Annotated in this window: 204 protein-coding genes, 1 tRNA gene and 15 pseudogenes (2 of these 220 cut by a window edge); 104 read left to right on the forward strand and 116 right to left on the reverse strand. The window is 59.1% G+C overall.

The annotated features are described in order from the left end of the window. Nucleotides 1-777 carry the 5' portion of an IS256 family transposase gene (locus tag BM438_RS08435; RefSeq protein ID WP_093633825.1) on the reverse strand. It extends 492 nt beyond the left edge of the window, so only the first 777 of its 1269 coding nucleotides appear in the window; the start codon lies at nucleotides 775-777; the stop codon falls past the left edge of the window. Between the two features lie 323 nt (nucleotides 778-1100). Between BM438_RS08435 and BM438_RS08440 the strand changes: the two are divergent. Together BM438_RS08440 and BM438_RS08445 are read left to right on the forward strand one after the other, a co-directional pair. Next, a pseudogene (locus BM438_RS08440) lies at nucleotides 1101-1421 on the forward strand (transposase); the annotation flags it as partial. An 829-nt stretch (nucleotides 1422-2250) separates the two neighbouring features. Next, nucleotides 2251-2955: pseudogene (locus BM438_RS08445) on the forward strand (IS30 family transposase); the annotation flags it as partial. On the opposite strand, the gene BM438_RS08450 reads toward BM438_RS08445, so the two are convergent. The 5 genes from BM438_RS08450 to BM438_RS08470 all read right to left on the reverse strand — a co-directional run bounded on the left by BM438_RS08450 (nucleotide 2952) and on the right by BM438_RS08470 (nucleotide 8908). Next, a complete protein-coding gene (locus tag BM438_RS08450; RefSeq protein WP_093633827.1) occupies nucleotides 2952-3413 on the reverse strand; it encodes an ASCH domain-containing protein in 462 nt (153 codons plus the stop codon). The pseudogene BM438_RS08445 and the gene BM438_RS08450 sit on opposite strands and share 4 nt — an antisense overlap. Next, entirely contained in the window at nucleotides 3410-4483 is a 1074-nt protein-coding gene (locus BM438_RS08455; RefSeq protein WP_143131670.1) for an adenine nucleotide alpha hydrolase family protein, read from the reverse strand. The genes BM438_RS08450 and BM438_RS08455 overlap by 4 nt, the downstream gene beginning before the upstream one ends. Before the next feature lie 224 nt (nucleotides 4484-4707). Further along, nucleotides 4708-5343, reverse strand: a complete 636-nt coding sequence (locus BM438_RS08460; RefSeq protein ID WP_143131671.1) for a hypothetical protein — start codon at nucleotides 5341-5343, stop codon at nucleotides 4708-4710. A gap of 122 nt (nucleotides 5344-5465) precedes the next feature. Continuing rightward, entirely contained in the window at nucleotides 5466-8591 is a 3126-nt protein-coding gene (locus tag BM438_RS08465) for a hypothetical protein (RefSeq protein WP_143131672.1), read from the reverse strand. Continuing rightward, a complete protein-coding gene (locus BM438_RS08470) occupies nucleotides 8588-8908 on the reverse strand; it encodes a hypothetical protein (protein ID WP_093633831.1) in 321 nt (106 codons plus the stop codon). The genes BM438_RS08465 and BM438_RS08470 overlap by 4 nt, the downstream gene beginning before the upstream one ends. A 579-nt stretch (nucleotides 8909-9487) precedes the next feature. Here BM438_RS08470 and BM438_RS46960 point away from each other — a divergent pair. The 4 genes from BM438_RS46960 to BM438_RS08485 all read left to right on the forward strand — a co-directional run bounded on the left by BM438_RS46960 (nucleotide 9488) and on the right by BM438_RS08485 (nucleotide 14723). Then, nucleotides 9488-9697 (forward strand): ribbon-helix-helix protein, CopG family, encoded by a 210-nt coding sequence (locus tag BM438_RS46960; RefSeq protein WP_143131673.1) that lies wholly within the window; start codon nucleotides 9488-9490, stop codon nucleotides 9695-9697. After that, complete coding sequence (locus BM438_RS08475) at nucleotides 9687-12359, forward strand: TrlF family AAA-like ATPase (RefSeq protein ID WP_093633832.1); 2673 nt, start codon at nucleotides 9687-9689, stop codon at nucleotides 12357-12359. Before BM438_RS46960 ends, BM438_RS08475 begins: the two co-directional genes overlap by 11 nt. A gap of 12 nt (nucleotides 12360-12371) precedes the next feature. Continuing rightward, a complete protein-coding gene (locus BM438_RS08480) occupies nucleotides 12372-13613 on the forward strand; it encodes an RNA-binding domain-containing protein (protein WP_093633833.1) in 1242 nt (413 codons plus the stop codon). A 75-nt stretch (nucleotides 13614-13688) separates the two neighbouring features. Next, nucleotides 13689-14723: an IS481 family transposase gene (locus tag BM438_RS08485; protein ID WP_093633834.1), complete on the forward strand. Its 1035-nt coding sequence runs from the start codon at nucleotides 13689-13691 to the stop codon at nucleotides 14721-14723. Between the two features lie 268 nt (nucleotides 14724-14991). Here the strand turns inward: BM438_RS08485 and BM438_RS08490 are convergent, their stop codons facing one another. From BM438_RS08490 to BM438_RS08520, 7 genes are all read right to left on the reverse strand, one after another. Beyond that, nucleotides 14992-16146, reverse strand: a complete 1155-nt coding sequence (locus tag BM438_RS08490; protein ID WP_143131674.1) for a PIN domain-containing protein — start codon at nucleotides 16144-16146, stop codon at nucleotides 14992-14994. 93 nt (nucleotides 16147-16239) lie between these two features. Beyond that, entirely contained in the window at nucleotides 16240-16983 is a 744-nt protein-coding gene (locus BM438_RS08495) for a class I SAM-dependent methyltransferase (RefSeq protein WP_093633836.1), read from the reverse strand. A 475-nt stretch (nucleotides 16984-17458) separates the two neighbouring features. After that, nucleotides 17459-17620, reverse strand: coding sequence for a hypothetical protein (locus BM438_RS45445; RefSeq protein ID WP_167378345.1), 162 nt, complete (start codon nucleotides 17618-17620; stop codon nucleotides 17459-17461). A 9-nt stretch (nucleotides 17621-17629) separates the two neighbouring features. Then, nucleotides 17630-17851 carry a hypothetical protein gene (locus BM438_RS08505; RefSeq protein WP_093633838.1) on the reverse strand — a complete coding sequence of 74 codons (222 nt, stop codon included), beginning with the start codon at nucleotides 17849-17851 and terminating at the stop codon, nucleotides 17630-17632. 10 nt (nucleotides 17852-17861) lie between these two features. Then, nucleotides 17862-18281, reverse strand: coding sequence for a hypothetical protein (locus BM438_RS08510; protein WP_093633839.1), 420 nt, complete (start codon nucleotides 18279-18281; stop codon nucleotides 17862-17864). Nucleotides 18282-18516: 235 nt separating this feature from the next. After that, complete coding sequence (locus BM438_RS08515; protein ID WP_093633840.1) at nucleotides 18517-18879, reverse strand: hypothetical protein; 363 nt, start codon at nucleotides 18877-18879, stop codon at nucleotides 18517-18519. 284 nt (nucleotides 18880-19163) lie between these two features. Further along, nucleotides 19164-19565, reverse strand: coding sequence for a hypothetical protein (locus BM438_RS08520; protein WP_093634057.1), 402 nt, complete (start codon nucleotides 19563-19565; stop codon nucleotides 19164-19166). A 374-nt stretch (nucleotides 19566-19939) separates the two neighbouring features. Here BM438_RS08520 and BM438_RS08525 point away from each other — a divergent pair, with 374 nt between their 5' ends. The 3 genes from BM438_RS08525 (at nucleotide 19940) to BM438_RS08535 (ending at nucleotide 21258) form a co-directional block, all read left to right on the forward strand. After that, nucleotides 19940-20287 (forward strand): hypothetical protein, encoded by a 348-nt coding sequence (locus BM438_RS08525; RefSeq protein WP_244179295.1) that lies wholly within the window; start codon nucleotides 19940-19942, stop codon nucleotides 20285-20287. Further along, on the forward strand, nucleotides 20287-20505 hold the full coding sequence (locus tag BM438_RS08530; protein WP_093633842.1) for a hypothetical protein: 219 nt from the start codon (nucleotides 20287-20289) through the stop codon (nucleotides 20503-20505). The genes BM438_RS08525 and BM438_RS08530 overlap by 1 nt, the downstream gene beginning before the upstream one ends. A 309-nt stretch (nucleotides 20506-20814) precedes the next feature. Beyond that, nucleotides 20815-21258 carry a hypothetical protein gene (locus BM438_RS08535; protein WP_244179296.1) on the forward strand — a complete coding sequence of 148 codons (444 nt, stop codon included), beginning with the start codon at nucleotides 20815-20817 and terminating at the stop codon, nucleotides 21256-21258. On the opposite strand, the gene BM438_RS08540 is transcribed toward BM438_RS08535, so the two are convergent. Together BM438_RS08540 and BM438_RS08545 are read right to left on the reverse strand one after the other, a co-directional pair. Continuing rightward, nucleotides 21221-22174: a nucleotidyl transferase AbiEii/AbiGii toxin family protein gene (locus BM438_RS08540; protein WP_093633843.1), complete on the reverse strand. Its 954-nt coding sequence runs from the start codon at nucleotides 22172-22174 to the stop codon at nucleotides 21221-21223. The two genes, BM438_RS08535 and BM438_RS08540, sit on opposite strands and share 38 nt — an antisense overlap. After that, a complete protein-coding gene (locus BM438_RS08545; RefSeq protein WP_093633844.1) occupies nucleotides 22137-22562 on the reverse strand; it encodes a DUF6088 family protein in 426 nt (141 codons plus the stop codon). Before BM438_RS08545 ends, BM438_RS08540 begins: the two co-directional genes overlap by 38 nt. 181 nt (nucleotides 22563-22743) lie before the next feature. Here BM438_RS08545 and BM438_RS08550 point away from each other — a divergent pair, with 181 nt between their 5' ends. Next, a complete protein-coding gene (locus BM438_RS08550) occupies nucleotides 22744-23187 on the forward strand; it encodes an HNH endonuclease (RefSeq protein WP_093633845.1) in 444 nt (147 codons plus the stop codon). 221 nt (nucleotides 23188-23408) lie between these two features. Next, a pseudogene (locus BM438_RS08555) lies at nucleotides 23409-23579 on the forward strand (type II toxin-antitoxin system HicB family antitoxin); the annotation flags it as partial. A gap of 10 nt (nucleotides 23580-23589) precedes the next feature. On the opposite strand, the gene BM438_RS08560 reads toward BM438_RS08555, so the two are convergent. Then, a complete protein-coding gene (locus BM438_RS08560; protein ID WP_093633846.1) occupies nucleotides 23590-24120 on the reverse strand; it encodes a hypothetical protein in 531 nt (176 codons plus the stop codon). Nucleotides 24121-24804: 684 nt separating this feature from the next. Here BM438_RS08560 and BM438_RS44740 point away from each other — a divergent pair. The 4 genes and pseudogenes from BM438_RS44740 to hisI form a co-directional block, all read left to right on the forward strand. Beyond that, nucleotides 24805-24927, forward strand: a pseudogene (locus BM438_RS44740) (IS5/IS1182 family transposase); the annotation flags it as partial. Between the two features lie 188 nt (nucleotides 24928-25115). Next, nucleotides 25116-25643 carry a Fur family transcriptional regulator gene (locus BM438_RS44745; protein WP_143131676.1) on the forward strand — a complete coding sequence of 176 codons (528 nt, stop codon included), beginning with the start codon at nucleotides 25116-25118 and terminating at the stop codon, nucleotides 25641-25643. Between the two features lie 118 nt (nucleotides 25644-25761). Continuing rightward, the gene (locus BM438_RS08575) at nucleotides 25762-25986 is read left to right on the forward strand and encodes a hypothetical protein (protein ID WP_093633849.1); all 225 of its coding nucleotides are present in this window, start codon (nucleotides 25762-25764) and stop codon (nucleotides 25984-25986) included. Between the two features lie 63 nt (nucleotides 25987-26049). Further along, nucleotides 26050-26517, forward strand: coding sequence for a phosphoribosyl-AMP cyclohydrolase (gene hisI / locus BM438_RS08580; RefSeq protein ID WP_093633850.1), 468 nt, complete (start codon nucleotides 26050-26052; stop codon nucleotides 26515-26517). 24 nt (nucleotides 26518-26541) lie between these two features. On the opposite strand, the gene BM438_RS08585 is transcribed toward hisI, so the two are convergent. From BM438_RS08585 to BM438_RS08620, 8 genes are all read right to left on the reverse strand, one after another. Further along, nucleotides 26542-27906, reverse strand: a complete 1365-nt coding sequence (locus tag BM438_RS08585) for a dihydroorotase (protein WP_093634058.1) — start codon at nucleotides 27904-27906, stop codon at nucleotides 26542-26544. Continuing rightward, nucleotides 27900-28472 carry a 6-pyruvoyl trahydropterin synthase family protein gene (locus tag BM438_RS08590; RefSeq protein WP_093633851.1) on the reverse strand — a complete coding sequence of 191 codons (573 nt, stop codon included), beginning with the start codon at nucleotides 28470-28472 and terminating at the stop codon, nucleotides 27900-27902. The genes BM438_RS08585 and BM438_RS08590 overlap by 7 nt, the downstream gene beginning before the upstream one ends. 16 nt (nucleotides 28473-28488) lie before the next feature. Beyond that, entirely contained in the window at nucleotides 28489-29049 is a 561-nt protein-coding gene (locus BM438_RS08595; protein WP_093633852.1) for a gamma carbonic anhydrase family protein, read from the reverse strand. Beyond that, nucleotides 29046-30458, reverse strand: coding sequence for a cysteine--tRNA ligase (gene cysS, locus BM438_RS08600; protein ID WP_093633853.1), 1413 nt, complete (start codon nucleotides 30456-30458; stop codon nucleotides 29046-29048). Before cysS ends, BM438_RS08595 begins: the two co-directional genes overlap by 4 nt. Further along, nucleotides 30455-31675 (reverse strand): CobW family GTP-binding protein, encoded by a 1221-nt coding sequence (locus BM438_RS08605; protein WP_093633854.1) that lies wholly within the window; start codon nucleotides 31673-31675, stop codon nucleotides 30455-30457. The genes cysS and BM438_RS08605 overlap by 4 nt, the downstream gene beginning before the upstream one ends. 134 nt (nucleotides 31676-31809) lie before the next feature. Beyond that, nucleotides 31810-33030: a zinc metallochaperone GTPase ZigA gene (gene zigA / locus BM438_RS08610; protein ID WP_093633855.1), complete on the reverse strand. Its 1221-nt coding sequence runs from the start codon at nucleotides 33028-33030 to the stop codon at nucleotides 31810-31812. A 24-nt stretch (nucleotides 33031-33054) separates the two neighbouring features. Continuing rightward, nucleotides 33055-33702 (reverse strand): DUF1826 domain-containing protein, encoded by a 648-nt coding sequence (locus BM438_RS08615; RefSeq protein ID WP_093633856.1) that lies wholly within the window; start codon nucleotides 33700-33702, stop codon nucleotides 33055-33057. A 307-nt stretch (nucleotides 33703-34009) separates the two neighbouring features. Beyond that, entirely contained in the window at nucleotides 34010-36106 is a 2097-nt protein-coding gene (locus tag BM438_RS08620) for a TonB-dependent receptor (protein WP_093633857.1), read from the reverse strand. A gap of 215 nt (nucleotides 36107-36321) precedes the next feature. Here BM438_RS08620 and BM438_RS08625 point away from each other — a divergent pair, with 215 nt between their 5' ends. Beyond that, a complete protein-coding gene (locus BM438_RS08625) occupies nucleotides 36322-36780 on the forward strand; it encodes a Fur family transcriptional regulator (protein ID WP_093633858.1) in 459 nt (152 codons plus the stop codon). Nucleotides 36781-36798: 18 nt separating this feature from the next. Here the strand turns inward: BM438_RS08625 and BM438_RS08630 are convergent. The 18 genes and pseudogenes from BM438_RS08630 to BM438_RS44750 all read right to left on the reverse strand — a co-directional run bounded on the left by BM438_RS08630 (nucleotide 36799) and on the right by BM438_RS44750 (nucleotide 58065). Continuing rightward, nucleotides 36799-37994 (reverse strand): IS3 family transposase gene (locus BM438_RS08630; RefSeq protein ID WP_093634059.1). Its coding sequence is split into 2 segments (ribosomal slippage): nucleotides 36799-37679 and nucleotides 37679-37994, totalling 1197 coding nucleotides; the frame shifts between segments, so codons are not numbered across the junction. A gap of 885 nt (nucleotides 37995-38879) precedes the next feature. Further along, nucleotides 38880-39158, reverse strand: a pseudogene (locus BM438_RS08635) (alcohol dehydrogenase catalytic domain-containing protein); the annotation flags it as partial. Nucleotides 39159-39212: 54 nt separating this feature from the next. Further along, nucleotides 39213-40442: a M24 family metallopeptidase gene (locus BM438_RS08640; RefSeq protein ID WP_093633859.1), complete on the reverse strand. Its 1230-nt coding sequence runs from the start codon at nucleotides 40440-40442 to the stop codon at nucleotides 39213-39215. A 116-nt stretch (nucleotides 40443-40558) separates the two neighbouring features. Continuing rightward, complete coding sequence (locus tag BM438_RS08645; protein ID WP_093633860.1) at nucleotides 40559-41689, reverse strand: FAD-binding oxidoreductase; 1131 nt, start codon at nucleotides 41687-41689, stop codon at nucleotides 40559-40561. Nucleotides 41690-41706: 17 nt separating this feature from the next. Next, on the reverse strand, nucleotides 41707-42963 hold the full coding sequence (locus BM438_RS08650) for an aromatic ring-hydroxylating oxygenase subunit alpha (RefSeq protein ID WP_093633861.1): 1257 nt from the start codon (nucleotides 42961-42963) through the stop codon (nucleotides 41707-41709). A 170-nt stretch (nucleotides 42964-43133) separates the two neighbouring features. Beyond that, nucleotides 43134-44063: a LysR substrate-binding domain-containing protein gene (locus tag BM438_RS08655; protein WP_093633862.1), complete on the reverse strand. Its 930-nt coding sequence runs from the start codon at nucleotides 44061-44063 to the stop codon at nucleotides 43134-43136. A 35-nt stretch (nucleotides 44064-44098) separates the two neighbouring features. After that, a complete protein-coding gene (locus BM438_RS08660; protein WP_244179297.1) occupies nucleotides 44099-44503 on the reverse strand; it encodes a cupin domain-containing protein in 405 nt (134 codons plus the stop codon). A 124-nt stretch (nucleotides 44504-44627) separates the two neighbouring features. Further along, nucleotides 44628-45659 (reverse strand): GlxA family transcriptional regulator, encoded by a 1032-nt coding sequence (locus BM438_RS08665; protein ID WP_093633863.1) that lies wholly within the window; start codon nucleotides 45657-45659, stop codon nucleotides 44628-44630. A 91-nt stretch (nucleotides 45660-45750) separates the two neighbouring features. Beyond that, nucleotides 45751-46752 (reverse strand): LysR substrate-binding domain-containing protein, encoded by a 1002-nt coding sequence (locus BM438_RS08670; protein WP_093633864.1) that lies wholly within the window; start codon nucleotides 46750-46752, stop codon nucleotides 45751-45753. 296 nt (nucleotides 46753-47048) lie between these two features. Continuing rightward, nucleotides 47049-47786, reverse strand: coding sequence for a pyrroline-5-carboxylate reductase (locus tag BM438_RS08675; RefSeq protein WP_244179298.1), 738 nt, complete (start codon nucleotides 47784-47786; stop codon nucleotides 47049-47051). A gap of 103 nt (nucleotides 47787-47889) precedes the next feature. Beyond that, the gene (locus tag BM438_RS08680) at nucleotides 47890-49383 is read right to left on the reverse strand and encodes an aldehyde dehydrogenase (RefSeq protein ID WP_093633865.1); all 1494 of its coding nucleotides are present in this window, start codon (nucleotides 49381-49383) and stop codon (nucleotides 47890-47892) included. A 17-nt stretch (nucleotides 49384-49400) separates the two neighbouring features. Continuing rightward, the gene (locus BM438_RS08685) at nucleotides 49401-50732 is read right to left on the reverse strand and encodes an NAD(P)/FAD-dependent oxidoreductase (protein ID WP_093633866.1); all 1332 of its coding nucleotides are present in this window, start codon (nucleotides 50730-50732) and stop codon (nucleotides 49401-49403) included. A 4-nt stretch (nucleotides 50733-50736) separates the two neighbouring features. Further along, on the reverse strand, nucleotides 50737-51624 hold the full coding sequence (locus BM438_RS08690; RefSeq protein WP_093634061.1) for a dihydrodipicolinate synthase family protein: 888 nt from the start codon (nucleotides 51622-51624) through the stop codon (nucleotides 50737-50739). A gap of 168 nt (nucleotides 51625-51792) precedes the next feature. Next, nucleotides 51793-53088 carry a serine hydroxymethyltransferase gene (glyA, locus tag BM438_RS08695; RefSeq protein ID WP_093633867.1) on the reverse strand — a complete coding sequence of 432 codons (1296 nt, stop codon included), beginning with the start codon at nucleotides 53086-53088 and terminating at the stop codon, nucleotides 51793-51795. Between the two features lie 154 nt (nucleotides 53089-53242). Continuing rightward, nucleotides 53243-54124 carry a glycine betaine ABC transporter substrate-binding protein gene (locus tag BM438_RS08700; RefSeq protein WP_093633868.1) on the reverse strand — a complete coding sequence of 294 codons (882 nt, stop codon included), beginning with the start codon at nucleotides 54122-54124 and terminating at the stop codon, nucleotides 53243-53245. 183 nt (nucleotides 54125-54307) lie between these two features. Next, nucleotides 54308-55189 (reverse strand): ABC transporter permease, encoded by an 882-nt coding sequence (locus BM438_RS08705; RefSeq protein ID WP_093633869.1) that lies wholly within the window; start codon nucleotides 55187-55189, stop codon nucleotides 54308-54310. Beyond that, nucleotides 55186-56478 carry a quaternary amine ABC transporter ATP-binding protein gene (locus BM438_RS08710; RefSeq protein ID WP_093633870.1) on the reverse strand — a complete coding sequence of 431 codons (1293 nt, stop codon included), beginning with the start codon at nucleotides 56476-56478 and terminating at the stop codon, nucleotides 55186-55188. Before BM438_RS08710 ends, BM438_RS08705 begins: the two co-directional genes overlap by 4 nt. Nucleotides 56479-57597: 1119 nt before the next feature. Then, nucleotides 57598-58065, reverse strand: a complete 468-nt coding sequence (locus tag BM438_RS44750) for a hypothetical protein (RefSeq protein WP_143131677.1) — start codon at nucleotides 58063-58065, stop codon at nucleotides 57598-57600. Nucleotides 58066-58411: 346 nt separating this feature from the next. Here BM438_RS44750 and BM438_RS08725 point away from each other — a divergent pair, with 346 nt between their 5' ends. Beyond that, nucleotides 58412-58618, forward strand: coding sequence for a helix-turn-helix transcriptional regulator (locus tag BM438_RS08725; protein ID WP_093633872.1), 207 nt, complete (start codon nucleotides 58412-58414; stop codon nucleotides 58616-58618). Nucleotides 58619-58634: 16 nt separating this feature from the next. Here BM438_RS08725 and BM438_RS08730 read toward each other — a convergent pair whose 3' ends face one another. Beyond that, nucleotides 58635-59045, reverse strand: coding sequence for an SET domain-containing protein-lysine N-methyltransferase (locus BM438_RS08730; protein WP_093634062.1), 411 nt, complete (start codon nucleotides 59043-59045; stop codon nucleotides 58635-58637). Here BM438_RS08730 and BM438_RS08735 point away from each other — a divergent pair. Continuing rightward, nucleotides 58972-59832: pseudogene (locus tag BM438_RS08735) on the forward strand (IS5 family transposase); the annotation flags it as partial. The gene BM438_RS08730 and the pseudogene BM438_RS08735 overlap by 74 nt on opposite strands. Before the next feature lie 208 nt (nucleotides 59833-60040). Here BM438_RS08735 and phnN read toward each other — a convergent pair. The 9 genes from phnN to phnG are packed head-to-tail and all read right to left on the reverse strand — an operon-like array spanning nucleotide 60041 to nucleotide 67273. After that, nucleotides 60041-60634, reverse strand: a complete 594-nt coding sequence (gene phnN / locus BM438_RS08740; RefSeq protein WP_208620629.1) for a phosphonate metabolism protein/1,5-bisphosphokinase (PRPP-forming) PhnN — start codon at nucleotides 60632-60634, stop codon at nucleotides 60041-60043. After that, on the reverse strand, nucleotides 60631-61332 hold the full coding sequence (locus tag BM438_RS08745; RefSeq protein ID WP_093634064.1) for a DUF1045 domain-containing protein: 702 nt from the start codon (nucleotides 61330-61332) through the stop codon (nucleotides 60631-60633). Before BM438_RS08745 ends, phnN begins: the two co-directional genes overlap by 4 nt. 10 nt (nucleotides 61333-61342) lie before the next feature. Then, nucleotides 61343-62473: an alpha-D-ribose 1-methylphosphonate 5-triphosphate diphosphatase gene (locus tag BM438_RS08750; RefSeq protein ID WP_093633873.1), complete on the reverse strand. Its 1131-nt coding sequence runs from the start codon at nucleotides 62471-62473 to the stop codon at nucleotides 61343-61345. A gap of 19 nt (nucleotides 62474-62492) precedes the next feature. Further along, nucleotides 62493-63245, reverse strand: coding sequence for a phosphonate C-P lyase system protein PhnL (gene phnL / locus BM438_RS08755; protein WP_093633874.1), 753 nt, complete (start codon nucleotides 63243-63245; stop codon nucleotides 62493-62495). A gap of 48 nt (nucleotides 63246-63293) precedes the next feature. Then, entirely contained in the window at nucleotides 63294-64064 is a 771-nt protein-coding gene (gene phnK / locus BM438_RS08760) for a phosphonate C-P lyase system protein PhnK (RefSeq protein WP_093633875.1), read from the reverse strand. Beyond that, on the reverse strand, nucleotides 64061-65026 hold the full coding sequence (locus tag BM438_RS08765; protein WP_425270729.1) for an alpha-D-ribose 1-methylphosphonate 5-phosphate C-P-lyase PhnJ: 966 nt from the start codon (nucleotides 65024-65026) through the stop codon (nucleotides 64061-64063). Before BM438_RS08765 ends, phnK begins: the two co-directional genes overlap by 4 nt. Beyond that, nucleotides 65023-66183: a carbon-phosphorus lyase complex subunit gene (locus BM438_RS08770; protein ID WP_093633876.1), complete on the reverse strand. Its 1161-nt coding sequence runs from the start codon at nucleotides 66181-66183 to the stop codon at nucleotides 65023-65025. The genes BM438_RS08765 and BM438_RS08770 overlap by 4 nt, the downstream gene beginning before the upstream one ends. Beyond that, nucleotides 66183-66794, reverse strand: coding sequence for a phosphonate C-P lyase system protein PhnH (phnH, locus tag BM438_RS08775; RefSeq protein WP_093633877.1), 612 nt, complete (start codon nucleotides 66792-66794; stop codon nucleotides 66183-66185). The genes BM438_RS08770 and phnH overlap by 1 nt, the downstream gene beginning before the upstream one ends. Continuing rightward, nucleotides 66791-67273 (reverse strand): phosphonate C-P lyase system protein PhnG, encoded by a 483-nt coding sequence (phnG, locus tag BM438_RS08780; protein WP_093633878.1) that lies wholly within the window; start codon nucleotides 67271-67273, stop codon nucleotides 66791-66793. Before phnG ends, phnH begins: the two co-directional genes overlap by 4 nt. Before the next feature lie 1058 nt (nucleotides 67274-68331). Between phnG and BM438_RS08785 the strand changes: the two genes are divergently transcribed. Continuing rightward, nucleotides 68332-69495: a porin gene (locus BM438_RS08785; RefSeq protein ID WP_093633879.1), complete on the forward strand. Its 1164-nt coding sequence runs from the start codon at nucleotides 68332-68334 to the stop codon at nucleotides 69493-69495. Between the two features lie 397 nt (nucleotides 69496-69892). Here BM438_RS08785 and BM438_RS08790 read toward each other — a convergent pair whose 3' ends face one another. After that, nucleotides 69893-70714, reverse strand: a complete 822-nt coding sequence (locus tag BM438_RS08790) for a DeoR/GlpR family DNA-binding transcription regulator (RefSeq protein WP_093633880.1) — start codon at nucleotides 70712-70714, stop codon at nucleotides 69893-69895. 321 nt (nucleotides 70715-71035) lie between these two features. Here BM438_RS08790 and BM438_RS08795 point away from each other — a divergent pair, with 321 nt between their 5' ends. The 11 genes from BM438_RS08795 to BM438_RS08845 all read left to right on the forward strand — a co-directional run bounded on the left by BM438_RS08795 (nucleotide 71036) and on the right by BM438_RS08845 (nucleotide 83133). Beyond that, nucleotides 71036-71245, forward strand: coding sequence for a hypothetical protein (locus BM438_RS08795; protein ID WP_093633881.1), 210 nt, complete (start codon nucleotides 71036-71038; stop codon nucleotides 71243-71245). Nucleotides 71246-71349: 104 nt separating this feature from the next. Further along, complete coding sequence (locus tag BM438_RS08800; RefSeq protein ID WP_093633882.1) at nucleotides 71350-72876, forward strand: sulfatase-like hydrolase/transferase; 1527 nt, start codon at nucleotides 71350-71352, stop codon at nucleotides 72874-72876. 209 nt (nucleotides 72877-73085) lie between these two features. Continuing rightward, complete coding sequence (locus BM438_RS08805; RefSeq protein WP_093633883.1) at nucleotides 73086-73343, forward strand: SemiSWEET transporter; 258 nt, start codon at nucleotides 73086-73088, stop codon at nucleotides 73341-73343. A 122-nt stretch (nucleotides 73344-73465) separates the two neighbouring features. Next, nucleotides 73466-74374, forward strand: a complete 909-nt coding sequence (locus tag BM438_RS08810; RefSeq protein WP_093633884.1) for a TauD/TfdA dioxygenase family protein — start codon at nucleotides 73466-73468, stop codon at nucleotides 74372-74374. Nucleotides 74375-74540: 166 nt separating this feature from the next. Continuing rightward, a complete protein-coding gene (locus BM438_RS08815; RefSeq protein WP_244179325.1) occupies nucleotides 74541-76082 on the forward strand; it encodes an ABC transporter substrate-binding protein in 1542 nt (513 codons plus the stop codon). A 126-nt stretch (nucleotides 76083-76208) separates the two neighbouring features. Then, nucleotides 76209-77366 (forward strand): ABC transporter ATP-binding protein, encoded by a 1158-nt coding sequence (locus BM438_RS08820; protein ID WP_208620630.1) that lies wholly within the window; start codon nucleotides 76209-76211, stop codon nucleotides 77364-77366. Continuing rightward, complete coding sequence (locus BM438_RS08825) at nucleotides 77363-78367, forward strand: ABC transporter ATP-binding protein (protein ID WP_093633886.1); 1005 nt, start codon at nucleotides 77363-77365, stop codon at nucleotides 78365-78367. The genes BM438_RS08820 and BM438_RS08825 overlap by 4 nt, the downstream gene beginning before the upstream one ends. Beyond that, on the forward strand, nucleotides 78367-79308 hold the full coding sequence (locus BM438_RS08830) for an ABC transporter permease (RefSeq protein WP_093633887.1): 942 nt from the start codon (nucleotides 78367-78369) through the stop codon (nucleotides 79306-79308). Before BM438_RS08825 ends, BM438_RS08830 begins: the two co-directional genes overlap by 1 nt. A gap of 5 nt (nucleotides 79309-79313) precedes the next feature. Then, nucleotides 79314-80195, forward strand: a complete 882-nt coding sequence (locus BM438_RS08835; RefSeq protein ID WP_093634067.1) for an ABC transporter permease — start codon at nucleotides 79314-79316, stop codon at nucleotides 80193-80195. A gap of 291 nt (nucleotides 80196-80486) precedes the next feature. Next, the gene (locus BM438_RS08840; protein WP_244179300.1) at nucleotides 80487-82013 is read left to right on the forward strand and encodes an aromatic ring-hydroxylating oxygenase subunit alpha; all 1527 of its coding nucleotides are present in this window, start codon (nucleotides 80487-80489) and stop codon (nucleotides 82011-82013) included. A gap of 19 nt (nucleotides 82014-82032) precedes the next feature. Then, nucleotides 82033-83133 carry an FAD-binding oxidoreductase gene (locus BM438_RS08845; protein ID WP_093633888.1) on the forward strand — a complete coding sequence of 367 codons (1101 nt, stop codon included), beginning with the start codon at nucleotides 82033-82035 and terminating at the stop codon, nucleotides 83131-83133. A gap of 224 nt (nucleotides 83134-83357) precedes the next feature. Here BM438_RS08845 and BM438_RS08850 read toward each other — a convergent pair whose 3' ends face one another. Genes BM438_RS08850 through mobH form a run of 3 tightly spaced genes read right to left on the reverse strand, consistent with a single transcriptional unit; the run spans nucleotide 83358 to nucleotide 88302 of the window. Beyond that, nucleotides 83358-84056: an IncC plasmid conjugative DNA transfer DtrJ family protein gene (locus BM438_RS08850; protein WP_093633889.1), complete on the reverse strand. Its 699-nt coding sequence runs from the start codon at nucleotides 84054-84056 to the stop codon at nucleotides 83358-83360. Nucleotides 84057-84072: 16 nt separating this feature from the next. Then, entirely contained in the window at nucleotides 84073-86220 is a 2148-nt protein-coding gene (traD, locus tag BM438_RS08855; RefSeq protein WP_093633890.1) for a type IV conjugative transfer system coupling protein TraD, read from the reverse strand. Between the two features lie 21 nt (nucleotides 86221-86241). After that, nucleotides 86242-88302, reverse strand: a complete 2061-nt coding sequence (mobH, locus tag BM438_RS08860) for a MobH family relaxase (protein WP_093633891.1) — start codon at nucleotides 88300-88302, stop codon at nucleotides 86242-86244. A 660-nt stretch (nucleotides 88303-88962) separates the two neighbouring features. Between mobH and BM438_RS08865 the strand changes: the two genes are divergently transcribed. The 8 genes from BM438_RS08865 to BM438_RS08900 are packed head-to-tail and all read left to right on the forward strand — an operon-like array spanning nucleotide 88963 to nucleotide 96135. After that, nucleotides 88963-89466 carry a lytic transglycosylase domain-containing protein gene (locus BM438_RS08865; protein ID WP_244179301.1) on the forward strand — a complete coding sequence of 168 codons (504 nt, stop codon included), beginning with the start codon at nucleotides 88963-88965 and terminating at the stop codon, nucleotides 89464-89466. Beyond that, a complete protein-coding gene (locus tag BM438_RS08870) occupies nucleotides 89463-90512 on the forward strand; it encodes a TadA family conjugal transfer-associated ATPase (protein WP_093633893.1) in 1050 nt (349 codons plus the stop codon). Before BM438_RS08865 ends, BM438_RS08870 begins: the two co-directional genes overlap by 4 nt. Beyond that, nucleotides 90505-90927: a hypothetical protein gene (locus BM438_RS08875; RefSeq protein WP_093633894.1), complete on the forward strand. Its 423-nt coding sequence runs from the start codon at nucleotides 90505-90507 to the stop codon at nucleotides 90925-90927. Before BM438_RS08870 ends, BM438_RS08875 begins: the two co-directional genes overlap by 8 nt. A gap of 24 nt (nucleotides 90928-90951) precedes the next feature. Continuing rightward, nucleotides 90952-91305, forward strand: a complete 354-nt coding sequence (locus tag BM438_RS08880) for a VirB3 family type IV secretion system protein (protein WP_244179302.1) — start codon at nucleotides 90952-90954, stop codon at nucleotides 91303-91305. Further along, a complete protein-coding gene (locus BM438_RS08885; protein WP_093633895.1) occupies nucleotides 91299-93992 on the forward strand; it encodes a VirB4 family type IV secretion system protein in 2694 nt (897 codons plus the stop codon). The genes BM438_RS08880 and BM438_RS08885 overlap by 7 nt, the downstream gene beginning before the upstream one ends. Beyond that, nucleotides 93985-94788, forward strand: a complete 804-nt coding sequence (locus BM438_RS08890) for a conjugal transfer protein TrbJ (protein WP_244179303.1) — start codon at nucleotides 93985-93987, stop codon at nucleotides 94786-94788. The genes BM438_RS08885 and BM438_RS08890 overlap by 8 nt, the downstream gene beginning before the upstream one ends. Nucleotides 94789-94801: 13 nt before the next feature. Next, nucleotides 94802-95086, forward strand: a complete 285-nt coding sequence (locus BM438_RS08895) for a hypothetical protein (RefSeq protein ID WP_093633896.1) — start codon at nucleotides 94802-94804, stop codon at nucleotides 95084-95086. Between the two features lie 20 nt (nucleotides 95087-95106). Beyond that, entirely contained in the window at nucleotides 95107-96135 is a 1029-nt protein-coding gene (locus BM438_RS08900; RefSeq protein WP_093633897.1) for a type IV secretion system protein, read from the forward strand. Between the two features lie 2 nt (nucleotides 96136-96137). Here the strand turns inward: BM438_RS08900 and BM438_RS08905 are convergent, their stop codons facing one another. After that, on the reverse strand, nucleotides 96138-96401 hold the full coding sequence (locus BM438_RS08905; RefSeq protein WP_093633898.1) for a hypothetical protein: 264 nt from the start codon (nucleotides 96399-96401) through the stop codon (nucleotides 96138-96140). Nucleotides 96402-96476: 75 nt separating this feature from the next. Here BM438_RS08905 and BM438_RS08910 point away from each other — a divergent pair, with 75 nt between their 5' ends. From BM438_RS08910 to BM438_RS08925, 4 genes are read left to right on the forward strand one after another with little or no spacing between them, the layout of a single operon-like run. After that, nucleotides 96477-97232, forward strand: a complete 756-nt coding sequence (locus BM438_RS08910; RefSeq protein WP_093633899.1) for a VirB8/TrbF family protein — start codon at nucleotides 96477-96479, stop codon at nucleotides 97230-97232. Continuing rightward, a complete protein-coding gene (locus BM438_RS08915) occupies nucleotides 97229-98260 on the forward strand; it encodes a TrbG/VirB9 family P-type conjugative transfer protein (protein ID WP_093633900.1) in 1032 nt (343 codons plus the stop codon). The genes BM438_RS08910 and BM438_RS08915 overlap by 4 nt, the downstream gene beginning before the upstream one ends. 2 nt (nucleotides 98261-98262) lie before the next feature. Continuing rightward, complete coding sequence (locus BM438_RS08920; protein ID WP_093633901.1) at nucleotides 98263-99600, forward strand: TraB/TrbI/VirB10 family type IV secretion system protein; 1338 nt, start codon at nucleotides 98263-98265, stop codon at nucleotides 99598-99600. Then, nucleotides 99597-100022, forward strand: a complete 426-nt coding sequence (locus BM438_RS08925) for a TrbG/VirB9 family P-type conjugative transfer protein (protein WP_093633902.1) — start codon at nucleotides 99597-99599, stop codon at nucleotides 100020-100022. Before BM438_RS08920 ends, BM438_RS08925 begins: the two co-directional genes overlap by 4 nt. A gap of 282 nt (nucleotides 100023-100304) precedes the next feature. On the opposite strand, the gene BM438_RS08930 is transcribed toward BM438_RS08925, so the two are convergent. Beyond that, a complete protein-coding gene (locus BM438_RS08930) occupies nucleotides 100305-101030 on the reverse strand; it encodes a hypothetical protein (protein WP_093633903.1) in 726 nt (241 codons plus the stop codon). 315 nt (nucleotides 101031-101345) lie between these two features. Between BM438_RS08930 and BM438_RS08935 the strand changes: the two are divergent. After that, nucleotides 101346-101453, forward strand: a pseudogene (locus BM438_RS08935) (ATP-binding protein); the annotation flags it as partial. Between the two features lie 28 nt (nucleotides 101454-101481). On the opposite strand, the gene BM438_RS08940 reads toward BM438_RS08935, so the two are convergent. The 5 genes and pseudogenes from BM438_RS08940 to BM438_RS08960 all read right to left on the reverse strand — a co-directional run. Beyond that, nucleotides 101482-101994 carry a helix-turn-helix domain-containing protein gene (locus BM438_RS08940; protein ID WP_244179304.1) on the reverse strand — a complete coding sequence of 171 codons (513 nt, stop codon included), beginning with the start codon at nucleotides 101992-101994 and terminating at the stop codon, nucleotides 101482-101484. Next, the gene (locus BM438_RS08945; protein ID WP_244179305.1) at nucleotides 101933-102967 is read right to left on the reverse strand and encodes a Gfo/Idh/MocA family protein; all 1035 of its coding nucleotides are present in this window, start codon (nucleotides 102965-102967) and stop codon (nucleotides 101933-101935) included. The genes BM438_RS08940 and BM438_RS08945 overlap by 62 nt, the downstream gene beginning before the upstream one ends. A gap of 350 nt (nucleotides 102968-103317) precedes the next feature. After that, nucleotides 103318-103776: pseudogene (locus tag BM438_RS08950) on the reverse strand (transposase); the annotation flags it as partial. Nucleotides 103777-103807: 31 nt separating this feature from the next. After that, nucleotides 103808-104889, reverse strand: a protein-coding gene (locus tag BM438_RS08955) for an IS3 family transposase (RefSeq protein WP_093633906.1) whose coding sequence is annotated in 2 segments (ribosomal slippage) — nucleotides 103808-104670 and nucleotides 104670-104889 — 1083 coding nt in all. Because the reading frame shifts where the segments join, the coding sequence is not laid out codon by codon here. 101 nt (nucleotides 104890-104990) lie between these two features. Beyond that, nucleotides 104991-105962: pseudogene (locus BM438_RS08960) on the reverse strand (IS1182 family transposase); the annotation flags it as partial. Nucleotides 105963-106303: 341 nt separating this feature from the next. On the opposite strand from BM438_RS08960, the gene BM438_RS08965 reads away from it, so the two are divergent. Then, entirely contained in the window at nucleotides 106304-107218 is a 915-nt protein-coding gene (locus tag BM438_RS08965) for an MFS transporter (protein WP_093633907.1), read from the forward strand. Between the two features lie 236 nt (nucleotides 107219-107454). Here the strand turns inward: BM438_RS08965 and BM438_RS08970 are convergent, their stop codons facing one another. Beyond that, complete coding sequence (locus BM438_RS08970; RefSeq protein ID WP_093633908.1) at nucleotides 107455-107874, reverse strand: ACT domain-containing protein; 420 nt, start codon at nucleotides 107872-107874, stop codon at nucleotides 107455-107457. 191 nt (nucleotides 107875-108065) lie between these two features. On the opposite strand from BM438_RS08970, the gene BM438_RS08975 reads away from it, so the two are divergent. The 12 genes from BM438_RS08975 (at nucleotide 108066) to BM438_RS09030 (ending at nucleotide 119489) form a co-directional block, all read left to right on the forward strand. Continuing rightward, nucleotides 108066-108290, forward strand: coding sequence for a helix-turn-helix domain-containing protein (locus tag BM438_RS08975; protein ID WP_093633909.1), 225 nt, complete (start codon nucleotides 108066-108068; stop codon nucleotides 108288-108290). A 405-nt stretch (nucleotides 108291-108695) separates the two neighbouring features. Continuing rightward, nucleotides 108696-109367: a DUF3577 domain-containing protein gene (locus BM438_RS08980; RefSeq protein WP_093633910.1), complete on the forward strand. Its 672-nt coding sequence runs from the start codon at nucleotides 108696-108698 to the stop codon at nucleotides 109365-109367. A 500-nt stretch (nucleotides 109368-109867) separates the two neighbouring features. Continuing rightward, a complete protein-coding gene (locus BM438_RS08985; protein ID WP_093633911.1) occupies nucleotides 109868-110287 on the forward strand; it encodes an antirestriction protein in 420 nt (139 codons plus the stop codon). A gap of 76 nt (nucleotides 110288-110363) precedes the next feature. Then, entirely contained in the window at nucleotides 110364-110951 is a 588-nt protein-coding gene (locus tag BM438_RS08990) for a hypothetical protein (protein ID WP_093633912.1), read from the forward strand. Nucleotides 110952-111073: 122 nt separating this feature from the next. Continuing rightward, the gene (locus BM438_RS08995; protein ID WP_093633913.1) at nucleotides 111074-111643 is read left to right on the forward strand and encodes a hypothetical protein; all 570 of its coding nucleotides are present in this window, start codon (nucleotides 111074-111076) and stop codon (nucleotides 111641-111643) included. A 258-nt stretch (nucleotides 111644-111901) separates the two neighbouring features. Next, on the forward strand, nucleotides 111902-112462 hold the full coding sequence (locus tag BM438_RS09000; protein WP_093633914.1) for a DUF3275 family protein: 561 nt from the start codon (nucleotides 111902-111904) through the stop codon (nucleotides 112460-112462). A 67-nt stretch (nucleotides 112463-112529) separates the two neighbouring features. After that, complete coding sequence (locus BM438_RS09005; protein WP_093633915.1) at nucleotides 112530-113636, forward strand: DUF6094 domain-containing protein; 1107 nt, start codon at nucleotides 112530-112532, stop codon at nucleotides 113634-113636. A 74-nt stretch (nucleotides 113637-113710) separates the two neighbouring features. Continuing rightward, nucleotides 113711-114163, forward strand: a complete 453-nt coding sequence (locus tag BM438_RS09010; protein ID WP_093633916.1) for a hypothetical protein — start codon at nucleotides 113711-113713, stop codon at nucleotides 114161-114163. 276 nt (nucleotides 114164-114439) lie between these two features. Beyond that, nucleotides 114440-115051 (forward strand): hypothetical protein, encoded by a 612-nt coding sequence (locus tag BM438_RS09015; RefSeq protein WP_093633917.1) that lies wholly within the window; start codon nucleotides 114440-114442, stop codon nucleotides 115049-115051. A 133-nt stretch (nucleotides 115052-115184) separates the two neighbouring features. Further along, nucleotides 115185-117482 carry an SNF2-related protein gene (locus BM438_RS09020; protein WP_093633918.1) on the forward strand — a complete coding sequence of 766 codons (2298 nt, stop codon included), beginning with the start codon at nucleotides 115185-115187 and terminating at the stop codon, nucleotides 117480-117482. A gap of 119 nt (nucleotides 117483-117601) precedes the next feature. Then, nucleotides 117602-117967: a DUF3085 domain-containing protein gene (locus BM438_RS09025; RefSeq protein WP_093633919.1), complete on the forward strand. Its 366-nt coding sequence runs from the start codon at nucleotides 117602-117604 to the stop codon at nucleotides 117965-117967. Nucleotides 117968-118292: 325 nt separating this feature from the next. Continuing rightward, nucleotides 118293-119489, forward strand: a complete 1197-nt coding sequence (locus BM438_RS09030) for a carbon-nitrogen hydrolase family protein (protein ID WP_093634071.1) — start codon at nucleotides 118293-118295, stop codon at nucleotides 119487-119489. Between the two features lie 9 nt (nucleotides 119490-119498). Here BM438_RS09030 and BM438_RS09035 read toward each other — a convergent pair whose 3' ends face one another. After that, a complete protein-coding gene (locus BM438_RS09035; protein WP_425270730.1) occupies nucleotides 119499-119825 on the reverse strand; it encodes an HU family DNA-binding protein in 327 nt (108 codons plus the stop codon). Nucleotides 119826-120163: 338 nt separating this feature from the next. Between BM438_RS09035 and BM438_RS09040 the strand changes: the two genes are divergently transcribed. The 6 genes from BM438_RS09040 to BM438_RS09075 all read left to right on the forward strand — a co-directional run bounded on the left by BM438_RS09040 (nucleotide 120164) and on the right by BM438_RS09075 (nucleotide 127857). Then, on the forward strand, nucleotides 120164-120355 hold the full coding sequence (locus BM438_RS09040; protein WP_093633921.1) for a hypothetical protein: 192 nt from the start codon (nucleotides 120164-120166) through the stop codon (nucleotides 120353-120355). Between the two features lie 138 nt (nucleotides 120356-120493). Then, nucleotides 120494-120907, forward strand: coding sequence for a hypothetical protein (locus BM438_RS09045; RefSeq protein ID WP_244179306.1), 414 nt, complete (start codon nucleotides 120494-120496; stop codon nucleotides 120905-120907). Nucleotides 120908-122088: 1181 nt separating this feature from the next. Further along, nucleotides 122089-122961 carry an isocitrate lyase/phosphoenolpyruvate mutase family protein gene (locus BM438_RS09050; RefSeq protein ID WP_093633923.1) on the forward strand — a complete coding sequence of 291 codons (873 nt, stop codon included), beginning with the start codon at nucleotides 122089-122091 and terminating at the stop codon, nucleotides 122959-122961. Between the two features lie 231 nt (nucleotides 122962-123192). Beyond that, nucleotides 123193-123393 carry a hypothetical protein gene (locus BM438_RS09055; protein WP_093633924.1) on the forward strand — a complete coding sequence of 67 codons (201 nt, stop codon included), beginning with the start codon at nucleotides 123193-123195 and terminating at the stop codon, nucleotides 123391-123393. Nucleotides 123394-123428: 35 nt separating this feature from the next. Beyond that, nucleotides 123429-124781, forward strand: coding sequence for an amidase (locus tag BM438_RS09060; RefSeq protein ID WP_244179327.1), 1353 nt, complete (start codon nucleotides 123429-123431; stop codon nucleotides 124779-124781). 1798 nt (nucleotides 124782-126579) lie between these two features. Beyond that, nucleotides 126580-127857 (forward strand): extracellular solute-binding protein, encoded by a 1278-nt coding sequence (locus BM438_RS09075; RefSeq protein ID WP_093633927.1) that lies wholly within the window; start codon nucleotides 126580-126582, stop codon nucleotides 127855-127857. A 331-nt stretch (nucleotides 127858-128188) separates the two neighbouring features. Here the strand turns inward: BM438_RS09075 and BM438_RS46965 are convergent. After that, nucleotides 128189-128358: pseudogene (locus BM438_RS46965) on the reverse strand (IS110 family transposase); the annotation flags it as partial. Nucleotides 128359-128850: 492 nt separating this feature from the next. Between BM438_RS46965 and BM438_RS09080 the strand changes: the two are divergent. From BM438_RS09080 to BM438_RS09090, 3 genes are all read left to right on the forward strand, one after another. Next, entirely contained in the window at nucleotides 128851-129759 is a 909-nt protein-coding gene (locus tag BM438_RS09080; protein ID WP_208620632.1) for a LysR family transcriptional regulator, read from the forward strand. Nucleotides 129760-130289: 530 nt separating this feature from the next. Then, nucleotides 130290-130796 carry an ABC transporter ATP-binding protein gene (locus BM438_RS09085; RefSeq protein WP_093633929.1) on the forward strand — a complete coding sequence of 169 codons (507 nt, stop codon included), beginning with the start codon at nucleotides 130290-130292 and terminating at the stop codon, nucleotides 130794-130796. Between the two features lie 56 nt (nucleotides 130797-130852). After that, entirely contained in the window at nucleotides 130853-132118 is a 1266-nt protein-coding gene (locus BM438_RS09090; RefSeq protein WP_093633930.1) for an extracellular solute-binding protein, read from the forward strand. A 90-nt stretch (nucleotides 132119-132208) separates the two neighbouring features. Here BM438_RS09090 and BM438_RS09095 read toward each other — a convergent pair whose 3' ends face one another. Continuing rightward, nucleotides 132209-132493 (reverse strand): hypothetical protein, encoded by a 285-nt coding sequence (locus tag BM438_RS09095; RefSeq protein WP_093633931.1) that lies wholly within the window; start codon nucleotides 132491-132493, stop codon nucleotides 132209-132211. Nucleotides 132494-132590: 97 nt separating this feature from the next. Here BM438_RS09095 and BM438_RS09100 point away from each other — a divergent pair, with 97 nt between their 5' ends. The 6 genes from BM438_RS09100 to BM438_RS09120 all read left to right on the forward strand — a co-directional run bounded on the left by BM438_RS09100 (nucleotide 132591) and on the right by BM438_RS09120 (nucleotide 137532). Next, on the forward strand, nucleotides 132591-133742 hold the full coding sequence (locus tag BM438_RS09100; protein WP_208620633.1) for a M24 family metallopeptidase: 1152 nt from the start codon (nucleotides 132591-132593) through the stop codon (nucleotides 133740-133742). A 384-nt stretch (nucleotides 133743-134126) separates the two neighbouring features. Further along, complete coding sequence (locus BM438_RS46150) at nucleotides 134127-134402, forward strand: aminotransferase class I/II-fold pyridoxal phosphate-dependent enzyme (protein WP_244179307.1); 276 nt, start codon at nucleotides 134127-134129, stop codon at nucleotides 134400-134402. A 58-nt stretch (nucleotides 134403-134460) separates the two neighbouring features. Next, the gene (locus tag BM438_RS46690) at nucleotides 134461-134682 is read left to right on the forward strand and encodes an aminotransferase class I/II-fold pyridoxal phosphate-dependent enzyme (protein WP_279630545.1); all 222 of its coding nucleotides are present in this window, start codon (nucleotides 134461-134463) and stop codon (nucleotides 134680-134682) included. Then, on the forward strand, nucleotides 134682-134957 hold the full coding sequence (locus tag BM438_RS46695) for an aminotransferase class I/II-fold pyridoxal phosphate-dependent enzyme (RefSeq protein ID WP_279630540.1): 276 nt from the start codon (nucleotides 134682-134684) through the stop codon (nucleotides 134955-134957). Before BM438_RS46690 ends, BM438_RS46695 begins: the two co-directional genes overlap by 1 nt. Before the next feature lie 419 nt (nucleotides 134958-135376). Beyond that, nucleotides 135377-136525 carry a porin gene (locus BM438_RS09115; protein ID WP_244179308.1) on the forward strand — a complete coding sequence of 383 codons (1149 nt, stop codon included), beginning with the start codon at nucleotides 135377-135379 and terminating at the stop codon, nucleotides 136523-136525. A gap of 173 nt (nucleotides 136526-136698) precedes the next feature. After that, entirely contained in the window at nucleotides 136699-137532 is an 834-nt protein-coding gene (locus tag BM438_RS09120; protein WP_093633934.1) for a phytanoyl-CoA dioxygenase family protein, read from the forward strand. Nucleotides 137533-138431: 899 nt separating this feature from the next. Here BM438_RS09120 and BM438_RS09130 read toward each other — a convergent pair. Next, nucleotides 138432-139013, reverse strand: coding sequence for a transposase (locus BM438_RS09130; protein ID WP_208620634.1), 582 nt, complete (start codon nucleotides 139011-139013; stop codon nucleotides 138432-138434). Between the two features lie 386 nt (nucleotides 139014-139399). Here BM438_RS09130 and BM438_RS09135 point away from each other — a divergent pair, with 386 nt between their 5' ends. The 6 genes from BM438_RS09135 to BM438_RS09160 all read left to right on the forward strand — a co-directional run bounded on the left by BM438_RS09135 (nucleotide 139400) and on the right by BM438_RS09160 (nucleotide 146706). Then, a complete protein-coding gene (locus tag BM438_RS09135) occupies nucleotides 139400-140578 on the forward strand; it encodes an ABC transporter ATP-binding protein (protein ID WP_093633935.1) in 1179 nt (392 codons plus the stop codon). Beyond that, a complete protein-coding gene (locus tag BM438_RS09140) occupies nucleotides 140575-141534 on the forward strand; it encodes a carbohydrate ABC transporter permease (RefSeq protein WP_208620635.1) in 960 nt (319 codons plus the stop codon). Before BM438_RS09135 ends, BM438_RS09140 begins: the two co-directional genes overlap by 4 nt. Next, nucleotides 141531-142367 (forward strand): carbohydrate ABC transporter permease, encoded by an 837-nt coding sequence (locus BM438_RS09145; protein WP_093633936.1) that lies wholly within the window; start codon nucleotides 141531-141533, stop codon nucleotides 142365-142367. Before BM438_RS09140 ends, BM438_RS09145 begins: the two co-directional genes overlap by 4 nt. Before the next feature lie 465 nt (nucleotides 142368-142832). Beyond that, nucleotides 142833-143981, forward strand: coding sequence for a porin (locus BM438_RS09150; protein WP_093634075.1), 1149 nt, complete (start codon nucleotides 142833-142835; stop codon nucleotides 143979-143981). 196 nt (nucleotides 143982-144177) lie between these two features. Beyond that, nucleotides 144178-145386, forward strand: a complete 1209-nt coding sequence (locus BM438_RS09155) for a pyridoxal phosphate-dependent aminotransferase (protein ID WP_167378350.1) — start codon at nucleotides 144178-144180, stop codon at nucleotides 145384-145386. A 243-nt stretch (nucleotides 145387-145629) separates the two neighbouring features. Further along, a complete protein-coding gene (locus BM438_RS09160; RefSeq protein WP_208620636.1) occupies nucleotides 145630-146706 on the forward strand; it encodes an aminotransferase-like domain-containing protein in 1077 nt (358 codons plus the stop codon). 611 nt (nucleotides 146707-147317) lie between these two features. Here BM438_RS09160 and BM438_RS09165 read toward each other — a convergent pair. From BM438_RS09165 to BM438_RS09185, 5 genes are all read right to left on the reverse strand, one after another. Beyond that, nucleotides 147318-148421 carry an aminotransferase class I/II-fold pyridoxal phosphate-dependent enzyme gene (locus BM438_RS09165; protein ID WP_093633939.1) on the reverse strand — a complete coding sequence of 368 codons (1104 nt, stop codon included), beginning with the start codon at nucleotides 148419-148421 and terminating at the stop codon, nucleotides 147318-147320. Nucleotides 148422-148772: 351 nt separating this feature from the next. Further along, nucleotides 148773-149864, reverse strand: a complete 1092-nt coding sequence (locus tag BM438_RS09170) for a succinylglutamate desuccinylase/aspartoacylase family protein (RefSeq protein ID WP_208620637.1) — start codon at nucleotides 149862-149864, stop codon at nucleotides 148773-148775. A 356-nt stretch (nucleotides 149865-150220) separates the two neighbouring features. After that, complete coding sequence (locus BM438_RS09175) at nucleotides 150221-151375, reverse strand: ABC transporter substrate-binding protein (RefSeq protein ID WP_093633940.1); 1155 nt, start codon at nucleotides 151373-151375, stop codon at nucleotides 150221-150223. 317 nt (nucleotides 151376-151692) lie between these two features. After that, nucleotides 151693-153180, reverse strand: a complete 1488-nt coding sequence (locus tag BM438_RS09180; protein ID WP_093633941.1) for an alkaline phosphatase family protein — start codon at nucleotides 153178-153180, stop codon at nucleotides 151693-151695. Between the two features lie 1316 nt (nucleotides 153181-154496). Further along, nucleotides 154497-154570: transfer RNA gene (locus BM438_RS09185), tRNA-Gly, on the reverse strand. A gap of 398 nt (nucleotides 154571-154968) precedes the next feature. On the opposite strand from BM438_RS09185, the gene BM438_RS46160 reads away from it, so the two are divergent. Then, nucleotides 154969-155475, forward strand: a complete 507-nt coding sequence (locus BM438_RS46160) for a hypothetical protein (protein WP_244179309.1) — start codon at nucleotides 154969-154971, stop codon at nucleotides 155473-155475. Between the two features lie 7 nt (nucleotides 155476-155482). After that, entirely contained in the window at nucleotides 155483-156877 is a 1395-nt protein-coding gene (locus BM438_RS09195) for a phospholipase D-like domain-containing protein (RefSeq protein ID WP_244179310.1), read from the forward strand. 515 nt (nucleotides 156878-157392) lie between these two features. On the opposite strand, the gene BM438_RS09205 is transcribed toward BM438_RS09195, so the two are convergent. The 9 genes from BM438_RS09205 to BM438_RS09245 all read right to left on the reverse strand — a co-directional run bounded on the left by BM438_RS09205 (nucleotide 157393) and on the right by BM438_RS09245 (nucleotide 165863). Beyond that, entirely contained in the window at nucleotides 157393-157968 is a 576-nt protein-coding gene (locus BM438_RS09205; RefSeq protein WP_093633944.1) for a single-stranded DNA-binding protein, read from the reverse strand. 137 nt (nucleotides 157969-158105) lie between these two features. Further along, on the reverse strand, nucleotides 158106-158606 hold the full coding sequence (locus tag BM438_RS09210; protein ID WP_093633945.1) for a hypothetical protein: 501 nt from the start codon (nucleotides 158604-158606) through the stop codon (nucleotides 158106-158108). 16 nt (nucleotides 158607-158622) lie between these two features. Next, the gene (locus BM438_RS09215; protein WP_093633946.1) at nucleotides 158623-159765 is read right to left on the reverse strand and encodes a PFL_4669 family integrating conjugative element protein; all 1143 of its coding nucleotides are present in this window, start codon (nucleotides 159763-159765) and stop codon (nucleotides 158623-158625) included. Nucleotides 159766-159924: 159 nt separating this feature from the next. Continuing rightward, entirely contained in the window at nucleotides 159925-161568 is a 1644-nt protein-coding gene (locus BM438_RS09220) for a hypothetical protein (RefSeq protein ID WP_093633947.1), read from the reverse strand. Beyond that, complete coding sequence (locus BM438_RS09225; RefSeq protein ID WP_244179311.1) at nucleotides 161565-162092, reverse strand: hypothetical protein; 528 nt, start codon at nucleotides 162090-162092, stop codon at nucleotides 161565-161567. Before BM438_RS09225 ends, BM438_RS09220 begins: the two co-directional genes overlap by 4 nt. Then, nucleotides 162073-162735 carry a hypothetical protein gene (locus BM438_RS09230; RefSeq protein WP_093633948.1) on the reverse strand — a complete coding sequence of 221 codons (663 nt, stop codon included), beginning with the start codon at nucleotides 162733-162735 and terminating at the stop codon, nucleotides 162073-162075. Before BM438_RS09230 ends, BM438_RS09225 begins: the two co-directional genes overlap by 20 nt. Then, complete coding sequence (locus BM438_RS09235; RefSeq protein WP_093633949.1) at nucleotides 162735-164645, reverse strand: ParB N-terminal domain-containing protein; 1911 nt, start codon at nucleotides 164643-164645, stop codon at nucleotides 162735-162737. The genes BM438_RS09230 and BM438_RS09235 overlap by 1 nt, the downstream gene beginning before the upstream one ends. Beyond that, nucleotides 164642-165535, reverse strand: a complete 894-nt coding sequence (locus BM438_RS09240; protein ID WP_093633950.1) for a ParA family protein — start codon at nucleotides 165533-165535, stop codon at nucleotides 164642-164644. The genes BM438_RS09235 and BM438_RS09240 overlap by 4 nt, the downstream gene beginning before the upstream one ends. Before the next feature lie 67 nt (nucleotides 165536-165602). Then, the gene (locus BM438_RS09245; protein ID WP_093633951.1) at nucleotides 165603-165863 is read right to left on the reverse strand and encodes a helix-turn-helix domain-containing protein; all 261 of its coding nucleotides are present in this window, start codon (nucleotides 165861-165863) and stop codon (nucleotides 165603-165605) included. A 133-nt stretch (nucleotides 165864-165996) separates the two neighbouring features. Between BM438_RS09245 and BM438_RS09250 the strand changes: the two genes are divergently transcribed. The 4 genes from BM438_RS09250 (at nucleotide 165997) to BM438_RS09265 (ending at nucleotide 169670) form a co-directional block, all read left to right on the forward strand. Further along, on the forward strand, nucleotides 165997-166434 hold the full coding sequence (locus BM438_RS09250) for a helix-turn-helix domain-containing protein (protein ID WP_093633952.1): 438 nt from the start codon (nucleotides 165997-165999) through the stop codon (nucleotides 166432-166434). A gap of 151 nt (nucleotides 166435-166585) precedes the next feature. Next, nucleotides 166586-166798, forward strand: coding sequence for a hypothetical protein (locus BM438_RS09255; protein WP_093633953.1), 213 nt, complete (start codon nucleotides 166586-166588; stop codon nucleotides 166796-166798). Between the two features lie 669 nt (nucleotides 166799-167467). Next, nucleotides 167468-168421 (forward strand): fatty acid desaturase family protein, encoded by a 954-nt coding sequence (locus tag BM438_RS09260; protein WP_093633954.1) that lies wholly within the window; start codon nucleotides 167468-167470, stop codon nucleotides 168419-168421. Further along, nucleotides 168408-169670, forward strand: coding sequence for an SLC5/6 family protein (locus BM438_RS09265; protein ID WP_093633955.1), 1263 nt, complete (start codon nucleotides 168408-168410; stop codon nucleotides 169668-169670). Before BM438_RS09260 ends, BM438_RS09265 begins: the two co-directional genes overlap by 14 nt. Before the next feature lie 104 nt (nucleotides 169671-169774). Here BM438_RS09265 and BM438_RS09270 read toward each other — a convergent pair whose 3' ends face one another. The 6 genes and pseudogenes from BM438_RS09270 to BM438_RS46170 form a co-directional block, all read right to left on the reverse strand. Next, entirely contained in the window at nucleotides 169775-170800 is a 1026-nt protein-coding gene (locus tag BM438_RS09270; RefSeq protein WP_093633956.1) for a helix-turn-helix domain-containing protein, read from the reverse strand. A gap of 245 nt (nucleotides 170801-171045) precedes the next feature. Next, nucleotides 171046-171960, reverse strand: a complete 915-nt coding sequence (locus BM438_RS09275) for an HTH-type transcriptional regulator ArgP (RefSeq protein ID WP_167378352.1) — start codon at nucleotides 171958-171960, stop codon at nucleotides 171046-171048. 293 nt (nucleotides 171961-172253) lie between these two features. Next, complete coding sequence (locus BM438_RS09280) at nucleotides 172254-172463, reverse strand: hypothetical protein (protein ID WP_093633957.1); 210 nt, start codon at nucleotides 172461-172463, stop codon at nucleotides 172254-172256. 281 nt (nucleotides 172464-172744) lie between these two features. Continuing rightward, nucleotides 172745-173773, reverse strand: a complete 1029-nt coding sequence (locus BM438_RS09285; RefSeq protein WP_143131680.1) for an EAL domain-containing protein — start codon at nucleotides 173771-173773, stop codon at nucleotides 172745-172747. Nucleotides 173774-175467: 1694 nt separating this feature from the next. Beyond that, nucleotides 175468-175617 carry a hypothetical protein gene (locus BM438_RS45450; RefSeq protein ID WP_167378353.1) on the reverse strand — a complete coding sequence of 50 codons (150 nt, stop codon included), beginning with the start codon at nucleotides 175615-175617 and terminating at the stop codon, nucleotides 175468-175470. A 1215-nt stretch (nucleotides 175618-176832) separates the two neighbouring features. Then, nucleotides 176833-177101, reverse strand: a pseudogene (locus tag BM438_RS46170) (transposase); the annotation flags it as partial. Between BM438_RS46170 and BM438_RS09310 the strand changes: the two are divergent. Then, nucleotides 177090-177287: pseudogene (locus tag BM438_RS09310) on the forward strand (alanine racemase C-terminal domain-containing protein); the annotation flags it as partial. The pseudogenes BM438_RS46170 and BM438_RS09310 overlap by 12 nt on opposite strands. A gap of 204 nt (nucleotides 177288-177491) precedes the next feature. Here the strand turns inward: BM438_RS09310 and BM438_RS09315 are convergent. Further along, the gene (locus tag BM438_RS09315; RefSeq protein ID WP_093633963.1) at nucleotides 177492-177806 is read right to left on the reverse strand and encodes a DUF4148 domain-containing protein; all 315 of its coding nucleotides are present in this window, start codon (nucleotides 177804-177806) and stop codon (nucleotides 177492-177494) included. Nucleotides 177807-178447: 641 nt separating this feature from the next. Between BM438_RS09315 and BM438_RS09325 the strand changes: the two genes are divergently transcribed. Next, nucleotides 178448-178651: a cold-shock protein gene (locus BM438_RS09325; RefSeq protein ID WP_093633965.1), complete on the forward strand. Its 204-nt coding sequence runs from the start codon at nucleotides 178448-178450 to the stop codon at nucleotides 178649-178651. Nucleotides 178652-179020: 369 nt separating this feature from the next. Here the strand turns inward: BM438_RS09325 and BM438_RS09330 are convergent, their stop codons facing one another. From BM438_RS09330 to BM438_RS09340, 3 genes are all read right to left on the reverse strand, one after another. Next, nucleotides 179021-179695, reverse strand: a complete 675-nt coding sequence (locus BM438_RS09330; RefSeq protein ID WP_093633966.1) for a TIR domain-containing protein — start codon at nucleotides 179693-179695, stop codon at nucleotides 179021-179023. Nucleotides 179696-179857: 162 nt separating this feature from the next. Next, nucleotides 179858-181294 (reverse strand): SIR2 family protein, encoded by a 1437-nt coding sequence (locus BM438_RS09335; protein ID WP_093633967.1) that lies wholly within the window; start codon nucleotides 181292-181294, stop codon nucleotides 179858-179860. Nucleotides 181295-181363: 69 nt separating this feature from the next. Next, nucleotides 181364-181861, reverse strand: coding sequence for a toll/interleukin-1 receptor domain-containing protein (locus tag BM438_RS09340; protein WP_093633968.1), 498 nt, complete (start codon nucleotides 181859-181861; stop codon nucleotides 181364-181366). Between the two features lie 529 nt (nucleotides 181862-182390). Between BM438_RS09340 and BM438_RS09345 the strand changes: the two genes are divergently transcribed. Continuing rightward, nucleotides 182391-182657, forward strand: a complete 267-nt coding sequence (locus BM438_RS09345; protein WP_093633969.1) for a hypothetical protein — start codon at nucleotides 182391-182393, stop codon at nucleotides 182655-182657. Nucleotides 182658-183952: 1295 nt separating this feature from the next. On the opposite strand, the gene BM438_RS09350 is transcribed toward BM438_RS09345, so the two are convergent. Further along, nucleotides 183953-184444, reverse strand: coding sequence for an Lrp/AsnC family transcriptional regulator (locus tag BM438_RS09350; RefSeq protein ID WP_093633970.1), 492 nt, complete (start codon nucleotides 184442-184444; stop codon nucleotides 183953-183955). A 133-nt stretch (nucleotides 184445-184577) separates the two neighbouring features. On the opposite strand from BM438_RS09350, the gene BM438_RS09355 reads away from it, so the two are divergent. The 4 genes from BM438_RS09355 to BM438_RS09370 all read left to right on the forward strand — a co-directional run bounded on the left by BM438_RS09355 (nucleotide 184578) and on the right by BM438_RS09370 (nucleotide 189575). After that, nucleotides 184578-186056 carry an NAD-dependent succinate-semialdehyde dehydrogenase gene (locus BM438_RS09355; protein ID WP_093633971.1) on the forward strand — a complete coding sequence of 493 codons (1479 nt, stop codon included), beginning with the start codon at nucleotides 184578-184580 and terminating at the stop codon, nucleotides 186054-186056. A gap of 14 nt (nucleotides 186057-186070) precedes the next feature. Next, entirely contained in the window at nucleotides 186071-187474 is a 1404-nt protein-coding gene (locus BM438_RS09360; RefSeq protein WP_093633972.1) for an aspartate aminotransferase family protein, read from the forward strand. Nucleotides 187475-187880: 406 nt separating this feature from the next. Further along, nucleotides 187881-188282, forward strand: a complete 402-nt coding sequence (locus BM438_RS09365; protein ID WP_093633973.1) for a dihydroneopterin aldolase — start codon at nucleotides 187881-187883, stop codon at nucleotides 188280-188282. A gap of 147 nt (nucleotides 188283-188429) precedes the next feature. After that, the gene (locus BM438_RS09370; protein ID WP_093633974.1) at nucleotides 188430-189575 is read left to right on the forward strand and encodes a porin; all 1146 of its coding nucleotides are present in this window, start codon (nucleotides 188430-188432) and stop codon (nucleotides 189573-189575) included. A gap of 570 nt (nucleotides 189576-190145) precedes the next feature. Here the strand turns inward: BM438_RS09370 and BM438_RS09375 are convergent. From BM438_RS09375 to BM438_RS09400, 6 genes are all read right to left on the reverse strand, one after another. Continuing rightward, the gene (locus BM438_RS09375) at nucleotides 190146-191063 is read right to left on the reverse strand and encodes a DMT family transporter (protein ID WP_093633975.1); all 918 of its coding nucleotides are present in this window, start codon (nucleotides 191061-191063) and stop codon (nucleotides 190146-190148) included. A gap of 68 nt (nucleotides 191064-191131) precedes the next feature. Continuing rightward, nucleotides 191132-191950, reverse strand: coding sequence for an ectoine/hydroxyectoine ABC transporter ATP-binding protein EhuA (ehuA, locus tag BM438_RS09380; protein WP_279630541.1), 819 nt, complete (start codon nucleotides 191948-191950; stop codon nucleotides 191132-191134). Next, nucleotides 191947-192618, reverse strand: coding sequence for an ectoine/hydroxyectoine ABC transporter permease subunit EhuD (gene ehuD, locus BM438_RS09385; RefSeq protein ID WP_093633976.1), 672 nt, complete (start codon nucleotides 192616-192618; stop codon nucleotides 191947-191949). The genes ehuA and ehuD overlap by 4 nt, the downstream gene beginning before the upstream one ends. A 2-nt stretch (nucleotides 192619-192620) precedes the next feature. Then, on the reverse strand, nucleotides 192621-193286 hold the full coding sequence (ehuC, locus tag BM438_RS09390) for an ectoine/hydroxyectoine ABC transporter permease subunit EhuC (RefSeq protein ID WP_093633977.1): 666 nt from the start codon (nucleotides 193284-193286) through the stop codon (nucleotides 192621-192623). Between the two features lie 87 nt (nucleotides 193287-193373). Then, on the reverse strand, nucleotides 193374-194219 hold the full coding sequence (locus tag BM438_RS09395; RefSeq protein WP_093633978.1) for a transporter substrate-binding domain-containing protein: 846 nt from the start codon (nucleotides 194217-194219) through the stop codon (nucleotides 193374-193376). 208 nt (nucleotides 194220-194427) lie between these two features. Further along, nucleotides 194428-195162, reverse strand: a complete 735-nt coding sequence (locus BM438_RS09400; protein WP_093633979.1) for a GntR family transcriptional regulator — start codon at nucleotides 195160-195162, stop codon at nucleotides 194428-194430. Nucleotides 195163-196025: 863 nt separating this feature from the next. Between BM438_RS09400 and BM438_RS46175 the strand changes: the two are divergent. Next, nucleotides 196026-196277 (forward strand): annotated as a pseudogene (locus BM438_RS46175) (FAD-dependent oxidoreductase); the annotation flags it as partial. Nucleotides 196278-196629: 352 nt separating this feature from the next. On the opposite strand, the gene BM438_RS09410 reads toward BM438_RS46175, so the two are convergent. Together BM438_RS09410 and BM438_RS09415 are read right to left on the reverse strand one after the other, a co-directional pair. Further along, nucleotides 196630-197157, reverse strand: coding sequence for an RES family NAD+ phosphorylase (locus BM438_RS09410; protein ID WP_093633980.1), 528 nt, complete (start codon nucleotides 197155-197157; stop codon nucleotides 196630-196632). A 4-nt stretch (nucleotides 197158-197161) separates the two neighbouring features. Next, nucleotides 197162-197533, reverse strand: a complete 372-nt coding sequence (locus tag BM438_RS09415) for a DNA-binding protein (protein ID WP_093633981.1) — start codon at nucleotides 197531-197533, stop codon at nucleotides 197162-197164. Between the two features lie 78 nt (nucleotides 197534-197611). Between BM438_RS09415 and BM438_RS09420 the strand changes: the two are divergent. The 4 genes and pseudogenes from BM438_RS09420 to doeB all read left to right on the forward strand — a co-directional run. Next, a pseudogene (locus BM438_RS09420) lies at nucleotides 197612-198658 on the forward strand (helix-hairpin-helix domain-containing protein); the annotation flags it as partial. Nucleotides 198659-198678: 20 nt separating this feature from the next. Next, nucleotides 198679-198978, forward strand: coding sequence for a DUF2471 family protein (locus tag BM438_RS09425; RefSeq protein WP_093633983.1), 300 nt, complete (start codon nucleotides 198679-198681; stop codon nucleotides 198976-198978). 1499 nt (nucleotides 198979-200477) lie between these two features. Continuing rightward, nucleotides 200478-201686, forward strand: a complete 1209-nt coding sequence (gene doeA / locus BM438_RS09430) for an ectoine hydrolase DoeA (RefSeq protein WP_093633984.1) — start codon at nucleotides 200478-200480, stop codon at nucleotides 201684-201686. A gap of 144 nt (nucleotides 201687-201830) precedes the next feature. After that, on the forward strand, nucleotides 201831-202865 hold the full coding sequence (gene doeB, locus BM438_RS09435) for a N(2)-acetyl-L-2,4-diaminobutanoate deacetylase DoeB (protein WP_093633985.1): 1035 nt from the start codon (nucleotides 201831-201833) through the stop codon (nucleotides 202863-202865). 245 nt (nucleotides 202866-203110) lie between these two features. On the opposite strand, the gene BM438_RS09440 is transcribed toward doeB, so the two are convergent. Next, nucleotides 203111-203797: a GntR family transcriptional regulator gene (locus BM438_RS09440; protein ID WP_208620639.1), complete on the reverse strand. Its 687-nt coding sequence runs from the start codon at nucleotides 203795-203797 to the stop codon at nucleotides 203111-203113. A gap of 363 nt (nucleotides 203798-204160) precedes the next feature. Between BM438_RS09440 and BM438_RS09445 the strand changes: the two genes are divergently transcribed. Then, the gene (locus BM438_RS09445) at nucleotides 204161-204832 is read left to right on the forward strand and encodes a GntR family transcriptional regulator (protein WP_093633986.1); all 672 of its coding nucleotides are present in this window, start codon (nucleotides 204161-204163) and stop codon (nucleotides 204830-204832) included. A 131-nt stretch (nucleotides 204833-204963) separates the two neighbouring features. Here the strand turns inward: BM438_RS09445 and BM438_RS09450 are convergent, their stop codons facing one another. From BM438_RS09450 to BM438_RS09480, 7 genes are all read right to left on the reverse strand, one after another. After that, nucleotides 204964-205746 (reverse strand): maleate cis-trans isomerase family protein, encoded by a 783-nt coding sequence (locus tag BM438_RS09450; RefSeq protein ID WP_167378355.1) that lies wholly within the window; start codon nucleotides 205744-205746, stop codon nucleotides 204964-204966. A 170-nt stretch (nucleotides 205747-205916) separates the two neighbouring features. Further along, a complete protein-coding gene (locus BM438_RS09455) occupies nucleotides 205917-206804 on the reverse strand; it encodes a bifunctional 5,10-methylenetetrahydrofolate dehydrogenase/5,10-methenyltetrahydrofolate cyclohydrolase (RefSeq protein ID WP_093633987.1) in 888 nt (295 codons plus the stop codon). Further along, nucleotides 206779-207627, reverse strand: coding sequence for a formyltetrahydrofolate deformylase (gene purU, locus BM438_RS09460; protein ID WP_093634082.1), 849 nt, complete (start codon nucleotides 207625-207627; stop codon nucleotides 206779-206781). The genes BM438_RS09455 and purU overlap by 26 nt, the downstream gene beginning before the upstream one ends. Nucleotides 207628-207702: 75 nt before the next feature. Then, nucleotides 207703-208323, reverse strand: coding sequence for a sarcosine oxidase subunit gamma family protein (locus BM438_RS09465; RefSeq protein WP_143131681.1), 621 nt, complete (start codon nucleotides 208321-208323; stop codon nucleotides 207703-207705). After that, the gene (locus BM438_RS09470; protein ID WP_093633989.1) at nucleotides 208316-211309 is read right to left on the reverse strand and encodes a sarcosine oxidase subunit alpha family protein; all 2994 of its coding nucleotides are present in this window, start codon (nucleotides 211307-211309) and stop codon (nucleotides 208316-208318) included. The genes BM438_RS09465 and BM438_RS09470 overlap by 8 nt, the downstream gene beginning before the upstream one ends. Next, the gene (locus BM438_RS09475) at nucleotides 211306-211626 is read right to left on the reverse strand and encodes a sarcosine oxidase subunit delta (RefSeq protein ID WP_093633990.1); all 321 of its coding nucleotides are present in this window, start codon (nucleotides 211624-211626) and stop codon (nucleotides 211306-211308) included. The genes BM438_RS09470 and BM438_RS09475 overlap by 4 nt, the downstream gene beginning before the upstream one ends. A gap of 8 nt (nucleotides 211627-211634) precedes the next feature. Next, on the reverse strand, nucleotides 211635-212891 hold the full coding sequence (locus BM438_RS09480) for a sarcosine oxidase subunit beta family protein (protein WP_093634083.1): 1257 nt from the start codon (nucleotides 212889-212891) through the stop codon (nucleotides 211635-211637). A 513-nt stretch (nucleotides 212892-213404) separates the two neighbouring features. On the opposite strand from BM438_RS09480, the gene BM438_RS09485 reads away from it, so the two are divergent. From BM438_RS09485 to BM438_RS09525, 8 genes and pseudogenes are all read left to right on the forward strand, one after another. Further along, nucleotides 213405-214478, forward strand: coding sequence for an extracellular solute-binding protein (locus BM438_RS09485; protein WP_167378356.1), 1074 nt, complete (start codon nucleotides 213405-213407; stop codon nucleotides 214476-214478). A 100-nt stretch (nucleotides 214479-214578) separates the two neighbouring features. Beyond that, a complete protein-coding gene (locus tag BM438_RS09490; RefSeq protein ID WP_093633992.1) occupies nucleotides 214579-215433 on the forward strand; it encodes an ABC transporter permease in 855 nt (284 codons plus the stop codon). Between the two features lie 9 nt (nucleotides 215434-215442). Next, complete coding sequence (locus tag BM438_RS09495; RefSeq protein WP_208620640.1) at nucleotides 215443-216261, forward strand: ABC transporter permease; 819 nt, start codon at nucleotides 215443-215445, stop codon at nucleotides 216259-216261. A gap of 11 nt (nucleotides 216262-216272) precedes the next feature. Next, a complete protein-coding gene (locus tag BM438_RS09500) occupies nucleotides 216273-217361 on the forward strand; it encodes an ABC transporter ATP-binding protein (protein WP_093633993.1) in 1089 nt (362 codons plus the stop codon). A gap of 249 nt (nucleotides 217362-217610) precedes the next feature. After that, nucleotides 217611-218759 (forward strand): M24 family metallopeptidase, encoded by a 1149-nt coding sequence (locus tag BM438_RS09505; RefSeq protein WP_093633994.1) that lies wholly within the window; start codon nucleotides 217611-217613, stop codon nucleotides 218757-218759. Nucleotides 218760-219370: 611 nt separating this feature from the next. Then, nucleotides 219371-219463: pseudogene (locus BM438_RS46970) on the forward strand (metal/formaldehyde-sensitive transcriptional repressor); the annotation flags it as partial. A 6-nt stretch (nucleotides 219464-219469) separates the two neighbouring features. Further along, the gene (gene dmeF / locus BM438_RS09515; RefSeq protein ID WP_093633996.1) at nucleotides 219470-220717 is read left to right on the forward strand and encodes a CDF family Co(II)/Ni(II) efflux transporter DmeF; all 1248 of its coding nucleotides are present in this window, start codon (nucleotides 219470-219472) and stop codon (nucleotides 220715-220717) included. A 1363-nt stretch (nucleotides 220718-222080) separates the two neighbouring features. Next, nucleotides 222081-222794 carry a COG4705 family protein gene (locus tag BM438_RS09525; protein WP_093633998.1) on the forward strand — a complete coding sequence of 238 codons (714 nt, stop codon included), beginning with the start codon at nucleotides 222081-222083 and terminating at the stop codon, nucleotides 222792-222794. A gap of 528 nt (nucleotides 222795-223322) precedes the next feature. Here BM438_RS09525 and BM438_RS09530 read toward each other — a convergent pair. The 7 genes from BM438_RS09530 to BM438_RS09560 form a co-directional block, all read right to left on the reverse strand. Further along, on the reverse strand, nucleotides 223323-224639 hold the full coding sequence (locus BM438_RS09530; protein WP_244179313.1) for a sensor histidine kinase: 1317 nt from the start codon (nucleotides 224637-224639) through the stop codon (nucleotides 223323-223325). Nucleotides 224640-224694: 55 nt separating this feature from the next. After that, a complete protein-coding gene (locus tag BM438_RS09535) occupies nucleotides 224695-225516 on the reverse strand; it encodes a response regulator transcription factor (RefSeq protein ID WP_093634000.1) in 822 nt (273 codons plus the stop codon). Next, nucleotides 225513-226238 carry a response regulator transcription factor gene (locus BM438_RS09540; RefSeq protein WP_093634001.1) on the reverse strand — a complete coding sequence of 242 codons (726 nt, stop codon included), beginning with the start codon at nucleotides 226236-226238 and terminating at the stop codon, nucleotides 225513-225515. The genes BM438_RS09535 and BM438_RS09540 overlap by 4 nt, the downstream gene beginning before the upstream one ends. A 10-nt stretch (nucleotides 226239-226248) precedes the next feature. Continuing rightward, the gene (locus BM438_RS09545; protein WP_093634002.1) at nucleotides 226249-227067 is read right to left on the reverse strand and encodes a MipA/OmpV family protein; all 819 of its coding nucleotides are present in this window, start codon (nucleotides 227065-227067) and stop codon (nucleotides 226249-226251) included. A 323-nt stretch (nucleotides 227068-227390) separates the two neighbouring features. After that, entirely contained in the window at nucleotides 227391-228083 is a 693-nt protein-coding gene (locus tag BM438_RS09550; protein WP_093634003.1) for a TetR/AcrR family transcriptional regulator, read from the reverse strand. A 142-nt stretch (nucleotides 228084-228225) separates the two neighbouring features. Beyond that, complete coding sequence (locus BM438_RS09555) at nucleotides 228226-229695, reverse strand: NAD-dependent succinate-semialdehyde dehydrogenase (protein ID WP_093634004.1); 1470 nt, start codon at nucleotides 229693-229695, stop codon at nucleotides 228226-228228. Nucleotides 229696-229705: 10 nt separating this feature from the next. Then, on the reverse strand, nucleotides 229706-230686 hold the 3' portion of the coding sequence (locus BM438_RS09560; RefSeq protein ID WP_093634005.1) for a dihydrodipicolinate synthase family protein. 30 nt of this gene lie beyond the right edge of the window; 981 of the gene's 1011 nt are visible here — the last part of the coding sequence; its start codon lies off the right edge, out of view; its stop codon occupies nucleotides 229706-229708.

Consider the following 230686-nt stretch of genomic DNA (forward strand, 5'->3'; position numbering starts at 1 on the left):
GATCGCCTCCGGAAAGCCGCGCAGACCATCGACGACGGCGATCAGGATATCGTGCAGGCCACGGTTCTTCAGTTCGTTGAAGACCTTCAGCCAGAACTTGGCACCCTCGGTCTGCTCGATCCACAGGCCCAGCACTTCCTTGCGGCCGTCGGCCCGAATGCCGAGCGCCAGGTACACCGCCTTGTTCCTGACCGTGCCTTCGTCGCGGATCTTCAGCCGCAGCGCGTCGAAATACACGATCGGGTACATCGCCTCGAGCGGACGCTGTTGCCACTGTTCGACTTCGGCCAGCACTTCGTCAGTGACGGTGGAAATCAGATCGGGCGACACTTCGAGCCCATACAGCTCCAGCAAATGGCCCTGGATCTCGCGTACGCTCATGCCGCGCGCGTACATGCTGATGACGTGGTCGTCAAAGCCCGGTAGCCGGCGCTGGTATTTGCCCACCAGTTGCGGCTCGAACGTCGCCTGCCGATCGCGCGGAATATCCAGATTCAGTTCGCCGCTGGGCGTAAGGACCGTCTTGCGGCTCGTGCCATTGCGATGATTGCTGGCCTTGCCTTGCTCCGCCTCGCTCTCCAGGTGATGCGTCAACTCCGCCGCCAGCATGCGCTCAGCCAGTTGCTTCTTCAGTTGCCCGGCCAGGCCCGACTCACCGAGAACCGACTCGGCATCCTTGTTCTGAATCTGCGCCAGCAGTTGGTCGATCAGCTCATCGGGGAACAGCTTCGGCGCCTTCGCGTTCTTGCTCTTCTTGGTCACAGTTGCTTCGGTCATAGGACGTAATTTCCGTTATCGTCTCATGACCTCGGCACACTAAAATTCTGACAGGCTCGAACCACAGCGCGCAATGCAATATTGCTGGTCAACATCCCGCCAATCGACAACGGTATGAGACCATCAAGGCGTTTCGTCGCCGTTGTTCACCCGTCTTGCGCCACATCCCTCAAAAAATTTCTGCCGCCCCCACCCGATTGCCAACTGGCGGGCTGGGTCTTGTGGGGACGGACGTTCCGGCAGTTAATCCGTAAAACTATGCCGAGCTATTGCTTGGCGGCCTCAAATTCGAAGTGCAACACTGTTTCGTATAAGGTGTTGCGATGCACGAAAGAGCTCAGTACCAGCAACTTCAACCTGAAGAGCGCCTGACCATTGCTAGCCTGCATCTTCAGGGTTCGAGTATCCGGGCCATGGCCCGGATACTCGGGCGCTCGCCGGCCACCGTTAGCCGTGAACTGGCGCGAAACAGTTCTCCTGCAGGCTATGCATCGGTGCCAGCTGTAGCGCTCAGCGCCGCACGCCGCAGCGCGGGCCGCCGCCCCACAAAGCTTTGCCTGCAAAGTGTCTGCTGGCGTATCGTTCTCACCCTGCTCGAGTGGAAATGGTCACCCCAGCAGATATCAGGCACACTCAAGCGTATGGTGCGATGTGATGTCGCGTAAGGGATTGTTTCGTCTGGCGTTGTTGGCCAGAGAGGAAACCGGCTGTTCCGTCAGCCGTAACCTACCGGTGCATGCGGGATTGGTAACGATCCGGTGTGAAGCCACTGGGACAACGTAACCCGCTCATTGAGCGACGGCAATCTCGCGAGAGAATGTTGTTGTCTGCCAGCGCCGCGGCGGATGGGGTGCAAGGTTGGGCAGTATGGTTAGCGAATGCGAACTGCTGATAAACGTCGTGATGAGTAACAAGCCAAAGGCGCTGTCAGGCTTGAGCCAAAAGGCATACAGTCGGCTGTCCCTCTCATACGTCGGGACACACGGACTAACGACTGTCGGCGAAAAGGTGGAACCTAACCTGCTCTTGTCCTTTATGCGGAACACAGTAAGCCCGATTGTCCGCCAGCGTCGCAGTCCATCGCGGTGTTCGGCAGGCAACCCGTAAGGGAAGCTGTTGGTCGAGCGGGTAAGAGAACGCGGAGAAAGCGAACGGCGGCCTGTAATGGGTCGCATAGGGGTTCGAGCTTTGCCCCGACCTGAAAGGGTGCAGACTTCCGCGTGGTGCAGTTGTCGCAGACCAGCGTTTTAGATTCAACGAGGGGCAGCTTGTGAGTGACCGGTGGGGCTACGGTTCAGCGCCTCTCGCCGCACCAATGGGGCGAATCAACGACGTGACGTTTGCGAAGGTCGTATGAAGGCTGGTATGACCGGCGTCAGTATGACGTTTAATGCTGTGCTCGAGCTGTATGCTGGGAAACTCGCACGTACAGTTCCTCGGGGGCCGCGTTTCCGAGAGGAGACGTGGCTACCCAATTATCCGACTGACCCGACCCAGCAGGTTTCGCACGAAACCATCTACACGGCCATCTACGCTCAGCCGCGCGGCGAACTGCGCCGCCAGCTCATTGCCTGTCTGCGCCATGGTCACAGCGCACGCATGCCGCGTACACGGGGCACCGACCGGCGCGGACAGATTGCGGACATGGTCAGTATTCATGTGCGGCCGCCCGAAATCGAGGACCGGGTGCTGCCTGGACACTGGGAAGGCGACTTCATCAAGGGGGCTGGCAACCAGTCCTCGGTAGGCGTTCTGGTTGAACGGACCAGCCGCCTGGTGCTGCTCGCAAAGATGGAAGACGCCACCGCAGCTTCCGCGTTGGCGGGCTTCTCCGCCAAACTCAATTCGATTGCCGCGCCACTGCGCCAGAGCTTCACCTACGACCAGGGCAAAGAAATGTCGCGCCATAAAGAGCTCGCTGCCGCAACCGGCGTGAACGTGTACTTTTGCGACCCGCACAGTCCCTGGCAACGCGGCACTTGCGAAAACACCAACGGGCTGCTGCGCCAGTATCTGCCCAAAGGCACCGACCTTTCGGTCTACAGTCAGGACGAACTCGACGCCATCGCCGACAGTCTGAATAGCCGGCCTCGTGCAACTCACAACTTCCATTCACCATTCGAGGTCTTCGCCGCGACCCTTGCATCAGCAAGTCAACCTCGAGGCTCTAAACATTAATCCCGCTGTTGCGCTTCACCCTTGAAACCGCCCTTCAATTGCACCTGCGAAAGAACTTGTTCAGAGAGGGGGAACAGTCCAAGCTGACCTCGTACGGGTAAGGGATGAACCAGCCTTTTCGCTTTCTCAAGCTTCCACCCGAAAGCCCCCTTCGGCATCGGACCTGGTACGAGATGCCCGGGCCTTAGCCGACTCCAGGTCGCCTGACTAAATGACTCCACAGAGACCACGTTAACGATACCGATCAAGCCTCCCAGGTATGTCGGAATAACGTCCGGGAACAACGGGACGAACTCTTCGGCGACGCTCTTGGACGCATGTATGAATACGGCGCCTCTGTAGTCTGTCGTCCACGTGCGTACTTCGATCGTCTTGCGACCACTGACGATCAGTTCAGCCCACGGTTGCCTGATACTCAACGCGACTTGCGGACGTTCCGGATCGGTCGATAAATTCATCGGCGCGTGGCCTCAGGATAGGTTGCGATAAGTTCAGCTGCAAATCGCTTCTGAAGAGCAAGCGCAGATTCAGGTGTCAGCAGACCATTCGAATGTGCGATCGCATCGCGCAGGATTTTCGGAGCATCGAACTCAAAAGCCTCCAGGCTATAGTCACCATGGCTTACCTTGTGCGCCCAAGAAAGGTAGGCATCCACGTGGATCCGCACGTTGGCATCGTTGAAATACGGGTCTCTTCGGGATGTAAGATTTATGGCGTAGTCCAGCGGATCCCGCTTGAGCGCCGTCCGGCGGACAATGCAAGGAATGCAGACGCCGCAAGGTGTGCCTGGTCGCTTGCTGACAGAGCCGAGTACCTGACGCGAAGCGAGACTCCAGCAGGTTTCCGTTTTTGAAAGGATCGCTTTCAACTGGCTGGGGCCATGCACTCGCCCTAAGCGGTCCGCGGCTTCACGCTTGGTTGCGTCCAGGAAAGGGTTGCGTATCTCGAAGCCCGCACCGAACAGGCACCCGAACATCCGTTCAGCCAGTCGATGCAGCAGGGGATGTGCATGCCGTGTCATCCTGTAGGTTGCGGACGGTGGCGTAGCGAGAGCAAGCGGCCCATTTTCAAACTGCAGTAGCGTCCTTGCGCGAAAAGAGTTCGCCACGACCGCGCCGAGCGCAAGGAACAAAAACGAGCGGTATTGAAACTGGCCACCGATGCGGCGCCTTCCGCCGCCCCACTTGCAGCCTAGTTGAACGTGGCGGTCAAACCCGAATTCCTGAGCAAGAAATTCCTGCTTGGCTTTTGCCCCATAAAATGACGCCAGGACTGCATCAGTATCGTTTTCCCGAAGCCATCCGAGACCACAGGTGCTGTCCAGCCCCCCGGAGAACAGTGCTACAACATTGGCGATACCCGATGCATTTGCCTTGACCACTGTCGCCAGAGCATCAAGCCCGTTAGTCCGGCGCCGCTTTGAGAAACTGAATCGCCATTCCGCATTGCCCAGCAATCTCAACATTCCGGTCAGGGCTCTTTTTGCCTCTTCGGACCATGCCTCAGGTACGCGCAATGGCATCGACACGTCAACTCTCCGTACTCGCTGACTCGATATCCGCTTGGGTATGTAGCGTTCCACTTCCCACACGACGCGAGCGATCTCAAGCACGTCTCTCCCGCAAGGCGGGATGCCATCGGCGCCAACGCCCGCCGCGTCGTGCCACGTTATCGAATCAAGGTCGAATGCATGCTGGTCTGTCTCCGATCGAGGGCCCTTTTCGACGACAACCTTCGCGGTATGCTGGCGGCTCATGTAGGTGTCACAAGTTTGAAATAGTTATCAGCCAGTACATAAAGCACATCCTTGCGTTCCGCTTTGCCGGTGGCAAGGAACTTCATGTCGAAGCGATCGTAGATGCCGATCGCGACCGTATCTGCGGCTTGCCTGACGGCTGACGCCGCCGCACCCAGATCACGGTACGAATCGGCACCGATGGCCTGAAAGATAAGCGCACCCAGATATCGATCTATCGTATTGTGGAACTTGTCAGGTTTGATCGCGGCGTCGATTGCGGCTGCATTACCGCGCGTCGCGACCACGCGGTCACCGCCGATCGCTGAGACCAGAAAGTCACGAAAAGCAGCAGACGCCAGCTCGACGTACCGGTCATCCACCGTGTAGTCTCTCGCCTGAAGGACCATATCGATGCGGGCGTCGCAAACCGCTTGCATGCAGCCTGCGCCCGGGTCCACGCCGAACGCTCGCGCGATGTCCTCCCACGAAGCGCCTTTGTCCAGTTTTGCGCCGATTTCAAGCAGGTCCGCTAGCAGTGAAGCGGCGAAACCGTCGGCCAGCATGTCGCGAATGAACGCGGTCCTGCCCCGCTCTCTCAGCAACTCGTGAATCACCTGCGTGAGTCGGGGCTGGTCACTATCGGACGTCAAGCGCCGCGAGATTTCCCGCAACCCCTCGATTGCCCGTAGCAGTGAACCCCGGGCTCCGGCACCGCTGCCCGACCCACCACCTCCAGCAGACCCGCTACCGCCGCCCAAACTTCCTGTTCCCATCAGTCAGCGCTCCCCCAGATATCCTTCGCGGTCAGTTCCTTCCAGGCCGATGGCAATCTCTCGGCGCGTGGGTCCTTTAGGAAAGCGTGCCAAGCTTCCCCCTTCCCGCCTGCCAGCACATCGAGCCCCGCGAAAGTCACGGCGGCGTTTTGCACGTCTTCGGCACCTGTCAGGTTCGTCAGCCGCCGGAATTGCGCGGCGCTTTCCCCGAGAAGCTGCTCCGCCTCTTTCAGGTCCGCGTCCAGTCCTCTCGCTGCAAGCAGTTTCGCACCCCGGACCCGGCTCCTGATAGCCACCCTGACGGCCCACATGTGATAAAACCCATCGAGCACGTTCAGTCTTCCTCTCAGCTCCTCTGAAGTAAAGGCACGCCCGCGCCCAACCTCAATCCAGGCAAGCCGGTCGGCCGCGATTCTCGCGACAAGCGGATATGCCTGTGCCACCTCACCCGTCGTCAATTCTGCCAGCACTTGCGCAGCAGCAGGCAGATCGTTGGACGCCTGGGCGATGCGCGCGCGAGTATAGAGAAGCTCTGCCGTTAGTTCCACGAACGGCTGTGCGACCTCCAGGCCATCTGTTATGAACGCGTCGGCGCAGTCTCGTACTGCGTTGTCGATCGGTCGCGGCGCAGGATCCAGAAGGCATTCGGCGGCGTTTCGCGATGCAGCAGCGAAAAGATACGCATCGTCCGCGTTCTCTTGACCGCCCGGCCGCAGTTTCCCACGAATTTCTTCATAAACTTGCAGCGCTTCATCGTACTCGTGCAGAAAATACTGGCGCAATCGCGCAAGGTTGTGCTTGAAATGCAAGACGTCGACAGCCGACATCCCCGCCCCCTGGGTGGCCGCGCGCTCGGCACAATCGACCGCGTCCCTGGCATGCCGCCACATGGCTTGTTGCACAGCAGTGTTGCCCGGACGGCCTTTGAGGCATTCGGCCAGCATGGCATGGCGTCGTGCCTGAGCTTTCAGTGTGCGCGGAAGATGATGCTCAAGTATCAGCTGCGCGATCCCGATGTTCTGCACATTGATTCCCGCCGCAACGATATCCATCAGGAGTACCTCGTCAATGCGGTCACTTAATTCACGGTGCCGTGCTGCGAGTTCGAGGAGAATCACGCGCTTCTGGATCGACCACGTGCGCCCCACCTGCGCCCAGGCTGCGTTGATCGCTTCGGCGGCGTGGGAGATGTCTCCGAGCGCCAGATACTGGCGTGCGACCTCAACGGTCGCGTCGAAGTCGTGTTCAACAGGGCGTTGCTTGAGCAGTTCGATACAGGCTTCGCGCGCCTTCGCGATAATCTTGGGATCAGACCGATTCTGCACGATCATGCGAGCAGATTCGCCGAGAACCCTTCGACCACCGATTCTGATCGTGAAGGGATCCAGTCGGTCAAGCAATTCGGGAGAAGTACCGGCGGCGTGCGCAACTTCCTCTACGTTCAGGGGACGCTCGGCGACGCCAAGGATTGCGCAACCCAATGGCTCGACAGCGATGGCCTCCAACAGCTGTTGCTCTATGACAGGAAAGGTGAATTGATCCAATTTCCAGGCCTGATGATTGTCGGGTGGCGTTTGCCCGAGGACGACCACAGAACTATGTTCCGGCGCGTTTGCCAGCATCTGCCAGGCGAACGCGCGATCGGGCGGCTCGGAGAACAATACGACCATCCCCGGTATCGCCAAAAGCCTGCGGACGCCATTCAGTCCTTCTTCTGCAATAGACTTGATCGCCAGTGCGAGCTGACGATCGTGAAAGCGAGGGTCAAGATATTGATATACGTCCTTCGCCCAAAATTCAATCCGGCTATCAAACGTCGCTCCGGCGCGCAACAGGATCGGAACCACCGGGCGGCCCGTGTTCCTGCGGATGATCGCGGCAATGCCCGACAAACGCACGCGCACGGTCACCTCTTGCGCAACATTGATCGTGCTCTGTACGGTCAGGAAGTAGCGCCCCGGAGGCGTAAGCGTTTCAGCAAAGACTGCAACCTCGTCGCTCACTGGCGCCAATCCCGTCGCCAGCTCGGGGAACTCGCTTCCAGCCGCGATGAGCGGCAATGTAACCCAGGAGGCAGGAAATGCTTCGCGTGCACCCCACGTAATCTGAGCCACGGGTTCGCTGAGGGACCAGACCGCAGGCGCGGCATAGTCCAAGCGCCCGCCAGCCTCCGGATAAAGCGAAAGCGCGGCAGCGCGAGCCAGGGCAGCCGCGACTTCCAGTGGCTCGCCGGCAGAAAAGGCGCCAATCAACGTCTCCAGCATGGCTTGAGCGGTTTTCACCCGGATGCGCGAGCGCATCGCCAGCACTGAAACCGCCCTTCGCTCGCCTAAAACACGAAGTACTTCGGGCGCGTCAAACCGCATTCGCGGCTGATCCCCGTCCTCAGCGAGCGAGCACGCCCAAAATATCCAGAAAGGCGGCCGAGTCGAGGCTTTGGCGAAGAGCCGGTCGACGAAATCCGAAAGCGGCATCCATCCCTGTTCGCCGCCCGACAAACGGATGCGAGGAGAAGGCAAGTGCTCGCCGTGACCGAAGAAGATCAGAACGTTGGGCGCGAGGGAAGCCGCCTCCGAGCCAACCGTCGTAAGATTCTCCTCATTCACCTGGCGGACGAGCCACGAATCAAGTGTTGGGTGAGTGGCGCTGGCTGCTTTCAGGGCCCCAGCAAGAAATGTCTCCGCATCTTGAGCGTCAAACGCAGGTTCCTTCCCAGGGTGTCCGACCAACGCGAGCACGCGCATGGGAGAGTCGAGCTTGTCGAAGTGAAAGGCCTGATCGGGGTCTACTGTCCTGAGCGGTGCGAACTTGAGCTGGTTTGAGAGATGCAGCAGGCCCTGGAATGCCTCCCAAGGCAGCGGAGCCCGCTCCGCCGGCCCAATCCTTAGCACCAACGGTTCAGGCCGGTTGAACATTCTCTGGTCGATAGCAGCGGGAATACCGCTTTTTCCGAATGCGGATTTGAAGTCTCGCTCCGCCGTCGGTTTCCAGAGATCGACGGGGCGATTGAAAAACGGAAGTCTGCCGCCGGCAAGATTGAACTTCGCGACGACTTTTCCGCACTCCGTAAACGTCACCGTGTTCGAAAGCAGTCCAGCTTTCAAAGTGACGTCGACAACTCTCACGAACCCCACCAGCGACGAATCCTTTCGAACACGTTCAGCCTCTCTTCGGCGCCCAGATGCTCGTCGTTATCCCTGGCAAAGATTTGTTCAAAAAATGCCGGCGCCGCCGCACCGAAAGCAATGGCATCTTTCCAGTCGGCAGGATCTCGCCAGGCAACTACCAGCACGCCAAGGCCCGCAAGGATCACGACGTTTAGCCAGTACCATGGCTTGCGAACGTAGGTCGGGCGATCCTGAAATCGTTTTCTGACCAGCTTGATCATATCTGGAAGAACAGCGCCCACCGCACCCCAGACGATAGTATTCGAAATGGCCATTTTTGCTCTCCTCTTGTTTTTTCGTATATCGGCGTGTCGAATGCGACGGCTATTCTGCTACAACGGCCCGCTAATAGCCAACAAGATCTGGTTGCAAGTCTGAGACTTTCCTGCCTGGTATGGCAACCCGCTTGACCAGTTTCGTCCCGTTGCTAAAGGGTTGCGTCTGCGATTACCCCGACTTCGCATACAAGACAACATTCGGCACATGGCGGCTTAAGTCTGCAACTGGCCACACTCAATGCGCGTTTTTGTCGAAGAGCATCGCGCGCACGGACGTTCAGTGGTCCGGCCCGCTGTTAGCCACCCTTATAGTCGGTTAGGAACAGCCGTTGCCGGCCGGGCGTTGCTGCCGCACTTGACAGTCGAACCTGACGCGCGCAGCGGCTAGTCCAGCCCAGTTTTCCGCCCCAAGGCGATCGAGTCCCTTTTATCGATTGCCGCTTTGGAGCAAGGCCCTGCATGGCAATACTGACGGCCAGTAAGTCCCAGAATCCGGCGGCCTCCGGTACTCCGTCTGGAGGCAAGATCAAAAAAAGGTATCATTCTGTAACGTGATGCAAGTTGATGCCAGTATCCATGACCCGCTCCATAGACGCCGAAATCAAACGTGTGACAGTCACCTTGCCCAGGCGACAGCTTGATGCGCTGCAGACGATCGCCGTGCGCGAAGACGTAAGCGTGGCCTGGCTCGTGCGGAAGGCGGTCGACCGGCTTTTACGCGACGGTCCTGACCTCCCTGTTACAGATCGCGTCCGTCAAAACAATGGGGCCGAGAATGAAAGTTGAGAAGGCCGCTGGGCCGGTCTATACCGTTGCACGTTTCTGGCGCTGCGCACTGCAAGTCAACCCGTCGGGCTATCAGTCAAAGTACCGCGGCGCCGAGCACGGTCTCGGTGAGCACGCCTATAACCAGCAGCTACTGGAGCAGTGTCTGGCGCATGGCATCCAGGTTGTGGGCGTCGCTGATCACGGCAGCGTCGACGCGGTCGACGGACTGCGCAAGGTGCTCGAGCCGCACGGGATCGTCGTGTTTCCGGGTTTCGAGATCGCGTCCAGCGAGAAGATCCACATGGTATGCCTTTTTCCGGAAGGCACAACCAGAGATCAATTGAATCGGTACCTCGGCCGGCTCGAGCTCACCGACGTGCAAGACACCGTACGGCCATCGCGCAAGACCTGCCTCGATCTCGCCCAGATCATATTTGACCTTGGCGGGTTCTGGTACGCTGCGCACATGACTGGTTCCAATGGACTCCTGCGTCTCAATCAGGACGGCGGTGGCCTCGTGCACATCTGGAAGAATGAAGCGTTGGTCAAGGCGGGACAGATACCCGGTCCGCTGAGTGATCTTCCTGCAAAGTACAAACAGATCGTCCTCAACCAAGATCCTGCTTACCTGCGTGATCATCGTATTGCGTTGCTTAACGCGAAAGACGTGGCGCGCCCACAGGACCTGGGCGATCCTAGCGCCAGCTGCTGGGTGAAGATGACGAAGCCCGGCTTCGAAGGCTTTACCATGGCTTTCAAGGACGCGCAATCGCGAATCCGTCTCGGGGCCTTGCCAGAAGAACATTATTCGCGACTCGACAATCTGCGTTTTCACGGCGGATATCTCGATGGCATTTCCATCGAATTGTCCGCACACCTTAACGCCATCATCGGCGGTCGAGGCACGGGCAAGTCGACCCTCGTAGAATGTTTGCGGTACTTGCTCGACGTCCCGCCAAACGCAACCTCGGCGCGTCGCCAGCATGACGATATCGTCCGGGCAAATCTGGGAGCGGGCGGCCGCATTGAACTGGACGTGGTTTCGCACGCGCTCCACGGACGACGTTATCTTGTCTCCCGCCGATACGGCGAACCGCCGAACGTCAAGGACGATCAAGGCAATGTATCCACCCTGCATCCTCGCGATCTGCTTCCCCGCATAGAGATATACAGTCAGAACGAAATCTTTGAACTGGCCCGGGATCCGGCGAGTCAGACGGACATCCTGACTCGATTTTTGCCCAACGGTATCGCGCTCGCTGGTGAGCTGTCTGCGGTAATAAAAAGGCTCGCCGAAAACCGGGAGAAGCTTCTTGCGACTGTTCGGCAAAGAGATGAACTGCAGGCGCAGGTTGCACGACTACCGAAGCTTTCCGAACAGGTACAGCAGTTCAAATCGCTCGGCCTGGAGAGCAAGCTCGCACTGGTACCGCAACTCGAACGCGAGCGTCAGCTTGCCGGGCGCGTCAACGAAGAGCTTGCAAGGGTCGCTGAGGGACTGACGGCCCTCGAAGAAAGTGCGCCCGACACGACCTTCCTTAGCGACAAAGCGCTGGACTCCCTGCCCCATGTATCGATGCTGGCCGCCTTACGAGCGACGCTAGACGATCTCGCGACGGCAATGAAGACGCAGCTAGACTCGCTGCGTCTGCTGCATACCAATGCTGAAAAGACGGCGAACCAGCAACAAGCCGAGTTGAAGGCCAGTCTTGACGCTGACTCAATAGCACTTGAGAAGGTATTCGCCAGCCTCCCTGCCTTAGCCGGCAAGCCGGGACGGGACGTGGGCCGCGCATACCAGGAATTGCTGCGCGAAATAGAATCCATTCGCCCCGGCGAGACGAAAGTAGCAACGCTCGACAGGTTGCTGGCCGAGCTGGAGAGCCAAAGGCGAAACCTTCTCGATGAGTTTTACCGACTACGGGACCAGCGTAGCGACGAGCTGCGTGCGGCCGTCAAGAAGCTTAATCGCATGCTGGACGGCAAACTCAGACTGAATCTGCGAATCGGCGGCCAACGTAGAGCATTGAAGGCGTTCCTTTCAAATATCCCTGGACTCGGCGAAAAGCGCCTGGCCTGGATCGACCACGCCGGTGATGATCTGACAGTAGCTGCATTGGTACGAGCCATTCGTGACGGCGAAAGCGTCCTCAAATCGTTGACCTTCGACTGGGGCATGCAGAACTCGGTCGTCGAGACACTCGCACGTCTCGATCGCAGTTCGGTGCTTCAACTCGAAGAGATCGATCTTCAGGACCGCATCCTCATCGAGTTGAACATCGCCCATCAGGGCGAAGCGTTCAAGCCACTGGACCAGCTTTCGACTGGCCAGCAATGTACGGCCATTTTGCATCTGCTTCTTCTGGAGAATCACGATCCGCTCGTCATGGATCAGCCCGAAGATAACCTCGACAACGCGTTCATCGCGGATCGGATCGTGACCCAGTTGCGCAGCGCGAAGACGGAACGGCAGTTCCTTTTCGCCACGCATAACGCAAACATTCCCGTGTTCGGGGATGCTGAATGGATTGGCATCTTCTCCGCGACAGAATCTCAGGCACACATGCCCGCGCAGGCACAAGGGTCCATTGACGTGCCAGAGATTCGCGACCGGGTCGCCGGGATTCTGGAGGGAGGACGCGAGGCTTTTTCCCAGCGCAAGGAAAAATACGGCTTTTGAAGAGAGATGACAATGTTGAGAACCGAGCTACTAGAAATCATCGCAAATGGCGAGAACTCAGGGGTCGAGTTCAAGCGCGATGATGTCCGGCCCGAGCAGCTTGCGAAAGAAATTGTCGCCATGGCGAACCTGCGAGGCGGCCTGCTTCTGCTCGGAGTTGAAGACGACGGTGAGATCTCCGGAATCCAGCGCGACGATCTGGAAACATGGGTCATGGACACTGTGTTTGGCCGCTATGTCCATCCCATGCTGCTGCCATTCTATGAAGCAGTCACGCTGAAGGACGGCAGGCGCGTCGCTGTCGTTTCGTTTGCAATGGGCACCGCAAAGCCCTACGTCCTGCGCCACAATGGACGTGAGGATATTTATGTCCGGGTCGGAACGACGTCACGCCTTGCCACGCGCGAACAACAGGCTCGCCTGTTCGAGAGTGGTGGCATGCTGCACAGCGAAATGCTACCCGTTTCAGGCGCAGCCTTCGATGCCCTGGATCGGGAGCGTCTGCAGGACTATCTGCTGTCGCTGGCTGGGGACCGCGAGCTGCCGGACTCTGAGGAAGCCTGGCTACGACGCATGATTGGGCTCGGATTCATGACCGACACCAGTGTTCCTAGCCCTGTCTGTACGATAGCCGGTTTGATTCTCTTTGCCCGCACACCACGCCGCTACCTTCGTCAGGCGGGCGTCCGCTGGATGGCGTTCGAGGGAAGCGACAAAAGCTATCGTGCACTGGATGACACAACGCTCGATGGTCCCCTGGTCGGTCGGTTCGGACCGCCCGGTGATGCCCGCGCATTGATTGAACGCGGCTTGATTGAAGATTTGATGGACCGGATACAACCCTTTGTCAGCAGCGAGGACGATGCATTGGCCGACGGGCTCAGGCGGCATCGAACCTGGCACTATCCTCCCGAGGCACTGCGCGAGGCCATTGTCAACGCACTCGCGCATCGGGATTGGACACGCGCCCTTGACGTCGAAGTCGTAGCGTATATCGATCGGCTTGAAATCCTGAGCCCAGGTGCGCTGCAGAACTCCATGACCATTGAAAAAGTGCTGGCAGGTCAGCGCTCGCCCCGTAACCCGATCATCGTGGAAGTGCTACGCGACTATGGCTATGTCGATGCGAGAGGAATGGGCGTGCGCAACAAAATTGTCCCTTTGATGCGCGAAGTAAATGGCGTCGACCCCGTGCTGGAGGCCACTGAGGATCAAGTGCGGGTCATTCTGCCGCGATCCGGAGCTGATGCCTAGAATCACGAGCGCGGGGAGACTGACCGACGTTTGAACTGTGTGATTCACAGACATCGTTTCAACTAAAATGGGGCGATGGACCGCGAGATTGCGACTCGATTACGTTGGGTGATGATGTATCACGAGACCGGCAACGCCGGTCTCGTATGCGCCCGCTGTGGCATCTCGAGACCGACACTTCGCAAATGGTTACGACGCTACCGTGATGCTGGAGAAGAAGGTCTTCGATCTCAAAGTCGCCGCCCTCTCGACAGTCCAAACCGGAAGGTCACTGAAGCTGATCGTTCGACGATTCTCCGGCTGCGTGCCGAGCGCAAGGGAGCGCGGCGGATCCAGAATGAGTTGCGGCTCCACGAACAAAGAGAACTGTCCCTCGCGACCATTCACAAGGTTCTGAACGAAGCGTCCGTGAAACCGTTATTGCGCCCCAGGCGGCCAACACATCCCAAACGCTTTAGCCGCCCGGTTCCGGGGGATCGGGTCCAGATGGACACGATGAAGATCGCGCGAGGCGTCTACCAATACACGGCCATCGACGATTGCTCGCGCTTTCGCGTACTGGCTGTCTACCCGCGCAGAAACGCCCGTAATACGCTGCTTTTTCTTGATCGTCTCATCGAGGAGATGCCATTCCCGATCCAACGTATCCAGACTGATCGGGGCGGCGAGTTCTTCGCCGAATCGGTGCAATGGCGCCTGATGAGCAAATGCATCAAATTTCGACCAATTCCGCCTCGCTCGCCGCACCTCAACGGCAAGGTTGAGCGTTCACAGCTGACTGACCTGAACGAGTTCTGGTCCCACCATACCCCGACCGAGGACGAGATTGACCAGCGACTTGAAGAGTGGCAGTTCGACTACAACTGGCGCCGTCCGCACGGCTCACTCGGTGGCAAGACGCCCGTTGACCGCATCGCAGAAGTCGGCGAAATCACGCCTCTCTCGGAGCAGGTGCAAAACGCATACGACGAGCGGAAGGAACGGATCCGGCATCGCGAATGGCGTGTGGACAAGACACTCGCAGAGCATCACCGGCGCGTGCTGAAACTCGCGTCTCCTAACGGAGCCACGGGTTCCAGCAGGATAAGAAAACGGCCACCACGAAATTGAAACGATGTCTGTGAATCGCACATTGCATGACTCCTTGACGACCGTATTTCCGGCGGCATCGGTCTGCACTACGTTGACGGTCCGTCCAAAGCCGCGGATCGCCGTGTGCACCGTGTATTTCACCTTCTTCGCCTGCCACTTCCACACCCTCACAATTTAACCGTGGCTCCTGAGCAGCGGTGGATTAGGTTGTCCCCTTGTGTCGTGAGATCGCACTTCGTCATCCTAGCTGCCCGGAGGCGACAGCCTCAGGAACTCCTTGGGCACATTAGACGATTATCGCGTGCTCAACATTCAACTCAACACTGATGACGGGACTACGAACTGAAAGATACTGCGAATGAATCTTCAGTTCAGCAACGGTCGATTCTTGCGGAAAGTACAAATCAACAAATCCCTCAAGATGCACCTCTCGTTGCTCGCACAAATCCGCTACCCCATCTCCGGATACCGACCGTTCTCCAACTGTATCCCGGGTCTCAAGGCGAAGGTTCATGTAGTCAGCATAGTAGCCACAGTAATCGACTCGACACGAAGTGTTAAATTCCACCTTTATCGAGAAATGTCCCGGTTCGATGAAGGTGGCGTCCTCGAACCTTACCTTGTGAACCTCACTGTGGTCGGGCTCACTGATCGCCGCTCCCCAGCCGGAAATCGCCAAAGATTCCACCCCCTCAACGGCATCCGGTCCTAAGTAAACCTCATTGAAAAGAGCATCAGATCCGAAGACATGTTGTTCCAGATTGTCTAAAAGCTTGATCGAGGAAAAGTATGTCCTGATCTCTTCGACGTTCTTCGTACGAGCGTCAACTTCGCGGACAAGCATAGCGACCTCTTCAATATTGAAGAATTCGCTGAGGCCAGTTGTCGTCGTTACTTTAGGAACATTGTTTAGATGCCGGCGAAGCGCACCGTCTTTCAATATGACGAAAATATTTTCCCTCGATTTCGCCAGATCGCAAATGCAGCTCGATATGATTGCATCAGGGAAATCTTCTCGTGATTTCGCCTGCCGATAAGCGCCGGCCCCGTTGAAATAGTCATCCATAAGTGACGTAAACGAAGCAGGATCAAAATTGAGGATCGTAGCGCTAGTGGACGCACGCCACTGCTCGAATTCGTCGCTATGTAACAACTCAAACTTTTCTCTCAGGACATCCAGCTGCACTGGAATGCTGTTCAGCAGGTCGCGTTGCTCGCTTGGCCTCTTCAGAGACTTTGCAAGCTCAAGCATGTCGGCCTTGGCGCGCTCAAGCTTATCGCTGCCGTCTTGCACCTTTTTTGTAAGAAATTCCCGCCTTACCATGTCGGGGACAAAGACTTCGACATCACCGGCAGCGGCAAGGCGCGCAAGCAAATGCATATTCCGGGAATGAAGAGTTTCCTGATGGAGAATATTTGTATCCAAAGCAACGCTAATCATAGGCTTTTACAGATTCAATAGCTGGAAACGCACGTGAGTGCTAGCAAACGTCACGCAGGTACAAAGTCACGGTGCTGCACAGGACGACGGTCTTCACGCTCCGCCAGGCTTAACCGACGTCACCGAGATTAGCGCAGGAAACTGTTCTGATACGCCAGCGCCCTCGATCTGAATATCAGGAGGCGACCAGCCCATAGGCATCGCGTTCTCGGCGTCGGGCTCGGCGTAAGCCAAATGATCAACTTGCTGGACGACTAGCGTCGTGACGCTCGCCTGATCGCGATGGCTCGCCTTGAGTCCTTCGATCAAACGGTCGTCATTTGCAAAGCCGCCGCGATCTACAACTTGGAGGATGCCTTGCGGCTTCAAGACCTTGTCAGCGAGCTCATACGTGGCGTTCTGGACTGCAATCCGGAAGCCGTAGATATCAGCAGCCCCATATTCTCCAAATCCGTGTTCCGCTGCCCTATATTGGTGGGTTCCGAGGAGCCAGCAAACGACAGCATCGAATTGATGGGTATTCTTAAGCCAACTCTCGAGGCCCGGATCATTCAACATGTCTCCCTCGATCAACAGTATGTCGGGCGAAGCGCCGCCGGGAACCTGTCCATAACGCACTTCGTAGGCCCCCCCAGACACCGCCCGGACATCGCTTCGAAGGCGCAATTCTGCCGAGAAGCCATGCTCTTCGAGGCGCGCCTTTGTCGCCACCAGACAATTAGGATTCTCATCAATGGCGACAATCGACCGACCGCCTTGTGCGAGCGACAATGTTGAATAGCCTACCCCGCATCCGATCTCCAGCACTAATCGCCGACCGTCAACCTTATCTGCCATCCAACGGTAGTAGCCAGAGTCAAAGAAATGCTTCGAGTTGACCGCCCATTGATTTACGTACCGACTACGTGCACTCGCTAGCTCCCGTACTACTGGCGATGCGCTGTCTCGTGCCTTCGCTTGAGCGATACGTTGATCCTTTGAACCCCGCTGTTTTGCTTGTCCCATCTTCTTCAGTTTTTCGTGAGACCGGCGGCCGGCCGGCTCCGGTGTATTATCGCCAGTTTGTATCTCTGACCCCGGCCGGGCTGGCGTTTTCCGTTGTCACTGACCCTTCGGTCGGGCCTTGCCCGTCCGCGCCATCCGTAGGAGCATCGTTCGCGCGATCGACTCGACGCCGCTGCAACCAATGGTCGTCGTTTCTATACCTCCAGCGTCCGTGATAACCGCGACAGCACCATCGACCTCGTGAACCTCTACGACATATGTTCGGCCGTCGACTGTGACTTCAACTTCCATATTGTGTTCCAATGCCTCAGGGTTGCCCGGATTCTGCGGCAACAAGTTGCTCGCGCAGAGACTTTACCAGCGTGCAGGCCATCTTGTAGTGATGATCAGATTTACCTTGCCAGGTATCGCGTTCCAACTCGGCCCTAGCAAGCCGTTCGCGCAGCTGTTCGACGTTTTGCGCTGTCATAACGTTTTCCTATTCCTTCGCACGGTTAGCTTCGGTGTACAGCTCGCACAACATCAGGCGAGCAACGCTCGCGGCCACGGGACCTCCGTGTGCGGACTTTGAACCGCCCCCGATCATCCTGACCGTCATCCAGTCTGTCTTATCGACACTATACGACCCGGCGACCTCAACCCCGTCGACCGTAACCGTCATGTCGATCCAATGGGTAGGGACGTTTTGCTGTTTCTTCATTTGCGTTTTCCTAGTTTGGCAACATGTCATCGTCTCGGGTGAACACCACCAGCTCGTAGGGCGCTCCCGGCCGACATAACAGCGAGAAGAAGCCTCCGATCGCAGGCGGATGCGGCACAAACAGGAGTGCAGGCTCGCCCGCAGTGAACGTCGGATCGATCAGCATGTCGTCGGCGTTGCGTACGAGTGAATGCGCAGCGAAGCGCACTGAGCCATCCAGTTCGAGGGCGAGCCACCCGCGCACGGCTTGTGTGCCTGCATGTGCGGCAATCCACGCATCCACGGCATCGTGACAGTTCGGCCGTGACGTGGCCGCGGGTCGCACGTGTTGGGTCGGGCGGGCCCGTCTCGCGGCCGCAAGTTCATCGACGAGTGCGGTGGCCAGAGGCTCGTGGCCGATCGGGTGCGTATAAGAGACGCGAGTGCTCATGCTGTCTTTTCCGTTTTTCTCTACAACAACGACATCTGTCCGCCAAGCTCTCGTGAGTATCACGGTCGCCCTCCTCTGCAATGCTGCCCGACCGTCTTGTCGATTTCGGCATCCGCGCGACCTCCGCAGTCCCTTCGTCCCCTCGATACTCGCACCCCCAATCGGGGCTAAATACATCAGCAGAGAACATGGCGCCCGGCGCAATCTGAACCAGCTGACTCATCGGCGGACTTTCCTAGTCGTGGGGAATCCGGGTCAACAGCTCCAGCAGCTCCTCTTTAACAAGCACCAGTTCGCAAAGCTTGCGCGGGTTGCCATCGCTGTCGGCCGTCATCACGTCAACGGCAAGGAAAGTTCCATTCTTGAACTCATGTGCCTTCGCGGGGAATTGGAGCCAACGTCCAGACACCTGACAGGGTGCCTTGCCCTCGTTCACGTTCGTGCGCCTGCGCCGCTCAACATTCCATGAAGCTTTCGTATGAGGTGGCATATCTATCTCTCTTTCCCTACGCTTTTCCAAGCTCAACGCGCCAATCTGTTCGATCTGTGTCGCCGACCGTTGCTGTTGCGGTTGAGCGACGAAAGATCCGTTCACCATCGCATCACGGACAAACGGCCCTGAAAATTTCCACCGATCCACACCTTGCAGGGCGAGTTCCGATTTTTCAGCTTGAACGCCCCTTACCGCAGCGGCCGCATTCGTGAAAATGAATGCCGCTATCGTTAAGTATGTAATGGTAGTGGGTTCCCGGCGCCCATTGATGCCGCCCGATGCGGCACGCGAGCCGTCCGATCCATCTCTGCAGCATGAGCCCTCCTGTTTTCCGATATCCGAGATCGCCCCACGTCGTCGTCAATTTTCGCGACTGCCGCCAAAGGCTGCTATGACATTCCGTCCGGATCTGCGTCCGGAACAGGTGAACTCGCGGTTCCGGCGAGAAATTGCCTGAGGCGACGGTCTGCGCTCACTATTTTGTGCTGGGGTACGGTGGCGAGCTGCGCATCGTGCAACGCCAGCAGGCTCTTGAAAACGGGAACAGCATCTTCCGCGAGCACCCACTCGTTTGCCGCATGGGCCAGTTCCAGTGCGGCCTCCACGGCATATTCCGCAGCCTTGAAGCGTCCGACCGGTTCGTTTCCGTAACCGTCCTGCTGGAGAAACCAAGCGAGGTACACGGTCCGCATGAGCTCGTTAAACAGATGCCCGTTGCCATGGCCGTCGCGGCAGGCGGCGAGGGCCAGGTGGGAGGTCAACGATTGCTCCCGCACCGAAGCCTGGTCCATCGGCAATAACATCGCTTTTGTGAGGTATTTTCGTGGCCGCGAAACACCTGCCCCGCCTCGCTTGGAACTCATGTCGTCTGAAAATGTATGGGTGACAGTGCGACTATTCTAACGAGGTCTTCTCCGCGATCGGCGATTCTGGCCTCGCGAGCCCCTTCCGTCGCCTTTCCGCGATAGTCGGTGCTACCGGAGCTGACCTTACCGGGGGGGACGACGCTGGCGTGGCAACTGAACGGGAGGTACGGCGCCGGAGCGCACGGCGGTGTAATCCAGCCGTGGGAAAATTGGCGGACACCAGAACGGCCTCCCCGTGGGCCTGCGTGGGCGAGTACGCACTACGGGTCCAATGGCAGCGTCTTTGAATCGGAGAAAGGATGACCACGGTAATCAGGTACGGCATGTTCCTACTGGCAATCGCTTTTCCCGCGTTTGCCGGCGCCCGGTACGTTGAAGTGTGGAATCCGCCTGAGGCGCGAGGCGACACGCAGCGGGCACGACCGGTGCGCAAGGCACCGAAGCATCGGCGCGCGAGTATGCGCACCGGGCGTAGCCAGCTGCATCACCACATCGTTGCGGCAGCGCCCGGCCCAAAGGCATCAGTCGCCGCAGGCGGGCACCGTACGGGAGAGCCACGCTATGACGACATTCCGCGTCAGATGACGCCTGAGGGTAACGTACTTCGCGTGGATGGGCGTCGCGCACACGTCGAGATCGAACGCTGATGCAGAGCGCACAACATCGAGGCTACATGCTCTGGGGCCACGCCATTCTGCAGCAGAAGGATATCCTGCACCCCGAACGCTACGCCGCAAGCGGCACCATCACGAAAGACAACAAGGTCATTGAAGCGTCCGGTGTACTCGGCGAATTTGACACCGGGGAAGAGGCGGAGCTGGCGGGTATTCAATGGGCACGGGCATGGGTGGACAGTTTTGATTGAGGCGTTCCTCGTTGTTTATCTAAACTGCGTTTGCCCGTCGTCAATTCGACATCTCAGGCCGTTCGAGACAATCGCCACACGCCTGGGCGACAGGCTGGTGGTTCATCATTCAGTCGGTGGCCCGCCGTCGGGTATTTCTGGATCAGTGGGCGGCTCTACGCCCTGATTTCCGGCGGGTTCGCCGTCGCGGACGCTTAGTTGCGTATTATGGATGACGTCGCAAAGTTTATTTCGCTCCCACGCGTCGCTAACCTGAGGCCTGGCCCTCTCCTTGAATCCCGGCCGACCCTCTATGCGGAGGCGGACGCGATGAGTCCGGAATTGACCCTGGGGCAGCGGCTTTATACGGAGCCGTGGACCAGCGTCAACGAGAAAATGGCGGCTATCGATGTGCTGCCATGGCCGGCGAAGAAGGCGCGCACCGCGCTCCTGCTGTTCGTGGCCGATGAGATCCGCGACGGTGCCGCTATCAGGCACACGCGCCGCGGCGAACGCATCGTACGTCCGGAGCAAGGCATCCGGGCCGGTGGCCGCGACCAGCGCCTAACGCAACCGCCGTACTGGGTGCTGGCCGTCGTCGATCGCGATCGGGTGGGCAACGCACGATACCGGGAAGCGTTCGCGCAGCACGCGTACTCGGCACGGCAACCGGTGCCACTGGACAGCCGGTACGAGCGTGTCAGGAGCGCAGATATGTCTGGGGCGAGCCTTTCAATCAAAGCGTGGCAAGCAGTTTCTCCGCCGTCGCCTTGAAGACCGCGAACGCTTCGTCGAAGTTCGGACGGATCGATCCGTAGATCAGCGGTTGCAGACGGACATCGTATTCGCTCCGGGTTTGTGCTTCGGTCTCGGCGACGGTCAGGGCCTGCGCCATGCATTTTTTGGGATCGGCGGCGAACTCTGCGTGGTTGGGGAATTCCTCTACGTCAAACGCAACGAGTTCCGGAAAGTGCTCCGCGGCACGACCCACGATCGACGGACCGGAGCGCACGATGCAGTAGGTGTCATAGACGTGGCGAACGAGCGCTTCGTCCCAATCGGTTCTCACGCCGGCGCGATGTTCCGCGTGTCGACGCAGGAATGACAGTACCTTTTCAGCGAGCGTCTCTTCAACCGCGATGCAGGACATATCCACTGTCTCGCCCTCACGCTGGGCCAGTTGATCAATCAGATAACTGATTGGCATCTTCGTCGTTGCGAAGCGTGGGGCGCGCACGGTGAACTCAAGACTCAAGTGTGGCCGCAAGCTGCTGTGTCCCTGATACATCGATTGGTACAGCCACCCCGAGGCAAAGTAGCGGTTGCTGTTTCGCGCCTTGCTCTCCGCTTCGATGAACTCGAAACCCATCGATTTCAGTTCGGCGATTACGGCGCCTTTGAGCGCACTCAGATGGTTCTTCAAGCCGGTGCCGGAGAGACCGTGGCCATCTCGAACGACAACCTTAAGGTCGATGTCCTCCGACATGCGTTCGATGAGGTCGTGCGCCTTGGAAAGGCTGGTGCCGCCGCAGAACACAAGCTCAATGCCCTTGTGCTCGATCCTCGAGATGGCGTGCAGCACGTCGGTAACATGAACGTCCTTCTCGAGGATTACGTCAGGAAGGGCGGTGATCCCTTCCGCCACCAGTGAATCAATAAGATTTTTCTGATCTTGGGCGATTGTTTTCATATTTAACGGTCTTCTTGCCGAAACCTAATTTCCGGGCAATGCGCCGATTGCCCGTGTTGATTGCAGTGACCACAGGCAGCTGCGTCGTTCGTCCGGCGTTATAGTCCTCCACAATCGTCGACGGGTACACCTTGACGCCCATCTTCTTCAACGCCTGTTCTGCAAGAATTTCCACAGACTGCACCGGGATCGCATTGCCCGACAGCACACTGCGCTTTGCCTTCGCATAGACACCGACGCCGAGCTTCACCATGACGCCGTCGGTGACGAGCTTACGCAGCGCGCGGCCGACCTGCGCCTCGCTGCCGAATTTGGCAAACTCGGAGCGAAGGAACACGTCAGACGCCCGCTTGCCAACCGCGATGCGTAGCCGGTTCTCAAGATTCATGACATTCTCCGTTCATCAAGTACGGCCGTTTTCACACACAAGACATTGACGATAAAGGAAAATCGGCTTCAAATAACGTTCATCTGTTGCCAGTGTAGCATGAGTCCCGAATGATCGTTTCTGTCCCTAAAGTTGTACGGTTTTGAGGCATAAGCCAGGCACACCCGAGATTGACACGCGCGTGCCCGAGAAAGCGCCTGTAATCACGCCCACGACGCCGCTCGACGCCTTGCTGGCACGTATGATCGACGCGCAGAACCCAGGGCGGCCCCCCGCAAGGACCAGCGAGATCGCCGAACGCTATGAACGCGACGGGGAACTTGTACGACTGTTGAAGGAAGCCCGCGGCGGCAAGTGCCAGTTCTGTGGCCACAGCTTCAAGACGCCGGGTGGCGGCACGTATACCGAAGCGCACCACCTGGAGCAGTTGGCAAACGGCGGTCTCGACGTGTCGCACAACATGCTGATCCTCTGCGCGAACCATCACCGGCAATTTCACTTCGGGTACGTGAAGATCCTGCACCGCGACCCTGATACGATCACGGTACGGCTCGACGACGAGGTGCACACGATCGCGTTGGGGTTTGTCGCGCCGACAGAGCAACCCGCAGAGGACGTCTTCTGAGCACCGCGGACACCTGCTCGCCTATGTAGAATTCCACCAAACGGAAGGCGAAATGCAACAAGATCAGATTCTCTTAACGGTGGACGAGGCGACATTTAACGGGTTCATCGCAGCACTGGATGCACCGCGGCGGCCGCGCGATGTTGGGCTCGAGCGGTTCATGGCCGTGCCGGCACCATGGGTCGTAGTGGAGCCACCGAAGTCCGACCAAGAAGCGCGTCATGTTCTATCCCGCGTATCTCCATCATGAAGACGGCAGCGCCTACGGCCTGACTTTTCCAGCTTTCCCCGACTGTTTCGCCGCTGCCGACGCTCTGGCGTCGTTACCGGCTGCGGCACAGGAAGCTGTGGAAGTACATTCCCAAGGCGACACCGGGACGGGCCTGAGCGTAAATCCCGTTTCTATGCCGGATGAATCAAGTCCTCACGCAGGTCGAAAAACTGCGCAAAAAGGCGCTGCCACCATTCGATTTTCGCCAAGTCTTCGCGTGGATACCCTTCCGAGCGCATCTGCTCGTTATGACACAGGCAGTCCAGCACACGCAGGATCGGAGGTTCCTCCGACTCGATATCGAGCCGTTTTTCGGAGGTCATCTGGTAAACGTCTTCGCTGGGCTTGCCGAGCATGTGACGCTCCAACTCAGTGAATTTCCGCGAAAGATCATGATGAAGTCGCGCGCGTTGCGACGAACCGAAAACGAGATTGACAGCCGAAAGAACGGTGACGAGTCCAGACGCAATCAGCGCAAGCGCGTGATAGTCCTTGTCGAGAACTCCATAGATCGCAGCCGATCCGAAAATCAACGAAAACACGTTCCCGAACTGGTCACAGCGGTCAAAGAACGCGCGCCTTCGTTGGTGGTATCGGATCGATCGACGGGTACCAAATAGCATGCCGGCCCAACGTCCGTCCAAGCTGTCGGTCTCGCTCATCGTTTTGGCTTTCTTTCCGGGTCAGGTGGGGCCAATGTATCACGTACGATCGGGCGATCTGAGTCCTTCCGTACATAGCCCTCCTGAACCGAATCCCGGCTAGGTCGTCTCGGGAACGGGTTACTGTCCTGGCCGAAGCCGCCACGCCCCGGGGGATTCGGTTTTTTGCTCTTGTCATTCATGGTTTTGTCGTCGTCGCGGTAGATTAATGCGAGGTAATTCTACCCGACGTCTGTGAATTCAAGTTATTGGAAGTTGCCCCAAAGGCAATGCGTTCCCGCGCAGCATTTTCCCTTTCGGATTCTGGAGAACACGATGCTTCGCGCGCTGGTGTCGATGCTGATGTTTGGGCTGATCGGCTCGGCGATCTCGGGTGCGGACGCCTACTTCAACAGGGGGCTGGCGCGAGTGGGCGCTTGAACACCTGCGCGGGCTGATTGACGTCACACTCAACTTGTTCGGCCGCCCGCTGACGCCGTAGTAATTCTTGAGTGCGTCGCCCGAGTGCGCCAAACAGATGTTCATCGACTCGAATCCGTACTGAGACAGCGTGAACCGCGGGCGGAAAAAGTGAAGGGGTAGACCATACGGCACCGTGCGGTGCTGCCGCGGCCTAGGGGCAGCCGGTACCCCCACCGCGCTTTTTGCATCCCGTCGAGAGGGAGAAAAATTAGGCCCTGCGTCGTCACCCAATTGCTGCCACTTGTTGACGCCATTCCACTGATTCGCGGCGTACGTGGCCGACCTCGTCAGAAGCTCAAGGTCATCTACGCAGACCGTGGCTATGACTTCGAGGCGCATCGCCGGAACACAACCGCCCTCCTTCGCCTTCGACGCGCTGTACCGGCTCGAACGCTGGGCGGCCGGCAGACGGCAGTCGGGTGTCCGACGGCCATCGCTGCGGAAGATGGCCTGCAACCGCTGTTCGACCAGGGCATGCCGCCAGGTCCATGACGACGACCATACGACACGCGTGGTCTTGCCCGCGCGGGACGATGTATCATTCCATCATTGGACAGTTGCATCCACGGTCATCCATGCCTACCCGCCACTCTCCGCGCAAACATCCACCACACGCTCCTACCGACTGGCCATCGCGCCTGCGCGAGGCGGGGCTGCGCTCTACCTCGCTTTCCGTTGCCGTGCTCGAACGCCTGGAGGGCGCCGATCAGCCCCGTTCGCACGAAGAGCTCGCCCGCGATCTGGGCGCCGCTACAGGTGCGGGGAAAGTGGATCGCGTGACCCTCTACCGGATCCTCGACCGGCTGACTGCCGTTGGTCTGCTCACCCGAATCCAGGGATCTGACCGCGCCTGGCGCCATGCAATCGCAAAGCACGAGACCTCCACTGGTTATTTCGAGTGCGATCATTGCCACAACATTTCTGCGCTTCCGGAAGATCCGGAACTGGCCGGTGTGCTCGCCCGGATCGAGCGCAGGCTCACGCGTCGTGGCGTTCATAGCACGAACGCTGCCGTCACCATCCACGGCACCTGCCGCGATTGCTCGACCCACGGCGCGTGAGCACGCAGGATCATGGCACCTGATCCGGCGGGTCAGAAAGCAGGTTATTAACGCCACTTTGTTGCATTAATATCCAACCCTGCTAACATGGGATTTTCTGCTGGCGCCCGCCGTACCCATGACCTCGCCGATTCCCCAGAGCTTCGATGACTGGCAGCACTGCATTGAGCACGAGTGCGGCATCACGCTGACACCGGCGTTCATCCAGGAACGGCTGGCCGTACTTGGCGACCCCGGCAATGCCGAGACGCAGCGGTTTGCGCGGCTCTACGGCGAAGTGCACCTGCAACGGGTACTGGGCTGGTTTGCTGCCGCGCTGGAAAACACGCCACTTCGGGCATGACGCATCGGGTGTGAACCAAGTCCCTCGTCTGCTGACCGCCCCGCTCAGGAGAACCTTCCCATCATGACTGCCTCGCTTCAATTCGCTCCCCGCACCTCCGTCACCGAAGTCGAGGAAGGTCGCTCGCTCTCGCCCAGATTTGGCCCTGATGGACTGATTCCCTGCGTCGTCAGCGATGCGGGCCGGGACGACGTCCTGATGGTCGGCTACATGAACCGGGAAGCCCTTGCGCGGACGATCGAGACCGGTATCGCCCACTACTGGAGCCGCAGCCGCCAGACACTCTGGTCCAAGGGTGCGACGAGCGGACTGACCCAGCGTGTAGTCGAGATGCGCATCGACGACGACCAGGACGCGCTGTGGATTCGCGTCGAGGTGGCGGGCAGCGGCGCGAGTTGCCATGTCGGTTATCGCAGCTGTTTTTACCGCGCGGTTGACCTGCCCGAAGCAACCTTGCGGTTCACGGAAGGTGCGAAGACGTTTGACCCCGTCGCCGTGTACGGCGACGCGCCCAATCCCACGCAGCTCTGACAGCTTCCGGGCGTCGTGCCCGCATCATGCCGGCGTGATCGCCATCGCCGCGTCGAAGCGGACCGGCTGTCCCACCGGGTATCCCTGCACGGCGTCATCGCGCATCACCACATGGCCACGAATGATTGTGGCGACCGGCCACCCCGTCACCCGCATGCCATCGTAGGGCGTCCAGCCACAGACGCTCGCGATCCAGCGGTTCGTGATTTCGCGCCTTGCCTTGAGATCGACGAGCGTCAGGTCGGCGTCGTAGCCCACGGTGATGCTTCCCTTTTCCGCTATCCCGAACACCCGCGCAGGACCTGCGCTCGTCAGTTCCACCAGACGCTGCAGCGACAGCCGTCCCTTGGTGACGTGATCGAGCATGACCGGCAATAACGTCTGCACGCCCGGCATGCCGCTGGGTGACTGCGGGTACGGGCGGCCCTTCTCTTCCTGCGTATGCGGAGCGTGATCACTGCCCAGCGTGTCCACTCGTCCCTCCCGAAGCGCGCGCCACAGCGCCTCCCGGTGCCGGGCTTCGCGGACCGGCGGGTTCATCTGCGCCAGCGTGCCCAACCGCTCATAACATTCGGGCGCACACAGGGTCAGGTGGTGCGGCAGCACCTCGACTGTCACCCGGCTCCGGTACGACGCCAGCAACGCGATTTCTTCCCCCGTCGAAACGTGCAGGATATGCAGCGGCCGTCCTGTTTCGCGCGCCATGCCGACGATCCTGCGCGTCGCATTGAGTGCGCTATCAACGTCACGCCAGCGTGGATGGTCGCGCACGTCGCCCGATGTTTCTGCGATTGACCGGCGCTCGCGCAGTCTCGCCTCGTCCTCCGCATGCACGGCCACCCGCCGCCGGCCGTGCTCGAGGATGCGCCGTAGTACAACGTCGTCATCCGCGAGCAGATCGCCGAACGAGCTGCCCATAAAAATCTTGATGCCGGCGCAGCCCGGTAACGCTTCCAGGTAGCCCAGCTCACCAGCGTTGACGGACGAGCCACCGATGTAGAACGCGATATCACACCACGCGCGTCCTGACGCTGCCGCGATCTTCCGTTCGAGGTCGTCGCGGCGCAGCGTCAACGGACTGGTGTTGGGCATCTCGAAAACGGCCGTCACGCCGCCGAGCACCGCGCCTCGCGTGCCCGCTTCGAGATTCTCCTTGTGCTCGAGGCCCGGTTCGCGGAAATGGACCTGTGAGTCGATCACGCCAGGCAGCACGTGCAGGCCGTGTGCATCCACGACCTGGTCAGCGCTCCAGCCGCGCGCGTCGATCGAAGCGATCCGGCCGTCAACGCAGGCAATGTCCGCCTGCTCACTTCCTTCCAATCTGACCACGATACCGCCGCGCACGAGCAGGTCGGCATGACGGCTGGCGGCGCCCTTCGACGTCAGCATGCCGGTGCGCACGCCACAGCGCTGGTCAGTTCATCCAGGATACCGGTCGTCGCCTCCCGGCGCACGGCATCCGAGAATCCGATCAGAGCGGGACTGACCAGCCCCATGCGCGGATTGTAGGCATCGCGCCGGAAGCACTGTGCGTAGCCGGTCGCCGTCTCATGCACGATCACCGACTGGACTCTGACATCCGCCTCGCCGTTACGCATCGGCATCGCACGCATCACCACATCGACCAGCACGAAGAACACGCGCGAAAGCTGCTCCGCGCTGGGCGACACCGGCAGGGCAATCCAGCGCTGCGAATGGCTACGGCACATCTCCATGTACGCCGGGTCGTCACAGTTCCAGAACACGAGCGTATGGTCGAACGCGTCCACGATCTCCCGGACCTCCCCCTTGAGGAGGCCGAAGTCATAAACCATCTGGCCGTGATCGAGCGCATCGGCCTCGAGAATGATCTCCACGCGATAGGAATGGCCGTGGATCGACCATGCGCAACGATGCGATGACGCATGCCGCACGACATGCGCACCTTCAAACGAAAACAGTTTCCGGATCAGCATCAGTATTTCCTTACGGTCACAACTCGTTCGCGATGCGACGGTATCCCTGAACGAGCCTCATATTGGTCTGGGCAACGTCCTCGGAGAACTCCGACGCACTGGCGGTCACCTTCGGGATCGTCGACAGGTCCGTGCCCGGCCCGATGCGCTGCGTCGACGGCACGTAAAAGCCTGCGGGCAGATCGCATCCGTCCACCACCGCGTTGTGACGGACGACACAGCCCTCGCCGACCGTGCAGTTGAAGAGCACGCTGTTGAATCCGATGAACACGCGATCGCCGACTTCGCAAGGACCATGCACGATGGCGCGGTGCGCGATCGACGTATGGCGGCCGATCGCGACCGCAGCGCCCGACTTCGAGTGGATCACAACGCCATCCTGAATGTTCGAATGCGCACCGATATGGATCGGTTCAATGCCGCCCTGCGCATCCGTCTCGTCGGCACGGATCACCGCGTACGGGCCGATGAATACATCCTCGCCAACGATGACCCGTCCACACAGGATGGCGGTCGGATCAACAAACGCGCTTTCGTGGACCACAGGCAGGTCCCCACGTGGATTTTTGCGGATCATGCCGGCCCGCCTTGACTCCGGTGCCAGACGGTTCCTTCTGCCGTGTCCTCGAGCTGGAGGCCTGCCCGCAGCAGCTCGTCGCGCAGCGCATCCGCCTCGCCAAACGCGCGCAGCCGGCGAGCCTCGGTACGGCGGGCCAGAAGGGATTCGACCCATGCGTCATCGGGCGCGGACGTTCCACCGGCACGACCGCGCAACGCATCCAGTGCGCGCGCTGGCTCCTGCTGTAGTACGCCAAGCAGTTGCGCGGAGGCCAGCAGTCGCGCCTTCGCCCATTGCCGGGCCGGCCCATCAGCCGCACGCTGCAGATCCTCCACCAGCTGGTGCAGCCGGGTCAGCGCACGGGGCACGTTGAGATCATTCAGCAGTGCTGCCTCCAGTTCGCTGTCCGGTTCGGTCTCCAGGTGCGGAAACCGCGACACGGTATCGAGTGCAGCATAGGCCCGCTCAAGCGTCCGACGGGCCGCCTGCAGCCGCTGTGCATTCCAGTCAAGCGGATGACGGTAGTGGGTCGAGAGCAGCGCCAGCCTGATCGCTTCGCCGGGCGCGTGCGCGAGCAGATCGCGCACCAGCAGCACGTTGCCGAGCGACTTCGACATCTTCTGCCCGTCCACGGTGACGAAGCTGTTATGTACCCACATCCGGCAGTACGGCTCACCATCGTGCGCGCAGACGCCCTGCGCGATCTCGTTCTCGTGATGCGGAAAGATCAGGTCCTGGCCGCCACCGTGGATGTCGATGGTACGTCCCAGATGTCGCCCGATCATCGCTGAACATTCGATGTGCCATCCCGGGCGGCCGCGCCCCCATGGACTGTCCCAGCCCGAGATGTCGTCGGTCGAAGGTTTCCAGAGCACGAAGTCGAGCGGATCGCGCTTGTATGGCGCCACTTCCACCCGCGCCCCGGCAATCATGTCCTGGGTGCGGCGCCCCGACAGCCGGCCGTATGCCGGAAAGGATGGCACGTGGAACAGTACGTGTCCTTGCGCAACATACGCGTGATTCCGCTCGATCAGGGCACCGATGAGTTCGACGATGTCCGGGATATGCTCCGTCACCCGCGGTTCGATATCCGGTGGAAGGACGCCGAGCGACTGCATGTCCTGGTGATATGCGTCGATATATCGCGACGTGACGTCACCGATCGGCACGCCCTCGCGGCGCGCCATTTCATTGATCCGGTCGTCAACGTCGGTGAGGTTGCGCGCATAGAGCACGGAGCGGTAGCGCCTGCGCAGCAGCCGCACGAGCACGTCAAACACGACGGCTGGCCGTGCGTTGCCGATGTGCGCATGGTTGTACACGGTAGGACCGCACACGTACAGCGTAACCGCATCCGGTACGCCCGTCTGCAGCGGCTCCCTGCGGCGGGTCAGCGTGTTGTAGAGCGCAATGGGAAGCCTCGTCATCCGGAATGCGCCTCCTGCGAACGGATGGCGCGCACCTCGCTGAACAGCCGGAAAGTCGATTCGACCGTTTCACGTTCGACCGCGCGGGTAATAAACACAATGCGCGAGCGGCGATCGTCACCCGGCCATGCATCGAGCGGCACCGGCGGATGGAACACGTGCTGCACGCCGTGAATGACGATCGGCCTGTCCTCGCCTTCCACGTTCAGGATCCCCTTGATGCGCAACATCGACGGGCCCATCAGCGACAGCAGCACGTCGAGCCAGTCGGTCAGCACCTGTTCCGGAATGGGGTCGTCGACCGTGAAGCAGAACGCACGGATCTGGTCGTCGTGGCGGTTGACGTCGTGCAAATGGTCACGATGGTCGTCGTGGCCGTGATGCGCCTGCGCCTCTCCATGGTCACGCTCCTCACCGGCATGACCATCATACGCATGATGATGAACGTGTCCGTGCGCGTCGCCATGCCGATGCGCATGCTGTTCGTCATGGTCATGATCGTCGCCGTGACCCGCTTCTCCATGATGATGGCCATGGTCGTCGGAACGATACTGCTCCTCGGCGAGCCAACGTTCGACGTCCGCGATCTTGCCGTCCGCCCTGAACAGGCCCAGGTCCAGTATCCGGCTCGCTGCCAGTTCGCCGTGACTGACGCGGATGACGCCAGCGGCCGGATTGATTGCATGCAGCCGGCTGGCGAGCCGTTCCAGCGCATCCACGTCCGCAAGATCCGTCTTCGTCACCAGCAGCCTGTCTGCCATCGCCGCCTGCTTGACCGCCTCGACGTGCGCGTCGAGCGTTGCTTCGCCGTTGCGGGCATCGATCGTCGCGACCAGTCCATCCAGCCGGTAGCGGTCCTTCAAGTCGCGGTGCGTCGCAAGCGTATGCACGATCGGCGCAGGATCGGCCAGTCCTGTCGTCTCGATCAAGACCCTGTTGAACTGCCGTTGGCCTTCGCGCGCGAACCGCCAGTGAATGTCCTTGAGCGTGCGGACCAGATCGCCGCGGATCGTGCAGCACAGGCAACCGCTGCTCATCTCCACCACGATATCCTCGCGGCTGTGGGCGACCAGCATGTGATCGAGCCCGATCTCACCAAACTCGTTGATGAGCACCAGCGCATCGGCCATTTCCGGCTGCTGCACCAGCCGGTTCAGTACCGTCGTCTTGCCGCTGCCAAGAAAACCCGTCAGCAGCGTTACCGGAATCAGGTCCATCGCGCACTCCCCGTGTGGTATGTCCAGCTTTTCAAGATCCAGCGGTTGTGCCTGGGTGCCAGTGCGGGACCCGCGCCCGCGTCGCGGCGGGCGTTGCCCGCCACGCTGCGAACGGTGTGTCGCCGCGCGCGGGCTCATGCCGCGCCTTCTTCCTCGGGCACCCGGCCGCCCCACGCCGGGAACGGATCGTCATACTGCGTCCACGCCTGCGGGCCTTCCGCCATTTCCGCATCGGTCAGCAGGCACGCATCCAGGCGCTGACGCAGTGCCGGCTCGTTCATGTCGACACCAATCAGTACCAGTTCCTGGCGCGCATCGCCGACGTCCGGCTCCCAGTTTCGGTTGATGAATTCGAGGGATTCGGGATCGCTCGGCCAGTGCGATTTCGGCACTGCCGCCCACCAGAGGCCCGCCATGCCGTGGCGGCACACCGCGCCCGCCTGCGACCACGAGCCCGCGTGCGTGGGACGGCTCGCGAGCCAGAAGAACCCCTTTGAGCGCACGACGCCCGGCCATTCGCTGTTGACCATATCCCCGAAGCGCTCAGGATGCATCGGACGCCGTGCCCGCCACACGAAGCTGCGGATACCATATTCTTCCGTCTCGGGCGTGTGCTCACCACGCAGTTCCTTGAGCCACCCCGGCGCCTTCGACGCTTCCTCGAAGTCGAACAGCTTGGTATCCAGTACGCGGGCGAGCGGCACGCGACCGAATTCCGAGATCTCGATGCGGGCCCGGGGATTCAGACTGTGCAGGATCGCCATCAGGCGCTCGCGGTCTGCATCGCCGATCAGGTCGGCCTTGTTCAGCACGATGACATCACAGAACTCGATCTGCTCGATCAGCAGGTCCACGACCGTACGCTCATCTTCATCGCCGAGCGACTCTCCGCGCGACTGCAAACTGTCCTGTGAGCTGTAGTCGCGCAGGAAGTTGAAGGCGTCGACGACCGTCACCATCGTGTCGAGCCGTGCGACGTCGGAGAGGCTCTGACCGCTCTCGTCGGCAAAGGTGAAGGTCTCGGCCACGGGCAGCGGCTCGGAGATCCCGGTCGATTCGATCACGAGCTGGTCAAATCGTCCCTCTTTCGCCAGACGGTTGACTTCCAGCAGCAGGTCCTCGCGCAGCGTGCAGCAGATGCAGCCATTGCTCATCTCGACCAGCTTCTCGTCGGTGCGCGAGAGCTGCGCGTCGCCGTCACGTAAGAGTGCGGCATCGATGTTCACCTCGCTCATGTCGTTGACAATGACGGCGACGCGTCGCCCTCCCCGGTTGTTCAGAATATGATTTAGCAGCGTCGTCTTGCCCGCGCCGAGAAATCCTGAAAGGACCGTAACCGGCAGTCGTGCATCCATGAAATGACTCCTTGTAGTTCTGTATCAGGCGATATCGATCGCAACCATGACGCGGGGGCTTGCGCCGTGCGACATCGCCGGCGAACGGTGAATCGCCCCGTGCGAGCGCGCATCGGGCCACCGCTCGCCCTTGAGGACGGCAACGGTGAAGGTGGGAATCTGGTGAACGCACGCACTGTCGGGAATCAGGCCCGAGCGCCCGTCCGGCAGGCCGCCGCTGTCCGGCCCGAGCCGACTGCGATCGGCACACCGGCGCTCGAGATATTCGGTGCCGGGGCCCCGCCACGTGCATAGCAACCGCGCAGGCACGTTGTCCACATGAAAGCGCGGACACATCGCCTGCCTTGTTACCTCAATGCGTAGCCTTGCACTGCGACTGTCGAGCAGTATGCAGAGCGTCGCCGCAAGCGCTGACAACTCGCGCCCGAACGCCGCGCAACCCTGCAGCCGTGGCCACGGGCCATCGACCACCGGCTCACCCTTCTTCCACTGTGCCATCCAGCGTACGGAATCAATACCCGAATGGATGACAGCATCCAGATAGCCGCTCACACGCGCGTTGCGCTCACGCGCTGCCGATGCAACCTCACGCAGTGGATCGTGGATCGCCGACAGTTCACCCGCCAGCTTTTTGTACGCCTGATCGCAGATGTCGGCCTCTTGCGCATGCATCACAGCTTCCTTGATCGGGTACTGCACAGGGAGCGGGCTTGCGATGCGCTCCCGCACATGCCCGCATTATACATAAACGCAACCATGTTGCATTAATGAAGGTTGGCGGGATTGTGCGAAATGTGCGTATACGCACGTATTGAGAGGTGATAGCAGGAACAGATCCGTCGCGTCGCGTAACAGAATGGCCACCGGCTGCATGACGGCACGTGGCACATCCCGTGCCGACCGGGGCCGCGTCGACGTTGCCCTGAAACGGGGGTGACATGCGCCGCCCCCTACTGCCGATGCATGTCCGGTGGCCAGGCTAGAACGTTGTGCGCAGCCCCACCATCACACTGCGACCACCTTCCGGAGCGATATCCCGGACGACCGAACTCGCATAACGGATGTCCTGGTTCGTCAGGTTATCGCCGCGGACATAAGCCAGCCAGTTCGTTGAACCGACGTGAAACCGATACGTCAGGATGAGCCCGAGTTTCGTATAGCTAGCAGTAGGCAAGTCATCCTGGGGAACGCGGTGCTGCCCCCACGCATGCTCCATTTCGGCGCGGGCGCCGAACGGACCATAACCGTAGTCCACCGCGAGCGTCGCGCGCAGCGGCGAAATGCGGGGCAGTGGTTCATCATTATCCATGTTGCGCGCGTGCGTGTAGTCGCCGACCAGTTCGACATCGACCTGGTGCGCCCCCCTCTGGAACACCCGCCACTTGCCGTCGAGCTCGATGCCGTAGAATTCCGCGCGCACGCCGCGATACACCGCCTCGTTCAATGCGTCGTCGGTACCGGGCGCGACCACCTGGTCATCGTCATCGACCAGCCGTCCCGTGTTGTACTCAGTCAGATAGTTTTTGAAGCGGCTATAGAACACGCCGACGCTACCCCGGTTCGGACCATTCTGAAAGCGCAGCGACAGGTCGGTCGAGACGGCCTTCTCCTTCTGCGCACCGGGATTGCCGATCAGGTACTGCCCGGTCGCGTCGTGGGGACCGTTCGCAAACAGTTCATAGAGTGCCGGCGCACGCTCCGTGTAGGCAACGTTGCCCGCCACCGACCACGCAGGCGTGAATTTGTACAACGCGCCAAGCGACGCACTGACGGCATTGAAATCACGGTCCAGTGCACTCGCGAACCTGTCGTTGCCCGCCGCAGTCGGATCCTGCTTTACGTGCTCGTAGCGTGCCCCTGCGCTCAGCTTCAATGCATTGGTGACATTCCATTCCTCAAGCCCAAAGAGGGCGACGTTGGTCGTCTGCGTTGTTGGAACAAGTGCCTCGTCGCCGAGCGCCGAGAACGTGTTCTGGCTGAGCTGCACACCCACAGCGCCTTCGAACGGACCGATCTTCCGGTGCCGGGCCTCGATCCGGGCCTCGTACCCGTGATTGCGAAAGGTGGTACTGGTTTCGCCGTTGTCGATTTCCTTGTGTTCGTAATCCGTGTAGCCGAAGTCGAACTTCAACTGTGAGAAGGGCCCCTGCAGATTGCGCACTTCCGAGGCGAACGCCACGTGGTCCTGATGCATCCGCAACCGCACGTCGTCCTCGGCCACGGAGCCATAGTTCGCTTCATAGCCGTTGTAGGACACGCCGGCGTATCCGTCCGTCCATGTGTATGAACCGCCGAGCGCGCCACCGTGCCACCGGCCGTCCGAGTTCGGGATGCTGCCGTAGGCCTCATCCGCATCGGGACCGTCGAGCGCGCGCTGACGGTCGGAGTGAGCGAAGCCCGGGATGCGCTCCTTGCCCGTCTCGCGGTCGAACACGTCCGCGTGAAATGCGAACTGGCCATTGCCTGCCTCGACCTGTGCCGCGCCGGCGCGCGCACTGTTCGCTCCACCGTAGCTCGCATCGACGGCGCCCGTCACGCCCTTGATGGGCTCGCGGGGAATACGGTTGTCGATCGTGTTCACGACCCCGCCAATCGCGTTGCCGCCGTAGAGCAGCGCCGCCGGTCCGCGTACGATCTCGACGCGCTCGATGGTGAGCGGCTCCTGCGGCACCGCATGGTCATAAGACAGCGACGACGCGTCCCACGCCGCTACCCCGTTCTGCAATATGCGGATGCGATCTCCATCCATGCCACGGATGATCGGCCGCCCCACCATCGGCCCGTAGGTCGTGGTCGAGACGCCCGGCAGGCCGTTCAGGGTCGCTCCGAGCGAGTTTGTCTGCCGGCGGATCAGCGCATCGCCATACAGTGCAGTTGCTGGCGCGATCAGGTCCGTGTCCCCAAGCGGGTTCGCAGTCACGAAAACCGGCGCGAGCGAGCCGCCGGGGATGGCTGTGGGATCCTGCGGCGTGGCGGGCACCCGGGACTGCGCATGCGCCAGCGTAGCCAGCAGCGCAATCGAGAGCGGAGACAGCCGGCTCAACTGCAAGGAGAAGCGGGGAAGAGTTCGGTTCACGGTTATTGTTCTAGCAAGGTTTTGTACAAACCAGGCACATGCAATGCAACGATATAACATTACATTGCATGTCAGCATTCCGCCATGCCTGGCACTAGCATCGAGGCCCTGTAGCCAGAACGGCTGGATATATTACAGTTGACCAAGAAGACGCCGACGAAATGATATAACATAGCTTACAATCGGTAAAGATCGGGCTTGGGATAGGAGAGGCAATGACGGCAGCAGACACCGGAACAGCATTGGACACACTTGAAAGGCGCTGCGCAGCCGCCGGGCATCGTCTGACGCCGCTGCGGCGACAGGTACTCAGCCTTCTGCTCAGGCGTAACGGACGGGCGACGGCCTACGAAATCATCAACGATTTGCCTTCAGTCGGCCGGCGACCCTCCCCGCCTTCGGTGTATCGCGCGCTTGAATTTCTGATGAAGATCGGATTCGTAAATCGTGTGGCCGCGACCAGCACCTTTTTTGTATCTGTAACTGATGGCCCGCGACGCCATACAGTTCTCCTGGTGTGTGCGGCCTGCGGTGCAACGGAGGCACTGGAAGACGAAGGGCTCGAACGGGCTCTGTCCCAGGCGGCGGGTTCGGCACACTACGAAGTGGATGGCGGTCAGACAGAGGTGAACGGTATCTGCGGAGCCTGTCAACGTGGACTTGCCCCTGCATAACCGGACACGTGGTCACGCTTAGGTTGGTGAGTTTGCTTGCTGACGGAATTCGCGTGGCGAGCGGTATTTCGAAGCGCTGTGCGGATGCGATACGTTGTAGTGGTCGAGCGCGATGGCCAGGTTTTGCAGAGCCGTTCTCGCATCAGGTTTGGGCATCCACGAGACATAATCGCGCTTTATCGTTTTGACAAAGCTCTCGGCCATTCCGTTGCTCTGCGGACTTCTGACGGGTGTCGTCACGGGCTTCAGGCCGATTGCCCGCGAGAACGTCAGCGTCTCGTCGGCAATGTAGCAGGAACCGTTGTCGCTAAGCCACTCGATTTCGCTATCAGTTTTCAGCGCTCCGTGGAAGCGGCTCTCGACGGCCTGAAGCATCACGTCACGCACCATGTCACCGGTGTAGCCGCCGGTGCTGGCCACCCAGCTAATGCCCTCGCGGTCGCAGCAGTCCAATGCAAAGATGACGCGCAATGGCGAGCCGTCATCACAACGGAATTCGAAGCCGTCCGAGCACCAGCGCGCATTGCTCCGGTCCACCGCGACCCTGCCGTCATGCCGCCGCGTGGATTCAGGATGTCGAGCGCGGCGCTCGAGCAGCAGACCGTGCGTGCGCATGACCCGATAAACCCGCTTTGCATTAACACGCGGTTGGGCCCGTGCATCCCTGTTTCGCCGCAATAGCGCCCACACACGCCGGTAACCGTAGGTGGGCAGGTCGGCGACCAGTCCCCGAAGCTCGGTCACCAGCGGTATATCGCCCAGAACCGGCATTCTGCGCTGGTCGACCCACTCGGCGGGGCGCTTCGATTTGACCGCAGGATTAGAGCGCGACACACCCAGGACTTCACAGACCGTCTTCATCGGTCGTCCCCCGGCAGCAATGGTGAGCGCGCAATCAATTTTTTTGCCCGGCCGTACTCCACTGCTTCGCGAAGGATTTCCACTTCCATGGTCTTCTTGCCCAGCAGCCGCTGGAGTTCGCGAATCTGCTTCATCGCTTCGACCAGGTCGGAGGCCGGCACCACCTGTTCGCCGGCACTTACGGCTGACAGGCTGCCATCCTGATACAGCTTGCGCCAGGCGAACACCTGGTTCGCATTCACCTGATGGCGTCGGGCTACCCCGGAAACGCTCGCTCCGGGTTCGAAGGTCTCGCGCACTATCGCGAGTTTCTCTTCAACCGAGCGGCGCCGGCGCTGTTCCGGCTGGGTCAGAACCTCTACGGGTTCTACGTTGGAGTTAGGCTTAAACTCGGGTAAGGCCGCAGCGTCGCCGCCGCAGCCTCCCCTAAGAACCGTACGTGCAAGTTTCCCTGCATACGGCTCAAGCATTCCAAAGCCGCACGCCTGTGTGACCGGCGTCTACAAACTGACGCCTGCGCATCGTCTTGCCGAGGTTCTTCCACCGAAGCGGAGGGCGCAGACACCGCGAACGATGCTCTCTCATGCTTCCCTCTACGAAGTCTTTCGACAGCTTTGCGCTAGAACACCGGACGGAAGTCTGCCCGCTTTCGCGTAGGGTGATGTTACAACCCCTATCTGGACCATTACAGCCCGGCATTCGCTTTATCCGTCTTCTCATACCCGCACAGTCAACGACTTGCCTTTCGGTTCATCTGCCACGTGGGCAACTGTACGGGCTTACCACGTTCCCGTTTCATCACACGACCGGGTTAGGGTCCGCCTTTTCGCCGGCGGGGATTTCGACGACGTGCTCCGACCTATGAACGGAGCATCCACCCGCGCACCAGTTTGGTTAATGCCTGACAGCAGCTTTGGCATCCTTCTTCTGACGACGTTTATCAGCGATTCACATGTGTTACCCATACCGGTCAGCCTTGCGTCTCAGCCCCGTCGCTGCTCAGAGCCTCTACGCGTCACCTCGCGGCGGCGCATACAGTTGGACTACGTTGTCGGAAAGGCTTCATCCAGCGTCGTCACCAACGAAAGATGCTTTCCTAGGCTACCGCTGGTCGCACAACGGGTCCACTGTCGCGGAAACATGTTCGCACGACCGAACAATGATGAAGCGGACACACACTGCGCTCTCAACGACGAGCCTCATGCTTCGTGTCGCACCATAGGCGGAAGACTACCTTAAAATTTAAGCGTTACCTCGTGTCCGGTTTTCGACGGGGCCGTTCCACCTACCTCGATGATCTCACCGGTAATCTCGTGGCCGAGTACAAGGCCAGCGGGAGCAGTGGTTCGACCACGCACCATATGCTGGTCCGAACCACAGATGTTTGTCGCGACGACTCGCAGAATGACCCCATGATTAGCCCTACGACCAGCCGGGTCTACAAGCTCGGGAAATGCGATGTTCTGAACCTCAACCTTGCCCGCTCCGATATAAACGACTCCACGATTTCCTGACATAGTGTCTCCTATTTATGCTCTGTCAATACTATTCGCGGTCTCAAACCAGGTTGCTCACAACCACTCGGTCTCGAAACCATACGACGTAAGCGGCACGCAGCCGCATTCCGTCAGAACCACCTGCTGCTCGAGTTTCACCCCTTCGGTTCCCCCTTCTGCACCGATGTAACTCTCGACGCAAAGTGTCATACCGGATTCAAACCGACCGTCGTATCCACCACTCTCCCAATCTACGTGGTGCGCGACATTCGGATACTCGTCAACCATGCCAATGCCATGAGCCACGCAGCTATAGCGGTTCTGAACGTAGCGTTCCGGAATCTTCCAGGCCTTTTCAGAAAATTCATGGAAATTCATACCAGGACGAAGCAAATCCATATTGAAATGAATCTGCGCATAAGCTGTTTCATAGAGGCGGCGTTGGTCATCGGACGGACGCGTGTGACCTACAGTCCATGTCCTTGAAATATCAGAACAGTAGCCATTCGGGCCCACCATGTCCGTGTCGAAAGCTAGCAGCTCTCCACGCTGCAGGACCCGCGATGAGCACTCGTGCATCCAGGGATTGGTCCGGTCACCCGATGCTAGCAATCGAGTCTCAATCCACTCTCCACCATGACGAATATTTTCGTAGTGCAGATGCGCCCACAGGTCCTGCTCAGTCATTCCGGGACGAAGCTCACGATGCATGCGTGCAATTCCGCTTTCGCACGCACGGATTGACTCGGTCATAAGGACCAACTCGCCTGGCGACTTGATTGCACGCGCCATTTCCATCATGGCTTGCCCGTCTAGAAGCGTCATTCCTCTTTCTACCAGGAACGCAGTACCCATTGGGTCAAGCCTGTCCACTGCCAATCGCGCTTCGTTTGGCGCGCGCGCTTGCAGGACGTCCAGGATTTCTTCACCCCAGAGCTGCGCGCGTTTTTCGGCGTTGCCGCCAGCACTGAAGAATGACCAGCTCACTGCGCTGCGCAACTCCAGGTCCAGACGTAAGCCGTCCCACACATGTTTGCAACTGTGAAACTCCCATCCGATTACGCGGCCGTCAGCGAATACCATTACATACCGGGAGGGGTTTCGCCCCGTCCAGATTTGCATATTCGACGTGTCCGTTGCATAGCGAATGTTAACGGGGTCGTACAGCAGGATGGCCGAACAGTTGTTCTTCTTCAGTTCCTCTTGCACGCGTGACAGTCGATAGGCGCGCACATCTAAAAGTGTTTGCTCTGTCCGCATGGAACGGACGACATCAGTCGTATCAATCACATCGCTGCTGAGCATGTACTCCCTCCAGGGAAACAGTCCGTTTAGATTTTTAGTAATGCACGGGACGATCTCATCGTGACAGAACGAGCTAGAGGCCACGTGTTACCACGTGGCAAGCCTAGCAGGCGGTTTCAAAGTTCAAGGACCAGGTCCGATGTGGGTCGGCTGCAGCAAAGCAGACGGAAACCCTTCTGAACTTCACGTTCACGAATGCCGCCGTTGTGTTTCATGTCAACCGAACCTTCAAGGACCTTCGTCTTGCAGGTGCCGCACATACCCTGGCTGCACGACGATGGGATTGCGACACCGTTCTTTCTGGCCGCAACCAGTACGGTCTCTGACGCGTTTATCGTGAAGGACTTCGAGGAACGAGAAAGTTTGATGGTAAAAGTCTCCTGCGCCGCTTCGCTTTTGGCCACGGCGGGTTCTGGAGCAACACCGGCGGAGATGTCGAAACTCTCCTGGTGATATCGAGCCGGGTCGTGACCGCCTTCACGCAGCAGTTTTCTGACTGCGCTCATGTAGGGGGCCGGGCCGCAGGTGAACACCTCGCGTTCTGCATAATCCGGAAGCCATTTAGAGAGCAACTCGAGGCTCAGACGCCCGGTGGCGCCCGCCCAATCTTGCTCTTCGCCAACACCTTCGCAGACGAAGAAAAGGCGCAGACGCGGCGACAGCTTCGCGAGCCGTTGCAATTCCTCACGGAAGACGATGTCGGCGGGCGTCCTTGCACTGTGCACGAACGCGACATCTCGGTCGAGCCCCAGGTCGATGCCCGCTCGTGTCATCGACATCAAGGGCGTCACGCCAGAGCCGGCCGACAGGTACAGCGACTTCGCTGCGGGCGCGGCCGTCGGCGTGAAAGTGCCCGCCGGACCATATGCTTCAAGCCGGCTTCCTGGGTGCATGTTTCCATGCAACCAGTTCGACATCGTCCCGCCGGGAACCCGTTTGACGGTGATGGAGAGCAGATAGGGCCGCGTTGGAGCAGAGGATATCGTGTAGCAGCGCTCGACCGATTGCCCTTGCACGTCCGCCGATACGGTCATGAACTGGCCCGGCTCGAAACGCACGGGCAATCCGTCGCTCGTGCGAAATTCAAAGCTTTTGACGTCGTGCGTTTCGTCGACGACACGACAACACGTCAGCGTCTGCTGGACGCTACTCGGCCAGAGCCCGCCACCACTCTCCCACGTGTCGGCATTAGACAGCCTGTCGGTGGTCTCGGGTACAGGCTCAAAAATTCTTTCAACAGAGTTCATGACTGTGGTGGTCCTGCTTAGAGGCCGTGTGCGCTCAATCGTGCTGCGTACCAGCGGGAGAACTGGTCAACGTAGGTTTCCGTGAACGGCGAGAACATACCCGGTGAGTACGCCGGGTCCTGCGTGCCCTCGTGCGTGATTTCGACAAGGTGCTTGTCCTGGTTGTTTGTGGCAACCCACACCTCTGTCAAATCGGAAATGTTGTAGTCAATGCCTTCAACTGCATCGGCATGAACGAGCCACTTAGACCGCACCAGCGTCTTGTCGGGCGCGAGAGGAATAATGTAGCTAATCACCGCATGGTCGCTCATGACGTGTGTCCATGAGTTGTGCGTCCACAGGTGCGTATCACCCAGGTCGCGCCGCTGAAGACTTCCGAATAGCCTCGTGCTGGCGACCTTGGTGCTGATGGTCTGCGATTCACCGTTACCGGCGATGACGAGCTGCTGCGTTCTAAACTGGGTGACCGCACCCTCGTCCAGCCACTCGACATTGGCGCTGGCAAATCCGTCTTGCTCCCAGCTTGCCTGACATGCTGCGTTGCGCGTCTTGTACTCTTCCAGCGCGCGAAGCGATTCTTCGCTGAGATTCTCAGGACAGAAGCCGAAGTCTTCCGGCAAGAACGATGCCGTCAGTTCCGGATGAGTGGCCTGGCAGTGGTAGCACTCGCGATTGTTTTCCATCACCAGCTTCCAGTTGCCGTTTTCGATGATTTCCTGCTCGAAGGCAATCTTGGTATTTTTCAGGTCGTACGGCGCAAAACGCGGAGCCATCGTTTCTTCCAGCTTTGCGATGTCCTCCGGCGGGTTCTCACCGAGGCATACGAAAATGTGCGTTCCGACAATCCTGGTATGCGCTGGAATCAGGCTACGGCAGGTCGGGTCGAAGTCCTTCCCCATATGGGTGGCGTGGCGCAGGCTTCCATCGAGGTCGTACGTCCACTGATGATAAGGACATACCAGCATGCCGACCGTTGACTTCCCAGCCTCTTTCAGACGTGCGCCACGATGGCGACAGACGTTCCGGTAGGTTCGAATATTCTCGTCATCGTCGCGCACGATGATGATCGAGGCCTTGCCGATATCAACGGTCGACACATCGCCAGGCTCGGGTACATCCGCCGTGACGCCGACCAGAATCCAGTGCTTGTGGAAAAAGACCTCGACGTCCGTTTCGAAAACGTCCTGGCGACCAAAGAGCTCGCCGGGCATGCCATGACCGGGCTGGCGGCTTCGGATTAACTCACCATGGGTCCTGCATTGCACTTCAGACATCGTCTTCTCCAACGTTCAGGTAGGTCGGGACTCCGATTGTTCCCGCTATGACTTGAGTATTGGATTGACGAAAAAGAGCGTCAATGCGCTTTATTTTCGGTCTGGCATTACTTTAAATTATGCGTGAACCAGACCCGGTTCCGCCGGGCCCCGGTAGGCTTCGCAGTGCTTCAATTCTCGATGGAATCCTGCCGCAGCCAGTCGATAAGACCGTCAATTGCAGGGGTAATTGTGCGCCCGTGCGGGACCACGACGTAATACGAATCGCTCACCTTGAACGAGGCGACCTGCAGCCTGACGAGTTCGCCAGCCTCGATAAGGTCGTGGACCAACCTTCCCCAACCAAGCGCGATGCCCTGGCCGTAGCGTGCGGCCTCGATTGCGTCCGTATACAGGCTGCAGCGCAGCGCAAAGTTCAATCGCACTGGCCTGAAACCCAAAGCGTGAAACCACTCTTCCCATCCCATCCAGCCTTCCGAGGTGGAATCCGACTCGATGAGCACGGCGTTAGCGATATCCTGCAGCGATTCTGGCGCACGCCGCAATTCCGCCCACTTTGGCGAGCAGACAGGAAAGACCTCCTCGTCAAAAAGCAGGGTCGCCGTGCCGTCTCCCCATCGTCCGTTTCCGAACCGCACGGCGACATCAATCTCCTTGGGACGGAGGTCTGCAGTGAACATCTGCGTGGACAGGCGAAGCTGAAGATTCGGTTGAGCCTTCTTGAGGGTCGCCAGCCGGGGCAGGAGGCGAAAATGTGAGAATGCAGACGTTGCCGCAAGCACCAGTTCCTGCTGGACTGGGCCGCTGGCTAACCGGTCGAACACGCCGGCAATTTTCTGCATCGACTCCGCCACGACAAGATACAGAGCCTCACCTTCCTCAGTGAGTTCGATTGAACGATGCAGGCGGTTGAACAGCCGGGTTCCAAGCGTTTCCTCAAGAAATTTGACCTGCCGACTTACCGCGGCCTGGGTCACCCCTAGCTCATCAGCTGCCAGAGTGAAGCTCCTGTGCCGTGCGACCGCCTCGAACTCGACGAGCGCTGTCACCGAAGGGATAAGCCGCCGGTATCCCTTGGTTCGTGCAGTTGGCGGCTTCATTTCGCTCCTCCAGTCAAAATAGGTCAGCGGTGAGTTCAGACACGCGCGCCTTGTGATTGAGTAATTATCGTCGACGCGCTATGAGCAACGACTAGTGCCGTACAGCCCTCTTTCGAGGAGGTACGATGCCTCGATCCTGCCGGGTAAGATACCGCCTGTCCAGGAAGGAAATCAGTATCATCGTCATCAATGAATACGCCATCAAGAATCAGAATCAGCTCGGTCGAATCGTGCTGGTGCTCGAACGAACGCGCGCCTGGTTGCAGACGCATCCAGTAACTGCTCCAGTCCCCATTCTCATCATTGGCAACTGGAATCCAGAAAAAGCCCGGAAGTACCGTCTCCCCAATCTTCATCGGCCGCCAGTCGCGCTCATCAATTGAATACCAACGACGACCGTCTTTAACCTTCAATCCAAAGAGAGCCATTTCATCGCACATACGCCTGGTCACCATTTTCAGCCGTTTCCGCTGTCTGAACAAAAAAGTAAGCCCCGTTTGCCAATCGGCGCTCGCTGCTTTCGCTTTCGCGGCGCTTGACGCCAATTTGCGAACTGCATGCTCGCTACGTGTTGGCCAATGCCTGTTGACCCTGCGGTCGCGCTATGCGGTACGCATTCGGCGATTCGCCAAACTCCTTTTTGAACTCACGGCCAAGATGGGAGGAGTCCGAGAATCCGCAGGACGAAGCAATATCAGCGACCGAGCGATCGGAGCTCGTTAGCAGCCATGACGCCGTCCGTATCCGAATCTGTCGCCCGTACGCCAGCGGTGATTTCCCCGCCTCGGCAGCAAAAAGGCGCTCAAGCTGCCGCACGGACATCTCGAGACGTCTAGCTAGCTCCGCGAGGCTAAGTGGGTTCCCAATGTGCTGCTCCATCAACAGGATTGCTCGCCGTACCTTGGGGTGTGCCGCGGGTTCAAGTCCCGGTGGGTGGGGCTGCGGGGCATTCCCTTTCTGGGCATCATCCACGAGCATGATGCGCAGCGCCTTCTGTACGACTGTCGCCTCGACATGTCGCAGCAGGATAGCGGCTGCCACATCGATTGAAGCACGTCCACCTGAACACGTGATGCGGCGCCGGTCAATGACAAATAGCCGGTCCGCAACGAGATTGCGTTCGTCGACACCGGGGAAGCGCCCGACAAAGTCCCAGTAGTGGAACCAGCTTACGCACATGCGATATCCGTCCATCACTTCGGCCCGCATCAAGGCAAAAACGCCCGTGCAAATCCCGACCAATGTAGCAGACGTTTCCGCGGCGTCATGAATGAACTCGAGCGTGGCTTTGCTTGCGGACGGCCCCGAATGCAGCAAGCCCCCGACGACCACCACGTAATCGAAGGACCGGGCTTCTTCAAAAGTTGTCCATGGCGTGACCTGGATTCCACAGCTTGCCCTGACAGGAACGAGAGATTCTCCGACGATGGTCCACGAACAGCGAACAGGTCTGCTCATGTCTCCTTCGTCACTTGCCAACCTGAGAAGGTCGACGAAACCGGAAAACGCCGTCAACGTGAAGTTGGGCAATAGCACAATTCCAAAGCGGAGCTGCCGGGACGTTCCGGCGTCGGAATGGATAGGGTCGGGAGACATGGGACCGCCTGCGTTAACGCCTTGCGAATCGGCCAGAACTGTCGTCGTTCGACGGACCTGCTCGCGCTTTCAACACTGATGTCAGCGTAAATTACCTGATAGTTTCCGTTTCGACGCCTTTCCATTCGCGCATCATCACACTAACTTCCTCGCCAAGCCATTCGCGGAACCGTGCATACTCGGGTCGAAGCTTCGCGTTCTTGTGCGTTATCAGATAGTGGTGACGGTCGTGGAATTCGAGCACATCCTGCACCGGTCGAACCAGGCGGCCCTGTTCGACCTGGCGATGGACCAGATGATGCCAGCCGAGCAGGGTGCCTTCACCGGCTTCGGCTTGGGACACGAGGAGTCGATAGTCGTTACTCTCCAGATGATCGTTTTCGACCAGTCTGTCCGAGCCATCACTCTGCTGAAACCAGTTTCGCCACACCGACCAGTCAACGTGCTCGCAAACCTGGGCGCGTCCCAGCAGGGAGAGATTCAGCGTGGCATGCGACAGCAGGTCGAGCGGCTTCAATGACCTGCCATGGAAATGACGCTCGTAAAACGATTGACTGCAGACCGGATAGACAACGTCATGGAAGAGCGGCTCAATGTCGTACTCCGCCTCGCGCGGTGGATTCTTGGTAATGATGACATCAGGCTCCATGAGTTCATCGAGCTCCATGAAATGCTCCGTCACCATCACGTTCAATCGAATATCGGGAAACCGTTTGCGGAACGAGGGCAGCCTGAACGACAGCCATAGCGCCGAGAACGTATGCGAGATGCAAATTGTCAGCGCATGTTTGTCGGTCCGGCGTACCGCCTGGGCCGCTTCAGCGATGTTCATGATCGACAGATAGGACGCGTTGTACAGAATGCGCCCGGCATCGGTCAGCGCGATGTGTCTCCCCGTCCGTTCAAACAGCGCGACGTCCAGCGAATCTTCAAGCTCCTTGATTTGTCGGCTAATTGCCGCCTGGGTGACACATAGCACCTCCGCTGCCTGCGTGAAGCTTTCGTATCGGGCAGCCGTGACGAAGCATTTCAGCGCCCGTAACGACGGCATCTGGGCGAGAAGTCGGTCGGCAACCAACTGTTTCTTTTGCATGGCTTTCACCTGTGAAGCGGACGCGACGCGCCCGGGCGACCTGAAGACAACTCCGGCAACGCTACGCACTGTCCCGTGACATCGCAACGACCGCGTGCGTGAGCCGAAGTGCTCCTGCGCAAAAATAGTGTGCGAGTCTCCGAGGTAACTGGCAAGGGGGAGGCAACCCGAGTCCACAGGCTCGCCCCCGAGCCGAAATAGGCTGTATTCAACTATTATCCGCCCCTAAATATCGCTCTTCACGTGTATTCGCGGCTGCCTGCTATGCGCGCCCCTTGATTCGGCTTAACGCCCCATCAGGTGCGTCTTTGTACTGCCCGTATGCCCCCTTGACGAGAAAGTTCGGTGTGCACCTGTTCGTTGATGCCACCCGGCGTCATGCAATGCTTGACCATTGCCGACAATGGCTCTTTCGTCTGCGCGGCGTCATGGGCAAGACCGATACAGTACCCTGACAGAAAGGCTCGCGCCGCATCATACTCAAGACCTTCCTGCACGAGCCAGGACGCCTGGCTTTCGAGAACAGCATAGAAACTGGCCATCGTCCCGGTCACCGCCGACAGCGCGTCGAACTTGCCCTCGTCATCGACTTCAACCGCCTCGCCCAGAGCCGAGAAGATAGATTTGGCAACACCGTCTGGAGGACAGGTTGCCGTGCTTCCCTTCCCTTCGGCGACTGCCGGCAACGGTATGGCACGAACGACCTTGCTCACTGTGCGGACAAGTCGATGCACTTCATCTATTGAAATCCCCGCGATGAAGCTGATGACATGATGGCGTGAGTCAAAACGAAGCTCGCCCAGGACGTCGGTAGCGATTTGCGGCACGACTGCGAGACAAACAACGTCGGACGTCTCCAGCACTTCCTGATTGTTTGCGCAGACCCGCACCCGCCCATCAAGATCAGCGAGCCCAGTGGCAATTTCTGCGTTGCGGGGCGACAGTGAAAGGTGGTCAAACGTAACGCCAAACCGAAGTAAGCCCGTAACGACTGCCCGCGTGATGGTGCCGGTCCCGATGAATCCAAGTCGCATCTGGTCTCACATGTGGTTGACGCGCGGCAGCGTCAAACGCAGTCGCGCCCAAGGGGTCAACAGCCCGACGTGACAAGTCAGGCACCTGATTGAGCCGCTTGCTTTAATCGAGCTTCAGCCAGGTGGTCTTCAGTTCACAATACTGGTCGTGGGCATAGACCGATTTATCGCGGCCACCGAACCCCGATTGCTTGAAGCCGCCGAACGGCGTCGACAGGTCTCCCTCGCCGAAGCAGTTCACCGTTACAGTACCCGCCCGGATTCGCGCAGCAATCTTGTGAGCGTGATTGACGTTGTCTGACCAAAGCGATGCCGCCAGACCGTAGCACGTGTCGTTGGCAATCCGGACCGCGTCATCGATATCGGCGTACTCGATAAAGCAGACGACAGGGCCAAAGACTTCTTCACGAGCAATGCTCATCTCCGGGGTGACGTTATCGAAGATGGTCGGCTCGACAAACCACCCGCCCGTCTCAGTGCGTGTGGCCTTGCCGCCGCACACCAGGCGCGCCCCCTCGGCCTTCGCTTTCCCGATGTGGGCGAGCACCTTTTCATAATGCTTCTCTTCAATCAAGGAACCCAGTCTAACGTCAGGGTCGAGTGGGTCGCCAGTTTTCCATCCCCCGAGAGCTGCCTGGACCTTTTCGAGCAACTGGGCTTTTGAGCTCGAGGAAACCAGAATACGAGAGCCTGCGCTGCAGTTCTCGCCCATATTCCAGAATGCGGCCGCGACCGCCTGCTCCGCAACAGCGTCCAGATTCGCGACGTCGGGCAGAACCACCTGGGGGTTCTTGCCGCCACATTCCAGCACGACCCGCTTGAGGTTTGTGTCTGCCGAGTAGTGAAGGAATCGCTTGCCGGTTTCCGTGGAACCTGTGAAAGCAACCAGGTCAACGTCGGCGTGGCGGCCCAAGGCCTGCCCGGCGCTTTCCCCGAAGCCGGTAACGACGCTCAAGACACCTGTGGGCACGCCAGCTTCCATTGCCAGGTCGGCGATGCGCAGAGTCGAAAGGGAAGTCTGTTCGGCAGGTTTGACAATGACGCTGTTGCCAACGGAAAGCGCCGGACCGATTTTCCAGGCAAGCATGAGCGCCGGGAAGTTCCAAGGCAGAACTGCGCCCACGACACCAATCGGTTCACGGGTAATCATACTCACCACGCTCGCGCCGGCCGGCGACAGGGCGTCGTACCGCTTGTCGGTGACCTCCGCGTGCCAGCGGATACACGCCGCCGACTCGGGAATGTCCAGTCCCATGCACTCGCTGATTGGCTTGCCCGCCTCACGCGCTTCGAGGAGAGCCAGTTCCTCGGCGTTATCCTCAATCAGTTGCGCCAGCCGCAAAAGTACCGCTTTACGCTGCGCCGGTGCGACCTTCGACCACACGCCGGACTCAAAGGCATTTCTAGCCGCCACGACCGCCCGATCGATGTCTTTCGTATCGCACTTTGCAATATCGGCCAGTGCTTTTCCCGTCGACGGATTGAGGGTACGGAAGGTCTCGTTCGAAGCAGCCGGACATCGTTGCCCGGCGATGAACGCCCTTCCATCGAGCGACAAGGCTTCCGCTTTCTGCTTCCATTCCTGATAAGTCGTCATGTCCTGTCCTCATAAATTTAAAGCTCGGCTCCCGCCGAAAATTCCTTGACCCAGATAGCCGCGGATACTGCAACGTCGGCAATCGGACGGACCAGCAGCGAACGCGGATGCGGCTGATTCAGAAGCTGACGAATGAGGTCATTGGAGTGGCCGAGCGCATACTCTGCGATGAGCTTTCCTGACGCGGACCCTCTGCTCAGACCAAGGCCATTGCACCCGATGGCTTCATAGACGCCATCGTCCCTGCGCCCAAACAATGCGCCATTGTTCGCAGACAGACACAGCGGACCGCCCCACGTGTATTCCAGTCCGACATCTTTCAGCATCGGAAAGCGCCGGTCGAACGACCGTTGATGCATGCGCTTTGCCTTTGCCAGGTCGGCCTGCGAAACTTCCAGGCCTGGTCGGAATGCGAAGTGGTTGCGAACGCAGATTCGGTCCGTAGCCAGGCGACGAACGGTCGAGCCCATCGGATCGGCCGGAATCAGGGCCCACGATCGCGTGCCGCCGAGCCGCTTGACCTCTTCCGGATTCACCACGCGGGTCATGGACGCAAACGTGTACACCGGAAGCAGACCATTCGGATGCCCCCCGAATGTCGCCGCATACGCGTTGGTGCACAGAACGACTTGCCTCGCCACAACCTTGCCGTTGGCAAAGGTCAGGACTTTTGATGGGCCCTGGTCATCTATTCCCCTTACCGCGCTGAGCTCGAAGACCTTCACATTCTCGGGCAGAGTCGCTGCAAGACCGCGCATCAGGGCTGCCGGCTGGGCTGTGCTACACCCCGGCGTAAAAAGCGCGCCCCGGTAGAAGTTCGTGCCTGTGACCTTCGCGATTGCCGCTTCGTCCAGCCATTCGAATGCTTCATTGATACGCGCGAGACCTTCCGCGAAGTGGGCAAGCGCGTTGTGCCCCTTCCTGTTCACCGAAGCGTGAAACTTGCCGTCGTCCCGCCAGTCGCAGTCAATGTTGTACTGCTTCACCGTGGAGCGCACATAGTCGATGCCGTGCCGTTGAAACCGAACGTCTGCCTTATCCGCTTCCACACTTCGCGAGTAGCTTTCGCTGCTTATGTCGTGGGGTAAATCGACGAAGAATCCGGAATTTCGTCCGGCTGTGGTGCGCCCGATACGGTCTGCCTCGACCAGTGCTATCGAGGCATCCGGTGCGAGCTCGGCCAGACGCCGGGCAGCACAAAGCCCTGTAATGCCGCCTCCGACAACGACCCAGTCATATTGGTGTCCAGAAGACACCGAAGCGGCGGGCGATGGCGGTGGCAGGGTTTCCCACCATCCGTTCACACCGTCTGGAGCGGGAAACCGCACGAATTCCAGTTTCGAGGCCATGCATTCACTGCGCGTTGCGCAACATAGGTTGAACGAGCCTGGCAAACGCGCCGCGCTCTTCTTCAGTGAGCGTGCCGAGCGGTGCCCGGGCAACGCCGACAGGCATACCGGCCAGCTCACAGCCATACCGAACGTATTGAATGAATTTCCCGCTGCGTTCCAGCAGTTCGAGCACCGGCAGCAGCTGCGCCATCTGCTTACGGCCAGTTTCGAAATCACCACGCTTGACGCACACATCAAAGAGCGTCGTGTGGGCTTCCGGCAAGAAGTTGGAAGCGCCCCCGACCCAGCTCTTTGCGCCCCACACGAAAAACTCGAGCGCCTGGTCGTCCATCCCGCAGCTCAACACCAGCTTGTCGCGGAAATGCGTGGCAAGGTGATGCAGACGCGATATGTCGCCGGTGCTTTCCTTCATCGCGATGAAGTTCGGCCGCTCGAGCAGCTTTTGCAGAACGCCATCGCTGATTTCCGTCCCCGTGCGGGCCGGGAAGTTGTACAGCATGATGGGCATGTCGAGACTGTCGTCCACTTTCAGCAGATGGAGCAGAAGCTCTTCCTGCGTCGGCTGGGCGTAGTACGGAGCAGCAACCAGCAGGGCGGACAATCCGGCGCGCTTCGCTTCCAGACCTAGGCGGATGACTTCTTTCGTCGTCGTCGCATTGATGCCGGCGGTTAGATACGTCTTGCCGCCTGCCGCCTCAGCCACAGTGTTGAACGTCTGAACCCGCTCGTCGAAACTCAGCGCATAGTATTCGCCGGTGGTGCCGCCGACCCCAAGTCCCGAGACCCGGCCTGCGAGATTAGCGGCATGCTTGCCGAGCAAATCATGGTCAATTTCGCCGTCTGTCTTGAACGGTGTGACCAGCGGTGTATGTACTCCCTCGAAGCTCATTTTGCGTTCTCTCTTGAATAAAGGCACCAGGCCTTCTGCCGGCACCGGCGGCAGGAATGGTGTATCGGCCACAAACTTTTCGGAGCGGTCCGCGTGCAGCGGTGCCGCGCTCAATCAATACAGCAGCTAGTCGAACGAACCTGATTGGTCGTTAGCTGCGTTCACGGATTACACGAGTGCTTCCGCGTCCGAGTAAATGGGGTACTGGCTACACAGGTCCCTCACCTGGCTACGGACTGCGCGCTCGACCTGCTCATCGCCGTTGGGCTCCCGTTCGAGTGCCGACAAGACCTCCAGAATCATCTGCCCGACTTGCTCGAACTGGGCAGGACGGAAGCCGCGGGTTGTTCCTGCGGGCGTCCCGAGCCGGATTCCCGAGGTTACGGTTGGGCTTTCCGTATCGAACGGGATACCGTTCTTGTTGCAGGTGATGCCCGCACGCTCCAACGCCTTTTCAGCCTGGGTGCCGGTTAGCCGCTTCGAGCGCAAATCGACCAGCAACAGATGGTTGTCAGTCCCGCCCGTCACGAGGCTCAGACCGCCCGACTTCAGGACGTTGCCGAGCGCCTGAGCGTTGCCTAGCACGTAGTCGATATAGGGCGCGAACTCCGGCCGAAGCGCCTCGCCGAACGCGACTGCTTTGCCCGCGATGACGTGCATGAGTGGGCCACCCTGCAGGCCCGGGAACACGGCCGAGTTGATTTTTTTGGCAATGTCGCCGTTGTTGGTGAGGATGAATCCGCCGCGCGGCCCACGAAGCGTCTTGTGGGTGGTGGACGTCACCACATCGGCAAACCGGACAGGGTTTTCGTGCCTTCCGGCCGCGACAATGCCAGCAATGTGTGCCATGTCGACCATCAACAAGGCGCCCACGCTGTCGGCAATTTCTCGGAACGCGGCAAAGTCCAGAGCACGTGGATAGGCCGAGTAGCCCGCGATGATGAGCTTGGGACGATGCTCCTCGGCAAGCCGGCGAACCTGCTCATAGTCAATGCGGTAGGTGTCGGAACTCACGCCGTACTGGACCGCGTTGAACCATTTACCGGAAAGTGCAGGACGCGCGCCATGCGTCAGATGACCGCCAGCATCGAGCGACATACCCATCACAGTCTCCCCCGGCTTCACGAGCGCGAGCATCACTGCACCGTTCGCCTGTGCTCCCGAATGAGGTTGCACATTCGCGTATTCGGCTTCGAACAGCGCTTTCACGCGGTCGATGGCGAGCGCCTCGACCCTGTCCACATGTTCGCAACCGCCGTAATACCGCTTTGAGGGGTACCCCTCGGCGTATTTGTTGGTCAGCACAGTGCCCTGCGCTTCCATCACCGCCGCAGAGACGATGTTCTCGGAAGCAATCAGTTCAATCTGGGTTTGCTGGCGACGCAACTCCAGCGCAATCTCGGATGCGATGACGGGGTCACGGCTCTGGAGAGTTTCAGCAAAAAAACGCGAGTTCTCGTTCACGTGGTCACTCCGGAAGTATTCAAGTGATGCATGCTGCAACACGGCAAAATTGATGGATACGAGGTAGATAGCTTTATTGCCCGTGGGAACAGACAAATCCTGTGCTCTCCGCAGACAGCGATTACCCGCCGATTCGCGGAGCGCCCCACTTCGATTACTGCTGCAACCAGGCCTTCAGCTTTTCCGGATGCGCATCGACGAATTTCTTCGCTGCCGTCGCGTAGTCGTTAGTGCTGTTGCCCTGTAACTCGATTGCCTCGACGTCGGCGAGAGTCAACTTGAAATGCTTGAAGAAGACGTCGGCCCGAGGAAATCTGGTTGCAAACTGCTTCGACGCGAATGCATGAACCTGCTCTTCACCACCCAACGTGCCTTTGGGGTCCTTGAGATAGCGCATCTGCCATTTCTGGAAGAGCCAGTGGGGGCTCCAGACCGTGGCAACAACCCACTGCTTCGATTGGTAGGCTCGCTGGACTCCTGCGAGCATGCCCGCTTCGCTTGATGATTGCAGGTTGTATCCGTTCAGGCCGTATGCCTTGATTGTCTTTTCGGATGCTTGCATCAGACCGCCTCCCGGCTCAATACCGTCGATGGTGCCGTTCAACTTGCTTTTGACGTCCGGCTTGTTGAGGTCGGAAACCGAAGACAGTTCTGACTCAGGAACGTATGCTGGCACTGCCCAGCCGTTCTTGGCGCCGGTGTAGATGATGCCGACATCATCCATATCGTTCTTGTACTTCGCGTAATACGCTGCGTGAGTAACCGGCAGCCACCCCCCCACCATGATGTCGAGGTCGCCGCGGGCCACGCCCTGGTACTGGATGCCGATATCGGCCTGCACGAACTGGACGGGCTGCTGGAGATTGGCCTCAAGCACGTATTTGGCCACGTTGGCAACGGCCAGAACGTCAGCCCAGTTTGTTACTGCCATCTTGATAGGTTCGGCCGCGACAGCGGACCCGACGCCGACACTCATGGCAACGACCGTCGATACCGTCAGTCTTGCAATAAGCGACTTGAACAGATCGCTATTCATGTAACACTCCTAAATAGTTGTAAGATTTCTTGGAAACTTGACAGCCGCTGTAATGGCGTGTCCGATCTCCGAACTCCGTACCGCCTCGAGCGCTAGCACTATATCCGCTATGTGATACCGCTAGCCAAACTTACCCTGGACGATCCCCGCTCCATTCGACTGCCGTCCGCGCATTATCGCGGGTCAGGTCCGCGGCGCAGTGCTAGTGCCGGTTTTTGCTGCTCGTACGACGGGTCTGGCCTTCTTTGACTTCACACCGAAACTCTCCGTCAGGCGGTCAAGCACGATGGCAAGCAGCACGACTCCCAGCCCGCCCTCGAAGCCAATCCCGATGTCGAGCCGCTGAATGCCGCTCAGCACATACTCTCCAAGGCCACCGGCGCCAATCATCGATGCGACCACGACCATCGAGAGCGCCATCATGATGGTCTGATTTACCCCTGCCATGATTGACGGCAGGGCGTTCGGTAGCTGGATTTTCCAGAGAAGCTGCGAATCTGTGCTGCCGAAGGCGCGGCCTGCTTCCAGCAACTCTTCGCGCACCTGGCGGATGCCCAAAGTCGTGAGGCGTACGACTGGCGGCATCGAGAACACGATGGTCGCAATGACTGCGGGGACTCGACCCAAACCAAACAGGATGACTGCAGGAATCAGATAGACGAATGCCGGCATGGTCTGCATGAAATCGAGCAGCGAGCGCAAAACCATCTCCACCCGTTTGTTTCGAGCTCCCCAGATGCCCAACGGCACGCCAATGACCAGACTGAAGAACGTCGCTGCGATAACGAGCGCCAAGGTGGAGACGGTTTGTGCCCACAGCCCCATGTAATTGATGGTCAGCAGTGCAAGGCCAACGAAGACCGAAAACACGACACCGCGTCGCCACAACGCAAATGCCACGAGGATGATGAGCATGGCAACAAACGGGACTGCGGCGAGTCCGTCCTCCAGTAACTTCACGACTGCACCTAGCGCTGCGGAGAAGGCGTCGAAGCCGCCGCGGAAATGCTGGAAGAGAAAGTTGACCGCGTCTTCCGCGAACTTCCCGATGACTGACGAGTTCATGCTGCTCTCCGTTCCATAACCTGCTTGAGTATCGTCCGGCAGGACACCACGCCTGCGAGTCTCCCGGCCGTGTCAGTGACGGGTACGTCGTGCTCCTGGCTCAAAGCGATGGCAGCCAGCTCATGCAAATCCGCGTCAAGCGAAACAGCATTCACATCCCGGAGCAGCGCGTCCCTGACCGGACGCATACCAGACTTGTGCAAAGACGCTGGCGTGACACAGCCCTGGTATCGACCCGCTTCGTCGCATACATAGCCGCACTCAACGCCACTGTCGATGAGCTGATTGAGATAACGCTCTGAGGACATCGCGACGTCGCAAGAAATCAGTCCTCGGTTGACCTTGGTCATGAGACTGGAAGCCTTGAGAAACCGCGAAACGTCAACATTGCGGAAGAAGTCGCGTACGTACGCGTCCGCGGGCGACTGGATAAGCTCTGCAGGCGTGCCGACCTGAATCAGGCAGCCATCTTTCATGATGCCAATCCGGCCGCCAATCTTGATGGCCTCTTCAATGTCGTGTGAAATGAAGACGATTGTCCGCTGCTCTTCCTTTTGAAGCCGTAGAAGCTCGTTCTGCATTTCGAATCGAATCAGGGGGTCCAGCGCCGAGAACGCTTCGTCCATCAAAAGCACTGAAGGATTCACCGCAAGCGCACGTGCGAGTCCTACCCGCTGCTGCATACCACCAGACAGCTCGCTGGGGAGTAGCTTTTCGTATGTGCCCAGACCGACTCGCGTCAGCACAGCAAGCGCGATTTCGTACCGCTCGGCCTTCTTGAGGCCAGCAACTTCCAGTCCGTAAGCGATGTTGTCGAGCACCGTGCGGTTCGGCAGAAGCGCGAACGACTGGAACACCATCGCCATCTTCTCCCGTCGCACAGCGCGCAGTTCCAGTGTCGACATGGGTGCAATGTCGCGCCCCTCCAGAATGACCTGGCCGGACGTTGGTTCAATCAGCCGATTGAGCAAACGGACAAGCGTCGACTTACCTGAGCCTGAGAGGCCCATGACAACGAAAATCTCGCCGGCCTTAACGTTGAGACTGACGTCATTGACTGCCACCATGTTTCCGGTCCGTTCGAAAATCTCGTTCCGTCCAAGACCTTGCTTCACGAGTTCAGCAGCACGCTCCGGCTTTGGTCCGAAAATTTTCGACAGATTTCTGACCGTAAGAATGTCGGTCCCAGAAACTGCGATGGGTTTCCGCACCGCGGAATAAACATCGTCCGCTTTGATTGCGCCCGGATGGGTTACGTCTGGTTGCGCGAACGTCAGGTTTGGGGCCATTCTGTCATCCCAACTGGCAAGTTCAAGAAATTGAAGCGCTTGACCTGTTAGCCTTCACAGACCCTGCACTTAAAGGTGTCGTTCGCTCTTGCCGGACACCCTCGGCTAGTTCCATCTCGAAGCTGTGGGTGCATGAGCCGAAGGCGAACATCTCGAGCAGCAGCGTCGAAGAAGTCACTATTCGTCGCACGATCTGCAGAACATCCGTGCGCCGACAGTGCCGTCGCTAGTGCCTAATGCAATGATTGCAGCGTAGCAAGCCAAATTTACCTATCTAGCTACATTTTCTGGGCACTTTGCCATACCTTTGGTAATGCTTCGCACTTGTATAGTGCTCGCAGAAAAGACGTGCCAACGATGGGATTCCCGTGCAGCCCCTCCGGGCGTGGGTCTGCGGCCGAGGGCACGGGCCAGGTCTACTGCTTCTCGCCTCCCGCTCTGACACAATTGACGCCGCACCATAGGGAATGTCCTATGTCGGCGCCCAAAACACAATCATTTGAGCGAGCTAGTTGCGCCGGTCATCTCATATCCCGGGCAGCCGCAAGTTGTCCGAGAGGGGTGGCTAATGCCCCCCGTTGTCGCTACCAAAACGGACTCTAGTTCGCAAATGATGGAACAGTTTGGTTCCCCGGACATTGCTGCGGTCGTGTCGGAACGCGGCACCCCGTCTCGAAGGGCGAAGGTATTTCCCGGGGGAGATTCAGGCGCACGGACCAACACGTTCTTCTGGCGGCAAGCGTTGCGTCAATGCTAGCCTGCGCTAAGTAGCATGGAAATTTGCCGCGTCGGCGACCCGGCAATAATTCGCGCAAACAGCGCGCGGCAGCGAACGCAGGTGTCACGCTCCTCTACTCGCGTATCCTTCAGCGCGCCGGCACCGTTGCGCGTGAGGTCTTGGTGCGGGGGCTGAGCGGCCGGCTTCCCGGACAGGTCAGCGCGCAGGATTGAATCCAAAGTTCCATCGTCTGTCGGCGGTGCTTAAGGGCGGTCACGCAACCAGTCGATGCTCCTCGCGTCACATCAGGAGGCAGAAGATGAGCGGTATGACCAGATGAAGCTGATCATGGAGTAAGCCGCCACCGGCGGCTTACTCTTTTATGGGCGCCTTTGAGGCGCTCACAATTTCAAGCCACCGGCTTTGCCGGTGGTAGTTGACTCGATGCTCGCATTCAATGTCCGGCCACCCACAAAAACTGTTATTGCGTTCATTTTTTTGGCCTCTTTCGAAAATGGAGTGGGTAGGAATTCGCACACTTTTTGAGGACTCCGGGGTGCGTGGGCGACGATGCCGTTTGCTGTAAGCAGTTGGCAATCGGGAACGCACCGCGGTGCCTGTATATGCATTTTCTGGGCCGTGCCATGCGACATGGCGCTCAATGTCACCGGGATAATGGCGAGTGGCCAGTCGCTGTCTCGTCCGTACCAAAGTCGGCGAGTCCTGCCACCACGTTCGAACGCGATGTGCATCCGTGCCGCGACCCGTTGTGGCTTTTGGAGATCTTCACGCGGCGGTGCGCGCGACTCGCGCAGTGCCTGCAGCATCAGGGCTATGCCGGGCGCACGATCCCGAACCATGGCCGGCACGACCGCAATCCGTACTGCGACGAATGTCCGAAGTACGTCGCGATGAAGCGCCGGCCATGCCTGCCCGACCTGTGCGTGAGCGAACCTGAGTCGTCAAAAGACCTTTATGTCATGCCGTCCTCGAGCCTGATCTGTTCGAGGCACTTCCGGTACGAACACATCGTATTCGCTGACGGACAAAGCGGTAACAAACTGTAACCCTGCTGTATCTCTCTCGACCGTCGACGCGACGGGCGAACTCATCATTTCGCCTGAACCATCACGCTGTTGCTTTCATGTGTCCATTGCGGTAAGCCGGACACTGCGGATAATCGAACGTGACCAAAGCAACACGGAGTCGGGCAAAATGGATCAGGTAATGCGCATGAAGGAAGTGGTGAAGAAAATCGGCCTGTGCCGGGCGACTATCTACGCCATGATCAGCCGTGGCGAATTCCCGCGCCCAATCCGGATCGGAGAACGAGCAACCGGCTGGCGCGAGTCCGAACTGGAAGCCTGGCTCGCGAACCGAACCGCGGCGCGGGAGCGGTCCGCGTTACCCTCGGGCCGCTGATTATCCGCCGGCAATATCACGACGTGTTCACGGCTAGCATCGTGCCCCGGCATCCCGACGCGCCACACCGGCAGACATGGCTGAGCCCCGCTTCTTCGTCTGTTGGGTCGTCGACGGCCAACTGGTAGTCAAGAAACAGTTCCTGGCCGGGTGCAATTGCCGACAACGCGTGAATGAGCACGCGGTCGTCGATCTCGACCGCCTCGCAATTGGCGTTGCATGAGTGATTGAGCCAGCGCGCGCTGTTTCCCCGACGCCCGCCGTCGATGACGCGTCCGTCCGACAGCCCGAAGAAATACGTGTGGCCAACAGTGCCACTTCTCGTGTGCTGCCTGAGGGCGGTTGTCCACCCGACCATGTGGATTGATGAAAGCGTACTGACGCAACTGCCCGAGGCTGGCTTGGCCAGGCGCGGCCGACCGCGCATCTACAGTGATGCGGCGATCCAGATGCTGCTCGGCCTCAAGCAGGTATTTCATCTGCCGCTGCGCGCTGTGCAGGGCTTCGCCCTCAGTCTGCGCAAACTCGGCTACCCGGGCTTGCCGGTGCCGAACTACACGACCTTAAGCCGCCGCGCACAGACACTGAAGGTTGTACTGCCAACGCGGCGCGCCAACGAGCCCTTGCACCTGGTAGTCGACAGCACCGGCCTGAAGGTCTACGGCGAAGGCGAGTGGAAGGTACGCAAGCACGGCTGGTCCAAACGTCGCACGTGGCGCAAGGTGCACCTGGCGATGGATGCGAACACGGGCCAGATTTGTGCCGCGCTTATGACCCATCAAGACGAAGGCGATGGCGAAGTTCTGCCCGATTTGCTCGACCAGATTCCTGCAGATGTGGCAATCGATACCATCGGCGGCGACGCTGCCTACGGCACCAAGGCATGCCATGCGCGAATTGCGGCGCGCACAGCGGTCCCCTCGATTCCGCCACGTGAAGGCGCGACGCCGTCGCCAGTGAGCACGCCGGGCGCGGCTTGGCGCAACGCTGCCATCGACGCGATCGCGGCAAGCAGCAGACGTGAATGGAAGCAGGCGAGTGGCTACCATCGTCGCTCGTTGGCAGAGGCCCTGATGTACCGGCTCAAGATCCTCACGGGCTCCTGCCTGTGGGCTCGAGAGATTGGCTCCCAGGCAACCGAAGTCTCGATTCGTGCAGGCGTGCTCAACCGCATGGCGGCCATCGCACGCCCGCAGTCCGTCTGTATCGCCTGAGATCGACATCACAGAGGGCATGTTGTCTCTACGCCTGATTTGCGCAACAACGCCCGTCTTTTGGACCGAAAGGAGAAACGGTATGGTACAGGTACCCGCTATTAAATATGCATTTCCAGCGTTTACCTTAAGGCCAGCGAAGTCATTGCGATCTTGCTGCCGCGCAAATACGAAGACCTCTCGGTTTTAAATTAGCTCTCAGGTTCTTTCAGCCCTTAGATTGCGATTGTCCGCGGAGCTGCGTGACGCGCCGCAGAACCGTTACCAACGCTTGCCCAGCGATGGACAGCTCGCCAGAGTTGTCGATGTCCAGCGCATCGCTCAAATCGACGTGAATCTGAGCCGTCCGCGCTATCCTAGCCCGGCGCCCGTCATATCCCTCACGACCTCGCTTTTCAAGGCGCTCCGCGAGCACATTCGGGCTGGCCGAGACATTGATCACGCGCAGCAACGACCCATAACGACGACGTGCCTCGGGAAGGACCGCGCGGGAGCCATTCGCGACCACAACGTGACGTTGTTCCAACCAGTCATCTATAATTCCTGGTAGCCCATAACGCAGACCGTGCGCATCCCAATGCAGCGCAAACGCCGCTCTACCAACACGTTCTTCGAACATGTCGGAGGTCACAGGATCATGGTCCTCCCCGACCGAAACGGGCCGCGTTATTACACGACGAACGAAGTGGATAGTGTTATCGTCAGCAAGGTGCTCGCGAGCATAGTCAATCAACGTATCCTTTCCCGCACCGCTTGGCCCCACAATAACCACAAATCTGCCGCTATGATCCAGATTTATCACGTCGCAGTGCACTCCTTAAAAGCGAAACGAGAGCGGACAACGAAGTCGGCGCCGCTTTGCGCTTGCTCGAACAAAGTAAGAGCGTCGAGCGTGTAACCTCTCGTCGCCAAAGCAGAAAAGATCGCCTCGAGTCGCAGTCGTATCTTCGCCTGGTCCGCGACTGGCAGCCTGTCCGTCAGTGTCATGTGAAATCGGAATCTATCGAACACATAAGGGTAGCCCCACCCCGACGTATAGGCGGCCCCGATGGTGTCGAGTCCATTGCTCAGTCGACGTTGGAGTTCGGACTCGGTGAGTGGCGCGCGAAACGGCTCAAATTCGTCCACGATCATCGAGGCCAAGCTCTGTAACATCGGTGATGGCCGAATCGGAACAAGCGCAAAAAATCCGTCCATCACATCGACCTTGAACTCGCCCAATTGGCACGGTTCGTTCACCTCGACAAAGCGCGCGAGTGCTTCTTCCAATTCAGCAACATTGCGGCCAGCGGCGAGTCTGAATGGCGCCTTCAGCGTCGCGTGAAAGCCATAACGTCGCGGCGCCGTCGTGATCGCGCCTACTTCGGTATCGCGTTCGATTAGAGCATCGGGCGAGTCGCTCCGAAAAGCGTCACGACCCAACCATCGAGCCGCGGTTTGCGTCAACTCATCCTCAGCGGGAGGCGTGTAATATATCGCATAGCGCGGTTCAGAAGACATGGTGAAATCTTTACGCGACGCGCTGCCCAAGGACATATGTGGCACGCGGTACAGGTAGATTGTCGTTGACCCGCACGCGCACAAAATCGGCACGCAGACCCGTTTTGATCGCGCCTCGATCATTCAAGCCAACCGCTGTTGCTGGCGCCTCTGACACTGTAGCGATCGCACGGGGCAGCGACCACCCTACTTTCCTTTGAAGCTCAAAGACAGCCATCATCAAACTACTAGGAATATAGTCGGACGACAAAATGTCAAGAAGGCCTTCTTCCGCCAGGTCAAGTGCTGACACATTGCCAGAATGCGAACCACCGCGGACCACATTAGGAGCGCCCAACATCGTGGCCAAGCCATGGGTTCGCGCAGCTTTTGCAGCTTCCAAGGTCACCGGGAACTCTGAAATGACCAGGCCTTCTCTAGACGCACACTCGACATGCTCGACCGAGGTGTCATCGTGACTCATTACCGGAATAGTGCGTGCAGCGCATCGCTTGATAACTTCAGCGCGATGAACCTCCGCAAAACGTTGTTCGTCAGTAAGCTGGGCTAATGTAGCCGCGAATTGCTCGTCAGTGATGCCGCCATCCTGGAAACTGAAACGGCGCCATTTATCACGATCGGCCCATTGCCGTTGCCCGGGTGTATGGTCCATCACAGAGGCCAAGCGCATCAACGGATGCGTACACAGTCCGTCGAACAATACGACGATGTCTTGCGTCGCTACCTCACAGCGCAAGTGGATATAGTGATCGACGCGTAACAGCTCCGCGGCCGTCAATTTAGTCAGTGCCTCGGCCGACTTGTAATGCTGCTCCGGATTTCGGATGCCGATGGCGCTCCGTGTCCCAATTGCAAGTGAGTCAAATACGGTCGTGATGCCAGCGACAGCGACTTGCGCATCATGCGTGAGCAGTGCTGATTCTGCGTTCCAAGTCACATTAGGACGCGGGCCCAGGTGCTTTTCCAGATTGTCGGTGTGAAGTTCCACAAACCCTGGCAGCAGATAATCCCCGTCCCAATCCTCCGCGTCTCGAGCTTGCGTCGTACCGGAAGAAATCTCGTCAATCCGGCCATTCTCGACTCGCACAACGCCTACGAACTCTTCGTCGGGCGTCACAATCCTTGCGTTCTTGATCAACATTGATGTTGTCCCTACCTTTTTACGAGCCAATGTGCATCGAAACACGTTCGAGCTCTAACCGCCGAGTCGCAACTTCGCCCCGCGTCATTTCGTCATGGAAGATTCCGACGACCGCTGTACCACGTTCACGCGCTTCAATGATTATCTCGGTGACCACGGACCTATTCTTCGCGTCGAGTGACGCAGTTGGCTCATCGAGTAGTAAGACCGGATGTTCCGCGATCAGCCCACGCGCGATGTTGACGCGTTGCTGCTCGCCCCCGGAGAACGTCGTGGGCGCCACCTTCCACAGCTTCTCGGGGATATTCAAACGATCAAGCCACGTTCTAGCGCGTTGGCGTGCCTCTTCGACCTCGACGCCGCGAGCGACTATGGGCTCGGCCACGATATCCAGCGTCGGTACCCGGGGAATCACCCGCAGAAACTGACTAACATAGCCAATTACATCGCGCCGGATCCTCATGATGTCATGGGGATCCGCATGAGTAAGGTTAAGAAACTTTTCGCACGACACTTCGTCGCGCAAGTGAATTGATCCAGTAGTGGCCAAGTAGTTGCCGTACAGACATCGCAGGAGCGTACTCTTGCCTGCGCCAGATTGCCCCACAAGCGCGACGCACTCTCCCCTCGAAACATCGAGGTCAACTCCACCCAAGGCTGGAATGGACTCCTCGCCCTGCGTGTGCAAGACGAAGGTCTTGGTGATGCCGCTTGTCCACAACATTAGCTTGTCGTCATGGACAAAACGCATGTCTTTCGATTCGTCATTCATAGAAGGCTCAGTTGTCCAATAAGCAGGCTCGGTTCTCGATAGGATTCGTCACGTCGGCAGCACCGAGGAAACAAGCAACTGGGTATATGGATGCTGCGGATCGTCGAGAACCTGGTCGGTTAATCCGGTTTCCACCACCCGTCCGTTTTGCATTACCATCAACCGATGCGCTAGAAGCCGTGCTACCCCGATGTCGTGAGTGACAATCACGCACGCGAGTCCTAATTGCGCCGTAAGTGTGCGAAGCAGGTCGAGCAACCGTGCCTGAACTGACACATCGAGACCTGCCGTCGGCTCGTCCATTAAAACCAATCTTGGTTTCGTGACCAGGTTGCGAGCGATTTGCAGACGTTGTTGCATTCCGCCTGAAAATGAGGTTGGCCGATCGTCAATTCTCCGCACGTCGAGTTCGACGCGCTGCATCCAATCGATCGACTTCTCTCGGATTTTTCCATAATGACGGTCTCCGGTTGACATCAGCGGCTCACCGATGTTCGCCCCTGCTGACACCGTCATGCGCAGTCCGTCGCGCGGGTTTTGTTCGACGAAGCCCCATTCGGTGCGCATTAGCAAACGTCTTTGAGGCTCCGACATCGTCAAGAGATCCAGTGCATCGCCCTTCGCATTGCTGTAATGCAAAGTGCCGGAAGAAGACGGGACACGCAGCGCCAAGGTGTTGAGGAGCGTCGACTTTCCAGAACCTGACTCTCCAACGATGCACAAAACCTCACCGGAATAAAGGTCGAGATTTACCTCCTCGCAACCGATTCGATCGCCATATCGAGTCGTGAGTCCGCGCGCGGTGAGCAACGATTTCATTCATGATCCCCTGCATTTTTGGCTTCACGAGAAGCTGCTGCCTGAGCCTCTTGTGTGGCCTTATCTCCGGGCGCTTTGTCGCGTTGCTCCTCACAGTACTCGCTGTCCGAACAAACGAACATTCGTGTCCCCTTGTCATCGAGAATCATCTCGTCGAGATAGCTGTCGTTCGATCCGCAAAGCTCGCAGGCGTGGTCCCAACGCTCCACGGCAAACGGAAAGTCTTCGAAATCCAGGCTACGCACCTCGGTGTAGGGTGGAATTGCATAGATTTTTCGCTCCCGCCCAGCGCCGAACAATTGAAGCGCAGGATTCATGTGGAGCTTGGGATTATCGAACTTCGGAATTGGCGAAGGTGCCGTTAGGTAACGGTTGTTCACAATGACGGGATAGTTAGCTCCCGTGGCAATGGTTCCGTACCGTACGATGTCTTCGTAGAGCTTTACATTCATCAGGCCGTATTCCGCCAACGCGTGGAGCTTGCGGCAGGCAATCAGACGTGGCTCGAGGTCATAGAGCGGCTCAGGCGAAGGCACTTGATAGACAATCACCTGCTGCTCGGTCAGGGGCGTTTCCGGAACCCGATGGCGCGTCTGGACGATCGTAGCCTCAGAGGTCTTGCTCGTCGTTCGCACGCCCGTGGTTCGCGAGAAGAAACGGCGAATATTGACAGCGTTCGTCGTTTGATCCGAGCCCTGATCGATCACCTTAACGATGTCGTCGCGGCCGATAATCGCAGTGGTCACCTGGATACCACCAGTTCCCCAGCCGTACGCCATGGGCATCTCTCGCGAGCCGAAAGGAATCTGGTGACCGGGAATCGCTATGGCTTTCAACAACGCACGACGAATCATCCGCTTGGTTTGTTCGTCAAGGTAAGCAAAGTTGTAGCCTTCGATCGGGGATTCCGAACGTGCCACTACGTGCGTTGTGTCAGGTTGGTTTTGGGTTTGCGTGTTCACTCTGCCTGCTCCTTCTCGCTGGCTGTGCGCAATGCTGGGTGTTCTGCACGAAGCCTTCTAAGCGTATTCAATTCGGATTGCACGTCCACGTAGTGCGGCAGCTTCATATGCTGAACGTAGCCCGATGATTCGACGTTATCGCTGTGATACAACACGAATTCGAGGTCTTGTGCAGGAGCAGTGACAGCCTCGCCCAGTTCTTCAGCGCGCAAAGCGCGATCGACCAACGACATTGCCAAGACTTTACGTTCCGAATGGCCGAACGCAAGGCCGTACCCCTGCGTGAAGGCCGGCGGTGTTCTGGCGTCCCCTGCGAACTGAGTTATCGTCTGGCATTCCGTCATATCGATCTCGCCGAGTTCAATCGGAAAATCGAGCTCCGGTACATTCATTTCTACAGGTACTTTGCCGAACCGGATCTCGCCGACATAGGGATGTCCGTCGCCATAGCCGCGCTGTGTCGAATACGCCAGCGAAAGTAGGAAACCCTCATCGGCGCGGGCGAGGTTTTGAAGGCGTACTGCACGCGTAGCAGGCATTAACAACGGCTCCACGGCGAGATCAATGGGTTCTGAACCGTCTGCCGTGGGCTGTTCCTGTTCAATCACCCCTTCCGCCTCGATCAATCGAAAGACGCGCGGCGTGATCGTCCGCTCCTGGCCTTCAGAGTTGGCAGCCTTGGTATCCGTATCGAACGCTTTCGTCGCCTTCGTCTGCGCGGTGTGAGGCTCGTGTGGTGCGTCGGACTGTTCAACGAGGAGTTTGAAATCGAGCAGGCGTTGCGTGTAGTCGTGCGTGGCCCCAAGCAGTTGCCCACCAGGAACATCCTTAAACGAGGCGGACACGCGGCGCTGCACTTCCATCTGTTCGGTATCAATCGAGACGGTATAGCCAAATCGCTGCAGGGTCGTTCGGTATGCGCGCAAGAGGAAAATTGCCTCGATGAGATCGCCCGCTGCTTGTTTGATTGCTAGTGCAGCCAACTCTTCGTCGTAAAGAGATCCTTCAGCCATAACGCGAGCGACACCGAGACGCATCTGTTGGCGGATTTGGGAAATCGACAACTCTGGAATAGCTCGGTCGCCGCGGCGGGCGTCCTCGAGCAAGCGCCACGACGCTTCGATGGCTCGTTCGCCTCCTTTCACTGCGACGTACATTATTTGATCTCCACATTGGTCGTACGCGGAAGTCCAACGATCTTGCGCCCGCACACGAGATAGCAGTCAACTCCGCAGGGTGCTAGCGCTTCAAGTGCCTTGCGCTGTTTCCAGAACCTGTCCGGAATACCCGTAGGAGCGATATCGAGGCTCGACTTGATCCCCGGTCCCGATAGAGTCAGCAATGGACCTCCTTCGAGCGCCTCGACGCGGATAAAAAGAGTTATCGAGGCCTGGGGTGTCTCAGGTGTTCCAAGAGCTAGCGCATCAAGACTGGACAACGTGGCAGTATTCGTAACGTATCCAAGCACAGCGCCTGAAAACTTGCCCGTAAGCGGCGCGCCAGTATGAAACCGGAGAGCTTGCGCTAGTGCAGCGTCGTGTTCCTGCAGCCATATAGGCGTCGAATAATCGGCAATCGTCAGTAAGGCTGCGAACGCCGCCTCTGGCCATTGGCGCGCGGCCGCTTGATCTACCGCTACATCAATGACGCCGATTGTTCCCGGGCGTGCAAGCGCGTCAAGTAATACTCGAAAACACGCTTGCGTATCGTGGACCGGGTCCTCGAGGCCGCGCACAAGCGCGTCGAGTGAATCCAGGTTAGCGCTCAATGTTCCCCCCGGACCATCGTGTAGAACTCAACCTTGGTTGATGCGGTTGCATCAGCCCGTTTTTGGCGCTCCTCGATCGAGGAGCGCTTTGCAGGTTCAATCAACTGCGCGCGGGTGGCGTCGCGCCAATGCGTGGATTGCAGCATTGCATCCGCCAACGCACTCAGTTCCGCACGCCGTTTGTCGCGACCTAATTGATAGGAAACACCCACGGTTGATGCGCCATCGGGAGATTTCAAGCGCAAGACAGCACGCGTGACCGTTGTCTCGCCTAGATTGAACGGATTACCAGTGCCGCCAATGCGGCCTCGGACCATCGTAAGACCCGTTTCGGGTGCGCGCAGCCACTCGAAAGCCGGCAGATCTGAACCGCCGCAGACTTTCATTAATGCCGTCTCCAACGTCCCACGGGGCACGCCGGCGATTTGCGCGAGCCAGCGTCGCCGCTCCAGGGCGTCATCGGGAGATGGTTCTTTCATATCTGTTTTCCTCTGAAATGGTCAAATCACGCGTTTGCACAATGGCCCCACGTAGGCGCGCGAACTAACCGTCAATCGAAGCGGGTCAGGTGACAAACATTTCGAACATTTGACGTGTTTGCTTTGCAAGCAGGTGCGAGATTAGCACCGAAGTATGTTCGTTATGTGACACCATACGTTCGATATGTGCGTTTTAAACTCGCCGCGCTCGCAAATTTTTTCCGGCTGATAGCCGGCGGACGCAGCGTGGCAGCGCACGTCGCTGATCGATTGACAGCAATCAAAGTAGGAGACCCGATCTCCGAGCACAGGGGGCCGCCGCATGCAGCATGTGCTTGGAATGGCGCCTTGTTGTCACAAACGATGGGGAAAACGCTGGGTGGCACAGAAGAAGGCACTAGCCGTAACACCAGAACCGATCCGAGCGCTGCGTAAAGTGTCCCAAGCGCGGATTTGCGGACGCTGGCCACATCCGATCGAACACGGATCGCCCATCTCGAACATTAAAACTGAACCCAATTTAACGATACGCTCACCAAAGTCACACAACGAACATAAATGATGGTTACGCTTCGCTTGAAGGTCGGGCCACCAAGTCAGTCCCACAATCGGTTGGCTGCGCAAGTGAGCAAACGGGAGGCGGCACAAGGTGTACGTCGTACGCCAGGGCCCTTCTGCTAATAGCTGGCAGGCAAATTAAGTACGTACTCCAAAATCTAAGTTATTTTATGGGCCCTCTCGAGCGTCAAACATGTTAGGACGAACTGAAAGTCATACGTAGGTTTAACACCCGTCCGCATGCAATCGGCTAGGGCTTTCGGTGAGGGTTCGCGGTGATTACCGTGCCGCAGTCTTAAAAAATCGTGCCTCTCGCAAAAAACAGCAACCATTTTCAATATGGACTACTAACGATGTCAAAACAATCCGCGACAGCGTCTGCCTTACCATTCAGATGCGAAACTAAAAATCAGAACGCCAGCGACCCGTGTAAGTCACGAAAGCAGGCTGGACGACATGGAAAACCATTGACACTGTCTGCGAGGCAACTGCTTCGTACCATGGGTTCGACACCCTTGAAAAACGTTGGATTGCGGGACCTGAAGACCATTAGGCGCCTCGCAGCGCTCATCGGCGTTGCCGCGACGGGTCTGGCACACGCGCAAAATAGTGTGACGCTGTATGGAGTAATCGATGTCGGACCAACGTTCGTCAGCAATGAGGGGGGTGCGCATAACGTCAAACTGGATGACTCAGTTTATTCGGGGAATAGATGGGGCCTCAAGGGCACGGAAGATATGGGCGGTGGCCTCAAGGCGATTTTCTTGTTGGAAAACGGCTTCAACGCTTTAAATGGACAATTGCGACAGGGCGGTCTTGAATTCGGCCGGTCATCCTGGGTTGGGCTGCAAAACGACTATGCAACGCTCACCATGGGCCGTCAGTACGACCTGATTGAAGATTTCACTGCCCGTCATGCAATGAGCAATTGGGCCAGTGGTTATGCGAATCATCAAGGCGATCTGGATCGATTGGGCGGGGAATTGCTCAACAATTCCGTAAAGCTCCTAAGCGCAGAGTTCAACGGCTTTCAAGCTGGCGCGATGTATTCGTTCGGCAATGTCGCGGGTAGCGTTCACAAGCAGAGCGCCTGGGGGGCTGCCGCGCAGTACAGCCGTGGACCGTTCTCGGCCGGCACGGCCTATATGCGGCTCAACAACCCCTCCGGTGGCAACGCTATCGACCCCTATGCGCAGATGGGCGTGTTTAGCTTTCTTGGCCAGACCACTGCCACGCGCGATCCCGCCACGGGGAAGGTTATGGACACCCAGTCTGCGCTTGCGGTCGATAGCCAAAGTATCTTGACGCTCGGCGCAAGTTACCTCCTTTCGAACGTCACGTACGGAATCGCCTATTCAGATGTGTGGTTCAAGGGTTTCGGCAAGACTTCTACACTACGGGCCTATGATGGCGGTGCATCTTGGCAAATTACACCGTCATTCTCGCTAGCAGCCGCCTACGTCTATTCAACCTTCGAAGCGCATCACTACAACGAGGGTAGCCTCGGACTCGACTACTTGCTCTCCAAGCGTACCGATATCTATTTGCAGGGATCGTATCTTCGCGCTTCGGCCGGAGTCGACGCAGTACAGGGTTACAGTTTCACCCCGTCAACGACCAGCACTCAGACCAGCGTGCATCTTGGCTTGCGTCACCGCTTCTAAGCCAGAGGATCGGCCGGACTGCCGCGCGGCAATCAAGATGAGAACACGCTTCTCATCCAGATCGCCGCGCCATAGGCCGGACAGCTCTTGATAGCCGAACGGCCGATTTAAAGCTGGTCATCTGCGTTATCGAGCCACAACATGCCAAATAGACAGCCATGTCGACGGAAATTGCGCAAATTCAGTTCCAATTGCCGCCGACGTCTCTCACCCATTGCAATCTGTGTTTCCGGGGCTGCATCGTAGCAGCTGAGGGCAACCACAAGAGCCGCGGCAGTCCATGACCGACCGTCCGCGCCGTCTTGCTTTTTACCGCCTCAGAGCACCTAACGAGAAGCAAACGGGCGCATATCCTATCGTGCCTAATTTGCGCCTTGCTTTTCGGCGACTGTACGGATTAGAGCCGCTCTTCAATGAGCTGATATTTTTCGGGAAGGGCCATGTTCTCGAACTGCTCACCAACGATCAGTTCGACTTGCGCGTCGGAGAGTACTTTCAACAGGTCCTCGCCAGGGCGTGTGTCAGTGACGAAAACATCCACGGAGCGCCAATCAAGCGAAATGTGATGCCCGGGCCGGTTGAGCTTGGAATGATCAGCAAGGACAACGTAGCAACGTGACTGACGCGCAAGGATCGGCTGCAATGTTCGCTGGAGGTCACTACTATCAACCAGGCCATATTCCGGGCTAAAAGAGTGTGCGCTGACGAAGGCAACATCAAAAAAACATTTACTGATCGCCTCCACTACACGTTCGCCGCCGAGACCCCTTGATACGGGGTCAAGGGTTCCTCCCGTTAATTCGACCGTATTGCGGCCGGCAGAAACAAAAGCTGTTGCGATATCTGGGACCGTTGTCAACGCGTGACTGTCGGGTCCATTTGCGAGTTGGTGAGCGACGGCCATGATTGAACTTCCCATGCCCAAAAAAATACGATGCCCTTCGTTGACTAACGATGCTGCCGCCCTTGCCATCGAAAGCTTCGTGTTCTTCATCTGGCTCACGCGTTCAGCCATGGTTCCCATGTCTGGTACCGCAGGCAACGCCGCTCCACCGTGCGTACGTAGGAGCTTCCCCATATTTTCGAGCCCGGTGAGATCACGTCGAATCGTCATCTCGGACACAGAAAACATTCCCGCGAGCTCGGCAACCCGAACGTTCTCGCCCCGTTCAATCCAACTCAGGATCTGGCGTTGTCTGACATTAACTGACTCGGTCATACCCCTTCCTCTTTGTGTCGTGATGTTCGTGATGTCTGTCACCGCTCTGCTAGTTGTTGATCTGAGGCTCTAAACGCGCAGCAACGCTATTTTATCAAACATTTTCTGCCGACAAATAGAACGTTCCAAACAAAACAACGGTTCGATGTCACAAAACGAACATACATGTTCGCTACTCTACCATTCGAAGCGTGACAGGTGGATGGCGGGCAAGCCATACGCCGCAAGCTCTTTGCCGGGAAGTAACGGCAGAACGCAGCGTACAGCGGCAGCAATGCGAACGGACGATGAGGCTGGGCGCCACGACGGATTTCAAGATGCATGAACAAGCAGGACCTTTTGCTGATGGGCCCGTTTCAGTTCTTTTATGGTTCGACGGCTTTGTTCGACAACTGCACAAAGCTGAAGCAAAGACGAAGCAACACGGCGGGGAATAAAGTTGATGGCGTGAAGGACCCGCGCAGTGATGTGCCCACTACAAGTGCGCACCTGAGGAATGATTTCCACCCGAATATCGCCGACATCGTCTAACACGAAGTGGCGCTGTTTCGGAAGACATCACGGCCTACATCAGCAGCCCTGCGTTGGCTTATCCGCATTTCGGACCGTTCAAGCTCTAACTATAGGAATTACAGATGACCGCTCGAAATGTCTTGTTGATAGTCACCGATCAGTGGCGTGGTGACTGCATGCCCTGGCACGAAGACAATTTTTTACAACTACCCAATATCCGAAGGCTTTGTGAACGCGCAACGGTGTTCGCAAACCACTACTCGACCGGATCGCCGTGCGGACCCGCTCGTGCCTCGTTGATGACCGGTATGTACGTGATGAATCATCGCGCCACGCAAAACAAAACGCCAATGGACGCGTCGATCTCAAATCTCGGCGTCGAGTTGCGTAACCATGGCTACTTTCCAGCATCAATCGGCGCTCATTCATGGATGCCCGACCCGGCCACCACGACAGCGGCGGACTATCGTTACAAAACGTATGGCAACAACATGCCCGGTTGGGCCACCATTGAGACAATAGAAGACCCGGACCATATCGAGCGGTACCTCTCCTATCTCGCAATGCTTGGCTATCACATCCCGGAGAATGGAACCGATGTCTGGAAGCCTGAGTCGAGCCGTCTCGACGCGCCATCCCCGATACCCTCGGAGCATTCTGATACGACATGGGCGACCGACAGCGCATTGCGGTTTCTGTCCGGGCGCAACGGGAAGCCGTGGATTTTTCACTTGGGCTATTGGAAGCCGCACCCGCCTTTCATTGCACCAGCTGAATATCAACAACGCCACTCTCTTGAGACGATTCCCAATCCCAAGCGTGCCGCGTCTCGGGAAGAGGAAAGTGAACAGCACCCCTTCATCGCTGAGTCGTTAGCGTCGACAAAAATGCACGACTATGTCCAGAACGGCACCGGTCTATGCAGTGATGCGTCTGACGACGACGTTCGACACATCAAGCAGCACTATTACGGCCTGATGGAAGAGCTCGATGCTCAAATGGGGCGTGTCATTGCTCGGCTCGAAGAGACAGGCGAGATTCATAACACACTGATTGTCCTCACTACGGATCACGGCGAAACGATGGGGGACCACTATCAGTTTGGAAAAATGAATAGTTTCGACGGTTCCTATCACATTCCGTTGGTCATCCTCGACCCGTCGAAGGAGGCAGATCCGGGCCGCGGCCGGGTTGTCGAAGCGTTCACCGAAAGCGTGGACATCGTCCCTACGATATTAGATTGGCTCGGCATCTCTATCCCGACTCAATGCGACGGCCAGTCCGTCATGCCATTCTGCTTTGGGCAAACCCCCTCCAAGTGGCGGGAAGAAGCCCATTTCGAATTTGATTTTCACGGACTGTTCTCAGAAAAATGGTCACGTAAGTATGGATTAACGCCCCACAACAGCAGTTTTTGTGCAGTTCGGGGACACAAGTTCAAATACGTTCACTTCGGCTCGCTTCCACCTATGCTTTACGACCTTGAAGCCGATCCGGACGAGACCACTAATCTTGCAGGGAAAGCGGACTATGCCGCAGTTGAGCTGGCGTATTCGCAAAAATTACTCAGTTGGCGGTTGAACTTCGCGAACAAGCGGCTTTCTAGTTACACAGGATCGCCGCAAGGCTTAACGCTTAAGAAATTGTGAGAGCTATAAAGGTAATCAGGAAGGAGCGTCGCTGAGCAGGGTTGCGCTTTTAGTGTGTCGGCAAGCTCTATCCGATGCGCGACGGCTGGCGCTTTCCAATGAGGATTCAATCAGTCGTTACTGGCTGACCAGCAAGCTTAAGATTGTTAGTAGTTTCCAGGCTCGGGAATCCATTGTTGAGATCCCAGAAAGCGCTTATAAATATTGATATGACATCGATTACCGAACCAATTGGCTATCTCGCAGCAATATTCAGCACCGCATCTTTTATTCCGCAGGCGTTGCTCATTTGGCGCACGAAGTCCGCTGAGGGCGTTTCCGTTGCAATGTATTCTGTGTTCCTGACTGGCACCTCGTTATGGCTCGGCTATAGCTTTCTCATCAACAGCTGGCCGATGATAACGTCTAACATCGTCGCTCTTTTGCTCATCTCCTTCATATTACATATGAAGTTGAGCTACGGATGAGCCGATGACGAACCGGTGAAGGTGTCTTGGGACACGCAGAAACTCCCAGCAAGCTGATAACACGGACGATGTTATCAAGTACTGAATTAACTTAGGTTAACTTAACGTCTAGGATTGTTTGTATGACCCTATCCTTTGAAAGCACCTCACCGTCGCTCGGAGCCAAGGTATCAGGTGTTGCGTTCGATCAGGTGTTAGACGACGCAGCAGCATCGAGCGAACTCTTTGATGCACTTCGTCAAGCACTTGATCGCCATCTCGTTCTCGTGTTCAACCAATGCGATCTGTCTGCGCAACATATTTTCCGTCTTGCAGCTGGGATCGGCGGTGGCACGCCGTTTGTCAATATAAAGCTACCGGATAATCCCGGCGCGATCCACGTGCCCGATCGACCCGAGATCAAGGTCATTTCAACCGAATTCACGCCGTCGGGACTCCCGCTCGGGGATGCCGGAAATACGCTGGCGCAGGTTTGGCATAACGACGGCGCCGCCGAAGACGTGCCGCCAGGCGTCATTACTTTTAGCGGTAAGCGCACGCCAACGCCCGCACCCGAGACGTCGTGGATGAACATGTACGAAGCCTACGCTCGGCTGCCCGATAAGTTGCGTAACGAATTGGCAGGTCTGAAAGCAATTTATTGGAAAGGCGGAAGATCTCCGTATTTCGAAGACTTCGAGACGCCGCAGACGCAACCGGAAGCGGTACGCCGATCAGGGGTGCGCCATCCGCTTGTCTGTCTACACCCCTCTACTCATCGCCCGTATCTGATGGTACCTATGCACCGAGATACGCTGATTGAAGGTCTTTCGGGTCAGGAAAGTCGAAGAATAATGGATATTCTTTGGGACCATATGTTTGCGCTCGAGTGTAGTTGGAGTTATGGCATCAGCGCAGGCGATGTCGTCATTTGGGACAACATGGCGACCATGCATAGTCGCCAAGGTTGGACTTCAGAAGAAGCACGGACGATGTGGCATTTGGCGAGCCGCGCCCGACGAGCTCCGCTCCCCATTACCGAACTGGCTTGAACACGTTACCTAAGTCGCACCGTCGTGCTGACGATAAGTCGGTGGAACCATAGCGACTTTTGCCGTAAGCACCCGAACGGCTGATGTGGCTCATATCTAATGTTTTAAAGACGTTTCCAATCCACCGCCCGCTTTGCTGGACAATCGAGGATATCGCATCGTGAGTATGACTCGCCGTAACTACCTTAAAATGATGGGTGCCGTTCCGCTGACCGCAATCGCACCGCGCATCGCCCATGCACGATCTCGAACCGATTTGATCATCGCGGTTCAGGACAATCCGCCACAACTCGATCCCCTTAGGATCACGACGAATATTGCATACCGTGTTACGGCGAGCATTTACGACACGTTGATCCGTGTCGATTACCGCAACGGCGACCGCTTGGTACCGGGTCTAGCGACGTCCTGGAAACAGGTCGATCCACTCACCTGGGATGTGGTGATCCGCAAAGGCGTCCACTTCCATGATGGATCGGTGATGACCACCGAAGACGTTGCCTTTACGTTTGGACCGCAACGCATGTTGACCGACGGGCTACCGGGTCAAAGTATATCCCGCCAATTTTTCAGCGGCCTGGATAAGGTGGTTGCCCTCAATGACACCACTGTGCGTTTCGTGAATAAACAGGTTGATCCGCTTTTCCAGTTCAGACTGGCAAACTGGACCAGCCAGATTATCAGCAAGGCTGCGTTCCTGAAGATCGGAAACTGGGACAAATGGGCGCTATCCCCAGTGGCCACTGGCCCCTATCGTGTCGCTGAAGTCAAGGCCGGTGAACAGATTCGATTGGTCGCGCATGACCAATACTGGGGCGGGCAGCCGCCCTACTCTTCGCTGACTTTCAAAGTCATGCCAGAGGCCGCTAGCCGGGTGAACGCGTTGGCCGCCGGTGATGTTCATCTCATCACCGAAGTAACGCCAGACCAGATTGCGACGATTAAGGGACACAAAAATCTCGACGTCGTCGGGGGCGCGATCAACAACATCCGCTGCGTGAGCTACGGCAAGTTTGGTGGCCCACTTAAGGACGTTCGCATTCGCCGGGCACTCAATCTTGCTATCGACCGCAAGGCTATCACCAAACAACTCTTCGCGGACATGGTGGACGTGCCCAGAGGTTTCCAATGGAAATCCTATGGCGACATGTACATCAGTAATTTTCCGATGCCAGCGTTCGATCCCGTCGCGGCAAAGAAGCTCCTGGCCGAAGCCGGCTATTCAGGCGCGCCGATCGAATATCGTATCGTAGCTAACTACTACACGGCTGAACTTGACGTGGCGCAAGCGCTCCAGCAGATGTGGGAGGCCGTCGGCGTCAATATTCAACTCAAGGTGTGCGAGAACTGGGCGCAGGTTTTCGCTCAACCAAATTATGCGATCTTTGATAGTTCGGCCGTCACAATCTATCCCGACGTAATGGGATCGCTTTGGGCCAATTACGGGCCGGATGGCTTTATCCGCTATGAAGCCAAGAGCTGGAGCAACCCCGAGTTCGACGAGATCGGTAAAAGATTGCAAACGATGACCGACCTTCCTGAACGCCGAAGGCTCCACGAGCGGGTGCTGGAGATTTTCGGTGAGATCGACCCGCCAGGGACAGTGCTTTTTGACTCGCCGATGCTGTACGGAAAGCGGCGCGATGTCAGTTTTGTGCCGCTTCGCAGCGCAATGATGGACTTCGGTCCGTTCAACACCCCAGCATAGTCTTATGCTCGCCGGGCATCATGCGTCCAATAGATCGCATGATGCCCATTCGTGAACAAATCCATGAGCCGGGTTTCGAGGTCGATTGAGACTGTCGGTGGCGGTATTACAGCAAGGCGATCCTCCATGATCATCGATCATCACACTGATCCTCATAGCCGCGAAACAGGCAAGCCCTTGGGTTCAGGGACCGCAGACGACGCTGCGCTCGTGTCGCAAGCGTTCGAGCGTGGCGCCTCCATGAATTCGAGCTCTGAAATGATGGTGCGTGACGAAAGCGTCATACCGCTCTTGCAGATCAGGGATCTTCGCCTTCAGCTTCGATCGAAGCGCGGATCCACTGAGATTCTGAGGGGCATCAATCTGGATATCGGCCGTGGCGAAATTCTCGGACTTGTCGGGGAGTCAGGATGCGGGAAAAGTGTTACTTGGCTTGCTGTCCTTCGAGTGCTGGGACAAAAAGCACGCACTACAGGCTCGGTTCTCTTCGAAGGGTCGAACTTACTCGATCTTAAAGAAAGGGACATGACCGCCCTTCGCGGGCGGCGTTTGGCAATGATCGTCCAGGATGCCACTGCCTCTCTCAATCCGATCCACACAATTGGGTTCCAGCTTGCAGAGACACTGGTGTTACATCGCGCCTTAGCATGGAGCACAGCGCGCGTTGAAGCAAAACGGTTGCTCGATCGAGTTCGAATACCGGCTGCCGAGCGACGTCTTGGCCAGTATCCGCACGAGCTTTCTGGGGGAACAAACCAACGCGTGGCAATTGCCATGGCTCTGGCTGGCGAACCGGATCTTCTCATCGCCGACGAACCCACGACTGGGCTGGATGTTACCGTCCAAGCCCAGATTCTGGACTTGCTTAGAGAAATCAGAGGCGAGATGGGCACGTCTATCGTTCTCATCTCTCATGATCTCGGCGTGGTGCGCGAGACCAGCGACCGAATTGCCGTCATGTATGCGGGAAAACTTGTAGAGATGGCGCCATCAGCTGATTTCTGGCACCGGTCGCAACATCCATATACGCGTGGTCTTCTCGCGGCCGCTCCCGATATCGATGAGCCGATCGGACGGTTGCGCGCGATTCCGGGGCACGTTCCCGCTCCGAATGACATCCCACGCGGATGCGCCTTCCAGGCCAGGTGCGCACAAGCATTGCCGAGTTGTTCGGTTACGTCGCCGGCGATCGTGCCTGTTGCGAACGATCATCAGGTTGCCTGTTTTAGGGCTGAGTCCAGCAACGCTGAGACGGCTAAGGTAAAAGAGAACATTTCGGCATGACTTCCTTTCTGAACGTGCAGGGACTGACCAAACATTTCAGTGTCCGTTCCCGGGCAAATCTTTTTTCGCCAAAGGTTCCGTTGAAGGCGGTCGACGACGTGTCTTTCTCCATCAGACGGGGGGAAACGCTTGGCGTCGTTGGCGAGTCGGGATGCGGTAAATCGACGACCGGCCGCCTCGTGCTGGGCATGATGGCGCCAACAAGCGGGTCGATCTTACTCGACGGCATGGCAGTGCAAACGCGCCATGACGCCGTCTGGAGAGCGCAAAGACAAAAAATGCAGATGGTCTACCAGGACCCGCTGTCTTTCCTCGACCGAAGACTCCCGATCGGTCGCCAGGTCATGGAGCCGCTTGTTGTCCATGGCATTGGTTCTGTGGCAGAGCGACGGGAGAAGGTCCATACTTTGATGTCGACCGTCGGACTGCGAACAGACCAGTTTGTAAGCTATCCTCACGAACTCTCCGGGGGGCAGCGGCAGCGCGTGATCCTGGCGCGTGCGCTGGTGCTCGATCCGGATCTTGTGGTGTGCGACGAGCCCGTTTCCGCCCTCGACGTGTCCGTCGGGGCACAGGTGGTCAATCTGCTAAAGGATGTGCAGGCGAGCAGAGGTCTCACCTACCTGTTCATTAGCCACGATTTGAAAATCGTTCGTCAGATTGCCGACAGAGTGATCGTGATGTATCTCGGAAAAATTATGGAAGAGGCTGCGACGGGAGAACTTTTCCGGAACCCACTGCATCCCTATACACAGGCGCTGATGTTGGCTGTCCCGAGCTTGAAACCACAGCCCCCGCGAAGCCTGATTATCCACGGAGATCCGCCAAATCCGATGGAAGTTCCGAGTGGATGCGTATTGCATCCACGCTGCCCACGCGCATCGAAGCTATGTCAAACAACACAGCCAGAGCTACGCGTCATCGCGCCAAGCCGCTCCGTGGCATGTCACCACCCTCAGGATGACATGGCCTCCTTGCGCGCGGCAATGGAGAACACATAATGTTGGGATACATCTCCGCTCGTTGTTTACGTGCGTTAGCGACCCTACTCTTGATCGTGACCGTCACGTTCGTGGTCCTTCGGCTCTCGGGCGATGCGGCCGTAAATATTATCGGCCTCGACGCGTCGAAAGAGGCACTTCGGGAATTTCGCCGAACCTGGGGTCTCGACCAGTCATTGTGGGTTCAGTATGTGAGATACCTGCAAGCAGTCATGGAAGGAAATCTCGGACGCTCGATGCTCGACGGACGAAACGCATTGGATGTCGTTGTGGATCGATTGCCGGCGACGTTGGCGATCACCATTCCCGGCTTTATCCTGCAATTGATGGTCGGCATTCCTGCCGGCGTATTCAGCGCCCTTCGGCGTGACACCTGGCTTGATCGACTGATGATGACTGGTTCAATTGTGGGCTTCACCATGCCGTCATTCGTCCTAGGTCTATTGTTGGTCATGCTGTTCGCCGTCAGATTACATTGGCTTCCCTCCGGAGGCGCGGGCACCATCTATCACATTATCTTGCCCGTGTTGACACTTGGCGTATTCGGTGGCGCAACATTAGCCCGATTCACACGTTCGGCAATCATCGACGTTCTCGGCCAACCGCACGTGCGAGCGGCGAAGCTTAGAGGTATCCCGCGCACGAGAATGGTATTGCTTCATGTAATTCCAAATGCGGCCCTGCCGGTCGTCACCATCATTGGACTCATGCTGGGTGGTTTGGTAGCAGGAGCAGTGGTTGTCGAGAGCGTGTTTTCGTGGCCGGGAATAGGTCGATTGCTCGTCGATTCAGTCGCAAACCGGGATCTTGCCGTCGTGCAAACGATCCTATTGATGATCGGCGCCGCCATGGTTCTCGCCAACTTCGGCGTTGACCTCCTCTACGGGCTACTCGATCCGCGTCTGCGTCACCGGCAAGTCAACAGCACGAGCAAAGGATGAGACAGATGGCTACGATATTGAATTACTCTACGCTGTCCTGGCGTCGGGTAACGCAGGGGTTTTCTCCATCGCTGTTCATTGCGTTTCTGTGGATTGCGGCCATGGGTGTAATCGCACTTTTGGCAAACCACCTCACCCCGTTTGACATAGCGGCAATGGACCTGCGTGAACGCCTGCGCCCTCCCGCTTTCCTTGCTGGAGGAGATTGGATACATCCCCTTGGAACTGACCAGCTCGGCCGAGATACGTTTTCGCGTCTGCTCTCCTCGATCCGCACGAGCATGACGATTGGGCTGATTTCTACATTCATCGCAGCGGCGATCGGGGTCGGACTCGGTTTCCTTGCAGCCCACGGCAGAGGTCGTGTCGAACAAATCATCCTGATGCTGATCGACGCTCAGGCGGCAATTCCATTCATGATCGTCGCGCTCGCCGTCCTGGCTTTTTTTGGTAACAATCTCGTCCTGTTTACCGTGCTACTGGGCTTCTATGGATGGGAGCGCATTGCCCGGCTTTCCCGTGGGCTCGCAATGTCAGCATCAGAGCAGGGCTATACGATTGCGGTACGGGATATCGGTGCTTCACCTGTGCGCCTGTATGCACTGCACATCCTGCCCAATGTAGGCTCCAGCTTGATCGTTGCAATGACGCTCAATCTGCCCGAAGTCATCTTGCTCGAAACAAGCCTGTCATTCCTTGGACTGGGTGTGCAGCCACCGCTATCGAGTCTTGGCAACATGGTCGGAAGTGCGCGTGCTTATATGGAAGGGGCACCTTGGCTAGTTTTCATCCCAAGCGCAGTCATCATGTTAACTGCGCTATCGGTCTCCATCATCGGAGATTGGCTCCGGGATCGGGCTGACCCCATGAGCGACAGTGCTCGATAAGGGTCACCCACGCGATGCCCAGAAAATACATCTAGCGCGCTCCCCGATCTGTAGACGATCGCGGGTTGATGTTGGGATGCGTATCGATAGCAACGATGAAAAAACATGATCGACTTTCTTTGCCAAACCTCTTAAGACTGTCGGCGCCGAACATTCAGTTTCGTCGACATCCAGCCGGTCAGCGTCGGAACTAGTGCTCAATAAAAAGTGTCGCTTTATAAATTTTAATTGAAACAACTCACAAGGTAGTGGCTTTTTTGTCGAGGCCGCCTCAAGGAATAGGCTTGAACTATGTCAAAGATCCCCGACGAGACCGAAACGATCAAAAGCGTTGATACTCCGTACGATTCGTTAAAAGCCACTGAGCAATCGAGCGCAAGCGCTGGACGGACCGTGACGCGCACTGAAGCTTGTTCCGAGCTGAATGCGGGCGTCCAAGAATCTCAAAATCCTCAAAGCGCTCATGACTCGAGCGCAACCGGAAAGAAGCGCGACTCTGTGAATCCTCTGAAGGCCGTTGCAACTGAGCACGCTAACTACTCCTCCGAATCAATCATCACGATGAGAAAACAGGATGTCGTTGCACGCAACGACATGCTGAGGCTTTTGCACGACCGCAGGCCGGGCTTTTCCCTCGAGCAGCCCTTCTACACCGATCCAGAGTTTTTCAAGCTGGACATGGAACTGATCTGGTATCGCGACTGGCTTTTTATTGGCCACGATTGCGAATTGCCGAAGCCTGGCAGCTTCATCACAGTTCAAGTTGGCGCGTATCCAGTTGTCCTGGTGCGCGACCAGCAAGGCAACATCAACGCCTTTCACAATTCGTGTCGCCATCGCGGTAGCCGCATTTGCAAGACAGACAAAGGCACGGCGGCAAAGCTTGTCTGCCCGTACCACCAATGGACCTACGAGCTGGACGGACGCATGCTCTTCGCCCGAAATATGGCCGACGGATTCGATAAAAGCCAGTTCGGCCTGAAGCCTGTCGCTTGCGAAAGCGTTGGCGGATACATTTTCATCTGCCTCGCAAAGGAGCCGGCTGATTTCGCGCCGATGCGGGCGATGATCGAGCCCTACCTGCTGCCGCACCGGCTCAGCGACGCAAAGGTCGCCTTCGAGAGCACGGTCATCGAGAAAGGGAACTGGAAGTTGGTCTGGGAGAACAACAAGGAATGCTATCACTGCGCAGCTAACCATCCCGAGCTATGTAGGACGTTATCGGAGGCGCCGACGTCGAACAGCGCCTATGAGCCCGAGAACGATCCCGAATTGCAGGCACTTTGGGCTAACTGGGAAGCAGCGGGCCTACCGAGCAAGTTCCGCATCGACCCGGCTGGCCAGTACCGTGCCACACGAACACCGCTGCTGCGCGACGCGGTCAGCTTCACCATGACTGGAAAACGTGCGGTCCGGCAGAACTTATCAGACGTCAGCGCCGAGCGCATCGGCACGCTTGCCCTTTACCACTATCCTTCGACGTGGAACCACGTTCTTGGCGATCACGCCGTGACCTTCCGCGTGCTGCCGATCAGTGCTACGGAAACCGCGTTGACGACAAAATGGCTGGTACACAAAGACGCGGTTGAGGGTGTCGACTACGATCTTGACGAACTCACACACGTTTGGGCCCAAACTAACGATCAGGACCGCCGCATTGTCGAAGAAAACGCCTTTGGCATCTTGTCGCCGGCCTACGAGCCAGGTCCCTATTCGGAGCTTTATGAGGGCAGTGTCATTCAGTTCAATGATTGGTATGCGCGCTTTATCGGTTCACGCTTGGCCGAGGGTGGCCAGCCGCTCCGCGGTGCCGTTTAAGAGATTGAGGATGTACGCAATGACTGATCGCAGCCGGTACCTTCATCTTGACGACATGGCACCTTGGAATGACAAGCTTCACGCTCTGGAAGTAATCGACGTGAGAGAAGAGGTTCCGGAGGTGAAAACCTTTACCTTCCGCTCCGACGATGCGACCTGGTTCCGCTTCGAGCCGGGGCAGTTCGTGACTTTAGAGCTGCCCACCGTCGACGGTCCGCTGATGCGTACCTATACGATCTCATCCTCGCCGTCGCGACCATTTTCAATCGCGGTGACAGCTAAGGCGCAGGCAGGCAGCATGGGCACGCGTTGGATGTTCGACCATTTGAAACCGGGCATCCGCGTCAACGCCTACGGACCGACGGGCGACTTCTCCCTGCATAGACATCCGGCCGCAAAGTACCTTTTTATTTCGGCTGGTTCCGGCGTGACGCCGATGATGTCGATGCTGCGTTGGCTGCACGATTGCAGACCTCGGGCCGACGTCTGCTTCGTCAATTGCTCACGGCGACCAGAAGATATCATTTTCCGCAAAGAGCTCGAGTTAATCGGCGGCCATATGCCGCTTCTATCGCTCGGCTTGATGATCGAGGAACGATCGAGCCGTGAAGCCTGGTACGGTCATATGGGCAGGATCGACCAAATACGGCTCCGGCTCCTGGCACCCGACTTTCTCGGACGGGAAATCTTCTGCTGCGGTCCGGACCCCTTCATGCGTGCCGTACGTGCTTTGCTGGAAGCTTCGGGTTTCGATCTAGCTCATTACCATCAAGAGAGCTTTGCCGCTTCCGCTGCGGAGGAACTGCCGGCTCCCTTAGCGTCAACAACAGAGGTTGGCGTCGGAGTCCCCGTTGAAGAAAAAATGCCAGTCCGCTTTTTGCGTTCTGACGTCGATGCCGAAGGTTTTACCGGCCAGACCATCCTGCAGACGGCGCGCGCATTTTCGGTGGGGATCCCTGCGGCCTGTGAATTCGGCGTGTGCGGGACCTGCAAGGTGAAGAAACTCTCAGGCAAGGTCGAGATGCATCATCATGGCGGTATTCTCCCTAACGAGATCGACGACGGCTTTATCCTCGCTTGCTGTTCCAAGCCGCTGTCGGCGCTCGAAATCGAGGCATGATCCGGTCGGATCTAACGTAAGCCGGCGGCGACCCACGCATTGCTTGCTCAACGTCAGTTAGGGACGCGAAATGCTGAAAATATTTTTTTGAAGTTTGCCGAGTCAACTCCGGCCGACAGTTCCACAGCGTTACCAGGTAAGCGAGTCGCGGAATCCACGCAGATGTGGTTCGTTTTGAACCGTACCTGATGTGCCGGCCAAAGTACAGGGCGACAGATTGCGGTCTACATGTACTTCTTGAAGTACTTCGCCATGTTCCATACCGCGATCACAATCATGATCGACACCGGCCAGAACAGCAGCCAGATCGGCAGCCGTACCGGCGCGACGAGCCAGACGACTGCGGTCAACGGGATCACGCCGAACGTCAGGAAGCGCTTCGCGTGATGGTAACGGGTCGCCGACTCGTATCCGCCCTGCGTGCGCCTCACGTGTCGCGCCGCCAGACCGTCGGCCACGGCAACAGCGATCGCGAGCAGGAACTGCGGAATCGTCATCGCGAGCATCGTGATGCGAACGCCGAAGAGCTTGACACCGTACATCGCCACCATGAGCGCCTCGCGCGTCGCTTCGGAAAACGCCGGCCTCAGGTACGAACCCAAACCATGCGAAGGCTGGACGCCTGCCTGCCAGGCCCGCGCCGACGCATCGACGCCGGTCCAGCCGAACCAGCCCCAGTACGCGGCGTCCGCCGCCCACGCAGCCAGCCCGGGATCGGTCGTCTCGCTCAGGTAATTGCGAAGCAGCGCCTGCATCCCACCCACCGGGTCATCGTGCCAAAGCGTGTGCGCCGCGGCGAGATCCGCCAGCACCGCGAGGATGCTGGCGAGCAGCAGCCAGAGGACAACGTGGATAGCCAGATCGACGATCCAGAAGAAAGACTTCACACCATCGGCATTACCGTCGCGCGTTTTCGCCGCCATGGTCGCTCGTCTATCGTCAGAACCCGGCACCCTTGCCCTGCACCGTCCATGGTCCAGAGATCGGTGCGGGCGTACCGGCATCCGCGTCGACCGGCATGAAGCTGCCTACGGCGCCGCCAATAGCATCGGGCGACACACCTCCTGCCTCGTCGAACGGCGACACCGCCTGGACATAGGACGCATAGCGGGACCGCATGTCCGCGACCACATCGTCCAGCCCCGGCAGCATGATCGGGTCATGCGCGTCGAGCAGCGGCAGCCGCACCTTGACCAGCTGGCCTCCCTCGATGAGCGCGAACGCCTGGCCCTTCGGCAACTGCGTCAGATCAGATGCCTGCAGCATCGGTACCTGTCGTGCCGAGATCTGGTCGTGTGTCTGTGCCGTGAAATGCACGCCCTCGCCGCGCCTCACCGCATCCGTCGCGGACGACGCAAGCGTCAGTGATTTCACATCGACCATCGGGAGCTGGTCGGTCAGAATCTTCGCGGTCGTGACGTACTTCACCCGCAGCATCACGACCGTATTGAAGTTCCCGAAAATCTGCTCGGCCTTCGCCCGTGAGCCGATCTTCGCTTCAAGATCAGCGCTCGTCTGTGTGTAGGCGGTGACCTGATATCCGGCGCCGCCCGCCTTGTTGACCAACGGCACGAATTCGTCGCCGACCAGTTCGTTGAACTCGTCCGCATGGATCGAAACACGCCGCCGGCCGCCTGCCGTGCTTTGCCCATAGCCATGCCCGTACTTGTAGATGCGGCCCGCGGTCGACGTCAGATCCGCGAACATCGCATTGCCGACCACGCCAGCCACCTCGAAATCCGACAACGCGTCCAGTCCGACATACACAATCCCGCCGCGATCCATCACGCGATTCCAGTCGAACACGGGACGCGGATCGTGGGGATCATCATAGTCGGGCGACAGGAGTTCCGAAGTGCGACCTGTGGTGAGCTTTTCCAGGAGCGGATATAGCGACGACACGAGCTTGTCGAAATACGAGCGTTCGTTGCTGATGACCGACAGCAGGCCATTGGCGATCGGATCGGTCCAGCCCTGCTGCCGGATCAGGTTCGCCACCTGCAGCACCTCCTGGTTGCGCTGCAGGCGCATCGCCTGCTTCGCCTCTTCCTTGTCCAGCGGCTTGAGCCCGTCCTCCCATCCCGGGTAATCACGATCGAGCCAGAAGCGAAAGTAGCGTAACGCAAGGCCGTCGATGTTCACCGCGTTCCGGTAAATCATCTCGTAGGTTGGGCGGATCCCGAGCGCACTCATCGCCCGCGCCATCACGTTCACGAAACGCCAGACGAAGTCGCGGAACGCCGCCGACTGGCCCTCCTTCGGCAGATTGCCAGCAATACGTGTCGCAACCTCCGTGATCCGCGAATACGTGCCGATCGGGCTATAGCGCGCCGACCTGTCGGGATAGCCGAGGTGGAAGAACGTGAACTCGCTCTCCCGCCCGCAACGTTTCGCTTCCGCATACATGCGCAGCAACAGGTCGACGTCGCCCTTCGGATCGAAGACGATCACGACATCACCGCGGCGGATGTCCTGGGCCACCAGCATCTCGCACAGGCGGGTCTTGCCCACGCGCGTCGTTCCAAGCACCGCCATGTGTCCCACACGCTCGGCCATGTCGAACCAGATGTCCCGCTCGTCCGGTTCGACGCCATGCAGCGCGGGGTCTCCTCCGACCGGCGGCAGCGGCGCGACGGGATTCCACCGTGCCTCACGGCGGGTCACATGTGCGATCCAGCTGTCGGGATACCGGCGCTCATGGTCCCGCGCCCGGTCGTACAGGTCATTGCGGGCAAGCAGCCGGCGATTTTCGGGAAAACGGGCCTGATAGAGCCGCTGCGTGTGAATAACGCTCCAGCGAAAGCCGCGTCCGAGGAACACCTCCTTCGCGGAGCACGGAATGTCGGCTGCGGGGATCACGTACTGCGGCAAGCGGCGAAGATTGCGCTGGAAGCGGATCAGCCGCCACGCCTGTCGCCCGCGAACGTAGGCGAGTGACAGCAGCGCGAGGGTCGTGACGCCGCCCGTCGCGGGCGTGATGAGAAAGAGTGCCGGGTGGGACCAGAGGATGCCGGTCGCAGCGAGCGCCCCAACGGAGGACAGCAGTTCGACGGGCCTGCGAAAGAAGTTCTCGACCGGATACGCCATCGCCGTCGCCCCGGTGCCTCGTTACGCCTCAGACGACTGAGACGACCGAGGTGAATCGGCGTCTTGCGCTACGACCGCCTTCTGCTTCGACTGGATCATCGCGTTCGGCGGCGGCACGGGACTGAAGAATCGCTCAGGCTCCGGAACGAGCATCACGGATAACTGACGGCCGCCGGCGCCCTTGATGGTGTAGTGGAGCAGATAGGAGCGCCCCGCGCCGCCCGCGTCGGCGGTCACCGGATAGCCGGACTTCTGGAAATCACGCTGGACCTGCTTCCACGGTTCCGGGGTTGCTTCATCTTCCGCCAGCGTCTGTTCGATCGCGTCGGGATGAGCCTGCGCGAAATCGCGGAAGATCGCGGGAGTCACCAGCAGCATACCCTCCGGCACAAAATGTACACGGGCCATCGATTCGTTGTACGGTAACCCGCCATTGGCAACCCCCTCCTGCACCCAGGCCATGAACCGTTCGGCATTTGGCCGCGGCTGCCGGGCACCCGCCCGGGCGGCAATGGATCGCGACGGAACCCGCGCCTTCTCGCGCGGGCGAACCGGGGCGCTCACCAGATCCGGTACGGGTGCAGGATCTCTTCTCCCGTCGCGATCAACGATTTCATCGTTCAGCACGGCGGCGCTCTCTGCGTCTGGCAGATAAGCGTGCTCACGGTCGTTCATGGACAGCGTGCCGGCATCGAACGCAGCGCTCTCCTGCGGGTCGGGCAAGTCATCGGCCGCGACTGGCGACGACGTTTGCGGGCCAGGCTCTGCGTGTGCGTCCGTCACGCCCTCATCAATGAACTCGACACATTCAGCTGTCGGGTTCGGCGCAGCGCCCACTTCGATAACCTGAACCGAGCCCGCCGGTAGCGCACGCGGATAGCGAGCCGGATCGGCGTAGAGTCGATCGAGCGGAAAGCGCAGGACCGTGAACGTTTGCTGCCATGCACCAATCGTCACTGTGATGGTCCAGATGGCGCCGCCTTCCGGCGTCGGCACCAGCGCACCGTATTCCTGCCACGTGTCGAAGAGCCGGTTGTTGTCCGACGGGATGCCCGCCGCGCCGCGTTGTTGCTCTTCATGCGACGCGACGTAAGTGCGGACAGCCTCGGCCAGCGTTTTCGCCACGCACCACAGCGATTCGCCGTCGCAATAGCCGGTGGCTCCCGCACGGTTAAGCGGCACGCCGCCCTCGGCCAGAAGCCGTCGCAGCCCTTCCATCAACCGCTCGATCAACGGAACCGCGCGCGCCGTCGCAAACCGCGTACGGGGACCGGCGAGCAGGTTTTCCGCAACCGAGCGGCGATCCGCATCGCCGACGATCTTCGCCAGCGCGCTGTCTTTCGACTTTGCGTCACCGGATAGATAGGCCGCCAGTTCATGCAGCACCGGCGGATACTGGGCCAGCCAGATCAATGACGCCGGTGGCACGACGCGCTGCAGCAGCACGATGGCAAGACGCGAATGGGCGCCGTAATCGCGCTCGCCAGGCGCCGGGAAATCCACGCGATACCACTCGCCACCCTGCCCGTTCATGCTGCCGGCCAGCGGCACCCAGGGACGGAGTTCCTGCCCGCTCGCCAGTTCGACCTTCAGGTCCGCGAGCGGCTTGCCGATGTCGTGCAGCAGCGCGCCGACCAGGACCGCATAACTGCACCGCGCTCCGTGCTGCATCTGGTCTTCGGGACTCGCCCCCAGCGGCAGCCGGTACCCCTCACGGAAATGCAGCGCATAGCGCGCCACCTCGAGCAGGTGAATCAGCAGGCCGCCCGGTTGCGCGTGATGATGCGATTCCGATGCGGGCAGGAGCTGCACGAATTCCGTGAGCCGCTGCAGCAACGGTTCGAGGTCGCGCTTCTCGCTGTCGAAAGACAGACCCAGACTGCTGGCGATACGCCGGACTGTCCCCTCAACACCGGTTCGCTGAATCAGCTCACGGTATCCCAGTACCGGCAGGTATTGCGGCGAAGGCGGCACGCTGCGCCTGACAGGCTGCGCGGGCGGTGCAGCCGGCGGCAGCGGCGGAGTCGCATGCACCGTCGCTTGTTGCAACTTCAACCAGTCAAGGGCATTGGCAAAAGCCATGTGGGGTTTCCGGCTGAACGGGAGAACGGGATCAGCCTCGGTCGTGAGGCCTGGCGAAAGGTCGCCGTGGTTGAACGGTACGCATCGCGCTGCTGGAACCGACGCAAATAACTGCACGACGGGATGCCGCACCGCGCAGTCATAGTGCTCAACAGATGGCCTCACTTGCGGGCCGCCGGTCGGTCCTTTCCCAGCCTTCTGCGGCAAGGGCCGCAGCGTTTTTCTCTCTTGCAGCAGAACCCCTTTTTTGCCCTTCGCCGTTTGCGCCTTTGAGCGGGTGATGCGATTCATCCCAGCATCACCTGCGGCCTTTGGATTGGGCCCTTCCCTTTACGCGTCCTTCCTTCCCCTTGCCTTTCCAGCTTTCTCCCGACGCCTTTATCCCGCACTGGACAGCATGCGGGCTTTCAGCTCCGTTCATTGGCCCCGTCAAAAAATGACGGCGCGAGCCGCTGCGCTTCGGTGCAGGCATTCCGGCGATACCTGCACCTGCGCTGCCTACAGTGAAGCCGTCAGTCCTCCCCCCTGGACTGACGCGCGCTGTTGACCTGCCGGGCTGCGCCCCGCTCCCGGCAGGTTCTTTTTCGCAGATTCTTTTTCGTAGCTTCTGTTTCCTTCAGGCAGCCCCAACCGGATGAGGTCAACGTGAAGCGGGTCCCGATGATCCCCTTGTTTGCATTCCTCGTTGCAGCGACGAGCCGCGGCGACTGCCTCGACGATGCCGCGCGGTTCCATCACGTCAACGTCCAGCTGGTACGCGCGGTCGCCACCGTCGAATCGGGACAGCGCGCGAGTGTCGTCCATCTGAATGATGACGGCACCACCGACATTGGGCTGATGCAGATCAACAGCCGGTGGCTCGTGACGCTCTCGCGCTTCGGCGTCTCGCGCGCAGGCCTTCATGACGGCTGCACCAATGCCTATGTCGGCGCATGGATCCTGTCGCAGAACATCCGTCGGCTCGGACTCACGTGGGATGCCATCGGTGCGTACAACGCTGGCACACGCGAGAAGCGCATTGCCTATGCGCGACGCGTCTACCGCGAACTGCGCCTGGCTCCGGCACCAGTGGCTCAGCCTCAGCAAGCCGTGCCGGCCAGGCATTCCAGCTCGAACTTCATTGCCCGGCTTTTTGAACCCATCGCATGGGGGAACGGGCAATGAGCCGGCTCACGTACGAATACGCGATCGAGGTACTGAACGACTACCTCGGCCCGCTGCAACCGATGCTCGCCGATCCCGACGTGCAGGAAATCATGATCAACCGCGCGGACACCATTTTCGTCGAGCGCAACGGCATCATCTCGTTTGTGGCCGGGTGCGACCTGAATCCTGACGCGCTCGATCGCGCGATCACGATTCTCGCCAACGTCAATGCGAAGGCGCAGACCCCACTGCTCGATGCGCGGCTGCCCGGCCTTCGTCTTGCCGCAGCCCGCCAGCCGGTCGCCATTCACGGCGATATGCTGTCGATCCGAAAGCACGCGCGCCGCCACATCGGTCTGGCCGACTACGAGCGCAGTGGCGCGTTTGACGTACTGCCTGCCGCGCAGCGCTCTTTCTCCCGGCGCCGCAATGCCGTGCTGCTCGACCGGCTGTCAGGCGGTGGTGCGGCGTTGTGCGAGTTCTTCCAGTGGGTCATGCGTGAGCGGATCAATGTCGCATTTTCGGGCGGCACTTCGTCCGGCAAGACCACGTTGCTCAACGCGATGATCGATGCGATACCGGCAAGCGACCGGATCGTCACCATCGAGGATACAGCGGAGCTGCAGGTCCACGCGCCGAACTACGTGGGCCTGGAAACCAACCTCGGCATCACCATCCGCGATCTCGTGCGCTTCTCGCTGCGCATCCGCCCCGACCGGATCATCGTCGGCGAAGTGCGCGGCGCTGAAGCCTTCGACCTGATGGAAGCACTCAATACGGGACACCCCGGCTCCATCGTTTCGTTTCACGCTGACTCGGCTGACACGGCACCCGCGCGACTCGAATCGCTCATCCGCATGAGTGACGAGGGGCCGCTCATGACCATCACCGACCTGCGCCAGAAGATTGCCTCGACGTTCCGGTTCTTCGTGCATGCCGAGCGGCAGGGCGCGATACGCGGCCCCGTCGAAATCCGTGAAGTGCTCGGCGTCGAGCACGACCGTTACCACACGCGCTGTCTCTTTTCCCGCTACGCCGATGTCGAGGAGGCAGCCCATGCCTGAAACAACCCATACCTCCCGGGGCGTGATTGCCATGCGCCGCGCGGTCTCCACTGCCGTCGGCTGGTGTCGCGCAGTTCGCACAGCGTGGCGAAGTCTTGTGCTGCTCCATGAACGTCCCATCCGCGGAGTCCTCACTGCGTTGTGGCTTGGCTCGATCCCGGTTATCGCTCATGCGGGCATCTGGAACGGTGGCCTGTGCACCGTCTATCAGGACGTGCTCGACAACGAGCTGCTGGAAGTCGTGTCCCTCTCCGCACTGGTCGGCTCGATCGTGCTGTGGCTGCTCGACGATGGTCGCAGCAACATCAAGACGCACGTACTGCGCGGGGTGCTCGGCACGCTTGCGATTCTCAACATGCCGCTGCTGTGGGCACAGGTCTTCAACCATGGCGCGGCCTGCACCGGCACGCTCTGACGGACACCTCTGAGGACACACGCAATGGACGCACAGCACGCCGATCAACGCGCGGACAGCGAACCGGACAATCCGCTCGCGGCACGCATCCGCAAGACGATGCTCGAACAGTTCCTGCTGCTCGGCATCGACCGTCGCTGGTGCATCGCACAGGGTGCCATCGTGATCACGTTTGCCGCCGGTATGCGCAACGCGTGGGTGCTGCTCGCGGTGCTGGTGACGCACCCGGTGCTGTGGCTTGCCGTGCGGCGCGATCCGGACCAGATCCGCTGCTACACCAGATACAGCCGCCAGGGCGATTACTACGAACCGCGCCATCTCCTGCGCCAGAAGGTCAACGCGCGCCCGAAAGGCTTTGCGCGAGGGTTGCCATGCTGAAGTCCGCCTTTGCACGCTCCCCGTTCGACAGCGAATCGCTGGCCCGCGTTGCACGACGCACTGATGGCGATCGGCGCTCCACCGCCGAACTGGTGCCGTGGCTCTTCCGCTTTAGCGACGCGCTCGTCGTCAACAAGGACTCGGCGTTGATGGCGACGTACGCGTTTTCAGGACCCGACGCCGATGCGCTGTCGACGGGCCACATCCTCGAGCTGATGGACAACCTTGTCACGTCCCTGCGCGACACGGCGCGCCGTCCGGTCACGATGTGGTGGACCGTCCACCGCCGGCGCAGCGCGCAGTATCTCAGCGCACCGATGCCGGATCCGGTTTCACAGCAGGTGGACGACGCCCGACGGGCAACGTTCGAGCAGGCTGCGAACTATACAAACCGTCACTACGTGACCTTCACGCTGGCGCCCGAGGTCGGCATCGATCGCTTCGCGGGCAAGGTCACGCACGGGATGACGCGCGACGGGCTTCCCGTCGCCCGGTCGCTGATGCAGGCCGTGCGCGGCACGTTCTCGGACCAGTACCTGTTCGCGTACACCGCCTCGGAACTTGCGACCGTCGTCGAAACGTTCGAGCACATCCTGTTTGGCTTCGTGGCCGGCAACCCGCGCCTCGCCTGCCGACGGCTGTCCGGCGACCGGTTGGGTGCCTTCATGCACGCCTGCGGCTCGCCCGCCAGCGATCATCTGCAGGCCGTGCCGGTCCCCGACATTCCTGCGCTCGACGTCGCCATGTGCGATAGCGAAGTGCGGCCCGGCCACGACTACCTCCATTTCTACGCTGGCGGCCGCCAGCGCTTCGGGATCGCAGCAGGCATTCCAGGCCGCCGTGACTTCTGGCCGGACAGCGTTCTGCCGACCAGTCTCGACGGCCTGCTCAAGGTACCGGGCGAGGTAACCATCAGTCACTGTTTCCGGGTCACATCCCCTTCTGCCGCGATGCGCTTCATCGACGGCGTGCGCCGCTATCACGAAGGACGCCGGCTCGATACGCGATCGCTCCTTGCCGCCGCCCTGCGCGGCGGCGACATGTCTGGTGCGCGGCAGAACCAGGCACGTTCGGACGCAGCCGACGAAGCCAACCGCCGCGCTGGCAAAGTCGAGATGGCTGAAGAGCTGTACGGGTACTACAACCTGTCCGTGCTGTCGTACTCGCCAGTATTCGAGACAGGGCCGTTCGATGATGGCCACACCGCTGACGCGGCATGGACCCAGGCCGCGGCCACCCACAAGGCGGTTGAGGAAGCGCTGCGCGCAGCGCATTTCACGCCGTTGCGCGAGACCCTTCACGCCCTTTCTGCATTCGCAACCACGATTCCCGGCATGTGGCGCGAATGTGCCCGATGGTCGTTCATCGACACGGAAGCCCTGGCCCGCCTGCTGCCCCTGCGCGGTGTCTCGGACGGCCATCGCATCAACGCGCATCTGACAAAGGAAACCGGCGTGCTTTGTCCCGCGCTGGCTGCGTTCCCAACGGAGTTCGGCACACCCTACTGGTTTACCGGCTTCCTGGGTGATGTCGGGCACATGCTGGTATGTGGGCGCACCGGCTTCGGCAAGACGATCTTCATGCTGCTGTGCGCGACGCTCTTTCGCAAGTATCCGAACGCCCGGCTCTATGGCTTCGACAAGGATCTGTCGATGCGCATCCCGACCATCCTGCAGGGTGGTCGCTACATGCAGTTCGACAGCGAGCCGGGAGACGTCCACAGCGACGAGCGTGCGCAGATGAATCCGCTGGTGCTCCTGGCCGACCCGCGACATCTCGAATTCCTCGTCGAATGGGTCGTACTGCTCGTGCAGCAACGCGGCACGTATCGCGTGAGCGCCGGCGACCGGCGCGAGCTGGAAACGGCATTCGCCGCGGTTCGCAGCCGGGGCAGCCGCACCGACCGGCGGCTCTGGCGACTGCGCACGGTCCACGCGTCATTGCCAGCCGGGCCGCTCGCGGACGAACTGGCGCTGTGGGTCGGCGGGGCCGTGCACGCCCACTACTTCGACAACGTCGACGACAGCTTCGATGACGCGCACTGGGTCTCGATGGCAACCGACCGGATTCTCGCGAGCCCGGTGATCGCACGGCCATTCCTGTCGTACGTCACCTACCGCATCCAGGATTCGCTCGAGCAGCGACGCGCGAACGGCGTGATCGGCCCGACGCTCGTGATGCTGCCCGAGATCTGGAATCTGCTTGACGATGAATCGTTCGCGAGGCAGATCGGCAACTGGATCGTCACGATGCGCAAGAAGCTCGGCTGCGTATGGATGGATGCCCAATCGCCCGAGCAGGTGTCGTCCTCGTCCGTCTGGCCGCAGATCCGCGACAACGTACTCGTGCGCGTGTTTGTGCCCGTCGAGAACTTTACCCCTTCCGCGAAGACCGCCTACCAGCGCGATTTCGGCCTGTCCGACGGTCAGATCCGCACGATCCAGAAGCTCGTCGCAAAGCGCGACTACTTCATCGCCGAACAGGGTGGCGCGTCGCGCCGCATTTCGGTGCCGCTTGATCCCCGCTCAATAGCAATCCTGCGCTCGGAAATGAGCGCCCAGATCGTCTTCGACCGGCATCTGCATTCGGGTTATCCGGACTGGAAGGAACGGTACACCGACGAAGCCGCAGCGCAGGCGCGCGGCGATGCAATGCCCGCGCCCGCGCCGGAGGCCGGCCATGCGTAACGCCCTGCCCGGCCGCATCGGCGCACCGTTGGTCATTGGTCTACTTGTGCACGTCGGTGCTGCCCGGGCCGGTGGCGGCATGACCGGCGGCGCCACGGAGATCACGCAACTCCTGAATCACGCGGAACTGGCTTCGTCCGTTTCGCAGCAGGCGCAGATGGTCGAACAGAATGTCCAGGCGCAGATCACGCGCCTGCAGCAGTATGTGACGATGGTCCAGAACCTGAAGCAGGTGCCGGCTTCTCTCATCGACCAGACGATCGCCCCCTACCGCACACAGATGGCAAATTTCCAGTCGCTGTCGACAGCGATCACGCAGCTGCAGCAGGCGGCGAACGCCACGAGTGGCCTGTTCGGTCGCAGCCTGTCGGAGATGAACTCGACCGGCATGTCACCGGCGCAGTGGCTGTCGGCCTACACGTCGCTTGCCTCGATGCGTGGCGGGATCTACCAGCAGCAGCTCACGCAGGACATGCAGAACCTGAACACGCTCGCCGCTCGCGCGGAGAACCTGCAGCAGATCCAGTCCCAGATTCCAAATGTCACCGGCGCCGTACAAGGGCTGCAGATGCTGAACCAGCAGTCGAACGTGCTTGCCGGCGAAATGGTGGACCTGCACGCGCTCATGCAGCGCCAGGTCGCGCAGCAGATGCAGGACCGCGCCGGCGAGGCACAGGCCCAGGGCAATGCCGCGCAACTCGCCGCTGCGCGGGCCGCAGCGATGGGCCGGGTCAACCAGCAGGAACAGCAGACGACGCAGGGCGCGCCGGACTTCGATCTGCTGCAGAACCCGTGACGCGGAGGCGACGATGCTGCTGCGCTGGCTGATCCGCTCGCTGTGCATGACACCTGCCGAACTGCGGCTCGTCCTCGGGGGGGTACGCGCGTACCGTGACCACCGTCAGACCATCGACGAGGAACGAGACGCGCAGTGGCGCTTCGACCGGCGGATCACGCGCAATACCCGCCTGTCCCTGCTCACAGGACTCCTGATCGTGCAGATTGACAGCCCGCAGGTCTTTGCGGCCGGCTGGTTCGCTCTGCCGCTCGCTGCACTGCTGGCTATGGTTCGCCTCGCCGGCGGTCTGCGCTAAACGGATGTGGAATCTGAGTCATGAACGACGTCATCTCGGTCCTCAACACACTATTCGCGACGATGCAGGCGAAAGGAGGCAGCCTGCAGACGCTATTCCTGTCCGACGGTCTGGACCTGCTCGCAGCGCTCGGCCTGATCATCGCGACCTGGCACGTGTTCCTGTGGCTGCTCGAGGGCGACTTCCCCGGCTTCTTCGCGAACCTGTTTCGCCACCTGATCAGGTGCGCGGTCATCCTGGTGCTGCTCACCGCGTGGAGCACCACGGTTCATAGCTATTTCGTCGACAACATGCAGACGATGGCCTCACGCGTGTCCGGCGGCGACGGCAATCCTGGCGATCTGCTGCGTGCGCTCGTCAATGCCGCCTCGACCATCATGCAGGGCGTGCGCACCGAAGCCGCCCAGGTGTGCGAGGAGGTGCCCGATGCCACGCCCGAAGGCGTCGTGATTCCGAACACCGAACATCAGGAATGCGGTGCGACGAGTGACGCAGGGGCGAACTCGGCGGGCGTGAGTTCGATCTGGACGCTCGTCAGGAACCTGCCGCTGATCCTGCTCGCGTTCCTCGCGAAAGCGCTGGCGATCATCGCGATCACGCTCATGACGTTGATCTTCGTCGTGGTTGTGCAGTTCGGCTCGTTCCTGCTCGACATTGCCTTCTGTCTCGGACCGGTCCTGATCCCATGGTATGTGCTGCCTGTCGCTGAATTCCTCTTCGATGGCTGGCTCAGGTTCACGATCTCCGCAGGCCTCTTCAAGGTGGTGGCCTGGCTGATGATGGCGATCGTCGACAGCGGCGTGCTGCCCGGCATCCAGAGCCTCGTGCAGCAGACCGCGACGCAGAGCGGCACAAACAGTGACGCGTACTACGCGACGAACTACCTTGCGATGCTCGCGCTTGCGCTCGTCTGCGGCGTAGGGGCTTTCATGATGTGGCAGGTGCCGGAAATCGCCAGAGCACTAGTTACCGGTGGCGGAGGCGGCGGAGTTAAAGGCTTTGGAAAGGGCGCTATCGGTCGTCAGATAACGCCAGGGATTTTCAAGTGAGGTCAGTGATGGTGATCCTGTTGATGCGATGCGTAGTACGACGCCCATTCTTGCTCCTGCAGATACCGGGCCTCTTCGTCGACGCGTTGCGCCTCTGCACGCTCGCTTGGCGTCGTTCTGATCCACGACCAGATGATGAACACCATTGCGCCTGCGAGCACCATCGCGACGCCGAAATGCTGCGCGCCGACCTGATACAGGACGAACGCGGCAAACAGGAAAACTGGCAGCACGAAATACAGCAGGATGATCCTCAGTCTGGCCATGGCTGCACCCTCGCAGCAAGTGAACTGGGTTTCAGTCTAGCACCGCACGCGCGGGCCTGCGCGCAGGCATGAGCAATGGATGAACAGATGCCACCGTCGCGTCCGTCCCACTCAGACCCGGCCGCCCCTGCCGGCACTGATCTCTTCGCGCCGCCCAACACCGGAGAAGCCGTGGCCGCATGGTTCGCTGCGTTTCAGCGGCCTGTGTGGGAAAAGCGCCTCGCCATCAAGGTCGCCGCCGCCTTCGCGCTGATCGCAGCCGGCGAATGCGCAGCACTGATCGTCCAGAGCGCGCATAGTGGTCTGCGTCCGTATTTTGTCGAGCATGACGAAAAGAGCGGCGCGGTGTGGGTCTCGGACCGTTACGCCGAAACGTATTCAGTGACCGCGGCCAACAGGCGCTATTTCCTGGTGAAATGGGCCTCACGCGTGTTCACGATCGAGGCCGACAGCCAGGACACGCTCACGCGTCAGATCCCCGCTGCGTTCGGCTGGACATCGGGCGCGGCGACGCGGGAGCTCGAAACCTGGATCACGGTGACCGATCCCGTCGCGCAGCGTGTCGTGCAGACGCCGGGGCTCACCCGTGAATTCGTCGAGAACTCCACCTCGTTCTCGCCCGATGGCCAGGTCGCGTACCTGATCTTCACACTGGTCGAGAGCGTGAACGGCAAACCATCGCGACCGAAACAGATGCTGCTCACGATCAGCTTCCTGCTCGCACCCGAGACCCTGAAGCCCGGCGAAGAGAAGGACAACCCGATCGGCCTGCGTATCACCCATTTCAGTCTCACGCCCTATCTCGGCGTCAATCCTGGAGCAGCGCAATGAACGTCATTGCATCCGTCACATGCGTCGCGATGCTGCTCGGTGCCAGCATGGCGACGGCCAACGGGCAATCCGCGTCGTCAGCCCCGCCTGCTGCCTCGCCGCTGCCGCCGGGCATACCCTCCATGGCACAGAAGCGGCCGGACGCGGCCCCTCCACATCCTGCTCCCTCGTCCTCCCGACACCGCCGGCACGCGGCGGCGCATGCGGCGATCAATGGTCCCTACCCCGCGCCTGATGACGCGTCGCTCGTCGTATACGACTACGACCCGGACTACTCGTACCCCGTGCCCGTGCGGACCAGCCAGGAAACGCATCTGGTGTTCGGACCAGACGAGGAAGTGGTGGGCGTCTATCTGTCGGATACCGGCAAGCGCTGGCTTGAGCACACCGCTCTGACGAAGCGGGATGTATTTATCGAGGCGCGCCTGCCCGGACTCGATAATGCCGCCACCATCATCACGTCCCGCCGGCGCTACGAACTCGACTTGCGATCGTCCGATGACGGCAAGGTCTACCACCGGGTCTCGTGGCATTACCTCGATGCCAATGCACAGAAAACAGGAGGACAGGCCTCGCCGTTTGGCATCGAATACCCGGGTAACGTGCCCACGAGCAACGCTGCCGCGCGGCCGGACCGCGCGACGCCCGAAGGGCAGCCGGCATCGGACACGGCGGGGCCGGACGGCCCTCACATTGCGCTCGATCACGCGAACTTCGACTACCGCGTCGAGGGCAAAGCGCCGTTCGCGCCCGTGATCGTATTCGACGACGGGCGGTTCACGTACCTCCAGCTTCCGCATCAGGCCGAACTGCCCGCCATCCTGCTGATGGACGACAAGGGGGAAGCTGAGATCGCGAGCTTCGTTCCGCTTGGCAACGACTTCTACGAGGTGCAGCAGACCGTTCCGTATGGGTTGCTGCTGAAGCGCGGCAAGGAGCGGGTCCGGATCTTCAACGGTCAGGGCAAAGGCTGCGGGCTCTTCGGCTGCGATGCAGCGCGCATGACGAATGTCTATGGGAAGCCGTGATCATGGCCGCCCCGCAACACAACGGTCACAGCGGCGCCCCGCTTACGCCCGATCCCGCGCGCCTGACGCGCGTGCGGCGCGATCTCGCGAAAGTGCTGCTGGTCGCGCTGGGCTCTGCCCTCGTCGCGATTGTGCTCGTCCACGCGCTATCTCACCCGCACGAGAGCGCTGCCGAACGACGCGCGAGAGAGCAGCTCGATACTGAGGCGCGGCAGCCCAGGGCGTCGCCGGATGCGCTACGCAAGCGGCTGGAGGACCAGCGCAATCTCGCGATGGCCCGTGCAGGAAACGAAACAGCCAGCGCTCCGCTTGGCGGCACGCCGCTTGACGGCATCCCCAAGGGGATACCCGGCGATAATGTTGGTCCATTGCCGCGTGACTATCCCGCGTCCGGTTCGGCGGCGAACCGCGATGCCGATCGTCTCGCCCTTCAACGGCAGATCGAAGCGATGCAGAGCCAGTCGCTCGTTGCGTACGAAGACACCACACGCGGCATCCAGGACGCATCGGGACGGACCACCAGTGTCCAGGACCCGGATCGTCCTGCAGGCCGCCTGCCAAACCTTCCGGAGCAGTCTGACGCCGCCGCTCAGACGATCCATGGCGCGCCTGACACAGCGTCGTCTGCGTTACAGCAGGCAAGCGTCGCGAGCGGCATTGACCGACGCAACGCGGACTGGCTGAAACAGCAGTCAGACACGGCTGACGATGAGAAACCATTGGCCCCAGTCCCGCTCAGGTCACCGTACATGGTACTGGGCGGCACGCCCATTCCCACGGTCATCCTGCAGGGCGCAAAAAGCGACATGCCAGGCGCCTTCCGCGCGATGGTCGACCGCGACATCTATGACAGCATCGACGGCACCTGCAAGCTCATCCCGAAGGGCACGCGCATTCTCGGCCGGACCAACAATGACGTGGCGATCGGCCAGGACCTGATGCTCATGGCCGCCACCCGGATGATTTTCCGTCACGCGACGATGCGACTCGACGGCCTGACCGGCAACGATCCCGACGGCGAGGCGGGTGTCAGTGCCGACGTCAACAACCACTTCTTCCGGATCTTCGGCTCGACGTTCCTGATCGCGGGCGTCGCCGCCTGGATCGGCCACAACCAGAACCAGTCGAACGGCACGACGATCAACGTCAACGGCGGCGTGGCGACGGACCTGTCATCGGCCGCAGCGCAATCGTTGTCGCAGACGACGCAAACCATTCTCCAGCGCAACATGAATATCCAGCCGACGCTGAAGCTCGAGCCGGGCCAGCGCATCACGTTCATCACCCAGCGGGACATGTTGCTGCCACCCGGCGTCACTGACGGGAGCTGCCATCGATGAAACAAGCCACCACCCTGCTTTCTGCAACCGTCCTCGTCGCTGGCTGCCTGCTCCAGTCAGCCCGCGCCGAACCGCCGCCGATGACGGGGCCCGTCTACGACTTCGACTGGCATCTGAGCGGAGATGCCGAAGCCCGACCGTACCAGGTGTTCGACGACGGCCGGAAGATCTATCTGCAATTCGCCGATCCAAAACGCGTGCCCGCCGTTTTCGCCGACACGCCGGCGGGCCTGTTACTCCTGCGCTGGCACTCCGACCCGCCCTACGTTGTCGTTGACCGGATGGAACCCGCACTGGTGTTTCGCGCCGGCTCTTCTGAAGCTCGTGCGGTGCGCGCCTCGCCCGGCGAACCGCCACGCAGCGCACATTTTGGTACCGCCGCACCCACGCGGATGACGCGCACTGGTGAGCCCGCGCCATAGGTTTCGGCGTGGCCAATGCGGGCCAACACGGAATGCGAGGATTTGTTTCCGGCACCATCGGGGATAACCCCGGACGGCTCGAATGCAGTCGTCCGGGAGGACGACCCGCGACCAACGCGGGCGTGCTGCGCCGTCTGCGCGAAAGTGAGGTCCGCGTAGGTAGTCACCCCATCCGGGCCCTCGCAGGCAATAGCGACAACGACAGGATCGCGCCACCCTGAAGATTCGCGAGAACGCAAGCGCTCGGCGCCCAACCCGCGTGACGGCAGGGATCGCGGCCAGTCAAACGCCGGCCGGTGACGCGGGCGTTGTCGCATCGGAAGACTTACGCATCAGTGCCAGCTCGACCAGTTCGAGATGGTACGTGTAACGGCCCTGCACGACCTTCATGAGCATCGCACCGACCGACGCACCGAACACCAGAGCAATACCCCAGAGGATGGCTGTGTTTGCCAGGTTGTCAGCGGCAAAGCCACGCAGGAAGGTATTTTCAAGCCAGGACAGGCCGCCCGCATCCTTCATGTTCGACAGCGTCAGGGCCAGCAGCGAATACACTGCCGCGCTTCCCCCGAAGAAGAACACAATTCGGGCGTCCAGGCGCTTTGCCTTGAGCTGTAGCCAGTACTGCACCCGCCTGAGGGCCTCTTCGTCATGGTGAATCAGGCGCCGCACGTGAGCTTCATCATTCTCGATTTCGCGGACGAAAGTATCCAGCGTTTCTGCCTTCCAGCGTAGCATGACGACGAACATCGCAATCGGCTCGACGAGCATGGTAAGGATACCGAACAAGGTCGTCAGAAGCCAGAACGTGAGTGCGACGTACGCCAGTACAGGAGAGCGGTCGACCTTGTAGCAAAGTCCGGAGACTCCAAGCAGAACCATACATAGCATGCTCAGGACAAGCATGAGTCCGGACAGCTTTCCCGCTCTGTCCATGAACAACTTCTTCGCTGGCTTGTAGGGCTCAGCGTCAGCGAGATCCTTCAGGATTGCCTTTATGTCCTTCATCACTTTTCCAAGAGATCAACATGACATCAGCCCATGCGCTAGCGGCCGGCATGGTGAAGCTGCCACGGGCTACGATTATCCGCGATGCTCGTCCCACTCGATCTCGCAAGCCGAGCACGTTAACTCGACCGCCGGCATCAGGCTATTTCGCGTGAGAAAGGCTGCTCACATGTGCCGCGATGACATGTTCGTGGGCAAGGTTCCGGTCGAACAAGCCTGATCCGGGTCCCTGGCCTGCTGGGAATCCGTCTGCTGATGCAGGATGCGGATTACGTCGGCGAGCCCCGCCGATTCCCTGAAAAACACTATGTGCATTACGACTTCAGTTTCCAGCCGAGTCTGGACCGTGACCGCATCATGGCACTTGCGCAACTTGAATTCATTGAGCGACGCCAGGCCGTTCATTTCCTCGGGCCGCCCGGACACGAGACATAATGCTCACCTCCCTATGTTATTGAAGATCAATGGATAGTTGATTTGGATCTGCCGATTGCGGGCCTTCAGCCGAATCCCGTTGTGCGCAATACGCGTCTATATCGGTGCGATGTATAACCCACGGTGCGCCAATGCACGCCTGCGTAGCCGGCAATTGCTTCGTGCGGACCAAACGCAGAACCGCGGGCGCGCTGATACGTAATAATGCAGCCGCTTCCGTCGCCGTCAGTTCGTTACGCTCCTGCCTCTCTCCTTCGCGGTAGACAGAAATCGAATGATCGTGGCGCAAGATACCAATGCGCGCTGCGGTCCATGTATGCCCCCTGGCCGTGCGTCTGCCGAGGCGATTGATGATCGCAGCAATCGACAGGTCCGGGAGGGTTCTTGCCAAAGCGCGAATGATATCAATCGTCTCGCTGTCGGTGACCCAGCGATGTTGCCCAGTACGGTTCGTTTGGAATTCAAGCTCAGTGTGTTGGCCTCCCTGCCAACCTAGCTTCGAACGGGTATATAAGCCCCAGTTCGGCACGAGCAGCGTCCATGATAGCGATCATTTTCATCGACATGGCATGAGTGACGACTGGGCTTTCAATTCCACCCGAGCGCATTACCTCACAGAAATGGGCCGTTTCGTAATTAAGTCCGCCTCCCTGAAACGGCTCATGCAATTCGACTGCCCGTCCTCCAAGGTAGCGAACAGTGGCTCGAGACGGGTTCCACCAGTTTTCGTGGATTGTGACGGACCCCTTCGTGCCAGCGATAAAAGCGTCGCCTTTGCCGTCCAAATCCAGCCCGCAGAATATTTGCGCGATGCCATTTTCGTGAAGAATATTGAGGCTTGCGAAGCTATCGACACCGGTTTGTCCCAATTTACCTAGCGTCTGCACATTGATCGCGCTCCCGAGGAATCGAACCGCCAGGAACGCCTCGTAGATACCAATATTCAGCAAAGCACCACCTCCACGTTCCAACCGAAACGATGGGTGATCGAGTGGAACGTCCGCGATCGAACAACCGGCACGCACGAATCCGATGTCCCCTATCGGGTCTTCCGCGAGATGTTCCGTTAATTTTAGAAAGAGCGGATAGAACGGTGGCTTCATAGCCTCCATAAATAGAACGTTGGAGGCCTTCGCAGCATTCAGCAGGTGTTGAAGTTCGCGAGCGCTTACGGCTGCGGGCTTCTCGCATAGAACCGCGCGACCGGCGGAAAACGCACGCGTTGCGTAATGCGAATGACTGTCCGGAAGCGTTGCGATATAGAGCGCGTCGACGCCGTCCAGCAGGTCGTCGAAACTGGCGTAGGCGCGCGTCCCATGCTTCCGAGCGAACTCTTCGGCCTGTACCCCCCGCCGCGCCCACACGCCGACAAGCTTAACGTTTTGTACAAAGCTCAGGCCTTCGGCGAACCGACCGGCTATGTGGCCCGCGCCGACAATCCCCCATCGAATGGGCCTTGGGGGGTGCGACTCAACGCCGTCCTGATGTTTCGATTCTTCCATGTTTGCCGTTTCCCACAGGTTAGTGTACGTACCCGAACAGGGCCGCGCGGCCCCGCAATACGCTCTCATGGTGGGGCAGCCTCCAGCCATGCCGCGCTTAGAGTGAGAGCCCATTATAGAACCAATTTGATGCCAATCAATGCCAAATTGCTTAGTCGCGTCCGGCGCAGTTCAATCAACGGCGGCTGCACCCTCGAATGCGGCCGTCAGTTCCTGGTCTCGCTGGAGGGCTGGAAGGGGTCGAGGCTGTGTGGAAACGTTCGGCGCGTAGCGGCGATAAGTTGGGGTAAAGCGCGATCGAAGGAAACAACTTCGCAGCTTTTCAATTGGTGGCGCGGCGATGGGCGTTCTCAGGCCCTCATCGCCTCGATCAATGCCTTCGTACCCAGAATGTTCATCGGTCGCTTGAGGTTGTAGGCTAATACGTGAAGGCTCATCTCGGTTCGAACACGTGGCAGCGTCTTGGTTAGAAAGTGCACAGAGCCCATCCAGAACTTGAGCGTTCCTAACGGATGCTCGACCGTCTGTCGTCTCAGCCTCGCGGCGTCCGGCGTCTGATCGAGTCGGCGCTGCATTTCTTCAAGCACCTTCTCATGTTCCCACCGCGTGACTCTTGGGTATGGACTCGGCGTGCACTGCGGTTTCAGTTGGCATTTCGGACACGCTGACGGCCAGTACTTATGGATCGTCACGCCGGCCTCAACAGTCGTGAAGCGCCAAATGGCCCGCTCTCCAGCCGGGCAACGATACTCGTCGTCGGATTCGATGTAGACGAAGTTTCGTTTATCAAAGCGACCCTCGGCCTTGCTGTTTTGACCTGCCTGATTTCTTCGGGCCATTTCAGTCTTGGGGAACGGCCTCGGTTGCTTCAGTTGAACAATACTGCTGCTTGAACTCGTCGGGCGTCAGGTATGCCAGACTTGAATGTGGTCGAATCGCATTGTAGTGGCGCCGCCACTGCTCGATCACTACCTTCGCTTCGGCGCGTGTCCGAAACCATTCAAGGCTCAGGCATTCGTCACAGAATTTGCCGTTAAAACTCTCGTCCGCGCCGCTCTGCCACGGCTTTCCGGGATCGCTGAGCGCCATTTCCATGCCGTTTTCGGCAGCCCACTTCAGGATGGCCCGTGATACGAATTCCGGGCCGTTATCTGAGCGCAGGTAGCGTGGCGCACCGTGAACGCTGGCCAGTTGTGACAGGACTTCGATGACGCGCTTCGACCGGATCGATCCCGCAACGTCAAGCGCCAGGCACTCACGTGTGTACTCATCGATCACAATCAGACACTTCAGTTGCTGGCCGTTGGCGCAGGCGTCGAATACGAAGTCGTATGCCCAGACGTGCCGGGCCGCCGTCGCCGGCTGCGGCCGTGGGCGACGAACCGACACCCGCCGGCGCGGGCGCTTGCGCGGCACCTGCAGGCCTGCCAGGCGCCACAGCCGCCATGCCCGGTCCGCGCACATCCCGTGACCCTGGCGCCCCAGGAAGATCTGGATGCGACGGTAGCCGTAGCGCGGATATTGCGCCGACAGAATGCTCATTGCGGCGAGCACCGGTGCGTCCCGTTCAGCAAGCTTCGACCCGTAATTCAACGCCGACCGTGCGACCGACATCAGCGCGCACGCACGTCGCTCAGACAGGCCCCGCGCTTTCGCGTAGGCGACCTGCTGGCGTCGCGCGGGCGCGCTCACCACTTTTTTCCGTTGATCTCTTTCATTACGTCCAGCTCGAGATCCCGCTCCGCCAGTATCTTCTTCAGTCTGGCGTTCTCCTGCTCCAACTGCTTGAGCCGTTTAACGTCGGCTGCTTCGAGGCCGCCAAAATGCTGGCGCGAGTTGTAGATCGTCTGCTCGCTGATCCCATGCTTCTTTGCGACCTCGGCGACCGGCGCCTTGTCTGCCTCACGCAGGATCGTGACCATCTGCTCGTCGGAAAACCGGCTCTTTTTCCTGACTTCCTTTCTCCGTTGGAAGCCATTCTCTCAAGTTTGAGCTGGTCCGAAAATTCCAGGGCAGGTCAGTTTGAGGTCAGCGGTTTCGGGACCAGCGTCTGGATTCCGTCTTGCTCGCGTCGCAGAATTTCCTCACTCTTGTAGTAACCGCGATCAGCAAATGCGGTTAGCTGATTTGCACCAATCATCTCGCGCCAGGTTGGCCATCGCCGCTAACTGGGAACGATCGTGGCCAACATTGACGACCTCATGCGCAACGATCATGTGGTTCTTGAGATCCACAGCGGTCTGCACGTTATAGCCGACCATTCTTGTGCCACGACCGCTGGTTGCTATTGAGCGCGCGTCCGGATCAGTTAGCGAGATCTGGCCGTCTGGAGCTGCACGCATGCGCGTTTCGATCTCGCCGAGTTTCTGCATCTGCGACTTGATCTTCAATATCTTTTCTTTCAGGTGCGGGACGCGTCCCTCCGGTAGGCTCGCTGGCTCACGATCGGCCCGATCCAGTTCATCCATGTAACGGCCGATGCTTTGCTCGAGTTGCTCCATGCGAGCCTTAAGCTTGTGGTCCGTGAAGTTCTTGTCGCGGTTGTTGACCGCTTTGAACTTACTTCCATCGATGGCAACGGTGGCATCCGAGAACAGCTTCAATTGCCGGCAAAGCATTACAAACTCCCGGCAGACTTTGCGGATCGCACCGCCGTTGTCTTTGCGGAAGTCAGCGATGGTTTTGAAGTCCGGGGTCAACTGGACCGTCAGCCAGATCAGTTCCAGATTGCGCTGTGTTTCGCGCTCAAGACGACGACTCGATTGAAGCCGGTTCAGGTACCCATAGATGTACAGCTTGAGCAGGGTCGATGGGTGATATGCCGGTCGACCGGTTACAGCTGGTGCAGCACGCTCGAAGCAAGACTCATCAGATCAAGCTCGTCGACAAATACGTCAATCACACGTACAGGGTTATCAGCGTCGACGTAATCGTCGAGAGACTCAGGCAGCAACGCGACTTGCTCTCGCGCCGCGCTTTCGATGTATCGCTTCATGGGCCACCATCGGAAAACGTGTTGACTAACTATAGGCGATCAACGTGTTTTCACACAGCCTCGGTCGGCTGCGGTCAGCCGCACTGCTCGATGCAGGGGACCCCGCGCGCATTAGGAACCCGGAATGGCGACAGCAGCTTCATGCAAAGCGTGATCCGCTCGACTTTGTGCTTTGGAAACCCTCACGCAACCGACAAGGTCATGGCATTCCTCGAAACGTTCTGATTATCTGCACCGAAACGGCCGGGGTTTCGTCCTACAGACGGCTCCCTGGCTGTCGCTTCGCCTAATTTCCAGTTGAGGGTAATCGTTACTGTATCTGAAGCTTCAGATATTCACGAATCCCGGCCAGCCCTCCTTCACTGCTGATCGTTTCAGGCGTTCTCGGCGCGTTCGGCTATGCACTTCTCGCAGGCGCAATGAGCGGTATTCTTCAGTCGCTCGCGCCCGAGAAGGAGCGCATGGGCTTTAACATGCGCCTGTCCCTCTTTAACCAGGCAGGCAGCGCGATCGGCACTGGTGCCGGCGGCTACGCGATCAACCGCTTTGGCAGCATCACCACGGCGATCGTGAGCGCATGTATCGCGTTGGCCATTGTGCCCCTGCTCCGCATTCTGGCGAGCGCCGCACGCGGGAACGGAGCACGCAGGCGCACCAGCCCGCTTACCGCCTCGCTCGAAGCCTTCCGCTACCTTGTGAACGAACCACAAAGCTTCGCTGCTGCCGTAACGGTGGGGCTGGCCTTTGCCGTGATTCAGATCACGAACCTGCTATTGCCGGGCTTCGTTGTTCATAAGCTCAGGGGAAACGGTGATCTCTTCGGCGTACTCGAGATGACAGCCGCCATCGCCGGAATGGCTGCGCTTGCTGCTGGCGGATGTCCGCCAGTCGCCAGAAAGATGCGCGGCACCACCGCCGTTCAAGGCGGTGCCGGGGGCTCGCTGATCCTGTTATCGCTGGCGCCAGACGCACCGGCCGCGATCGTCCTCTACTGTCTTGCCGGGATGCTCTGGAACCTGTCACGCGCAGCAGCCAATGGGCATCTGCTAACGGTCGTGGATGGGGCCATCATCGGACGCGTGCAGGCATTCGCCACGCTGCTAACGGGCGCATTCGGCGTGCTGATATTCCTGCTTCCGAGCATGTTCCCGGACACAACCGAAGCGCACCTTTACGCCGCCTGCGGAGCTGCGATCGTGGTGGCAGCGGCACTCATGCGACTATGGGCCAGTCGCGGCAGAACTGGCCCAGTCTGACAATCGCAGTGGCAATCGTAGCGGCAATGACGTCGGATCCGCAAATGCCCGGGGTCCAATAAACCGCCCCGGACACGCCACGCGGACAGGCCGTGTATTCCGGATCTCGGGTGTCATACTCACTTGCGCTGACGAGATGGAATCGACGCCCGACGCGGACGAAGTCGATATCCGCATTTCAACCGGAGGCCGAATACATACGCGGTTGCTCTGATACACCGGATAAACTGCGACGGTCAGCCCGCTGCGGCCCGCTCCGCACTTTCCTGCAGGCCGGAAAGCTGTGCCAACGCGTCGGCCGCGCGCTCGAGCGGTACAAAAATATGATCGTGAAAGGCAGCGGCAACGACGTTGCAGCTGATGCTGGCCTTCGTCAGCGCCTCAGCCACCGCGGCAGTGAGTCCTACCGCCTGCAGATCGGAATGAACGGTCAATGTAATCCACGCTGCCCGGAAAAGCACCGGTAACCCTTCGCGCACCGCCGTTGGCTCATCAATGATGACGGTCAATCCCTCGCGCTCACGAAAGGTCGCAAGGGGAGCGAGCCGGGAAACATCCCTGTCTGCCTGCACGGACGAAAAAACATAGGCGCCTTCATTCAGCTCTGGCTGCATCGACGCCAGCAGCTGTGAGAGATCCGAGACCGGTTGGCTCACTGGGTTTCCTGTTGGAGAGAAGTCATCGGGCAGGACACCGGCGATTCCAGCTGCAAGCGGTGCCTGCGTCGTTTTCACAGCACTATTGTGATCGAAACGGAAAATTGTCACTCATAGTGCGTCCTATCATAGAGCGTGGCCTCAAACAGGTCAAATCCGTACCCTTCGATATCTTTCCGATCGAGATGTCGATGCAGTACGACCCGCTTGTCCTGTTTGGCAAACGCCTGATTGCGCTTCGCAAGGCGCGCGGCTGGTCGCAGGAGCGTCTGGCGCTCGAGAGCGGCCTCGCCCGGTCGTACATTGGCGGCATCGAGCGGGGTCAGCGCAACATCGCCCTCTATAACATCTGTGTGCTGGCTGTCACACTCGGGATTTCACCCGCTTCAATGCTCGATTTTGATGAGCTTGCGTGACAGATCACGCACACTTGGGATCCGTCACAAAAGGAAGGGACAAGGCAAGATGCTCGTGTATCCAACGCGACGCCTATGCACGGCGTGTGGCATATCGTGATGCGTCGTGAACTCAAAAGCTATCCCGTTATAGCGGTCTCGCAGGAAATAAAGATGGCGCGGTTATCACCTTGATTTTTCGATTTGGCCGGCTATGATTCGCGATTGAAGTTGCCCGCTGGAGCCCATCCAGCATCCCTTGCAGCACCGTCGCTTTGCGACACCTTTTGCGGTTGCGCTTCGTCCCATTGTCTGGACCGCCGCAGGTCGTTTGACCAGAAGCTTCCTTCCTTGCCCGCCCCGGGGAATTACCATTCCCCGACGCGGGACATGGCGATTCCCCTTTTTTCGTTCTGGAGAATCGTCATGAATCAGTCAGTCGAACCCCGCAAGTATTTCGACCTTCATCTGCGTGGCCTCGGGTATCTGTCGCGCGTGCGCGACGTAGCCGCCAAAGGCAATGGCCGCAGCAAGGCGAAACCCTTCCTCGCATGCGCCATTTCCGCGTTTCATGGCGATCCGAATGTCGAGAACGGCATCGTCTATCTTCCGCTCGACCTGATCGTCGCCGGCGAAAAGGCCAGGGAAGCGGTCCGCGCCGTGATGGACGACGCGAACGATCCCGATGTGAAAGTCCTCGTTGCCTTCCGCTCGGGTGACCATTACATCCGGACGTTCGAGCGTACCGGCAACCGCGCGGGCGAAACCGGAGCCGTACTCAAGGGGCGCCTGCTCAAGCTCTTCTGGGTCAAGGTCGACGGCCAGGAAGTGTACCGCGATGAAAGTGATGGAAGCGACGACGCCGACACGGAAAACGATCAGGCGCCGGAACGGGTCAACGCATATGTACCGTCCACTGACCCTCGTGATCAGCACGATTCGGCCAGCGTCGAGGAGCTTCCGGGCAGTAGCAATGCGCGGGAACCCAGCGAAGCGCCGTCTCCGGCTGAGCGCACTGCTCCGCGCACCAACCGCTATCCAACCCTGCGCCGTCATGGCAACGCCAGTGCCCGTCGTGCGCCCGTCAGTGCCGACTGAACCGTAACCCCTCGTCCCCCGCCTCGCGGGGGTCTTCTCCCACGCACGACCGGTCTGCCGGTTTTCCCGGGCGACGTATCACGAAACGCCCGGGAAAGCCGGCGCCGGCCACCATGCGCTCTGGGTTCACGGTGGCCCGAACACGCCGTGCCGTTTGTGCCGGAACGATTTCTCCGGCCCAGACACGCGCCTGGCAGGTTCAACTGCCAGGCGTCATGCGTCATTCGCTTCTCACCTGCAATGAAAGTACGCATGAGAGCGAATGACGCATGACGGTTTCACTGCCGGCCTGCCAGCTTGCAGGCCCGTCTGTCGCCACGCTAGGCGACACCTTTACAGCCAGCTTCCGGTGCCACTGTCTGCACGGCTGTTCCCGCGTCACGCGACGCGGGCTCCGGAATCACCTCCTTTCACGCCTTCGGGCCTCACCTTGTCCAACCTTCGCGGGGATGCGCTTCCCCGCCCGGGCAGCCGTTCGCCGCGTCTTTCCGGAGAACGTCATGACTCAATCCAGCAAAACACACGGCATCACTGCCACGATCGTGCCTGATGAACGCCGCATCGATATCCTGCCGCGCTATTTCGGCAGGCACATGATCCGCGCGGAAGTTGCTGTCTACACCGCAATGTCATCGTTATGCGACACCTATCACGGCGGATTCTGGGACTACATCGAACTGTCCAACGGCGCATTCTATATGTCACCGCGCAAGGATGGGCCGCTTGCCATCACCTGCGACGGCAACGGATACGACGGCGAGATGAGCAGCGATGCCGCAGGCATTGTTGCCACGCTGTTCGCGCTGAATGCAATGGCGTGGTCGACCGAAGACGCAAGCTTCACCGACCTCTATCACAGGCTGCTCGCCTTCGTACCGTCTCACGCGGAAAGCCGCGAAATCTTCGCGGCGATCGACTGACGTCCTGCCCTTCTCTTACACCCTGCGGAACGCATCCCGCTGGGGCGCGTCTCCGCGACTCATCACGGAGATGCCCATGTCAAACTGTAGCTGCCGTGCCGTCAAAGCATCCGTCGACAAGCCCCGCGACGTCGGATTGCACTACTGGCCGGGTGTCCGAACGAAACACCACGCGCGAACGTCAGGGACGCTTGCCCACGCCGCGAACCGGCCCGTCGACGAAGGCGATCCTTCGCAACAGGCTTTCCGGTGCCGTGACGGTCGGATATTGCCGCGCTACACGAACCGGAGCGTCGGTCTTTCCGACGGCCTCTATCTCGGCCTCTTCAACGGGCGCGACGATCCGCTCGGATCCCCGCTTGTCGACGGGTTTGACGGACCTCTAATCGGCCGACTGCGCTATTGCCACACGATCAGGGCCCGCGATATCGAACTGGAAGTTCTCGATCCGTTCGAAGCGCGCCTGTTCTTCCCCGACATGGCGTACGTCGCCGGGCCGGATGGCGAGGTTCTGACCGCAAAGATCGTGATGCCAATCCCGCTCATGTTCAACTCAGGAGCCATCGTCTTCGATGGCCGCTACTTCGCCGACTGGACCGTGTTCATCATCAGCGCCGTTCGTACCGCGACGGGTCGCGATCTTCGCGCGCAGCAGCGCGTGTGACGCCGGCATCACGGTCGCCGTTTTCACTTTTTTCCATCATCTGCACCGCACCAGCGGTGCTTCCCCGCGGGGCATCGCCCCGCCCCGGGAACGATGCCTCGCCTCACCTTGCGAGGATCATCATGGGATGGCTGTTTGGTCATGGACAGACGCGTGCGCAACTCATCGCTCGCCTGACAGGCGACGAGGCGCATGACGGCTTCACACGTCGCTGCCTTCGTCACTGCACCAGTGGCAACGTACTGTGGACCGTCTGGGAAATTGAACGCGCAGCAGGCGTTGCGCCAATGCGTTTCATCGGCTGCGACCTGCTCGCATGGGACAAAACCTGCGCGGGCTGGGGATACAAGGATATGTGCGAGGAGATGGAACCGCTTTACTACTCCTGCCCGCTCGCCTATCTCGACATGGTCCCGCCCGTGGCGCCCGCATGGCGCGAGCAGGTTCGCGCATGGCATACGGCACGCTCACGGGCACACTCATGCCCGCTCGCGCCAGGCGATGTGCTCACACTCAGCGGCCTGTCGATAAAGGAGGCTGTCGTCGTGAGTCGACATCATCGCTCGTGGATCGTCGAAAGCGGCGGGCGGCTGTTCAGGTTTCCGCCACGTCTGTTCCGTCATATCGTCGCGCAGCGCAGCGCCGACGCGTGCGGCCCGCAACACGGGGCTGATGCATCAACGCCGTCATGACGCGTCGCGCTCCCTGCGCGACCTGCCGGAAGTTTCCGTCCATGAGCTTGCGGAAATGAACATGACTGCTGCCTGTCCGTGCCGGTTGCGCATCGCCCTATCGGCAAAACCTGTCAGCAGGACCTGCAACGTTTCGTTCGGCGGGTCGGCTGTGCCGCTGTGCTCACCGCGCAGCGGCCGTCTGTCCGCACGATCTTTCCCAAACCGCGGGACACCATGCCCGCCAGGGAAGGTCCCGCCCCACTCCGTGGAGGCATCATGATTTCGCTTTCCGGCACGCTTGACGTGCGCACCATCAAGGGCAGCAACGGCCCCTTCCAGGTCGGCGAACTGACGACGTCCGTCGGCGACTTCAAGGTCAAGGACAAGCTGCTTGAGCAGTTCGAACCGGGTGCCTACACCGGCACCTTTCTGATCGACAAAATCTATCCGCACAGCTACGTGTGGTATGGCAAGGTCACCGTCGAAATCCGCGCGAAGCTCGCCGACGTGCAACTGGACAACGACGAACCGTTCAGCGAGACCGGGCGCGAGTCCGCCTCGACGGAGCCGGACCCCGTCGACGAGGAACGCCTACCGGCCGCTCCTCGCCCCGCCCACGCGGAAGAAGCGCCCGCAGCCGCGCAGACGGGCAATGATGCTGGTGAGCTGTATCTGCCCGATCTCTTCGGAACCGACCTGGCCGATGCGATCGTCGCCGGCGAGCCGGTGAAGCTTGATCCGACCGTCGATCGCGGCGTGTTCCGTCAACAGCGCGACCAGCTTCGCGCATTTGGCTACGCCTTCCAGGCGTCTACCCAGACCTGGCTGAAGGCCTGATTCCGATCCACCTTCGGTGTGCCAGGCTTCCAGGCTCCGGCACACCCGTCACCCACAGGAGATTCGTATGGCCCTGATCTTTCCTCGTCTAGCGCGAAATTTTGTGAAGAACGGGTACTTTCCGACCGACGCCGTCACGCTCGCGCGCATCGTGCCGGCACTCGCGCTGGCCGATCCCGACCGTCCCTCGCGACTGCTCGATCCCTGCTGCGGTGAAGGCGCGGCGCTGCAGGAACTGAAGGCTTCGCTCGTTGCGCACTCCACAACGCCCGATAGGGTTCGCGCCTTTGGTGTCGAGTACGACCGCGAGCGTGCGTGGCACGCGAAGGAAGTGCTCGATACGGTTGCGCACACTGACGTTCACGACATGTTCATCACGGCCCGTAGCATGGGACTGCTGTTCCTCAATCCACCGTACGGTGATGTCGTATCTGACAAGGCACAGACGGGCGAACGCCAGCCGGATCGTCTCGAGAAGATCTTCTACCTCAGGACGGTCCCCTGGCTCGCATTTGGCGGCGTGCTAGTCCTGATCGTGCCGCATTACGTGATGGACCGCGAGTTCGCCACGATGATTGCCCGCAACTTCACACAGGTCCAGGTGTTCCTCGCGCCCGACCAGACGTTCAGGCAGCTTGTGCTTGTCGGCGTCAAGCGCCGGGCGGATGGGGTCGACGCCGCACTGGCCGCGCGCCTGGCCCGCATCCATGAGGGCGAACTGCCATCTGAGCTGCCGCGAAGCTGGACGGCCGAGCCGTATCGCATCCCTTCGATGGCCGGCGAATACGCTTTCATGTCGGCACGGATCGACGCGCCGCAGCTCGAACACGAGTTGCAGCGCCTGAAGCACGCCACGCTCTGGCCACAGTTCGCCACGATGTTTGCGGCGAAGGCTGTCACGCCGCGGCGTCCACTACGTGATCTGTCCGACTGGCATCTCGCGCTCGCGCTTGCAGCCGGGCAGATCACAGGTGTGGTGACGGGCGCCGACGGCACGCGCCTGTTGATCCGCGGCGACACCATCAAGCAGAAGCAGCAGGAAGTCCAGATCGAGGAAACCGACAAGGGCGAAATCCGGACCACGATCCTGATGCGCGACCGGTTTGTTCCGACGATCGCGGGCATTGACTTCACCCCCGGCCCTAACCTCGGCCGGATTGTCACGATCCGCTAACCTGGATCATCTTCGTCAAACCCGCGGGGCAACGCCCCGCGGGGGCGGGATCCGCACTTCACGGACACGACATCATGAATGATACGAGCCTCCGGAGGCAGCCATTGCCCGCCTTCATGGTCGGCTACAGTCTTGACCATAGCCACCGCGTCGTCGTCGGCGTTCGGGCCGCCAGCGCCGATGCCGCCTGTGCCATCGCACGTGCGGCCTTCGACGCCGGAACATTGTGGGACGATACGCCGGACATACCACTGCTCTACGACGACTACGAAGAGCTTGATGGTCAGGTCCTCAACTTCGACGCCACGTCGGTCGCCACGTGGCCGGCCGCCGATGTCTCGGTACGCGCCGCAAGATTGCATGCAGCCGCGCATCGGCTGCTCGCGTTCGCACGACTTGCCGACCGACGGCTACCGCTCGCAGCAGCGATCGAAGCGTGGCACCCCGATACCCTTGTGCCGATGACGGTCACCGCCGAACAGGCTCGCGAACTGCGTGCATTGCTGGAAAGGCTCCGTGCCTGCTGACGCACGAACCCGTTTTTTGGACGTACCTGCGCGCCCCTCGAAAGGGGCGCTTTCCCGGAGAGTCCCACACGACGTTCGGGGAAAGCGTTTCCCGCTGATCTGCCGGCAGCAGATCCGTCGTCGCCCGTGACGCGACACCCTTCGTATCACCCGCAGCTTTCTTCCGGCGCCTTCGTCTGCGCGGCTGCGGCTTCCTTCGCGAAGTCCCGGAATTTCCTCAACCCGCCCGGGTCTGCACCCGGTGGGTGCGCCGGACATTCAGACTGGAGCACCCTCATGCTGTATCCCATCAAGGAACTGCAGGACATCTTCGTCGATGCCTGCGTACGTGCACCCGATGGCGAACTCGCCTTAGTCTCGGCCTTCGGACGCGATGGCGCCGTTCAGCAGCTCTATGCCTCGCTGCACCTGGGCGTCCAGGAAGGCGGCATCCGGCAGCTCACGCTGCTTGATCCACACAGCAGCCAGCCGGTTGCGGTCATCCCTGTCGGCGACCCGCGGCGGCTCGACAAGTACAGCGGCCGCCTGCCGAAAGACAACCTGTTCGGCAACCTTGTCCATACCTGGATTTATGACGAGTTGCTCCTCAACCCATCGAAAGCCGCTGGTTCGGCATGGTTGCTAATTGATCGCGACACACAGGCGCACGACGACGGGTCCCTTCAGGCCCGCGTCTGGTCGCTGATCGAACATCTCAGTCCAATACCGCTGCTGCCGCCTTGGCGTACGCCGGTGCTCGACGCACTTGGCGCTCAGCTCGTCAGCCATCTCGGCAACACACCTTATGCGCCTGTCGGCCGCATCCATGCTTCGCGGGTCACGCTCCCCGACACGTTCGGAAAGGCGATTTCGGATTTCGTCAGCAGCGGCACGCTCACGCTCGACTGACGCGCACTAACACGCACTAACGCTCGTCCAGGCCGCACAAGCCGCATCCGCGGCTCTCTACATTCACCCCAACCTGCGGGACTCACGCATCCCGCCAGGGGAACGTGCGACCCGCGTCTTATGGAGACGCATCATGGAAGATCTGCAACCCGCTGTCGTCGATAGCAACGCCATTGATGAAGACCTGGTGCCCGGCGATCAGTCTCGAGACGTAATCGCGCTGCCGGACTTTATCGCGAACTTTGGCGCAGGCCTGCTGGACGCCGTCCGCCAGCAGAATCCGTCGATCTATGACGGCCACCGTCCACCACGCTGGGACGCATTGCTCAATGAACTTTCGCGTCCACCATTTCCCGCGCAACGCGAAGTCGTCCACGCGATTACGACGCTGCTCACGCAGCACGCGCCAGGCGGCGTCATCAATGCAGAAATGGGCACGGGAAAGACCTTGATGGGGATCGGCGTCGCAGTCCTGCTGCATCACGCCGGTTATCCGCGCACACTGGTCATCGCGCCACCGCACCTCGTCTACAAGTGGCGACGCGAAATCAGAACGACGGTGCCGGGCGCGCGCGTCTGGATTCTCAACGGCCCCGACACCTTACGCAAGTTGCTTCAGCTGCGTGTCTTGCGTTCGAAGCCGGACGTGCCGGAGTTTTTCATTCTCGGTCGCGTGCGCATGCGCATGGGTTTCGACTGGAAGCCGGCCTTTGCCCATCGCGTCGCCACGCTCGACATGGAAACCGACGCCGTCACCCGCGTCTTTGCCTGCTGCCCCCGCTGCGGCGAATTCGTTTGCGATGAGGACGGCAATCCAATGACGCCCGCCCTGGCGCGGCCAGCACTCAACGAAAAGCGCCGTGCCTGCAGTTGCGGCGAACGGCTGTGGACCCTCGCGCCGAAAGGCCAGGGCACACGGACAATGCGCGAGCTGGTGAAAGGCGCGCTGTTGCAGATGCCAACCGTCGGCGAGAAAACCGCCGAGCGGCTGCTCTCGCGCTTTGGCGAATCGATGCTGGCCGACATGCTGCAGGATAATCTGTACGAGTTCATCAATCTGATGGACGACAGCGGTGAGCTCGTTTTCTCGGACCGGCAGGCGAAGCGCATGGAACGTGCCCTCGCCCACACTGAAATCTCGTTCGGACAGGGCGGCTATCAGGCCTCGGAGTTCATCAAACGGTATCTTCCCCAAGGCTACTTCGGCTTGCTGATCGCAGACGAAGGCCACGAATACAAGAACGAAAATTCTGCGCAGGGACAGGCCATGGGTGTGCTGGCCCGCAAGGCCTCGAAAACGTTGCTGCTCACCGGCACACTGATGGGTGGTTACGCCGACGACCTCTATCACCTGCTCTATCGGCTGCACCCCGCCATGCTGATCGACGACGGGTTCAATTACAACAGCAACGGCTCAATGGCAGCGGCGACGATGGCCTTCATGCGCGAGCATGGCGTGCTCATCGATATTCACAGGCAGGTCGATGAAGGGTCGCACCGCACGGCGAAGGGCGACCGGAAGAGCGTCTCGACGGTGAAGGGACCGGGCTTCGGCCCCAAGGGCATCATGCGGTACGTCGTGCCCTATACGGCCTTCCTGAAGCTCTCGCAGATAGGCCAGAACGTCTTGCCACCCTACGACGAATCGCTGCTCCCGGTCGCAATGACCGACGAAATGGCGGCCGCCTATCGTGCACTCGAATCGACGCTGACGTCGGAACTGCGAGCCGCGTTACGCTGCGGCGACAAGAGTCTGCTCGGTGTGGTGCTTAATGCGCTACTCGCATGGCCGGAATGCTGCTTTCGGCCCGAACTCGTGCGTCATCCGCGCACGAAGCGCATCCTCGCCAGCGTGCCCGCATTGCTGCGCGACGATCAGCCGGGTCCCAAGGAAGAAGCGCTGCTGCGACTCGTGCGCAGCGAACTGCTCAATCGCCGTCGCACGCTCGTTTATACGACCTATACGGGTACGCGGGATACGTCGGTGCGACTGAAGAATCTCTTCGATGCGGTCGGTGTCAGGGCATCCGTTCTTCGTGCGAGTGTTGCTGCTGAAAAACGCGAAGACTGGGTCGCAGACCAGCTCGAGCGCGGCGCCGAGGTCATCATCACCAACCCGGAGCTGGTCAAGACGGGTCTCGATCTGCTCGAATTCCCGACGATCGCTTTTCTTCAGTCGGGCTACAACGTCTATACGTTGCAACAGGCGGCACGCCGCAGCTGGCGGATTGGTCAGACGCTCGACGTCACGGTGCGTTTTCTCGGGTACGAGGGCACCGCCCAGATGCGGTGTCTGAAACTGATGGGGCAGAAGATCGCCGTCTCGCAATCCACTTCCGGTGACATGCCGGAATCCGGTCTCGACATCCTGAATCAGGGCGGCGAAAGCATCGAGGTCGCCCTCGCGCGACAGCTGGTGAATCAGGAATAGCCTCGCTCATAACTCATCTACCTGAACCCCTGCACTGCAGACGGCGGAGCTGATAGTCCCTGCGCCATTCAGCAACCACTCAGCTTCGCCAATTCCCTAAACTTCTGGAGGTATGCAGCATGATCCTGTTTCCTGCTTCAGAACTGCGCCCGGTCCTCGTCGAAGCCCGCACGCTTGCCTGCCGGGTCATCCTGGTCAAGGACCACGGCGTCTACATGATGTCGGAGAAATCCAGCCCGTCGCGTGTTACGTCGCGAAACGGCGAATCCCGCCTCATTGCATATGCCGTTGGTTGCAGTCCCGAAACGGTGCCATTCGATGAATGGTGGAGCCTCGCATGTACCGAATTCGGCGGAGACGACTTTGCCGAATATTTCGATCACGACGCCGCCATTTTCGACCGTGTTATTGACGACGGCTGGAGCCTGGAAATTCGCGCAGACGAACATCACCTCTATCTTGATGTAGTCCTACGCGATGCCTGACGGCCTTCAGACACGAGGAATCAACAGGCGTCGTCCTGAAGCCCCTGTTCTCGCAAACGAACAGGGGCATTTTCATCCCATCCGATCAACCTGCGCCTCCGCTTCCCGCCGTCTGGAATATCGACGAGCAATTGCTTCAACAACAAAATGGCCACCGCATATCGTTGGTTCGATCGGCCCGACGGGTCAACAGCGCGATTCCACTTGCGAGGAGTCCTCCTGCTGCGGGGGGATTCCGGGTTACCGCGGGCTGCTGATGATGCAAAACACCGAATTTTCTGCTTCGCCCCAAGCTGCACCCACAGGACGTCAACACCCGTCGCGCGTGGCCCACACGCTTCTTGCGGCAGGGATTGGAACGGCGGTCGCACTGACTGCCTGGTATCCCGGGCACTACGCAATCGCGCTGCTGGCGTTGCCGGCCGCCTGGTCGAGGTTGCGCAGCCAGCTCGCTGCCTTCATGCTTTGGGCCAGTTATTATCTTGCCGGCGCACGCGACATCCCGATGGTATGTGCCCGGTTCTTCGGGGGCTACGACGAGCTCACGCGGCCGACCGCGCTCGCGCTTGGCGTGGTGCTGTGGGTGCTTCAGGCCATCGTGCTTGCGTCGCCCTGGGTCCTTCTCAAACCCGGTCGCTCGCTTTACGATCGCAGTCCCGTCTGGCGCGTGGTGGTCGCGACATTGGTCGTCACTGTTCCGCCGGTCGGCATCATCGGGTGGCTATCGCCGCTCCACGTGGCGAGCATGCTTTATCCTGGATGGCGATGGGTTGGCATGGGCCTGGGCATGGCTGCGCTGTGCGCCGCCGCCATGCCGCGAGCGTGGCCCTGGACGCGGGTCACGTGGACGGCACTTGTATGCCTTTCTGTCTGCGCACATTGGCAGTTCGTCTCTGCGGCACCGCCTGCCGGATGGATCGCGGTCGACACAGCACTCGGTCGCTTTGACCAGTCCAGCTACACACCGCTCTACGAACGCAACGTGCGGCTTCAGGCAATAGCCCGGCGTGCGTTCGCAGCAGGGAACATCGTCGTGATCCTCCCGGAAGAAATCGCCGGTTTGTGGCGCACTTCGACGGCGCTCTGGTGGCGTGCCGATATCCAACGCATGCGCGCCACGGGCCAGACACTCGTGATCGGGATGGACGTCGCCGTGAAGACCGTGCCGTTCCGGTACACCGACACCGCGATCATCACTGGTGCGGGGCATGGCCGTGTCAATAGCCGGCAACCTGTACCGCTCGCGCTATGGCGCCCGGGAGGAGCAACCAGTGCCGTCCCAGGGAGTCTCGCGCAACCGTATCCCGTTATCGCCGGTAAGCGCGCGGCGATATCACTCTGCTACGAGGATCTGCTGTGGTGGCCGCACTGGCGCACATTAGTTGAAAAGCCGGATGTCGTTATCAGCCAGTCGAACGGCTGGTTCGACGGCGACCTTGCGCTGTCGCGCATCCAGCAACAGGGGATCGTGTCGGTGGCGCGTCTGGCGGGTGCCCCGCTGTTACGCGCCACGAACAGGTAACCGGGCTGCTTACCTGCTTCCGTTGACCGCGTCCTTGAACGCCTTGCCAGCGGTGAACTTCACGGTGTTTGCCGCAGCGATGCTGATTTCCTCGCCCGTCGCCGGATTGCGGCCCGTACGCGCGGCGCGCTTGCCCTGACTGAACGAGCCAAACCCGACCAGTTGCACCGTCTCTCCCCTGACCACGGCTTTCGTGATTGCGCTGACGACGGCATCGATTGCCTCACCCGTGATGGACTTGCTCGAGCCCGTAGCCGACGCAACCGCATCAATCAGTTCCTGCTTGTTCATTACCTTCTTCCTCTTCGTGGAATGACATCCCTGGTGGCTTCCCATACGCTGGGTACCTTGCCGGTAGCGTCCGAGATACGGATTGCGTACCCTATCGCGAAGACGGCACGCACGCAAGTCCGTCCGGGCGCCATAGCACAATGGGCGCGTCGCCGCGGTATCGATCGCGCCGCGCAAGTTTCAAATCAGTGAGTTCGGTTCCACGACAAAGGGACAGCGATCCCGGGTATCAGCGGATGCGCCCATCCTCGCATGGTCGGCTCCCAGCGTCTTACGGGTATTCCTCCGGTTCATTTATTCCGGGCGTCGCCAGGGTCTTGAAAACCAACAAGCAGTCGCCATATTGGCTTTCCGATCACCTGGTCTGCCGGACGGCACCTCACATGGATTACCAAGTCAGCTACGAGCACAGCCTGAGAACCGATCCCGACGCGTTCATCGTACGGGTGCCATCGCAGCGCGTGGAAGGCATCCCAGACAATCTTCTCCGGGATCTCCTGCCCGATTACATTACCGAGCTCATCCTCCAGCGCTCACCAGCAATCGGAAAGATTCGAAACCTTCGAATTCTTTGACAATCAGGCTCATCCGGCCGGTAGGTATGGACCGCCGCACGCGCAGGCTGTCTCAACCGTCGCCAGCTGCACCAAATATTGACCAATCAAATGAGTCGGAAGTCTTCCTCGCGTTCTCGGCCGCCGCTGGGCAAAAGCATGCTGTTGCCGCTTCCGCTTGCCCGGATCCGGTCACTTTCACTCGAACATCATCTCGCACTGGAAGCCATCACCAGCGGCCACGGGAACGTCGATTTGCTGGTATGCCTGCTCAAAGCCGTCTATACAGCCTGGTATCTTCGGGAGGAAATGCCCGCAAGCGCCGGCAGCCGACCCTTCCAGCACGCGGAGGCCGCGCTTGAACGATGTATCGCCAGGGCCGAGCGTGGCGAAGCCTGGGAGATGCTTGATGCGGATAAGAGCGCAATTGAAAAAGTTTTGTTACTTCATGACAAACAGCTCGCGACGGTGCCCGCTCATCGCTTTCTGATGGCGCTCGATTCGCTTAACCACCTTGCCGTTGGGGGACTGAAATCACCGATCCCGCCATTGACGTGCTCCGACCAACATTAGGCTGAACGAACCTCTCCGCCGAGGTTTGCCCGGAGACTTGCTGCAGGTGGTCCTTGTTGGATGATGCCTTAGCCCGGTCATTGAGCGGACTACCGTAAGCGATACCGAGGATTCCTCCCGCCTGTTCCCGGTATTCGGCGGGCCACATTGGAACATCAACATCACCCTCGAATAATCTTGAAGGCCGCCCTTTTCAAAGCACCATTCAAGACAACATCGTTAGTTTTACTGAGTTAATGCATGACCCTGGCGGCAACACGCGGAGCCACCATCATCCTCCGAATTTGTGATATCAGGCATAGCTTTACGACGTAATCCGTCTCCGATCCAATTGCTTCGGAGCCTAAAGTAGACATTACGGCCATGCTGTCGAGACTTTGATGGTTTTAAGGCATTGAAACGCCCGGCGGTTAAATGATCGCTCCGGCTCCCGAAAAAGCTCACCTTCAATAGAAACGCGTCGGCGGTCGGCGTGTGCGCGCGCCCGAGATTACGCGAAGGCGCAGCGCAGACTTCAGTGGCGAAAGCGCAGCACCACCTTGTCAGCACGCTTCAGGTGCTCTGCTGCCCCTATCGCACGTGACGACGTGGGCGACGTGCCACAACAACCAGGTATTTTGTTGCGCCCAGATCGGCTGCCAACAACGATCCGCGAATCCTCGACATGATCACCGCTGCCGGCCGAGGTCGTCGATGATCGGCTGGAAATCGAACAGGTATGCCCTCCGTTCAGATCCACCTATCCGAATGTTGCTGGCAGTGGCTGACGCAGCATTCGAATTGTCCCCAGGGATTGGCGTCTCGAGAGACGACATCTACGATCCACCGGAACGACCAACTGCTGACGTGCCACTCGTCGGTCGACGCGGGCCGGAACAATATCGGGGCGACGATCAGATCACCTTCAGTCGGGCATTCGCGTCATGGCTGAGGAACGCATGCGCTGTTTCAACGCATCGTCGCAATTGAAGTGTCGACACCGCACACGACGCCAGTTCGAGTACCGGGGGCTGAACTTCATCGCGAAATCCGATGGCTGCGGCCCGTTTACGCGATACCCAAGCTGGCGGACAGCCGGTACCTCCGTTATTGTGGATGTCCAGCATCGACGCCTCTCGACGGCAATACGGCTCACGCCGGTTGAAGCCGCCAATGGCTAGCCCTATCTGAAAGAGATCCCTATGAGCAAAGCAAGACAGCTTCGAGATCGCATGGCCGAAAGCGGCCTGGTACATATCATGGCAGCACATAGTCCGCTCTCGGCCATTCTGGCTGAGGAAGCCGGTTTCGATGGACTCTGGGCATCCGGCTTCGAGCTTTCCGCGCTGTACGGTCTGCCGGATATGAGTCTGATTTCCATGACGCAGCATCTCGAAATGCTGCGCGCGATCGCTGGCCGATCTTCGCTGCCGATCGTAGCCGATATCGATACCGGCTACGGCAACGCCTTGAATGTCATTCATGCGACCCGCGAGTACGAAAAAGCAGGCACCGCAGCCGTCGTGATCGAGGACAAGACCTTCCCGAAGGTAACTAGCCTTGCCGCTGATGGCCGCCAGGAACTGCTGCAAACCGAGGAATTTCAGGGCAAGATCGAAGCCGCCGTCTCCACCCGCAGCGATCCGGATTTCCTGGTCATCGCCCGTACGGAAGCGCTTATTGCAGGCCAGGGTGAGGCGAAGGCGCTGACTCGTGCCATGGCCTATGCCGAGGCCGGCGCTGACATGATCCTGATCCATTCGAAAAAGAAAGACCCTGCCGAGATCGAGAGCTTCTCGCGGGCATGGAAGGGACCGGTTCCCCTGACCATCGTCCCGAATGCCTATCCAGACCTTGACGCCACCCGCATTCGCGCGCTCGGCAACATCAAGATGACCATCTACGGCAACTATGGTATCCGTGCCGCGACGACCTCGATGCAGGACACGTTCCGGCGAATCATTGCCGATGGCGGTGTGCAGAACGTCCACAAGGACATCGTGCCGGTGGAGGAAATCTTCCGCCTCCAGAAGATGGATCAGGTCAAGGCCGACGAAAAGCGGTTCCTGAGATAGGGGATGCCACGCGGCTGACACCCGTTGCCAATAGCGTGCCTGCCGCCTTCGCACCCCTGCCCTGCGGACTGAATGCTTTTCTCAGACCCAAAACATAACCGTTCGGTGGAGCGCTCCGCTCTCGGTTATCTTATCTACCGCGCCGGCTATGCGCGCAGCTTTGGCATGGCTGACGCTCATTAACAAACTTAAGCAAGATAACACGTGGTGCTGCGATCCCAGGACGAAGAAATGGATAAACTCCGACAGTCAGAAACGAATCCGGTGAATGACGACGCCGAGATCGCGGTTTTTCTCGCTCGTCTCGGTTTGTATGGCGCGTGGGAGAAAAGCCCCGACCGTTGGCGGGAGGCTTACCAGTTCGGCCGCATGCATGCGGAGCGGCTGGACTCGCGGCCGTCCACCATCGACGAACTCATGTGGGGAAAGTAATGAGCGCGCGACCAGACGAGTTGGCATTCATGCCGATGACTGCTGTTCGAGATGCAATCGCAAATGGGGACCTATGTCCCCTGAATTACGTGGATCATCTTCTTGCTCGGATCGAGGAGCTAGACCAGTCGATCCACTCGTTCGTAGCCTGTGACGCCGACCGTGCTCGAGACCGAGCACGGTATCTGCGAGATATGCGTAAGCGTTCCGACGGACATTCGTCAATCGGGCAACTGTTTGGCGTTCCGTATGCCGTCAAGGATATCATTGATGTGAAAGGATACCCGACCACAGCACAGTCGCGGATTATGCCCGCAGGGCCAGCTTTTACCAACGCGCCCGTGATCGATAGGCTGGACGCCTCCGGCGGCGTTTGTCTCGGCAAACTCGCCTTGTACGAATTTGCGATAGCTGGTAGTCCGACGTTTGATCTCCCCTGGCTCCCGGCCAGAAACCCGTGGAATCTGAATTATATGGCTGGCGGTTCATCGAGCGGGTCCGGCGCGGCTCTTGCTGCAGGACTCGTTCCACTCACCATCGGAACCGACACGGGCGGCTCAATTCGCAGTCCTTCAATGATGAACGGAGTTGTTGGTCTAAAACCCACGCATGGAAGTCTCGACATGAGTGGCGTGTTCCCGCTTGCGCCATCGATGGACACGGTCGGCCCGATGGCCAGATCTGTTACGGATGTATTCGAAGCGTTTAGCGCCATGACGGACATGAGCGCAAAAGGCGAGGATCGCATTCCAGAAAGGTTCACCCTGGGCATAGTGCGCCATTTCCACGAAACGGATCTTCCGTGTGACATATCGGTTTCTCATGCGATAGAAAAATGCGTTGCCGTTGCCAACTCAGCGGGTTGGGCTATCAATGATATCAACCTGTCGCCGTTACGCAGTTTCGAGTCTGCGGGTAGGGTTACGATGATCGCTGAAGCGTTCGCGATTCATAAGGGGTGGCTCTTGGAGAAGCCCGACCTTTACGGCGTGAATGCGGCAGAGTTTCTGATGAGCGGCGCGTTCATTTCATCGGAAGAGTACCTGCGTGCTCAAAACATCCGCCGCCGTTTGACGCAGGAGATTGAAGATGCGCTTGAACAGCATGACGCCCTGCTAACGGCCGTAAGTACAATTCCACCTTGCCGGATAGACGATCCGGACGCAATGCAGCGATTGGCCGCGGCATCAGTGCGCATACCCGCCAACGTAACGGGACATCCGGCTGTGGCTATACCGACCGGATTATCAGGCGATGGTCTCCCCGTCGGCGTACAGCTTATCGGTCGCAAACACGACGAGCGGAAACTTTTGCGTATCGCAGCCGACATGGAGCAAATGCTGGGCTTCACCTCAAAGCACCCTTATCCGAACGGAAGACGGCGCTGACTTCGAATCAAGACGGCAAGAATTGCTATCTCGACGTGCTAAGGCCGAGCGGATTGTAAACCTGCGCGCATGATGATCTGAGCCGACCCGGACTTTATGATCATCGCGTGAACCGAAGCACTGATTGCGGGCCTCTGTGAAGAGGAGGCGCTAAAGCGAGCTAACGCGTGCACCGGTGCCGACATGATTCCTGATCCACCCGAAAAAGCAAGATCCTGCCGAAATCGCGTGTTTCGCTCGTGCCTGCAACAGTCACATCCCGCTCGTGCCCGTACCGAACGCCTACTGGAACTCGACGCGGGCCGCATCAACGCGCCGGGCAACGTCCTGATGGTCATATACGGCAGTTATGGAATCCGCGCGACCGCAACCGCCATGCAGGGCGTCTTTCGACGCATCCGTCGCCGACAGTGGCGTACAAAATGTCCACAAGGACATTATTCCCGTCGAAGACGTCTTCCCTCTGCAGGGTATGCAAGCCGTCTCACGCTTCTTGCGCTGAGGCTACTCACGAGAATCATAGGAAAACCATCGAAACGTTGACAGGTTGTATGGAACGGGATTATGGCTACGAGGGCTACAACATTCATGTAGCCGTGCAGGCATGCGCGTCGATGAAACCGCGCAAATTTCAGATGCCCGACTTCGGATTTACAGCGGTCGTCACCATCACGCGATCCGGTAAGCACATACCTGTCTTACCCGAAATATACGTGTCGGGCCGCGACGGGCGGTTCTTCGCAAGCGTGGCCGACACGTTGTTTGCGGCAGGTACCGCTGGTCAGCGAGCCATCGATGATCTGTTGCGGCCATAGAGAAACGCCGAAAGTGGGGCAAAGTCGCTGAAGACAGTCAATTCCATGCGTCTTGCGCGGAATACTGCGCCCGCAATTTTGCCCCTTGTCGCAGCTGACAAGACTCATGCAGAGCCCGCCACACACGTGGCACCGCTCCTGTCACATCGCTTGGGACAGTCTGCAGCAGGTGGATGGCAAGCACCGGAGTGCGACTACGGTGGCGCCGACCGGATGCGGTAAGCGGATTAGCTCCAGCGGCTCGCCACCGAGTCCGACGACGGTCGAATTCCGTGAGCTCTGCAGCGGCCGCGCCGTCGATGAACTTCATGCCACATACGATTTCAGCCCTGCAGGATGGTGCTCACGACGGCGCGCACTGCCTCGAGTGACACTTTCGGGAGAGACCGCGCAAAAACGAGCCGCCGCAAGTATCTCCGCTTGTACTTACGACATCGCATTGTTCGATATATGTCATCCCGCTGTCGCCGATCGCCGCCAAAATTCTGAAAGAAGGACAGGTCATCCATCACGCTACGGTGCCGACTGGCGGCCTGCCATCCACGTCCAATTTCATGAGGAAATTCGATGACTGCAGTCTCGACCATGAGATCCGAAAACGCGGCGCCCGCGTTGCGCGGAGTCTGCCTCGATATTGAGCAAAAAATTCCTTACGCCGCACGGAAATGCGGCTACCGCAAGTGGATCCTGCTGCGCGATCGCGCAAGCCGGAGACGAACTACCGTGGCCCGACGCCGGCGCACATCGTCGACAGCCTCAGTCCAGGCGACGCGACGTCCCCATGATGCTCTGGTCCTGCACGCTCTGTCTTTATATGACCGCCACGCCTCACTCGAGAATGACGCGCGTGCAACTGCGGTCCCTTTATCGCTGTCGCCGTAGTCCCACTCCTGCTCGGCTTACGTATCCGCCAGCGCCCAAAAGTAGCCGTCAATAGACTGGCGGCAAGCACAATCAAGAACACCATACTGGAAAGCAATTTCATGCGTACAACACGCCGTTCATTCCTGATGTCGAGCGCCGCGGCAGTGGCCGCACTTGCTTTACCGCCAGTTCGCGCTGAGGCTGCCTCATCCGTCCAACTTTCAATCGGCCACGGGGAGCCACTGTACCTTGATATGCTCAACGCACTGGGAGCGGCGTTTCACGCCGAACACCCAGATTTGATAGCGAAATTTGTAACGGACGGCGACGATTGGGATCCGCTGCTGCAGAACACACTGCGTGAATCGATTGTTGGGGCTCTGCCAGATATCACCTGGCAATCCCTTACTTATGCCTCGATCCTCTCAAAGCGCGGGATCGCTCAGCCTCTCAACGGCGTTGCCGGCGACGTGGATGCGTTCGAAAAACTCGGGATCCCCCGTATCCTGATCGAAACCACCCAGGTAAACGGCAAGCTCTTCGGCGTCCCGTTCGGAACGACCATTCCCGTTGTCTACTACAACATGAATCTGCTGCGCAAGGCCGGTTATCAAAAAGCTACCCCGCCAACAACGTGGGACGAGATCATTGAGGTCGCGAAGCGGGTCACAGCCCTCGGTGAGAAAATCAACGGCGGCTACATCGAATACGCTGCGACCAATGCTTGGATTTTCCAGAATTTACTGGCTTCCCTTGGCGGTCGAATGATGAATGCCGAACAGACCAAAATTGCCTTCGACGGCAAAGAAGGGCTTGAGGCATTGCAGATTCTCGCCCGTTTCGGTCAGGCGAACAACGTAGACATGACGGTGGCGCAGTCCAGACAATCGTTCAACGCGGGCATGTCGGGAATCCAGATACGCACGGCAAGTGGCATCAATTCCGTTGCAAAGGCGGCCGCTGGCCATTTTGAACTTCAGATCGGCGAACTTCCCGTACCGAGTCCAAATGGCCGCCTGGTTGGGGCTGGCCATGGGTTCTTCATGTTTGCAAAGAATCCGGATCGACAGAAGGCCTCCTCGGAATTTCTCAGGTTCGCCGCGCATGAAAAAGCGCAAGCGATTCTCGGCCAATATACCGGCTACCTGCCTGTTTGCCTATTGACGCCAAAAGACCCGAAGTTTCTGGACCGGTACTTCGAGGCTAACCCCTACCATCGGTCGATTGTGAAAAATCTCGCGATTACCGGCGACCAGTTCTCATTTCCGACTGTCAACAACGTGAAAATCGTCGAGATGATGGCGGAGGAAATGAGAAAGGTCGTTACGGGCCGCGAGAAACCCCAGGATGCGCTCGCCGCAATGGCCTCTCAGACCCGCAAATTGCTCGAGGCCTGAGCCGGTACAGCGTGTGTAGGCAAGGCAATAGTGTTTAGCGCACATCGATCTGCTCCGGTTATATTCGTACAGGGACTCCTGCCCATGAGCAAGATCGGTTTGCATTTTGAGGGTCACGGCGGCGTCCATACGTTCGGCTTCTGATGTGCTTGCTGCTGCACGAGCCATCATGGAAATTTCCGCGCTTGCTCCTCATCGGCCTTCTGGCTCCGTCCTGCAGCCGTCGGATATACCAGGATCTGCACGCGCCGATCCGACCGGTTCGCCATGCTTGCCGCTTTTTGCGCAATCGCGAAATAAATACAGCAATACTCGATATCTGTTGCCTGTACGCAACTCGGAAGCAGCCGCTACCTGTCAATGTTGCCCAGGCAATGCGCGCCGTCTTGTTCGCCAGGGCGATTGCAGCAATGCTCACATGGCGGCGTTGCTCGCTGCCTTGATCCAGCGACTGTGCCGATCGTCGCGACGGTTCACGAAGTGCATGACCGCGCGGGCGCCCGATCTGATGCAGGAAGTCGTCGGCGGTATATTGCGTGTCATGGTCCGCGCGCAGCGTCAGGCTCCGTTGCGGCCAATCGCCCACTGCAGTCTTTGACAAATCTGTTAAATCAGTTCTCCAAAGTTATAACTCAGGCGCGCAGCATGTTTTCCGCGGTTCGCCAGATTCAGGCGCGGGCACGCACACATTCTGTCTCGATCGCAGCGTTCCTCGGTGCGTACCGCGCGTTGTAACGGCTGAGATCTCCTACCATCAATTCTGCAGCCATCGCTCATCTCGTGGACACGGGTGCGGTTGGGCGGCGATCGTGTTGCCGACCAGTCGGGAACGCGACCCTCCTCGTTTTTTGCCTTCTCAACCGGCGCACGTATTTCGGGGGATCAACGGCAACGGGATGACATGTATCGAACAATGCGATAGCATCGCCGCGAATGTCAACGCGTTCGCCTTCAATCGAGTCGTTCGGCGGATTTAATTCAGGGAGTGTCGTAGTGTCAAACGAAGATGACGAGTTGTCACTGAATGCTGTAAGGGCCTTCGTGCAGATCGCCCGCGACCGCAGCGTGACGCGGGCAGCCGAGAGCCTTGGCATCACCCAGAGTTCAGTCAGTCGGCACCTTGCGGTGCTGGAAACTTATTTCGGCGCAAAGCTCGTCGAGCGGCGCGGTCGTCGCAGCGACCTGACCGAATTCGGTCGCCTGTTCGGGGAGGCCGTAGCTGAGCCGCTGGAAACCATTCTGTTCACCGCCCAGCGCATGCGGCGGCGCGACCACAATGCGGCCAACCGGCTTGTCGTGCGCACCTCGCTGTCCACCTTCGCCTATACGCTGCTCATTCCCAACCTTCAGCACTTCTCGCGCGAGATGGGTGGAGCGCTGGTTGACGTCACGACGTCGCTGTCCATGCCGTCTTCGACGGATGGGTTTGACGTGCTGCTGACGCGGGATCTCGTGCTGGCTGAGCCCTCGGACCGCTGGGATATTTACGATGAGCAGTTGGTCTGTGTCGGCGCGCCCCAGAATATTGCGGGCCGCAGCCTCGATGCCGTGAGCGCCATACCGGTGCTCGCCATCACCTCCAGACCGGATATCATGCCGACGTGGCTGAAGGCGATGGAGCTGAAGGCCTCCGATATCCTCTGTGGCGCACGTTACGATCACCACTATCTGGCGTTGCCGGCCGTCACCACCGGGCGGTGCCTGCTCGTGGCCCCAGAGATCATCGTTGCCGACTTGATTCAACAGGGTTTGCTGGAGGTGCTGCCCGGCTCCCGTACACCGAGCGGTATGCGCTATCGCGCCTATGCCGCCGACCGCAGCCGTAGCCCGGACCTCGCGCACGCCTTCTGCCGCTGGGTTGCCCAACTGTGTAAGCGGATCGGGGCGCCGGCCCGGGAGTGACACGACACTGAATGCTCAGTATCAGCAATGATGGCCGACATTAGGTTGAAGGGCAGGCAGACGTCGATCGCAAGGTTGCCGAAATAGACGGCGGCCATTCCTCGTCTACAGACCTCGCGCCGGAACTGCGAATTCACCGACGTAAGGCCGCCAGCGTGCGCCTCCGGAAGATACATCCACGGTCAATGCGAAGGGCAACTCCGAACGGTCTTCGCAAATGATTGCCCCCAAGCGTCGGCCCAATATCGTGCTCCCATCGCTTCAAAGTTTCTTGTGCATCGAGGCGGGCGCGTTGCCGCAAGCCGGCTACGGCGCGGCACAACGCCGGCGGCGGGCCGACGCAGGTGGCGGATCATCGCAATTCGCCGCAATAGTATCGAATTTTTCGATGAACGTCATCCCGTTGTCGCCGACTGCGCCGAAAATCAGTGCGGTAATCAAGAGAGCAACTTATCCGGGTGGGGCGTTACCCACGGGCCGGAATTGCGGCCGCCGTCTGCCCGGTCGCTCTCCCTTCAAGAGGAAAAACGATGGCTGCAGTTTCAATGGCGGGAATCTCCAAACGGTACGGCGCGACGCCCGTGTTGCGTGACGTTTCCCTTGAAGTAGGAAAAGGAGAATTCCTCACCCTGCTCGGCCCCTCTGGCTGCGGCAAGTCCACGTTGCTGAGAATTCTCGCCGGACTCGAGGTCCAGGACAGCGGGTCGATGTCGATCGGCGGCCGCGTGGTCGACGGCCTGCGGCCCAAACGGCGCGACGTCGCCATGGTGTTCCAGTCGTATGCGCTCTATCCCCACTTGACCGTCGCCGCAAATATGGCGCTGCCGCTGCGCATGCGCCAGCTCTCGAGCTGGCAGCGGTTGCCGCTTGTCGGGCGCATTCTGCCTGGGACCGCTGCAGGATGCGCCGACATCGAGCGTGAGGTGACTCGCACAGCCAAAGCGCTCAGCATCGGCCATCTGCTCGCTCGGAAGCCCGGCCAGCTCTCCGGCGGTCAACGCCAGCGCGTCGCCATGCCGCGCCGGTCACTTCGATAAAAGCCACGCGATCCGGCAGGGCTAAGCTTCAACGCCACCGGACAAGGAACCCTCAGATGAAACGAATACTATTGTCGGTTATTAGCGCCATCTGGCTGATGGCGTTTGCGCCCTGGTTGCATGCCGAGCCGATCACCCTTCACCTGGCCTATGCTTTCCCCAGTCGTGACACTCTCTTTCTGGAACCGATTGCAGAGCAATTCATGAAAGATAATCCAGGCATAAAGATCAAACTGGAAGGCAATGCCACTGACTGCCCCGCGCTTCTTCAGCAATTGCTTCGGTACTCGGTGACGGGCGCACTGCCGGATATGGTTTCCTCGGTCTGCTACACCGACATGCCTATCCTCGCAGAACGGGGTATCCTGACGCCTTTGGACGATCTCCTATCGAACGATCCTGATTGGAAGAATGTCGGCATTACGCAGAGTTCGCTTGGCACAACCACTGTGAAAGGTCGCGTGGTGGCGGTACCGCAGTCCGTCTCTTCCAGCATCGTTTTCTATAACATGAGTCTGATCAGGAAGATTCGTCCCGACCTGGAGAACCTCGATCTGTCGTGGGACGAACTCCTTTCGATCGCGGCCAAGCTACAGAAGGCAGAACTCGGCGTGATGCCTTTGTTTTTCCAGTACTACGACACGGACAACTGGTCGTTCAATAGCCTTGTTTCCAGTTATGGCGGCGATGTTTTCACCAAAGACGGCAAGATCGGCTTCGACTCGCGGGCTGGACGAGACGCGCTGGCACTGCTGCGACGGTTCGGTGAAACCGGCATGGTCGACATGACCCCTGAGCAAGCGCGCCAGGCATTCGCATCCGGGAAAATCGCCATCTATTTCGACTCAACATCCAGATTGCAGTCGCTGATGGCCAACGCGGGACCGACTATGGATATCCGTACGGGAGTATTCCCGCAATCGGCTGCCGATGGAAGGTTGGCGCAAGGCGGCGGCGGAATGGCCATCACGACGAAGGATCCGGCAAGGATCGCCGCTGCCTGGAAATTCCTGAAGTTTGCTTCCGGGCCAGAGGCGCAAACGTTGATCGTCAAAACCACCGGCTTCGTACCGGTCAACGCTGTTGCCGTGCGGGATTCCGCGTATCTTGGCGCCTACTACAAAAAAAGACCGGCCATGCTTGCCGCAATCCGCGAGCTGCCACGCGTCAAGGTTCAAAACCCCTATCCCGGTCCGAATGCCGCGCAGATCATGATCGTCATCCGTGATTACCTGCAACGTGTGGTGACATTGAAGCAGACACCTGAAGAAGCCCTGCCCGGGATGGTCCGCGAGGTCACGAATCTCCTGCCAAGACCCTGATCTCCACGATCGGCGGTTTTCGTCTCTCGATGTTCGAGAACCGCCAGCAAAACCTGCCTGGAGAAAGAAAGGTGCAATGGTCGATGAAATCTACTCGCGGCAGGAAATCCTGCGATCAATCGACAATGCGGTCGAGAGCCATTTTGTTGCCGAACTTGAGGCGAGCATCGTTACGTTCAGCCGAAACGGCAACACTTCAAGGGCTATTGCTTCTTTTCCGCGAAGGAGAAGGCACGCGAACTTCATGGTCTGCCTGTCGATATCCGCACGAAATATCTGGAAGAAATGGTAATGGTCGTCGAGGCACTGCAGGCCGCTTTTGGTGCGAAGAAAATGAATGTCGCATTCTTCGGCAATTCTTTTGGTCATGCGCATTGGAACGTATCCCGCGTTACGGCACTGATCCGCTTCCGGGAGACTCTATCTGAACCCTGGATCGCAAGTTAATGAAGTCGCATTAGAACGAGGATACATGATGGACCGCAATCCCTTTTCCGAAGCTGAAATAGCCGGGCGCCTTGCCAGGCTCCGCACCTTGCTTGCGGAGCGCAATCTAGACGCGGGGGTCTTCGCTTCTCCCGAGAACGTCTTTTATCTCACTGGCCTAGACCACTGGGGATACTTTACTCCACATTTGCTTGTCGTCGCGCACGAAGGCCTGCCTGTTCTGGTCACCCGTGCCAATGAGAGATCGACGATCGAGAACCGGGTGAAGGCAGCGGAGTTCCGCAGCCACTCAGATAGCGAAACGGCGGGTGACGTTGCGGCGCGGGTGCTGACCGATCTCGGGTTGGCCAGTAAGCGGATCGGCCTTGAATACTGGACGGCTGGTATCAGCCATGGGCTTGCGCTAGCGCTTCAGTCGCAGACCGACGCCAAATGGAGCGACGTTTCCGGTCTGGTCGACAAGATGCGGCGAGTGAAAAGTGCCGAGGAGCAAGCCCTGATGCGTCGGGCCGCCAAGGTGACGGACGCCGCTGCTGGCGCCGCGATTGCGGCGATCTCGGACGGTGCCTCCGAGCAGGACGTCGCTGCCGAGTGCATGTCAGTGATGATACGCGCCGGAGGGCATGTTCCGGGCTTTGGACCTTTCATCCGTCCAGGCGCGCGTCTGCGCGAAGTGCATACGACCTGGGGCGATGGCGTTTATCGGAAAGGTGAATCCGTGTTCATCGAGCTATCCGGCTGCGTCTCGCGCTACCACGCGCCGCTCGGTCGGCTCGTTCACATTGGCCACATCAAGGACGAAGACCTTGCGATGGCGGAGCTGAGCGCCAAGGCGTTCGATGCTGTTGTCAAGGCGCTACGTCCCGGTGCGATAGCACGCGAGGTTTTTGCCGCCTGGCGAGCTGTCGTCGACGATGCGGGCCTGTCTAATTACTATCGGCAGCAATGCGGCTATCTAATCGGCGTCGGTCAGCCTCCGTCATGGACCGGCGGCAATTCGGTGATCGGGCTCAGACCCGACTCCGAGATCGTCATCGAGACTGGGATGAGCTTTCACATCCTCTCATGGCTGATGGGAACCGGGCGCGGAGACGACTTCGTTTCCAACACGGTTCTCCTGGGTGATGGCGGCGCTGAGCTGCTCACCCTCACGCCGGCCGGCCCGATCGTACGCTAGGAACGCACCATGGCGCTCAGGGTTATGGCCGCGACTACATCACACGTGCACTGTGGACCCTGCTGTCCCCTTCTTTGGTCATTTTGCTTACTGCGCCTGCCATCTCGGTCGTCGAAGACTGGCTTCGCGACAGACTGGACGCCATGGTATGACCGGTCACGCGTCCGACCTTCTGCGCTGAAAGGCGCGGGATGGGGAGAAAACCGCATGCTGCGCGCCTGCTCCATCCTGTTAGTACCACTTCTCATGCGGTTTATCTCACCTATCAAACGGACAGATTTTCGCTCCAAGACAGATATCGTTAAATGAACAGTCCTACCTCTGGCGAGTCGCCATTTGTGGCACAACGCGTACTGGATGCCAAGCTTTCTGCAACGAAACGCAATGACGCGCCCGACCAACCAGGTGAAACTGGGGGGTCGAGGCATCATTGCGCTCAGCCAGGGCGAGCCTGAATTCCCGGCTCCCCAACATATCCGCGAAGCGGCCAAATCCGCTATCGAGCACAACCAATTTCGCTACACCGACGTTGCAGACACGCTTGCTCTTCGCGAAGCGGTCATGCGCAAATTTGAACGCGATAACGGTCTGAGCTATCACCCAGACCAGATTCAGGTTGGTCGCGAGCGAAGCAGTTGTTGTGCAACGCGCTCCAGGTGACGGCCAATCGGGCGCCAAGGTCGTCATAACAACGCCCGCGCGGGTCTCGTACCCCAGGATGGTTCTGGAGCTAGCAGGCGGTGAGCCCGTCATCGTCATCGTGCGTTGCAGGGCAGTCACCGGCTTCAAGATCACGGCGGGCGAGCTGGAAAAAGCCGCCAGGCCACGAACGAAGTGGTTGACACTGAATTCACCGACCAATCCGAGCGGTGCTGCCTTCAGTTGCGACGAACCGACCGCCTTGGCCAAAGCATTACTGCGCCCCCGTCACGTATGCTGATGGCCGATGACATCTACGAAAAAAACCTCTATGCCGACACGCCGTTCGCCACCCCCGCCGCCGTGGCTCGCGAACTGGCCCCACGCACGCTCACCATCAATGGCGTATCGAGGGCCTACGCGATGACAGGCTGGCGGGCGGGGCACCGGTGCCAGCCCCTTGCGCTTATCAAGGCGATGAACCTCGTGCAGTCCCGATCAACGTCACATGAATGGGCATTCCGCGTTGAGCGACACTTCTTCTTCCGACACACGTGCTCCTTCCGTATCCGTTGAAATTAAACGCAGGCGATCATCGCTGTTTGCGCAGCCGTTATCGCATTTTGCGATAGACGTCATGTCTCTGCCGCACAGCAACCACAAAATCCCTACCAGTGATCGACGCTAAGGCGAGGGACAGAGTGCCATGCATCCGGGTCCACATGAGATGCCCGCAAAAGACCGTTTAGAAATACGACAAGAGCAGTACGCTCTTCGGGACGCTGGAGATCCTGGTCGCGGGCTGAATTTTGATCCGGTCTCTTTCTCAATTTGGTAGTTGGTCAGTTCTTAAGCGTGCGGGACGTTGCATTAATTCAGTCTAGTTTTTTTTAACTAGGATTCCTTATCATATCGATCGGGTGAATTGGGAGAACGAAGTGAGGATTAAGAGTGGGTACTGGTTAGTCGCAGGGACACTGGTTGCCGGCATACCGGTGGCAAAAGCGCAAAGCAGCGTCACCTTGTATGGGATCGTCGATGCAGGTGTGTCCTACATCAACAATGTCGGTGTGGCGACGGCGGCAGGCGCTGCGGGACGGCCAGTTCGGTACCTTAACAGCTCGCGTTTCGCGTTTAACAGCGGGGGGGACTACGGGAACCGGTGGGGCCTGACCGGAAAGGAGGATCTCGGCGGCGCCCTCTCGGCTGTTTTCCGACTGGAAAACGGGTTCAACATCGGCACCGGCGCGCTCAAGTCCACAGGAATCCAGTTCAACCGGCAGGCATTTTTCGGCCTGTCGAGCACAAGCTACGGCTCGCTGACCTTCGGTCGGCAATATGAAGCAATCACTGATCTCGTTGAAGCGTATGGCCCCGCTTTTGTGGGGGGCATCGGTACTTATGCAGGCGACGTATCAAACTTCGATAACAGCATTCGCGTCAACAACTCCGTCAAGTACCGCACTCCTCTCTATGGTGGTTTCAGCGGTGAACTGCTATACGGTATCGGTGGAGCGCCTGGCTCACTGAACACCAACAGTACGTTGAGTGCAGGCGTAAATTACGTGCAGGGCCCAATTGCCGCCGGCATCGCATATTTGCGTCTGGACAATAGTGGCGCCACGACCAATGCGTGGTCAGGCTCTGCGGACGGCAACTTCGGCTCGTCCGTGACGGCGGGTTACGCCGGGGCGCGCCGCGTGCAAATCGCGACCGCTGCTGCAAACTATACAATCGGCGCTGTCACTCTCGCTGTGAACTATGGCTACACGGGATACCAGCCCTCCGTGTATTCATCGTTCAAGCGATCGGTCAGCTACAACTCGGCTGGCGTCGGTGCCCGCTATGTAGTTAGCCCTGCACTAACGTTCGGTGGCAGCGCGACCTACACCATCGGGCAAAGCGTGGCGGATGGCGCCTCCCGGCCCCGCTATCAGAACGCGGGCCTCGCGGCATGGTACAACGTCAGCAAGCGGACTGGCTTCTATGTTTACGGCGGCTATCAACACGCGTCAGGCTCCACGCTGGATGCCTACGGCAACGTGGTCGCCGCCACTGCATCGATCGGAGACGCGGCCAATGGACTCTCATCAGGATCTGGTAATCAGGTCATGGTCAACATCGGAATGTTCAACAAATTCTGATCCGGCAGGTCGCCACGTTGTCACCAGAATCGCATCGTTTGGTGCCAGTGAATAATCTCTGGCGGCTCGTGCATGCGCGGCGAAGCGGCCAATTTACAACGCTGCACCGCGACAAATGTCGCGAGTGCAGTTCTTCGAGACCAAATCCTTTAATACCGCCAAGGGAATGACAAATGCCAAAAGTGTTGAGTGATGTCCAGGTCGAGCAGTATCGTACCGAAGGATTCGTTTGCCCAATTGACGCCCTTTCTGTCGAAGAAGCCGCCGAAATTCTTGCCCGTATGGAAGACCTCGAAAACAGGGAGCCCAACCTTTGGGCACGATCGAAGGTAAAACCGCATCTGCTCATGCTGTGGCTCAATGAGCTTATGAGGAATCCGACGATTCTCGACGCAGTCGAGGATGTGCTTGGGCCAGACGTCATGGTATGGGCTACCGGTCACTTCGATAAAAAGGCCGCCGATCTGGGCTTTGTTTCATGGCACCAGGATGGAACCTATTGGGGTCTTTCCGAACCGAGCGTTGTTACAGCGTGGGTTGCGTTGACGCCCAGTAACCGTGAAAACGGATGCATGAGAGTGATTCCGGGCAGCCATCACCGAGGTCAATTGCCGCACATGGACACTGAAAATAAAAATAACCTGTTGAGCAGAGGGCAAGACGTCCAGGTTGAGGTCAATGAAGCGCAGGCCGTGGATCTTGAACTTCAGCCGGGGCAGTTCTCTCTGCATCACGTCATGCTCGTTCACGGCTCGGAGCCCAATTTCTCCGAAACCCGGCGTCTGGGAATCACGATCAGATACGTCGCCGCGCATGTGCGCCAGACATCCGGTTTCAAGGACAGTGCTACCCTGGTCCGCGGAGTCGACAAGTTTCACAACTTTATCGCCGAGCCTCATCCCAACTCTGACTTTGATCCGATTGCAGTTGATTTCTACAACGAGATCGTAGCAGAGGTCCGCAAACGCAAAAACACGATCGCGACGGATTACCAGAACAATCGATAAGTCAGGCAGCAGCACGGCGCCTCACCGTTGCGCTTGATTAAGAGGCCAAGATCCGGGTGACGATGTAATAGGGATCGCTTTTCATTTTTCTGATAGCGTGACTGGAGGCGTTTCGAGCACCCGGCGCTGATAGTCATATAGCGGACCTGCCCCCGTTCCGGTAGAACGGCTGGCGTGGAGCCAGGTGCAAACCCACCGACTTGACGCACAGGTAGGGCCGGCATGAACAGTTTCGTGGAATCGGCCTGCACTCGAATGAAGGAAGGCTATCGGGTACATCTGGCGAACCCCGCGGCGATCAGGCAGTACGAGGGACCGAATTACAGTGTGGACTTCACCGATGCCGCCCATCTCGCGCAACTGCTGCGTCTGGGAGTTTTGGCGAAAGGCTATATTTGCCCGGCAAAGCAACGGCCGGTGCGGATCTTTCGCGCAAGAGGATGCAACTGGTGCGGTTCCGCACGGCCCAGATCCTTGCGATAGAGAACCTGTTCTCACGCCAGACGGGTGGATAGTTGCAGGGTGAACGGGTCAAGCGTCTGGGATGAGACGCTGGTTCCCGGATTCGGTTTTGCGTCCGATGTCGCGCTCGCGATGCAGGCCAATCTAGCAGTCATGCAGACGCACCGAGCATTCTGTAGAGATCCACGCGTACATCGAACGAGAAGCCGTTTGACTGTCTGTTCCGGCGACGCGGGGCAGGCAACGGAGTGCTCGCCGGCGTCGCATTTGCATGTAGTCGTCGGAGCACGAGTTCAATACGTTCGCCGCACTGCCTCACCTGCGTTTGATAAAAATTATAGAGTGCAAGCGCCTGTGTTAGTTCGAACACATGTTCGTCGTGGTAATTACCGACCAGTGCATCGCGAATCGTTTCGATCTATGCCTTGCAGCGGACGTCACCATGTTGGGCCAGTTCGTCCGGATTGCGTTCGCCGGCAATGATTGAGCGGATGATCTTTATGCCGGTAGCGCCAGTGACGTCCTGCACGACATGATGCAGTTGCAGGTTCATCTGCAACAACGCTTTCTGCATGTGCCGGATATGTGCTGCGGCATACTCGAGAATGCCGTTCGCGTTGACGCAGATAGGAGCGTAACGTCGCAATAACATGCCGGGGACGGAAGCTGGCCCGCAGCAGGCCGTACGCTTTAGCCTCTGCAGCCACTGGGCGTCCGCTGGCGTCAGTCTTGCGGCCGGGCACGTTCCGCACATGCCGGGCATTGAACAGCACCATCTCGAAGCCGTACGCTTCCAACACTTCGAAAGCGGGAATCCAGTAAGCACCGGTCGACTGCCACTGCGCGAGTTGGTGAAGCTCCTGCGTAAAGCTGCCAAATGACCGGACCGGTTCCGGATCCCATTCCGGTCCAACTGCGACCACATGAGACTTCGCGCCGATGTCGATGGCCGCAGCATGAGGATGTACTACCGTAATCGATGCGCCGCTGCTGGCGCTTTTGGACTTCGTCGTCTTCATGTCTGCCTCCGCCTGGGGATGGCCAGAGAGCGGGACAGTGGAGTAGATCGTCTTCCTGACCAAGGCACTTTCGAAGCTGGGCACCCCAAGCCGGCCCAATATCGTGCTCCCATCGCTTCAAAGTTTCTTGTGCATCGAGGCGGGCGCGTTGCCGCAAGCCGGCTACGGCGCGGCACAACGCCGGCGGCGGGCCGACGCAGGTGGCGGATCATCGCAATTCGCCGCAATAGTATCGAATTTTTCGATGAACGTCATCCCGTTGTCGCCGACTGCGCCGAAAATCAGTGCGGTAATCAAGAGAGCAACTTATCCGGGTGGGGCGTTACCCACGGGCCGGAATTGCGGCCGCCGTCTGCCCGGTCGCTCTCCCTTCAAGAGGAAAAACGATGGCTGCAGTTTCAATGGCGGGAATCTCCAAACGGTACGGCGCGACGCCCGTGTTGCGTGACGTTTCCCTTGAAGTAGGAAAAGGAGAATTCCTCACCCTGCTCGGCCCCTCTGGCTGCGGCAAGTCCACGTTGCTGAGAATTCTCGCCGGACTCGAGGTCCAGGACAGCGGGTCGATGTCGATCGGCGGCCGCGTGGTCGACGGCCTGCGGCCCAAACGGCGCGACGTCGCCATGGTGTTCCAGTCGTATGCGCTCTATCCCCACTTGACCGTCGCCGCAAATATGGCGCTGCCGCTGCGCATGCGCCAGCTCTCGAGCTGGCAGCGGTTGCCGCTTGTCGGGCGCATTCTGCCTGGGACCGCTGCAGGATGCGCCGACATCGAGCGTGAGGTGACTCGCACAGCCAAAGCGCTCAGCATCGGCCATCTGCTCGCTCGGAAGCCCGGCCAGCTCTCCGGCGGTCAGCGCCAGCGCGTCGCCGTTGGCCGCGCGATGGTGCGCCATCCGGCCATCTTCCTGATGGACGAACCGCTTTCCAATCTCGACGCCGAGATGCGCGTGCAGATGCGTACCGAAATCCATGAACTGCACCAGCGTCTCGGAACCACCTTCGTCTACGTCACGCATGACCAGGCCGAAGCGATGACGCTGTCGGACCGCGTCGCCGTAATGCTCGATGGCGAACTCCTGCAGGTCGCCCCTCCCCAGGTCATCTATAACGACCCCGACAGCCGGCGCGTGGCCGAATTCATCGGCTCCCCGAAAATCAATATGCTGGACGGACTGGTTCGCGGACCTGGCGAAATCGATGTGGCGGGCTCCACGCTTGTCGTCGACACCGATGCGCCTGCAGGCGCCGCGCTCACTCTCGGGATACGGCCCGAAGCCTTTCATGTTGCCGACCATGCCGGAACCGGAACGCTTACCGGAGCCGTGAGGATGATCGAGCACATGGGCTCCGACCTCTTTGTGCACGTGGACGTAGGCGGTCTGGAACGCCCGCTCATCGCGCGGTTGCTCGCCGAACGTGCGCCGCACATTGCCAATGGCCAGACCATCCATCTTGGCGTGTGTCCTGAGCGGGTGCTCCTTTTCACACGCGACGGCCGGCGGTTGCGGTTGCCGTCGCAGCCATCAGGCGCCAGCGTAACTCGGATTCGAGGGGCAGCCCAGTGACCGGTACCATCATCGACCAGCCCGATACAACCCTGACTGACGCTGTTAAAAGTGATGTGCCGCAGAGTGCCGTGCGCAGACGTTGCACCGGCGAGGCGCTTGTCGCCTGGACCCTCGCCGGCCCTGCGCTGCTGCTCCTCATCGTGCTCTGCTTCCTGCCAGTTCTCGCCGTACTGATCATTGCCTTTACTGACTGGCAATTTGGCGCCGGCACGCTCTCCTTCGTGGGACTTTCGAACTTCCGCGAGATCTTTGCCGACGATCAGTTTCGCGCTTCGCTGGCCAACACAGCTATCTACGTAATGATAGTAGTGCCCGGCACCGTGACCCTGGGGCTTGCCATCGCGCTGCTGATTGAAAGCGGCAAGAGCCTTCGGGCCTTTTACCGGGCGGTTCACTTCCTCCCCTTCATGGCCACGCTTGCCGCCATGGCAATCGCCTGGGAAGCGCTGCTCCATCCCACGATAGGCTTAGTCAATCAGTCACTGTCCAGCCTTGGGCTGCCGACCGCCAACTGGCTCCGCGACGAAAACACCGTGCTGCCAGTGCTCGCCATCATTGGCATCTGGCAGAACCTCGGCTTCGCCATGGTGCTATTTCTTGCGGGGTTGAAATCAATTCCGCAGGATCTTTACGACGCCGCTGACATTGATGGTGCTGACCGGTGGCTCGATCGTCTGCGCACCGTCACGCTACCGATGCTTGGGCCCGTGTCCATGTTCGTCGTCATCATCGTAGCACTGCGCGCATTCGAGACTTTCGACACCGTGCAGATATTGACACAAGGGGGGCCGGGATACGCGTCGTCCACCCTGCTCTTCATGCTCTACCGGGAAAGCTTCGAGTATCTGCGCACGGGTTACGGTGCCGCGGTTTCCGTCGTCTTCCTTCTTATTGTGGTGGCGCTCTCCCTGATCCAGGCACGCGTCATGGACAAGAGGGTTCACTACCAATGATAACCACCCGCCTTTCTTTGCCGTCCGCAATCGTACGCCATGGCGTGCTGCTTCTCACCGGTGCGCTGATCCTCGTGCCTTTCATATGGATGGTCAGCCTCTCCATCAAGCCGCCCGAGGAGATTTTCCGCGCGCACTTCTCGCTTTTCCCGCACCATTGGTATGCGGTTGAGAACTACAGAAAGGCACTCACCAGTGTGCCGCTGCCGCGTTACATGCTAAACGGCATCATCGTTTGCGCAACCATTCTCGCACTACAGATCGCGACTTGCGCGCCCGCTGCCTACGCGCTCGCCAAACTACATTTTCGCGGCCGTGACCTCCTATTCGCGATGGTACTAATTGGCCTCCTTCTGCCGCACCAGGTGCTGGCATTGCCGCTGTTCATTCTTGGCTACAAACTCGGCATGCTGAACAGCTATGCAGCTCTCATCTTTCCTTACGTCGTTTCGCCCTTCGGGATCTTCCTCTTCCGCCAGTTCTTCCGGTCCATTCCAGACGATGTCGTGCATGCTGCAAGGCTGGATGGCCTGTCCGAGTTCAGCATCGTCTGGAAGATCATGGTGCCGATGGCCCTACCAGCGATCATAGCCTTCTCGATTTTCTCGGTGGTCAGTCACTGGAACGATCTTTTCTGGCCCCTGATCGCGGTACGCGACGAGAACCTTATGCCGCCGCCACTCGGGATAATGGCCTTCAGAAACGAGGAAGCGGGCAACGACTATGGCCCCCTGATGGCCGCGGCCACCATTGTTGTCCTTCCGCTCATCGTCGCTTTCCTGGCTGCACAAAAGTGGTTCGTCGATGGGCTGACTGGTGGGGCGGTGAAATGAGGCAGCGCCGCGTTCATTCGCTCCAGGGACCGCTACAACACGGGACGCCTCGAGTGGGTCTTTCAGGGATTTCTTTCCTGCTGACGCGCTGTTGCGGCGCGTCAGCAGGGTCTGGCAGCAAATCAACGATGACAGCTCCCACATCGCTGGATTCCGGTGTCTCGTGGATTCCTGCAGCGCTGGCTGTGCAGCAGCTGTCGTGTTCGCCCGGCGCTGCGGCGCGCGCCCCTCACCTCCAAGGGAATTCGGCGTCGCGATCGCGCCAGCGGTTGAACGAGTGAAAGCGTATCAGATAGCGCCAATGCGCAAAAAGACGTCATGCAGCTTAACGCTCGGCCGTCAGTCCGAAAGATGCCGCCGGACGTACACCATCTGATTTCGCTTTAAGTACTGGACCCCGTACTCCACAAAACCATCGAAAATCGCCGAAAACATTAACCTAGTACTACTAAATTTATGAAAGAGATAAAAAAGATTCTCCACTATGGTGGCCTGTCACTTGGCCTCATCGCCTGCTCCAGCGTTTCACATGCGCAAAGCTCAGTCACGCTTTACGGGATCCTCGCCAGTGGCTTCGTCTATACGAATAATGCTGGCGGCCACAGCAACATCCAGCAAGCCAGTGGCCTGCCAACCAGCAATCGCTGGGGACTGCGGGGCACGGAAGATCTGGGTAACGGCCTGAGCACCGTTTTTGTTCTCGAAAGCGGCTTTGACCTTTCCACTGGCAAACTGGGACAAAATGGCCGCCTGTTCGGCCGCAAAGCTTATGTGGGTCTATCGGACGCTCGCCTGGGCACGCTTACGTTGGGCCGGCAGTATCAAACCACCAACGATTACCTGGCGCCGTTGGCATTGACGGGCACGTTCGCTGGCGGTAGCCTGGCGGCGCACCCCTACGATAACGACGACCTGAACGGCTCAATCAAGAGCAATAATGCGGTCAAGTTCCAAAGCGCTAACTACGGCGGTTTCCAGTACGGTGGAATGTACGGCTTCTCGAATGCGGCCGGAAGCTTCGCCGACAGCCGCGTATACAGCTTCAGCGCGTCGTATGTGACCGGCGGTTTGACAGTCGCATCCACTTATATGCATCTGAATAATGGCGGGTCCGCAACGAATCCCAACGGCGCGGTTGCAACCGGCGACTCCACCTTCTATGCGTCACGCCAGGACACCTGGGGCGCTGGGGCCAACTATACATTTGGCGCAGCAACCGTGGGCCTTCTGTTTTCTCAAACGCAACTGGGCAATGCTACCGCAATCGGATCATACGCCGCTGGCACTTCGAGCAACGTGAAGCTGACGAATCCGAGCGCACGCTTCACCAACTACGAGTTCAATGGCCGCTATCAGCCCGCTGCGAACTGGACCCTGTCAGCCGCATACACCTTCACAGACGCGCGTCTGGATGGTGAGCACCCGAAATATCAGCAGCTCACTGTTCAGACTGCCTACCTGCTGTCGAAGAGAACCGACCTGTTCGCGGCAGCCGCATACCAGCACGTAGGTAGCACTGGCAAGTCCGGTATCACGGCGCATCTCGTCGGCTTGAGCAGTTCGTCGACGAATTCTCAGGTGGGCGTAGAGATTGGGATTCGTCACCGCTTCTAGCCGCTCGACGGAGCGACGAATGAAGACCGGGCCGCAAGCGAGATTTGGCGGTCGGACAACCGCTCCATTCCCTCAAGGCGCTCGCCCGAAATGAAATGGGAGGCACCCCTGTGCCTGCTCGGATTTTGGAATGACCGGTCGCCGCAGGCCCCGGTCGATACTGAACAACTGTCACAGGATGACTACACCAAGTACTATGAAACCTGATTTTTTGGCGCAGCGCGTGCGAACTGCCAAGCCATCTGCGACCAAGGAAATGACCCGCCTGGCCAATGAGCTCAAACGCGAAGGGCGTGACGTGATCGCTCTCAGCCAGGGTGAGCCTGATTTTCCAACGCCACAACATGTGCGGGAAGCGGCGAAATCAGCCATCGATCGCAATGAGTCGCGATATACCGACGTGGCGGGCACGCTTGCGTTACGCGAAGCGGTCGCCCGGAAATTCGAACGGGATAACGGCTTGAGTTTTGATCCCGGCCAGATTCAGGTTGGATGCGGAGCCAAGCAGGTCCTCTACAACGCATTACAGGCAACGATCGGTCCAGGTGACGAGGTAATCATACCGACGCCGGCCTGGGTCTCCTATCCTGAGATGGTTCTGCTTGCCGACGGTCGGCCCGTAATCGTACGTTGTGGCGCGAGCACCGGTTTCAAAATCACGCCCGAACAGCTGGAAGATGCCATTACGGCGAGAACGAAATGGCTGATGCTGAATTCGCCATCGAATCCTAGCGGAGCGGTCTACACTCACAATGAGTTAATGGCCCTCGGCGAGGTGTTGTTGCGCCATCCTCATGTATGGGTGATGGCCGATGACATCTATGAGAAGATCCGCTACGACACCACACCGTTCGCGACACCCGCGGCGGTCGTCCCGGATCTGGCAGCGAGAACGCTTACGATAAACGGTGTATCGAAAGCGTACGCCATGACGGGCTGGCGCGTCGGCTTCGGTGCCGGGCCTGTTCCCCTGATCAAGGCGATGAATCTTGTGCAATCGCAGGCAACCTCGCACACCAGTTCGATCAGCCAGGCCGCCTCAATTGCTGCACTTGACGGACCGACGGATTTCCTCCACGGTTTCGTCCAGGCGTTTCGTCGGCGACGTGACACTGTCGTTGCTGCCCTGCAGAGCGTGGATGGCTTGACCTGCGACTCTCCGCGCGGCGCTTTTTATGCTTTCCCAGGGTGTCATGGCCTGCTGGGACGACAAACTCCATCTGGCGCTCTGATCGAAACAGACACGGACCTCGCGATGCACATCCTGCGTAGTTCGGGCGTCGCGGTAGTCCCCGGTTCCGCTTTTGAACTTCCCGGCCACTTCCGTGTTTCCTATGCGGCCTCGGACGCAGAGCTCTTCCAGGCCATGAACCGGATTTCCGAGGCATGTTCGGCCCTACGATAGAGACATCGCGCTCCATCCGCGCGGCATGCATTTGCTCGAAAGCGGCAGGCTCATGACAAAGTGGAGCAGACGAATACATGAACTCGAAGATCTGAAATGAGGCTGCTGCCCCGCTCGTCGCGCTCGTTGCCACGACGGGGACAAGATGCAACTACCCCGACCAACACTGGAGCCTAGTTTATGAGCAGCAAAAATAGCGACGTAGCCTCGGCGTTTGCCGACAGGCCCGCGCACATACTCAACATGAGCGGCAATCTTCCACCGAAAGTCCCTCACGTGTTTGACGATGCGTACCGCGGGGCGATTGCTGCGGTACTGGAAGAGCAGTCACCGAACGACCTGATAGGCGCTCACCAGTTCCGCGGCTCGGAACGTGATCGCGTCGCCGGAGCGGCCTTCGTCGCCCGACGGCTGCCCCACTCGCCGGACCCTGACCGGATGATTGTATGCAATGGCACCCAAAGCGCACTGACAATGTTGATGACGGGCCTCGTCGGGCGTGGCGGAGCGCTCGCGATCGAAGCGTTGAGTTATCCAACCATGCATCAGTTTGCCGGGATGCTGGGCATCGAACTTTGCGCGATCCCGATGGACGAGGAAGGCATCTTGCCCGACGCCTATGAGGCCACATGCCGGAACCGCAAATTGTCGGCATATTATGCGATGCCCACGCTGCAGAATCCGACGACAGCGATCATGAGCGTCTCGCGTCGGCAGACGATTGCAGAAATCTCTCGCCAGTACGGCGTAGCGATTATTGAAGACGACATTTACAGCCTGCTGCCACGCGATGTGCCTCCCCCGCTCTCGTCATACGCTCCCGAAATCTCCTGGTATATCCTCGGCACCGCGAAAGCCATGGCCGCAGCACTCAAGGTCGCCTATATCGTTGCACCCAGTCCGGACGCTGCACGATCGCGTTTCTGGCCTGGCGTGCGGGCCACGTACTGGATGAGTGGACCGATCAACGTGGCGACGGTTTCGCAACTGATTACGACCGGCGGTGCGGACGCAATTATCGATGCCGTACGTGCCGAAACCGTCGCACGTCAAGCGATGGTTTCACAGCGACTGCAGGGCGCCAGCATCGGTGCACTGCCTGAAGGTCTACATGTCTGGCTGACGCTGCCCCCGGAACTGCATCGCGACCGGTTCGCAGCCAGCGTGCGTGAACTCGGCGCAGAGATCAGCACCAGCGACACCTATTTATTTGGCGAAGGTGACGCGCCGAACGCTGTCAGGTTCGGTACCGGCGCGGCGCCGAATCGCCAGGAATTTGAACGCGGCCTGAATGCCATCGTCGACGCTTACAATCGATGACAGGCGATGAGGCAACCGTAGTCGAGGCCTCACGCAAGAATCCAGACCCATGATCATGATCGTTGCGCAGAACGGGTTCGCACGTGAATGACAAGGAATGGGAAAGCACTGCATGGCAATGACACGTTGGCATGCAGGCCACGCGTGCGGCCGCGCGGCGGTGCTACCCATTTGCGCTGCAGGCCAGCAACAGCGCATGTCTGCGTGCAGAACCGTGGCCTTGACAAAGTCTGGTCGGGCCCGCCAACATTGATGCGCGGGTCCGATGTATCGCGTGTCGAGTGAAGGTGCAACATTGGCTGCCTCCCCACTATCGCTGAGGGGCTTCCGTCATGCCGCCTCAAGGTACGCGTTCAGCACGGCAGGTGAAGAGGGAGATGGCGATATCGGCGCCGCGCAACAGGGCATTTCCGCTTCGAAGTGGATAGGGTTTCGCTGTCGGCGTGTTCCCTTTGCGAGAGCGCGCGCAGCGCGCGAAAGGCAAAAGCGTAAGTGTCTGCGAAAGCGCTTCACCCATATAGTGATAGATTTTCAGGCCTTTTGCACTGACCAACGTGCCGGCCGCCCGCAAATTGGCAACGTCGCTCAGAGTTCGGCGCTGACCTGCTGTGCTATCCCAATGCCGAACGAAATACCAGGAGCGCGCGAGAGAGAGCTTCACGGTCTTGCGTCGACGTCAGGCTGAGCCGGATTCCGTGAGGATGGTCGGCGTCGTCCCGTAGGCAAAAGCTGGCGCTTCCAGTAGCGTGAACCCCGGCGCCGTCCAGTCTCCGAAAAATCCGGGCTTCCTGCTCCGCGCTCGCGGGTAGCCAGAGATGTGGGCCACAGCGATCAGCGCGATAGTCAACCCCGGACAGGACGTCCGCAGCGAGTTCATGACGAATGGCTAGTTCTTCGCGCGTCGCGCGGGTCAGCAGATCAGCGAGTTGTCCGGCGAGTACTCGCTCAGCCACATAACCGTGAAACATGGTGGGACTATAAAAATTTACTCCATCAAGTCCGTCCAACAGGCTTATCAATCTACCTTCGTCCGGAGCCACCACGAAGGAACAGCGCAATCCAAGTGCAACAGCTTTGCCCAAGCCCGAAATATACCAATGTCGGTCTGGGATCATGCTACGCAGGGTCGCTGGTGGTTCGTCGGCGAGTGCGCCCATCACATCATCCTCGATTACCTGAACATCGAACTTCGCCGCAATCTCCGCAATGTCGGACAGGCGCTCCACGCTCAAGGTTGATGTTGTCGGATTGTGAAGCGAGGGATTGATATAGATGGCGTCTACGCCGCGACTTTTGCACAAGTTATGGAGCGCCGCGGGGACCAGACCGCGGTCGTCCATTGATATTGCAACATTGCAAAGCCCCAGGTGAGCGAACAATTTGTGTGCGACCGAATGGGTAAGCGCCTCAACCGCAATTCTCCCTCCACGCGCCACCAGGTGCGGAATCAGCAGCAGGAGCGCTGCTTGCGTGCCACCCACCGGAAGAATCGACGGGGGCATGGGCGCGGTGCGCAAACGCCTTGCCATCCATGCGCTCCCCAACTCGGCGAGGCGCCGTGGACTGGAAAGCCGCATGTCGGAGAAAACATCGACACTCTCGAGCCCGGCAACCAGAGGAAACAGTACCCTTCCATGCTGCTCGGTGAGGACCGATGTAAGCCGCCCGAGATTATGCCTGGTTGCATCTTCGGGTGTTACTTTGTCACTTTGCATTGAAGAAATCATCAGTACAGGACCGCAGTGAAACAGCTCAGCCCGGTCAGTGCACCATGGCCATCGAAAAACTCCTTGCGATGAGACGTGCCCTGTTCAAACGCCAATCCTCCCGGCGCTCGATTCCCGAATCCGATCGCATTTGTAAACCCGGCTGTTCTGAGCCACAAAATCATGGAACCGTTTTGTTTCGCACATGTGGTCGTCAGAACTGACTTTCCTTGTCACCGCCCCGGCACCCTGAGCGCAACCGACCGTGTGAGCGTCCGAAGAGAAAGTCCGACGGTTTCACGGCGCCCGACTGTGCACTGGTTCGTTGCTCCCGGTACCGGGCCGGAAGCACGCAGCGATTCATAGCGATGAAGGCGCCCAGTCCCGTCCGAGCACAAATACGCAATCGCCAAGGCCGCTCCGCGCCGGGACCCGCCTGCATAATACGATTCCGTCGACGGGCGCAAGCACGGGCTCAGGCTCCTTCCAGGGAGCAGTCGGAAAATGCATCATTCCTGTGATCTGATTCGCCTGTACCTCGTCGCCTAGCCCGACATAGGGCTCAAACAGTCCGGCTTCTGCGCTTTGAACATAGACATAGTCCCGGGCGGGCACCCGACGGATCAGCCGCGTTGGCGGTGGCGGCTCGACTGCAATTGCGCGACTCAGGACGCCCGTGTGTTCAAGCAGGCGGGCAAGGCCCTTCTCAGCCATTCGCAATGCGGGTGCCGATACGGCTCCACCGCCACCGAGCTCTGTCGACAGGTGATAGACACCCGTGCGCCGACATGCGCCGATGAGCGCGCCATCGCCTCCGGTCGAATGATCGATGATCATACTGGTCGGCATCCCAAAGACCTTCAGCAACTCGAGCGAGCGGCTGAAACGTGCCGGGTCATCGGAACGAGCAATCACCGCACAGGGAAGATAATCTCCTTTGTCTCCCCCCGAATGAAAGTCAAACGCATATTCCACCCCCGGCAAGATCTCGGACTCGATCATATGGGCGATCATGGATGTTGGGCCGCCCATCGGGTCGCCCGGAAAGAGGCGGTTCAGATTGCCACCGTCAAGAGGCGATGTCCGCCGCCCGGCCCGGACCGCCGGCGTGTTCGCAGCCGGCAAAAAAATTATCTGCCCTCGAACGTCTTCCGGCTGCAGGGTACGGATCAGCTTCATCAGCATAACCTGGCCTTCATATTCATTGCCGTGATTCCCAGCCATCAGCAGCACGCGGGGGCCCTCGCCGTTCTTGATGGAAACTACCGGAATGCCTTCACAGCTGTAGAGACCGGTTTCTTCCCCCGAGGTATCGTGAGTCCCCAGGGGCAACCAAAGGTAACCCTGCGCTTTCCCCTCAGCGCCAAGGTCGACATCCGTCCATATACGCGAGCGATGTTTCGCTTTGCCGGGATCCAGGTTGTGATGGCCGACGTTTTCCCTAAGACTCACTGTATTCTCCTATCAAATTTCGTTCAACGGCCAACGTTGTTGTGCGAAACGTTTCCGCCAAGATTCATCCGTCCTGCACTCCAATCGGAGCCCCGAAGCCGGCCGGACAGGTCTTCGAAGGTAGAAGCACCCCGAGACTCCCAACACAAGGCTTCTGGAATGGATTCTGCTCAAGCCTTTGCAACATTGAGCTCGAAGACGAATGCCCCGAAGGGGACGTACTACCGGGCCTGGGAACGAGGCGGAACGCCTTTCAAGCCGGCAAAGACGCCCATATTCAGGCAGGCCAGCAAGATTGCCCTTGCAACTGCGCGTCGACGGCCCGCCTCAAGGCCCTGAAACGCCCGGATCGCAGGCTACCTCGCCAACAGATTTTGAACGTCGTTGACCATCAGCTTCATTGCTTCCTCAGGCGAACGCTTCAGCGTCACCACCTCCTGAAGGTGTAACGCAATTGCTTCGGTGATCCGCAGGGAGTTCTTTCCGGGAAAGGAGTACCACCCGGCAGACTTTGACGAGGCGAGCAATGCAGTCATTCGGGGATCTTTTGCGTCAGTAGACTGCTCGAGTTGTGCTACGGTCAGTCGATTCCCGGGCACGTATCCGGTCGATTCGAACATTGTTTTCTGTGCCGTTGAACCAGCCATGAACTTCATAAAAGTCCACGCGGCCTGCTGCTTTCCGGTGTCTTTCGTCAGCATCATCAGGCAGTTGCCACCCGCCGGAAGATGTCCATTGCTGGCAAGCGGGAGCGGCGCCGTTCTCACCTCAAATTTCGCCTGTTTCATGAGGCTCTTGAGAAAGCCGCTTGAAGTGACAATGAGCCCCATCCCGCCGGTGGAAAAAGCTTGATAGGCCTGGTCACGAGACATATCGACTTGCCCGGCCGCACCGAACATCTTCAATACGTTCAGCGCGCGCATGCCTTCCGGGCCGTCAAATGCGATCTTCCTGTCATCGGGCGACATCATGCGACTGCCCTGTGAGTCGACAAGAGCCATAAAGGTCCAGTTACCGGGAGACGCATAGTCAAAAAAACCTCCGACACGCTTCCCGTCCAGGGCCGTGATCCTTGCAGCGAGATTGGAAATCTGCTCCCAAGTTTGGGGAAGCCGGTTCGGGTCGCCTCCCGCTTGTTTCACCAGATCCACGTTGTAGTAGACAATGGGCACTGAAACGAGGTTCGGCAATCCGTAGGTCCGGTTTCCATAGCGGCAAAGCGCATCTGACGCAGGCTGATAGCTATGTTTCGCCCAATCCTTGTCGGCATTCAGCAATGGTTCGAGCGGCGTCGCCAAGCCACGCTGCGCCGTCAGCGCGGAACGGTTATATCCCTGAAAGATGACGTCGGGCAAAGAACCAGCAATGTTGTCGCGCAGCAGTCGCTGCGTGAGGTCATCATAGTCAACCGCGGGCGGTCTGACGCGAAGGTCGATGTCTGGATGTTCCGTCCGGAACCGCTGTATGAGCTGGGGCGGCGTCGATAGCGTCGTCCCCAGCACTTCGATCATCGTAGCCGCTGCGCTCCTTCCTGATATGCCGCAAAGCAGGAGATACGACAAAGACAAAATAAGTGACTTCTTGAGCACAGTGTTGCCCCTATTTAAACGTCGGTTCGCGCAGGGTGGATGTCCCGCGATCTCTCCGATCCGAGGCTGTTATTCCAGCTCCCTGCTGGATACTCAAGGCGCTGGATATTCGCGCATGCTTGCGCTACTTCATAGCATTGGTTTGCGGGACAATCCAGCTTTGACCATCCACTCGCAAATTGCGGTGCCGAAAAGTCACGGCTGCGCCGCCGATCAGGTCCAGACTTTTTTGCTGTGATTCAAGCTGTCAGTGCCGTCGCGCTGTCGACGTAGGTCGTATTCCCCACACGCACCCGCTGCAGGATCTGCCGGAAATTGCCGACCGCTCCTTCGAACGTTTCTCTTCGGATGGCCGGCTGGACATACGACAAGCCGCCAAGCAGCTCGTCGAGTACGCGTCCGGACATGCTTTCCGGCGATGGAAGCCCGAGAAGGTGCAGAATGGTCGGAGCGAAATCGCAGATGCCGGTAGGGACAGCCGAGATACGAGTTTCAGTTGTGAACGCGGAACCCGCAACGATGCCAACAGCGGCCATTTCTTTCGGATGCAGGCCGCCATGGACGCCGAGGCCTGGACGCCGATTATTGTCATAAAAGGTGCCACCGACGAGACCGAAACAATCCACGTCGTCGTCTGCACGGAAGGAGAAGGAAACGTCCGGCGCGCGAGCGTGATCCAGAAACGCGAGATGATTGCCAAGGCTGCCAGGCGCAATGCCTTCTGTCTCATTCTTCGCGCGGGCAAAGACCGGACCGCACCACCGCTCACTCGTGATGGCTGCCACGAGGCGGGAGACCTGCCTGTCGCTGGGCTCGGCCAGGTAAAGCGCCCCCACCTGTCCCGGCACGACCACGACGTCAACATCGGGCGCGGGCGCAGTGCCAGGTTTGAAGCCTGCATCGCGAAGGGTGTCGCTCACTGACACGCGGGAATGGCCAGTGATGTGGCCGTGGTCGGAAATAGCCACGAGTTGCACGCCGCGGGCCCGGCCCTCCGTCTCCCACCAGTCCAACACACGGCCGAACTGGCGATCGGAGTGCCCGATGATGCGTAGCGTTGCCTCAGCACCCGTTCCATGGAAATGCGAAGTGACGTCCGGCTCGCCGTAAGCAAGAATCGCGACGTCTGGCTGGTATTTGGGCCACACCACTTCGAGAAAGGCAGACGTGATCCAGTCCTGACCGGCGGCATCGGGCTCCGTCTTAGGGGGTTCCGGCGGAAGAGGTCCGACCCGCGCCTCGACCTCAGCCAGAACGTCGTTCGGCGCACACGCCTCGCGGAAATGGCCGGACAGTCGGACATGGCCATAGTCTTCCGCTTTGTGGTGAAACAGGCGCGTAGTCCCGGGCGTATTTGTCGACAGTACGGCCAGACTGCGCCCGGCCGCAGCCAGGATCTCGCCAAGCGACGGCACCGACATCAGCCGCCCTCCGCTGTCCAGGTCGAGCTGGCGTAGCAGAACTGCGTCGCCCGTATCGAGGTAGCGCGGCGGCGTAACGGAACGATCGACGTACTTGTTACCAACCATGCCGTGTCGACCGGTCGTCGCGCCAGTAACGAAGCTCGGGAAGCCCGTACGTGTCTCGCTCGGGTAGACCGTGCGATGACTCCCCAATGTGACACCCATTTGCTGCAAACGATGCAGGTTAGGGGTTAAGTGCGGAGATATCAGATCGGGCCGAAGGCCATCAAAACTCACTACCAATACAGACTTCTTACTTTCCACAATTAAACCTTTTCTCTTTTGATGCGGTGTCGTGGCGGCGCCTCAAGGGCACAGAAGCAACGTTGCAGAGCCTCTCCACTTCCGTCAATGAGCATCACGCAAAACTGTCATACCGGCCAGTAACACAACACAGATGAGCGCTTCCTCGATGGGGAACATGTCACGAGCCACGCGATCCACGCCCCGCAGCCGATGCTGTAACCCAGGACCCGCTATCGACAGCTATGCCGTCCCCGTAGCACGGGTTCGCCCGTATGGCGTGGCCATCGCGAAAACACAGTGGTCTGCGGCTATCGGATGGCATTTACCCGAGCGCGCAACTCTCGCAATTCCCAGCGTTGGATTGTCGGTTTGAATGGCGGCACGGATATGACAGGCATCGCAAAATGCGATGGTTTCACACTAAAATGTGATGAGGAAACGCATTATTCAAGATTCGCCCCCTTGAAAAAGCGGACCACGCCGACGAATTGCGTCAACAGTCATTCTGCCGCCGGATCTGCACCTGGGGTCGAAACGGCAAAAGAGTCCCCTTTTGTCACTCGTCCCTGCACCTGCCGATTAGGTGCTCGTTTGACTTCATCAAAAGACGATTCAAAATAAGAACACGACATAACACGAGCCGGATCGAGTACTTGACCTTGGCCGCAGCGAATCCTACACAGCGACGGGAGCGAGACGACCGGCACCGCAGGAACTGACCAGCGAAGTCTTCGCACTCGATTTGCACTCCTATGATTTTTCATCCGCGACGATCCAACCCGTATCACTCTTATTATTCAATTCCTCCCGAAATTTTTGTGAACCGAAATGAGCAGGTTGGTCCAGTTCGCTCTCTCATGGGAATGCCTGATGCCAGCGGCAGCTCGCGCGCACAGGGCTCGGTCATGCTGTACAGGACCACGATCCCATCGCGGTGGTGACACCTTCGCGGCCCAGCCGTACTGTAACGACAACACCCACAACTGGATCCGTAACAACAACGCGGTCAAGTCAGAGCGTCACTATGACGGTCGCAGGTCTGGCGGGCTCTACGGCTTTGATGCGGCAGGCGACTGTGTCGACAGTCGTGCGTACAGCTTGGGGGCGTCATACAGGTTCGGAGGATTGACCGTTGCCTCTGTCTACCGCCAGTTGAACAATCGCGGATCGTCCAGGAAAGTGAGTGGCGCAGTGGCAAGCACAGACTCGGCGTTTTATGCATCGCTTCAGCGCACCGGGGTGCCGGCGTCAATTACGCATTCAGTTCGGGTGCTGCTGCCGCAGTTGTCAGCCAGACCCAACTGAGCCGACCCAGCCGGTCTACGGCTGCGTGATGGAGCGGGTGAAGGGAATCGAACCCTCGTCGTAAGCTTGGAAGGCTTCTGCTCTGCCATTGAGCTACACCCGCGCGGCACGCATTCTCGCACAGCTAACGGCTGGCGACAGGCATCAGAAGCACTTTCCTGAAATCGGACAAACGCGAGCACCGCAGCGCATCTGCGTCGTCGCTGCCATCACGTGCGTCACCGCGACGATCGGAAAAGCATCCGGCATCTTCACAAGTCGACCAGTCAACGGTGCGAAGAAGCCCGTACCCGGCAGATGGATCGATACCAACCGCCCGGCCGTGTACCTGCCAACAATCCGGCCAGCCGCGCGCGAGGTGCGCTGACTCGCGGCGGCGGCACTGCATCCTGAATCACAAAGCACCTTCCGGGTTGTCACAAATGCATCATCGGCCGCGCTCACGATGCAACGGGTGGTGGCCCCAGAGCCGCTGCCAGGAACAACCACCAGGAGATCATCATGTCCGTCATCCGATCCGCCAGGGCTTACGCCAACAATGCTGTCGCTTACGTCGCATGGTCCGTCGAACAGGTCATTGCCGAGTGTCTTGGATTCGAAATCACCCGCATTTATGCAGACGGAACCGAACGTCCACTGGCTGCGTGGGTTGCCTTTGAAGGCCAGTCCAACCCCGACTGGGTGCCGCAGACCACGTCGGTCTGGCCTGTACAGAAATTCACCTGGCGCGACCTTACCGTGCGGCAGCGCCGTGATGAAGCCAGTCTGCGCCCGGCAGACCCCATTGTGAAATACCGCGTCCGCCCGGTGGCCCGCATGCGCGACGGATTGCAACCCGTCCCGGCACCAGCAGTGGCGCAGTACACGGGCGCCCCGCTGCCACTCGGTTATCTTGATGAGGGCATCGAGACGGGCGATATCAAGGTCACCAGCGACTTCGGCGAGATTCACGCCGCATTCAACAGCGGGATCCTCTCCACGCAGTGGCTTAGCCACGCAGTGGCTTAGCCACGCAATGGAAAAGACGCTCGGTCATGTGCCGACCAAAGGCGATGTAAAGGACGAGATCGTCAAAGTGGATAGCCCGATTCGCGCCTACCTGGCGGGCGACCTTCCAGATCTGGTCCAGGGCCTCTTCGATCGCCTCCACGGAGGCGGTGAGCTCTATCTCGCGCTTTATGAACTGACCGACCCGTTGCTACGACAGCTGATCGTCGAGCATGCGCCCAATGTACATCTCATTCTGTCGAACTCCAGCTTCGACAAGACCACCAAGGCCTGGGACACCGAGAACGATCTGGCCCGCAAGAAGTTGCACGAAGTCGGCCTTGCGGAGATGCACGACCGCATGTTCAACAACAATGGCCATATCGGGCACAACAAGTTCGCCGTCTATGTAGACCAGCGTGGCCAGCCCCAGGCGGTGCTCTCAGGCAGCCTGAACTGGACAGAGAACGGATTGTGCGCCCAGAGCAACAACAGCTATGTGGCCGGGCACCCGGAGCTTGCTACGCAGTTTCTGCAGTACTGGAACGACCTGCGCGACGACACCGGCCATTTCGAGGAGCCACAGCCCAGCTCGGCGCCGGCGCGCAATGTACAGGGCGCGCAACTGCGCAGCGCCAACGCCGGGGCGCTGCCGGCAGTCACCCTCGATGCGGGTGCGCTGCGGCTGTGGAGGTCGCCCAATACGCGGCAGGCCAACAAGCCGTCCAGCAACCCGGCCTTGCCGCCCGATCTTAACGAGGTGTACGGTTTCATCCGTAACGCAAGGCAGGCAGTCTTTTTCGCCGTCTTTCTGCCCAGCGTGAGAGGTGCGACCAGTATCGTGCAGGAAGCAATCGACATGGGCCGCAAGGACACCAATCTGCTGGTGTACGGCGCCATCAGCAGCCCGATGGCGATGCCGAACTACATCAGCCCGCAGGATCGCGCCGACGGCGGCGACGATGACAGTAGCGACGCCCAGGACAGTCACTACCAGCCTTCGCTCTTCGAAGAAAGCGGCGTGCACATCGTGCGAGCGAACGCGCTCAACTCAGGTGACATCACGGGCAACTTCGAGCGCGAACTGCTCAGCGCCGGCAACGCCATCATTCACGACAAGATCCTGGTGATCGACCCGCTCTCCGAAGACGGATGCGTCGTCGTCACGGGTAGCCACAACCTGGGCTACAAGGCCTCGTACGCCAACGACGACAACCTCGTCATCGTGCGCCGAAACCCGCAACTGGCACAGGCGTACATGGTGCATGTGCTGGATCTCTACGAACACTACCGTTTCCGCGGCGTCCAGGCGGAACTCAAGCACGAGGGCAAGCGCCCGTGGAGCGGCTTTCTGCACACCGACGCGGGCTGGCAAAATCCCGCGAGCATTGAGGCCCCATCCCTCGCGCACTATCTCGGTTGAGAGTTGGAACGACCGGGCGCACGTCCCGATGATGGCGTCTGTGCGCCCGGCGGTGCGAGTCCGTCATCCAATGACACGCTGGAAATGGCCACACGAGGTTCTGACGTAACGCATTTACGCGCCCGTGGCGTTCGGGCAGGCGATGCGGCGGTCTGGCGGGCGTTGGCTGCGTCATCACCCGAACACGGTCTGGTCACACAGCAGAAAGCGGCAGGCCGGACCTGACGCCGCATGCTGGGGACAATGAATCTCGACGGTCGCCGTAGGGCGCCCTGCCCCGAAACGACCACCCTGTGAGACGCGGACGCGCCATCCGCGAAAGCACGCGACAAAAGGTTCGTGCCGCGCGACGGCCAAGCCTTCGGATACAAGCGCGCGCAGCATCCGTTCTTCTTCGATATCCGCTATGACGGGACATGCGCTGCCGTTCGTGGCCGCGTCCCCCCGCGAAGCCCGGGAATACCGCCGCGGCTCGACGCACGAACGGGAACTGCAGCGGCAACAATCAGGGTGCGTCATTGCGCTTGGGTCCGCGCAGCCCGGCGCGAACGCCGGCTGGCAGAATGGGAGGAGCTGCCGTCAGATTCCGGGGAGTCCGATGGTGGCGCATCGTCCTCGATGGCCTCGGCCCGCGGCGTGTCACCGTTGTCCGGATCGTCCGGCCCGGCTGCACCCTGGTCGTGCGACGAACCATCCGGAGTTTCTGCTTCACGTGTCTGCCGCGCCCGATACACGACCTGGTCGATCCGCACGAGGTTGAGCGAGATGGACTCGGCGTCGATATGCGCGCCGGCGTCCGCCTCGTTGTCGCGGGTGACCCAGGGACTGACATAAAAGTCGCCGCGCACGACAACGCTCGCACCGGTGCGGATGTGCTGCAGCACACGCTCGGTAAGGCGCTCGTTCCAGATGGTCACGTCGACGGGAAATGTCCGCTCTTCGCGCTGCTCCAGCGTGCCGTCCTCAAGCCGCCGGTAACTGGCGGACATGACGCGCAACTCGACAATGCGGCGCGTGCCGCTCGCGGTATTGACCTGTTTCATTGTCGGCGACACCAGCACGTTGCCGACCAGTTCTGCATAGATGCCCATTGCGAAACTCCGTTCATCAAGGGATTGCCCCTGTAATTCGAACATTCGAACGCGCTGTCCACTACCTGCTGTTCTGTTCGGCCGCTCTGCGTCAGCCTGATGGCCTCAATCACGCCACGACGGGACCCGCGCCTGTCTCAGCGCTCATCGGTCCGTCGAAACTTGACCGTGCCGTGCTCCAGGTACATGGCAAGCTGACTCGCCGCATAACGGAACACCGACTCCAGTGCATTAAGCTCTTTCGCGCGCGCATTGCACTGCTGCAGATAGGTGCGTAGCGGCGCCGGGATGCGGTTGAAACAGCCCTTCACACGATGCCAGCCGACCGCATGCGGCTCGCCGCGCATGAACCAGTCGAGCCGGTGGCGCGTTGCGCCACTCGCGAGCGCAATGCGTAAGCAGCGAAGCGACACGTCGAGCCTGGCGGTCGCACTCTCCAATGCCAGCGTCTGCATTTCCGTTACCGTCTCGTCGAGCCAGTGCTCGTATGAACGCAGCAGCACGCGTATCCCGGCGTCGCCCGCGATCCGCGACACGGGTAGCGCCATCGCAGGCTCGCCCCTGGCCGGCGCCTTGCGCTCGCCCTTACCCTTAAAGGCCTTTGAACGTTGATCCAGATCCGAAGGTCGGTCAGTCATTGCCGCAGTCCTCGCATCACTGGACCAGCGCCGCTGCCGCAGCGTCCGCGACCGCATCGTCCCCGGACAGCGGCACAGTGTCGAGCAGACGCAGTTCCGCGTCCGACAGGCGGCTCACGCGCCGCCGGCTGTGGCGCGGTTCGTGCGCGCCGGTGAAGACATCGCGCGGCAACACACCGAGCAGTGCGCGGGCGGCTTCAACGCGCTGGCGTGCGGCAGTATCCGCATTCGGCAGGAAGTCGATGCGCGAAAGCGGCAGCAGTTCGGCGCGCGTGAGCACGCGCTGGCAGTGCACCGCGAAATGGAACACGGACAGGCACCGGTGTCTGGCCGACCCGATGCGCCGGAAGCCCTCGGTCGACGACATCAGATCGCGCAGTACCGCGGAGCGCACGAGGCGCACCAGATAGTCGAGTTCGACCAGCAGCATGACGATCATGTAGCCGTACGGCGAGCCGAAGCCGAGTGAGACCTGTGCGGGTTCGCGCGATTGCAGCACCGAGTACTCCAGGCCTTTGTCGCGCGCGGCATCCAGCAACTGGCGGGCATGCTGCTGCTCGAGTTCGTTCGCACGCCGGATACCGGCGATCCGCTCGGCGATCTCGATGAGCTTCCAGTCCGCGTACGGATTGTCGTTGCCCGACAGTGACCACAACGCACGCAGCGAAGCGGCCACGCGGCGGCCGCCCGCCATCGGATGTCCCTGTTCTCCCGGCGCGATTGATCGGCCGAGAAAAAGCCGCATCGCGTCCCGCGTGTGCAGCCGCATGCGGTCCGCGCCATCACTGCCGAGCTGGCCGATGCGGCTAATCTCCTGCGCCTCGTGCGGGCGCACCAGTGAATCGCTGCCCTGTCGCAGCGCGTGCGTCTCGCGCATGTGGTTCAGCGCGTCTTCGCGTTCGAGAAACAGCTGATATCGGCTGAACAGTGGATCGGCCGGATCAGGATCGTCTTCAGCGATCAGGTGCGCGAGGACCGCGCGTTCCGCGTCGAGGTCGTAGCCGTCGGCGAAGGGCGACGATGCGGAACGCGAGAAGGCATCAACAGAGGGATCAGCAGCGTGACCAGCAGAGAGATCAGCAGAGAGATCAGCAGCGGGATCAGCCGAGGCATCAGCAGCGGGATCAACATGATCATGATGGGCAGATGAGGTGTCCATGGACGGGCTCCTAGAAACAGATAGTCGGTGACCGGAATGGCGAGTGCTGCGGTGTGACCCGGGGTAACACGGCGCGCGTGAGGGTAGCCGGCCAGGTTGGCTGTTACCCGGGGTAACAGCAGCACGTTGCAATGCGCGTCGCACAGACGATAAAGTCCGTCACGCATGACAGCCCACCCGATGCGCGGGGCGATGCGCGGGTCGATGCGTTGGTCGATGCGCGATCCCGGCACGCAGTGCATCCCGGATTGCCGCCAGATGACGACACGCGGTTTCGCGCGTTGACACAGGCAAACCAGTCGGGTCCTGCGGGCTGTGCGACGCCGCGATCGCGCCCTCGCCTGGCCCTGCCTGCCGGCGCGCCGCCCGTTCGAGATGCGCCCTTGTGGGCATGAACTCGCCGGCGAGATAGCGGCGCACGAGACCTGCGATGTAGGCGACGGGCAGTTGCACCGGCTGATGCCGGTGACCTGCCGCCATCTCGTCGAGCAGCAACTGCCGGTCCGCAACAGGAATCCGCGCGAGGTGCGAGGCGATCAATGACCGCTCGCCCAGACTAACCATCGCTGGCCAGGACAGCGGACCATCGTCGTTGCCGCCGGTTGTTCGCGGCGAAATCGAACCGCCCACGACAACCACCGTCGGCCCATGGCCCGGCGAATAGCCGTCGCTTGGGGTTGTCGTAGTCCGGTATGTAATCCTTCCGTATACGCGCGCGTCTGGAACGCACGTTTCCCGCCATCGGTAACGGATCAAACCCGCCCACCACATCACAGTTGCGGCAGCATTCGCGTCCAGTCCTGCCTCCAGTGGGGGACTTCCAGTTGGCGAGTTCGGGTGCGCACGTGTGCCCGCACCGACGGGCGGCAGGTGGACCGGTTCGCTTACTGGCGTTATGAATGACGCGCTGAACGGCGCACTGAACGGCGCACCCTCGTCCTGGCTGTTACCCGGGGTAACAGCCAGCGGTCTGGATGCCGCAGCGCCCTCTTCTTCATGCAGACTCTGCGCGAGCAGGCGTTTGCGCGTCGCCAATCGCTCGCGCATATCGCCGCGCGACGCAAGGCGCTCAAGCTGGCGTTTCAGTTCGCCCGCATTGACCTGGGTGAACACACGTCGACCGGTGCACTGGCGCATGAACTCGCGAATCAGCCCCTGGCGCACGAGCCGCGCTCTCGCATTGTCAAGCTGACGCCGGTTAAGTCCCAGCGTGCGTTGCCATTCTCCGGCCGTGTGCGTGAACCAGGTACATTGCCGGTCGGCCTCACGGCGCTGCAACTGCACCATGCGCGAGAGCAGTAGCGCGGCATTCACGTTGCCGACGAGATCAGCAAGAATACGTCGGTACGCGACAGTCGGTCCCAGCAACGCGTCACCTGCGAACGGGTCCGCCCGCATCGCTTCGATCGATGCCGGAAGCTGCACGGCCATTGCACAGGTCGCGCGAACGGCGGTCGAGATAGCGTCGACCTCCAGCCGGTAATGCATGCGCGCGGGCTGGCCACCCCGCCATTCGCTCACCAGATTCAGATCCCGCAGGCGCCGCCGCGCATTCTCCTGCTCCTCGCGCGAGAGGCCCGTCTCGAGCAGCCAGTGTTCGCGGGTCTTGTGGACCCAGCCGCCGTTGGTCTCAACGTCGCGCCCGCGTCGCGTCCAGTACACCAGTTGCGAGAGCAGCAGCGCCTGCTTTGGATGCCCGGTGATGCGGGCCATGCGCGTGCCGAAAGCGATGGGCCGGTGCGGCCTGAGCAGAATCCACATGGTTTCGAACTCGGTGATATAGGGATGGCAGCCGGGCATCATGAGTCGATCTCCTCCGGCTGCTCCGGGTGCTTTGGCTGCTCCGGGTGCTTCGGCTGTTGCGCTTGGTCCGGACGGTCGGGACGTACGGGCGGCCAGACGATATGGGCGGTGCGCTCCTGGGCCTTGCGCTGAAGCAGCGCAAGCACGGCCGGCCAGAGGATGCGGAACTCATCGGCTGACAGCGCCTTTCGCCGGCGGTGCGCGATGAGGCCTTTCGATCGGAGCAGTCGCCGCGCGGCGCGCTGCTGCGGCTCAGTGAGTGCCAGTCGTCGCGCAAACTCATCAGGCGTGATCTGCAGCCAGGCATGCTGCCGCCCGTTTTCGCTTTCAACCGTCGACAGTTCCGTGAGCATGGCGGCCGCGGCGAGGTCGCCGCAGATCTCGACGAAACAGCGGTCGATCGTGATCGGCACGTCGAGCATCGAGAGAACCATTTCGGTCTCGGCAGGCGGCAGCCCGGGTGAATCGTCCCAGGTCTTGCCGGGCAGCAGGTTGCCCTGCGGATCAAGTCGCATGTCGTACATGGTCACACTCCTGGTGGGAAGAAGACGGGTGACGGTCTCCGGTGTCGGCGTCGAGTGCCGCGAAAAGCGTCGCGAGCGACCATCGCCCGTCACATTGCTCATGCAGCACCAGATAGCGTTCGCGCAGGTCGCCGATCTCTTTGAGACGTGCCCACGCATCGAACAGTTGATCCATCCCGGAGCGCGACAGCGCGCGGGGTTTCGTCGGCGCGAGAACATTGAGTTCGGCTCGCAGCTGCGTGATCGTTGCGCGCGTGGCCGTGCGGAAGAACCTGCGGATCATCGGAATGCTGGCCTGCCGCTCCACAAAGGCGCGCAACAGATCCTGGTCGCGCCACTGCCGCTCGATCAGCTCGCAGCGACGCTGCAACGCGCCCGCATCCACAAAGACACGCAATGCACCAGCGCCCAGCAGATCGCGCGCGAGTGCGGATGAACGGGCATCGCCGAGCACACGCCGGATTCCGTCCGGCAACCGGTCTGTCAGCGATGTCCGCTGGCGCGACGCTGTTTCACATGAAACTTCGGCTTCCTGAATGCCCGTAGCGATGTACCGATCTGTCACGCAGGCGCACGCAATCAGCTCAAGCAGCGCGATGCGTTCGAGCGCTTCGCTCTCCAGTCGCAGGAAGGCGGTGTCCATCACGGCCCTCCCCGCTGAAGACGCTGGTCCGCACCGGGCTCGGGCCAGCGCGCGGGCGTAAAGCGTTCGGGATACGCGGCACGGAATGCGCGCGCCGCGCCAATGACCTCGCCCCACCACTGACCGATCGGGTGATCGGGATTGAGCATCACGTCGAACATCACGTCCATGCGATCAGCGAGCAACGGCTCGCCGACGCTCGCGTCACAGGTGCGGTTCCACGTCTCGTCATCGCGGGCCATGTGTGCGAAGCGGCTGTCGGGCGGCACGCGTGTGACGCCGGTGGCGCTGTTTTGCCGTGAAAGGCTCACGAGCCACCACCAGCCGAGATACCGGTTGAGCATCTCCTCGTTACGCTGCGCGTCGGCATCGGGCGAGGAACCGGATGAGAAACCGGGCGATGAACCGGATGAGAGGCCCGGCGACGAATCAGGCGACGAATCAGGCGACAAATCAGGCGACAAATCGGGCGACGAATCGGGCGAAAAGCGCGGTCTGCCCGGCGGCGGTGGCTCGACCATGAATCCGTACGGCAGCCCTGGCGCATCGCGCACGCAGCCATCGAGACCACAGGTCCGCGCGAAAACCAGCACCGCCTCCCGGAAAAGCTCACCCTGGGTTGAAGGCGACGCAGCCTGCGGTCCGCTGTCCTGATGACCTTCATCGGTCACCCGTGTGAACGTGCCGTCCTGTGCCCGTTGCGGGCCATCGGGCGGTACGTCTGACCCGTCAGGTTGTTTCCCTACGGCGGCCCGGTGCGACACTGCCCCATCCGCGCCCGGCGTGGCGCGCGATTGTTGATCGGCGCCTGATGCCAACACAGCCGACGCGGCCGATGGAGCCGACGAAGCCGACGAGGCCGAGGGATCTGGCGTTGCCCCTGCACGATCCGCGTCGAGAATCGGTGTGACCGATAAAGGTTCAGGTCGTTCGCCTGGCATGCCACCGAGTTCACGTAGCGCATCACCCGTGGCATCCGGGACGCGCTCGAACAGATGACACATCCGGTCCAGGGCGTCGCGCGGCACGCCGAGTTCGCCCGCGAGCCGTTGTCTCAGTCCATCGACCAGTTGCGCGGCATCAAACGGCGTGGTCCGCGCCAGCGTACCGGCCGCATCCGGGTTGTCCGGATTGCACCGGGCGGCGATGCCGGTCAGTTGCGGGTCGATCACCCGCGTCTGCAGCCAGTGATCGTCGAAGCCGAGGCGGCGTACGAGACGCAGTAGCATGCCGATGCCAGGCTGGATCACATCGACGAGCGCGCGCCGGCTCAGGTACACCGTGGCCGGCCCCAGGGCCGACAGGCGGTCGATCGCGAACTGGAAGAGTGCGAGCAGCACATGACTCACCGGCGCCCCCTCCTGTTCGAGCAGCCGCGAGAACTCACGTAACGACAGCGTCTCGCCCCGCCCGGCTTCCAGATCTGCCCTGAGCGCAAGATAGCCGTTCGCCCTGTCCCAGAAACAGAGGTCGGCGCGCTGGTCGTTCTCGCGCAGGTGGGCCGCCAGCAGCTTCGGCTCGCCCGGATACGGCACGCAGACGAAGTCGTAGTAAAGGAAGCGCTGGTCGCGCGTTTCGTCGTAAAGGGCCGTCGCTGCGGTCACGCGCGAATTGCCGCCCTTCGCCACCACGTAACGCGTCTCGCCAGGACGGCGGGTCACCGTCACGATCTGTTCGATACCGTTCGCGCGGATCGACTCCTTGAGCTCAACGATGCGCTCATGCGATGCCCGCCGTGGATTGCGCTCGTAGACCATCACATCGAGGATCCTGAGCCGGATCACCGAGGTGAGCTGCGGTTCGGGCGTCCGGGCGGCTGGGGGCGGCACGTCCAGGCGCTGCGCGGCGAGCGCCTCGTGCGCCTCGTGCGCCTCGCGCACCCCACCGAGCGGGTTTGCTGACACGCTCATGCGAGCGCCTCCTGCCCGACGTCGCCGACCCGGATGTTGACCGTACCGACGTCGACCATCGCACGTCGCGGTGACCCGGTATACACATTCGCCAGCGACGGGAACAGTTCCCATGCGAGACGGTGCATGACGTTCCAGGCGGAATTGTCGAACCGGCGGCGACGATCGAAGTCGTGCACGGGAATGCGCGCCGTCGCCGCGGCCGCATAGGCGGCCGCTGACGGGATCACGGTGTCGAGGACCCGGACTTTCGGATGCCCGGCAAACCGCTGCCGCAGTACGGCCGCAAGTGCCCGCGCATTGGTGGTGCGTTCGTGCGCATTGATCAGCGTAAGCAGGTCGCCGGAACGGAAGGATTCGCCGAAGTCGGCCAGCCGGTTCAGCTCATCGAGCATCGCGATCGTGCCCGTGGCGAACTCCCCGGCACTGAGTGCATCCGGCTTCACGGGCGACACCATGAGGTCGGCGGCCATCGCCGCGGACTTCTGCAGTTCGCCCACCGCACCCTGTGTATCGATCAGCACCACGTCATACGGCTCGATCAGCGGGCTGCGCATTGCGCGGCGAAGGATCATCAGGCGATCCTCGCGGCGGTTCAGCCACGCCTGCAGTGCTGCATCGGGCGTATCGGAGTAGACGAGATCAAGATTCGAGAAAATCGTGCGACTGATGCAGTCGATCGACGGATTGCCGCCTGAGGTCACGACAGCGCTCAGAGCCTGCGGTGAACGGTACTGGACGGGAAAGAACCTGCTTAGACCCGGCTGGACATCGGCATCGATCGCGAGCACCTTCAGGCCGAAGGCTGCGAGCAGGCCGCCCAGATTGGCGGCGACGGTCGTCTTACCGACGCCGCCTTTGGTGGAGACGAAGGAGATAACTACCGGCACGGTGGGATGTCCAGGACAGCATCATCGCTTGAGTGGAAATTCAGTTAATGAAACAGAATTTGTGTCGCTAGGTCGGGTCGTAAGCCGGCCCATGTGGATCAGGATCTGGCGCCTCATTGGCGTCGCCAGCGGTCCCGTTCTCGCCAGAGCGCGTGAGTTGCGAGGCAATCCACTTTTCATACTCGTCAGCGGGAAAAAGACGACGGCGCCCCACGCGGATTGACGGTGGCATCGGCAGCCCGAGCGTGAGCCGGTTGCGTGCAGTCGCTGGCGCGATATGCAGCTCGCGCGCAATCTCTTCCAGCGTGTAAAACCGCCTGCCCGTCATTTTCCCTTCACGACGCGTCGACGCATCATGTCTCCAGAAAGCGCCCGTTTAATCCAGGTACGTCCAGACTTGTCCATTACTCAATTGTTCCTATAATCAAGGCACAAGATCACTCTAGGAATGTGAGACAGACATGTCAAGCACCACGGATCACGGGGACTACCATCAGCGTGTCGCGCAGGTGCGCGAACACCTCGGCCTGTCGCAGGACAGGATGGCCCGGCAGCTCGGCCTTTCCCTGCGTGCCTATGCGAATTACGAGCGCGGCGAGCGTGCGGTACCGGTCGAACTGCTGCGCGCAATCTACGAGCAGTTCTCAGTCGATCCCGTCTGGCTGATGACGGGTGACGGCAACATGATTCTCGACCGTGATGTGCACTACCGGCTCGACCAGAAGACGCTCGACAGCGTGCTGCTCGCCGTCGCGCGCATCGAGCAGCGTCTTGATGTGCCGCTCGACGCGAAGAAAAAGGCGCGACTCATTGGGCTGCTCTACGAGCAGTGCCAGTTGCTAGGCGAGAGTGCCGAGCAGATCCTGAAGGACTCGCGCATCAGTCGTCTCGCACGCTGATTGCGGTCAGTGATTGCGCTCAGGTCAACGACGAGAACAATTCTGCAATCATGCCCGTCGATCATCGTTCCAACATTAATCTTCAGACATAGCGCTTTTTGACGCATGCGTGAAAGCGCCTGTGATATCGCCATCGGTCGTGGAGAAAGGAATGGGACGCCGGGAAGAAATCAGCAAGGAACTGGACGAACTGGCCATCGAGATTGAGAAGGACGCGCTGCTTGCCCGTGGCAGGCAGGCCGCAAAAATCGCTTTGGTACCCGAAACGCATATCCGTCTTGAGCTCGTCATTGAACAGCACCCGCCCACCAGCGTGCAGATCTGTATCTCGACGGAGCCGGCCGACGATGGCGCACCTGCATAGCGCCGCGCGTTCTGTTCGTGGCACCGGCCGGCCCGCTGATTCCTGAAAAATCCTGCGGCCCGTTGATCGATTCTCCGCGCGGAATATGGCGCATCGTCACGTGACGGAGCCTCCTTTCGCGGAGTCGATGAGGGGACCCAGTTGACGCCATGACCGTGGTTTAGAGCAAGAACGCCTGTGACCATCTTCATCGCGAAGCACCGCGTTATCCCGGGATCCATACAGGGCACCTGACGATAGAGCGCCCAGACTGACGCTGTAACGCACACGCGCCCTGTCTCTTCAGTCCTTCTTCAAGGCGCGCTCCGCGATGTTGCGTGAGGTTGCGTGAGGTTGCGTGATAGAGCGGGACGTTTCGCAGTCCTGCCTGGCATTTGTATTTGTCGCGTGCGTCCGATACCCGCGGCGTCGCGCATGTTCTCCACCCGATCATACCCGTGCCCTTCATTTCATTGCCGCTGGAAACGGTCGGCAAGTTCGAAAAGCACCGCACACGCCGTTGCCGAAAATGCAACTGCATGAATATTTTCGCAACGCGGGATCAAGCGCGCGCTGGTTTCGTAATATCAAAGCCCGGTTGTCGTCACCCATGTGCATGCGATGCGATTTCGCATCCGCTGCGGGCGACATGCCTGTCTTCGTTGTGAGGTGATCCATGCGAGGTAATTCATGAATAGTCGCGCCGTAATTCACGACCAGGATCTGATCCGCTCCGCGTTTCCCGAATGGGATACCCTTCACCGGACCATGACATCGCCCGACGTGCAAAACGTCGTCATCGATATCGTGTTCGACTGGCTGAGCATCACCGTTGCCATCCTGATGCTGCTGCGTGTCGGATGGTGGACGGCACCGGCGACTGTTGCATGGATCGGTAACCGGCAGCGTGCGCTCGGCAACCTGCTGCACGACGCCGCACACCGCAATTTTGCCCGCTCCAGCCGACTCAACGACGCGCTCGCGCGACTTTTCATCGCGCCGGCGCTCTTCAACGGTCTAGCCCGCTATCGGGAACTCCACGCCCGCCATCACGCGTGGCTGGGCGACCCCGCGCGCGACCCGGACTACATCGCCGTTCAGCCCGGTCCTGGGGACGGCTGGTGGCAACCGTTTCTCAAGGTGCTGCTTACGCCAGCGGCCTGGTCTGCTTCGACATTCGGCCACCTGCATCTACGGGGGCTCGGCTGGATGCAGCGCCTGGGCATCATCGGATGGTGGGTCGCCCTGCTGGGTGCCGCGACCCTTATATGGGGCGTTCATGCGGCGGCGCTTTTTTTCGGCGTCTGGATGCTGGCGAGAGCCACGTTCTTTCACGCGATCACCACGTTTCGTGAGCTGTGCGATCACTTCGGTCTGGCGCGAGGCGGGATTTTCAGTTACACGCGTGACGTCTCGTCCCGCAGCGTCATGCGCTGGATCATTCACCCGCACAACAACGGTTACCACCTCACGCATCACCTGATGCCCTCGATTCCCTATCACCGCCTGCCTCGCGCACAGCGCAGGCTGCTGGCTTTGCCCGCCTTCGCCAGCGAGGCGAGAGTCTGCCATACGTATTTTCGCGGCCCTGAGGCGGTCGTGCGCGAATGGGAAGTCCAGGGAGGTGAAAATGTTGCAGCGTAATCTCGGTGCGATTCATGTGGCTGCGCTGCTCGTCTCGGCCAGCTACGGTGTCGCCTTCCTGCTCGGTTCCGGCGAAATGGCACTGCATGCCGGCATGGCGGGCAGTCTGTATGCGATCGTCACCGCACTAGGCATGCTCGCGCTTGCGCTGGCCGCGCCGACACTCTGGCGGGGCCGCGAACTCATCTGGGACGTGTTTGGCGAGCGGTACGGTCCGGTGGTGCGCAGGCTCGTCGCGCTGCTCTCGCTCGTCTGGATGTCCGGCGTACTGGCCGCCCAGATCCATGGCGGTATAGCCGTGCTCGTCGCGACGGGCCTACCGGCAACCCATGCACTGGTGCTGATCGCCGCGGCGCTGCTGGTCATGTCCTGCATTGAGCTCGGCATCGCTGCGGCGCTCTTTGCGTGCTGCCTGCTGGCGACGAACATCGCGCTTGTGCATGCGCTTGTCGCATCGGGCGGGCTGCCCGTGTACCTGCATGCGTGGCCGTCCTTCATTGCAGAGATATGCGCTGCGCCACGAGCCGGGACCCTGGTCACCATTGCAGCGGTCGGCTTTCTGGTCATCACGGGATCGGACTATCAACAGTTCGCCATCGCTGCGCGCCGACCGCGGGATGCGTGGCTGGGCTGCGTGTTCGCGAGCCTCTTCCTGATGGTGACGGGGTTTCTTCCGGCCGCGACGGTCGTCGCAGCGCTTCGCGCCGGCAAGCTGTACGGCCTGAGCGAGACCGCGAGTGCGATCCCATGGATCATGCTGCAGACCAGTGGGGCGATGGGGATGGTTTGCATCGGCGTCATCCTCCTGGCCGCGCTCGGATCGGGAACGGCCATTACGCGAGCGATGTCGTCGGCCCTTGAGGGCCTATATTCGCGTGATGGCCGCCACGGCCACGCGGGTGATGGTCACCACGGCCAAGCGTCGCGCGTGCTGATCGTTGCCATCGGATGCGCAATTGCGACGGACGGTCAGGCGATCGTATCAACCATCGTTTCGTTGAACGTCGTGTATGTTGCGGCCGTCGGGTTGCTGTTTCTCCTTCACGAGACCGGACGACGCATTGCGCCGCGCTGCGCATCATGGATGTTGCTCTCTGGCACTGTGACCTCCCTGCTCGTTTCGTCGATGAACTGGACTGATATCGGCAATCTGCCCGGCTGGCTCCCGCTGCCCGCCGGGTTGCTGGCGTCCGCCTGCGTGCTGGCCGCATGGCGATTCACCCGCCTGCCGGGGCGCGTGCGATCCTGAAATCCGGCCTTCGAAGCCGGGCAGAATGGAGCGGTGGGCAGGCAAACTTACCCCTGGCCGTTCGGGCGTTCAGACGAGCAATTCTGATTTCGGCTTCGGACGTTTCAGTCTCCCTGGCTGGATTCGCCCGACCGGCGCTGGATGGCCCTGTAGTCGGTAGGGGTCTTGCCGAGATGCCTGCGAAACAGCTTGGCAAGTCGCCCGCCGCTGCCCACGCCACAACGTCGCGCGATCTTGTCGACTGGCAGACGGGTCTCCACGAGCAAACGGCAACACCTGTCGAGGCGCAGATGCAGGAGGTAGTCGCACGGTGTGACGCCCATTTCCGCCTTGAAACGTCGCAGGAAGTTCCTGCCGCTCATGGCGGCCACCTCGGCAGCCCGCCCGATCGCAAGCGGCTGGTTGCCATTTGTCTCCAGCCATCGCGCAGCGGCCCGGATCTTCTCGCTGACATCGCGCGTCGCCGTTCGACAGATCATGCCGGTAAGTAGCGTCAGCGCCGGTGACATGATGTCGTGCGGAATCGGGCGCACAATCTCACCGCCAAGGTCTTCCTGGATGATGCCTAACGCCGCGCGAATCGCCGGAGACACCTCGTGCGTGGTCGGCGCCCGGAGGGTCGTTCTGCCCTCAACTGAAGCCTGTTCGTCGATGCACCAACCGGCTTGCGCGCATCTGAACCCGGCTCCTTCCAGTAGCTGGTGCCCTTCGGCAATGGGATAAACGAGCCCGGCACGCTCACCTGTTCGGCGCAGCCACTCCATGAGCTGCCTGTCGCATGCGATGTGTTGAACGCCTGCCCCGCCTGCGACGAAAAGCACCTGGAAATGCCTGACATGGCGCGGCGTGTCGACGCTTTCGGTCCACACGTTGACCGAAGACGAGCTTGCGACGCAACCGCCGGCACTCGAAAGCAGATACACCTGGTACGGCACCGCACGCCCCCGGTCACATGAAACGAGTGCATTGGCAGACTGGAACAGTTCGATAACAGACGCGGTCTCGCAGAGCGCAAAGCCGTCGAATAATGCAATACCAATATGCTTCACTGACTGGATCGTAACGTTCTCCGGCATGTACGCGTAATTGTCGTCGCTGGAAATGGGTGGCCGCCCGTTGGCAGGCAACATTTCCCGCCCCTATGGACCGTTATGGTCCCGGATTCGTCGCCGGCGTAACATTCCCCGCTCGCGTCACCCGGAACCCCCGGGTGAACGGAATCGAGGTAAATGAAACGGGACCGGCTCTGAGAAAGGACAGCGGGAGATGGGACCGCATGACATGCCCCCAGAAAGACATGGGCGACAATGAGGCGTGACCAGAGCGGCCGAAAGACACGCCACGCAGCGTCGAGGCGGCCATCTGCGATGATTCTTCAACTGCCGCCCTCTCCCTTCAGAGCCGGCTGAACCAGGCTTCGGCGTGCCGCTTCCATCACCAGTGCACTGATCTTCGCGAGCGACGCGGGCTCCTGCTCCCAGTGATGCCAGTACAGATCGATCATCACGTCGTGATCGGGGGCGAGCGCAACCAGTCTGCCGTCAGTGATTCGCGGCTCGGCCTGCATCGCCGGTACGAGACCATACCCGACGCCGTCAACAATTGCATTGAATAACGCCGACGGTGAAGGCAAATAGTGCTTGATGTACCTGCCGACTGTCGCGCCGAAGTACGACTTGAGAAATATGTCGTGCAACCTGTCCTTGCGGTCAAACAGGATGGCTGGTGCCTTGAGCGCGCCGGGCAGGATCAGGCCGCCAGCGAAATGTTCGCGGGCGAACCCGGGCGAAGCGACACACTGATAGCGCATCTGTCCGACCGGCTCGGCCGCGAAACGCTCACCCACAGGCTCCGCCTGCGTCGAAAGAAAGCCTTTGACGTCGCCGCGGGCAAGCGCATCGAGCGTGTGATCCTGGTCATCGACCAGAATCTCAAGCTCGACATGGTACTGCACCAGCTCACGCGTCACCGGCTCGAACCAGGTTGCAAGGGAATCGGCGTTGATCGCCAGTGCCAGCGCAGTCGTTCCGGCTCTTCCGGGCTCGATCTCCCGTAGCAGGTCGTCCTCCCGAAGCCGGATGGACATGAAATGACGATAGACTTTTTCTCCTGCCTGCGTCGGCATCACAGTCGGTTCGCGGATCAGGAGCAGTGCCCCCGTTGACCTTTCAAGCCGCTTGACCCGGCGTGTCGCTGCAGCAGAAGAGATGTTCAGTGCCGCGGCCGCCTGCGAGAAACTGCGATACTCAACGACCGCGGCAAACGTTTCCAGTTCGGTCATGTTCAACATCGTGTCCTCTTCCTGAACCACGCATAGGTATCAACAAAAAACTCTGTCTGGAATGCGGCGGCGCCGTCGCCCCCTCACCGCTCGAGGCTGCGGCGCCGATGGTTTCCTTCGTTCAGGTGCCCAAGCGCCGCCATCGGTACTCCAGCAGACGCGCACCTTCGCTGAAGTTGTTGCCCGATTCCAGTGGTTGATCCACGTGAGTGACGGGCTGGGCATTCATTGCATCTTCCAGATCGTTGCCGGCCTTTCGGATGACCATCCTTGCCCAGCGAGGATGCGATGACGGCGCCGTTTCAGTGGTTCCTTCCGAAGCATGCCATTGCAGCGTCAGCCGGCGCCAGGCCGGCGTGGAAGTAGCCCTGCAGACGCTTGATGATCATCGCGTCAGGGTAATACGGCGGGCGCACGAAATTCGCTGCTACGGCTTCGTCGTACCAGGCGCACGTCCATATCTCCAGCTCCCGGGCGTATTCAAGCGTGAGCGGCTTCGACTTTTCGAACATTTTTGTACTCCGTTCATTCCCGGACCGGCCCGGTGTGGATTGCGCCGCCGATACTTCAGTCGCGCTGCGCTCGAAGAAAACTAAACACCGGACGTTCAGGCTCAGACGGGAATACGCGTCAACCGCGGTCATTGTCGCGGAAGAAAATCACAGGCGGACTCCCAGTTGGTCCGCATGCCAGCGACGAGCTGCGTGATGACCGGCACGCCACTTTCAGGTTTGTGGTGAAGGATGTCGCTCATGATTTCCCGTTTCTCCCGCAGGACCTTCCGTCTCGCATATCAGTCCCGTTCCGGCTCAGACGTCGATTGCACCAAACCGGCGATGAAGATCGGCTCAAAGAGATATCCCTGAACCCAATGCGCGCCACAGGCCTGCGATAACCCGAGGTCTTCCTCGTCCTCGACATGTTCGACCACCACATGGGAAGCGCATGTCTGCGCCAGACGGATCAGTGCACTCAAACGCACTCTCGCGGCCCTGTTCGCGCGCGCCTGGTGCAGATATCCACCATCCACTTTTGCAATGTCCACGCCCAGTATCATCAGACTCCTCACGAAGCTGTAGCCGGCGCCGATGTCATCGAGCGCGATGCGACATCCGAGCTGTTGCAGTGCACGGACGAAGTCCGCGACTGCGTCGATGTCCGTCAACGGCGCGCTCTCCGTCAACTCGATGACGAGTCGTGCCGCGACCTGCGGCTCCCGGGCAAGCGTTTCGATCACCGTCGACCACCAGCCGCCGAGCGTCGCACTCTGGATCGACACGTTACAGCCTAGCGACATGCCCGGATACGCGCGCAACGTATCGATCACGGCCGTCACGACCCACCGGTCGAGGCGGCTCACCAGTCCGAGCCGTTCGAGCGCGGGAATCCACTTGCCTGCACTGACCGGCACCCCATTTCCGGTCCTGCACAACAACGCCTCCCAATAGTTGACGCTCTCCGTGTCCATCGCGCTGCAAACCTTTTCGTAGCGGAAGCACAACTCGTCGCGTTCCATCGCACCTAGCAGTTCGCCGGCAATTTCCATGTCCCGCGCGTATCGGGTCCGCCACTTCCTGGTGCCCATGCGCATCTCCACGGATGCTTCGTTTTCGGGGTCGAACGGTGCGCCGTCGCAGGTCGGGATCGATGCACCGATAGCTGCGCGGATTGGGCCCATCGACGCGAACACCGGCGCGTCACCCAGCGCCGCGATAACCGCTTCGACCATGCTATGGTCGCTGCAAACTGCGTGAGCCTTCGCCACGTCTTCAGGCACAGCACCGTCAATCAGAACGACAATCTGATCTGCGGTGCGCGTCATGATGGCCGACTCTCGCGCACAGAAATCGCGAGCGCGCTCGTGCACGACGTGCCTGACGGTCAGCGCGGTTGCGGTGCCATAGGCGCTTTCGATGTGGGCGAGGTTACGGATTGTGACACCACGATGCACAACGAACGCCTGCGCGCGGTGCCGTCGGACATCGAACCTTCATTCGCCGCCGCGCCCACGCCCGGTACGTACTGCTCTGTTACCGATGATGAAGTCGCTTCCGTTGGTGGCGGGACCAGATAAATGCGCCCGTTCACCGCGAAACCTCAAAACACGATGCGGCCAGACAGACAGCCTTGTGCACATTGGCAGGTCTGCCGCTCGCGGCTCGCTGAAACGCGCCGTGACGGCCGTCGCGTATGTGCCGCATTGTGACGCTGGCCTCCAGCCGGGCGGTCTGCATCTTTTGCGCTCGAAGAGCGCTGCCTTCGCCTCCGATGAGGACATGGAACTCCGAACCTTGTGCGTGACCAGCGGTCTCGCGCCTGGTCATGGGATTATTCTCACCGCACGGATTCAGGAGACGTCGTTGACAGCCCGCGAACAATGGATGCGACCGGCCGCGTGAAGTCCATCCTTTAGCGCCTCGGGCAGCGGAACCCCGGCGCCAGCTTCGCGCGACACCCGTGTCCTGCGCAAGCACTACGTGTATGTGCCGAAGAGGATGCTCTTCAGTGAAATTCCGGAGGGCAGCACGGATTGAAGGCCGACCGGCACTGCGCGACCGACCCGCGGCGCGCACGCCAGGTATCGGGCTCGCCGCCATCGTGCAGGCGGCAAAGAAAGTTGGATCAGTAACCACAAGACGTCATCGGGTATCGGATTGGCCATCGCATCCCGTAACGGGACAACGATGAGCGGAACGCAGCACAATCGCGATTAGAGGCTCCGTCGCCTTACGGTCTGCGCTTCCGCGTTAAGTTAATTTACGCGACCTGCATGGCTGGTCTTTCGGGTTCGGGCGGGAAGACGGACCATGACCCATCACGGTGGCGAAAAAAGAACATCGCCTTTGAGCCCGCCCCGTTGTCTGCGACGACACAAACGTAGCGCCCGTGCCCGGATCGTCCGACGTGACTGACTCTAAACCCCCGCCCCGGATCAGGCTCCAGCCAATCCTGAACCATCGTTTTCAGCGACTTTCCTGCACTTGCCATGACCCCCTCCGTCCAGTTTCAACATCACAGCACCTCCTTCGTATATCGCTCACGTGGCGTAGTGCCGTGCTCTCTGTGCCGTCAATGTCAATCGTGAAACGCGACGCTTGCGCATTAAACACGTTAAGCGCCGACAGCGCCGACCCACATTGATCTCGGTCCGAGTTGGCTGTGCTATTCCATCGGCCCCGGCGAGGGCAGGACGTCATTGTCGGACTTGCGACGTTCTGCAGCACAGACAAAGCTTCGCCAGAATCACGACTCACTCCACTCGCCCCGAGGCCATCGCGCCTACCTTATTCGTCAGCCAGGCCTGGTGAGGCCGGAGTGCCTCGACGCATCCTGCCCAGAAAACCGCCAGATGCGTTGGCGCACGGATCACCTCGTCCTGTCTTCTCGTATCAAGGTCCTGTCGCGCCAGCGCGTCCGTCTGCTGCGGCGATGGGCACCGTTGTATGTGAGTGGTCGGCCGTTGTCGGGCGCTAAGCCAGCCCGCACCTAAAATTCCGATCGCGGTTACGTACTGATTTAGTGCTTCAGATACCTGTTATCAGTATCATCGACTTGATGTTCGCTCGCGCTCACCATACCGGGCGATGGCGTTGCAGGATCAATCGCCGGTACTTCATCAAGAATCGCGAGGGGCATGCCGGCGGCGTAATCTACCTGGGTATCCATGCTTCTTGTCCTTCGCATAAAAGTGACTGTTGGAATGCTCACAGCGGAGCCCGTTGAGTCAGGGAGATTGCGGGGCCAGCAGTGGCGTGGATGCAAGTGCCGGGGCTATGTTGCGCAGCACATTACTGCTCCCGACGACTCGCCAGAAAACCTGCGTTCGAGGCCGCCGTAGGCCTCATCTGCTGGCGGCAGAATAGCGACGTGCCCGCCCCGCTATCCGCCGCGGGTCTGAATATGCAGGCCTCGGGAAACCCGTCCCGCAGCATCACGGTAACTCGCCCGACCTTCACGTCTGCGTGGCCAATGCGGCCACAAGGATCGATCCGCATAACTTCTCTGCAGTGCCAAACACCTTCGCATAGAACTCACTCGCACGCAATCAGGAAGTGACGACTAGCAGATTCATTCTGTTTGTAGCGCTGAAAAGGCACTATCTGCAACGACCTGATGGAGCGGACTGTCGCAATCGAGAGCCCGGCATCCGTTCGATGTCATACCACTCAACTGGCGACATGCTTGCGTCGTCTGCGAGGCTAACGGACAGATGGCTCCTGCTCTCGCATCCGGAATTCGATGCGCGATTCCATCCCGGCACACACTGGTTCTATACCGGCAAGCTTTCCGGGCACCACCTTTGCGATAGGAGAAGGCAATCGTCGGCGGACCTGCCATGCGTAGCACTTCCAGTGAGACATAACGCACACCGCCGGAGGTGCGCCCAAATTCCGCCACGCACAATGACCTCTTCGGCATAGATGGAAGTCATTTCTCGACCAGTGCGCGCAACGGTGTTCTCTCGGCATTCATCTTCGACATTAATCGTCGCGCTTGAACGCGAACTCAACGTAGGCATTGTTATCCGCAATGCGTGCAGGTTTGCGGTGAAATCGTCTTGGAAATGTCCGGTTTCCCGCGTTGATGACTGAAAAACGCAACTTTTGGGCGAGCGTTGATTCTGTGAGGCGGAGCAGCGCGAAACGGACTGGAACCCTCGAGATTTTTTGTGCGCACGCGACGGAGTGGTCTCCGTGGTTAAGAGCGAGGCAGCCTCGTGACGGAAAGATGAAATGCGGTGACCAGCCCGCGGATATGAGCTTGATCCATCGTCGATAGACAGCCCGTGTGCCGCGTTACCAATCCGGCCGGATACGTTGATGTTCGGGATCGCGGCAGCGAGAGCTACGCTCGTGCTGCTTGCAAAAACAGGCCATATGAAAAATCATTCTCCAGCGCCAATTGGCCGATCTTTGCGTGAAGCGTCTTCAGATCCACCGGGGGCTCATTGACGGGCGCGCCGCCGCGCCGAACACATCGCCCGCCCGTTCCTGCAACTGCCGCTTCCATTCTGTGATCTGGTTCGGATGAACCTCAAACTGCTGCGCCAGTTCTGCAAGCGTGCGCTCGCCGCATACAACTGCCAGTGGCACCTTCGCCTTGAACGCCGCTGAGTGCGTGCGCCGGGTTCTCTTCGTTACCCGCGACATGCGCCAACCGGCACTCCGATCCCAGTCGAGGGGATCATAACCCGCACAGTCGGGCGTGTTTCCATGGACATGCCGACCGTGGATTTGACACCGTGCCCGAATGCCGGCATTGGCTCGAAGGTCGAACTCTGGGGCAATACAGTCAAGATTGACGACGTCGCATCGTCGGCGGGGAAGGCCCGATATTTTCAAATCCAAAAAAGGAAAAATAACACCGGCAGTCCTTTTAATTAGAGTGATTCCTCTAAACGCGCAATCTCACACGCGTGGTGCGCAAGCTGACGCCGCTGCGGTCGCCGGGACGCACGAGTTGGAAGCCGGCGTCCAACTGTGCTGCGGTCCGAAGGAAGCCGGCGAGCGCGAAGGGAGCGTGCTCTGGCGTCGCGACTGTCATCCATGCCGGCATTCGGTCTGAAACCAATAGTCGACCAAGCGCTGTGCCGCTTGCAGGTCATCGGGGTAATACGGATCGTCGTACCACGGGGACGGGTCATAACCAGCTTTCCTCAGGGCGGCCAGTTCGCTTTGATGCTGCGCCATCGTCGGCGGCGCGTTGGTCTTGAGCGCCGCCAGATCGCGGCATTCTGTCGGGCTGAGATGCGGCCCGGCATACGGCACGGCATACGGGGCGCCGCCGACGACACAGCCGGCAAGCAGAAGCACCACAGCCGGAATTATCAGCGCCGTTCTGGGCGCATTCGTCATGGTCTTCTCCTGAAAAGCACCGGCCGGCCGATAGCGCGCCACCCCGGCCGGCGTTTCGCCCTCAAGTGGTCGATTGGTCGCCGCTGCCGAGTTCGGTGTGCTTGTGAGAGTGGGTCGCGCCATGAACCAACTCGTAGTGCGCACCCTTGCCGCTGCGCGTGGGCGGAAAATGCTCGCCTTCGACACACGTCACTTCGAAGCCGGAGGCGCCGTCGCGATCTTCGATGACCTTGTAAATTCCGGAGGTCTGAAACTTCTCGCCGGTTTGTGCTGTTCGGCCACGGCAAAGCTCCTTTTGTGAATTTGCCTTACTCGAGCAAGCGTCGTTCCGGGTCGGCCATGGATGCAAGGAGAGCTGGTTAAGCGGACGATAGCCGTTTCAGTTGCCACTGCCGGACCCACAAGCGGCGCGATGTTGTCAAATCCGAATGCTCTTCTCTTTCGTATCACGCGAATGCGTATCTTTTCGGCCCTGAAGCGCCCGCCCTGATGAACCTTCCCGCGTCAAGAAACGGATGCTTGACGCAATCATTTTTTCATGGTCTGTAAGGTAAGATCACGGTGTCGCGCGTTCCGCAAGGCACCGTCGACGCCTTTTGAATAATCTGACTTTAACCACCGATTTTGGAGCAACCAACAAAATGGCAACCGGTACTGTGAAGTGGTTTAACGACGCAAAGGGCTTCGGCTTCATCTCTCCGGACGACGGCGGCGACGACCTCTTCGCGCATTTCTCCGAAATTCGGGCTGGCGGTTTTAAGTCGCTCCAGGAAGGCCAAAAGGTCAGCTTCGAGGTGAAACAGGGCCCAAAGGGCAAGCAGGCAGCCAACATCCAGCCGCTTTGATGCGTTGAAGCTGGCGGGCGTCGCCGCGGTACGACGCCCTTCGACAGTTATGAGGTAGGCTAGGCCCATTTCCCGTCCCTCTTCTAATGCAGTAGGAACCGTTCGGGCGGCCGAGAATTCGGCATCTGGCTGACGGACCTACGCACAGATCGCCTGCGCAACCATGAGCTATCCGCCTGTCCTCCCGGCAGCCGGCGACATCGGTGCTCGCTACCCCTCGATCGAGCCGCACTGTCCGAGTCATGCAGCAAATGCTCGAACAGCCGCCTCCGATCGGACGGCTGCCGCGTTTCAGGTGAATTGCCAGACGACCGGACAGCATCACGTCGAAGCGAGCCCGACGCGTCGGGACGGCAGAAAGATTACAAGTCAAAGATTTTTCACAATGTCAAAATCATCGGAGTTATCGCGTATCCTGTAAGCCCTCTCAATATATTTGTTTGGATCGCTCTCGAAGTCGTCCCATTTAGCCGAATAGATGTACGAGGGTTCTCCCAGATACGGCTTCAATCCAGTTGAATGCTGGTCGCAATCGCTGTGTTGAGGGTTCTTTACATTGAACATATTCTTCGAGAGAATGTTGAAGAGCGTCGGCGTGTTCAGCGTACGGCATTCACACGACGGACACGACTTTTCAGTGATGTAATAGCCATAACTTCCCTGCCGATCGGGCAGGACCACCGCAAGCACTGCATTCACCCCCTTCGTGCGTCCATTGCGCGGCTGCTGACGAAGTGAATACGATATCTCCCACGGTATCCACTGCTTCTTCTCCGGTGTGCCGTGAGCCTTCATACCTTTTGAGATCAGTACTATCGTAAGCGTGCTGTCGTAGATTCTGTCTCGCAGCTTCTCCTCGATCGTTGCGTCAGTTAGCTCGCTCAGATTATTTTCATCATCCTCTCCCTTGAAGATGTGATCCTCGTCCGCAAGGATGTCATCCAGCGCGTCCACATATCGACGAGCGGTAGTTAAGGCGTCGCTATTCAGAACCCGCACGTCCCCATCGGCGTACTTGTACGAAACGAATATCTTGCGTCCCATGTCGAGCAGCTTCCTTTCTTATCGTTGATTCTTCACTGGTCCACGGTCGTGGTCAGACTTGTTAATCGGATTGAATGTCGCGAGGTCGGCGCGACATATCGTTTGTGCGGGTACGAACGCTAGCCGCCGGCGAGGCAGCATGGCATTCGCACAATTCGCTGCTTATTTATTCAACCTATCCACAATTGTCAGTAGCGTCCTGACCAGTTCCTGCGGGGGAAGTTCTGATTCTCCCAGCTTCTCAACGAGGGGCGGCAACCAGTCGTGTTCAGCATAATACTTCGCTGGCTGTGCCATCACTGTCTCCCAGATGTCACGAGCAGCAAAGCCGGTTGCGCCGATTGGCACAGGAATCGCGCCCTTCTCCATGGCTATATCAAATTCAGCAATCATCCCGTTAGCATTGACAATCTTGCCTTTGTCATTCGGGTCAAGCTTGTTGCCAAACACAAAAATAGCCACACCGGCAAGAGACAACATCCGTTGGCGATACTGTTTCCAGAGAGTGGCAAGCTCCGTTCCCTTGCTTGCCACCTGCGGAAACGGCCGCATGAGGAGTTGGTCTTCGGAGAACTTTTCGGGGTTGTCGTAGATGGTCTCAAGTGCACCATTGATGACCGCACTGCCAACGCCCCAACCAAACCCGCTCACGACCCGGTAGCCGTTCCCAACCAGTTGAGCGGAAAGGCTGTGGATGAAATTGAGCGCATCGTTGCGGTCCCAGTCGCCGAATTCCTCAGCGCTTCCCCCAATGAAGACCGTTTTCTTAAGGAAGCGCGCTTCGATCGCACGCAGGATTTTAGGGATATCCTCATGTTTGTTGATAAGAAGCGTCTGAATTCCAAATCGCTTCAGATCTTGGATGCGCAGTTCCTGCTTTCGTATCTTGTATCGGGCCGTCTCCGCATCATCGCCCGCGGATTCGATTTCGCGCTTCATAAAGCAGTAGTGATTCCTCTTGGCTCCCGTGTGGAGTCGGCTGAGGACGTAGTCAAGGTTCGGATCGGTGAAACTGAAGCCGATAAATAGGAATGTCTTCGATACAAGGTCGCCACTGAGCGCCGTCACGAACGGTTCATGTGTCCTGTGATACTGCTCATACTGCTGCTTGTACAGAATAGCTTTCGACGCGTGAGTGACCGACCCGTGCATCTTGTAAACGACAGCGTCACGCTTGGGACGCGTCGTATTGAGCTGCTCAACGTCCGACTTGACGTCGGCGACCTTCGACGCCTCACGAAGCGAGTCTTCAATCAGCGTGTCGTAATTCGTGGTCCAGTAGGTACCAATGGGCAGACGCGCGAGAATTTCGTGCGTATCGGTAGACTCAGCCTGCTCGGCAAACTCTTCGACGATTTTGCGCGTCAGCTTCGCCGAGTTCTGAAGCTGGTTCACATGGAACTGCGCCACTGAAATTAGGTCATGCTCCAGCTTGACGTCCAAGCCCAGCTCTTCCGCAATATCGTGGAGTAGTTCTGCCCAATCCACGTATCCCGCCCCCTTCGACATGCCTGCACCGGCGAAAATTGCCGCCGAGTTGTTGCTGATGTCGGCCGCAAACTCCTTGGCGAATGCTTCAATTTCCCTGCTGAATGCCATCTTTTTCAGACCTTCGTTTGTTGTTGTCTTTTTGTCGGAGTGACGGTAGGGCGCTGGATCCTTCGGTCGCTACAGTGAACCGAGTGCCTTGCCCAGGATGGCGCCCGGTTCGAAAAACTGCAATCGGCCCAAAGCTGTGGGTTCCACATGCCTGTAAAGCTGCAGATACTCGTTTCCATAATGACGCCCACGATCATCTACCGTGGGTATGACGACAATTCTGTTGACATCCTTCCTACCATCCGCAAAGCCAATTTCCCATGGACACCAGCGCGACGCCGTCGAGCTTTCCGTCGCAAGGAACAGAAACCAGTCCGAAGCACCGATACCCAGTTGGATGCGGCAGGCAGTCTCACGATTCGGCGTGGGAGGCATCTCGTGGTCTTGCCAGTCGATGTAGAGGTTCCAGCCCTGGTCCTTTAGCAAATGCTGAAGCCCCTCAGCAAGAATGCGATCGAGATGGCTATGACAAAGAAACGCTGTTGGTTGGCCCGGAAGATGGGAAAAGCTTTTGAAGAACGGCGAGGTTTGCGCCGCTCGACGGAGCACGTTTTGTGTGATTGGCATTTGAAACAGGCGTTATCGAAAGGAGCCGAGCGTTGCGCGCAGCTATGCTGAACGGCTCACTGCAAACGAGAGTCGAAGTACACGGTTTTGGTCTCTCACACTCCGCGTTGCGCACGACGCCGCATTCCCTCGCGCAACGACCCGGCCATGCCTTTTGCAGATGACGGCATCGCGACGCATTGGCCCAGATTGCAGAAGTAGAAGAATTTGCCAACTATAACGGCAATCGGTAAAAACAGGAAGCAAATGCGCTTTTATGAAAGGGCCGACGTCATCGGCTCTCACGATCACGCCCGCTGCCCCGGATGATAGTTCGATCGCCGGTTTGCAGTGACCGGCGACGGGGCTTTTTCGCCGCTACTATGCCGCTCATGGCCCCGAGGCACTGTCACACGCCAAGCCCGGCATCGATCATCGCGCCGAAGGACGTGGCGGTTAACCGTTGTGGCGTGAAGTCGCCGGACCCCGACAACAAAACCGTGTTGTGGGACAATCAAAGCCGTCTACTACGAATCTGGGGAGCGACGCCATGGACTTGTCACACATCAATCTGACAACCCCAATCGTCGTCTCGAAGTCAACTCTGTGGTTCTCCGCGTACGCCTTTGGTTGGGGATACCACGCCTTCAGGCTCGGACCCGCGGTCGTTCGCGAATACCTCGGCGCGGCGGACGATAGCCCGACGCAGCTGCTGCTCGCGTTTGAGCTCAGCAAGCAAAGGCTAGTGGGCGCGGCGGAACGCAAAATATCGCCTGACAGCGGAGAGCGCATTGAGATGACTGGCACGGATCTTTGAGTTCGTCGCATCTGCGCCGCTGCTTGCCGGTACACGCGGCTGATATTTCTGCGACATATCCCGAGCGGCTCAACCTGCCGGCCAAGGGGCCATATTGTTCTGAGCGAAGCGTCAAGCGTTCAAATCGAAAACAAACGCTGCATTTCGTCGCCCGAGCGCAAAATGCCCAGAAACTTGGTTCATGCGTGGCGTAGAGCGAAGTAATGTCGTCACCGGTCAATGCCCGCCAGGACAGGGCGCAGTAATTATTCCCCTTCGCCCGAGATCATCGCATCGGCTCCGCGAGGTGGGCTTCTTGGTCGGTTCTCCTTGATCCTCGAGCCGCTCACTGTGCCGCGCCCACGCGACGCCGGTCGGTACGATGGGTTCGGTCTGAGGCTCAGGTGAGGGTCGACCCTTTACAGGCGCGGGCCATGCACCGCACGAGCAGCAATCGATTCGGATACTACGGGAAAGGCGTCAGAGACGGGGCGCGCCTTCATGGCGGTCCAGGAACACGATGCGTCGTCGATTTCCCTCTAGAATTTAACAAGCACAAACGCTTCGAACTACTACTGAACAAAATGGCCACGATAGAGCCTGCGTTATGCATCAGGGGGCCTTGTTGATCCCGACGTGCAGCGCGTAGGGCATGGAGTGTCAGGGGCGTCTGCTCCTGGATAAGCGCCTCCAATGATTGGCCCCTAGCTCGTAGGAGAATCACACCAAATGCGATTTGACGAAATTACTTCGCTTTTGGGGGCGACTTTCCTTCTCTCTACGGAAGGGGGCTTTGGGATTCTCCGCCCACGTGTCCGAATGATTGGGTCTTCGCTTGCTGTAGCGCGGGGATTATGGTCGATTCCTGAGCGGCGCTTCGCTGGCGGCGCAGCTCCCTCCAAGCACTGGTGGCCCGGATATTTCGCGGGTCGAGGGGAGTTCAGCGAGGCGCTGGGGTTGGCAGTGCCGCGTAGGCGGACGCGCATCCCCAGACATCGCAGTGCTTTTGTATGCCGCAGACGGGCACTCTCAGTGCGTTATGAAATCGCTTAGCTCGTCTGTCCGCGCTACGCGTAGAGCGTCTGTTCCGTAAAACTCGTTTCTCTGGCCCGCGCCGAAAACGAGCGCATTTTCTGGCGGCATCATATGGCGCACCAGCGCTTCTTTCCGCTGGGCAGGGCTTCATGGATCACGGTTTTGCCGCCCCAAGGCCAGGTCTCTAAGAAACAGATAACACGACGACTATGTGACGCCGGGGTTGGCAATCCCGCCACAAATGTCCCGAGCTTATGCTTGCTGGCAAGACACGATCCGCCTCAGTCATCGCCGAACATGGGATCCCCCGGATCGATCGGAAATCCAAAACTTGCTTTTACGCGATCCATGACGACCATCGTCTTGAAGCCCTTGATGTCGGGGTTTTCATAGAAAAACCGTCGGGTGAACTGCTCGTAGTCTTCCATGCTTTTTGCTGTGACCACAAGCATAAAATCAGCATCCCCTGTGACATAAAACCCCATCATCACCTCGCGCGTCGTGCGCAGCGCGGTCTTGAAGCGGTCGACGATGTCCGACCGTTCGCGTTCGAGAGACACCAAAACCACCATTGTTATGGCTCTGCCGAGAGCTTTGGGCGAGACGATCGCGACCTCCGATTCGATCACCCCTTCCGCCCGAAGACGCTTCAGCCGCCGTTGGCAGGCAGATGGCGAGAGGTTGACGATGTTGCCCAGTTCCTCGGACGTCAGCCGATTATTGTCCTGGATTCTGGCCAAAATTGCCGCGTCGATTTTGTCGAGTGATGCCATGCAGTTTTTCCGCGTATTGAGACATGCGTTTGCCAACTTTAAGCCTAGCAAGTGATAACAACGCGGTCAACCAGCTTCTTGGCCGGGGTAAATTGCAGAGGTTCACTATCATCTTGCAGCTATGGAGTCGTTAATGAAAGGTGTTGCAGCATTAGCTTTGAATCGGCTCAAACGCCCAGACCTCCTCGAACGCCGAGCCTATGTCGGTGGCGAGTGGATCGAATGTGACGTCACACTTCCAGTGATCGATCCCGCGACAGGTGAGCACCTCGTCAATGTTGCTTCTTGTCCCGAAGCGGTGGTTGACGAGGCCATTGCAACCGCTCGTAGCGCCTTCATCCGTTGGCGAGCGCAGACGCCGCTCGCCCGCGGCGCTGTTCTCCGTTCCTGGGCTAACCTTCTGCGTAGTAACGCCGAAGATCTCGCGGTAATCATGACGGCCGAACAGGGCAAGCCACTGCCCGAGGCCCGCGGCGAGGTTGCGTATGCGGCATCGTTCCTCGACTGGTTTGCAGCGGAAGGCGAGCGCGCGTATGGAGAGACGATTCCAAGCCATTTGCCCGGAAGCAAGCTCTTTGTCGAACTGCATCCGGTCGGCGTAACGGCAGCGATCACGCCGTGGAACTTCCCTTGCGCAATGATCACTAGGAAAGCGGGCGCTGCTCTGGCTGCGGGCTGCTCAATGATCGTCAAGCCTGCGCCGGAAACGCCGTTGTCTGCCCTAGCCTTGGCTAAGCTCGGTCACGAGGCAGGGATTCCGTCCGGTGTACTACAGGTGATTACGGGAGAAGCAGCGCCACTAGCAAGACGGTTGCTTGACCATCCGCATGTGCGTGCATTTTCTTTTACCGGGTCGACGCAAGTAGGGCGCATCCTGCTTGGGCAGGCGGCGCAGACTGTTAAGAAGGCATCGCTCGAGTTGGGGGGACACGCTCCATTTATCGTTTTCAACGATGTTGAACTGGAATCAGTCGTGGCGGGCTGTATTGCTGCGAAGTTCGCCACGTCCGGCCAAGATTGTCTGGCTGCCAACAGGATCTACGTGCAGCGCGGTATCTACGATGCGTTTGTCAAGGCCTTCTCTCGAGCGACCGAGCAATTGAAGGTCGGTCACGGTCTCGAACCAAACGTAGACATAGGACCGATGACTCGTGACACCGTGGCACGAAAGTGCATCGAGCAAATATCGCAGGCACTCTCCGCAGGTGCGACGCTTGCCGCTGGCGGCACGCCTAGCGAGCTCGGAGCCAATTTCGTCACTCCAACCGTGCTCTCGAACGTCACTGACGAAATGCAAATTGCACAAGAGGAGACGTTCGGCCCTGTTGCTGCGATCTTGCCCTTTGATACCGAAGCTGAAATCGTCGAGCGTGCGAACAACAGCGAAATGGGACTTGCGGCCTACGTTTATACCGCTGACCTCGGGCGAGCGATGCGCTTAACTAGCAGCCTCGAATACGGGATGGTGGCTGTTAACACCGCAAAGTTCACCGGGCCGCCTATTCCGTTCGGTGGTTGGAAACAGTCCGGCCTTGGAAGAGAAGGATCGCGTCACGGCATTCTTGAATACCTCGAAGCCAAATATGTCTGCATCGGCCAAGTGGCCGCCTAATTGGAACCATCGATATGACCATCAACATCGCGGAAATCTCGGCGCTCGACCAAGCGTCGGTCCTTCACCCATTCACACAGTTGAAAGACTTCGCCACCGGCAAGGCCGGCGACCCAACCATCGTGGAGACAGCCAAGGGCATCCGGATCAAGGATGCCACTGGGCGAGAATACATTGACGGCTTCGCTGGTCTCTACTGCGTGAATATCGGCTACGGACGAACGGAGGTAGCGGAGGCTATCTCGAGACAGGCTCACCGCCTCGCGTATTACCATACATACGCGGCGCACACTACCGAAGAACTTGCGACCCTATCTGATCGCCTCGTCAAGATGGCTCCTGGCAAGATGAGCAAGATCTTCTACGGGATGTCAGGCTCGGACGCAAACGAAACGAACGCCAAGCTCGTCTGGTATTACAACAACCTTCGCGGCAAGCCTGCCAAGAAAAAAATCATATCCCGGCAGCGCGGCTATCATGGCTGCAGTGTCATTTCCGGTTCGATGACGGGGATGAGCTTCTATCACGACCACATGGATCTTCCCTTGTCGGGCGTCATTCATACCGGCGTCCCTCATCATTACTGGGGCGCAGAAAAAGGGGAGTCGGAAATCGCCTTCTCTGCTCGGCGAGCGGCGGAGCTGGAGGCCTTGATCGTCCGTGAAGGTCCCGACACAATCGGAGCATTCATCGGCGAGCCGGTATTGGGGACGGGCGGCATTACCCCGCCGCCAGAAGGATATTGGGCGGCAATCCAAGCGGTTTTGAGGAAATACGACATCCTCCTGATCGCGGACGAGGTCATCACCGGATTTGGTCGCACCGGAGCCATGTTTGGTTCGGAAAAGTATGGTGTCGAACCTGACCTGATCACCGTGGCGAAAGGTTTGACTTCAGCTTACTTCCCACTGTCCGGCTCGATCGTAAGTGATAAGGTCTACAGGGTTCTTGAAGACGGAGCCGACAAAGTCGGTGCGTTTTCTCATGGCTACACCTACTCTGGCCACCCGATCGGTGCTGCCGCAGCGAATGCGGTTTTGGATATTGTCGAGAAAGAGGACCTTCCCGCCAACGCACGCCATGTCGGAGCTTATTTCCAGGACCGACTTGATACTGAGTTCGCGAAGCTTCCGATAGTCGGTGAAGTTCGTGGCGTAGGTCTCATGGGTGCGGTTGAGTTCGTCTCCGATCCAGCGAATAAGGTCCGTTTCGATCCCCACCTCAAGGTCGGTGCCCGCGTTTCAAAGGCAGCACGCGATCGGGGCTTGATCGCCCGCGCAATGCCGCATGGCGACATCCTCGGATTTGCACCGCCCCTGGTCACCACAAAGGACGAGATCGACGAGATCGTGGATATCGCATCTGCCGCCGTACGACAAGTCATGGATGAACTTGTTCGGGAGGGTGCGGCCATCTAAAGCGGGGGCCTTTGTCAGACGGGACACCTCGGCGGGTGTCCCGGACTGCATTAACGCACAGCGCGTACTGCAAAACAAAATCGGCTTCTTCCATATGCGGGCGACCATGCCGCCGCACGTGGGCTCGTAGCGACGTTGATGCCGGGGGTAGTCGTATCGGACGCCGGATCGGCCCGGTTACATGTTGATCGGACGCAGGCTTCCGCCACTATGCAACCCAATGCAGAAAGCGCGGCGCGTATCGAGGTGTCGCCGACGACTCCAGTGCCACTGCGTGAATCATCCTTATGGAGCCCACCTGGACTTGCGCCTATGAGCGTCAGGATTGTGGCGTCATCCACATGATGTAGGGGACCCCCACCCTCGACAATTCGAGACACGCCCCAGATAACCATTGGACGAGATCATGTATGCCGCACTGCTTCATCCCCGGTTGTACGATTGCCGTCGACTTTTCCTGCGCAACTACGAAAAGCGCATCAATATCGGCGCACATGAATTTGAGAAACATGGCGAGCAGCGGGTCGTGTTCAACGTTGAACTATTTGTACCCCTGGAACTATCGACACCAGTCGCCGACCAGCTCTGCGAGGTAGTCGACTACGACTTTATGCGTTCGACGATCACTGAGCGTGTGAAACGCGGTCACATCAATTTACAGGAAACGTTATGTGATGAGATCGCTGCCTCATTTCTCGAGCATCCGAAGGTCCGTGCCGCGGTAGTTTCGACAGAGAAGACCGAGGTCTATACCGACTGTGAGGCGGTGGGCGTTCAAGTCTTCCGCATAAAAAGCGAACTTGCCTGAGCGTGCGAGTCGCCCCGCCAATGTCTGAAAGCCACTTACCCCTGCATCACTAGATGCGCAAGAGAATCATCCACTTCGTGAAAGTGCGAATTGGACGTTCGTTGTACTACATGAAAGGCGTTTCAACTCAACAGCTAGGGAATCTAAATGAAGTCAAAAATAATTGCCGTGGCGTCGTTAGCAATACTTTCCTCCGCAGCACAAGCCCAAAGCACGGTAACACTCTATGGTGTGATTGATGAAGGGTTTGACTTCACTAATAACGTTGGGGGAAACAAGAGTTACTCGCTGCAAAGCGGGTATCTTCAAGGCAGCCGATGGGGATTGAAAGGAGCGGAGGACCTGGGCGGAGGCGTGAAGACTGTCTTCCAGCTAGAAAACGGATTCGATGTTAATAGCGGTCGGCTCGGTCAAGGCGGACTGATGTTCGGTCGTCAAGCGTATGTTGGGCTCTCTAGCCTTACATACGGCGTAATCACTGTGGGCCGTCAGTACGACTCTGTGGTCGACTATCTGGCTCAGACGACGGCGAACGCGACCTGGGCTGGATACCTTTTCTCGCACCCGTACGATAACGACAACACCGATAATACCTTCCGCGTGAACAACACGTTGAAATACACGAGCCCGACGTTTGCCGGTTTGCAGTTCGGTGGAACCTACAGTTTCTCCAATTCGACAAACTTCGCCAACAACCGGCAATACAGTGCTGGCGCAAGCTATACGAATGGCGGCCTACTTCTCGCGGCCGCTTACCTTCAAGCAAACAATCCATCTTCCACCGCGGGAGGGGCAATAACGAACGCCGGCGACGAGAACTTCTTGGGCAGGCGTCTGCGCATCTTCGGAGCTGGTGTATCGTACACCATCGACCAGGCGACCGTGGGCTTTACCTACACCAATACGGATGTCGCGGATCCAGTCAGTACAGCTTACGTGGGGGCGATCACACCGACGGGCGGTGCCGCTTCAAATTTGCGTTTCCAGAATTTCGAGGTTAATGCAAAATATCAGTTTACGCCCGCTTTTTATGCCGGCGTCATGTACTACTACACTCGGGCCACGCTCAAACAGCCAACACAAACATCGCACCCCAACTACCAGATGGTGGGCGTAACCGGGGACTATAGCTTGTCAAGGCGAACCGACGTCTACTTGCAGGGCGCTTATCAACGCGTTGGCGGCGACGCCACCGGCTCTGTACTCGACGTGGCCTACGTGCCCGGTGCAGACGGCGTCTCTTCGAACGGAAATCAGTTCGTCGTCCGTGCAGCCATTCGACACAAGTTCTGAAGTTGGTATTCAGCCGGCGCTAGACACGCGCGCGGTCCCGCCGTGCGCTTTCAACACTGGGAGCGCATCGCAGCAGCGCAGCTAATTGGCGCTTGCTACGATCGTTTAAACTCGTCTGATGATGTGATTCGGTCGCTGGACAATTTAAAGCCACGAGTGTCGTTCACCCGCAAGCAAGGCGTTATTCGGTCCCAGTTCGGGCTTGGGCCCGCGAGCGTCATAGTTAGGGCGGCGGAGGAAGAGTTTGATGAGTGCCCAAGATTCGTCGGGGGGTATTGGCGAGGCTATTTCCTTTCCGTCGCCAAAACAGCGGAAACGCTAATCTCCGATCACTCCCTAATGTATCCGGCGTCGTTGTAAGGAGGAACGTTCCTCGCTCCGTGATGGCAACCGTACCGGACGGTGCTGATATAGACAGCAGCGTCCTGAAGCTTGTTAGTTTAAGAATGTGTTGGTCAGGCCGCTCACCGTTCACGTCATCAATCACTCAGCCGTTAGACCTCATGGTTTGACTCTAAAGGTGCTGCCGAGCCTACGCGCGTTAGGCGGCTGTCTTAACCCGGGAACGGGTCAGCGACGGCTTGCGAGGAAGACGCCAAATATCACAATTACGCTCCCGACCGCCTGCAGAAAAGTGAGATGCTCGCCCAGCAGCAGCCACGCTAGTAGAGCGGCAACGACCGGCTGGATAAGCAATGTCAGCGACGAAAATGTCGGAGGGAGCCATGCGAGGGCATAGACAATCAGCGTCTGACCGCCCGCTTGACTAATCCACGCAAGGCCTGCCACCACGGCCCAGCCGAAGAGCGTTTTGGGGAAGATAATCGGGTCAACGAGAAACGCTAAAACCAACGTGCAGACGGAAGCCGATAGCGTGCTCCAAAGCATGATAGTGGTCGCAACATACGTTTTTCTTAGTCGGCCCAGAATGATTATGTAGCCAGCGTACAGCACGGCTGAAAGGAGGGCAAGGACATCGCCTTTCAGGTCGCCGCCAGGGCCGCGAGCACCTTGCAGCACGACGACTCCTGCGATGGAAACTATCAGTCCAATCAAAACCGTGAGACTGACCTTCTGTTTCAGGAAAAGCCAGCTGAATAAAGCGACAAAAATGGGCGCGAGATTGGCAAGCAAGGTGGAATTAGCGACAGTCGTAAATTGCAACGACGTGTGCCAGCTCACGAGTTCGGCCGCGAGAACAAGGCCCGGCGACGCTACGAAGAAGTGCTCCGAAAGTTGACGCGGGATCCTGCCGAGGCTATTGCCGGACGAAGCGCGACGATGCATCCAGAGTAGTGGATAAAGAGCCAGTGCAAGACGCCAGAACGCGGTTCCGATGGGGCCAAGCTCGGAAAGACGTACAAAGATAGGTGAACCGCCAATGGTGATACCGCCTAGAATCAAAGCAGGAAGGGCCCAGCGGTTCCGGTGGGAGGACGGAACGAGAAGAGACGCGCCACCCGCGTTCGGTGCATCAGACGTAGTCAAGGACGTTCCTAATCACTCAGTAATAGGCCTGCATCTGCGCGAACAGTCGACACGCGGACGTAGGCATGTCAGATCGCTTCGCGCACCGCGCGGAGAAACTGCTGGGTACGGAGCGTCCTTGGAGACTCGAACAAGAACTGCGGGGTGTTTTCCTCTTCGATACGGCCGCCGTGGAAGAAGCATATCCGGTCGGAGATGTCTCTCGCGAAGCCCATTTGATGTGTGACCATCAACATCGTCAGGTTGTGTTCGCTCTTCAAAGAACGAATTACATTCGTAACCTCACCAATCACTTCAGGATCAAGGGCGGACGTTATTTCGTCGAACAGCATGATTTTCGGCCGCATTGCCAAAGCTCGCGCTATGGCGACGCGCTGTTGCTGGCCACCAGACAGCTGCGCGGGTCTATGATCCCGCTTCTCGGCCATACCCACCCGTTCGAGCAGGGACTCGGCACGGTCCTTGGCTTCGCCGCGTGGCATCTTGAGCACCTGTACAAGGCCTTCCATACAATTCTGGAGCGCCGTCATGTGCGGAAATAGATTGAACTGCTGGAAACACATGCCTATTTTCGCACGGACCCGGCGCATATGCGCATTATCCGCCGGTACCAGTCTTCCACGCTTCTCCATATGGGTCAGTGGTTCACCGTCCACGTAGATCACTCCACCGCTGATTGTTTCAAGCGTCATCAGGGCCCGTAGAACCGTCGTCTTCCCGGAGCCTGATGGTCCGATAATAGTAACAGTCTCACCCGGTGTGACGTCCAGGTTCAGCTTATCAAGCACAGTAAGCTCGCCATAACGCTTTGTGACGTTGGCGAAGCGCACGATGGGGATGTTAGGTCCATCAAGTCGAAGCGGATATTGCGACATGTCATCATTCATTTTTGGAGCCCCAGCATTTTACGAACGGTTCTTTCCAGCCTGTTGCAGCCCCATGCCGTTGGCAGAGAGAGCGCCAGAAAGATCAGACCCACCAGGGTGTAGGGTTCTAGATACCTGTAAGTGTCTCCACCGACCGTTGAAGCCGCATGCAAAAGCTCGGTGACACCGATAACCGCGAGCATGGGTGTATCCTTGAGAATGCCGACGAGGTAGTTGCCCATTCCGGAAAGAGAGGCGGGCAGCGCTTGCGGTAGTACAACCCGGCGATAGGTCTGAAACGTCGACAGATTCAAAGCCTTTGCGGCCTCCCATTGCCCTTTTGGAACGCTTTCAATGCCACCTCTATACACTTCTGATAGATAGGCTGCGTAATGCGCGCCAAGGGCAATCATCCCCGATGTCCACGGGGACAGCCGGATGCCAATCTCGGGACCGACGTAAAACACGAAGAAGATTTGCAGGATCAACGGCGTCGATCGCAGAAACTCCACGAGCTCACGAACCGCAACGGTGAGCAGTCGAATTCGCGAGCGTAGTACCAACGCAAAAATTAATCCAATAACGGTCGCGATAATATATCCCCCAATAGCGGCTAGCACGGTGGACCCCGTTGCTTTAATCAGCTGAGGAAGAATATCGAGTGCGAAGCGCCAGTTCCAGACATCCATGGCTAACCCCTCCCCATCTTCACCGCCATGAGTTTCTCAAACCGTCGCATTATCGGGGTTATGAGTAATCGGGCAATCACGAAATAAATGATAAGAGCGGTCCCGAATGCTTCTGCGGATTTGAATGTTTCGTTGTTGATCTGACGCACCTCAAACATGAGATCCGTGACCGATATCAGAGCTACCAGAGCGGTAGCCTTGAGCAGTTCGATCAAGAGGTTTCCCCACGCGGGCAACATAATTGCCAGCGCCTGCGGAAAGATTATCCGAACCATTCGCCGAGGGAGAGACATATTAATTGCAATAGACGCCTCCCACTGGCCACGTGGAACAGCGAGGATTGCACCCTTCACGAGATTCGCACCGTAAGCTCCTAGGTTCAAGCCCACAGCAATAAAACCTGCAGTGAACTTGTCGAGCGATGGTCCAACGATTGGCATCGCGAAGAAAATCCAGTAAAGCTGCACGAGGAGAGAGGTGCCACGGAACAGCTCAACGTAAGCGATTGCCGTCCCCCGGATAATTCTGGAAGGGGTCAGCAACATTACCCCCGCAGTCATTGCGAGGACCACCGCAACACCTGTTGCCAGAAAGAACTGTTCGAAGGTTGTGATAGTCCCCTCGACGAATCGAGGCGCGTATTTAATCAAAAAATCGTGCGAATTCATCGTTGCTGATCTCACTGGTCAACGGCGCCGGTGCAATCGACGCCGTTGTTACAATGTTATGCCGCCGAGTACTGTCTGCCCTCGAGGCTAACGATTTTTGCAGATCCAGTCGGTCTTCGCGTCGCCGGGGAGGTTCGCCTTTGTGTATTCAAATGGCTTGACCGCCGCGAGCATTTCCGGACTTCCGAGATAGTTCGACAAGGCTGCGTTGAAAGCCTTCTTGAAGTCGTCGTCTTCATGTCTGAAGCCGATACCAATCCAGTTTAGTGTCCAGTCAGGAAGAGCGGAGGAATCGGTTGCGTCAATAGCACTAGGGTCCGCATCAACAAGCCGTTTTGCCTCGAGCGCCGGCAACGCGCCCGCGTCCGCTCGTCCGGACTTAACGGCTGCCAGAATCTCAGACACGCCCGGGACTTTCATTACTTGGTCGTCAGGCACGCCCTCCTTTTTCGCGGCGCCAATGTTGTTATACCCAACACCTGTAACGATCGTCGCGTGCTTGGCTACGACGTCCTTATACGTTTTGATGCCTTTTGGGTTGCCCTTTGGCACGATGAAGGCGTCTCCAAAGCGCCCGATCGGGTTCGAGAAATCCATGTTAGCGCAACGGTCTGACAAGATGTACATCCCGCCGGTGACGATATCAAGGCGCTTCGCTACCAAGCCGGGGATCATTGCACCCCAGTCAGTCACCACCGGCTCAATATTCGTGTAACCCATCTTCTTCAGGACACCGACGGCAATGGCGTTCGCGAAGCCCAAAGGCTCCCCGTGATCGCCAGGATAAGCGAACGGCGGCTCCGCCGCGAACCCGATGCGGACAGGCTGGCCGGATTTTATCCGGTCCATCAGTGGCCCGGCGTGGGCCAGCGAAACGGCCGTAACCGTTAATAGGCCGAAGACAACTACAGTCCGTTTGAACGTCTTTAGCATCGCTGCACTCCTTTCGTTATGCGAAGAATCAAAATTCGCCCGTCTTCGGACGCGCAATTCGGTCCCAGACTCCGTCTTATCCCTACCACCGCTTAAGTCGGCTTTGTCCCTTGGTGCCGGTAGTAGGCAACCGGGGGGTCGTGGAACCAAACGTTGTCGCGCCCGTCGAGACAGCGTGCGATCTGACGCCAAACCGGCATGGCTCTTCCTAATCGTTACCAAGCTCCAGGTATTGTCTAAGCCGGGCAAAGCTCATCGAAAGATGAGTTCGATGCAGATAGCCAACCGCCTCGAAATCAGCAAGTTCGAGCGCCTGCAGCACGTCCTCAACCTCGTCACGAAAGATCGCCGCCTCGATCGCCAACCGTTCCGCAGGCAGTGTCTTTATCCATACTCGGATCGCTACATAGAACAGGCGCTGAACCGTCTCCCTCAAGGGTCGATTTCCTATCATGGATGCCAGCTCTTGCGCGAAGTCCGAGTTCACCCTTGCGAATTCAGGCATCGTCGGCGCCTCAGCAAAACGCTGGCAACGCATAAACACAGCCCGCATCCGCTCAAGATCTTCCTCACTTCGCCCCAGAGGACCGAGCCGGCCGATTAGCGACGCGAGTTCGAGCCGGAATTGATAGACCTCTTTGAGTGTTTGGTCATCTAGGTCTGTTACGAACGTTCCAACTCCATGTTGACTCTCGACAAGACCTTCGGCCTCAAGCCTGCTCAAAACTCTCCGTAGCGGTGTGCGACTTACTCCGAACTGCTGCGCCAATTCGTCTTCGGACAAAGAGGCCCCAGGCTCATACTCGAGCAAACATATCTTTTCGCGGATCGCACCGTATATCCGATCGAAACGCTCACGGGAGTTGCTTACCTTTAGGTCACTATTTTTTGTCAATGTGACTTCTCTGTCGATAGGAGTGCCTCGGCGCCTGGAGGGCTGCATGATCTAACCAAGCCCCCCGGAGGTCTTGGGAGGCCCGACCCGAGTTTGCGCTTACAAAGATCCCGCTCCATCTGTTTCGCTTAGATGCCCGGTTCCGCGCGTCGCGATACGGGTCGCCCAGCAATACAACGGCAATGAGGCGTTCAATTGGTCTGTTAGCCATTGGTCCCACGACCTTCCGTAACTTCTCCATCTTCGAATCAACGCACCCGCACATCGTCCGTCGCAGGCGTCTCGTGATGCAGCTCCCTACAGACTGGTTCGACGCGAGACATTCGTTCTTAGATGTCTTGCTTCGGACCGCATGTAATTCCCACTTTTCTGTGACTTTTGTCGCCGCGACTACGGTGATGAGAAACGCTCCAGCGGCCCACACGTAAGCCGCCGCGCTTGTCGCACCGTCGCAGAACACCGCAGTTGCGCCAGCCGCAGTCAGCTCTGATCGTCGAGTTGAGTATGCCGTTTCAAAATTCCGTCAACAACGACATTGTGTACAACTGGTCTTCCGTCTACAAGGGACGACTGATAGATGTATACACCTAGGAGGGGTCGGCGCACTTCCTGACGTCTCGTTAGCGTCCAGACGGCCGGGTACGCGCGATCCGACCGCGCCCGTTTAGTTACATGTGTACAGCAAACGCTTTTTTTTGGTCGGTACTTGCCGCCGCAAAAATGCTGGGGGATACTTGTACACAACCTACAGGAGGTCGGAGCGTATTCTCGGCGCGACGAGCTAGCGTTCTCTAGATGTTTGGCACCTCGAGGTTGCGCGTAACGATCAAGTTGGTCAGGTAGCGGTTCGCTTCGGCTGTTGCGTCGCAAATTGCCTTCCCTGCCAAAGAACCGAAGCTGGTGATGAGATGATGAACGAATATGCCGGACTGCAAATCTTTAGGTATGCGCTCCCCGCGAATCGTGGTTGGCGTAGACCGTGGCGCGATTTAAATCCGAGACCTGAATATGACGTGATCGTCGTAGGGGGGCGTGGGCATGGCCTCGCTACCGCTTCTACCTTGCGAAGGTGCACGGGATCAAACGTGTTGCGGTTCTCGAAAAGGGCTACCTTGGAGGGGAACGTCGGGCGTAATACAACGATTGTGCGGTCCAACTACATGGGCGTTCGACAAGGCGTTCTGAGTATTGCTTCATTTTTTGACGCCGATTGATGGCGGGCGGCTGCTCGACGAGTCGGGGGCTACCAGTGCGAGTCCGGAAACCGGATTGCATTTTTTGGCTCTTATCCGGCCCGGGAGCATCCGGCCGCTCGGCAGAACTCGCAAACGCGCTGGACAGGATCGTCGAAGCGGCACCCGATCCGGAAGTGGACAGACGCCTGCGGTGGCAGGAGCAGAACCGCGTGATTCGATTGACGTAGGGGTTCAGAGTTGCCGCTAGCCGTAGCGCCACTATGAGCACTGGCTAGCAGCAAATCTAGACAGCAACAGCGTAAGTCTCAGAGAGGGGTCTTCAACGCGGCCAACTTGCCTGGTCCCGCGGAAGTCGGCCATCCGGGTCGTTGACCTCGATCGAATTGCCATCTCTGAGGCGGTCAGTAAACACCACGACGTTTGTACCGCGCTCGTCGGTCTGGCTGGGAAACACAATGCCGGTAAAGCCCTGCTCCCGAACCATGTCGCTGAGAACCCAGGTTGGGGGCTCGATGTGCAGTTCGAATTTCAGGTGCCGCCAATCCTCGCGCCAGTCGTGCCAAAGTTCGTCCCAAAGAGGACCGCGGTGGAGTTGCCGCAGGTCGACCAGATCACGCAGCGCGACGGTGTAGGAGCAGACCGTGCAGGGCGGCAGGAAGGGCGAGGTCTGCTGGTACTCGCGCAGCGCCGTGAGTTGTTCCAGCGACAAATACAGTGCCTCGACACCTTCCCGGTTGAAGCGGCCGCCTTTGGCTGCGGCGCCTGCTCCACTGGCCGGCCGGCTGGCCCAGCGAGGTGTATGTGCGCGGTAAAGCACGGTGCCCGCCGGCAAGTGCGTCAGGATCATCCGATCATCCAACAAATCCCGCGCTGATCGACTCCAGATAGCCAATCGCATCCTCAGTCCGCCCGTCCTGGAGCAGTTGCAGGATAGTCTTATGGCGAAATGTGGGGATCGGCTGGTTCTTGACCAGAAACAGCGCTCGCTCGAAGTCCGGCTGTACCGCCGCAGCCGCCGACAGCACGCGCACGAGGTCGCGCAAGGTCGACTGGAGTTTCGGCGACTCAGGATGGGTGCGCAGCGTGTTGCGATGAACACCCGCCAAGGTTGCCAAGTCTTGCTGTTGCAAACCCAAGACGTTGGCGAGGTTGGCGGCGGATAGACGGGACGTTCCCGCTTCCCGGGCGGACTCGAGGACGTCGGCAAAGGCAATGGCGCTCATGGGTCGCTCCAAATAGCGAACTGGACAGGCACATTATACGCACAGTGGGCGCATAGCTCAACGCTCCACAGTGCAATGGCATGGAACGGCGGCGTTAGTAGGTTCGGACTAGCCGGTTTTTCGATGTCGAGACCGTATGGCCGGCCGGCCAGATCGGCGACGCAAACCCTCTGGAGGCGGGGCTTAAATGGATTTCCTGAAAGCCATGCGGCGAGCTTCGCGCTGCTCGTCTACGCAAGCTGCTGGCTTAAACGCCACGAACCTGCCGCGTTCCTCTGCGCGATGCTCAACAGCCAGCCGATGGGCTTTTATTCGCCCTCGCAGCTTGTGCAGGACGCAAAACGTCATGGCGTGGGCGTGCTGCCTCTCGATGTGACAATCAGCGGCTGGGACTCAACGATGGAGGGCGATGGCAGCACGGCACCCGTCCGTCTTGGCATGTCTTTGGCGCGCGGCATGCGCGAGGAAACCGCCCGGCGCATCGAAGCGGCTCGCGCGGTCAGGCCGTTCCGGGATGTCGCCGATCTCGCGAACCGCGCGCAACTGGATCGCCACGACCTTCAGGTCCTGGCTGCCGCCAATGCCCTGAAGGCTCTCGCCGGCGACCGGCGGCAGGCGCTATGGGCAGCGGTCGCCGCGGTACCGGACAAGGACCTGTTGCGGGCGACGTCGCGCGAGGAAGAAGCGCCAGCGCTTGCCGCCCCGACGGAAGGTCAGGACCTGATCGCGGACTACCGCTCGACCGGCCTCACGCTCGGCCGGCACCCGCTCGCGTTGCTTCGCGAAAAGCTGCTTGCCATGCGCCTGACGCCAGCCGAGGCGCTGATGCGCTATCGCAATGGGCAGCTCGCGCGTGGCTGCGGAATCGTAACGGTGCGGCAGCGCCCCGGCACGGCCAACGGCGTGATGTTCATGACGCTGGAAGACGAGACCGGGTCGGTCAACGTGATCGTGTGGGAGTCCGTGCTCGAGCGGCAGCGGCGCGAGGCGTTGGGCTCATCGCTTCTGGCTGTCTATGGCGTGTGGCAATGCGAGGGCGAAGTCAGGCATCTGGTCGCCCAGCGGCTCGTCGACGTGTCGCATCTGCTGGGCGAACTGCCGACGGCAAGCCGGAACTTTCACTGAATTCAATAGGAGAGATGTCGATGGCGAACTACAACGTCCTGTTTGATGCGCAGGCCGCCGCTGAGGAAGTCGTTCCACGCGTGATTGCGCGGCACCGCTCGAAGGGCGTGCTGACCTGGAAGCTGCTTCATCAGATGGAGGAAGAAGTGTTGGCTGAAGTCTCGTCCAGCGGACAATTCAGCGACCGGCTGCTGCAGATGATCTGCGCGCCCGCCGTGCTGTCCTACCCCAACGACGACCGACCTGTGTCGTTCGAGGGCCATGACTTCCTGCCGATCGTCTTCGCCGCCATTGACCGCGCGTGGCGACAGGTTCACTGACAGAGAGCCACCAACCTGGCGGGTTGAACGTTCCGGACGTGCGGAGGGCCCTTCCTTGACATCAGGTCGGTCTGCCGTAAAAAGCATCTAACCAATCCGCACCGGAACGAGGACGGCAGTGATGCAGCAGACAACCTAAGATTTACGCGACCCTTCGCCGTCGCTTTTGCAAGGACGCGCTAAAACGCATGGGGTTCCAGCACACGAGCACCAGTGGCTCGACGCTGGTCAAGCTCGGAGCAATGCGGACCCCGTACGCCACGGTAAGCCCGGACGGCGAGTTCTGGCGGCTGACGCCGCTCGTCTCGCCGCGGGTCTGGCGCCCACGCTGATTCACTGCTCCCACCCGGCGGTATGCGGGTCTTGGCAGGCTCCGCTTTTCCGCGAACCGGCGAGTCGCGGCTGCACTGTGCAGCATGCACGACAGCGCCGGCGTCGACGCGGGCTGGAACCCGTTTTGCTGGACAGTTCTTGTGGTTAACGGGAGAAAGTCATGTGCTACGGAGAACCCGACAGTACTGGAGCTTGTCAGCGGCAAACGTGCCCTTCCGAAAAATGACCTGGGTCACACGCAGTTAGAGGACTTTGAGCATTTCTGCGCCACCAGGAATAAGCAACCATTGACGTTCACCCGAGACTTACTGCGCTACGGACATTGGCGTGCGGCAGTGAAGCTGTATTTATAAAAAACGGGTAGCGGACGGTCCGCGGGGCCCCTCCCTTTGCCCCGCGTCACCGAACCGTTCACGAAAGTTCCGGAGGTTGCTCAAGAGTGCGAGTCAGGCATGGACCATCGCTTGATCGATCAATGGACAGGACGGTGAGTGGTGAGTCCAACTGCCCAATGACTTAAGTGGAACGGCGCTGAGAACAAGTCAGCATCACCATGCCTCGGCATCAGTGGTTCATTATCATTTTCGCGAGTACAAGCAAATAGCCCATTGCTACCGGCACGACGATCGCGATAATCCATTCGCAAGGACTGGATGGAAGCCGACTATCGGCCTGCCTGTCGCTCATGCATCGTCGCCTGAGCCACCTCTTCATGTCATCGATGTTCATCTAGAAGTCTCAGCTTGCCCACCTACTCCGCGTTGTCGCCGTTAACATCACGGCGGGGACTGGTGCGCTGCAAGTTGCCGAGCAACCTCGGAGTTCAGCGAACCGTACGGATTGCTTTTCCGTCTTCGTCCTCTGGAAGGCTGCACGCAAGATTTCCGCGTTTAGTGACCGTCGTTTGCCAAATTTCGTACGTCGGGCGCGCTATAACGCGGGCATCGACATTTTGGACCCGGTACATTTGCATATCGAGTCACCTGTTCGACGCGACCTACTCCGATCGGGGCGCCATGAGTACGATCGACGCAAGCGAACGCTGCCTCGACCGCCCCACGTGGGCGCCACACGTATTCCTTCGGCGATCAGGACGTCAATAGTCACTGACACTTGGCGTTCCAAAATCTTCAAAACGCATTACGTAACCCTATACCGGACCAGCAATGAGTGGAAAGATATCCCAAACTGAGTTTCCCCGGTTACGAAAGTTCTTTGATGATGCAGAGTATCTAGCGCGTCTCGAAAAACTTCGGTCCGAAATGATCAAGCGCAACCTTGGTCTATTGATCGTTTCGGATCCGTCGAACATGGCGTGGATATCCGGGTACGACGGATACTCCTTTTACAACCATCAATGCGTCGTAGTTCCCCTTGAAGGGGAGCCCGTTTGGTTCGGCCGCGGCATAGACCTGAACGGCGCCAAGGCGACCGTCTATATGTCCCACTCTGCGCTTGTGGGGTACCCTGAAGAATACGTCCAGCGCGATCTCCATCCCATGGTCTACTTCTCGAACGAGGTGATCAAGGGTCGGGGCTGGGAAAACCTCGTCGTCGGACTAGAGTTAGACAGCTTCTACTTTTCTGCTGCGACCTATACCACGTTGCAACGGGAGTTACCAACTAACAGCTGGCGAGACGCCACAGGCCTGGTCAATTGGCAAAGAGCAGTCAAGTCTGAGGCCGAGCTCGGATACATGCGCGTCGCCGGTCGTATTCTCGAGAAGATGTACGACAGACTGCTAGATGTCATAGAGCCGGGCATGAAAAAGAATGATCTCGTGGCCGAGATTTACGCAACCGCTATCAGGGGCCTAGACGGATACGGGGGCGACTATCCATCCATCGTCCCTATAGTGCCAACCGGAGTTGAAGCCGCGACACCGCACCTCACTTGGGACGATTCGGAGTTAAAGACAGGTTTCGGCACTTTCTTCGAAATTGCCGGTGTGTATCGTCGTTACCATTGTCCTTTGTCTCGGACGGTCTTTCTTGGTCAACCGCCTCAGAAGTTCCTGGATGCCGAAGCCGCCGTCGTAGAAGGCATCGAAGCAGGACTTGCAAAGGCCAAACCAGGAAATACCTGCGAGGACATCGCCAACGCGTTCTTCGCCGTCGCTCGCAAACACGGGATCAAAAAGGGCGGCCGAGTTGGGTATCCGATTGGGATGAGCTATCCCCCGGATTGGGGCGAGCGAACGATGAGTCTCCGAGATGGCGATCGTACCGTGCTAGAGCCCGGGATGACGCTCCACTTCATGCCCGGCTTATGGTTCGACGATTGGGGACTGGAGATCACGGAAAGTATCGCGATCACTCAGACCGGCGTTGACTGTTTAAGCGATGTTCCGCGGAAACTATTCGTCCGCAAATGACTAGAGGTGGTTCTTGCCGCCGTTATTCACGGTCGTGCCTTAGCCATCGGAAAGCGCAGGTGCCGGCCGTTAACGGGAAGGCTAGAGTGCACCGCGCGAAACGAGGTTATTTGTTCGCAGCTCGATCTTTTTGAAGGACTGGAAATGCGTGCGTCACCGGTCACGCCAACTGTCGATTTTGAAGCGGTCGGCGAGCAACATGGCTTTCTCAAGTTACCCTACTCGCGAGACGATTCAGCGTGGGGCGCCATTATGACTCCAATTTCTGTGATCAAAGGAAAAAGGGATGGACCCACCGTTCTGTTAACCGGTGGCAACCACGGAGACGAGTACGAAGGGGCGACGGCCTTATCCAAGCTGGCCTGTTGGCTGAAATCTTCAGTCGTGCACGGCACTGTGATCATCGTGCCGTTTATGAACTACCCGGCGTTTCGCGCGGGCCGTCGGACATCGCCGATAGACGCGGGCAATCTGAATCGCAGCTTTCCTGGGCGGCCCGACGGAAGCGTGACCGAAAAGGTCGCGGATTATTTCCAACGCCACCTTATTCCCCGAGCAGACTACGTCCTCGATATGCATTCGGGCGGGCGGACCCTTGACTTCTTGCCGTTTGCGGCAATTCACGTCCTTGAAGATACCGGTCAGCAAGCACGGTGCGAACAGGCAATGCGCGCGTTCCGCGCACCGTATTCAATGCGACTGCTTGAGCTCGACAATGTCGGCATGTTCGACAGTGCGGTCGAGGCGGCCGGTAAAGTTTTTGTCTCCACGGAATTGGGAGGGGGCGGGAGTTCGTCTGCGAGAAGTATTGCCATTGCGGATCGCGGTGTACGAGGCTTCCTCACGAACGCGGGAGTTCTCGAGTGCAAGCTGAGCGAACGCGAGCAGCCTGCGGCCTCCGCTACGACCACGTTGCTCGACATGCCCGAGGGCAACTGTTACACGACCAGTGAGCATCATGGCCTTCTTGAAATGTGTCATGACTTGGGAGACACAGTCAAGGCTGGCGAACTCTTAGCGCGGGTGCATAACATCGATCGGACCGGCGAAAAGGCTGTTGAATATTTCACACAGCGAGCCGGTCTACTCGCCGGCAGGCATTTCCCGGGACTAGTGCAATCTGGCGATACGATCGCTGTCGTCGCGGACGTTGTGGAAGAGAACATCCAGGTGTCCTAATCTGCGACGATCTCGATGGACTGCGGCTGGGGCGACTGCGATAACGCCGACGTCCCATTGACCCGTGCGGTTTTCGTGTGCATGCGCTTCCTAGTCGAAAATTGACAGGATTTTTTGCATGCGGATCGCCGCCCACTTCTCGACGCGGCCGGCGCCCCGCAAACGCCTGATCATCGGAAAGACTCTGCGCCGGCAGTCGACACAACTTCCGAATGCACGGCCGCTGGGAAACTTGACTGCGTTTGCTATTCGAGCCGCGAAGACATGTATTGTTGCAGCCGCAAGAAGCTCATTGAGAGATGGGTTCGGTGCAGGTAGCCCACCGATTCGAGATCGCCGATCTCAAGCGCGTTCAGCACATCCTTGACCTCTTCGGCGAAGATGCGCGCTTCGATCGCGACTCGCTCGTCAGCTAGCGTTTTCATCCAGATGCGGATCGCAACAAAGAAAAGCCGTTGAACCGTCTCTCGGAGCGGACGGTTGCCAATCATTGAAGCTAGCTCGAGTGCGAAGTCGAGGTTCACCCGCGCGAACTCGCTCACAGTCGGACTTGCGGCAAAAGCGTTGCAACGGACCGAAAGCGCCCGCATTCGTTCGAGGTCGGAGTCTTCGCGAGGTATCGGAGAGAGCCGGCCAATCAGCGACGCCAGTTCAAGGCGAAATTGGTAGACCTCCTTTAGCTTGTCGTCGCCGAGGTCAGTGACGAACGTACCGACACCATGCTGGCTTTCAACGAGGCCTTCTGCCTCAAGGCGGCTTAAAACCCTTCGTAGCGGCGTGCGGCTGACGCCGAACTGCTGCGCTAGGTCATCTTCGGATAGCAACGCTCCTGGCTCGTATTCAAGAAGGCAAATCTTCTCTCGTATTGCACCGTAGATTCGGTCGAACCGCTCGCGGGAGGTACTTCCCTTGATGTTGCTGCTCTTTGCCAACTTTGTTCTCTTGACGGTAGGGGTGCTTATGCGGCCGTGCGCTGTTAGGAACATGACCGGGCCGACGGGTTTCGTCCTCTGCAAGTGGCTCGCCAGTCTGCATGATACGAGCCGGCGATCCAAAGGCAGCTTCGATCCTGACAATTTGTGCAGCCTGACCTCCCGGCGAACGTGCGCACTAGCGGGCTAACTGCCTATGACTTATGCTTTGGAATACAAGCTTTATACAGCAATGATGCTGCTTTGGGCCAACGTGTCAAGGAAAATTTATGTCCTTCACGCCCCACCAGCATGAGGTTTTTTCCGATGCTTCTCGACATGTAAAGCAACGCGGTTGGCAAACAAAGTTATCAGACTTGAAATATGAAAAAAAAGATCGAAGAAAACGCGGAACAGCGGCATAGGCGTATGTACGAAAATGTACGTCAGCGGATTAGCACTTTAGTTTATCCGCCTGGGATGATGATCAATGAGACGGAGCTTGCAAGGGAGTTCGGCGTAAGTCGTACGCCCCTGCGGCGAGTTCTCCAGCAACTCAGTTATGAAGGATTACTTGAGATTCGAAATGGCGTAGGAACACGTGTAACCGACATTGACATGAAGACCTTCAAGGATACATACGATCTGCGAATCCTTCTCGCCGAAAGAATGGGATCGATGTCTCCAAACGTGCCCTCGGAGCAGCACCGAGAGACCATGACGAAGCTAATCCAACGGGCTGAGCAGCTTCGTGGTCCACGAGATATCGAGAAATACGCAAGGCTGTCTGACGCTCTTGAGGCACTGGTTAGTGACCTTATCGGGAGCAAACCAATGCGCGAAATCAGCGGCCTGCTTTATTACCGCGTCGCCCGTATCTGGTACATTTTCTTGCCAAACCTCGAATGGAGCGACGTTGTAGAGGAATTGCTAGGCGAACTGCGCGGCATGACTGACGCCCTGACTGATAGTGACGTTACCGCGTTCGGCGAAGTGAGAGCGAAGTACCTGCGCTGGATGTTGAAGAAGGTTAGCCGCTATATTTCGAGTGGCTAAGTTGCCTCACTACTTGACGCATTCTCCGAAGAGGTCAGTCCACGGGCTGAGCCTTAGCGCAGCCCGCCTTCGCTCGCTTCGCGCTTCAACCTCCTAGCGCATGCGCGTCACGGGCGGCCGTATCTCCGCGTTCAGCGCTCGCGAAGCAGGCGCCCGTACCCATCGAATTGATCGTTAATACCGGCAAGCCGCAGGCAGTTCCACATCATGGCCTGATTGCTGGTCACGACCGGTTTGCCCGTATCTTGTTCGATTTGGTCAATGACATCGATCGCACGGAAGCCGCCGCAGCTCAAGAAGATGGCGTCCGCGTCGGGGCGATCGATCTCCTTGGCAAACTTGCGAATGTATCCCGGCGTGACCCGCGTGATGTCTCTATCGAAAACGAGGTTAAGGCCCTGAACGTTGAGCAGTTCGAAACCACTTTTTTGCATGTATCGCGACACGACGGAGGTCACTTCGTCGGTGTAGGGCGTACCCATCACAATTTTCTTGGCCGATAAAGCGCGCAGCCCCTGAATTACGCCGGTTAGAAGCGTCGTCGCCTGGCGATCGGGGCGAGCCCGCTTCAGTTCCCGAATGACGGTTTCCTCGCCCATTGTCGCCGTGCCAGACGTACAGCCGTAGCAAACAACAGAAACGTCGAAACCGGGCAGCAGTTCGGCTGCAGAGGCCGCCAGTCCGCCTTCCATCGCAGCCAGATTTTCGACGGTGCAGCCTACCGGCATCGGCGCGCGGGTGAAGTGCGCGTTCACGCCTTCCGGCGCCATGCGGATAACGTCCTCTTCAATCAGATGATCGTCCGAGATGAGCACGAAACCCAGCCTGGCGCGCCACGCACGACCATTATCGAATTCGGGCACCCATTTCTCAGAGACAACCGGTTGACCCGCAGAAAGTGTTGCTTCCGTCATTTCAATTTCCTCTCGTTTTCTGAACGCTGCCGATCAGGCAACGACAAACCTAGTTGATTGACTATAAGCTCGACAATACCAAAACACAAGCTGTATATAGCTCAGAGCGCAACGCGATTTTTGCTATCAGAGCGGTACTCGAAGTCCAGATTGGTGGCGAACATTGCCGCTCACTGCGGGTGCGACTTGCGCGCACTCTCAAGCGTGTTGCGTAGCAGCATTGCGATGGTCATGGGACCCACTCCGCCGGGTACTGGCGTGATTGACGATGCGATGTCTTTGACAGCATCAAAGTCGACATCACCGACAAGTTGCGTTTCACCGGCCTCATTGCAAACCCGATTGATTCCGACGTCAATCACAACCGCGCCCGGTTTGATCCACGCACGGTCCAGCAATCGCGCAACGCCGACTGCAGCAACCACGATGTCAGCTTGTTGACATATAAGCTGCGGTTGTTCAGTCTTGCTGTGAACGATCGAAACGGAGCAATTTTCTGCGAGGAGAAGCGCAGCAACAGGCTTCCCTACGATGTTGGAGCGGCCCACGACGACGGCGTGCTTGCCGCTGAGGTTCGCTCCTAGTGCCTCTTTGAGCAATGCAATAATCCCAAGAGGCGTGCAAGGGATGAACGCGGCGCTCATATCGCCGACCGCGAGCCGACCGGCGTTGACCACGTGGAATCCGTCAACATCCTTGTCCGGGTCAATTGCTTCGACGATTCGGTTCGCATTGATCCGGGATGGAAGCGGCAGTTGTACCAAGATTCCGTGAATTCGATCGTCGCGATTTAAGCGATCGATTGCGCCAAGAAGCTCGGCCTCACTCACATCCGATGACATCGAGATTGTGACAGACTCGAAGCCACACTCCTCCGCGCGCGCGCTCTTGTTTCGAACATAGACACTGCTTGCCGGATCGTTTCCGACCAAAACAACTGCAAGCCCCGGCTTCATTCCGAGAGCAGCGACAGCTTGTTTGATGTCTGCGATGATGGTCGCAGCGAGTGCCTTCCCGTCGATGATTCGGCCATTATGCAAAGATGATTGTGCGGTCATTGTTCAGAAGGATCCGTTGTTCGAGATGGAGCTTTACTGCCTTTGCCAACACTTGCGATTCCGTGTCTCGGCCAAGGGCGACCATTGCATTGGCATCCGCAGTATGGTCCACACGCCGGACGTCCTGTTCGATAATCGGACCTTCGTCCAGATCTGCGGTCACATAGTGGGCAGTTGCGCCTATCAGTTTTACGCCGCGTTTATGGGCTTGGTGATAGGGCTTCGCGCCTTTGAAACTCGGAAGGAACGAGTGATGGATGTTGATGACACGCCCGGACAGACGCCTGGAAAGCTCATCGCTCAAAATTTGCATGTAGCGCGCGAGAATCACCAAATCGACCCTTTGCTTGTCAATCAGATCGAGGAGCGCTGCTTCCTGGTCCAGTTTATTTTCAGGTGTCACAGGCATGAAGAAGTATGGAATGCCCTCGTGTTCGGCTCGACGTCGAAATGCGTCGTGATTTGACACGATCCCGACGAGCTCCATGGGCAGCTGGTTGATGCTGTTCCGGTAAAGGAGATCGTTTAGACAGTGCCCGAGCTGGGAAACCATCACGAGCACGCGTGGCTTCACCGACATGTCGAACGAATTCCATTCCATGCCGTAGCGTGCCGATACTGCGGCGAAGCTATTCCTAAAGTCGGCATACTGTTGGTCCGACGTTATGCTGAAACACACCCTCATGAACAGCTGGTCAGTGTCAGGGTCGACAAACTGACCGCTCTCCACAATATTCCCGCCAATGTTCGAAATGCACTGACTGACGGCGCTGACGATTCCCAATTGATCGGTACTTGAAACTTTCAAAACGATCTTTTTCATGATTGTCTTTGCTGATAGCATTCGGCGCTCCGATTGTCAGGTGCACCATTCAAATTTTCGAGTGGTTTCCGATAGTCACGCGGCATCCGTTTGGGTCGCTCCGCAATGGACAATCCATTCGCCGATGCTTTCCGCGAATGTGCGGGGAACGTGAAGGTCGAACGCAAGAGCGCCATCCTCGTCCAGCACCGTTACCACGAGCACGGGCGCGTGATGTATATGACTCTGGGCCATTGTGTGGATTGGAAAGGCTTGCTCCCCAAAGTCAATAGGCATGAGCATCGACATCAAGCGGCGTACGCCGGAGCCTTTCAATCGCAGGAAGATGCGGCTGTGGCCGAGCTCGGTGATCACCCCAAGAGAGGAGTCAATCGCTGCACGCAATTTAGCAAGTCGTTGATCACCAATCGGCGCGCATATACGGAAACGGCGATGTGCGGTATGCAGGACGAGCAAACCTTCGCCGTTCGCAACTCCGTTGACGCGCATTGGCAGATTGCAACCAAGCGACGCCGACACGGCACGCGCACCTTCGGTCCAGTTGGCCTCCCATCCTCCGAACTGCACGAGATCGCGACCAAGAAGCTTGCGCATCGTCACATCCCGCCTGGGCGTGCTCGACACGTGGGCAATGCTTCTGCTTCCCGCCGCCATCAGGACGGGTCCGTTCCGTTTATCAAATTGTTGACTATGCACGGACACGCTCTCCTTCTGGATCGAGAAACACTGGGTCTACAACGACTACTGATACCGTCTCGCCTAGCAATGGATAAACTGCTCGCAGTTTACGGCCAGCATACTGCTGTCCTCGCTTCACTAAACCAAGCCCAATATGACCGGCTAGCGTCGGGCTCCACGTTGTTGATGTGACGTGGCCGATTCCGTGACCGCTGATCGGACCGTCTTCGGGGAAAACGATGCATCCGGGGCGTAGACGCTCCGAAGGATCTTCGGGTTTTAGTCCGACAAGCACTGCGCGATCCGTGCTACACAGCGCTTCGCGCTTGCGCAGCACGCTGCCTGCAAATGGTTTCGTTTTCGCCATACGGCCAAGACCAAGGTCGTCGAGCGTCGTGCGCCCGTCTAACTCGGGACCGGCCGCATGGCCTTTTTCGGTTCGCAATGCACCCATCGCCTCCAGACCGTAGGCGATGACACCGAGCGCCTTGCCGCTCTTGTATAGACGATCCCAAAGCCGGGCCGCATCGTTCGCTGGGCAATAGATTTCGTAGGCGAGTTCGCCAGAAAAGCTGATTCGATGGACGCGCACCGTTACATCGTCAAACAGTGCGGCGGTGCAGCCCATGAAGGGAAGCGTTTCCTTTGAAAAGTCGCCCTGAAGAGCTGACGCGAGCAAGGTCCGACTCAGCGGACCTGCCACGGCAATCGCGCCCCATTGGTCGGTCACCGATGTGACGTGCACCTGGAGGTCGGGCCACGAAGTATCGAGCAGAAATTCAAGGCGACTCAATACAGGAGCTGCGTTCGCCGTCGTTGTTGTCATGAAGAAATGATGGTCAGCAAGACGTGAGGTCGTACCATCATCGAAAACGAAACCGTCGTCGCGCAACATCACGCCATACCGCGCCTTACCAACAGCGAGGCTATGCCAATTGTTCACGTAGACACGGTTGAGGAACTCGGCAGCGTCCGGGCCCTGAACGTCAATTTTTCCAAGAGTCGACACGTCCACCATGCCCACGCCGTTGCGGACGACCTTCATCTCATGCACGTACGCGGCGTTAACATCGGCTCCGCTCGAGCGGTAGTACCACGGCCGCATCCAACTGCTCATTTCCGACATGTGAGCGCCATGCGCGACATGCCAGGCGTGGATCGGCGTTCGGCGCGCAGGGCGAAAGTGTGCTCCGGTCGCCCCGCCGGCCAGCGCTCCCATTGCGACCGGTGTATATGGCGGGCGGAAAGTCGTGGTACCCACAGCTGGTACCGAGGTACCTCGCTGGTTCGCCATCGCTGCCATACCGTTCAGGTTGCTCGTTTTACCCTGATCAGTGCCCATGCCGAGCGTCGTATAGCGCTTTAGATGCTCCACAGACACATATCCTTCACGGTGCGCAAGAGCAACGTCCGACTCGGTGACATCCGTTTGCAAGTCGATAAATGCTTTGCCGCTGCCGGCCCTAAGACTACGATCGTCCGCCAAAGGCAGCAACGGATTCGCTACGTCCGTTTTCGGCAGCAGGCCAATCAGCCCAGAGATGTCGGATGCGCTGTGTCCGAACTGGGTCGTGATGTCCTCACCTGTACGTAGACCGGCCACAATTGAATCTACAGTCGACGTCAAGCCACGTATCGCCCCAACGCATACACACTCGGACGTGTCTTGTGCCGCAACAAATGCGTCGAGGGCGGCATCAAACACGGGCTTAACGCTGCGCTGACTCTGTAGGTGAATGACTGGCGACCAGCCGCCAGAGACCGCTAACAAATCGCAGTCGATGCGTCGGGTAGCGTTGCCGTGCGAAACACCGGTAGGTGCCAGACATACGGACCGCAACTGGCGGGAACCCACAGCACGAGTTACGACGTGGCCACGAATAATCTCGATGCCGCGCCGCTCGATGGCCTCAATTAACGAGCCATGGACATGCGGTCGCGCATCTACAATGGCGAGCACAGTGACGCCGGATTCCGCAAGGTCCCGCGCGCACTGGTAGGCACTGTCGTTGTTCGTCGCGATCACAACGCGTCGGCCCGGGATCGCCGCATACGCGTTGCAGTACTCGCGCACCCCGCTTGCCAGCATGATGCCCGGCAAATCGTTGTTGACGAAGACCAACGGCCGTTCGATTGCTCCGGTGGCGAGCACAACCTTCTTTGCGCGTATCAACCGGACGCGTTGACGTGGCTCGCCCGGCAGCGACTCCGCGCGATGGTCGGACACACGCTCGACCACCCCGACGGTGTTGCCGTCGTAGTACCCGAAGGCCGTAGTACGATTGAGTAGCGTCACGTTCGGACGCTTCGCCAGCTCTGCCGTTATCCGATCAAGCCATGTCTCAGCACTGTCGCTACCAATGTGCTCTCGCTCAAAACGCAGGCCCCCTCCAAGCTGAGAGTGCTCCTCCACGACCGTAACTCGAAGCCCACTGCGCGCCGCGACACTTGCGACTGCGAGACCGGCGGGGCCTGCTCCTACGATAAGCAGGTCGCAAAAGTCGTGCGCCGATTCGTAGTTGTCAGGATCTGCTTGATGAGTTGCACGTCCCATACCAGCCGCGCGACGGATGAATTTTTCGTACCACTCCCATGCTCCTGCGGGCCACATAAACGTCTTGTAGTAAAAGCCGGCCGAAAGCAATGGGGAGAGGAGGCCGTTCACAGCACCCAAATCAAACCGCACGGACGGCCATGCATTCTGGCTGTGAGCCGTGAGGCCTTCGAAAAGCTCGACCGTAGTCGCCCGCGTATTGGGCTCGGAGCGGTTTCCCGTGCCGAGCGCAACCAACGCATTCGGTTCCTCGGCGCCTGCGCTAAATATGCCCCTGGGCCGGTGATATTTGAAACTGCGCCCGACAAGCCGCACGCCGTTCGCTAGAAGCGCTGATGCAAGAGTGTCACCTTCATATCCCGTATAACGACGACCGTCGAAGGTGAAATTACGCGGAGTGTCGCGATCGATGCGGCCGCCTTCTGGACGCCGGAAGTTCTGAGCGCTCATCGTTGTACCTCTCGGTCGACTCGCCTTGGGGAGCCCGCCGCCCCGGGTTGAGTTACCGGACGTTCACGCGACGTAACCACAGCGTCAATCCGATGGGTTGCCGTGTCGCGTGTCACGACGAGCCATTCTCTGCAACCGGCAGTATGTTGCCAATACTCTTGGTGCACGCCTCGAGGATTGCCGCGCTCGAAGACGTATGCGTACCACGCATCGAACGACGTATCATCGAAAGCGGGACGTTGCACTGTCGCGTCCCCACCGTATTGAAATTCGGTATGGTCGCGCTCGCCACAATGAGGGCATTGAATTCTTAACATGATGCGTCTTAGTGAGCGTTGGGGCTAGGGCCGGCGCCTGATTCGTTGAGCAGCGCGCCAGTACGGAAACGGTCAAGGGAGAACTTCTCGTTCAACTCATGTGCTCGGCCTGTCGCGATCATGTGCGCGAAGGTCCAACCAGCAGCCGGCGTTGCTTTGAAGCCGCCATAGCACCAGCCGGCATTGAGATAAAGCCCGTCAATAGGCGTCGTGGAGATGATTGGGCTCCCATCCATCGACATGTCCATCACCCCGCCCCAATGACGCAGTAACCTCAGACGCGAAATGCACGGCATCAGTGTGCATGCGAGCTGTGCGACCTCGGCCACCACAGGAAAATTGCCGCGCTGGGCGTACGAGTTGTAGCCATCAAGGTCGCCGCCAATCACAAGGCCACCTTTGTCGGACTGGCTTATGTAGAAGTGGGGTGAGGCGCACGCTATTACCTGATCTACCAACGGCTTCACTGGCTCGGTCACGAACGCCTGGAGGACATGACTTTCGATCGGAAGCGCGAGACCGGCTTTTGCGGCGAGAAGGCCGCTACTGCCCGCCACGGATAGACCCACACGACTCGCGCGAATCTCGCCACGCGACGTGGTCACGCCCGAAATCTTTCCCGCCTCGTACAGATAGCCCAGCACTTCGCAGTTCTGGATCACATCAACGCCAAGACGATCTGCGGCTCTCGCGTAGCCCCACGCCACTGCATCGTGACGCGCGGTACCCGCCTTGCCTTGGAACATTGCACCGTGGACGGGAAATCTCGCGCCTTCGCTATAGTCCAGATATGGAACGACCTTGCGGACCTGATCACGTGACCAGAGTTCACAGTCAATGCCGTTAAGGCGCATAACGTTCAGCCGCCGGGCAAAACTGTCGAGCTGGTCCGGAGAATTGGCAAGCGTGATTTGTCCGCGCTGCGAAAACATCACGTTGTAATTGAGCTCCTGGCTCAGCCCTTCCCAAAGCTGCATCGACCAGTCATAGAACTGTGTGTTGCCATCGATCATGTAGTTTGAGCGAACGATCGTTGTATTGCGCCCGACGTTTCCTCCGCCGAGATAGCCTTTTTCGAGAACAGCGACGCGCCTGATCCCGTGAATCTTCGCAAGGTAATAGGCCGTTGCGAGACCATGACCTCCTCCGCCGATGATGACGACGTCATACTCGGGTTTCGGTTCCGGATCGCGCCACGCGCGATGCCATCCTTTGTTCGCTCTCAGGGCGTGCCCAAAAATTTGGAATCCAGAATATTCTTTCATCATCGCGATCTTTCAGATCCTTGTTGAACAACCGGGTGCATCACGTACGCGCGTTCCGCGCGGCTCTCGCGTAGCGAAGTGGGCGGATCCGCTTCGTATGTTTCTGCCTTTGGACACGATCAGAAGCGCTACGTGTGTGCCTTCGCTTACCGCCCAGTTGTGTACAAGTATCAGACAACCAATAAGCGGAGACAAGCACCTGATGAAAATTTTTTTGCTGTTGTACACAAATAACTAACTGTCTCGCTCTCCAGTAAGGGTTTACGCGGGTAAAAACCGGCGGGGCGGGCCGCTTTCTTCCTTCTGCACGCTAGGTGTATACATGTACTGACCGAACGGTCGGCTCGATCCACAATGGTTGTACACAACATCGTTGATCCACTATTTTTGAAACGGCATAATCGGCCCGTGAGCGCAGGTGCCGCTGACGAGTGGGCTGCTCAGGATCCAGGTCATCGACCGCCTAATGCAATCCAAAGACCGAACCTCAATCAGGTAGCGAAGGGGAAAAAGATGGCAAAGTTTTCGCGGAGAAGCTTCATCAAATCGGGCGTCGTTGGCGGTGCGGCGCTTGCCGCCTCTCAACTGACGCAATTAGTCGGCACGGCACGTGCTGCGGAGACGCTCTCTGTTGTCGAGTGGGGCCCCCCGTGGATTGAGAACACCAAAGCGCTCGCCGCCAGGTGGGGGAAAGCACCGATTGATTGGACACTGCACGCTGGGGGAGCGGCGTCCATCCTGCCGAAGATCAAAGCCGCATGGCCGAATCCACCCTATGACTTGGTGGATAACTGGAGTCCCGTTTTTCGCTCGATGATCCGTGAAGACTGGGTCGAGACCGTGACGCTCCAAGATTGCCCGAACCTCGCAGACGTCCCGGTAGACCTCATCCCGAAAGATGCAAAGGGGAACTGGAAGGCTGTTCCGCGAGGTTCTAGCGGCATTTTCTTCACCTATGCTCCTGAGACCTGCCCCATTGAAATCAAGTCAATCGAGGATCTGCTCAACCCGAAGCTGAAAGGGCAAATTCTGTGGCCCAATCCGACCTTGTTTTCCAACCTTCAGGTCGTGTCGCTGGCGATGGCCCGTGGTGGCGACGAGCACAACATGGAGCCAGGGTGGAAGTTTCTGAAGGAGCTCGCCAAGTCCGGCAACATAGGCCGCGCCGCGTCGAACACGTCGGACATCATCACGTCGATGAATACAAGAGAAACGTCGATCACTTTTGGGGAACAGGGCACATTGTCGGGAATTAAGGGGGTGAAGACGATCCCTTTGACAAAAACGAGCCCAAGCCTCAAGACCTTCATGTTCATCTCGGGTTGGGTTGTGCTCAAAAGCTCAAAGAACAAGAAGCTGGCATTCGATTTTGCCAACTACTCAATCAGCAAGGAAGCGAGCAGCAATTACTTCAAAGAAGTCGGTGAAGTTCCTGTCAACTCGAAGGCGGAAAGCACCATTCCCTTTCTCCGGTTCACTCCCGAGGAAGTGAAGAAGTTTGTCGTTGTTCCCGATTGGGACTACCTTGGCAAGCAGCTTGATGGTTGGAACAAGCGCTGGGAGCAGGAAATCGTTCAGCTTTTGTAACATCAGAACCTGACGTGCGTTGCACCCGACGTCGCACAATTGGGCAACAAACTGCGCTCGACGAACACACGTCGGGCGCTCGAGGAATCGGAGCTTACTCATGAAGTCTGGAAGAAGTACGGCGTTGCTAATGCTGCCTGGATTCGCCCTCTTCATGGCGCTTCTCGCGCTACCGCTTGCCAACGTGATTGACGAAAGTTTTCGACTCTTCGAGCCGGGTCGGATCGGCTCCGCTAAGGACGCACCTTACACGTTGTCAAATTTTGCGGAAATCCTGCAACCTTCTTACATGCAGTATTTTGCAGAAACCTTCAAATTCGGTTTGCTAACATCGATCATTTCACTCACAGTAGCTTTTCCGATCGCTTATGCAGTTGCGAGGCAATCGTCGCCTGTACTTCGAAAGCTGGCCGTTGGATTCTTAATCGGCATGCTGTTTCTCAGCACGCTGGTGCGCGTTAATGCTTTGCTATTGACGTTTGGGCCTACCGGCTATGCTTCGATCCTTGCTGGCATCCTAGACGTATCTGCAAGCAGCCGCTTCTATACCGAATTGGTCGTAGTATTTGGCCTTTTGCACTACCTCATTCCGATTGCAGCGCTGACACTGCTAGGAAATCTTCAAAATCTGAATCCGAAGCTAGTGGAGGCGTCCCAGGTGCTTGGGGCGTCGCGTTTCAGATCGCACCTCTCAATCACATTGCCGTTATGCATTCCGGGTTTGCTTTCAGCCTTCCTGATCTGCTTCACGCTGTGCCTTAGTGCTTTTGTCATCCCCATGATTCTGGGGAAGGGAAAAGTACTAATGGTGTCGAATCTAATCTACGCCCGCTTCAGCGAGGTCGCTAATTACCCAAGCGGATCAGCTGTTGCGATCATCATGCTCATCGTTTCCTTGGTTGTGATTTACGCGCTGACGTGGGTCGTCTCCAAGTGGCACCGAAATCTTGCATAGGACGATACTGTGAAACGCTATGTCGATAACGCTGCAGTGCTGCTCAGCGCCACCAACATTATCGTTGTTTTGATATTCCTCGTCTTTCCGATCATTGTCTCCGTGACGATGTCATTCGATGGCCGAGCGTATCTTGGTCGGTTCCCTCCACCGGAGTACTCCCTCCGGTGGTACAAAAATTTCTTCTCCGACTCTTATTATCTGACGGGTCTTGCAACAAGTCTTCGATTGGCGCTAGTTACCACCATTATCTCGACGGCCGCCGGCGTCAGCACGGCTGTCGCGCTTGATCAATTTACGGGGCGCGGCAAGCAAGCTCTGGAAACCCTCTTCCTATCATCGCTCATTGTGCCTGCAGTGGTGATTGGTTTTGCGCTGCTACTGGCTTTTGCGATGCTCGGGGTTTTTGACGGATTCACCCGTTTGCTTGGGGGCCACATCATAATCACGTTCCCATACACAGTCCGCACGACGCTCGCCGGTCTTGTCGGCATCCGAAAGACACTCACGGAAGCCGCAACAAGCCTCGGCGCTACAGACCGTCAGGCTTTTTGGGACGTCACCTTTCCGCTTGCTCGTACCGGAATCGTCGCAGGTGCCATCTTCGCGTTCGCGTTTTCTATGGACGACGTAGCCGTAAGCTTGTTTCTCACTTCTCCCGACTCATATACCCTCCCCGTTGCGATGGTAAGCATGATGCGGACGAACTTTGATCTGACGATCGCCGCGGCCTCCGTCGTCCTGATGATTTTTACCTTTGCCATCATTCTCGTGCTCGACCGTACAATCGGCCTAGACCGTCTGATCGGCAAGGGCGTCTTCAGTTGATAGGAATTGATATGAGTGTTCTCCAACTTTCGAACGTCACGAAGCTCTACGGGAGTTTTGTCGCCGTCAATAACATCTCATTCAATGTTGAGAAGGGAAAGATACTCTCGTTATTAGGCCCGAGCGGTTGCGGGAAGACGACGACCTTGCGCTTGATATCAGGATTTGAAGTTCCTAACGATGGTGCGGTAATGTTCTCTGGCGTGGACATGAAGGGCCGACGGCCCTACGAGCGCAACGTGGGTCTTCTCTTCCAAGACTACGCCCTGTTCCCACACATGACGGTTCGAGAAAATGTCGCCTATGGGTTGAAGCATCGCAACTTTGATAAGGCAAAAATTCCGGCTCGGGTATCTGAGATGTTGTCGCTAGTCAAGCTAAAGGGTTTTGAAGATCGCCGCCCGGGGCAACTAAGCGGTGGCCAGCAGCAGCGCGTGGCGCTTGCACGGGCGCTGGCGATTTATCCTGAAGTCGTTTTGCTCGACGAACCGCTATCAGCGCTGGACGCGAAACTACGTCAAGAACTCCGGTTTGAATTAAAGGAGATTCTTTCGGCCGTAGACGCCACAACGATCGTGGTCACCCACGATCAGGAAGAAGCGATGAGTCTGGGCGACAGCGTAATCGTCATGAGTGGCGGAAAGATCATGCAACAAGGGGCTCCCACGGACATCTACACGAATCCGAAGACTCGATTTGTCGCGGAGTTCATCGGGCGCTCAAACTGGTTCACGGGACGGCTTCTCCCGAGTTCGAATGGGCTCGCCGAATTTCAGTCAGGCAGCGGCTTGAGGATGGTCGTGCCAGTCCCGGACGGCAGCGTTAACGGAACAACGTTTGACGTTTGTGTACGGCCGGAACGCATCCAGATCAATGGAATCGGCCAGCCATCGTCACTCGCGCCCGGCAACGAGATGCGCGGCACGATTAGAGATGTTGCCCACCTTGGGGCCGACCTTCATCTGGTTATCGAGATTCCGGGCGGACAACTGCTTACTGTGACCGAAAAGTACGTCGGTCAAGCGCTGGAGCAGTCTGGACAGGAAGTATCGGTCGCCTTCCGTCCCAGCGATTGCATCGTCGTTCCGTCCGGCTCGTAGTAACAGTGAAGCCCGGAAGTTCGGTGTGTGATGGATCTTGGTGACAGAAGAGGTGTACCCAGCCGTGTAGACCTGGTGGCACCGGTGACGCCTTGCCTGCTCCAGTCTTGCGCGCCGGTCTACAAGATTTCGCCGTAGTCACGATTGCATTGTCCTTCGTGCTGCGTTGGAAATAGCCTGTGCAATACAGCTCCTGTGTCCTTAGGAGTATTAATTACAACGTCTCATCGTAACCAAAGGAAACGAGAAATGGATCAGATTTTGGGTCGAGCTAGTGCGGAGCGCGCGGGTCGCGTTGAGAAAGTGCAGGAGATCTGCCGCGAGCGCGGCGTCGATGTTGCGGTTTTCACAAGCCCGGAGAACATCTATTATCTGGCTGGGCTCGACTATGAGGGCTACTTCTGCCTACATGCACTCCTTGTACCGGCCAAAGGAAAGCCGGTGCTATTTGCCCGAAAGATTGAGACACCCACCATCCTGCGACAAGCGACGCAGGTTCAGTATGTTGGCTACGCAGACAATGACAACGTCGCGGCGGCGATCGCGTCGAAACTGGTCGAAATGGCGGGAGAGAGCCCTCGAGTCGCATTGCAACGGAACAGCGCTGCGAACGTGATGATCGATGCGCCGCTTCGGGCCGCGCTTTCGACCGCTGAATTCCTTGACTCATCTGGCATCGCCGAAGAGATGCGGATGATCAAGTCTCCCTTTGAGGTCGAGCAGATCAAGAGCGCAGCACGGATCTCGGACGTAATGATCGTTGCGGGCATCGGCACCGCCGGCGACGGGGTTACGGAGAACACTGTCGCCGCTGAAGTCTATCGGGCCATGATTTCCGCCGGCGGTCAATCACCCGGTTTCCCGCCGTTTATTAGGTCGGTGGATCGACTGTGCGAGCCGCATACGACGTGGACTTCGCGCAAGTTGACAACGGGAGACCCTTTCCTCCTGGAGCTATCTGGCTGCATTGCCAGATACCATGCTCCAATGGCGCGGACAGCATACGTAGGCAAGGCCCCACAGTCCGCAAGAAAGCTCTCGAAGATCAGCAATGAAGCGCACCTCGAGGCGCTGAAGGCTCTCAAGCCAGGCGTTCGCGCGTCCGACGTGCATGCTGCCTGGAAAGCTCGTCTAGACGCCTCGAATGTTTCGCCGAGGTTAGAGCATTGCGGGTACACGGTTGGAATTTCGTTCCCTCCGACGTGGACTGGAGGCCCGGGAATCAACAGTTTGCACGGCGCGAGTACGGTGCCGATCCGCGCGGGGATGATTTTCCACCTCCTCACGTGGATTGCGGACAATGAAGGGAACGAAAACTTCCTGTCGGACTGCGTGCTTGTTGAAGAATCTGGTGCGGTCTTTCTGACCAAAACGTCACGGGAACTTGCCGAGGTCTAAAAAGCTCTGGCCCGGCACTTTGCAGCTTGCGTACTCTTCGTTTTGTCCAACTGCTGTCTGCGGTTGCAACGCGCGCGCGGCAGTTTTTGCAACCTGCCGCGCAGCGAACACAGGGTCGCTGCGCCCCTGTGTAACCTCAAGCGCGTGATGGCGATATTGGGATTCTCGCGGACCATGAGGGCCATGCGGCTGGTGGGTGCGTGAAGCACCTAGGCCTCCAACATATGCGCGAGAACGGCTTGCGTTAAGGTAGAGTAGCCACCCAACATCTCTCAGTTGATCGATTGATTGCGAGAGTGCAACGCGGCTCTATAGTCGTCGAATCAGGTTTTTTGCACGTCAAATCTGCGTTCTGCGTTTCCACACAGGCTCGACCCACTGCGGTCAGACAACTTTCTCCAAACCGGTCAGCCATCCAAATTCAGGTTTTGCAAACGGGAGTGCCGGCGGATTCAACCGGTCGATGCAACACACTGAAGACTGCGCAAGCAGCAGGAGTGTTGCACATGAAGCGGAGACGCCGGATTTATTACAGTGAGACGCAGAAAGCGCTGATGTGGGAACGTTGGCGCAACGGCGAATCTCTGCAGAAGATCGCCCAGCTCTTTGATCGTAACCACCTCATCGACGCGGAAAACGGCGAGGAGGATGGTGCCAGCGCGACGGAACAACTCATCGAAGTTGTTCACAGCTATTTCAAATAGTCAGAAATGGCTGATTTCAAAGACGCCGCATTCGGCGCAGGACATGACCACATCTTTCTGGGTGTTGGTCACGAAAAGAACGAGCGCAAGACGTGGGCCGTGATCGCATTGTGCAGCGCTATGATGCTTGTTGAGATCGTCGGCGGCAGTATGTTCGGTTCGCTGGCGCTTGTCGCCGACGGTCTGCATATGTCAACGCATGCCGGCGCAATGCTCATTGCGGCCCTTGCGTACAGCTATGCGCGCAAACACGCTACCGACTCCCGCTTCGTGTTCGGTACAGGTAAGCTCGGCGATCTTGCGGGCTTTACGAGTGCCATCGTGCTCGCGATGATTGCGCTTCTGATTGGCTACGAAGCGGCATCGCGTTTCCTGTCGCCGGTACCCATCCATTTCGGTGAGGCAATTCCCATCGCGGCGGTCGGCCTGTTTGTCAACCTGGCGAGCATGTGGCTATTGAGCGGCGGCGATCACGATCATGGTCATGATGACCACGCTCATGAGGAGGAAGTCCAGAAGATTTTGGCCCCATCCGGCGTGTTTGCCGTTTCCATCTTCGAGGACGGCGTGCCACCCGTTTTCCGCATTACGCCAGCGACGCAGACTTCACGACTGGACGCTACAGCGGTGTCCGTTACCACGGTGCGGCCCGATGGGACACAACAAGTGTTCGCGCTGGCGGACCGTGGAGGCTATCTGGAATCGAAGGAAGACATTCCGGAGCCACACTCCTTCAAAGCCATCGTTCGGATGCCGGACGGCGAGTTCGGAGTCGAATTCGAAGAACATGAACACCACGACGACGCGGATGAAGCAGCGACTCGCGACCATAACATCGGGGCCGCCTACATCCATGTGATGGCGGATGCGGCGGTCTCTGTGCTGGCCATCATCGGCCTCGTATTTGCACGCGCATTTGGCTGGGTCTGGATGGACCCGCTCGCCGGCATCATCGGCGCGCTGGTGATTGCAAACTGGTCGTACGGCTTGATGCTGGACACCGGTGCAATCCTGCTCGACATGAACTGCGACCGGCGGATGGCAGAGAATGTTCGTCACGCGATCGAGGACCTCGGCGACAGGGTGGTTGACCTGCATGTATGGCGGGTGGGCCCCGATCACATGAGCGCGGTGGTGTCAGTGGCAACAGATGAAACCCAGCGAGACTCTCGCTTCTATCATGCGGTGCTTGGGCGCTTCATGGGTTTGTCTCATGTCACCGTCGAGGTCCAACCGTTACAGACGGCCGCCTGACACAGGTGTTGATCAAGACCGTCAAAGGAAGCCACGCGGCCGCTTGCGGTGATGAATTGACGTCCGGATGTTCGAACTAAGGCGGTAGCGAACGCCCCTTTGGCCGGAAAGCGACCGAACTCGAGAAACTCCTCCTCGGCAGATCACATTCAACCCCCGTCCCCGCCATCGCGCGCGGGACGATCTTCGTCCCGCGGCCACCCCAGGCGTCGCTTGCCATTCGGCTTTGGTATGTATTGCCGCTGTCGAACGGACAACGCTCGGCACGCTCCATTGTGTATCCGTCAGAGCCCCGCTCACGATCTCCCCAAATGCGCTCTTGCTCGGGCGCCAAGTCACGGCGCCGGGCGCCGCCGTCACGCAGCGTTGCGTTTGCACGACAAGCGGCAATCTATTCCAAGGCAACCGCAGACGAGTACATCAGTGAGCACATTGACATAGAGAATGAACAGAAAAACCCCAGTAATTCAAAGACTAACGTCAGTGATCCGAGTCCTCTCCTGGGCACCATAAGGCTGTATAGCGTAGTACAGAGAAGTCCAGAAGACCCGTAAATCATTGAATTTGCGGGGTTTTTTGTTTATTGCCGTCCAAGCAGGAACACGGCAAGCCACGTCCAGACGAGTGCTTTTTTGAGTACATTGCCGGGCAGCATTAATGCGGCAAGTGCAGCGACGCACGCCGGGATAGCTGCGAATCTCAATACGGCCGCGGTTGCGCCGAAAGGGCGTATGCGATTGGCCGCGACGCACGCGTGCCCGGGATTGCGGTACTTCGCGGCGAGCGCGCCTTTATGGCTGCGTCTGGCGCCGACGCAGGACGTGTCGAAACGACGGATTAGCATAGGGGCGCGGTTAATGCTCAACCGAAAGGCTTGGGTGTATGTCCGGTAGTCGCACACGCACGTCATCAAAAGGCACCGTAAAAGCCCGCGCCAGCAGTACAAACCGGCACAGGAAGTAAAGCGTTTCGAGTCTCGCGACATCGTAGCTATCGACGACGGCCTGGGCATTCCGCGGGTGGCATGGTGTTCCGTGCTTTGTCAAACGCAATCTCAACTTGATACAGCTTCGGGCGTCTTCGTTTTAGGCCGCTGTCCACTGCAGGATACGGCCTGACTACCTGATTTTCGATCATCGTTAGTAAGTGGCGCGTAAGTCATCGCAATCGATGATGTTATGCCCAATTTAAGGGACGAGTCTTTTCTCTGCCGTCTTTGCTGACGTGCCTTCACCTGCCTTTGAAAGCATGCGCACTCTGGAGAATTTACCGATATGGCTGCCACCCCACAGGTCTCCCGGTTTGCCAGGTTTCGTCCGCCGTCACTAGCCACTTCCCGTTAAACGAAGTTCAGGAGATTCGCTTGCAATTTAAGGTCACCCCATATGTAGGGCCACGATACTGGGTCGCCATCTCGATCGCGAGCATGTGCGGAACGAACGTGGGAGACATCATCCCCGACGTCCTGAGGATGAATGCAGATGCAGGCTTGATTATGCTAACGATTATGTTCACGGTGGTTGTGTTAGCCGAACGGGCGACCAGGAACGGGGGTGAAGCATTCTATTGGGTAGCGCTCCTCATCGTGAGGGCGGCCGCGACCAACATCGCCGATTACTTTATAGGCCACGAGCAATTCAGTTACATCGAAGTTTCGGCTACCTTAGCGTTGATCCTGATCGGCCTGATCGCGTTGCATCGCGGGTCGACACGTAAGCCGAAATGTAGCGCATTGCCCCCTGCGGGCAGTCTCTATTGGTTCACGATGCTGATTGCGGGGTCGCTAGGCACAGTGGTGGCAGACGGCATTGCTCATTCCTTCGGATCAGCTCGGATCGGCGTCCCCCTTTCGGCGGCAATGGCCACGACCGCCCTGCTCCTGATCCTGAGCGTCAGGGCGCGTGCGACGTGGGTCGGCGCAACGAGTTACTGGACAGCGATTGTTGCTGTTCGATGGTGGGGAACCAATGCCGGCGACATATTGGCTTTCCTTCTATCGCTTCTCTTCAGCGCTGCGATTACCGGACTGGCGCTTACGATCCTTCTGCTCATAAGGCGCCCACGGCGACTCGCCTAAACGGACAAAGCGCGACGGCTCGGAGCATAGCGGACCGAATGTGCCGCAAGTCCATCTGTCCGTCGCTGCGTTCACGTGCACAGGTGCCGGAGTTGTAGCTTGGGTCGCGTCGCCGATGTTGCGGTTCCAGCATTTCTTCGGGTCCGCGCCGCGTCGTCCCGGTTGCTCGCGATCACGGTGACCGTCGTCGGCGTGTTGTTGCGCGCGAATTCGCGAGGTCGCCTTCGAGTGCACCGTCGAAAACCACATGCGATGCGTGTCAGCCGATCTGTGTGGCCGGTTGCCGGAACTTGTCAAGGTGCCCGGCTGCGAGCCGGCGACGTCTCTACCGGCACGCACGTGCCGCACCACGCTTTACGCCCGAGCCGAAAGTTGATGGATGCGATGGAGTCTTCAGATGCCAGCCAGGCAAATTCCGCTGTTACCGCACGGGCCGGATTTTCTGAGGCCTGTCGATTGGACCGGCAGGATTCAAGGCGGACGACTGGGCAATTGGCCCGCGCTCGTCGCATCTGTCGCACCGACAGTTCAGCAGAACCGGACTACAAAACAGGTGCCGACGCGCAGGCTACTGACACTTAGCCGCCAGTCGTGCGCCAGAGCGATCTCCTTGCAGATGGCCAGACCCAGCCCGACGCCATCGTGCCGCGAATCGGGCGCGCGCCAGAAACGCTTGAAAAGAAACGGCAAATATTCCTCCTTGATCCCGGGCCCCTCGTCGCGAATCTGGATCGAAACGTCGTCGACGAGGACCGACACGGTGCTGTACGCTGGAGTTGCGTTAATCGCATTCTCAAGAATGTTCTTGATCAGGATGAAAAGGGCGCCGCGGTCCGCCCAGATCGATGGTCCGTTACCCGCCGAATCGAGTTCAAGCTTGATCTGTCGTGCGTCGGCCTTACGAGAAAGATAGGCCACCACGTCCTGCGCGACGTCAAGGCTGTTGACCTCGCCGAACGTGAAATTCTGCGCTTCGCTCACTTCCGCCAGATGCAGGAGTTGCCGCGCCTGACGCGCCATCATGTCGATCTCGCGTAGCAGGAGGTCCTTGTCTTCAATGTCCGGTTGCAGCTCTATCTGCCCGCGAATCAGCGTGAGCGGCGTTTGAAGTTCATGGGCGGCAGATGCGAGAAACTGTTGTTGAACGGCAAAACCATTCTCCAATCTGCCTAGCGCGTCATTGAATGCACGGATAAGCGGCGTGATCTCACTCGGTATTCCTGTCAGAGAAAGCCGTGTCTTGAGGTTGCGCGGCGAGATCGACGCTGCAGCCTTTGATGCTTCCCGCAGCGGGCGGAGCACGCAATAAACCGTAAATGTCAGCGTGAGGCCGAAGGTAACCATCGCCACGAGAATCGTCACCGGGACAATGATCTGGATTGGCGTGATTTTCTGGCTGATGATGGCATTGAGAAGACGGGTGCTCATTGCGGTCTGAACGTAGAGCACAGCGTTGCCGCGGGGGACGCGCAGCGTCATGATGTCGTACGGTTTCCCGTCGATGTGAACGCGTTGAACGCCGCCGGCGATCGTCTCCAGATCAGCCACGCTCCAGGGCGCGCCGCGCTCAGCAGAATCCGATGAAAGCAGCACGTTCCCCTGAGCATCCAGTACGCGGTACTTGAGCTCAGCCGGCACGACCTCGAAAAGCCACGCAGTCTTATCCGGAAGCCCTATCGATACCGGTCGACCAGACGCGTCAAACTTCAGGCCGTCCGCAATCTTGACGGCGTTTTCGATCTGCTCGTGCCTCCCGAGCATCTGTTCGGGGAAGTGATTGAACGCGTAGGCGACGACGGCGGCCAGCACCGCAAGGCTGACAGCGAGCGCGGCAACGCTCGTCACCCAGACACGGACGGACAAACTTCGGAGCCATCGATTGAGCATGGTAGAGAGTGGTTCAGGCTTGCCGGGATCTGCTGGCCGGCTGATGGGTGGCAGGCGGATCGTCGGTCCGGGTATAAGCCGGGCGCTGTAGCGTGCGGCAAGGCGGCGAGATAAGCGTGCCCGTCGTGGCATCGTCCGTGGCCCAAGGGTGGAAAACATAGCCTTTTGCGCGCACCGTCTGGATCAGCTTCGGGTACGACGAGTCCGTTTCGATCCGTCGACGCAGACGGTGTATCCAGAGACCCACGACGGGAAGCTGGTCCCGGGCACTGGAGTGAATGCAGTGTGCAATGAATTCTCTCGACAGCACCCGGTCCGGCGCGGTCGTAAAAAGGTGAAGCACGGCGTATTCTGTTTGCTGCAGCGGAACCGGACGGCCTTCAAACGAGAGCGTGCGCAAAGCGAAGTTCAACTCAAAGCCGCCGAACCGGAACGGCTGGCGGTGGACTGGGCTGTGCAGCGGTTCATACATGACACGCCTGAGTACGCAACGGATTCTGACCAGCACTTCCTTCACATTGAACGGTCGCGACAGGACATCGTCGGCGCCGCATTCCAGCGCCACAACCCGTTCGATGACGTCGTCCTGTTCGGCGAGCAGGATGACCGGCATGTCTTCGCGATGTTCGCGCAGCATGCGCAATGTGGCGAGGCCACCACCGAACGACGGACCGCTTTTCATTACGATCAACGCGGGGCGTTCTACCTCAAGGCGCTCCAGCACGCGCGCGGGCTCGTACAGGACGGCCACGTCGAAACCGTTCGACTGCAAGCATTTGCGCAACGCGTCGCGGCAGTCGGGGTCGTCGTCGACGACGAGAATCCGGGGTTTCATAAGTCGCTGCCTCCAGACGCCGGATGGCGAGGAACGTTGGCGGGTGCCGAGGTATGGTGCAACGAAAATCCCGCGCCGCGCACGTTGACGATGCGCGTCGCTGCACCGATCGCGGCCAGCTTCTTGCGCAGGCGGTGTACGGTCACCTCCAGTGCATTCGGGGTGACGGCTTCGCCGAGTCCCCAGGCCGCGTGTTCGAGCGCGGAATGGCGAACGGTGCCGCCTTCGGACTTTACGAGAAGCAGAATGATCTGCAGTTCGGCGGGAGCGAGCGGCAGCGTTTGCTCGCCGCAGCGGATCGCGCGTTCCTGTGGATCGATCCCGATGTCGGCGAACGACGCGCATAACGCCGTCAGCACGACAGGCCGGCGCATGAGCGTGCGCACTCGCGCGACGAGTTCGCTCATCGCAAACGGTTTGGTCACGTAGTCGTCGGCGCCGCTTTCCAGTCCATCCACGCGGTCGTGCAGCGCGTCTCGAGCGGTCAGCATCAGACAGGGCGTCATCTGGCCGGCTGCCCGCAGATTTCGCAGAAAGGTCAGGCCGTCGCCGTCGGGCAACCCACGGTCGATGACCAGCACCGCATACTCGGCCCGCGTGATACCGTACCGGGCCTCGGATATTGTGGCGAACAGATCAGTCTCGATTCCGGCGGACGACAAGGCCTGGCGAACCATCCCGGCGAGGCGTGCATGGTCTTCGATCAGTGCAACTCGCGACATGGTATCGTGCTCAGTTGAATTGATAGAGGTACCCGATCTTGACCTCAGGGATATAGCGCTTTCCGACCAGCGGGCTGTCGGTAATGCCGCCGCCGGCATGCGATACACCGACGTCGAGTATCATGCCTTGATGCTGGGTGAAGTGATAATCGACTCGCATGCCGATGGACATGTTGTAGGTGGACTTTCCGCTGTAGGCGGGCCGGCCGGCGCGCACTTCGGACTGTCGCACGCCGTAATAGTAGTCGACATATTTGCTGCTCAACCATTCCACACCTGCGTGCGGCTCAATTGAGAATCTGCCGTAGTCAATTGCTTTGCCGAAGTCGATCGTGGCCCTCTGGCCTTTGTTGCCGCCTTCCAGAAAGTCGCCGGACAGTGTGCCAAACGCGGTATGCCACTCCAGCGCGGGACCATACCAGAAAGCCCAGTTGCGGTCCTGCATGCCGTTCAGGATCGGCGCATCCGAGCCTTTATAGCCGTCGCCGATCGCGAAACGTCCACGCAGCGCGACACTGACGCCTGCCCAGTTGCCGAGCTTGAGATCGACCGACGTGCCGAAAGCGTGCACCCATTTGTTGTCGAAAAGAATCAGCGGAATCGGCGTGTACTTCGTGCCGTAGCCCTTATAAGCCGCCGCTTCGATTCCGGCGGCGGCACCCAGGCCCCAATGTGTGACGTTCGTCGCGCTGCTCAGAACGGTCAGTCCCGAGTCGTCCGGGTTGGGCGGGCCCGCGCCGTCGTCATCGGCCCGGACGGAGCCCGAATACAGGGCGACCGATGCGACGGCCAGAAGCAAATGATGTCTACGGCGAAATCTTTTGTTCACTGTTGGTCCTAAAGTCGTGGGATGAGACAGAATTGACTTTAGGACTGGCAGACTTACCGCTCACTTACTCTGCATGAGTGCTTCACTTATCGGCGTGATTGCCCAACGTCACGGACTGCACCGGTTGAACCGACAGACTATCGGTTCTGCTTGCCAGTCAGTGCCACGGTCGTCATGACGATCGCGCGAGCTCGCTTTGCGCCCTCGTCTAAGAGCGCCCTCGATACGTGCAGTAAACGGACCGTCATCCGTTTTCTTTGGAGGAGCTAGCAAATGAACGTCCGAGTGTCTCTTTCATACGCGTTCAGTGCCATGACTCCCGGTCAACGGGAACTTGCCACCGTGTTTCTGGCAGATCGTTTCGACTTCATTTTCTCGCGCAGTTTCGCCACATCCGGCACCGCGACACCCAGCAAGGTGTAGACGTAACTGATGTGGTCGTGCGCGAATTGGTCATCGAGCGGGCCATTACCGAGCAATAGTCGCATGTACACCGGTGCGTACAGCAGTTCGCCCAGCGTCTCAATGTTCGGCGGGACCGGAATGCTGGCCGAACTGCGCCATTCTTCGAGCATCTCGCGGATAAGCGCCCGGCGCCCATAGTGAAAGCGCTCGCGGAATTCGCGCAGCACGGCTGGATCGGCCTGACCCTCCGCGATGATCTGCGCCACGATTGATCCCGACCACCCCGCGTATTCGTGGATCAGCGAAATAAGATGCACGGCAATTGCGTCGCCGGGCGGCAGGTTGTGCGGCATCGGCGTCTTCACGACATGATGTTCGATAAACGCATCGATCACGACCAGCGCCTTCGAATTCCACCAGCGGTAGATCGTCGCCTTGCCAACGCCCGCCTCCTTCGCAATCGCCTCGATTGAGATCGACTGCACCGTGCGGCTTTCGAGCAGGCGGACCGTCGCCGCCAGAATCTGTGTGCGCGTTTCCTCGCTGCGCGGCCGGCCGACGCCTCGTGCGGCGGAAGGACCGTGAACGGAAAGCTGTGCGTTGGTTTTCATTGGCGTAACCGGAAGTCGGCGCGCAACTGCGCTTCAGTGGCCTGCCCGGCAATACGCGGACGAGCGGCCTGCCGCGAGCGCAAAACTCGCGGCAATGAGTTATAAGACACATCGTATCTTAATTGATTCGCAACCGGACACTTCAAAGGCCGCCGAGCGCGACGTATTTGATCTCAAGGTAATCGTCGACACCGTACTTCGAGCCCTCACGGCCCAGCCCCGACGCCTTCACGCCGCCGAACGGCGCCACTTCGGTCGAGATCAGTCCTTCGTTGACGCCGACCATGCCGAATTCCAGTTCATCGACGACCCGGAAAATGCGCCCGACATCGCGCGCGAATACATAGGAGGCGAGCCCGAACGGCGTGTCGTTGGCCAGCGCGATGGCCTCTTCTTCCGTGTCGAAGCGGAACAGCGGCGCGACAGGTCCGAAGGTTTCGTCGTTGAAGATCAGCGCGTCGCGAGAGACATCGGCCAGCACGGTCGGTTCGAAGAAAAAGCCGCCGAGCGCGTGACGTTTGCCGCCTGTCAACACGCGAGCCCCCTTCGAGCGCGCATCGGCAATATGTTCTTCGACCTTCAGAACGGCGTCCTCGTTGATCAGCGGTCCCTGCGCCACGCCTTCATGCATGCCATTGCCGACCTTTAGCGCAGCCGTCGCTCCGGCCAGCCTGCTGGCGAACGCATCGTAGATGCCCGACTGCACCAGCATCCGATTGGCCGCGACGCAAGCCTGCCCGGCGTTGCGATACTTGGCCGCGAGCGCGCCCTTGACGGCGGCGTCCAGGTCGGCATCGTCGAACACAATGAGCGGCGCGTTACCCCCCAGTTCCATGCTGGTCTTCTTGATGGTTGGCGCGCACTGCGCTAGCAACTGCGCGCCAACCTCCGTCGAGCCGGTGAACGAAAGCTTGCGCACCAGCGCACTCGATGTCAGTTCACCGCCGATCGCGCGCGCCGAGCCGGTGACGACGTTGCAGACGCCCGGCGGCAAGCCGGCCCGCCCGGCAAGCACCGCCAATGCCAACGCGGAGAGCGGTGTCTGGCTCGCCGGCTTGATGACGCCAGCGCAACCCACGGCCCATCCGGGGCCGGCCTTGCGCGTGATCATCGCGGAAGGGAAATTCCACGGCGTAATCGCGGCGAAAACGCCGATTGGTTCCTTCTGCACGAGGATGCGGCGGCCTTCGACGTTGCGCGGAACGATGTCGCCATAGACCCGTTTTGCTTCCTCGGAAAACCACTCGATAAAGCCCGCCGCGTACAGAATTTCACCGCGTGATTCGACCAGCGGCTTGCCCTGCTCCGCGGTCATGATGACCGCAAGGTCGTCGATATGCGCGAGCATCAGGTCGTAGAGCGCGCGCAGAACTTTGGCGCGCTCCTTCGGCAACGCCTTGCGCCAGCTTCGCGTTGCGCGCGCTGCCGCTTCGATCGCGCGGCGCGTCTCGTCGGCGCCGCCATTCGGCACGCGCGCGATCAGTTCGCCGGTGGCCGGATTGCGCACCTCGAGCGTTTCGCCACTGTCGGCGTGCACCCATTCGCCGTCGATCAGCATAGCCTCGCGCAGCAGGCCAGAATCCTTCAACGGAAGCTTGACCGGTTGATTCATGACGTCGTCCTCACGATGGATTGCGCCCGACGAAGAAGGCCTCGTCGGGATCGCTGGTCGGATTGAGGCCGGCTAGTTCGAGCCCCTTGCGCAGGACGTTCATGTCGCGCTGAAACACGCGCTGCGTCGGATGCGGCATCGGCCCGCCGTTGTAGCCCTGCAACCATGCCTGATACTTCCACAACATGCGGTTCAGCAGCCCGTTGGCCGCGATCGGCAAGCTCGCAAAGGCCTTGCGCGCTGGATCCATTGCGTACCAGAGCTGGGTCGCCTGATCGTATTCGCCGGCGCGAATCAGCTTATGGATGCGCGGCAGCAGCGGTCCGTAGTAAGCGGAATAATTGGTGCCGCAAAACGGAATGTCCATCACCTGCGCAAGCGGCACGTATTCGTATTCCAGCGGCGACGAAATCACGACTTCCTCGTGGAATTCCCGATGCACTTCGATCGCCGACATGATATACGGCATGCCGCCTTCGGCCTTGATCGCGACGACGTTGGGAATCTCGTCGACCATCCGCCGCAGCACCGACAGCGGAATGTCGGCGGGATGCAGCCGCGAAAAGCCCCAGGCCGGCAGCGGGAAGACGATCACGCCGAGATTCGTCGCCGCGCAGATCGCCCTGGTGTACTCGAACACTTCGTCGTAGGACTTCGGATAGAAGTACGGCGGATAGCCGAGCAGCACGAGATCGGCGCCGGCCGCTTCCGCCAGTTTGACGGCCTCGATGTTGTCCTCGAGCGTGTTGAACACCGCGTGATGCACGACGATCAGACGGCCCGCAGCCTGGTCGGCCATGATGCCGCAGAACTCGCCATATTGCGCCCGCGTAATGGCAACTTCCGAGCAGGAAAGCGAGCCGACGAAGCCGTGTTCGATCGCCAGTTCGACGTCGTGGCGAATGGCTTTTTCGTTGATGTGCCTGAAGTCCCGGGTCATCGTCGGGATGGTCACGTTGGCGACGCCAACGAGGTGCTCGCGTGCCCATTC

It is taken from the genome of Paraburkholderia aspalathi (genome assembly GCF_900116445.1).
Lineage (GTDB): Bacteria > Pseudomonadota > Gammaproteobacteria > Burkholderiales > Burkholderiaceae > Paraburkholderia > Paraburkholderia aspalathi.

Excerpts from the sequence above, each read along its gene's own strand:
- BM438_RS08650 (WP_093633861.1), bottom strand. The coding sequence starts at position 42,963 with ATGTCTGAAGTGCAATGCAGGACCCATGGTGAGTTAATCCGAAGCCGC.
- BM438_RS09160 (WP_208620636.1), top strand. The coding sequence starts at position 145,630 with ATGAGCGGCAATCTTCCACCGAAAGTCCCTCACGTGTTTGACGATGCG.
- mobH (WP_093633891.1), bottom strand. The coding sequence starts at position 88,302 with ATGGCTTTTGCCAATGCCCTTGACTGGTTGAAGTTGCAACAAGCGACG.
- BM438_RS08990 (WP_093633912.1), top strand. The coding sequence starts at position 110,364 with ATGTCAAACTGTAGCTGCCGTGCCGTCAAAGCATCCGTCGACAAGCCC.
- BM438_RS08575 (WP_093633849.1), top strand. The coding sequence starts at position 25,762 with ATGACCTCGCCGATTCCCCAGAGCTTCGATGACTGGCAGCACTGCATT.
- BM438_RS09425 (WP_093633983.1), top strand. The coding sequence starts at position 198,679 with ATGGCGAACTACAACGTCCTGTTTGATGCGCAGGCCGCCGCTGAGGAA.
- BM438_RS08750 (WP_093633873.1), bottom strand. The coding sequence starts at position 62,473 with ATGTTGATCAAGAACGCAAGGATTGTGACGCCCGACGAAGAGTTCGTA.
- BM438_RS09245 (WP_093633951.1), bottom strand. The coding sequence starts at position 165,863 with ATGACGGGCAGGCGGTTTTACACGCTGGAAGAGATTGCGCGCGAGCTG.
- BM438_RS09050 (WP_093633923.1), top strand. The coding sequence starts at position 122,089 with ATGAGCAAAGCAAGACAGCTTCGAGATCGCATGGCCGAAAGCGGCCTG.
- BM438_RS08680 (WP_093633865.1), bottom strand. The coding sequence starts at position 49,383 with ATGACGACTTATCAGGAATGGAAGCAGAAAGCGGAAGCCTTGTCGCTC.
- BM438_RS09225 (WP_244179311.1), bottom strand. The coding sequence starts at position 162,092 with ATGTACGACATGCGACTTGATCCGCAGGGCAACCTGCTGCCCGGCAAG.
- BM438_RS08665 (WP_093633863.1), bottom strand. The coding sequence starts at position 45,659 with ATGTCTCCCGACCCTATCCATTCCGACGCCGGAACGTCCCGGCAGCTC.
- BM438_RS08885 (WP_093633895.1), top strand. The coding sequence starts at position 91,299 with ATGCTGAAGTCCGCCTTTGCACGCTCCCCGTTCGACAGCGAATCGCTG.
- BM438_RS08515 (WP_093633840.1), bottom strand. The coding sequence starts at position 18,879 with ATGGTGAACGGATCTTTCGTCGCTCAACCGCAACAGCAACGGTCGGCG.
- BM438_RS09270 (WP_093633956.1), bottom strand. The coding sequence starts at position 170,800 with ATGTTGCCTGCCAACGGGCGGCCACCCATTTCCAGCGACGACAATTAC.
- ehuD (WP_093633976.1), bottom strand. The coding sequence starts at position 192,618 with ATGGATGTCTGGAACTGGCGCTTCGCACTCGATATTCTTCCTCAGCTG.
- BM438_RS08790 (WP_093633880.1), bottom strand. The coding sequence starts at position 70,714 with ATGACCGAGTCAGTTAATGTCAGACAACGCCAGATCCTGAGTTGGATT.
- BM438_RS09500 (WP_093633993.1), top strand. The coding sequence starts at position 216,273 with ATGAGTGTTCTCCAACTTTCGAACGTCACGAAGCTCTACGGGAGTTTT.
- BM438_RS08930 (WP_093633903.1), bottom strand. The coding sequence starts at position 101,030 with ATGAAGGACATAAAGGCAATCCTGAAGGATCTCGCTGACGCTGAGCCC.
- BM438_RS08745 (WP_093634064.1), bottom strand. The coding sequence starts at position 61,332 with ATGTCTTCTGAACCGCGCTATGCGATATATTACACGCCTCCCGCTGAG.
- BM438_RS08470 (WP_093633831.1), bottom strand. The coding sequence starts at position 8,908 with ATGGCCATTTCGAATACTATCGTCTGGGGTGCGGTGGGCGCTGTTCTT.
- BM438_RS08590 (WP_093633851.1), bottom strand. The coding sequence starts at position 28,472 with ATGCTGATCCGGAAACTGTTTTCGTTTGAAGGTGCGCATGTCGTGCGG.
- BM438_RS08880 (WP_244179302.1), top strand. The coding sequence starts at position 90,952 with ATGGACGCACAGCACGCCGATCAACGCGCGGACAGCGAACCGGACAAT.
- BM438_RS08905 (WP_093633898.1), bottom strand. The coding sequence starts at position 96,401 with ATGGCCAGACTGAGGATCATCCTGCTGTATTTCGTGCTGCCAGTTTTC.
- BM438_RS09250 (WP_093633952.1), top strand. The coding sequence starts at position 165,997 with ATGTCAAGCACCACGGATCACGGGGACTACCATCAGCGTGTCGCGCAG.
- BM438_RS08795 (WP_093633881.1), top strand. The coding sequence starts at position 71,036 with ATGAACAAGCAGGACCTTTTGCTGATGGGCCCGTTTCAGTTCTTTTAT.
- BM438_RS09265 (WP_093633955.1), top strand. The coding sequence starts at position 168,408 with ATGTTGCAGCGTAATCTCGGTGCGATTCATGTGGCTGCGCTGCTCGTC.
- BM438_RS09340 (WP_093633968.1), bottom strand. The coding sequence starts at position 181,861 with ATGCCAATCACACAAAACGTGCTCCGTCGAGCGGCGCAAACCTCGCCG.
- BM438_RS46695 (WP_279630540.1), top strand. The coding sequence starts at position 134,682 with ATGGCCGATGACATCTACGAAAAAAACCTCTATGCCGACACGCCGTTC.
- BM438_RS09025 (WP_093633919.1), top strand. The coding sequence starts at position 117,602 with ATGATCCTGTTTCCTGCTTCAGAACTGCGCCCGGTCCTCGTCGAAGCC.
- BM438_RS08800 (WP_093633882.1), top strand. The coding sequence starts at position 71,350 with ATGACCGCTCGAAATGTCTTGTTGATAGTCACCGATCAGTGGCGTGGT.
- BM438_RS09285 (WP_143131680.1), bottom strand. The coding sequence starts at position 173,773 with ATGACGCGCACCGCAGATCAGATTGTCGTTCTGATTGACGGTGCTGTG.
- BM438_RS08670 (WP_093633864.1), bottom strand. The coding sequence starts at position 46,752 with ATGCAAAAGAAACAGTTGGTTGCCGACCGACTTCTCGCCCAGATGCCG.
- BM438_RS09205 (WP_093633944.1), bottom strand. The coding sequence starts at position 157,968 with ATGGGCATCTATGCAGAACTGGTCGGCAACGTGCTGGTGTCGCCGACA.
- BM438_RS09450 (WP_167378355.1), bottom strand. The coding sequence starts at position 205,746 with ATGACGGAAGCAACACTTTCTGCGGGTCAACCGGTTGTCTCTGAGAAA.
- BM438_RS09215 (WP_093633946.1), bottom strand. The coding sequence starts at position 159,765 with ATGGACACCTCATCTGCCCATCATGATCATGTTGATCCCGCTGCTGAT.
- BM438_RS08985 (WP_093633911.1), top strand. The coding sequence starts at position 109,868 with ATGACTCAATCCAGCAAAACACACGGCATCACTGCCACGATCGTGCCT.
- BM438_RS09145 (WP_093633936.1), top strand. The coding sequence starts at position 141,531 with ATGATAACCACCCGCCTTTCTTTGCCGTCCGCAATCGTACGCCATGGC.
- BM438_RS08485 (WP_093633834.1), top strand. The coding sequence starts at position 13,689 with ATGGACCGCGAGATTGCGACTCGATTACGTTGGGTGATGATGTATCAC.
- BM438_RS09480 (WP_093634083.1), bottom strand. The coding sequence starts at position 212,891 with ATGAAAGAATATTCTGGATTCCAAATTTTTGGGCACGCCCTGAGAGCG.
- BM438_RS08840 (WP_244179300.1), top strand. The coding sequence starts at position 80,487 with ATGTCAAAGATCCCCGACGAGACCGAAACGATCAAAAGCGTTGATACT.
- BM438_RS08685 (WP_093633866.1), bottom strand. The coding sequence starts at position 50,732 with ATGGCCTCGAAACTGGAATTCGTGCGGTTTCCCGCTCCAGACGGTGTG.
- BM438_RS09360 (WP_093633972.1), top strand. The coding sequence starts at position 186,071 with ATGACCATCAACATCGCGGAAATCTCGGCGCTCGACCAAGCGTCGGTC.
- BM438_RS09135 (WP_093633935.1), top strand. The coding sequence starts at position 139,400 with ATGGCTGCAGTTTCAATGGCGGGAATCTCCAAACGGTACGGCGCGACG.
- BM438_RS08450 (WP_093633827.1), bottom strand. The coding sequence starts at position 3,413 with ATGAATTTATCGACCGATCCGGAACGTCCGCAAGTCGCGTTGAGTATC.
- BM438_RS09475 (WP_093633990.1), bottom strand. The coding sequence starts at position 211,626 with ATGTTAAGAATTCAATGCCCTCATTGTGGCGAGCGCGACCATACCGAA.
- ehuC (WP_093633977.1), bottom strand. The coding sequence starts at position 193,286 with ATGAATTCGCACGATTTTTTGATTAAATACGCGCCTCGATTCGTCGAG.
- BM438_RS08615 (WP_093633856.1), bottom strand. The coding sequence starts at position 33,702 with ATGCATGCGCAAGAGGCCGACATCTGCGATCAGGCGTACAAAAAGCTG.
- BM438_RS08495 (WP_093633836.1), bottom strand. The coding sequence starts at position 16,983 with ATGGCAGATAAGGTTGACGGTCGGCGATTAGTGCTGGAGATCGGATGC.
- BM438_RS08535 (WP_244179296.1), top strand. The coding sequence starts at position 20,815 with ATGAGTCCGGAATTGACCCTGGGGCAGCGGCTTTATACGGAGCCGTGG.
- phnG (WP_093633878.1), bottom strand. The coding sequence starts at position 67,273 with ATGAAAGAACCATCTCCCGATGACGCCCTGGAGCGGCGACGCTGGCTC.
- BM438_RS08645 (WP_093633860.1), bottom strand. The coding sequence starts at position 41,689 with ATGAACTCTGTTGAAAGAATTTTTGAGCCTGTACCCGAGACCACCGAC.
- BM438_RS08980 (WP_093633910.1), top strand. The coding sequence starts at position 108,696 with ATGAATCAGTCAGTCGAACCCCGCAAGTATTTCGACCTTCATCTGCGT.
- BM438_RS09045 (WP_244179306.1), top strand. The coding sequence starts at position 120,494 with ATGCTGTTGCCGCTTCCGCTTGCCCGGATCCGGTCACTTTCACTCGAA.
- BM438_RS08585 (WP_093634058.1), bottom strand. The coding sequence starts at position 27,906 with ATGCTGACGTCGAAGGGCGCCGCCAGCCGTCATGCCGACCTGCTCGTG.
- BM438_RS08865 (WP_244179301.1), top strand. The coding sequence starts at position 88,963 with ATGATCCCCTTGTTTGCATTCCTCGTTGCAGCGACGAGCCGCGGCGAC.
- BM438_RS09220 (WP_093633947.1), bottom strand. The coding sequence starts at position 161,568 with ATGATGCCCGGCTGCCATCCCTATATCACCGAGTTCGAAACCATGTGG.
- BM438_RS09540 (WP_093634001.1), bottom strand. The coding sequence starts at position 226,238 with ATGTCGCGAGTTGCACTGATCGAAGACCATGCACGCCTCGCCGGGATG.
- doeA (WP_093633984.1), top strand. The coding sequence starts at position 200,478 with ATGAGTGGAAAGATATCCCAAACTGAGTTTCCCCGGTTACGAAAGTTC.
- BM438_RS08520 (WP_093634057.1), bottom strand. The coding sequence starts at position 19,565 with ATGGACCAGGCTTCGGTGCGGGAGCAATCGTTGACCTCCCACCTGGCC.
- BM438_RS09165 (WP_093633939.1), bottom strand. The coding sequence starts at position 148,421 with ATGCAAAGTGACAAAGTAACACCCGAAGATGCAACCAGGCATAATCTC.
- BM438_RS09255 (WP_093633953.1), top strand. The coding sequence starts at position 166,586 with ATGGGACGCCGGGAAGAAATCAGCAAGGAACTGGACGAACTGGCCATC.
- BM438_RS08975 (WP_093633909.1), top strand. The coding sequence starts at position 108,066 with ATGCAGTACGACCCGCTTGTCCTGTTTGGCAAACGCCTGATTGCGCTT.
- BM438_RS08605 (WP_093633854.1), bottom strand. The coding sequence starts at position 31,675 with ATGGACCTGATTCCGGTAACGCTGCTGACGGGTTTTCTTGGCAGCGGC.
- BM438_RS08560 (WP_093633846.1), bottom strand. The coding sequence starts at position 24,120 with ATGAGCGAGACCGACAGCTTGGACGGACGTTGGGCCGGCATGCTATTT.
- BM438_RS08480 (WP_093633833.1), top strand. The coding sequence starts at position 12,372 with ATGTTGAGAACCGAGCTACTAGAAATCATCGCAAATGGCGAGAACTCA.
- BM438_RS08920 (WP_093633901.1), top strand. The coding sequence starts at position 98,263 with ATGGCCGCCCCGCAACACAACGGTCACAGCGGCGCCCCGCTTACGCCC.
- BM438_RS08850 (WP_093633889.1), bottom strand. The coding sequence starts at position 84,056 with ATGGCGGCGAAAACGCGCGACGGTAATGCCGATGGTGTGAAGTCTTTC.
- BM438_RS08845 (WP_093633888.1), top strand. The coding sequence starts at position 82,033 with ATGACTGATCGCAGCCGGTACCTTCATCTTGACGACATGGCACCTTGG.
- BM438_RS09350 (WP_093633970.1), bottom strand. The coding sequence starts at position 184,444 with ATGGCATCACTCGACAAAATCGACGCGGCAATTTTGGCCAGAATCCAG.
- BM438_RS09055 (WP_093633924.1), top strand. The coding sequence starts at position 123,193 with ATGGATAAACTCCGACAGTCAGAAACGAATCCGGTGAATGACGACGCC.
- BM438_RS09555 (WP_093634004.1), bottom strand. The coding sequence starts at position 229,695 with ATGAATCAACCGGTCAAGCTTCCGTTGAAGGATTCTGGCCTGCTGCGC.
- BM438_RS08730 (WP_093634062.1), bottom strand. The coding sequence starts at position 59,045 with ATGCGCGGTCGGCCGCGCCTGGCCAAGCCAGCCTCGGGCAGTTGCGTC.
- BM438_RS09485 (WP_167378356.1), top strand. The coding sequence starts at position 213,405 with ATGGCAAAGTTTTCGCGGAGAAGCTTCATCAAATCGGGCGTCGTTGGC.
- BM438_RS09020 (WP_093633918.1), top strand. The coding sequence starts at position 115,185 with ATGGAAGATCTGCAACCCGCTGTCGTCGATAGCAACGCCATTGATGAA.
- BM438_RS09230 (WP_093633948.1), bottom strand. The coding sequence starts at position 162,735 with ATGGACACCGCCTTCCTGCGACTGGAGAGCGAAGCGCTCGAACGCATC.
- BM438_RS08705 (WP_093633869.1), bottom strand. The coding sequence starts at position 55,189 with ATGAACTCGTCAGTCATCGGGAAGTTCGCGGAAGACGCGGTCAACTTT.
- cysS (WP_093633853.1), bottom strand. The coding sequence starts at position 30,458 with ATGACGAGGCTTCCCATTGCGCTCTACAACACGCTGACCCGCCGCAGG.
- BM438_RS09095 (WP_093633931.1), bottom strand. The coding sequence starts at position 132,493 with ATGCGCATGACCAAAAGAATTGCCGAAGAATGCGACATTCATTTTCTT.
- BM438_RS08925 (WP_093633902.1), top strand. The coding sequence starts at position 99,597 with ATGAAACAAGCCACCACCCTGCTTTCTGCAACCGTCCTCGTCGCTGGC.
- doeB (WP_093633985.1), top strand. The coding sequence starts at position 201,831 with ATGCGTGCGTCACCGGTCACGCCAACTGTCGATTTTGAAGCGGTCGGC.
- BM438_RS09235 (WP_093633949.1), bottom strand. The coding sequence starts at position 164,645 with ATGAGCGTGTCAGCAAACCCGCTCGGTGGGGTGCGCGAGGCGCACGAG.
- BM438_RS09100 (WP_208620633.1), top strand. The coding sequence starts at position 132,591 with ATGATGGACCGCAATCCCTTTTCCGAAGCTGAAATAGCCGGGCGCCTT.
- BM438_RS08995 (WP_093633913.1), top strand. The coding sequence starts at position 111,074 with ATGGGATGGCTGTTTGGTCATGGACAGACGCGTGCGCAACTCATCGCT.
- BM438_RS09035 (WP_425270730.1), bottom strand. The coding sequence starts at position 119,825 with ATGGGAAGCCACCAGGGATGTCATTCCACGAAGAGGAAGAAGGTAATG.
- BM438_RS08945 (WP_244179305.1), bottom strand. The coding sequence starts at position 102,967 with ATGGAAGAATCGAAACATCAGGACGGCGTTGAGTCGCACCCCCCAAGG.
- BM438_RS08815 (WP_244179325.1), top strand. The coding sequence starts at position 74,541 with ATGACTCGCCGTAACTACCTTAAAATGATGGGTGCCGTTCCGCTGACC.
- BM438_RS08895 (WP_093633896.1), top strand. The coding sequence starts at position 94,802 with ATGCTGCTGCGCTGGCTGATCCGCTCGCTGTGCATGACACCTGCCGAA.
- BM438_RS09365 (WP_093633973.1), top strand. The coding sequence starts at position 187,881 with ATGTATGCCGCACTGCTTCATCCCCGGTTGTACGATTGCCGTCGACTT.
- BM438_RS08595 (WP_093633852.1), bottom strand. The coding sequence starts at position 29,049 with ATGATCCGCAAAAATCCACGTGGGGACCTGCCTGTGGTCCACGAAAGC.
- BM438_RS09085 (WP_093633929.1), top strand. The coding sequence starts at position 130,290 with ATGGCTGCAGTTTCAATGGCGGGAATCTCCAAACGGTACGGCGCGACG.
- BM438_RS08545 (WP_093633844.1), bottom strand. The coding sequence starts at position 22,562 with ATGAATCTTGAGAACCGGCTACGCATCGCGGTTGGCAAGCGGGCGTCT.
- BM438_RS09395 (WP_093633978.1), bottom strand. The coding sequence starts at position 194,219 with ATGCTAAAGACGTTCAAACGGACTGTAGTTGTCTTCGGCCTATTAACG.
- BM438_RS08820 (WP_208620630.1), top strand. The coding sequence starts at position 76,209 with ATGATCATCGATCATCACACTGATCCTCATAGCCGCGAAACAGGCAAG.
- BM438_RS08915 (WP_093633900.1), top strand. The coding sequence starts at position 97,229 with ATGAACGTCATTGCATCCGTCACATGCGTCGCGATGCTGCTCGGTGCC.
- BM438_RS08505 (WP_093633838.1), bottom strand. The coding sequence starts at position 17,851 with ATGAAGAAACAGCAAAACGTCCCTACCCATTGGATCGACATGACGGTT.
- BM438_RS46960 (WP_143131673.1), top strand. The coding sequence starts at position 9,488 with ATGACCCGCTCCATAGACGCCGAAATCAAACGTGTGACAGTCACCTTG.
- BM438_RS45445 (WP_167378345.1), bottom strand. The coding sequence starts at position 17,620 with ATGACAGCGCAAAACGTCGAACAGCTGCGCGAACGGCTTGCTAGGGCC.
- BM438_RS08785 (WP_093633879.1), top strand. The coding sequence starts at position 68,332 with ATGGGTTCGACACCCTTGAAAAACGTTGGATTGCGGGACCTGAAGACC.
- BM438_RS09315 (WP_093633963.1), bottom strand. The coding sequence starts at position 177,806 with ATGACGAATGCGCCCAGAACGGCGCTGATAATTCCGGCTGTGGTGCTT.
- BM438_RS09330 (WP_093633966.1), bottom strand. The coding sequence starts at position 179,695 with ATGGGACGCAAGATATTCGTTTCGTACAAGTACGCCGATGGGGACGTG.
- BM438_RS09355 (WP_093633971.1), top strand. The coding sequence starts at position 184,578 with ATGAAAGGTGTTGCAGCATTAGCTTTGAATCGGCTCAAACGCCCAGAC.
- BM438_RS09010 (WP_093633916.1), top strand. The coding sequence starts at position 113,711 with ATGAATGATACGAGCCTCCGGAGGCAGCCATTGCCCGCCTTCATGGTC.
- dmeF (WP_093633996.1), top strand. The coding sequence starts at position 219,470 with ATGGCTGATTTCAAAGACGCCGCATTCGGCGCAGGACATGACCACATC.
- BM438_RS08900 (WP_093633897.1), top strand. The coding sequence starts at position 95,107 with ATGAACGACGTCATCTCGGTCCTCAACACACTATTCGCGACGATGCAG.
- BM438_RS09455 (WP_093633987.1), bottom strand. The coding sequence starts at position 206,804 with ATGACCGCACAATCATCTTTGCATAATGGCCGAATCATCGACGGGAAG.
- BM438_RS08510 (WP_093633839.1), bottom strand. The coding sequence starts at position 18,281 with ATGAGCACTCGCGTCTCTTATACGCACCCGATCGGCCACGAGCCTCTG.
- BM438_RS09155 (WP_167378350.1), top strand. The coding sequence starts at position 144,178 with ATGAAACCTGATTTTTTGGCGCAGCGCGTGCGAACTGCCAAGCCATCT.
- BM438_RS08825 (WP_093633886.1), top strand. The coding sequence starts at position 77,363 with ATGACTTCCTTTCTGAACGTGCAGGGACTGACCAAACATTTCAGTGTC.
- purU (WP_093634082.1), bottom strand. The coding sequence starts at position 207,627 with ATGAAAAAGATCGTTTTGAAAGTTTCAAGTACCGATCAATTGGGAATC.
- BM438_RS08805 (WP_093633883.1), top strand. The coding sequence starts at position 73,086 with ATGACATCGATTACCGAACCAATTGGCTATCTCGCAGCAATATTCAGC.
- BM438_RS09445 (WP_093633986.1), top strand. The coding sequence starts at position 204,161 with ATGAAAAAAAAGATCGAAGAAAACGCGGAACAGCGGCATAGGCGTATG.
- BM438_RS08675 (WP_244179298.1), bottom strand. The coding sequence starts at position 47,786 with ATGCGACTTGGATTCATCGGGACCGGCACCATCACGCGGGCAGTCGTT.
- BM438_RS08835 (WP_093634067.1), top strand. The coding sequence starts at position 79,314 with ATGGCTACGATATTGAATTACTCTACGCTGTCCTGGCGTCGGGTAACG.
- BM438_RS09175 (WP_093633940.1), bottom strand. The coding sequence starts at position 151,375 with ATGATCGAAGTGCTGGGGACGACGCTATCGACGCCGCCCCAGCTCATA.
- BM438_RS08625 (WP_093633858.1), top strand. The coding sequence starts at position 36,322 with ATGACGGCAGCAGACACCGGAACAGCATTGGACACACTTGAAAGGCGC.
- BM438_RS08690 (WP_093634061.1), bottom strand. The coding sequence starts at position 51,624 with ATGAGCTTCGAGGGAGTACATACACCGCTGGTCACACCGTTCAAGACA.
- BM438_RS09015 (WP_093633917.1), top strand. The coding sequence starts at position 114,440 with ATGCTGTATCCCATCAAGGAACTGCAGGACATCTTCGTCGATGCCTGC.
- BM438_RS46690 (WP_279630545.1), top strand. The coding sequence starts at position 134,461 with ATGGTTCTGGAGCTAGCAGGCGGTGAGCCCGTCATCGTCATCGTGCGT.
- BM438_RS09280 (WP_093633957.1), bottom strand. The coding sequence starts at position 172,463 with ATGTTCGAAAAGTCGAAGCCGCTCACGCTTGAATACGCCCGGGAGCTG.
- BM438_RS08710 (WP_093633870.1), bottom strand. The coding sequence starts at position 56,478 with ATGGCCCCAAACCTGACGTTCGCGCAACCAGACGTAACCCATCCGGGC.
- BM438_RS08870 (WP_093633893.1), top strand. The coding sequence starts at position 89,463 with ATGAGCCGGCTCACGTACGAATACGCGATCGAGGTACTGAACGACTAC.
- hisI (WP_093633850.1), top strand. The coding sequence starts at position 26,050 with ATGACTGCCTCGCTTCAATTCGCTCCCCGCACCTCCGTCACCGAAGTC.
- BM438_RS46160 (WP_244179309.1), top strand. The coding sequence starts at position 154,969 with ATGTCCGTCATCCGATCCGCCAGGGCTTACGCCAACAATGCTGTCGCT.
- BM438_RS09345 (WP_093633969.1), top strand. The coding sequence starts at position 182,391 with ATGGACTTGTCACACATCAATCTGACAACCCCAATCGTCGTCTCGAAG.
- ehuA (WP_279630541.1), bottom strand. The coding sequence starts at position 191,950 with ATGAATGATGACATGTCGCAATATCCGCTTCGACTTGATGGACCTAAC.
- zigA (WP_093633855.1), bottom strand. The coding sequence starts at position 33,030 with ATGGATGCACGACTGCCGGTTACGGTCCTTTCAGGATTTCTCGGCGCG.
- BM438_RS08910 (WP_093633899.1), top strand. The coding sequence starts at position 96,477 with ATGGATGAACAGATGCCACCGTCGCGTCCGTCCCACTCAGACCCGGCC.
- BM438_RS09550 (WP_093634003.1), bottom strand. The coding sequence starts at position 228,083 with ATGAAAACCAACGCACAGCTTTCCGTTCACGGTCCTTCCGCCGCACGA.
- BM438_RS09040 (WP_093633921.1), top strand. The coding sequence starts at position 120,164 with ATGGATTACCAAGTCAGCTACGAGCACAGCCTGAGAACCGATCCCGAC.
- BM438_RS09505 (WP_093633994.1), top strand. The coding sequence starts at position 217,611 with ATGGATCAGATTTTGGGTCGAGCTAGTGCGGAGCGCGCGGGTCGCGTT.
- BM438_RS08890 (WP_244179303.1), top strand. The coding sequence starts at position 93,985 with ATGCGTAACGCCCTGCCCGGCCGCATCGGCGCACCGTTGGTCATTGGT.
- traD (WP_093633890.1), bottom strand. The coding sequence starts at position 86,220 with ATGGCGTATCCGGTCGAGAACTTCTTTCGCAGGCCCGTCGAACTGCTG.
- BM438_RS08525 (WP_244179295.1), top strand. The coding sequence starts at position 19,940 with ATGACCACGGTAATCAGGTACGGCATGTTCCTACTGGCAATCGCTTTT.
- BM438_RS09090 (WP_093633930.1), top strand. The coding sequence starts at position 130,853 with ATGAAACGAATACTATTGTCGGTTATTAGCGCCATCTGGCTGATGGCG.
- BM438_RS09195 (WP_244179310.1), top strand. The coding sequence starts at position 155,483 with ATGGAAAAGACGCTCGGTCATGTGCCGACCAAAGGCGATGTAAAGGAC.
- BM438_RS09275 (WP_167378352.1), bottom strand. The coding sequence starts at position 171,960 with ATGTTGAACATGACCGAACTGGAAACGTTTGCCGCGGTCGTTGAGTAT.
- BM438_RS08810 (WP_093633884.1), top strand. The coding sequence starts at position 73,466 with ATGACCCTATCCTTTGAAAGCACCTCACCGTCGCTCGGAGCCAAGGTA.
- BM438_RS08725 (WP_093633872.1), top strand. The coding sequence starts at position 58,412 with ATGGATCAGGTAATGCGCATGAAGGAAGTGGTGAAGAAAATCGGCCTG.
- BM438_RS09000 (WP_093633914.1), top strand. The coding sequence starts at position 111,902 with ATGATTTCGCTTTCCGGCACGCTTGACGTGCGCACCATCAAGGGCAGC.
- BM438_RS08530 (WP_093633842.1), top strand. The coding sequence starts at position 20,287 with ATGCAGAGCGCACAACATCGAGGCTACATGCTCTGGGGCCACGCCATT.
- BM438_RS09075 (WP_093633927.1), top strand. The coding sequence starts at position 126,580 with ATGCGTACAACACGCCGTTCATTCCTGATGTCGAGCGCCGCGGCAGTG.
- BM438_RS08770 (WP_093633876.1), bottom strand. The coding sequence starts at position 66,183 with ATGTACGTCGCAGTGAAAGGAGGCGAACGAGCCATCGAAGCGTCGTGG.
- BM438_RS09120 (WP_093633934.1), top strand. The coding sequence starts at position 136,699 with ATGCCAAAAGTGTTGAGTGATGTCCAGGTCGAGCAGTATCGTACCGAA.
- BM438_RS46150 (WP_244179307.1), top strand. The coding sequence starts at position 134,127 with ATGACGCGCCCGACCAACCAGGTGAAACTGGGGGGTCGAGGCATCATT.
- BM438_RS09535 (WP_093634000.1), bottom strand. The coding sequence starts at position 225,516 with ATGAAACCCCGGATTCTCGTCGTCGACGACGACCCCGACTGCCGCGAC.
- BM438_RS09260 (WP_093633954.1), top strand. The coding sequence starts at position 167,468 with ATGAATAGTCGCGCCGTAATTCACGACCAGGATCTGATCCGCTCCGCG.
- BM438_RS09060 (WP_244179327.1), top strand. The coding sequence starts at position 123,429 with ATGACTGCTGTTCGAGATGCAATCGCAAATGGGGACCTATGTCCCCTG.
- BM438_RS09210 (WP_093633945.1), bottom strand. The coding sequence starts at position 158,606 with ATGACTGACCGACCTTCGGATCTGGATCAACGTTCAAAGGCCTTTAAG.
- BM438_RS09130 (WP_208620634.1), bottom strand. The coding sequence starts at position 139,013 with ATGAAGACGACGAAGTCCAAAAGCGCCAGCAGCGGCGCATCGATTACG.
- phnL (WP_093633874.1), bottom strand. The coding sequence starts at position 63,245 with ATGAATGACGAATCGAAAGACATGCGTTTTGTCCATGACGACAAGCTA.
- BM438_RS09470 (WP_093633989.1), bottom strand. The coding sequence starts at position 211,309 with ATGAGCGCTCAGAACTTCCGGCGTCCAGAAGGCGGCCGCATCGATCGC.
- BM438_RS08490 (WP_143131674.1), bottom strand. The coding sequence starts at position 16,146 with ATGATTAGCGTTGCTTTGGATACAAATATTCTCCATCAGGAAACTCTT.
- BM438_RS09415 (WP_093633981.1), bottom strand. The coding sequence starts at position 197,533 with ATGAGCGCCATTGCCTTTGCCGACGTCCTCGAGTCCGCCCGGGAAGCG.
- phnK (WP_093633875.1), bottom strand. The coding sequence starts at position 64,064 with ATGAAATCGTTGCTCACCGCGCGCGGACTCACGACTCGATATGGCGAT.
- BM438_RS08540 (WP_093633843.1), bottom strand. The coding sequence starts at position 22,174 with ATGAAAACAATCGCCCAAGATCAGAAAAATCTTATTGATTCACTGGTG.
- BM438_RS08875 (WP_093633894.1), top strand. The coding sequence starts at position 90,505 with ATGCCTGAAACAACCCATACCTCCCGGGGCGTGATTGCCATGCGCCGC.
- BM438_RS45450 (WP_167378353.1), bottom strand. The coding sequence starts at position 175,617 with ATGGATACCCAGGTAGATTACGCCGCCGGCATGCCCCTCGCGATTCTT.
- BM438_RS09370 (WP_093633974.1), top strand. The coding sequence starts at position 188,430 with ATGAAGTCAAAAATAATTGCCGTGGCGTCGTTAGCAATACTTTCCTCC.
- BM438_RS08700 (WP_093633868.1), bottom strand. The coding sequence starts at position 54,124 with ATGAATAGCGATCTGTTCAAGTCGCTTATTGCAAGACTGACGGTATCG.
- BM438_RS44745 (WP_143131676.1), top strand. The coding sequence starts at position 25,116 with ATGTATCATTCCATCATTGGACAGTTGCATCCACGGTCATCCATGCCT.
- BM438_RS08475 (WP_093633832.1), top strand. The coding sequence starts at position 9,687 with ATGAAAGTTGAGAAGGCCGCTGGGCCGGTCTATACCGTTGCACGTTTC.
- BM438_RS09410 (WP_093633980.1), bottom strand. The coding sequence starts at position 197,157 with ATGATCCTGACGCACTTGCCGGCGGGCACCGTGCTTTACCGCGCACAT.
- BM438_RS09400 (WP_093633979.1), bottom strand. The coding sequence starts at position 195,162 with ATGCAGCCCTCCAGGCGCCGAGGCACTCCTATCGACAGAGAAGTCACA.
- BM438_RS09005 (WP_093633915.1), top strand. The coding sequence starts at position 112,530 with ATGGCCCTGATCTTTCCTCGTCTAGCGCGAAATTTTGTGAAGAACGGG.
- BM438_RS09490 (WP_093633992.1), top strand. The coding sequence starts at position 214,579 with ATGAAGTCTGGAAGAAGTACGGCGTTGCTAATGCTGCCTGGATTCGCC.
- BM438_RS08655 (WP_093633862.1), bottom strand. The coding sequence starts at position 44,063 with ATGAAGCCGCCAACTGCACGAACCAAGGGATACCGGCGGCTTATCCCT.
- BM438_RS08660 (WP_244179297.1), bottom strand. The coding sequence starts at position 44,503 with ATGTGCGATGAAATGGCTCTCTTTGGATTGAAGGTTAAAGACGGTCGT.
- BM438_RS09335 (WP_093633967.1), bottom strand. The coding sequence starts at position 181,294 with ATGGCATTCAGCAGGGAAATTGAAGCATTCGCCAAGGAGTTTGCGGCC.
- BM438_RS08830 (WP_093633887.1), top strand. The coding sequence starts at position 78,367 with ATGTTGGGATACATCTCCGCTCGTTGTTTACGTGCGTTAGCGACCCTA.
- BM438_RS09325 (WP_093633965.1), top strand. The coding sequence starts at position 178,448 with ATGGCAACCGGTACTGTGAAGTGGTTTAACGACGCAAAGGGCTTCGGC.
- BM438_RS08640 (WP_093633859.1), bottom strand. The coding sequence starts at position 40,442 with ATGCTCAGCAGCGATGTGATTGATACGACTGATGTCGTCCGTTCCATG.